Below are 226,193 nucleotides of genomic sequence, written 5' to 3' on the forward strand. Positions count from 1 at the left end.
GCCGGTGCTGAGCGGATTCGACGAACCGCCGCAGGCGCTCAGCGCAAGGCTCAGGCCGAGCCCCGCTGCGGCGGCGGTCAGCGCCCTGCGGCGGGTGACGGGGTGATCCTGGATCATGGAATTCCTTCCTGTACGACGGCTACCTCGGGGGCCAGCGGCTCCCGGGCAGAGGACGAGCGGGGACCCAGGGCGCGCCGGAACGCGCCGAGGACGAGGTCGGTGACGACGGCGAGCGCGGCCACGAGCACAGAGCCCCCGAGCATCTGGGGGTAGTCGGAGAGGGCGAGGCCGTCGAAAATGTACCGGCCGAGCCCTCCGAGGTTGGTGTAGGCGACCACGGTGGCGGTCGCGATGACCTGCAGGACCGCCGCGCGGAGCCCGCCGAAGATCACGGGAACGGCGTTGGGGAGCTCGACGCCGAGGAGCACCTGGTCTTCCCTCATGCCCTGGGCGCGCGCGGCGTCGACCACCGAAGGGTCCACCGCGGCGATCCCAGAATAGGTGCCGGCGAGGAGCGGCGGGATGGTCAGGATCACAAGCGCCAAGATGGGCGGCATGAGACCAATGCCGGCCAGGAGCACGAAGAGGACGAGGAGCCCGAGCGTGGGGATCGCGCGCAGGGCTCCGGCGGCGGCTACGACCACGACGCGGCCGCGGCCAGTATGCCCGACGTACGCCCCGATGGGCAGGGCGATGGCCGCGGCGATGGCCACGGTGAGGACGGCGTAGAAGGCGTGCTCCCCGAGCCGTGCGGGGATGCCTGAGTACCCGCTCCAGTTGGCGGGGTCGGTGAGCCATGCCCACGTCTGCTCGAGGAGGCTCATCTTCGGGCCGCCTTCCGCTGCCCGGGGCCACCGACGAGCCGGGCCCACGGCGCCAGGACGCGCCCCGTGAGCACGAGCGCGAAGTCCATGAGCAAGGCAAGGACCAGGATGCCCACGAGACCGACGACGATTTCGGTGATGAAGTCCCGTTGGAGCCCTTCGGTGAAGAGGATCCCCAGATTGGGCATCCCCACGAGAGCCGCGACGCTCACGAGGGAGATATTGCTCACCGATACCGCGCGCAGGCCCGCGATGAGCACCGGCAGCGAGAGCGGAAGGTCCACGAGGAAGTAGCGCGTCGCCGCGGTATGCCCAAGCGCCTGCGCGGCCAGGCTCAGTTCGGCGTCCACTGAGTCGAGTGCGTCGAGGGAGGACCTCACCAGCAGCGCCACGGCGTACACAGTGAGGGCCACGATCACGTTGACCGGGTCGAGGATGCGGGTGCCGAGGACCACGGGCAGGATGATGAACAGCGCGAGCGAGGGAACGGTGTACAGGACCGAGCTGAGGCTCAGGAGCACGGCGCGCAAGCCGTGCCGGTGCCGCACCGCCTGCGCGAGCGGGAGGCTGATGGCCAGGCCGAGCAGGAGCGGGACGAGCGCGAGGACGAGGTGCTGGCCGGTGAGGGCCAGGATGCGTCCGACGTTCGCCACCGCCCACTCCATCAGCGCTCGTCCCCTGTCCCCGTCCCGGCCGTGGCGATGGCGGCGCGCTCGCGCTGCGCCGCGGCGCGACGCGCGTCCGCCTGGGCGATGACCTCGGTCGCACCGACCGTGCCGAGGAGGCGCCCGGCGTCGTCCACTACCACGCCCCGCCCGGACGGTGAGGACAGTGCCGCGTCGAGCGCGGACCGCAGGGTGCCGCCGGATCGGTGGAGCGATCCCCCACTCATGAGCGTGCCGGGGAACGCCGCTCCGGCCCACCCGGCGGGGCGGCTGGCCTCGTCGACGGCGATGAGCCACTCCTCGGGCCGGGCGGCGGCAACGTCTGCGACGGGAACCGTGGCGGCGGGGGAAACTGGGAGCCCTTCGTCGTCGTAGAACCCGAGGTGCCGGAAGCCGCGGTCGCGGCCCACGAACTCCGAGACGAACTCGTCCACAGGGGCCCGCAGGAGTTCCTCTGGACCGGCGACCTGAGCGAGTCTCCCGCCGACCGCGAACACGGCGATCCGGTCCCCGAGCAGCACGGCCTCGTCGATGTCATGCGTGACGAAGATGATCGTCTTTCCGAGCTCTCGCTGCAGGCGCAGCAGCTCCTGCTGGAGCTCGTGCCGCACCACTGGGTCCACCGCACTGAACGGCTCATCCATGAGCAGCACAGGCGGGTCTGCCGCGAGGGCCCGCGCGACCCCGACGCGCTGCTGCTGGCCCCCCGAGAGCTGCGCCGGGTACCTGCCACCGAGGTTCTCGGGAAGGCCGACGACGCCGAGCAGCTCCCGGGCTCGTTCACGGGCAGACGCCCGAGAGGCACCGTTCAGCCGGGGCACAGTGGCGATGTTGTCCACGACCGTGCGGTGCGGCATGAGGCCGGCCGACTGCATGACGTAACCCATCGAGCGGCGCAGGAGCGGCGCGGGCTGGGCGACGACGTCGCGTCCCTCGACGGTAATGGTCCCCGAGCTCGGCTCGACCATGCGGTTGACCATCCGCAGGGACGTGGTCTTACCGCATCCCGACGGACCGACGAAGACGGTGATCTGTCCGCGGGGCACGCTCAGGCTGAGTCGGTCCACAGCGGTGAGGCCACCGTAGACCTTGCTCACCTGCAGGAACTCGATCATCGGATCGGACACGTGCACCTCGGCGGTCGGGGATCAGTCTGTCTGGGCATTCTGTCTCGGTGTGCTGCTGCGAGCCTACCAGCGCATTTTCCGCCCTCGCGTGGCCTTTGGCGGCGTGCTGCACAGCTTCCGGCGGCGGGCGGGCACGCATCGTCGCTCACCTGGCATCACGGCCCGTTGCGCTCCCGTCCTCAGCGGCGAGCACGAGCGTCCCGAAGATCGGGTCTCGGTCTAGGATCCGCACGTCGTGGATGCCCTGCTCCGCAAGCCTCCCGCGGAAGCCTTCCTGGACCCTTCGCACGTGCATCCCGAGCCCGCTGCCCAGGATCACCGGGCCGTCGAGGTCGAGCTGGCGGGCCACCTGTGCGGCCATCCGCGCGAGGTCGTGGGCGGCCTGGTCCACCATGAAGCGGGCGCCGAGATGGCCGGCGTCGGCGGCCTCGGTCACAATCCGGGAGCGCTGCGCCCAGTAGCGCCGCCCGGTCTCGAGGGCATGGAAGTGGGAGATGAGCTCCGTGGGCTCCGTGAGGCCGGTGCTGGCGAGGAGCTCCTGCGTGAGGTCGTCCGGTTCGAGGCCGAGGTTCATGCGGTGCAGGCTGTACCGCACCGCCTCGCGGCCGAGCCAGTAGCCGCTGCCCTCGTCACCGAGGAGGTAGCCCCAGCCCCCCGCGCGGGCCTCGGCGCCGGCAGCGTTGATACCCCAGGCAGCGGACCCGGTGCCTGCGATCACTGCGACGCCGGTCCGGACGCCACCGGCGGCGAGGAGGAGCCGCGAGTCATGCACCACGCTCACCCGCGCATGCGGAACGTTGGGGCGGATGAGGGCGGCCAACGCCTCGGCGTCCGCGTCCGTGTCGATTCCGCCCGAGCCGACGACCACCTGGGCCGCGTCTTCGGCGTCGAGCGTGCCGAAGAGCTCCGCGAGATTCGATGCCGCCGTCTCCCGGCTCACGTTCTGCACGTTCGCACTGCCGACCTCGAAATCGGCCACCACCTCGCCGTCGACCACCTTGATGCCGCGGGTCTTCGTGCCGCCGATGTCGAGGCCGACCATCATGTCCGGAACGCGCGGGGGCCTCACGCGCCCAGCCTACTGACTAGGGTGGGAGACATGGATGCGACGCTCCCCGGGGATCTGTTCGGAAACGGCGTGATTGCCGCGCCTATGGCTGGCGGGCCGAGCCGTCCCCAGCTCGCCGAGGCGGTGGGACGCGCGGGAGGGCTTGGCTTCCTCGGCGGCGGCCTCAAGACGCCGCAGGCGCTCACGGCCGAGCTCGACACGATGGGCACTGCCCGCCCGTTCGGCGTCAACCTCTTCGTCCCCTCCGCCGGGGAGATCGACCGCGACGCCGTGCTCGCCTACCGCGAACGCCTCCTGCCAGAGGCTGCCGCGCTCGGCGCCGAGGTTCCAGAACCGCGGTGGGCGGACGACGACGCCTATCCGGCCAAGCTCGACCTCCTCCTCGACCGCACTCCCGCAGTCGTCTCCTTCACGTTCGGCACCCCTCGGTGGGACGCGGTGTCCGCGCTCCAGAGCGCGGGCGCGTTCGTGCTCCAGACGGTCACCTGCCCCGAGGAGGCAGCGATGGCGGCTGAACTCGGCGTCAACGCACTCGTCGTGCAGCACCCCGACGCAGGTGGTCATTCGGGCGCGTTCCTCGGGCTGCCGCCGTTCGCCGGCACCCTGCCGGAGCTCGTCGCCCAGGTGCGAGACGCCGTCGCCCTCCCCCTGGTTGCCGCCGGCGGGGTGGGAACGCCCGACGACGCCGCTGCCGCCCGCTCTGCCGGCGCATCCGCCGTCCAGCTCGGCACGGCCTTCCTGCGCACCCCGGAGGCAGGGAGCAACCCGGTGCACCGCGAGGCGTTGGCCTCGAACGACTTCACCCGCACGGCGCCGACCCGCTCCTTCTCGGGGAAGTGGGCGCGCGGGCTGGAGAACGACTTCATGCGCCGGTTCGCGGACGCCCCTGCCGCCTACCCGGTGGTCCACCACCTCACCGCACCGATGCGGGCCGCGTCCGTCAAGGCGGGGAGCCCGCACCGCACGAGCCTGTGGGCCGGGACGGCGTGGCGTGAGGCGCTCGAGGAGCCGGCTGCGGCGGTCGTGGCGCGTTTCGCCGCGTGACTTCCCGCGGAGGTCCATGTCCCTGCCGTTGAGGGGTCATTAGGCTGGGCGCATGGCTACTGCACCGCTCATTCAGCTCGCGTCCGGTCACTCCATCCCGCAGCTCGGCCTCGGCACGTGGCCGCTCGACGACGCCCAGGCCGCCGACGTCGTCACGACTGCCCTCGAACTCGGGTACCGGCACATCGACACCGCCGAGAACTATGGCAACGAAGCCGGCGTGGGCGAGGGCCTGCGCCGCTCGGGCATGCCCCGTGAGGACGTGTTCATCACCACCAAGTTCAATCGCGAGTGGCACAGCGTCAATGGCGTGCACACCGCGTGGGAGAACGCGGTGCGACGGCTCGGCGTCGACTATCTCGACCTCTTCCTCATCCACTGGCCCAACCCCGACCAGGACAGCTACGTGCAGGCATGGGACGGCCTCACCCAGCTCCGGGCGGAGGGCAAGGTCCGCTCGATCGGCGTCTCCAACTTCTTCCCGGCGCACGCAGGGCGCCTCATCGAGGCCACGGGCGTGGCACCCGACGTCAACCAGCTGCAGATCAGCCCGTACTGGGTCAAGGACGAGGCCCGCGCCTTCAACGCGGGCCACGGCACCGTCACCGAGTCGTATACGCCCATCGGGCGCGGCAAGGAGCTCTTGGGCGAGCCGGCGGTGGTCGCGGCCGCCGAGGCGCACGGTGTCACCCCGGCGCAGGGCGTGCTCCGGTGGCACACGCAGCAGGGCCTCGTGGCGATCCCCAAGTCCACCCATCGCGAGAGGCTGGCCGAGAACCTCGACGTGTTCGGCTTCGACCTCACCCCCGAGGAGTTGGGCGCCTTCAACGCCCTCGACGGCTCAGGCCCCGAGGCCGCGGACCCTGAGAGCTTCGGCCACTGACCACGTGTCAGGGATGTGACCCCTCAACGTTGAGGGGTCACATCCCTGCAGGCCATCCCCGAACCGGGTGTCAGCGGCCGAAGGCGTCTGCGAGAAGATCAGGCTCGAGCGCGAGGACGTGCTCGCGGAACATGCGCACCTGCGGCGGCTCCCCCACAATGCGCGGCCACACGAGTCCGATCTCCCGGTGGGCCCCCGCGTCCTCGAGCCTGAGCTCAGCCCAGCCGAGGCCGCTGCCGTGCCGGGTCGATCCGTAGACGGCGCCGTGGCCAGCACTCGACGGCGGCACGAGCGCCACACCGAGCCCTGCGGACACGAGTCCGAGGAGGGTTCGGGAATCCTGCCCTGAGAAGGCGATGTCCGGCGTGAATCCCGCCTCGCGGCCTAGACGGTCGAGGATGCTGCGCATCCCGAAACCGCGCTCGAGCGCGACAAAGGGCTCCCCCTCCAGCTCCGCGAGCCTCACCGACGCCCTGTGGGCGAGGCGATGCCCGGCGGGGACCGCGAGGCGCACCGGTTGGACGTGGAGCGTGGCGCTGTCGAGTTCGCGGGTCGGCTCGGGCTGCGGCGAGACGATGGAGAGGTCCACGCGCCCGTCCCCGAGCACGTCGAGGCAGTGTTGGCGCGAGCCCTGGATGAGCTCGAACCGGACGTCCGGGTGCTGCGCGCGGAATCCGCTCACGAACACGGGCACCGCCGATTCCCCGAAGGTCATCTGAAAGCTCAGCCGCACCACCCCTCGGGCCTGGTGCGCCCGCTCGTGGAGCGCGTCGAGCCCTCGCTGGAGCTCCTCGAGCGCCGTCCGGACCGCCGGGAGGAGCTGCTCGGCGGCCGGGGTCAGGCGGATCCCCCGCCCCTCCTTGCGGACCAATTCTGCGCCCACGACGCCGGCCGCGCGCGCAAGCGCCCGGCTCACCGTCGGCTGGGGTACCCCCAGCAGCTCGGCCGCGGCGGTGACGTGGCGGGTCTGTCCCACCGCGTCGAGCACGGGCAGGAGGGGAAGGAGCCGGGCCAGCTCTCCATGGAGCGGCGCAGGAGGGACGGACGGCATGCTCATCACCCATACGTTCCGGTTATACGTTGCTCCCACAAGTGTATTGGACGCATGCTTTGGCGTGTTCCTAGGCTGGAGTCCATGAGCGCAGCCCCGGAGACCGCACCTGTCCCCGCCCGCTGGGGAGGCCACGCCAAGGGCACGAGAGGTTACCGACGGCTCATCGCCGCACTCGCGTTCGCCGGAGTCGCGACCTTCGCGCAGCTCTACTCGCCCCAGGCCCTCCTCCCCCGGCTCTCCTGGGAGCTCGGGATCGATCCCGCCCGTGCCTCGCTCACGGTCTCCCTGGCAACGATCGGCCTCGCGGTGGCGGTGCTGCCGTGGTCGTTCGTCGCGGACAGGATCGGGCGCGTCGGGGCCATGCGCGCCGGGATCCTCGCCGCGACGGTGCTCGGGCTCGCCGGGCCGCTCGCCCCCACGTTCGAGACGCTCCTCGCGCTCCGGTTCCTCGAGGGCGTGGCGCTCGGATCCGTCCCCGCGATCGCGATCGCCTACCTGAACGAGGAGGTCACACGCTCTCACGCGGCCGTCGCCGCAGGCACCTACATCGCCGGAACCACCGTGGGGGGCCTCGCGGGCCGCCTCGTCGCGGGCCCGCTTGCAGACCTCGTGGGCTGGCGCCTCGCCGTCATGGCTGTCTCGGTCCTCGGTGCAGCGGCGGCAGTTGCCTTCATCGGCCTCGCCCCGAAGGCCCGGGGCTTCTCCCCAGCACCCCGCGGCGCGGGCGGCCTCTGGGCCGCGGCGAGCACGGTGGTGCGCCTGCTCGGGGCGCAGCTGCGCAACGGCCGCCTCCTGATGCTCTACACCCAGGCGTTCCTGCTCATGGGATCGTTCGTGGCGGTCTACAACTACCTGGGGTTCCGGCTCGAGGCCGCTCCCTTCTCGCTCCCCGCGAGCCTTGCGAGCCTCGTGTTCCTCGCCTACCTCTCGGGCACGTTCAGCTCGGGCTTCGCCGCCAAGCTCAGCCTGCGCTACGGCAGGCGCGCCGTGGTCGTGGCGAGCACTGTCGCGATGACTGCGGGCGCCGTCGTCATGGTCGCCGACTCCCTCGCCGCGATCCTGGCCGGCCTACTGCTCTTCACCGCCGGGTTCTTCGCCGCCCATGGCATCGCCTCCGGCTGGACGGGCGCGATCGCCGCCTCGGGACGTGCGCAGGCCGCATCCCTGTATAACCTCGGCTACTACGGCGGCTCGAGCGTGCTCGGCTGGGCGGGCGGCCTCGTCTTCCACGCGTGGGGCTGGAGCGCCCTCGTGCTCGGCATCGCCGCGATTGCGCTCACGACGGCGTTCGCCTCCTGGGGCGTGCACCGCGCCGGGCGCTGACCCCCCCCGAGTCGACCGCGCGGCGTCGTGCGCACCGATGCGTGCCAGAGCCCGGACGCGCACCGGCGCGTGACACGGCTCGCATATCATGGGGGCGCGCCCATGAAGGAGGAGCCCGTGACCACGCCGAGCATCGGCCGACCACACCCCGCTGGCCAGCACCCACCAAGCGGGGAGCCGCTCGACGAGGTGGACCGCAGGATCCTCGCGGCGCTCATCGAGGACGCGCGCATGACGAACAAGCAGCTCGCCGAGATGGTGGGGATTGCACCGTCGACGGCGCTCATGCGCACGCGCGCACTGTCGGAGCGGGGCATCATCACCGGCTTCGAGGCGAAGGTGGATCTCGCGGCAGTCGGTCGGAGCGTCCAGGCGCTCATCTCGGTGCGGCTCCGCGCGCATGACCGGGACCAGATCGACGCATTCACGGCCCGCGTCCCGCAGCTTGCCGGGGTCCTCGCGACGTTCCACACGTCTGGGGCGGTGGACTACCTCCTGCACATCGCCGTGGGCAGTACCGAGGAGCTACGCGACTGGGTCCTGGACAACCTGGCCACTGACCCCGTCGTGGGCCATACCGAGACAACCCTCGTGTTCGAGCGGATTCCAGGGCCGGGGCCGCTTCCGGCCTGAGGTGCGCCGCCCACGAACCCTCGCACCAGCGCCGTCACGGGATCATCGGATCCCATGGTGCAGGCCGAGGGGCTCGCTGAAGAGTACGTCGCCCCGATGGGACTCGGTCTGGGCGAGCCGCTCGACATCGATGGTCCGGGCCTTGGGTTGGGCGAGGGCGGTGGTGCTCAATGGCTTCTCCCTGGGCTTATGGTGGGCCGCGAGGGCGCTGCGCCCGGCGGCAAGCGGGAATTTCTGCAGAGCTGCGACTCGCCACTGCTTGGGCGGCAGCACCGCCGTCGGCCGCCGTCTTCGATAATGGAGCGGTGACGATCATCGACAATGCCGTGTACGTGGACGGCCGGCGCGCAGCGCACCCTGAGACCCTCGAGCAGACCTTCGAGACGCTCGAGGCCACTGGTGGGAGCATGGCCTGGATAGGGCTCTATCGGCCCTCCCACGAAGAGATGGCGCAGGTCGCGCAGGAGTTCCGCCTCCACGATCTCGCGGTCGAGGACGCGATCAACGCGCACCAGCGCCCCAAGATGGAGCGCTACGACGACATGCTCTTCACCGTCCTGCGCCCAGCCAGATACATCGACGAGACCGAGACGGTCGAATTCGGCGAGCTGCACATCTTCACGGGCCCCAACTACGTGGTCACCGTTCGCCACGCCGAGAGCGCGGGTGTCGGCCTGGTGCGAAAACGCCTCGAATCGGACCCCGAGCTACTCCGCCTCGGGCCCGAGGCCGTGCTGTACGCGCTCCTGGACCGCGTGGTGGATGACTACCTCCCCGTGGTGCGCGGCCTCGAAAACGATATCGACGAGATCGAAGACCAGCTCTTCGCGGACGACGCCACGGTCTCCCGGCGCATCTACGAGCTCGCGCGTGAGGTCATCCAGTTCCAACGCGCGCTCCACCCCCTCGAGCGCATGGTCGAGAGCCTCGAGGGCGGCTTCGGAAAGTACGCGGTGGACGTCGAGCTCCAGCGCAGCCTCCGCGACGTCCGCGACCACCTCTCGCATTTCGCCTCCCGGGCCGACTCGTTCCGGGACATCCTCCAGAACGCGCTCCTGCTCGATGGCACTCTCACCGCGAATCGACAGAACGAGGCGAGTGCCGCCCAGAACGAGCAGGTCAAGAAGATCTCCTCCTGGGCCGCGATCTTCTTCGCCCCGAGCCTCGTTGCCGGCATCTACGGGATGAACTTCCATGGCATGCCCGAGCTCGACTGGCAGTACGGCTATCCCTACGCCCTCGCACTCATGGTGGTTGCGGGGTTCCTCCTATGGCTCATCTTCAAGCGCAGACAATGGCTATGAACGGATCCGACACCACCGACGGCGGCCTGCCGCCGCGGCATGAGGGCGGCTAGGCTGGCGGGATGACAGCCCAGCCACGACTGACCGTGACCGTCACAGGCGCCGCCGGCCAAATTGGGTACGCGCTCCTGTTCCGCATCGCGAGCGGTGCGATGCTCGGGCCGGACACCCGGGTCCGCCTCCGGCTCCTCGAGATCCCGGCCGCGGTGCGTGCCGCGGAGGGCACCGCGCTCGAACTCGCGGACTGTGCCTTTGCCACGCTCGAGGGTGTGGACGTGACGGACGCCCCGGCAGCCGCCTTCGACGGCACCGACGTTGCCCTGCTCGTGGGGGCGAGGCCACGCACGGCCGGCATGGAGCGCGCCGACCTGCTCGAAGCCAACGCCGGCATCTTCGGGCCTCAGGGGCGCGCCATCAACGACCACGCCGCGGACGGGGTGCGCGTCCTCGTGGTGGGCAACCCTGCCAACACCAATGCGCTCATCGCCTCGGCGAGTGCCCCGGACGTGCCGCAGGACCGGTTCACCGCAATGACACGCCTTGACCACAACCGCGCGGTCGCGCAGCTTGCCGCCAAGCTCGGATGCCCCACGGCGGATGTCGAAGGGGTGACGATCTGGGGCAACCACTCGGCGAGCCAGTACCCGGATGTCACGCATGCGACTGCCGGCGGGCAACCGGTCCCGTCTCTCGTCGACCAGGCGTGGCTTGAGAGCGAGTTCATCCCGCGCGTCGCCAACCGAGGCGCCGAGATCATCGAGGTGCGGGGCGCCTCGTCCGCGGCCTCCGCCGCGAGCGCCGCCGTCGACCACGTGAGCGACTGGGTGCACGGAACCGGTGAGCGGTGGACATCCGCCGGCATCGTTTCCGATGGCTCCTACGGCGTTCCCCAAGGGCTCGTGAGCTCCTTCCCCGTCCGGAGCTCCGGCGGCCGGTGGGAGATCGTGCAAGGCCTTGATGTGCCAGCCTTCTCGCGCGCCCGCATCGATGCCTCGGTGGCCGAGCTCGGGGCAGAGCGCGAGGCCGTGCGGCGCCTCGGGCTCCTCGGCTGAGACAAAGGGTCTTCGGACCCTGACCGTCCGCTGGCCCCGTTCCTAGAATCAGTGTGGGTGCTTCCCAGCGAAAGGAACGGTTCGATGACTGTTCACCAGCCCCCTTATGCCGCGGGCGGGGCAGCAGTTCCCCCGCTTGAACTTCCCTACTACGGCGCTCCACCCCTCGAGGCAGTCAAGCGCGTCTTCAAGAAGTACGCGGTGTTCACCGGGCGTGCGAGCCGCAGCGAATACTGGTGGTGGTTCCTCGCCTCAGCCCTGGCCTCCGGCGTCCTGAACTCCATCGGCACGTCCGTGGTCAACGGGCAGCAGACCGGGACCAGCGCACTGGGCGGACTCTGGTTCCTCGCCACCGTGGTGCCTGGCCTCGCTGTCGCGGCCCGACGTCTGCACGACGTCAATCTCAGTGCGTGGCTACTGCTGCTGGCCGTGATCCCCGTGCTCGGATGGATTGCACTCATCGTCATGCTCGCGCACCGTGAGAACCCGATGGGCCAGCGGTTCGACAGCAACACGGCCGCCGGATACGTTCAGCCGCCGTACCCGCCGCAGGAGCCGCCGTACCCGCCTGCGCCCGGAAGGGGGCCGACCCCGTAGCGGAGGGGCCGAGCCCGTACCGTGGGTCCATGCCGCCATACGCAAACAGGTCCCAGTCATGGCGACTGGGACCTGTTCTGGGTGCCCTTACGGGAGATGAATGTGGAGCCTAGGGGATTTGAACCCCTGACCTCTTCGATGCGAACGAAGCGCTCTACCAACTGAGCTAAGACCCCGTGGTGCGGGAACTACGTTACTGTGACGGTCCCCGAAATCCAAATCACACGGGCCGCTCGAACGCAGGCTCATGAGCACTCGACCGTTCCCCCTCCGGGGATCTACGCCCTACGGCGCTGCAGCACTTCGTCGAGGTTCCCGAGTGCGCCCGTCCGGCCCCCTGGGCGAGGCTGGAATGCGGGCACACCGGGCAGGGTGCCGGGCTCCGGAGCCTCGGGCTTAGCCTGGAGGGCGGCCCGGCCCTCGGGCTTCGAGTCCGCGGAAACCTCGAGCGGCTCCGGCTCGGGGCGCTCGGCCTTGGCGGCGTCGAGGTAGGACGGGCGCGGTACATCGACCGGTTCCCACGCCTCAGTCTCACCACTGGCCTTGGCCGCCTCCGCTGCCGTCGCCTCGGACGCCTTCGCGACCTCGAGCGCGAGAGCGCGCAGCTCTTCACGGCTGACGGGCCGCGGTTCCGGCTCAGGTCCGCGCCCGGCATCGAAGACCTCGCTCGAGCCGTGGAACCGCGCAGGCGCCGCAGCTTCGGCCCGGTTCGCCTCGATCGCCGCCCGGAACGCCTCATCGACCCGCCGCTTCCTGTCACGCACGGCCAGCGTCCGCAGCGTGGCAACGGATGCGACCGCTGTCGCCGCACACACGCCCGGAACCCAGCCCGGAAGCCCCACGATCAGGAGGACAAGGGTCACAGCGGCCGCCACGAATGCTGCGAGCCCCGTGAGCGCCACGGCCATGCGTCCCCACCTGATCCGCAGCACAGGCTGCCGCCCAGAGGGCGAGGAGACGTCCGCGGCCAGCGCCGGCACAGTCGGCTCTGCACGGGGCGGCGCTTCTGGGGTTGGCCCTGCTCCGAAGGGCCGATCGCCGTCTGCCACGGTGGCCGGATAGGCCTCGCGGGCGGGGGCTGGGCCTGACGTCGCAGCCTCCATCAGCAGCGACGCACCTCCCACAGGCCGCTCAGAGCGGCGCAAGCGTGTCAGGTACGGCGCAACCCACAGCAGCCACACGAGCACGGCAGCACCGAGCACCGTCGAGCTGCTGAGGGCGAGATCCATACCTAGAACCGTAGGAGGCTCGTCTGGACAGGACTCGGATTAGCGTCGGTGTGTCGCAAGAACCCATCTGGGGTGAGGAACAGCGCTCGGGGCACGCGCCGTCGTGCGCCACGCGTTCGCGGCCCCTCAACGCGACGCCAGCCAACGCCCGAGGAGGCCCTCAGCGGGAATCTCCTCGGCGGTCAGCGCGAACGATTCGTGGTCCGCCCAGGCACCGTTGATGTGCAGGTACCGAGGACGCAGCCCTTCGTAGCGGAAGCCGAGCTTCTCCACCACGCGCAAACTGGGCGCGTTCTCCGGCCTGATGTTGATCTCCATACGGTGGAGGCCCAATTCGCGGAAGCAGTGATCGGTCGCGAGCGCCACAGCCGTCGGGGCGATCCCCCGGCCGGCATGCTCCTGGTCTACCCAGTATCCGAGAGTGGCCATGAGCGCCGAGCCCCACACGATCGAGGACACCGTGAGCTGCCCCACGATCGGCGCACGCCGCGCGGCGGGGTCGGCGAGGGCGATGACAAACGGCAGGGCAGACCCCTCGCGGGCCTGGCGCGTCAAGGACCGGACCATGTCCCGGAAGGTCGGCAGCGTCCCCCCAGGCTGGGGGTTCGAGGCTTCCCACGGTTCAAGCCACTCCCGGTTCCGGGCTCGCACCGCCATCCACTCGGTGCGGTCTGCCATCCGCAGCGGGCGCAGCGTGATGCCTGATGCTTGCAGCGTCACGGGCCACAGGCCCGAGGCCCACATTCGCGGTTCAGGCCTGAGCCGGCGAGGCGTCTGCCCCGTTGGCCACAAAGTCCGTGAGCCAGTGGCGCAGCTCGTCGCCGAACTCGTCGCGGGCGCAGGCGAGCGTCACCACGGCCTTGAGGTAGGAGAGCTTGTCGCCGGTGTCGTAGCGGCGGCCGCGGAACACGACGCCGTAGACCCCTCCGCCCTCGCCCTCACGGCGCGCGAGGGTCTGGAGCGCGTCGGTCAATTGGATCTCCCCGCCGCGGCCGGGCTCAGTGCCGTGCAGGACCTCGAACACTGCAGGATGCAGGACATAACGGCCGATGATCGCGAGATTGCTCGGCGCATCCTCGGGCGAGGGCTTCTCGACCAGTCCGTGGACTTGGACATAGTCCTCGCCCTCAACAGCCGTGACATCGGCAGAGCCGTACGCCGAGATCGAATCAAGCGGCACCTCCATGAGCGCCACCACGGAGCCGCCGGTCGCCTGCTGAACACGGATCATCTCGGACAGGAGCTCATCCCGTTCATCGATGAGGTCGTCTCCGAGGAGCACGGCGAAGGGCTCGCGGCCCACGTGGCGCTCGGCGCACAGGACCGCGTGGCCGAGGCCCTTCGGATCGCCCTGGCGGACGTAGTGGATGTCGCCGAGGTTGTTCGACTCCTGGATGGCGGCGAGCTTCTTGCTGTCGCCCTTGGCCTCGAGCATGGCCTCGAGCGAGGGCACTCGGTCAAAATGGTCCTCGAGTGCACGCTTGTTACGACCGGTGATCATCAGGATGTCATTGATGCCCACGGACACGGCCTCCTCGACCACGTACTGGATCGCGGGCTTGTCGACTACAGGAAGCATCTCCTTCGGCATGGCCTTGGTCACCGGGAGGAACCGGGTCCCGAGACCGGCGACAGGGATGACGGCTTTCCGGACAGCTGAGGAGGTAGACACGAGGCACACTCTATACGAGAGCCCGCACGACCACGGATACAGTCGCTGCATGGACATCGCTGAGCTCAAGTCCGCCCTGCGCGCCCAACTGTGGGCGGCACGCCGTACCCTCAGGGCCTCCGAGGTCGCGGCGGCCGCGCCGCCCATCGCCGCGCACGGCCTCGCCTGGGCGCGGGCGCACCTTCCGGAGGGTTCGGTGGTCACGGCCTACCTCGGGGTGGGGTCCGAGCCACCTACGGCCGATCTGATCGAGGCCTTGCACGGTGACGGCTTCCGTGTCCTGCTGCCAATCTGCCTGCCCGAGCGCCAGCTCGGATGGGTCGAGTGGCACCCTGGTATCAGCTTCGCCCGAAGCCGCTATGCGCCGATCCAGGAACCGGTCGGCCCGCTCATCTCCTCGGACGAGGCCGTGACGGGCACAGTCGGGCTGCCCCCCGTCTCCGGCGTGCTGCTGCCCGCGACTGCGCTCGATGCCGACGGCCACCGCCTCGGCCAGGGCGGCGGCTACTACGACCGCTTCCTCGCCCGCGTGGGCGCGCTCGGGACACGGATTCCCACCGCTGCAGTGGTGTACGACGGCGAGATGCTCGCCTCTGGCGCGGTTCCCGCCAATGCCCTGGACCGCCTCGTGGAGGCGGCGGTTACCCCCAGCGGAGTGAGCCACCTCGGCGCAGCCCCCACCGGCACTTCGGAATAGCCGGCAGGCTCCGGCTGTTAGAATTGGCAGTCGGAGGTTGTGACTGCCAGCCCGAATGCCCGGATGCACGGCGTTCTGGCGGTCGTCTGCGGCCTCCTGCCCTGTCCAGCAAGGAGTTTCCTGTGCCCACCTACGCCTACGCCTGCAAAGACTGCAACCACGCCTTCGAGACCGTGCAGTCATTCAGCGACGCCTCACTCACCGTCTGCCCCGAGTGCGGCGGCACGCTGCGGAAGAAGTTCAACAGCGTGGGCGTGGTGTTCAAGGGTGGCGGCTTCTATCGGACCGACTCCCGCAGCGGCAGCAGCGTTCCGGCCGCCGGCGGTGGATCCAAGGATTCCGGCTCGAAGGACTCGGGCTCGAAGGACTCCGGCTCCAAGGCCTCTGCCCCGGCGGCGGCCGCATCCAGCTAAGGCACTTCCCCTCCACATGGTGTCGATCCGGCACGTTGTCCACATCGCGACACCGGCCCGGTCTCAAGACGGAGCCCGTCGGCTAGCTTGACGGCATGAGCCGCACTCCTGCCCCACCGGCGCGCCGCACGTCGGCGCCTCGCCCGTGGCGTTCTGCCCGGCGCAGCCCGATCCGGCGTTTTCTGGACCGGCGCCGCCGCACCCTCGCCGCTGCGCTCGTGTGCGTGGGAATCGGATCCGCGGCGTACCAACTCACCCCGCCATCCGCCGCCATGGTGCCGGTGGTCGTTGCCGCTCGTGATCTGCCCAGCGGCGCTACGGTGTCCGCGAGTGATGTCCGGACTGCGCGCGTTCCGGCGGATGCCGTGCCCCACCATGCCGAATCCGACCCCCACGGCCTCGTAGGGCAGCGGCTTGCCGGGCCGCTTCGGAGCGGCGAAATGGTCACGGACGCATCCCTTGTCGGGCCGGGCCTGCTCGTCGGCACGGCCCCTGGGACGTCCGCGGTTCCCGTGCGGATCGCGGACCCCGCCTCACTCCAGCTGCTCACCCCTGGCCAGCTCATTGACCTTGTCCTCAGCTCCGAGGCAGGTGGAACCGCCGGGCGAGGCTCCACGCTCGCATCACAGGTGCCGGTCCTGTGGACCGGCAGCCCGGGTGGCGCTGGCGCGGCCGGAGCGTGGCTCGGATCGCAGGAGGCGGACGGCCTGCTCGTCGTCGGCGCGTCCCCGGACGAGGCACTCCGGATTGCCGGAGCGTCTACCCGCGGCAAGGTGTTCTTCGTGCTCGTCGAGAGCAGCCGGCGATGACTTCCGCGCCTCAGGCAGGCATCGCTCCCACGAGGGACCGGTGCTCATCCCCAGTGGGGCGGCTTCTGCTCCTTGAGCCACCGGTCATGCTCGTCCTCCCCGCTCGAACTCTCACCGGACTCCTCCTTCGGCGCCCTCGGCGCCTCGGGTTCCTCGGCGGTGGCGGGCCCCGTGCCTGGCATGGTGACGCGACGAGCGCCGCGCGGCCGCCTCATTTCCCGCTGTCCGTCGGAAGCCGGGTCCCCATCGGGCGCCGCATCCGCTGCGTCAGGTGCCGAGCCCCGGTGAGCGTCATCTGTGCGGGTTTCATCCGTGTCGGTTTCATCTGTGTGGGTTTGATCTGGCCCCGCGTCCGCAATGGCCGTCAGCCTACCGGTCAGGAACCCCGCCGAGCCGCTCTCGTCGGACTGGGTCTCCAGCCCGAGCTCTCGCGCGATCATCTCCGCGCAGCTGCTTGGGTCTGTGAAGACCTCGATGGTCCAGAGCGTGAAGTGCTTCCATCCGAGCCGCTTGAGGAGTTCAGGCCGCTGCCGGGTGCGTTCCCGCACGCTCAAGCGCCGGTACCTCTCCGTGCCGTCGGATTCGACCGCGACAGGCATGCTCTTCTCGTGCTCCTCGCGGCCCATCGTGAGCAGCGGGTCAACGGCCGCTGCCATGTCCAACACCCCGTCGTAGTGGTGCCAGACTCGGGCGCCGCGGGACGCGAGCCTGTCTCCGAGATCCGTCACGAGCGGATCCGCCCCGAGAGATTCCGCGCTCGCCGCCGACCGCGTGGCAGGGGTGCCGAGATGGGTGTTGCCAGCGAGCTCCCTATCGAGGAGCTCGTAGAAGTCCGACGCGCCCTCGCTGAGGCGCGTGACATCGAGCTCCGAAGGCTGGAAGCAGCTCAGGACGTGCATGCTGTGACGGGCACGGGTCATGGCGAGCGCGAAACGCCGCCGGCCGCCGGGCTCGCTGAGCGGCCCGAAGTGGTGCATCGCCCGGCCGTGCGGCGTGCGCCCGAACCCGAGCGAGAAGATGATGTGGTCCCGGACGAGCCCGCCGGCGCGGTCAATGTGGACCACGCGGAACGGTTCCTCGCCCCCACTGAAGAAATCGACGACGTCGGGATGGTTTGCCATCTGGAGCCGTATGGCCTCCCCCACCCGGGCCGCATGGTAGGCGCTCGCGGTGATCACCGCGAGGGAGACGGTAGGGCGGTGCTTCGCGTGGTCGAACACGAGATCGACCACGCGGTTCACCTCGGCCGCCACCGACTCCACGCCTCCGTCCTCGCCGCTCGGCATCCCGGTGCCCTCGGCCAGGTACTCGAGGAGGAACGGCCGGTCGAGGCCGGTGACGCTTGCGCCGTCCGGCAGGCGCAGCAGGCTGCCGGAGTAGAACCTTCGGCTCAACTGGAGGTCGAGTTCCTCGTCCACGGACCTGTAGGCAGTGCGGAGCCGGACCGAGGGCAGGACCCGGGAGAGCGCGGAGAGGGCGCTCTCGACGGAAGGCACAGGCGGCTGGCCCGGCTGCTGTTCGACGCACACGGAAAAGGGCCGCGGATTGGCCACTTGCGGGTCGCCGAAGGCGACGACGGCTTCAGCACGGCCGATGGCAGGCAGTGCCGCGCGCAGCGGCATCGAGTCCGCATCGAGGATGAGCACCGCATCGAACCTGTGGTCCTGAGGAAGTGCCCCTGTCAGGGCGTAGGGGCTGCACGTCCACACGGGCACCAGCGGCCGCAGGAGCCGCGGGGACTGGCGTTCGAGGGCGGGCAGGCTGATGCGGCCGTCCTTGAGGAGCGTGCGGAGGGCATCTGCTTCGCGGGGGTGCCGCTGGATCGCGTCGCTCCACTCGGAGGCGAGGTGCCAGCGCAACCGTGCCGCACCGCTGGCAATGTGGGCCCTGTCGGCCTGCACGTAGTCAGTCTCTGCGCGGCGCAGCTGCTCGCCATCGGACATTGCAAGATAGTCGTCGCCGCTGATCATCGCTTCGAGGACCGACTGCCACCAGGCCAGTTCGAGCTCGGAGACGACCACGCTGGCAGGGGCCTCACGCTCTGTGAGGTCCGTGAGCAGGTCGCCGAGGCCGTGCTCACTGAGCTCGTCCTCGAGGAGGGTCCGCTCGGGGAGCGAGCGAAGCACGGGAGAGTCCTCTGCAAGGGCCTCGAGCCGGGCGGTCAGGTCCTTGACGTCGGCGTCGAGGAGGTTTCCGCCCAAGACGGTCGGGGCGAGGATGCTTCCGAGCCTGCGCAGGCCGCGCTCCGCCGCCAAATAGGACTCCCTGAGCTCCGCGAGCCCGGAGGGGACCGACGGATGCCTCTGCGACGCGGCGCAGGCGGCCCACGCCTCGCGCTGGGACTGGACGAGGGCAAGGGAGCTGTGCAGGTCCGCGAGGTGTACCCCGGGGCGGACGTACTCCTTGGCAACCCTCCGCAGCCTCGAGCGCTGCAGCGCGGTCACCTCGATACCACGTTCTCTGCGCCACGCTGCGGGGGCCGTGGCCGCGATGAGGTCGGTGACCGGCCTGTCGAAGATGTCCGGGGTGAACTTGTCCAGGCTTTCCCGGACCGCGACGAGCAGCTCGAGCTGCCGACCCCACCCTGCCACGGTGGGTTCGAGACGGATCGCCGCATGCCCGGCGACAGCCTTCATGCGCTCCTGAAGTGCCGGGATCTCCGTCGCCAGGCTGGCGGCGAGCCCGCGCGCGTCATCCGTCTCCCGGCGGGTGACGAGCCGTGCGCCGTGCCAGGGGCTCTCCGCCGCCGCGCGGCTGAAGGAACCCAATTCGGCTGCCCGCCGCAGCCGCTCGCGCAACTCGGAACGGTCCTTGATGCTGTCGAGGACGCTCCGTTTGAGCCGCACCGTGGTGGCGGGAGCGGGATGCAGCGAAGTGAGCGCGGCGAGGGACTGCATCGCCTGGTACGGCGAGCAGCCCCACCGTTCACGCACGTTGTGGAGGGACGCCACGTGGTCCATGAGCTGGTGGCGGCGCTCGCGCAGGACCCGGTAGGTCCCCTCCATCTGGGGTTTCTGGGCCTTCTCGTTGCGCACAATGGCTTGCACAAGCTGCTGCCGCAGGTGGCCGGGAGTGACGGTGGAACCTAGCTGCAGCACGAGCGAGCCGAGGCCGAGGGACTCGCACTCCCGATGGAGCTCGGCCAGACTCGCCCTCCGCTCTGCCACAACCAGCACGGACCGGCCGGCGTGCACGAGTGTGGAGAGTACGTTAATGGCGGTCTGCGTCTGCCCCGTGCCAGGCGGCGCATCGACCACGAGCGAGTCCCCCGCGCGGACGGCGTCGAGAACTAGCTGCTGGTCGTTGTCGGCGTCGAGGACGAGGAACTCGTCCTCGGGGTCGCGCTCGTCGAGCGCCGCAAAGCGTGTCTCGTCCAAGGGCTCGGGGACGCGATGCACCGACCCGGAGGTCGAGGCGAGGGCGGCGAGCACGGGGTGGGCGCTCGTGATCGAGGGATCTTCGAGGGACTCCTCGAGGTCCGCGAATGTCGAGACCAGAAGGCGGGAGTCCACTTGGGCTCCTGCAATCGGCGCCACCAGCATCCTCATACGCTCGAGCACAGGGCTCGGGTCCAACCGGGCGGTGCTGTAGGCCAGACGCTCCACGGCGGAGGCATCGACGTCGATACGGTGCACCGAGCGCAGGTGCCGCACGAGGGCGGGGTTGATCCTGGCCTGCTCGGTCAGCTTGAGCTCGAAGTCGTCCTGCTCGGGCCGGACGGTGAGCGCCACCGCGGCGAGCAGCAGGGGCGCACTGACGCGGCGCGGCTTGCCGCCCACAGCCGAGGTCCAGGTCGCGAGGCCGGCCGCGAGGTGCCCCGCGTCCACTCCACGCTCGTTCGCGAGTTCATGTGACTTCGCCCTGAGGTAGCGGGCCGCTCGTGCGGCGCGCGTGTAGTCCTGCCGGTCGCGCAGGAGGGTCGACAGTCGGGTCCTGCGACCGGCCAGAAGCTGCGCGAGGCCGGACGCGTGAGCGTGCGTGAGGTCAATGCTGCCATCCGGGCTCGGGAAGTAGGAGAGCATGGTGTCCGGCCCGGTGACCCCGGACAGGGCGGAAAGCCACGCCTCAAGGCGGGCCTCCTCCTCAGGGGACGTCGTTTCGGGCACGTCTTCGCTCTCCTCAACAGCTGCGAGCGCGCTGGCTCGCTCGCCTGTGGACCATCTCGGCATACTTTCGAGGTTAGCCTGTCCCCCCCAGCTCCAGCGCGCTGCAACACTGCGCGCGCCGCAAAACCGCAACGGCCGGGACCCACGCGGGGTGCCGGCCGTCAAGCTCACGGAGTGCGCTGGCTACTCCCACTCGATAGTTCCCGGCGGCTTGCTCGTGACGTCGAGCACCACTCGGTTGACGCCGTCGACCTCGTTCGTGATCCGGTTGGAGATCTTCGCGAGCAGGTCGAACGGCAGGCGGGACCAATCGGCGGTCATCGCGTCCTCGCTCGAGACAGGCCGGAGCACGATCGGATGCCCATACGTGCGGCCGTCGCCCTGCACGCCGACGCTGCGGACATCCGCGAGCAGCACGACCGGCATCTGCCATACCTCATGGTCGAGTCCCGCCGTGGTGAGCTCGGCCCTGCCAATCGCATCGGCCTTCCGGAGGAGCTCGAGACGCTCGGCAGTGACCTCGCCGACGATACGGATGCCGAGGCCGGGGCCGGGGAACGGCTGGCGGCCCACAATCTCCTCGGGCAGGCCGAGCTGCCGGCCAACGGCACGCACCTCGTCCTTGAAGAGGGTGCGGAGGGGCTCCACGAGCTCGAAGCGGAGGTCCTCGGGAAGACCGCCCACGTTGTGGTGGCTCTTGATGTTCGCTGCACCCTCTCCGCCGCCCGACTCGACGACGTCCGGGTACAGCGTGCCCTGGACGAGGAATGCGATCTGCTCCCCCGCGGCCTGGGCCTCGGTGACGATGGCACGCTCGGCCTCTTCGAACGCGCGGATGAACTCGCGGCCGATGATCTTGCGCTTCTGCTCAGGGTCGGTGACCCCGGCGAGCGCGCCAAGGAACCGGTCCTGCTCGTTCGCCACATACAGCTTGACCCCTGTCGCGGCGACGAAGTCGCGCTCTACCTGCTCGGCCTCGCCCTCGCGCAGGAGCCCGTGGTCCACGAACACACACGTCAGCTGCTCGCCCACCGCGCGCTGGACCAAGGCAGCCGCGACCGCAGAGTCGACACCGCCGGAGAGGCCACAGATCACCCGCGCATCGCCGACCTGAGCGCGGATGCGCTCCACCTGCTCCTCGACGATGTTCCCGGTGGTCCAGTTCGGTGCGAGCCCTGCAACGTCGAACAGGAAGTTCTCGAGGATCTTCTGGCCGAAGTCGGAATGCTTGACCTCGGGGTGCCACTGGACGCCGCCGAGCGACTTCGCGGTGTTGACGAACGCTGCCACGGGCGCGCCGGCGGTGGTCGCGAGCACCTCGAAGCCCTCGGGCGCTGCCTCGACAGAGTCACCGTGGCTCATCCACGTGTTCTGGCTCGAGGGGACGCCGGCGAGCAGCGAGTGCGGTTCGCCCACTGCCGTCGCAACGGTTGCGCCGTACTCGCGCATGCCCGTGCGGGCAACCTTGCCGCCGAGCGCGTTGGCCATCGCCTGGAAGCCATAGCAGATGCCGAACACCGGCACGCCGGCCTCGAAGAGATCCGGGCCTACGCTCGGAGCCCCCGCGGCGTAGACGCTCGAGGGCCCGCCGGAGAGGATGATGGCGGCCGGATCTTTGGCCAGGATCTGCTCGGTGGACAGGGTGTGCGGAACGATCTCCGAGTACACCTTCGCCTCACGGACGCGGCGGGCGATGAGCTGCGCATACTGGGCCCCGTAGTCCACCACGAGCACGGGCCGGTGACCGGTGTGCGCAGTGGGCGACTGGGCCGGGGCTTGGGCCGGCATCTGGGAAGCTGTAGTCACCCGTCAAGATTACCGGACTGGCCACTCCCCGCCTGCGGTGAGTGGCCGCCGTCTCAGGAGCGCTGGCCGGCGTCCGGGTGGGACGCGAGTTCGCGCTCCGCCTCAGCGTGCATGCGCCGTTCGGCGAAGAAGCTCAGGAACGGGACCACACCGCCGAGCGCCATGACGATGAACCGCATGAACGGCCAGCGCATCAGGGACCAGAGGCGGAAGTTCGAGATCAGATAGATCACATACATCCAGCCGTGCACGATCAGGATGGTGATCGAGAGGTTGACGCCCCCCACCACGCCGGCCGGCTCGGCGTCGGCCAGCCCGAACCCGAACGGCTTCCCGCTGAACGCGTCGGCTCCCCCGGCGTAGAGGAATTGCCCGAACGCGTACCGGGCGATCATTTCCGCGCACAGGAGCAGCAGCATGGTGCCGGTCGCATACGCGGCGACGCGGTAGAACTTCAGGGCCGAGCGGATCTGGGCGAGCGTGCCTCCGAAGCGGCGCTGGCCGGTGGTGCGGCCCACGGCGGGCTTGGGATCGATCACGGTGTTCCTCCGGTCTCGCTATGGCGCGTCGGGGCGCCCGGGATGTGCTGGTCTGTGCTGGTGTCCGCGTTGGCTCCTCCGTCTGCGCCGGCCTCCGCCGCGGCGTCCGCGAGGGCGTCCTGGGTCCGCTCGTAGTCGTCACGGACGAGGCGCCACCACAGGAAGATGGAGAATCCGGCGAACACGACCCACTCGACGGCGTAGAAGATATTGAGCCAGTTCACGGGCTGCCCGAGGGGCTGGGCTTCGATCGAGAGCCGCTCGAGCCCAGCCGAGGCCGGGACCGGGGCGCCGGAGGACGTGACCTCCTCTGTGGCACTGACGAAGCCCGGGTAGCTGGGTGCGTCCCAGACGTTGATGAGCTGCGCCACGGAGAGGGTTGCCACCTGGCCGGGCGGGACGTCGTGCTCGGCCTTGGGCGCCTCGGATGGTAGGAGCCTTCCGGTGAGCTTGAGGGCGCCCGACGGCGGGGAGGCCGTCCGATCGGGCGACGCGATCCATCCGCGGGCCACGGGAATCACGGTGCCGCTTTCGCCGCCCACGGAGGGCGCGCCGTCGACCGTGAATGCCGTCACGATCCACCAGCCCGTCCGGCCGTCCCGGAGCCGGTCCTTCACGAGGACCTGGCGTTTGGGGTCGTAGCTGCCGTTGAGGGAGACCATCTGGTCCGCCGCGGGCGCCGGGAAGGTCTCACCGGGACGCACGACGGCGCCGAGAGGCTTGACCTCCTCGGTGGTCCGGGCGGCGGGCGGGGCCTCGGACACAGAGCGGGAGAACTGCCATTGGCTCAGGAGCACGAAGACCCAGGACACGACGAGCGCTCCCACGAGCGCCGCGATCCACTGGGGCTTGAGGGCAGTTCGGAGCACTCATTAACGGTACTCCGACAACCTGTAGAAAACGTAAATGCCCCCGGCGCGAAAGCCACCCATGCGCGCCGGGGGCGCTCCTACGGATCGGAGTAGAGAAGGGCGGAGTTGACGAGCTCCGAGATGATGTCCGGATCATTGGCCCTGCGCAGCGATTCCCGGAAGCCCTCCTTCGAGAGTGAACGGGCTATCGTGGCGAGGACGTCAAGGTGTTCCGAGAAGGACCTCGCGGGCGTGGCGACGAGCAGGACCACATGGGCGGGCCCGTCGAGCGCTCCGAAGTCCAGGGTGTGGCCGTACTTCGTGACCCCGACGGCGATCGAGGGCTGGGTGACATGCTCGCTGCGCGCATGCGGAAGCCCGATGCCGCCCGGGAGGCCCGTGGCCAGCTGGTGCTCGCGGGCCGCCACATCAGCAAGGAAGCCGTCGAGGTCCTCGATCCGGCCCTCGGAGCGGAGCCGGGAGGCGAGCTGGCGTGCGGCATCGGCCCGGTCGGCGGCCACCATCTCGAGGATGACAAGGCCCGGAGTGGTCAGCTGAGCGTCGTAGCGGTCGAACGAACCGGGCAAGGGCATGCGTGCTATTTTACCGGGACGATGTCCGACGCGCCCATCCGCGCTGCTTCGGCCGACTCGTCATCCGGCTGCTGCTGGCTGAGCCGCTCCGCCTCGACCCGGGCGAGGTAATGGGCCACCTCGTTGTCGCGCTGCGTCTGGCTCCAGCCCAGCAGCGGGGCCATGAGGTCGGCGACGACCGGGGCCGCGGACACGCCGCGGTCCCATGCCTCGATGGAAATGCGCGTGCGCCGAGTCAGGACGTCCTCGACGTGCCGCGCTCCCTCGTGGGTCGTCGCGTAGACCGCTTCGGCGCGCAGGTAGTCGTCGGCGCCCGGTAGAGGCTCGGCGAGCTCCGGCCGCTCCTTCAAGAGGTCCAGCACCTCGCCGGCAAGGGACCCGAAGCGGTTCAGGAGGTGCTCGACCCGCGCCACGTGAACTCCCGCCTTGTCCGCAAGGCGGTGCCGGCGGTTCCAGACCGCGCGGAAGCCTTCCGCTCCCACGAGCGGCACCCGGTCGGTGCAGGAGGCGGGCACCTTCTCGTCCATCGCGCGGGTCGCCTCGTCGACCGCGTCCTTCGCCATGACCCTGTAGGTGGTGAACTTCCCGCCCGCAATCATGACGAGACCCGGGACGGGGTGCGCAACGACGTGCTCGCGGCTGAGCTTGGTCGTCGACTCGCTCTCGCCCGCGAGCAGCGGACGCAGCCCGGCGTAGACGCCCTCGACGTCCTCGCGCGTGAGTGGGCGCTTGAGGACCTTGTTGACGTGCTCGAGGAGGTAGTCGATGTCGGTACTCGAAGCCGCCGGGTGCGCCTTCTTGAGGTTCCACTCGGTGTCCGTGGTGCCGATGATCCAGTGCCGGCCCCAGGGGATGACGAACAGCACGGACTTCTCGGTGCGCAGGATGAGCCCGACGGTCGACTGGAAGCGGTCCCTCGGGACAACGAGATGGATCCCCTTGGACGCCCTGACCTTGAGCTGGCCCCGGTCCGTGACCATGGCCTGCGTCTCGTCCGTCCACACGCCGGTGGCGTTGATCACCTGCCTGGCACGGACCTCGAACTCGCTGCCGTCCTCCTGGTCTTTCATGCGCGCCCCAACGACCCGCTCCCCCTCGCGGAGGAAGTCGACGACGGTGACGCGGTTGGCCGCGTGCGCACCGTACTGCGCAGCGGTGCGCACGAGGGTCGCGACCATGCGGGCATCGTCGATCTGGGCATCGTAGTAGCGGATCGAGCCGATCATCGCGTCGCTGCGCAGGCTCGGCGCCGCACGCAGCGTTCCACGGCGGAACAGGTGCTTGTGGATCGGAACGCCGTTGCCGCGCCCGCTCGTCAGGCCGAGCGTGTCGTACAGGATGAGGCCGAGGCCCACGTAGACCCGTTCCCAGAACCGGTGCTTGAGGGGGTAGAGGAACGGGACCGGCCGGGCGAGGTGGGGCGCGATCCGCTGGAGCAGGAGGCCGCGCTCCTCCAGGGCCTCCTGGACGAGGCGGAAGTCGAGCATCTCCAGGTACCGCAGTCCGCCGTGCAGGAGCTTGGACGAGCGCGATGAGGTCCCCGACGCCCAATCCCTGGTCTCGACGATCCCGACCTCGAGCCCTCGCGTCGCGGCGTCGAGCGCTGACCCCGCGCCGACGACTCCTCCGCCGACAATCAGGACGTCGAGCTCGCGCCCCCGCTCCGCCGTCGCCCTGAATCGTGCGAGGGAGGCCTTGCGGTATTCCGGACTGAGCTGTGCTGTCATGGTCGGCCTGCCCCTTCGCCGTGTCTGGCCCTGCCTTCGGAGCGACGAGCGGCCCTTTGGCGGGAACGTGCTTGGGGGCCAGTCTAGGCACGCCCGTCGAGAGTGTGGTGGAAGGGGCTGCGGTTCAGTGCTGATAGGGCGAGACGACCACGTCGACCCGCTGGAACTCCTTGAGGTCGGAATAGCCGGACGTCGCCATGGCGCGCCGCAGCATGCCCACGAGGTTGCTCGTCCCGTCGGCGTGGTGTCCCGGCCCGAAGAGGACCTCTTCCATCGGCCCGACTGTGCCGACGTTCACCCGCTCGCCGCGGGGCGTGACGGGGTGGTGCGCCTCGGCGCCCCAGTGCCAGCCGCGCCCGGGTGCCTCCTCGGCACGGGCGAGTGCGGACCCGAGCATCACGGCGTCGGCTCCCATCGCGATGGCCTTGACGATATCGCCCGAGGTCCCCATACCGCCGTCCGCGATCACGTGGACGTAGCGGCCGCCGGACTCGTCCATGTAGTCGCGCCGGGCTGCGGCGACGTCGCTGATGGCCGAGGCCAGCGGCGAATGGATGCCCAGCGCGCGCCGCGTCGTCGTCGTCGCGCCTCCCCCGAAGCCGACGAGGACACCGGCGGCTCCGGTGCGCATGAGGTGGAGCGCGGGCGTGTAGCCTGCGGCGCCGCCCACGATCACGGGGACGTCGAGCTCGTAGATGAACTTCTTGAGGTTCAGGGGCTCCTGGTTCTTCGACACGTGCTCGGCGGAGACGGTGGTGCCCCGGATGACGAACAGGTCGACGCCGGCCGCGAGGACGGTCTTGTAGTGCTGGACCGTTCCCGCCGGTGTCAGCGCGCCCGCGACCGTCACGCCCGAGGCGCGGATCTCGGCCAGGCGTGCGGAGATCAGCTCGGGCTGCACCGGTGCCGCGTAGATGTCCTGGAGGCGGCGCGTGATCGCCGGGCTCGAGGGCTCCCCGGCGAGGGCCGCGATCTCGGACAGGATCGGCTCCGGATCCTCGTATCGGGTCCAGAGCCCTTCGAGGTCGAGGACCCCGAGGCCTCCGAGCTTGCCGAGGGTGATCGCCGAGGACGGGGACATGACCGAGTCCATCGGTGCGGCGATGACGGGCATCTCGAAGCGGTAGGCGTCGATCTGCCACGAGACCGAGACGTCCTCCGGATCACGCGTCCTGCGGTTCGCGACGATCGCAATGTCGTCGAGGGAGTAGGCCCTGCGTCCGCGCTTGCCGCGTCCGATTTCGATCTCGTAAGTCACGGCTCCTAGCTTACGGGAGGCGCAACGCACGACGGCGCCCGCTAAGAAGGGCGCCGTCGTCCAGGGTCCGGAAGGCTACTTGCGGTAGTTGGGGGCCTCGACGGTCATCATGATGTCGTGCGGGTGGCTCTCCTTGAGGCCCGCGGCGGTGATGCGGACGAACTTGCCCTTGGCCCTGAGCGCGTCGATGGTGTGCGCGCCCACGTAGAACATGGTCTGGCGCAGGCCGCCGATGAGCTGGTGGGCCACGGCCGAGAGTGGCCCGCGGTACGGGACCTGGCCTTCGATGCCCTCGGGGATGAGCTTCTCGTCGGAGGGGACGTCCGCCTGGAAGTAGCGGTCCTTCGAGTAGGAGGTGTTCTTCCCGCGGGTCTGCATGGCGCCCAGTGAGCCCATGCCACGGTACGCCTTGAACTGCTTGCCGTTCATGAACACGAGGTCCCCGGGCGCCTCGGCGGTGCCCGCGAGGAGCGAGCCGAGCATCACGGAGTCGGCGCCTGCCACGATGGCCTTGCCGATGTCGCCGGAGTACTGGAGGCCTCCGTCGGCGATGAGCGGCACGCCCGCCGGGATGGCGGCCTTGGACGACTCGTAGATGGCGGTAATCTGCGGGACGCCGACGCCCGCCACAATACGGGTCGTGCAGATCGAGCCGGGGCCCACGCCGACCTTGATCGCGTCCGCGCCGGCGTCGATGAGCGCCTGTGCGCCCTCCCGGGTCGCGGCCTGGCCGCCGATGATGTCGACGTGCGCCGCAGCTGGGTCCTTCTTGAGGCGCGCGATCATGTCCAGAACGCCCTGGGAGTGGCCATTGGCCGTGTCGACGACGAGGACGTCCACGCCCGCCTCGACCAGCGTCATGGCGCGCTCGTAGCCGTCGCCGAAGAAGCCGACGGCCGCGCCGACGCGGAGGCGCCCGGCGTCGTCCTTCGTCGCGTTCGGGTACTGGTCCGCCTTCTCGAAGTCCTTGACCGTGATGAGGCCTTGGAGGATGCCCATCTCGTCGACGAGGGGCAGCTTCTCGATGCGGTGCTTGCCGAGGAGGCCGATCACCTCGTCGCGGCTCACGCCGACCTTCGCGGTCACGAGCGGCATGGGGGTCATGATCTCGTGCACCTTGCGGCTTGCGAACTGGTCATGGGGGATGAAGCGCGTGTCGCGGTTCGTGATGATGCCCAGGAGCTTGCGGTTCCCGTCCACGACAGGCAGCCCCGAGACGCGGTAGTGGGCGCAGAGGTCGTCGAGCTCCTTGAGCGTCGCGTCGGGCCCCACGGTGACCGGCTTGGTGATCATGCCTGACTCGCTGCGCTTGACCTGATCGGCCTGGTCAGCCTGGTCCTGGATGGAGAGATTGCGGTGCAGGATGCCGATGCCGCCCTGGCGCGCGAGACTGATGGCCATGCGTGCCTCGGTCACCGTGTCCATGGCGGCAGAGAGGATCGGCATGCCGAGGCGGATCCGGCGGGACAGGCGGGTCGAGGTGTCCGCCTCGGAGGGGATGACGTCCGTTGGGCCGGGCAGGAGGAGGACGTCGTCATAGGTGAGGCCGAAGAAGCCGAACGGGTCGTGCTCCGGGGTGTGTGTGGGCATGGTCATGAGTGCTCCTTGGCCGTGTGCCGGGTGGGCATGGGAAGTGGATGCGCTGATGACCAGCCAGTTCTTACGGGACTGGTCCGCTGCGGTGGCTACTATCCTAAACTTCCGCCGTCCGTGCCGGTATTCCGCGCTCCGGTGCGCGTGATGAATCCCACACGCGCACGACGGCGAGCCGGTCGCCTCCGCTCCTCGTTCCCGCACCTGACGTTCCACCCCATTCCCGCGTGGGAGCCTGTGTGTACCTTGTGAGGGACGTTGTCCGGCGTGTGGAAGAACGAGAAGAGGCAGAGGGAGGTGAGGTCCATGATGCTGATCCGCGTCCAGGTCCCCGCGGACCTGACCGAGGGTGTGGTCGCGGCAGCCCAGGAAGTGCCCGGCATCGCCACTGTTGCCGTGCGTCACGGCGCCTCGCTCGAGCCGGAGGGCGACGTGGTCGAGATCCAGGCCGCCCGCGAGGCGGTCGAGCGGCTGATCGAGGGCCTCGACGGTCTGGGTGTGCGGAAGTCCGGCACGATCGCGTTGTTCACTCCTGACGTGGTCCTCGGCGACCGCGCCCGCGAGGCCGAAGAGGAAGCGCCCGGGGACGGCTCGGACACGGTCATCTGGGACGAGCTCGAGCAGCGCACCGGCTCCGACTCACGGCTCACCTGGCAGTTCCTCGTGTTCCTCGTGGCCGCGACGAACCTTGCAGGCATCGGCATTGTCACCGACTCCACCATCGCGATCGTCGGGGCCATGGTGGTCGGGCCGGAGTTCGGCCCCCTCGCGGCGCTCGCCGTGGCGCTCGTGGAACGGCGCTGGTCGCTCGCTCGGCAGGCTACGGTTGCTCTCGCCGTGGGCTTCCCCACGGCAATGGTGACCGTGGCGATCGCGGCGGCGGTCTCGATACCCCTGGGGCTCTATGACCCGACCGCGGTCGCGTCGCAGGGCACCGCGGTGGAGTTCATCTCGCATCCGGGGCCGTACTCGTTCATCGTGGCGGTGATCGCCGGGGCCGTGGGCATGATCTCGCTCGTCGGCAACAAGTCATCAGTACTCGTGGGCGTGTTCATCTCGGTGACTACCGTGCCGGCCGCCCGATATGTCGCCGTGGCCCTCGTGCTGGGCGAGGCGGACCGCGCGCTCGGCTCCGCCCTGCAGCTCGCCCTGAACCTTGCGGGGATTGTCGTGGCGGCGGTCCTCGTCCTGCTCCTGTACCGCGCCATCACCCCGGAGCTGCCGCTGGATGCGGCGGCCCGGATCATCCGGCGGGCCTCCCACCCCGGTGCCGCATCCCTCCACCGGCGGCCCTCACGGCAAAAACACGACGGCGGCCACGCACCCCGAGCGTGAGGGGGTGCGCAGCCGCCGTCGTGTAGGCCCTGTGCAGCTGTGCCTTCTGGCGGCACCGTTCGGTGCCGCCAGGCCGTGCGCCTAGGGCAGTTGCGCCTAGTGGCTGTGCCCCGCGTGGGCGTCTGCTTCCTCGGCCGGCTTCTCCGCCACGAGAGTCTCCGTGGTGAGGACGAGGGCCGCGATCGAAGCCGCGTTGCGGAGCGCGGAACGCGTCACCTTGACCGGGTCGATGACCCCGGCCGCGATGAGGTCCTCGTACTCGCCGGTCTTGGCGTTGAAGCCGTGGTTGACCTCCGCATCGGCCACGCGTGCGGCGACGACATAGCCGTCGTGGCCCGCGTTCTGCGCGATCCAGCGCAGCGGCTGGACGAGCGCGCGGCGCACGATCCCGACCCCTGCCACCGCGTCGCCGTCGAGCGCCTTGACCGCCGCATCCTCGTCGAGCGCGCGGACCGCGTGCACGAGTGCGGAGCCGCCGCCGGCCACGATGCCCTCCTCGAGGGCGGCGCGGGTCGAGGACACAGCGTCCTCGATGCGGTGCTTCTTCTCCTTGAGCTCCACCTCGGTGGCTGCGCCGACCTTGATGACGCCGATGCCGCCGGCGAGCTTCGCGAGGCGCTCCTGGAGCTTCTCGCGGTCCCAGTCCGAGTCGGTTCGGGTCAGCTCGGCGCGCAGCTGCGCGACCCGGGCCTGCACGTCCTCGGCCGAGCCGGCGCCGTCGACGATCGTCGTGTTGTCCTTGGTGACCGTGATGCGGCGGGCGGTGCCGAGCTGCTCGAGGCCCACCTGGTCCAGGCTCAAGCCGACCTCCGGGGAGACAACCTGCGCGCCGGTGAGGGTTGCGATGTCCTGGAGCATCGCCTTGCGGCGGTCGCCGAAGCCCGGGGCCTTGACTGCCACGATACTCAGGGTGCCGCGAATGCGGTTGACGATGAGGGTCGAGAGGGCCTCGCCGTCCACGTCCTCCGCGATGACGAACAGCGGCTTGGACGCGGACAGGACCTTCTCGAGCAGCGGCAGGAAGTCCTGGAGCGAGGAGATCTTGCCCTGGTGGATCAGGATGAGCGCGTCCTCGAGGACGGCCTCCTGGCGCTCGGCGTCCGTGACGAAGTACGGGGAGAGGTAGCCCTTGTCGAACTGCATGCCCTCGGTGAGCACGAGCTCCGTCTGGGTGGTCGAGGACTCCTCGATCGTGATGACGCCGTCCTGGCCGACCTTCTCGAAGGCTTCGGCGAGCAGGTCGCCGATCTCCTCGGACTGGGCCGAGATCGCGGCGACGTTGGCCACGTGGCGGCCCGAAACCTCGCGGGCGTTGTCGGCGAGGCGGGCGGCGACGGCCTCAACGGCCGTCTCGATGCCGCGCTTGACGTCTCCCGGCGCCGCACCGGCGGCCACGTTGCGCAGGCCCTCCTTCACCAGGGCCTGGGCGAGCACGGTCGCCGTCGTGGTGCCGTCTCCGGCCACGTCGTTGGTCTTGGTGGCAACTTCCTTGGCGAGCTGGGCGCCGAGGTTCTCGTACGGGTCCTCGAGCTCGACCTCGCGGGCGATCGTGACGCCGTCGTTGGTGATGGTCGGCGCGCCCCACTTCTTATCGAGGACCACGTTGCGGCCACGCGGACCGAGGGTGACCTTGACAGTGTCGGCGAGCTTGTCGACGCCGGTCTCGAGCGCCTTGCGCGCGGCGTCGTTGAATGCGAGCTGCTTAGCCATTCGCTACTCCTGTTGGTGTATAGAGCACAACACCCCGGCCGCCGGAGGCGACCGGGGCGCAGTGCACAAGCGTTACTTGACGACGATCGCGAGGACGTCGCGCGCCGAAAGCACGAGGTACTCGGCGCCGCCCGTCTTGACCTCGGTGCCGCCGTACTTGGAGTAGAGGACGACATCGCCGACGGCGACGTCCACGGGCACGCGGTTGCCGTTGTCATCGACGCGGCCGGGGCCGATGGCGACGACCTCGCCCTCCTGCGGCTTCTCCTTCGCGGTGTCCGGAATCACGAGGCCGGACGCGGTGGTCTGCTCGGCCTCGAGCGGCTTGACGACAATGCGATCCTCGAGGGGCTTGATAGAGACCGACACGGATCTCTCCTTTTCATGAACGGGTCACGGGTGGGGAGCCGGGCAAGCAACCGTCGTCGCGGGTGCCGGGAGCGTGCCTGACAGTTAGCACTCGATGCTGCCGAGTGCTACCAGCGACTCTAGTGAGCTGGCTGGCACTCGGTCAAGGCGAGTGCCAACGACACGGTTCGGCCCTGCGGTGAGTGGACGCTGCGGGGGGCCGGGGACGCCGGTGACCGCGCGCCGTCGTGCGCTACTCGCCAGCCAGTTCGTCGTACCCGAGGTCCTCGCCGTCGTCCTCCGCAAGGCCACGCGTGAGGTACATAACGAGGATCGAGGCGACCAAGGCCACGCCGCCCACGATCAACCCTGCGATCGCGGCCATCTTCGCGCCGAGGAACTGGTCCCGCAGCGACTGGGCCTCAGGGGTGGGGTCAGCGATGCTCTTGCCGCCCACCGAGTACACCGTGGCGTTGAACGCGTCCAGGCCCATGACCACGAGCAGCAGCAGGGCGGCAATCACCGTCACCACAATGCCGCCGATGAGCACGGGGCGGGCGATCGGGCGGAGACGGACAGCCACGCCGGTCCGCTCCGGGCGTGCGGGGACGGGGTCGACACTGGGGCTTGTCTCCATGCTGTCCAGCCTATCCAATGAGCCTGCTGCGCGCGGGACACTACGCTTGATGGCATGGCCCACGACAACCACGCACCGGAGCAGCTGGCACCTCTGCTGACGCCGGAGGGCTGGGCCCTCCTGAACTCACTGGGCCCGTACCGCGAGGAGGACGCCCTCGCCCTGAGCACTCGGATGCGTAAGGCGGGCCACTCCCCCGAGCTCGTCTCCGCCGTCCTGTCGCAGGCGCGCCTGAGGGTACGGGCAGAGGGGAAGTTCGGCGAGTTCGCCTCGCGCATGCTGTTCACCCGGCCCGGCCTCGAGCAGGCCACAAGGCTCTCCGTGGCCGCCCGCCACGCCCGCCGGTTCGTCGACGCGCGCGTGAGCCACGTCGCCGACCTCGGCTGCGGGCTCGGTGCCGACGCGATGGCCATGTCCTCCCTCGATCTCGAGGTCACGGCAGTCGAGCTCGACGAGACGACGGCCGCCTGCGCGACCATGAACCTCATGCCGTTCCCGAATGCACGAGTGGTGCATGCGGACGCGCAGTCCGTGGCACTCGACGGCATTGACGGTATCTGGCTCGACCCGGCCCGCCGCGAGACCTCGAGCTCGGGCACGACCCGCCTCTGGGACCCCGCGGCCTTCTCGCCGCCGCTGAGCTTCGCCGAGGGACTCGCGGAGCGTGGGCTGCCAGTGGGCGTCAAGCTCGGTCCGGGCATTCCCCACGAGTCCATCCCCTCCGGATGCGAGGCCCAATGGGTGTCCGTGCAGGGGGATGTGGCCGAGGTCGGCCTGTACTTCAATGCGCTCCGGCGGCCCAGCGTGCGGCGCGCGGCGCTGGTCCTCTCCGAAGGCGGCGCGGCCGAGCTCGTCGCGGAGTCGGACTTCGGCGGGGGCGTCGAGCCGCGCATCGGCCCGCTCGAGGGGTTCCTGTACGAGCCCGACGGCGCCGTGATCCGCGCAGAGCTCGTCGCCGAGCTTGCCGAACGGCTCGGCGGCCACCTCGTGGACCCGCACATCGCCTACATCTGCGCCCCCGGCCTCGTCTCCACCCCCTTCGCGAAGGCGTACCGGGTGCTCGAGGTCCGCCCGTACAACGTCAAGTCGCTGCGGGCATGGGTCCGGGCGGAAGGCATTGGGGTGCTCGACATCAAGAAGCGCGGATCCTCCGTCACGCCCGAGGAACTGCGCCGGCTGCTTCTGAGCGGCCAGCGGAAGGGCGCGTCGGCCCGGGCCACCCTCGTGCTCACCCGCATCGGAGACGAGCGGGTGGCGGCCGTCGTCGAGCCGGCCTAGGCGACGGGCGATGTCGCAGTGCTGAGGGGTCTTGCGCCAGGCCCCTCAGCAAGCTATGGGGCGCGCATGAACTCCTCGGCGGCGCGCACCTGCTCGTCGCTCGGGCGCATCCCCGTGTAGAGGACGAACTGCTCGAGCGCCTGGATGGTCATGACCTCGGCGCCCGAGATGACCGTCTTGCCGGCTGCACGGCCTGCCTCGACCAGCGGCGTGTCGGCTGGGAGTGCCACGACGTCGAAGACCACCCGCGCGGCGTCGACCGCTGCCTCCGGGAACGCCAGCGAGGCCTCCTCGGGGCCGCCCGCCATCCCAATCGGCGTGGCGTTCACGACCACGTCCGCCGTGGAGCCCCCCAGGTCGGGCTGCCAGGCGAACCCATACAGGTCCGCGAGGGCGTTGCCGGTCACCTCGTTCCGGGCCACGATCGTTACCCGTGTGAAGCCCGCGTCGCGGAAGGCGGCGGCGGTGGCCTTGGCCATGCCACCCGAGCCGCGCAGGAGGACCGACCACCCTGGATCGATCCGTTCGCGGGAGATCAGCCGCGCGATGGCCGTGTAGTCCGTGTTGTAGGCCGTGAGGACGCCGGAGTCGTTGACCACGGTGTTCACCGAATCGATGGCCGCGGCCGAGGGGTCCATGCGGTCAACCAGTGCAATCACGGCTTCCTTGTACGGCATCGAGACTGCGCAACCGCGGATGCCGAGTCCCCGGACGCCCGTGATCGCCTGCCCAAGGTCAGTCGGGGCAAACGCCTTGTAAATCCAGTTCAGGCCGAGGGCGTCGTAGAGGTAGTTGTGAAACTGCGTCCCGTTGTTGCTGGGCCGGCCCGAAAGCGAGATGCACAGCGTCATGTCTTTGTTCAGGATCGGCACGGCACAAGGCTAGTGCGTGCCGATCCCGGCGGGAGCTCAGCCTTGGCGCGCCTTCATGCGCGGATTCTTCCTGTTGATCACGAACGCCTTCCCGCGGCGACGGACCACCTGCGCCCCTGCGGCCTTCTTGAGCGAACGCAGCGAATTGCGGACCTTCATGGTGCTCCTTTCCTCGATTCATGAGAACCATTCTTATCCAACGCCATCTGGCCCCCGATGATTCCCGGGTGTGCAATGGGACCATGCACGCCAATCAGGCACCGCCCCGCACCGACGTCGACGAGTTCTCGGCCAACGCCGCGCTCGTCGACGGGATCCGGCGCCACGGGGCAACCTGGGCATCTGGCGAGCTCGCCGCGATCGGGCGCCTCGTTGGCTCCCGCCAGTTCGCCGAGAATGCGCGCCTCGCCAACGAGTGCCCGCCCGTGCTGAACGCACTGGACCGCTGGGGCGAGAGCCTCGACGAAGTCAAGTACCACCCGGCGTACCACCACGTCATCGCGGATGCGGTCGCGCACGGCGCCCACACGTCCTCGTGGGCGGACCCGAGGCCAGGGGCCCACGTGGCGAGGGCGGCCGCGTTCATGCTGTTCGCGCAGATCGAACCGGGCCACGCGTGCCCCATCTCGATGACGCACGCCGCCGTCCCCGCCCTGTCGCGGCAGCCCGACGTCGCCCGCGTGTGGCTGCCGCACCTCTACGGCGACGGCTACGAACCACGGCTCATACGCGCCGCGGACAAGCCCGGCGCGCTCGTGGGCATGGCCATGACCGAGCGGCAGGGAGGGTCAGACGTGCGGACCAGCACCACCGCCGCGCGCGCCCTCGGCGACGGCACGGCGCTCATCACCGGGGCCAAGTGGTTCTGCTCGGCTCCCATGAGCGACGCGTTCCTCGTGCTCGCCCAGGAGCCCGAGGGACTCTCATGCTTCCTCGTGCCACGCGTGCTGGAGGACGGCGCGCGTAACCCGTTCCGCCTCGTGCGGCTCAAGTCGAAGCTCGGGAACCGGGCCAACGCGTCCGCTGAGGTGGAATTCGAGGACACGCGCGGCTGGCGGCTCGGCGAGGCCGGGCGCGGGGTGCGGACCATCATCGACATGGTCCACGAGACCCGCCTCGACTGCATCCTCGGCACCGCGGCCGGAATGCGCCAGGCAGTCGCCGAGGCCGTGTGGCACGCGCGGCATCGGCGGGCCTTCGGGCGGGTCCTCGCGGACCAGCCCGCCATGGCCGGGGTCCTGGCGGACCTCGCGCTGGAGTACGAGGCCGCTCTGGCACTGGGGCTGCGGCTGGCCGCGGCGGACGACGTCGTGTGGGCGCCGCCGGTGCCACCGGCTACCGCCTCGGGGGACTCGCCGTCGCCCATCCCTGTCCAGGCAGGGTCGACGGGCGCCCGGCGGGAGCGTGCGTTCGGCAGGATCGCGACGGCGGTGGGCAAGTACTGGGTGTGCAAGCGCGGGCCCGCGCACGCCGCCGAAGCCCTCGAGTGCCTCGGCGGCAACGGGTACACCGAGGACTTCCCCCTCGCCATGCGCTACCGGGAGCAGCCGGTCATGGCCATCTGGGAAGGGTCCGGGAACGTGGTCGCACTCGACGTGCTGCGGGCCCTCGCCCGCGAGCCCGACTCCGCCGAGGCGCTCGCGGAGGAGCTCGAACGACATCGCGGCACCGACCCCGCCCTCGACGCCCACCTCGAACAGGCCCTGGCCCTCATGGCCGATGCCGCGCGCGAACCCGAGGAAGCACAGGCCTGGGCCCGACGGCTCGCGGAGGCACTGGCAGTCGCGCTGCAGGCGACCCTCCTGCTCGACGGGGATCCCGCCGTGGCAGAGGCCTTCATTGCCGCCCGGCTCGGGCCCGGACGCAGCCTCGGCTACGGGTGCCTGCCGGATTCCGCCCGTGTGGAAGAGATCCTTTCGCGGGCGTGAAGGCCCGGAAGCACGCGCTCGGGCCGTAAACTGGGACCACTCGTGCACACAGCCGGCCGCAGCCGGCCAGATTCGGGGGTATCCACTGGAGATCGACTTCGCGCCGTCAGAGCAGTCCACGATCGGACTCGAATGGGAGATGGCCCTCGTGGACAAACACGGCGGCGAGCTCGTGTCCCTCGCGCCCCAGGTCCTCGAGCGCCTCGCTGCAGAGCACCCCGAGCTCTTCGGCGATGTCCCCAGGATCCATCAGGAACTCCTGCTCAACACCCTGGAGCTCGTCACGGGTGTCCACCGCACCGTCGCAGAGGCCACAGCGGATTTAGGCGAGTCCCTTGCCGCGGTGCGGAGCATCACCGACCGGATCGGGGTGGAGCTCTTCTCCGCGGGCAGCCACCCGTTCAGCCAGCCGCGACTACAGCCGGTCACCGACAAGGAGCGGTACGCGAAGCTGATCGACCGAACGCAGTGGTGGGGCCGCCAGATGGTGATCTACGGCGTGCACGTGCACGTGGGCCTCGACCGGCGCGACAAGGCCATGCCCGTCCTCGACGCGCTCGTGAACTACTTCCCGCATTTCCAGGCGCTCTCCGCATCGAGCCCCTTCTGGAGCGGAGAGGACACGGGATACGCGTCCCAACGCGCCCTCATGTTCCAGCAGCTGCCCACGGCGGGGCTTCCGTTCCAGTTCCCCGACTGGGCCGGATTCGAGCACTACGTCGACGACATGCTCGAGACCGGGGTGATTGATCTCATCAATGAGATCCGGTGGGACATCCGCCCCGTCCCGCGGTTGGGCACCATTGAGATGCGCGTGTGCGACGGCCTCTCCACGCTCGAGGAGATCGGCGCGATCGGTGCCCTCACCCAGTGCCTCGTCGAGGAGGCGTCCCGCTCGCTCGACGCCGGACGGCCCATCCCGACCATGCCGCCGTGGAATGTCCAGGAGAACAAGTGGCGCGCGGCGCGGTATGGCCTCGACGCGATCATCATCCTCGACGCCGCGTGCAACGAGAAGCTCGTCACCGAGCACCTCGCCGAGACGATCGAGCGGCTCGCGCCGATCGCGGAGGACCTGGGCTGCGCCTCGCAGCTGTATGACCTCGAGGGCATCATGAGGCGGGGCGCCGGGTACCAGCGGCAGCGCCGGGTGGCTGAGGCCCACGGGGGCGACCTGCGCGCCGTCGTGCTCGAGGAGGCCCGGCTCATGCGCGAGGGCTACGCCCCGGCCGACGCGTGAGCGCCCGCAAACGTCGGTCACCCGCGCGGATCGTGCTCGTCCTGGTGGTTGTGGCGGTGGTCCTGGCCGTGACGTCCCACCTTCAGGCAGCGCTCTGGGTGGCCGGCGGGGCGGGCGTCTACGCGGCGGTGGAGTGGATTCTGGCCCGAAGCCTGCGCGGGCGTTAGGCCCCTCCGCGCCGTCAGGCACAATTCACGCAGTATGTAGCCTCGAAAAGCGCGGTTCCGGCGGTGAATTGCCTCTGGCGGGCCGGTCAGCCACGTCTGCCACGACCTCGCCGATCCATTCCCTCTCGAACATCACGTGCTCCCAGCTGAATCGCAGGAGCGCGCAGCCTGCCCTGACGAGTTCGTTGTAGCGCGTGCAGTCCCTGTGCAGCGCTTGCCTGCCGCCGTGCCATTCGAAGCTGTCAGCCTCGGCAACCAGCCATACCCACCGCGACCCCCTGGAAAGGGTCCGTGCGAGGTCGACCCGGCGGTCTGTGCCGCCAGCGCGGATCACGACCTGTGGCTTCATGGGCACCCCGGCCTCGATGCAGGCAGCGCGAAGGCCCGATTCGAAGGCGTTCGCCGCCCGCCCGTCCATGTGCTCGAGTACGCGCTGCTGAGCGCTTCGGTTCCGTCCCACCCAGATTGCCGCCGCCGAAACCAGCTCGTCACGGGAGACGAGACCCATGCGGAGGCCCGAGTCCGCGATGGCGAGGCCCTCCGCAAAGGGCAGGGCAGCTGCGCAGTCGAGCACCGTGCGCGCTGCCGATGTGGCGAAGACCTCGCCCTGGCGTACGAGGTCCTGCGCCGGCAGCAGCCGTCGACGGGTCGACACGCCCGAGCGCTTGATTGCCCGACGCTCGCGCGGCACGGCGAGTTCGACCACCTTCGGACGGTGCAGGACGCCCATGCCATGCGCGAGCGCGGCCGACCGAAGGCAGAGCACACCGCTGGACTCGAGCGCGGTGTGCTCCGCTTCGCCGAGGCTCGCGAGTGCATAGACTCCGCGCACTGATCGGATGATCGTGCCATCGGCGACAGCGCGCGCGATCTGGCGCTTGCTGAACGACCGCCGAAGCAGCTGGGTGCGCGCGCTGCCGCCGCGCATCGCGAGAAGGTCCATGATGGCCGTCATAGCGCCATCGTTCCGGAATCCTCGCCCGCGGGTAGGCATCCGCGACGCTATGTGGACAGGCTTCGGCCGTCTGTTCCCGTCCCGCCGGACACAACTCGGGACGGGTCCCTGCGGATCCACGTCGATACGCGCATGAAGTGTGCCTGAGGGGCCGCCTGCTACACGCTCACGGTGGTGACGGGGAGCGAGGACTCCGGCGCGAAGTCGAGGCCGCTCGGGTCTCCGCCGTCCATGATCACCCGCGCGGCGAGGGCGGCGACCATGGCCCCGTTGTCCGTGCAGAGGGAGAAGTCCGGCACGGCCAGCGAGATCCCGGCTTCCTCGCACCGCTGACGCGTGAGCTCGCGGAGCCTCGAATTTGCCGCCACGCCCCCGCCCAGGAGCAGGTTCCGGATGCCCTGCTCGCGGCAGGCGAGGACGGCCTTGGAGGTGATCACATCCGCCACGGCCTGCTGGAAGGACGCCGCGACGTCCGCCACGGGGACGGGTTCGCCCGCCGCCTCGAACTGCTCGACGCAGCGCGCCACAGCGGTCTTGAGCCCGGAGAAAGACCAGTCGTAGCGGTGTGGCCCGGGCTCCTCCGCGGTGCCCATGTACTTCGGCTGGGTCAGTCCGCGCGGGAACCGCACAGCCCTCGGGTTGCCCCGCCGTGCGAGCCTGTCGATCACCGGCCCGCCCGGGTATCCAAGGCCGAGCAGGCGGGCCACCTTGTCGTATGCCTCTCCGGCGGCGTCGTCGATCGTGGAGCCGAGGAGTTCGACGTCCCCGGCGATGTTCCGGACCCGCAGCACCTCGGTGTGCCCGCCGGAGACCAGCAGCGCGCCGAGGTGCTCAGGCAACTCGCCGCCGTAGACACCGCGATCGAGCAGGCCCACACCCACGTGCGCCACGAGGTGGTTCACGGCGTAGAGCGGTTTGCCGGTCGCCACCGCGAGCGCCTTCGCACCGCACACACCCACCATGAGCGCGCCGGCCAGGCCGGGCCCGGACGTGACGGCCAGCGCGTCGATGTCGTCGAGGGTCACGCCTGCCGTGTCGAGCGCCTCACGCAGGCTCGGCACGAGGGCGTCGAGGTGGGCCCGCGAGGCGATCTCGGGGATGACACCGCCGAAGCGGACGTGCTCATCCATCGAGGACGAGACTGTGTTGGCCAGCAGCGTTGTGCCGCGCACAATGCCCACGCCGGTCTCGTCGCACGAGGACTCGATGCCCAGGACCAGCGGCTCCCGGCGGTTCATACGTTCTCCCCTTCTGACGCAGCGCCGGGCGCGGGCGCAACGCCGGGCGCGGGCTCGGCCTCACCGAGAGGCAGCTGCATGATGAGCGCGTCGGCGCCGTCCCGGTAGTAGTGCCTGCGGGTGTGGATATGGCTGAAGCCGAAGCGCCGGTAGAGTGCCTGAGCCCGCGGATTGTCGGCACGGACCTCGAGCAGAACGTCCTCGGCACCCCGACGGCGTGCCTCCCCGATGAGCTCGGTCAGGAGAGCCGACCCGATGCCCCGGCCCTCGTATTCGGGCACGACGGCGATCGTCTGGACATCCGCAATCGGCTCGACGCACATGAGTCCCGCGTAGGCCACAATCCGGCGCCCCTCGGGGACCTCGGCCTCCGCGACGCAGTAGCGCCGTGTCTCGGACTGGCGGATCTCCTCCCGGAACATCTGCTCGGGCCATGCGTCGATGGGGAACAGGAGGCGCTCGAGCGCATGGACCGCGGGCACATCGCCCTCCGTCATCTCCCGGAGCACGACGCCGGGTGGCAGCTTCGCGCTCACAGCGCCCTCTTCCGGGGGCCCGGCACCTGGGCATCGGACTCGCGGAGGTACAGCGGGGTGGTGTCGCGCAGCGGTGTGCCGGCTGCGAGGCGGGAGGCGGCGCTGAGGCCGAGCGAGGCGGCGGTCGGCTGGGCGGAGTCGAAGCCCGGCGCGACGCTCGCCCCGGCATCCTCGAGCTGCGACGGGTAGAGGGCCGCCCCGGCACCGTACACGGGCAGGCCAGGGACGCGGCCCGGCGCGGTGACGTGAGGTCCGTCCAGGACGGTGCCGTCATTGGCGTAGCGGGCCCAGTAGAGCTCCTTGCGCCGGGCGTCGATGGCGACGAGGAATTCGGATCCGCCGGCTCCGACCGCCGTGACGTCCCATGCGAGCGCGTCCAGGCTCATCATCCCGTCCAGCGGCACGCCCCACGCGAATGCGAGCGCGCGCCCGGTCACGATCCCGGAGCGCAGGCCGGTGAAGGGACCCGGACCTACGCCGACCACGATCCTGGCGATGTCCCTGCCCGTGAGTTCCTGCTCCGCGAGCAGCGCCCGGATTCCGGGGGCGAGCACCTCGGCGTGGGATCTCGTGTCCTCGGTGGCGAAGGAGGCCAGGACCGCGGCGTCCCGGAAGGACTCGTGGCAACGGATGAGGGCAGCGGATGCGATAGCGGAGGTGTCGATGGCCAGGATGATCACTGGGGCGCCTCCTGGCCTTCAGCGGGCGGTTCGCCGGCGTTCAGCGGAGCCGGGACAGCGTCCGGATTGACGCGCTCTACCGCGGGCCAGCGGATCTCGGGGTGCCCGGTCCAGCGGGGGCCGTAGGCGCGGATCAGTACGAGGCGCGGCTCGTCGTCGTCCTCCGTGTCGAAGTCGAGTGTGGGACCGGAGGGAGCAGCGGCCGCCCTCGCGCGGCGGAGCTCGATGTCGAGGCGGCTGTCGGAGAGGTCCTCGACGAGCCCTCGGCCCCACTCCACGACCGTCACGGCCGCGTCCGCCCAGTTCTCGAGGTCGAGGTCCGAGAGCTCGCCGTGCCCGGAAAGGCGGTACGCGTCGACGTGGACCAGGTCGGGACCGCCGGGCCGCGGGCCGTGGATCAGGTTCGGGTGGATGCGGACCAGGACGAAGGTCGGGGAGATGATGCCGGGCTGCACGCCGAGCCCTTCGCCGAGCCCTTGGGTGAAGGTGGTCTTGCCCGCGCCGAGCTCGCCGGTGAGGACCACGAGGTCCCCGGCTGCCAGCACATCAGCGAGCGCCGCGCCGAGCGCACGGGTCTGCTCCGCCATCGTGGGAGCGAAGGCGATCTCCCACTCGGGTGCGCCCAGGGGTGGGCGACCGTTCACAGGTCCTCCCCGAGGTAGATCCTCGGCACTCGCTGGCTGATGCGCGTCACGATCTCATAGTTGATGGTCCCTGTGGCGCGCGCCCAGTCGTCGGCGGTTGGCCCGCCGTCGGCTCCCGTGCCGAACAGCACGGCCTCGGCGCCGACCAGCAGCTCGGGGTCGGCGTCGGGGCCGAGGTCGACGACGACCTGGTCCATGGCGACCCGTCCCGCGACGGGATACGTGCGGCCGCCGACCCGGACGGGCCCGCGCTCGGAAGTGCGCGGCACCCCGTCGGCGTAGCCGAGCGGGACGAGGGCGAGAGTGCACGGGGACGCCGTCCGGTAGGTCAAGCCGTAGCTCACCCCCTGCTCGGCCGGGACGCGCTTGGCCTGCGAGAGGGTGGCGCGCAGGGTCATCGCGGGGCGGAGGCCGAGGTCCAGGGAGGACTGGTCGATGAACGGGGAGAGGCCGTAGATCGAGATGCCGGCGCGCACGAGGTCGAAGTGGGCGTCCGGGCGGGAGAAGACGGCCGGCGAGTTGGCGATGTGGCGCATCTCGAGGTCGCAGCCGGCGTCCTCGGCAACGGCGATCGCCTCACGGAATGCGTCGAGCTGGGCGTCGGTCTCGGGGCGCTCGGGCTCGTCGGCCACGGCAAGGTGGCTGAAGACGCCGACCACGCGCAGGAGGCCTTCGTCCTGGTACTCGACGGCCTCCCCCACCACGGACTCCCAGCGGTCGGCGGTCACGCCGTTGCGTCCCAGGCCGGTGTCGATCTTGAGGTGCACCCGTGCGGGGCGCTCCTGCTCACGGGCGGCCGCGACGATCCGCTCGAGCTCCCAGCCCGAGCAGCCCAGGTCGATGCCGGCGGCGACGGCCGCGGAGAAGTTCGAATCCGGGGTGTGCAGCCACGCGAGCATGGGGGCGTCGACGCCGGCGGCGCGCAGCCCGAGGCCCTCGCTGATGTGCGCCACACCGAGCCACGAAGCACCCGCCTCGAGCGCAGCCCGGGCCACCTGCACGGCGCCGTGGCCGTAGCCGTCCGCCTTCACCACGGCCATGACCCTCGCGGGCGCAGCGACCTTGCGTACCACGCCCACGTTGTGGCGGATGGCGTCGAGGTCCACCACGGCGGCACGCTCGGGCAGTCGGACGGCGGGCAGGGTGGAATTGGGTGCGGCAGGCTCCGAAGTCACCCCACGAGTGTACTCGGGGCGCACGACGCCGCCGGTTCGGCTCGTGGGCGACGCCCCACCTTGCGCGACCGCACGGCGCCGAAACGGTACGCGGCCGGGCATCCCCGCCACGTAGCCTTGGGAGCGTGCAGCACCATGACCGCGTGGCGATGATCTCCCTTCACACGTCCCCGCTCGAGCAGCCCGGCGCCGGGGATGCGGGCGGCATGAACGTCTACGTGTCCCACCTTGCGCGCGCGCTGGCCGCGAGTGGCGTGGGCGTGGACATCTACACACGTGCCACAGATGCAGAGCAGCCCGAGACGGTGCCGCTGGCCGAAGGCGTCCTGGTCCACCACGTCGCGGCCGGTCCCCGCCGCCGGCTCGCCAAGGAGCAGATGCCCCCGCTTGTCGAGGAGTTCGCCGCCGCGACGCTCGAGCGTTGCCGCAGGGCACCGGCCGCGTCGCGGATCGTCCACAGCCACTACTGGGTCTCTGGGCTGGCCGGGCTGGAGGTGGCGGGCGAGCTGGGCGTGCCCCTCGTGCACACGATGCACACCATGGCCCGGGTCAAGAACCTGCACCTCGCCGCGGGGGACGTGCCCGAGCCGAGCAACCGAGAGCGCGGCGAGCAGCGCCTGGCCGACGAGGCCGCGTGGTTCACCGCCAACACCGCGGCGGAGCGGGACGAGCTGGTGCGGCACTATGGCGTCGACGACGACCGGATCGATGTCGTGTCCCCCGGAGTGGATCTCGAGGTGTTCCGTCCCGCGTTCCGGGCTGCGTCCCGCGCGGGCAGGAGGATCGCGCGGGATACCTTCCATGTGCTCTTCGCGGGGCGGATCCAGCGGCTCAAGGGGCCGCAGGTGCTCGTGGCGGCCGCCGGCGCGCTGCGGCGTCGGCGGCCGGACATCCCGCTGCGGGTCTCGATCGTGGGTGCACCGAGCGGCTCCGCGGGCCTGGACCTGGACCTGCTCGCGCAGGCGGAGGGGCTCGGCGGCGTGGTGCATCGCCTGCCGCCGGTTCCGGCGGCCGAGCTCGCACAGTGGTACCGGGCCGCGGACGTGGTGGCGATGCCGAGCTTCTCGGAGTCGTTCGGGCTCGTGGCGCTCGAGGCCCAAGCATGCGGAACGCCTGTCGCGGCTGCGCGCGTGGGTGGGCTGACGCGTGCGGTGTGCGATGGGCGTACCGGCTTCCTCGTGGACGGGCACGAGCCCTCGGCCTGGGCCGCGGTGCTCGAACAGCTGTACGACGATCCCGAGACCCGGGGGGACCTCGGCCGCGCTGCGTCGATCTACGCGGAGCGCTTCGGCTGGGAGCAGACCGCCGAGGGCACGCGCGCCGCCTACCGTACGGCGCTGCACGAGCGGACGGCGGTCCGGCTGGCCTGACGCGCTTTGCTGGGGTCCCACTGGGTGGTGCTTGCGCGGCGGGGAGGGCCAAAGACATGCTTCACATCTCGGGGCTGCGCGATAGGGTGGCGCCATGACCGCTCAGGCATCGTCGCCCAGCGCCAGCGCCAAGGGCTCCCCCGTCCCCAGCGACCTCGAGATCGCCCGCGCGGCGACGCTGCGTCCCATCGAGGAGGTGGCGGCAGAGGCAGGGATTCCCGCCGACGCCCTCGAGCTGTACGGGCGGTACAAGGCCAAGATCGACGTCGGCCGCCTCCCCGAGACGAGCAGGCGCGGCCAGGTCGTCCTCGTCACGGCGATCTCGCCGACGCCGGCCGGCGAGGGAAAGTCCACGCTCACGGTGGGCTTGGCCGATGCCCTGGCGCGCGCGGGCAAACGCGCCATGATCGCCATCCGCGAGCCGAGCCTCGGCCCGATCCTCGGGATGAAGGGCGGTGCGACGGGCGGCGGGCTCTCCCAGGTCCTCCCCATGGAGGACATCAACCTGCACTTCACGGGCGACTTCCATGCGATCACGTCCGCGAACAACGCCCTCTGCGCCCTCATCGACAACCACATCTTCCAGGGGAATGCGCTGGGCATCGACCCGAGGCGCGTGACGTTCAAACGCGTCATGGACATGAACGACCGTTCCCTTCGGGACATCGTGATCGGCCTCGGCGGGCCGGCCCAGGGCGTCCCACGCGAGGCCGGCTTCGACATCACGGTCGCCTCGGAGGTGATGGCGGTGTTCTGCCTCGCGTCCTCGGCGGCGGACCTCAAGGACCGCCTGGGCCGTATCACCTTCGGCTACACCTATGACCGCAAGCCGCTGACGGTCGCTGACCTGGGCGCGGCGGGCGTCATGGCCATGCTCCTCAAGGATGCGATCAAGCCGAACCTGGTGCAGACCATCGCGGGTACACCCGCCCTCGTGCACGGTGGCCCCTTCGCGAACATCGCCCATGGGTGCAACTCGGTGCTCGCGACCACAACCGCGCGGCGTCTCGCGGACATCGTCGTGACCGAGGCGGGCTTCGGGGCAGACCTCGGCGCCGAGAAGTTCATCGACATCAAGTCCCGCGCCGCGGACGTGGCGCCGTCCGCCGTCGTGGTCGTCGCGACGGTGCGGGCGCTGAAGATGCACGGCGGAGTACCCAAGGATTCCCTCACGGGCGAGGACGTGGGCGCCGTCGTGCAGGGCTTCGCCAATCTGGCCCGGCACGTAGAGAATGTGCGCAAGTTCGGGCTCGAGCCGGTGGTGGCCATCAACGAGTTCGTGAGCGACACGCCCGAGGAGCTCGCCGCCGTCGTGCGCCTCTGCCGCGAGGCCAGGGTGCGCGTCGCGGTCGCCGACGTGTGGGGCCGCGGCGGCGGGGGCGACGGCGGCGACGCCCTCGCGCAGGAGGTCCTCGCGGCGCTCGAGACCCCGGGTGCGTGCCGTCAGCTGTACCCGCTCGCGATGAGCGTCGAGGAGAAGATCGCCACCGTGGTCCGCGAGGTCTACCGGGGCGCGGGCGTGGAGTTCTCCGACGCGGCGAAGAAGACCCTGAAGCAGATCCACGAGAACGGCTGGGACAGCCTGCCCGTGTGCATGGCCAAGACGCAGTACTCGTTCTCCGACAACCCGGCACTGCTGGGCGCGCCCGCGGGATTCACGGTGCATGTGCGGGAGCTGTGGCCGCGCACCGGGGCGGGGTTCGTCGTCGCGGTCACAGGCTCGCTCATGACCATGCCGGGCCTCCCGAAGGTACCCGCGGCACTGCGCATGGACCTCGACGACGACGGCCAGGTCGAGGGCCTCTTCTGAGGACCCGGGGGGAGCGCCGGCCGCTTCTTGACCGGCGGGGATCCGGCGGGTCCGACGGTTCGCCCCCCATGAGTCGCGCACCCTCAGTCCGCGAATCGCCGGGCCCAGAATAGTGGAGCTGCCGAGGCGGCGCCAAGGGGCGACTCATAGAGGCCCATGGCAGAACGGGGCGTTGCAGGGACGGGCCCTCAGGCCGGGGCCGGCTCCGCCGGCGCCTCTGCCGCCGCCCCGGCGAGCGCAGGCTTGATGTTCTGGTTGATGTGGAAGAAGTTGTCCGGATCGTACGTGGTCTTCACCGACGCAAGCCGGGCGTAGTTCGCGGCGTAGTTGACCTCGATGCGTCCTTGGTCGTCGGCGTCCTGGAAGTTGATGTACCCGGCGGGCTCGGTGAACTCGTGCAGGGCACGCCAGTAGCTGCGGACCCACGCGATGTTGGCCTCGTTGTCCGCCGGGTTCTCCCACTGGCCTGCGATCACGGGCGCGAATCCCACGGACCGGTACGGGAAGGCGGTCGCATCCGGGGCCACGCGCTGCACGGCGCCGTCGATCGGATAGAAGTGGTTGGCGGTCGCAAGGCTGGGGACCGTGGACCCGTATTCCTGCGCCACGCGCAGGATGTCGTCCGAGAGCTCTTTCGCGAAGTCCGCCTTCCAGTAGCCCTGGAGTCCGGGAGGGTTCCCCTCGTCGAACGCACCGTTGAGGAAGGGGTAGGGCATCGGCGCAACGAGCGAGCCGACCACCGGCCCGGCCTTGAGCACCGGCTGCCAGCGCGCCTCGCCCTCGGCCAGATCGCCTGTCCACATGCCCACGATGAGCGCGACCTGGCGACCGTGCCACTCCTCGGGGATGAACGGCACCGGCGGCGCCTGGTGGTATGCGAAGAACGCGCCGAACTCCTCGGGCTGGGCGGCGATCCAGTCGCGGTAGAACTGTCCGACGGCGAACCCCTCCGAGGCGGGGAAGGCGACGATGCCCACATGGACGATGTCCACGGGGTGCAGCTCGAACTCGAAGGAGGTCACGACGCCGAAGTTGCCGCCGCCTCCGCGCAGTCCCCAGAAGAGGTCGGCGTTCTCCTCGGCGCTCGCCCTCACGAAGGTCCCGTCGGCGAGCACCACATCCGCCGAGACGAGGTTGTCGCACGCGAGCCCGTACTTGCGCGCGAGGAAGCCGATCCCGCCGCCGAGGGTCAGCCCGGCCACTCCGGTCGAGCCGAGGATCCCGCCCGTGCTCGCGAGCCCGAACGCGTGCGTGGCATGGTTGTAGTCGCCCCATGTAGTCCCGGCCTCGGCGCGCGCCCGCTTCGCCGCCGGGTCGACCCAGACGCCGCGGCGGGGCGAGAAGTCGAGGACGAGCGCGCCGTCGGCTGTCCCGAAGCCGGGAGCGCTGTGGCCGCCTCCGCGGATCGCCACGGGCAGCTCGGCATCCCTGGCGAACCGCACGGCGGCGATGACGTCCGCGGTCTGGGAGACACGCAGCACAGCCGCTGGATGCTTGTCGTGCATGCCGTTGAATACGCGGCGAGCGGCGTCGTAGTCCGGGTCGTCGGGCTCGATCACCGTCCCGCGCACGTTCTCGCGGAGCAGGTTGATGGCAGTCGTGGACATGGCCCCTCCCGGGGTTCTCCGAGACCACCTTGTGGCGCCGGCGCCCTCCTGCGCCCTCACCCGGCCACCGCTGATTCCTCCGGTGTACGCCGCGGGCGGGCAGCCGTCAAGGGAAGCACGACGCCGGGCCGGTCACCGCGCGAAGGTGACCGGCCCGGCGTCGTGCTCGCCACTCGGACGGGCTACCGCTCGAGTTCGCCCCGGATGTACGCCTCGACGTCGGCGCGCGCCACATCGTCGGCCTTCTGCACCGGCGGGGACTTCATGAAGTACGCGCTCGGGGATGTCAGCGGACCGCCAATGCCACGGTCGAGGCCGATCTTGGCCGCACGGACAGCGTCGATGATCACGCCCGCCGAGTTGGGCGAGTCCCACACTTCGAGCTTGTACTCGAGCGAAACGGGCGCGTCTCCGAAGTTGCGGCCCTCGAGGCGCACGAACGCCCACTTGCGGTCGTCGAGCCAGGCCACGTAGTCGGACGGGCCAATGTGCACATCGCGCTCGGCGAGCTCGGCCTCGACGTTGGAGGTCACGGCCTGGGTCTTCGAGATCTTCTTGGACAAGAGCCGCTCGCGCTCGAGCATGTTCTTGAAGTCCATGTTGCCGCCTACGTTGAGCTGGTACGTGCGGTCCACGGTCACACCGCGGTCCTCGAACAGCTTCGCGAGAACGCGGTGGGTGATGGTCGCGCCGATCTGGCTCTTGATGTCGTCGCCCACGATCGGCACGCCCGCCTCGGTGAACTTCGCCGCCCACTCCGGGGTACCGGCGATGAAGACGGGCAGCGCGTTGACGAACGCCACGTGTGCATCGATCGCGCACTGGGCATAGAACTTCGCGGCCTTCTCGGAGCCCACCGGGAGGTAGCAGACGAGGACGTCCACGCGGGCCTCGCGGAGGGCGGCGACGACGTCGACCGGCTCCTCCGGGGACTCCTCGATGGTCTCTCGATAGTACTTGCCGAGGCCATCGAGGGTGTGGCCCCGCTGGACGGTGACGCCCGTTGGGGGCACGTCGGTGATCTTAATGGTGTTGTTCTCGCTCGCCACGATCGCGTCGGCGAGGTCGACCCCCACCTTCTTGCCGTCCACGTCGAACGCGGCGACGAACTCGAGGTCGCCAACATGGTAGTCGCCGAACGCCACGTGCATGAGGCCGGGAACTGTCTCCTGCGGGTCAGCGTCGCGGTAGTAGTGCACCCCCTGGACAAGCGAGGCGGCGCAGTTCCCCACACCGACGATGGCAACACGGATCTTGTTATCTGACACAGCACTCCTCATGACGTCGTGGCCGCGGCGCCAGCTGACGCACGTCCTTCGAGAGCCGCGGCACAGATATCCTAACCGCGCCGCCCTCCCCTCCCCGAGACGGATTCCCTAGACTGGCCGAATGGGATGGAACAAGAGGACCAAGAAGAAGTGGGCCGAGCTCAGCGGCGGGCAGCGCGTGGGCGTGGTGATCACCGGAGCCATCCAGATCACCCTCCAGGCCTTGGCCCTGCGGGATCTGGCCAAGCGCCCGGCCGAGCAGGTCAACGGGCCGAAGTTTGCCTGGGCGGGTGCTACATTCATCAACACCATCGGACCGATCGCGTACTTCCTCCTGGGCCGCAGGGCCGCGCCGGACCAGGCGCGGAAGGGCTCCGGCTCAGACGCGTCCTCGGCGGGCCTCAAGACGGCGACCGGGGTCTCGATCGGGAAGAAGCTCGGCTGACCGGGTCTGTCCGCGACGCTCGACGCCGGGGGCGCGCCTCGCGCTCCCGGCTTTCCTTGCATTCAACGAGGCACCCGCACGGTGAGCGCGCCCGGATCGACGCGGACGTCGAGGACGCTGCCGCGGCCTAGATGGTCGCCGTCCAGCTGGATGTCGTCCGGGTGCGCGGCGGCCACGCGCACTGCTCTGCCGGTAAGGTGCCCGAGATCGGGCTGTGAATGCCGGCGGAATCGGAGCAGGAGGGCCGCCGCGACCCGAAACCAGCCGGGGAGTCCCCGCGGGGCGACCGCGAGGACGTTCAGGATGCCGTCGTCCACCCGCGCACCGGGGAAGACCTCGATGTCACCCTGAATGCGGCCGCAGTTGCCGATCATGACCCCGCGCTGGCGCCGATCGAGCGCGAAACGGCCATCGATGTCGACGCGGATGCGGATGGAGTCTCCCGCGATGCTCTGGGCCGCCGATGCCACATAAGCGAGCCAGCCGGCTTTGGCCTTGAGGCCGCTGTCCGCGTTGGCCATCATCGTGGCGTCCAGTCCGAGACCCGCCATCACCACGAACGCGAGCTCGTCGCCATCGTCCACTCGTGCCCAGGCGAGGTCGATGCGGCGGTCCCGCCCCTCCAGTGCGACCCCGAGCGCCGCCTCGGGATCGTCGATCGGGAGGCTCAGGTTGCGTGCAAACAGGTTGCCAGTGCCAAGCGGCACCAGGCCGAGCGGGATCTCGGCGCCCGCCAGGACCCCGGAGACCGCACGAACGGTGCCGTCCCCGCCGCCCACCACAATCAGCTCCGCCCCGCCGTCGAGCGCCTCGACCGCCATGCCGGGCCCGGGATCCTGAGCGGTCGTCTCCAGGACCGTGGCTTCCGCCCCGTCGTCTGCACAGCGCTTCCGGAACGCGTCGACGAGTGCGTCGGCGCCCTCCTTGACCGGATTGACGATGAGCGCGCGCCTGTCCACAGTTCCCCTTCCGCCGGAAGCCCTTGACCTGAACGTTACCCGGACCCCGCGTCATAAAGATGTGGTGACGGCGCTCGCACAATCGGTGATCCAGCAAAGTCCCTGTGCTAGGAAGGAGACAGCTTGGCCACCACTGCAAGCAGTCCAACTGAACGTGTTCGCACCACACAAGGAGTAGGCATGAGCTTCATCGGATTCCTCATTCTCGGTCTCATTGCGGGGGCAATTGCCAAGGCGATCCTCCCCGGACGGCAGGGGGGCGGCTGGCTCGCAACCCTCGTCCTCGGCGTCATCGGCGCGCTTCTGGGCGGCTGGCTCGGCGGGATGATCTTCAAGGAAGATCTCATGGCGCACTTCTGGAGCCTCAGCGCCTGGCTCACCGCCATCATCGGCTCGCTCATTGTGCTCATCATCTGGGGGCTTGTCACCCGGCGTCGAGCCTGACTCCTCGCGCCAACCTGATCCCGCGCACACAGTAGAGGGGCGGTGCTGGGTCACTACCGGCGCCGCCCCTTTCTGTGTTTCGGATCACTGTCCGTTGCTGCGCTGCCGAGTCTCATCGGCGAACGCGTAGCCGAGAAACCTGGGCCCGCAGCTGGGCGTTCTCGTCCTCGAGGTCGAGGACGAGGCGTATGCCCTCGATGTTGAGTCCGGCATCAATCAAGTCGGCGATCCGGACGAGCCGCGTCATGTCGTCCTCGCTGTACCTCCTGGTGCCGCCCTCCGTGCGTGACGGCGTGAGAAGGCCCTTCCGCTCGTAGAGGCGCAGGCTGGAGAGCCCCATCCCGGACAGCTCGGCAGCGACTGAGATCGCATAGACGCCCTCTGACGGGTCGCGCTTGCGTTGCGTGGCCAATTCCGCCTACTTCCTTCCCCAGTGGTCTTGATCTGTGTCTTGAGATCAACTATATCTATGTCTGTAGAGACAGATCCATGGATGTGGAACCGTCCTACTGATGAATACTGGACATCCCGATATCGAACATCTGGAGGTGGCAGAGATGCTGATGCGAACCGATCCATTCCGTGAGCTCGACCGCCTGACGGAGCAGGTCTTCGGTAGCGCGTCGAGGCCCACGACCATGCCTATGGAGGCGTGGCGCGAGGACAGCGAATTCGTGGTGGAGTTCGACCTGCCGGGGGTGGACCCCGAGACGATCGACGTCGATGTGGAGCGCAACGTCCTGGCAGTCAAGGCGGAGCGGCAGTCGCACCGCCCGGACGGCGCCGAGGTGGTTGCCGCCGAGCGCCCGTCCGGCACGTTCGGCCGCGAGCTCATCCTCGGCGACGCCCTGGACACGGGCAAGGTCACAGCGAACTACGCGGACGGTGTCCTGACCCTGCGCATCCCGGTGGCCGAGGAGGCGAAGCCACGCAAGATCGAGGTCTCCACAACGCATTCGAAGAGGGAGATCGCGGCCTGAGGGACCGTGGCCCCGGCAGGGCCGCACATGGCCCTGCCGGGGCGCCGGCCTCCCCCACGCGGAGGCTGCCATGCGTGCAAAGGACTTCTACGAGGTGCTCGGGGTGGACCGCACGGCGAGCCTGCGGGAGATCCGCTCCGCCTATCGGCGGCTCGTGCGCGAACTGCACCCTGACGGTCGCACCGCAGTCTCCGAGTCTGATCGCGAACGGCTGCGGGAGGCGATTGAAGCCTACGCTGTGCTGGGCCGCGAGGATCGCAGGGCGTCCTACGATGCCGCTCGGGACCGCGCCGAGTCCGTCCTCTGGGCGCAGATGCCTCCGCGCCAGCCCGTGTGGCTTGCGCGAAGGCCGATGAACCAGCAGATGGACCAGGACGACCTCGTGCGGTTCCTCCTCCGCTGGTTCCGCTGACTCGTGAGAGGGAACATGCGTGGAGAGCACATCCACCCAGATGAAGGAGAGGCCGTGAGCCCAGAGAAGAGCGGCTGGCGCCGCTACGACAGCACCCTGTTCCCCGTGTTCCACGAGAGGTTCGAGGAGAAGTGGGGCGAGGGCACCGCACCGTTCCTTGACCCCAGCGTCTACGACAACGAGCAGCCCAAGCCTCGTGCCCAGTGGATCAACGTCGATACAGGGGCGGCGGTCGCGGTCGTGCCCGTGTGGGAGGACGACTCCGCCGCACGCTCGTTCGCGGTCTTCTACCTGCCGCCCACCGGCGGGATATGGGTGCTGCGGCCGCCAGGGCTCTCGAGCTATGTCGAGGCGGTGGCCAACGGAACGGCTGCGAGCGAGGATGCGGTGGCCCTCCGTAACGACTCGTTCCACAAGGCCGTGGCCCACGCCGAGGCATTCATCTACGGCACGTAGAAAGGAGAACTTGAGACATGGCCCGAATCACCATCGACGGGATCCTCTACGACGTCGAGGGAACGGATGCTCCCGCGCTCGCGCAGAGCGTGGCTGAGGCTTTGGAGGGGGGTGCCGCGTGCACCCTTGAGGCGAGCCGGTTCGGCGGGCCCGTGCCCGTCCAGGGCCGATTGGTCATCGGCGCGAGCCAATCGTTCTTCGTCACGGGCTGAGGCCGAGCCCAGACACGGGGAAGGGGCGCGGGCAGGCGGTGTTCGCCGTGCCCACGCCCCTTCTTCATCGAGGGAGCCAGACGGTCAGGGCTTCTTGCGGCCCTCGTCGAATCCCTCGGTCTCGATGTGCTCCTTCGAGACGTCCTCGTTCACGGTCTTTTCACCGGTTCGGGTCTCGGTCCCGAGCTTGACCCGCTCCACCGGGACGGTCTCCTTGTCCACCACGGGACGCTCCTCGTGGAGGGTGACCTCGTGCTCCTCCTCCGAGAGGTCGGCCCCGCCCATGGCAGCACCGCGATTCTGCTCCGTGATGGGCTCGCGCTCCACACGGACCTCTTCGCGCTGGACCGGCACGGTCTTCTGCACGTTTTCCGTGGTGACGTACTTGCGGAGCCGGGCACGCCCGACTTCCTCCCGCTCGGTGCCGACGTTGAGCCGCTCCTCCGAACGGGTCATCGCGTCGTCCGTGTTGGGCCCCGAGGTGTCATGGCCGGTGGTCCGCCTGTCGGTCCGCCCGGTATCACCCTCGACGGCCGTCTCGTCGCCGGTGTGGCGGGTGCCCCGCCCGTTCCCATCCGCGATTCCGCTGCGGGCAGTGCGGCCGTAGTGCGTGTAGAGCCGGTCCTCCTCGTCGGGCTCGAGGTGCCCGTCCGGATCGACCCGTGGCGCGTCCTTGACCTGGTCCTTCGTGTACGGGACCACGAGATCTTCGCCCTGCCGGTTCGCTCCCTCGAGGGGGACGAACGACTCCTTCGTGCCGAAGAGCCCGGTCTTGACCGTCACCCACGTGGGGTTGTCGGTCTCGTCGTCGACGTACAGCTCTCCGAGCCCGCCGATCTTCTCGCCGCCCTGTCCCAGGATGTTTCCCTTGGCACGGCCGAGGGTCTCGATGTCTTCACGTGTGACCATGGGTGTTGTCTCCTTCAGGTCAATCAGTTTCGGCTGTCGAGCGCCCCGCTTTCTTGAGGGCTGGGGCCGCTAATTCGGCCCCACGAGTCATCTACACAACCAGCCCGGGGGCGCTCGGCGCAAGGCCCACACCCCCGGGCCGCGGAGATCGCGCGGCGATGTTTACGCGCCACACCAGCGGGGCAATCATCGGGCGGTTTCTGCATTCTTCGGCGATTTCGCTGGGCTGGCCAAATCGGACGTCGCGGGCTCTTCCCAAATGCCGGTGCTGGCCATACAATGCCGTGACGCGAGGGAGCACGTTAGGCACTAAGCCGTTAGGCACTAAGCACGACGGCGGCCACTCCCGGCAGCAGCACGGCCTCACCGGAGGCGTTGCCAACCACCGTGCACCCCGGGTCTGTGGCGGCCAGGGCCCGTCCGCCGAACCCTGTGGGCAGCGGGACCTCGACGGGGCCGGGCCCGAGGCCCACGCAGACGATCGCCCCGGGGCGCCGCCATGTGATCCAGCGTGAGCCGGCGCCCTCACCAGTGCCCTCGACGCCGCCGGCGAGCACCTCGGTTTCGTCCAGTCGGCCCGACCACAGGCCAGGCTGCTCGGCGCGCACCCGGATGAGCCGCCGGTACAGCGCGAGGAGGCGGGCGCCGTCGTGCGTTTCCGCCTCAGACCAGTCCAGGATCGAGCGGAGCCGGGTCTCGGGATCCTGCGGGTCTGGCACCAGGGCGGGGTCCCAGCCCATCCGCTCGAACTCGGCGAGGCGGCCCTTGCGCGTTGCCTCGGCAAGCTCGGGCTCCGGGTGCGAGGTGAAGAACTGCCACGGGGTCGTGGCGCCGTACTCCTCCCCCATGAACAGCATTGGCGTGAACGGCGAGGCCAGGGTCAGGACGGCTGCGACCGCGAGCCCGTCCCACCCGAGGACGGCGCTCGGCCGGTCGCCGACCGCGCGGTTGCCCACCTGATCGTGGTTCTGGCTCGACACCACGAGCTGGGTCGGCCTGACGCGCTCCGGGTCGAGCGGGCGGCCGTGGTGCCTGCCTCGGAAACTCGAGTAGGTGCCGTCGTGGAAGTACCCGCCGAGCATCACCTTGGCGAGCGCGTCCGGGTCGGCGAAGTCGGCGTAGTAGCCCTCCGCCTCCCCGGTCAGGGCCACGTGGATCGCGTGGTGGACGTCGTCATTCCACTGGCCGGCGAGCCCATAGCCGCCTGCCCGGCGCGGGGACACGATGCGCGGATCGTTGAGGTCGGACTCGGCGACGAGGAACGTGCGGCGGCCGCTCCCGTGCTCCACGTCCTCGGCCATGAGCTGGAGCTCCTCGAGCAGCGTCAGGGCCCTGTGGTCCTGGAAGGCGTGGACGGCGTCGAGCCGGAGGCCGTCCACGTGGTAGTCCTGAAGCCACATGCGGGCGTTGTCGAGGATGAGCGCACGGACCTCGTCGGAGCCCGGGCCGTCGAGGTTGACGGCGTCGCCCCACCCGGTCGCCGCCCCGGGGAGGAGGTACGGCCCGAAGAGTGGCAGGTAGTTCCCGCTTGGCCCGAGGTGGTTGTAGACCACGTCCTGGATCACGCCGATCCCGGCCGCATGGGCGGCGTCCACGAAGCGCTGGTAGGCCGCCGGGCCGCCATAGCCCTCGTGCACCGCGTACCACAGGACCCCGTCGTAGCCCCAGTTGTGCGGCCCGTTGAAGGCGTTGACCGGCAGGAGCTCGACGAAGCCCACGCCGAGGTCCGCGAGGTACGGCAGCCGCTCCGCCGCGGCGTCGAAGGTCCCTTGGCTCGTGAAGGTGCCCACGTGCAGCTCGTAGATGACCGAGCCAGCGAGGTCGCGGCCGGTCCAGTCGCCGTCGGCCCACGCATGGCGGTCCGGGTCGAAGCCCGCGGAGAGCGCGTGGACGCCGTCCGGCTGGCGGGGGGACCGCGGGTCGGGGAACGGCCCTTCGCCGTCCAGGACGTAGCCGTACCGCTCCCCCGCAGCGAGGGCACCTGCCACGCGGGCGGCCTCGGACGACGGCGGCATCCACCACCCGCCGTCGGCCTCCTCGAGCGGTAGGGTCTCGGCTTCCGGCCCCGTGCCGAGCACGAGCTCGACGCGCGAGGGGATCGGTGCCCAGACGCTGCCTTCGGGCCTGGGATCCTGGTGCATCATGACGCCTCCTCTGGAACGAGCAGTGCTACCGGCAGCGAGGCGAGTACCTCGCCCACGGCCGCCTCGCCCGCATCGAACGTCTGCCCGGTGAACGCGTCCCGGACCGGGCGGGCAAGCCGGACCGTCGTCGTGCCCCAGCCGCCGGAGCGTTCGAGCCCCACGGGAAGCCGGGTCGCGAGCACCGCGGCGCCGCGCTCGCCGCGCCGGAACCCGATCAGATGTGCCGCAGCGGCACCCGAAGCCTCGATCGGCGCGTAGCCGGTGAACAGCTCGGGGCGGTCTCGGCGCAGCCGCAGCGTGCGCGAGACGACAAGGAGCTTGGCCTCCTCCGAGAGGGGGCCACGGATCGGGGCGCCGGCATCGAGCGCAGCGAGCGCCTCGGCGCGGGCGGCGAAGTCCACATCGCGCCGGTTGTCCGGATCGCACAGCGACCGGTCCCAGAACTCGGTGCCCTGGTACACGTCAGGGACGCCGGGCATGGCGAGCTGGAGGACCTTCGCCGAGAGCGCGTTCGAGGCGCCGAACGAGGCCACCCGGTCCGCGAACGCCGTCATGATCTGGTGCGCCTCGCTGTGGGGGTCCACGGCGGCGTCGACGAGCGCGCGGACGGCGTCCTCGAACGCGGTGTCCTGAGCCGTCCAGAGGGTGTGGACCCCGGCCTCGCGCGCTGCCTTCTCGGCGTATCCCACGAGGCGGTCCCTGTCCGCCGGCCAGGCGCCGAGGATCGCCTGCCACAGCAGATTCGCAAGGGGGCCGTCAACCCGTGGGCCCTCGGCCGGCGCCGCCGCCTCGAGCAGCTGGAGAAGGACCTTGGTCCATTCGTCGGCGAGCTCGGAGAGAACGGTGATGCGGGCGCGCGTGTCCTCGCTGCGCTTCGTGTCGTGTGTGGTGAGTGAGGTCATCGAGTGCGGCTGGCGCCGTTCGCGCTCGGCAAGGGCCTCGTGGAATTCCCCCGGGCTCACCGCGAACACCGTGGGGTCGCCACCGACTTCTGTGAGCGTTCCGAGGCGGGTGTACCGGTAGAACGCGGTGTCCTCGACGGCCTTGGCCATGATCATCCCGGTGGTCTGCTGGAAGCGGCGGCACAGCTCCTCCCCCGGATCGGCGAGCCGTGGCGCGATCTGCTCAATGGTGTCCTGGAGGTCGGGGCGCATGGCGCCGGCCTCCCGGCATGCGCGCACCAGGACGGCCAGATCGTGGTGGGCCGCCCCGTCGTCGCCAGCGCGCCCAGGGGCGAGGTAGGTGCGGTAGACCGGGAAGTGCGCGGCGATCTCCGCGAGGGCGTCCGCGAGTTCGGCAACGGGCGCTGACTCCGGAGCTGCCTCGTCAGGATCGCCGGCGGGCGCGGCCGCGAGGCGGGCGAGCCGGAGGATTTCGGCGCGGAGGAGGCCGTCGGCCATCCAGCGCTTGGTCTCGTGGATCATGGCGGCATAGTCGGCAGGCTCCCCGCGGAGTCGCGTGTCGAGCGCCGTGAGCGGCTCCTCACCGGCGGGGTCCACGAGCACTCGGTCCACGAGGCCGAGCGCGTCGTACCCCGTGGTGCCCTCGCACTCGAAGTCCTCGGGGAGGCTCTCGCCTGGTTCGAGGATCTTCTCCACGAGCGTGTAGGCACCCGAGGAGAGCTCGCGGAGCCGCTCGAGGTACTCCGCCGGGTCGAAGAGCCCATCCGGGTGGTCGATCCGGAGGCCGTCCACGAGCCCTTCCTCGATCCAGCGTCGCACCTCGGCGTGGCTCTGGTCGAAGACCCAGGGGACTTCCACCCGGACCCCGGCGAGGGTGTTGACGGCGAAGAACCGGCGGTAGTTCAGCCGCGTGTCTGCCTCGCGCCAGGGTATGAGGCGGTAGTGCTGCCGGTCGTGGACCTCCTGGGGGGTGTCCCCTACGCTCCACGAGCCGGCCGCCAGGGGGTAGGAGTGCTCGTAGTAGCGCAGCCGCGTCCCCTCGACGCGCAGCAGCCCGAGGTCTTCCTGTGAGCCGAGGGTCGGGATCAGCACCTTGCCACCGCCAGCGTCCCAGTCCACGTCGAACGCCTCGGCGTAGCGCGAGGCGCGCCCCTCCCGCAGGAGGGACCACCACCACGGGTTCTCCTCAGGCACCGCCACGCCGAGGTGGTTCGGCACGATGTCCACGAGCACGCCCATCCCGGCCCCGCGGGCCGCGGCCGCGAGCGCCGCGAGGCCCTCCCGGCCCCCTCGCTCCCGATCCACGCGGGCCGGGCCCGAGACGTCGTAGCCGTGCTCCGAGGAGCCCACCGATTCCAGCAGGGGCGAGAGGTAGAGCCAGTCGACGCCGAGGGAGGACAGGTACGGCACGAGCGCCGCGCCGTCGTCCAGCGTGAACTCGGGGCGGATCTGCAGGCGGTAGGTCGAGGCGGGGGTCTTCACAGGGCTCCTTCTCGCGGCGGGACTACTTCCCGGCGAGGCTCGAGGACGGCTGGTTCGTGGTGCTGGAGCTGGCCTGGGCGGCCAAGGACGCGGCGACCGAGTGGTCCACTTCTTCCGCCACCGGCTCGTGGGCCCGGAGCACGGCCATGCTCTTGGCTGCCACCGTCAGCACGGCCTCGGCCTTGATCTCGATCTCTCCCGCGGCCTGCCCGGAGGTGTCCAGGAGCATGTCCCACCCGGGCGCATAGTCCTCGCCGGGGAGGTGGAAGTCCACATCGGAGTCGTCGGCGTTGAAGTACATCAGGAAGTGGGCGTCCGTGATGGGGCGCCCGTACATGTCCCGGCCGCGGATGCCGTGGCCGTTGAGGAACACTCCCACGCTGCGGCCCAGGGCGATGTCCCAGTCCTCGGGGACCATGGGCTCGCCGTCAGCTCGAATCCACTCGATGTCCGGCAGCGGCTGCCCCTCGCCTCGGGGGGCGGGCCGGCCGTCGAAGAAGCGGCTGCGCCGGAAGGTGGGGTGCTCGGCGCGAAGCCGGGTCACGGCGGCGGTGAACTCGACCAGCGGGAGGTCCGCGCTCTGCCAGTCGATCCAGGAGAGCTCGTTGTCCTGGCAGTACACGTTGTTGTTGCCCTGCTGGGTGCGGCCCAGCTCGTCGCCGTGGGCGATCATGGGCACGCCCTGGGAGAGCAGGAGGGTGGCGATGAAGTTGCGCTGCTGGCGCGCGCGCAGCTCGAGGACCGCCGGATCGTCAGTGGGGCCCTCGGCGCCGCAGTTCCACGAGCGGTTGTGGCTCTCGCCGTCGTTGTTGTCCTCGCCGTTGGCGTCATTGTGCTTCTCGTTGTAGGAGACGAGGTCGCGCAGCGTGAAGCCGTCGTGGGCGGTGACGAAGTTGATGGACGCGACCGGGCGGCGGCCGTTGTGCTGGTAGAGATCCGCGGAGCCGGTCAGGCGGGAGGCGAACTCACCGAGGGATGAGGGCTCGCCGCGCCAGAAGTCGCGCACGGTGTCGCGGTACATGCCGTTCCACTCGGTCCACTGCGGAGGGAAGTTGCCCACCTGGTAGCCCCCGGGACCCACGTCCCACGGCTCTGCGATGAGCTTGACCTGGGAGACTACCGGGTCCTGCTGGATGAGTTCGAAGAAGCTCGAGAGCTTGTCCACGTCGTAGAACTCGCGGGCCAGGGTCGCGGCGAGGTCGAACCTGAACCCGTCCACGTGCATCTCGGTGACCCAGTAGCGTAGCGAGTCCATGATGAGCTGCAGCGCGTGGGGGTGGCGGACGTTGAGGGAGTTCCCCGTGCCCGTGTAGTCCATGTAGTACTGCGGGTCGTCCTCCACCATGCGGTAGTAGGCGCCGTTGTCGATGCCCCTGAAGGACAGGGTGGGGCCCAGGTGGTTCCCCTCGGCCGTGTGGTTGTAGACCACGTCGAGGATCACCTCGATGCCCGCCCGGTGGAGCGTGCGGACCATGGCTTTGAACTCCTGGACCTGTTGGCCGGTGTCCCCGCTCGAGGAGTAGCCGGCGTGCGGGGCGAAGAACCCGATCGTGTTGTAGCCCCAGTAGTTGTGCAGGCCCTTGTCCTGCAGCGTGCTGTCGTCCACGAACTGGTGGACGGGCATGAGCTCGAGGGCGGTGACGCCAAGCTTGGTGAGGTGATTCACGACGGCGGGGTGGGCCACGCCCGCGTACGTTCCCCGCAGCTCGTCGGGCACCTCGGGGTGCCGCTCGGTGAGGCCCTTGACGTGCGCCTCGTAGACCACGGTGCGGTGGTACGGGACGCCCAGCGGGGCGTCACCCTGCCAGTCGAAGAAGGGGCTCGTGACCACGCCGAGCATCATGTGCGGCGCTGAGTCCTCGTCGTTGCGGCTGTCTAGGTCGCCGAAGGTGTAGGAGAAGAGCGGCTGGGCCCAGTCGGGCTGGCCCATGACGGCCTTGGCGTAGGGGTCCAGCAGCAGCTTGTTCGGGTTGCAGCGCTGCCCCGTGGCGGGGTCGTAGGTACCGTGGACGCGGTAGCCATAGAGCTGGCCGGGCTGGACGTTGGGGAGGTAGCAGTGCCACACGAACCCGTCCACCTCGGTCAGCGTGACGCGCTCCTCGTTCCGGTCCGCGTCGAACAGGCAGAGTTCCACCGACTCGGCGGCCTCGCTGAAGATCGCGAAGTTCGTGCCGGTGCCGTCGAAGGTGGCGCCGAGGGGGTAGGCCGTGCCGGGCCAGATGTCCTTCTCCATGTGTCAGCTCCTTGCTGTGCGGCCCGTGGAGGGCCGTGTGGGCATCCTAGCGAGTCTATGTGATGCCAGGATGTCCCTCTGACGCCCGGGTTGGCGGCCTACCCCTCCCGTGACCCCTCAAGCACCACGGCGCTGCGAGCCGGAACCGTGAACACCTCGTTCGCGGCCGCGGTCTCTCCCACAAGGTGGCTCGCGCACGTGGTGATGGTGGTGGTCCACTTCTCGGGGAAGTGGCCGCCGGGGACGTGGTAGTCAACGTCGTTGTCCGCGGCGTTGAGGATCACGAGGAAGTCCGAGTCCCCCGGTGAACCGTGCCTGCCCACGGCCGGGACCGCGTTGCCGTTGAGGAAGAAGGCGAGGGACTTGGCCCAGTCCTGGTCCCAGTCCTCGGGTCCCATGGACGTCCCGTCTGCGTCGAGCCAGGCGATGTCGGGAAGCGGATCGCCTTCGGCGGGGTCCACGGCGCAGCCGTCGAAGAAGTGCCGGCGGCGGAACACCGGGTGCGCGTTGCGCAGCGCCAGGAGGCGGCGGGTGAAGTCGAGGAGCGCGGAATCGGCGCTCTCCCAGTCGATCCAGGTGATGTCATTGTCCTGGCAGTAGCCATTGTTGTTCCCGCCCTGGGTGCGTCCGAGCTCGTCGCCGTGGGAGATCATGGGCACACCCTGGGAGAGCACGAGGGTCAGGAGCAGGTTGCGCTGCTGGCGTGCGCGCAGCTCGAGCACGGTGGGATCGTCCGTGGGGCCCTCGATGCCGCAGTTCCACGAGCGGTTGTCGTCCGTGCCGTCCCGGTTGTCCTCGCCGTTCGCCTCGTTGTGCTTCTCGTTGTAGGAGACCAGGTCGCGCAGGGTGAAGCCGTCATGCGCCGTGACGAAGTTGATGGACGCGCTAGGCCTGCGGCCTTCCGCCTCGTAGAGGTCTGCGGAGCCCGCCACGCGCATCGACAGTTCCCGGAGCTTGCCGGGCTCCCCGCGCCAGAAGTCCCGGACGCAGTCGCGGAACTTGCCGTTCCACTCGGTCCATTGCGGGGGGAAGTTGCCCACTTGGTATCCGTCGGGGCCCACATCCCACGGCTCGGCGATGAGCTTGACGCGGGAGAGGACGGGGTCCGCCGCGACGAGCTCGAAGAACGGCGAGACCATGTCCACGTTCCCTTCCTCGCGGGCGAGCGTCGCCGCGAGGTCGAACCGGAACCCGTCAACGTGCATTTCTGTGACCCAGTACCTCAGCGAGTCGAGTACGAGACCGAGGGTGAGCGGGTGGCCCACATTCACCGAATTGCCCGTGCCGGTGTAGTCCATGTAGTGGAACTCGTCACCGGGGACGAGGTGGTAGTACGCGGCGTTGTCGATTCCGCGGTAGCTCAGCTGCGGGCCCAGATGGTTGCCCTCCGCGGTGTGGTTGTAGACCACGTCGAGGATCACCTCGATGCCCGCACGGTGGTAGGCCTTGACGAGCTCCTTGAACTCGTAGATCTGCTGCCCGTGGTCGCCGGAGGACGAGTAGAACGAGTGCGGCGCGAAGAAGCAGATCGTGTTGTAGCCCCAGTAGTTCGCCAGGCCCTTGTCCAGCAGCGTCGAGTCGTTGACGAACTGGTGCACCGGCATGAGCTCGATCGCGGTCACCCCCAGCTCGGTGAGGTGGCGCACGACGGCGGGATGTGCGGCGCCCGTGTACGTCCCCCGGAGTGCTTCGGGAACCTCGGGGTGAAGCTGCGTCAATCCCTTGAGATGGGTTTCGTAGATGACGGTCTCGTTGTACGGCGTGCGCGGCGGCGCATCCCCCTCCCAGTCGTACTCGCCGTGGTCCACGACCACCGAGAGCATGCTGTGTCCGAGCGAGTCGGAAGTGTCGATGACCTCGGGTTCCCCGAAGCGGTAGGCGTGCATCTCCTGGCCCCACTCGTTGCGTCCCGAGACCGCTAGGGAGTGGGGATCGAGGAGGAGTTTCGAGGGGTTGAAGCGGAGCCCGTGGGCGGGATCCCAGGGTCCGTGCACCCTGTACCCGTAGTGCTGGCCCGGACGCGCGCCGGCAATCGCGCCCTCCCACCGTACGGCCTGTTCACCGGCGGTTGGTTCCGCCCGGATCAGGTCCACGCAGTGCTGTTCGCTCGTCTCGTGGTCCACGAGGCACACTTCAACACGCTCCGCGGCTGGCGCGGTTGCGAGGGCAAAGTCGGTGCCGGAATCGCTCGGCCGGGCGCCCCAGAAGGATCCCTGGGTGTTCGAGTCCATGTGGCGACACTAGCGGACGCCACCGACAACCGTCTGAACGGTCCCACAGATGGACGTTGTCCCTCAGCCTTGGCCGCTGGCTCCAGCGGGGCTAGCGTGGATGGTGGAGGCCCTTGGGGGAGGAGAGACTCTCGTGGATCTGGAGTTCACCGAGGTCGACGCGCCGCCACCGCGCAGGACGTGGCTGTGGCTCGCGATTGGCTGTGTCGCCACACTCATGCTCGTGCTGGTACTCGTCTCCCCCGCGGCTGCGGCGGTCACGGGGCTCGTGGTTCTCGCAGCAATACCACTCGCGATCATCGCCGGAACACCACGCACGACGGCGCCGCTCGCCGTCGCTGCCTCCATCGCCCTCGTGACGTTGGGAGCCTCCGCGGTCTCGCTCGTGATCGAGTCCCGGGCCCCCAGAACTGTCTCCGGACCCGCCTTGTCCGCCAACAGCGGGACGCCTCCGCCCGCCGTCGGCCGTCCCTCCCCCTCACAGGGCGCGGTGATGCCGCTGCCCGAGCCGGCGGACATCAAGCCCGCGCCGCCCACCCCCGAGCAGGCATCTCCCCCGCCGCCCTCCCCGCCTGAGGTGCCGGCAGTCGCGGAGCCAGCGCCATCGTCCGTACCCGAGCCAGCCCCAGAACCGGCGCCCGCGCCGGCACCTGCGCCAGCCCCACCATCGGCGCCCGCACCGCCACCTGCATCTGCGAACACGGTGGTGCAAACCCCTCCGAACCAGACGACCGCCGGCTGGGGCCAGATCCCCCAGGACGCGCGGGCCCAGCTGTGCGCGGCCGCGGCGCAGGCCGGGCAGAAGGCCCCTCCTGGGCAATGCCGCTGACCCCGGTCCGCGTCACAGTCCGGTCGAGTCGATTCAGGGGCTCCATGAGGCACGTGCAAGCGCTTACGCTTTAGCTCGGGACCCCACGGGGACAGGAGGCCCGCGATGACGTATCGGCTCCTCGCCTTGGGCGACAAGGTGACGTTCTTCGACACCGGCCGCCATCCGTTCAACGTCCGCGCGGTCTCTCAGGACCGGCGCATCGTGATCCTCTCGAGGCCCGTAGACATGGGGACGTCCGCGGAGTACACGATGATCGACTGGGAGCGCGGGGTGCGTGGATCCGACGGCACGAGTGGGCAGGGCATCCGGATCACGTCACAGGCCCACCACCGCCTACACCGCTTCTTCAAAGAGCAGGGCGTACTGCGCGAGGGTGACGTGCCGGCGACGCAGTCGGTCCTCGCGTTCGGGGACTGGAGGCCTGTGCTCATTGCGACCGTCAACGGGCGGCCATAGGCCGGCACATGATGCACCCTCGCTCTTGACGCACCTACTGCTCATTGGCCCATCGGGTAGATGCGGAGCCTGTCCTCCCACCGAGCCGGCGTGAATCCGGTCGCCTCGAGCTTCCGGAGGTCGAGAGTGGAGTGAAGCGGCCGGGGCGCCGAGTGGGGCTTGTCCTTCAAGTATTCGGCGGTGCTGACCCGCTCCACGTCGCCGGGATGGCGCCCGAGGACGGCGAACACCTCGGCCGCGACGTCTGCCCAGCTCGCGGTCTCCCCCGAGTTGCTGAGGTTGTATGTGCCGTAGGGCGCCCGCGTATCGATGAGGTGCCTGTCATTTCCTATGTCTTCCAGCTTGACACCGCGCGCGGCTATGTCGCGATAGCACTTCCTCTCGGAGTCGTATCCTTACTGTTTGGCCGGTGGATCCTCCGGGCGCTCCTCGTTCAGCAGCGAGCGAGTGGGAAGCACTTGGCCCGCGTCCCCCTCGTTGGTTCCGAAGACACGATCATGCACCTTTGTCGGCAGCTAGCCAGTCAGCCTGAAGCGGGCTACCTTCCTGTAGCCGCATTCATCCCAGGGTTCCACGGCTCCGGCATTGGCGTTTATGGGACGGAGTTGCCGGTAGTCGGAAGCGCACAATCCCTCGATGCCCTTCTTGATGCCGTCCTGCTCAGCGGAGCTGACACAGTAGCGATCTCAGGCGGCGCACTCATCGGCCCAGAGACCCTCCGACAACTCGGATGGGAACTCTCGGCGCGAGACATCTCGATGGTCATGGCGCCTGCTCTCACCGACGTCGCCGGTCCGCGGATCCATACGCAGCCCGTCGCGGGCCTTCCCCTGATACACGTGACGACGCCAAAGCTTGATGGCATACGAGGAACCCTGAAGAGAGTATTCGATATTGCTGGGTCGGTGATGATTATCCTCGCATCCTCGCCCCTCTTTCTGTCCGTTGCCTTTGCGGTTTGGATATCGAGCCCTGGCCCGATCGTCTATTCACAGGTGAGAATTGGCCAAGGCGGAAACCCTTTCAAGATGTACAAGTTCCGGTCCATGACTGCGGATGCGGACGCAATGTTGAGCGAACTCCTCAAGGCTCAGGGATCGGAGGACAAGCCCCTCTTCAAGGTCGTGAACGATCCCCGAGTCACCGGAGTTGGTCGCGTACTTCGGCGCTACTCGCTGGACGAGTTACCGCAGCTGTTCAATGTTTTTCTTGGGTCCATGAGTCTGGTGGGACCCCGCCCCCAGCGGGAGGCCGAAGTAGCGCTGTATGAGGATTACGCCCATCGTCGCCTCATCGTCAAACCCGGAATGAGTGGTCTTTGGCAAGTAAGCGGCCGCTCTAATCTGACATCGGAGAGGCCATCCGCCTTGACTTGTACTACGTAGACAACTGGTCTCTTGTCGGCGACTTGATCATTCTTGCCAAGACGTTCAGGGCCGTCTTGGCGAAGGACGGCGCGGCTTGATCTTGGTACTTGTTGCATCGCTGGGCACAGACGTCCTCACCTCAAACGGCGCCTACTGAACCCCCTGCGCGGCCCGTAGCCGATCCTCACCCCCCGGGGCCTCGACTGGCAGCAGCCCGAGCCGGGCGAGCAGTTCTCGGAGGCTTCGTTTGCTGGCATCCGGCGAGTACTGGCGCGCCCACCTCCCGCGCGCCGCGTCGACAGTTTCGCTAGCAGGTAATGCCGTCTCCACCTCTGCCAGGATTTCGGCCAGGTGCTCGGTGTCTCCTGCCCGTGCCACCCAGGGATGCTCTGATCCCACCACGTCAACCAACGGCCCCGTATCGCTCACGATGACCGGAACGCCCGATCCCATCGCAGCTGCCGCGCTCCAGGGGAAGCCGCCGGTGCCAACGGCGGGACAGACAAGCAGATCGATGGAACCGAGGAACTCGTCAGCGGGCATCGCGCCGACGCGCTGGACGATCGGGCCAAGTGCTGCGAAACGCCCCCTGATGATGGCGCGTTCCCGGGCATCGGAGTATCTCGACTTTCCAGCTACCCGGAGCCGATACTGCCCCGGCGCCCAGCGCGCCAAGCTTTTCACGGCGTCCGCGAGCACCGTCACTCCGGAGGCCTCAGAGATCTCGCCCATGAACCCGATCCGGAGCGGTCCCCTTCCACGGGCTGCGTGGACGGGCTCGAGATCGGGGACGGAGGGAGCCACCACGGACGCGCCCGGAAGCCGTGCCGCATCGAACGCGGTCGGAACAATGGTGGCCGTCGCGCCAACAGCGGCCGCTGCCTGAGCTGCCCGCAGGTACCCAGATGGCACGCCCTCGAAGGCGACAACCCTACGGCGGGTCCCAAGCGTCGCCAGAGCCGGCAGGATGCCGTCGCACCAGAGGACGCCCTCGGGATGCTCACGGCGCCAGCGGCGCAGGTCTCGTGAATAGTCTGCGCGCGAGACGGAGTTCGTCACTTGAGTCGGGACGCCTTCCGCCACCGCCCAGTCCACGAGGCCGGACGGGCTCGCCGGCCCGAGCACCTGCACATCCTCACCGAGCGTTACAAGGCCGTCGATCACCGAGGTCAGGAGGCCTTGCCCACCGCCCCGGCCAGTTGCAGCTGCAACGACATGAATGCCCATCGTTCCCAGCCTCCTCGCAGCAGTTGGACTGTCACCATCCAAGTTAGGCGCTCCGGGCCCGAAGGCTGGGTCGGCACGCCGTCCGTCATGCACCTCAGGACCCATGACGGCGATCGGTGCAGCAGCTCGCTGACCCCGTCCGCGGTGTCGGCAGCGCGCCTTCTTGGCAGTGGGTTAGCCACACCCTCCCTGAGGCCGCACACTGGAGAGCATGACTGAGCCAGACCTGCCCAAGGTCTTCCAGATCGACCTTCCACCAGAAAACGTCGAGGGCCGCTTCGCGGACTTCGCGAACCTGTGGCACACGCCCAACGTGTTCGTGCTGGACTTCGTGGCGCTCACCCAGCCGCCACAGACCGGCGAGGGGCCGGAGGGAGAGGCTTCCGAGCTCATCCCCGGCCGCGTGGTGAGCCGCATCCGCATCCCCCCGGAGCAGGTATTCGAGCTCGCCGCCGCCCTCACCCGGCAGCTGGGCATCTGGGAGCAGGAGACCGGCCGCAAGCCGCCCGCCAAGCCCCTGTTCGACTCCGAGGGCCGCCAGATCCGCATCGACGAAGAGGGCGTTGACGGTCCCGAATGAAACCCCGTGCTCCGTGGGCGGCCTCCCTGCTGGCGGCTGTCCTGATGGCTCTCACCGCCTGCTCGGCCCCCGCGACGCACGACGCCGCGCCGGCGCCGAGCGCTGCTGCCGCCCTCTCCGGCGGTGCTGCTCCTGCTACCGCCGCCGCTTCGGATACCTCTCCTTCGGCCCTGACAGTGGTGAGCGTGCTCGGGGACTCCCATTCGGGCTGGCCCGGCTCGTGGTTCCGGGGCTCCGTGGCGAACGGGGCAGTGCCTGGGGTGGCCCCCGGTGTGCTCGCCTCAGAGCCTGGACGGACGTCGATCGAGCTGCTGGCGTGGGTGGGCCAAGCGACAGCTCGACGCGGCGTGGTCCTCGTTCAGGCCGGGACCAATGATCTGCTGATAAGGCGCGCGACCCCGCCGGTGGCCGCGCAGGGTGTCGAGGCGCTCGTGACAGCCGTGTCTGCCCAGCATGTGCGCGCCATCCTCGTGTCGGTCCCTCCCTCGGGCACATTGGGCGCCGCCACCAACCAGCTCAACGCACTCCTGGAGGACTGGTCGCACGGCCACCAGGTGCCGTGGCTGGACGTGACACGCGCCGTTGCCCAGGCAGACGGGACGTGGCAGCTAGGGCTCAGCGACGATGGTGTCCATGCCAACGCCGCGGGCGGGGAGCGCATGGCCAGCGCGGCGCGGGCGCAGCTCCCGGGCTTGCTCGGCCCCGGATGAGAGCCACAAGCGCAATGGCTTCGGGAATCTAGCGCAGGCGTGCCACAGCGGCGCGCACGGCAGGGGCCAGCTCGCCCGCGCCGAAGGGGCCATCGTGGGCAGCGAGCCATCCCGCCTGCTGATGGACCAGCGCAGCGAGCGCAGCCAGCTCAACCGGCCGCGCGCCGTCGTGCGCCCCGTCCCCAGAAGCGGTGGCGAGGAGTGAGCCGAGGATGCCCGTGAGCGTGTCGCCACTGCCAGCGGTCGCGAGGTACGGGTGCCCTCCACTTTGGACGAGGGCGGTGCCGTCCGGCGCTGCCGCAACCGTCGCCGGCCCCTTGAGCAGCACGGTCACCCCGATGCGCCGCGCGGCCTCGCGGGCCCAGCGCAGGGGCTGGGCCTCGATCGCGGCGCGGTCCGGTGCGGCGGACCCTGAAACGAAGTTAGCCAGGAGCGACTCGAGCTCCCCCGCGTGCGGCGTGAGCACAATGTGCTCCCCCGCCACCGTCCCCTCCTCCGCGAGCCGGGACAGGACCTCCCCCAGCCGCGGCTCCGCGGCCAGTCCCCGCGATCCCGGGTCCGCCGCAAGGAACTCCCCCAGCGCCCCAAGGCCCGAGGCATCCACCACAGTGGGGAGCCCCGACCCGAGGGCCACGGCCAGCGCGCGGCGCTGACCGTCGTCATCCGCGATCCCCGGACCCACCGCCCACGCCTGCACCCGGCCCCGCGGCCCCACCGAGCCCACGATCTCCGGATGCGCCGCAAGCACCAGCCGGCGCACGGCGTCCGGTGCCACGAGCCGGACCATCCCCACACCCGTGGCGAGCGCGCCGGCCGTGGCCAGCACGGCGGCCCCTGGGTAGTCCTCGGAGCCCGCCACGAGGCCCAGGACGCCGCGGGAGTACTTGTGCCAGTCGTCGCGCGGCTCGGGCAGCAGGGCGGCCGCGGCGGCTGCGTCGAGCGAGCGCACGTCCGGCTCCGGCAGGTGCGGGCCGAGCCCGATGTCCACCACCTCCACCCTGCCCGCGAGGTGCCGCCCACGCCCCACGAGAAGCCCCGTCTTGAGCGCGCCGAACGTCACCGTCACATCCGCGGCCCACACCGCCGCACCCGCGGCGCCGGTGTCCCCATCGACGCCGGAGGGAAGATCGCACGCGATGACTGTCCCTGCCGGTCGGGGCAGCGGCGGCCGGAACTCGCCGGAGAAGCCGGTGCCGAGCACGGCGTCCACCACCACATCCGCCGGCTCAAGCCCGTCCGTGACGCGCCCGCCCGCCGCGATGAAGGCCGCGAGGCCCTCCGCGTGGGCCGTGCGGCCGGCGAGCACCGCCGTCGTGCGCACCCCGCGGCGCGCGACCTCCGCGAGCGCGAACAGTGCGTCCCCGCCGTTGTTGCCCTTGCCCACGACGGCGGCAACGCGCCTTCCGTAGACGCCGCCGGTGCGCTGGAGGTCCCGGAGAACCGCCAGGGCGAGGCCGTGCGCGGCTCGGGCCATGAGCCCAGGGCCCTCGCCGCGGTCGAGGAGCGGCCTCTCCGCCGCACGGACCTGGGAGCCGGTGTACGCAGAGACCATGTACGCGAGTCTACTGAGCGACCAGGGTCACGGATCCTACAGATCTAGTGAAGTGGTCGCTTGGCCCTATCCAGCCAGACAAATGCCGATAAACTGTTGAAGCTGCCACCTCCCCGGTCACCCGGGCCCTCGGCGGCGCGTTTATTCCGTGGGGCAAAGCTCCTGAACTGCATTGGGGGCAAAGTGAAGTCTCGTTGGGTTCCGGCCGCGCTGGTGACCGTGGCCTTCGTCGCCGTCGCGCTGGTCGCGTCCCACGGGACCATCGATGTGGCCGTGCTCATCTGGGCCGCCGTGGGCGTGTTCGGGGCGGTCTTCGGAATCGCGACCGCCAAGGCCGCGGGGCATGCTGACAAGTCTTCGACGTCCGTGGAGCCACCTGCCAGCCGGGCCGCGGAGGCCCAGGCACCAGAGGCCCAGGCACCCGTTGTTCGCGCCGCCTCGGTAGGCCAGGCCGCCAGTGTTCAGGCACCCGCCACTCATTCGGCCGCTGCACCCGCTACCCATTCGGCCTCTGCACCCGCCACCCATTCGGCCGCCGCAGAGGCCCCGGTACCGCGCATTCCCGAGGCTTCGATGCTTCGGCCTCCCACTCTCGACCGCGCGTCCATCCTCGCGAAGCAGGGGCCCAAGCACTCCGCCGAGCAGCTGGCCTAATCTCCCGACAGTGCCACCGCGCCGCGCCCGCGGCTCGGCGTTGCGCGGAGCGGGTCAGGCCTCGGCGACGACCATCGCCGTGGCGATGCCGCCGTCGTGGCTCATGCTCAGGTGCCAGCTCTTGACGCCGCGTTCCTTGGCCACGGCCAGCACGGTGCCTTTGACCTGGATCTCAGGGCCCGTGGAGCCCAGGCCGATCCAGCAGTCCTGCCAGTTCATGCCGGCCGGCGCACCGAGAACCTTCGCCACGGCCTCCTTCGCCGCGAACCGGGCCGCGAGCGAGCGGACGTGGAGCTCCCGCTCAGCAGGGACGAAGAGCCGTTCGCGGAGGCCTGGGGTGCGCTCCAGCTGCCGTTCGAAGCGGGCAATGTCCACAACGTCCACGCCGATGCCGATGATAGCCATGCCGCTACTCTATCGGGGCCCCGAGGCCCGGCCCCGCGCTGGCCGCTACGTGAGCGTCCACGACCTCTTCGAGAGGCCGAACCAAAAGCCCTCGATCGCGGTCTTCGCTTCGATGCCGCCGGACTCCGATGCAGCGCCGAGGGCCACGTAGAGCGGCGCCCAGTGCTCAGACCGCGGGTGCGCTTCACGCGCTGCCGGCGCCTTGTGGATGAAGTCGAGGATCGAGTCCACGTCCCCGCGGGCCATCGTCTCCTCGGCCCAGTTGTCGAACTCCGAGGATGCGGCCGGCGGGGTGGCGTCCGCGGCCGCGCGCGGGTTGAACCAGTGCAGGTTGTGGGTGGTGAAGCCCGAGCCGATGATGAGGGTACCGCGGTCGCGCAGGGGTGCCAGGCTCCGGCCCAGCTCGAACAGGCCGCGCGGATCGAGCGTGGGCATCGACATCTGCACCACCGGCACATCGGTCTCGGGGAACAGCTCCTTGAGCGGCACGTATGCCCCGTGGTCGAGGCCTCGGGTCTCGTCACGCTCCACGTGGTGCCCGTGCTGGGAGGTCAGCTTGGCGACCTCGTTCGCGAGTTCCGGGGCGAGTGGCGCGTCATAGCGCACCTGGTAGTACTTCTGGGGGAAGCCCCAGAAGTCGTAGACCAGCTCCTGAGGGCGCTCGGTGGCGCTCAGCGTCACAGGCGCGTTCTCCCAGTGGGCGGAGATCATGAGGATGTCCTTCGGCTTGGCGAAGGTGCCCGACCACTCGTGGAGTTCACGGGTCCACGTGGTGTCGTCGGCAAGAGGGGGTGCGCCATGGCTGAGGAACAGGACTGGGGGCTGGGCTGCGGTCATGAATCAAGGATACGCCCAAGATAGTTGATCCTTCAAGTAAATGCGCTGGCCGATGCTGGTCCGCCGTGGCACCTCGGGCTTGGCTGCGGGGCCACCCACCGTCCGTTCCTGCTCACTTGGGCCCGAGATATAAGCTCCCGCGCGGCGCGCCGTGCGCGACCCGCCGCTCTCGCAACGTCTCAGCGAGCACGACGGCACGCATCCGAGCCAGCGATTCCCCCTCCACAGGATCAATACACGGCCCGTACTCCACATAGCGGATCCCCGCCCTGCAAGACGGTGGCAGGGCCCGTTGGCATGGACTCATGGACCCTCTCGAGTACCTCAGATCCCTCGGCGGAGTAGCACGGACAGCCACACTCCTCCGAGCGGGGATCACCAAACGCCAGGTGGCCTCCCTTGCCGAGTTCGGAAGCAAGCCCGTCCGCGGCGTGATCGCACTGCCGGACAGCAATCCCGACTTCCACTTCGCTCTGGTCCACAACGGCCTGCTCACCTGTGGTTCGGCCGCCCAGTGGCACGGCCTGTGGATCAGGGACAGGCCCGTGCGAAGGCACCTGGCCGTCGTCCATGCAAGGATCACCGGCTTCACCGCACACCGGACCATCAGGCTCCCGGGGCACGAAACGCTGCCCGTTGCCTCAGTCGAGGACACGGTCCTCCACGCCCTCGGGTGCCTCCCGGTCCACGAGGCCGTGAGTGTCGCCGAATCAGCCGTCAGAGCTGGGCGTGTCGATCGGGGCATGCTCGAACGCATGCTCACGTCGAGCCGGAACACCCGGGCACGCCGCGCGCTCTCACTAGTCACCGGTACAGCTGATTCGCAACCGGAGGTCGAGGCGCGGCTCCTCTTCGCGTCCCGTGGCTGGCGCGTGGAGTCCCAGGTCATCGTGGCGAATGTGGGCCGAGTCGATTTCATCATCGAGGGCATCATCATCGTCGAGATCGATGGCCACGCGTTCCACGGCGCTCGTGACGCATTCGTCGAGGATCGTCGGCGGATGAATGAGGCCCTGCTCCTGGGCTACGTCACCCTGAGGTACCCGCCGGAGGTGGTGTGGCGGGACCCGGAACGAATACTGCGCGACGTCGAGGATCTCCTGCTCAATTGGCGGATGGGACGCAGGCACCTCTGGGTCGCGGGCCGATGACCCCGGCTGGGGCGTCCGCTCGCGCTCACAATGGGACCCCATGCGCGGCGCGTCGGCCTAGACACGCCGTGCCACGCCCGTCCCGAGCGGCCCAAGCGAGCAGGAACGGACACTCGCCCCGGCATCCACCCGCGCCCCGCCCGTCTCCCGCGTCCGAGGGCCCAGGCATAGGGTGGCCCCATGAGCCAAGACCAGAACTGGGCCGTGGACATCCTCCTGGAGGGCTTCGAGCGCGTGCGCGAAGCGGTCGAGCAGGTGCTGCTCGGCCTCTCCCCCGACCAACTCGTCCAGCGCCCGGGCCCGCACGCCAACCACATCGCGTGGATCGTCTGGCACCTCACCCGGGTCGAGGACGATCATTTCGCGGCGCTGGCCCATGTCCTCGAGGGCAACGACGCACCGGCGGAACGGACCCGCGAGGTCCCGCCGGGCCAGCTGTGGCCCGAGTGGCGTGAGCGCTTCGGCCTCCCGTACAGCGAGTGGGCCACCGGCTACGGGCAGTCCAGCGAGGAGGTCGGGGCCTTCCCCGCCACGGATCCGGACCTCCTGCGCGGCTACCACGACGCCGTCTACATGCGCGCCAACGAGGTGATCCGCCGCCTCAACGAGGGCGATCTGGGCCGGGTAGTCGATCGCCGCTGGTCCCCACCTGTCACCGCGGCAGTAAGGCTGGTGAGCATCCTCAACGACACCACCCAGCACGTAGGCCAGGCCGCCTACGTCCGCGGACTCATCCGCGCCTGACCCGGACCAAAGGCCCTCGTCCCCCAGCCTCCCCGCGCGTACCGTCATGAGTGAGGAAGGGGCTCGTCGTGGCGGCACTGGCAAGGCGGCAGATCGCGATCGTCGTCGGAGTGTTACTCGCCGTAGCCCTGGTAGGCGGGGGCGTCGCCATCGCACTCCTGAGCTCCTCGGGAGGCCCGACGGCGGTCCCGTCGCCGACCGCTTCGCCCTCACCGTCTGCGAGCTCGTCCTCACCGACGGCCAGCCCGAGCCCGCCTCCGACAGGCGCTGGCCAATCGTCCCTACAGGGGCCGGAGCAGCCTTCCAGCGAGCTGCCGTCCAACGCTCAGCCGTCCAACCCTCAGCCGTCCAGCGATGCGCCAGCCCCGGCCCCTCAGCCCACTCAGCCCGGCGCGCCCGCGCCCCAGCAGCCGGCACCCGGTCTCCCCAGTGGGCTCCGCGGCCTGGACATTGAGCGGATCGCGACCAGCCAGAAGCTCGTGGCCCTCACCTTCGACGCCGGGGCGAACGACGCTGGCCTCGCCTCGATCCTGTCCACGCTCGCGGCCAACCGCGTGCCGGCGACGTTCTTCCTCACGGGCACATGGGCGCAGGCCAATCCCGCCAAAGTCTCTCAGATCGTCGCGGCCGGGCACCGGATCGGCAACCACTCCATGACCCACGCGGACATGACCACCCAGAGCGATGCGCAGATCGGTGCGGAGCTTTCGAACGCACAGGCCGCCATCCAAGCCGGCGGCGCCGATCCCCGGCCGCTCTTCCGCTTCCCGTCCGGCGCACGAACCGCCCGCACCATCGCTGCCGTCAATGCCAACGGCTACGCGGCCATCCGCTGGACCGTCGATTCCCTGGGCTGGCAGGGCACCATGGACGGCACGCGCGGCCCCGGGTTTGTCACGCAGAGGGTCCTGGCGGCGCTGCGGCCCGGGGAGATCGTCCTCATGCATGTTGGCTCGAACCCCAACGACGGCTCGACCCTCGATGCCGCCGCCCTGCCGGACATCATCGCCCAGATGCGGTCAGCGGGCTACGGCTTCACGACGCTGGACATCCTGCTGTAATCCGCGCCATTCGGGCGGTTCCGCGGGACAATGGAGAGTACACAACCGAGAGGTGGCCACCATGCGATGGTCCAGCATCTTCAAGTCCGCCGGGACCCCGCGCCTGCGTCATTCTGGCGCACCCTCCCACGGCGTGGGCAGCAATCCCGGCATGCCGCACCTCGCCGCAGCCCAAATCCCGGGTCCCGGCGTGGGCCGGATGCTCGCGGGCGAGACCGGCACCCTTCCCGATGATGCCGCGGACCCCGTCGAGAAGCAGGGCCACGTCTCCCACCGCCGCTCGCGCAGGAGAAACGGCTAGCAGCCGAAGCACGACGGCGGCCGGTCACCTTCCGTGCGGAAGGTGACCGGCCGCCGTCGGACGTCACCTGCGAAGCTGGCTGGAAGGGCTACTCGACAGTGACCGACTTGGCGAGGTTTCGCGGCTGATCGACGTCGTAGCCCTTGGCCGAGGCGAGCTCGGCGGCGAAGATCTGCAGGGGCACGGTGGTGAGCAGTGGCATGAGCAGCACGGGGGTCTCGGGGACGTAGAAGACGTGCTCGGCGTACTCGCGCACTGCCTCGTCGCCCTCTTCCGCAACCACGAAGGTGCGGGCGCCGCGAGCGCGGACCTCCTGGATGTTGGAGACCACCTTGGCGTGCAGCGACTCGCGCCCCCGCGGGGACGGGACCACCACGAACACCGGCTGCCCTTGGTCGATCAGGGCGATCGGGCCGTGCTTGAGCTCGCCGGCTGCGAAGCCCTCGGCGTGGATGTACGCGATCTCCTTGAGCTTGAGCGCGCCCTCGAGTGCCACCGGGTAGCCCACGTGACGTCCCAGGAACAGCACGGAGCTCTCGTCCTTCATGCTGCGGGCGAGTTCGCGCAGCGGCCCGGCGTTGTCCAGGACGGTCTGGATCTTCTCGGGAATCTTGTTCAGGTCCGCGAGGACGTCCTTGATCTGGCCGGAGAAGATGTTCCCTCGCAGCTGCGCGAGGTACAGGCCGAGCAGGTAGGCGGCCGTGATCTGGGCCAGGAATGCCTTCGTCGACGCGACGGCGATCTCCGGGCCGGCGTGCGTGTAGAGCACGGCGTCGGACTCGCGCGGGATCGTGGACCCGTTCGTGTTGCAGATCGAGACCGTCTTGGCCCCCTGCTCGCGGGCGTAGCGGACGGCCATGAGCGTGTCCATCGTCTCGCCGGACTGGCTGATGGAGACCACGAGCGTGTTGGAGTCCACGATCGGGTCCCGGTAGCGGAACTCGTGCGCGAGCTCGACCTCGGTGGGGATCCGGCACCAGTTCTCGATCGCGTACTTGGCCACGAGCCCCGCGTAGGCGGCCGTGCCGCACGCGAGCACGATGATCTTGTTGACCTTCTTCAGCTCCGCCGGGTCGATGCGCAGCTCGTCAAGGATGAGCCGGCCCGATTCGTCGGAACGGCCCAGGAGGGTGTCGTGGACGGCGGCGGGCTGGTCGTGGATCTCCTTCTCCATGAAGGAGTTGAAGCCGCCCTTCTCCGCGGAGGCCGCGTCCCAGGAGACCTCGAACTCCTTGCCCTGGGCGGGGGCGCCGAAGAAGTCGGTGACCACGAAGCTGTCCGGGGTGATCGTCACGATCTGGTCCTGGCCCAGCTCCACCGCGCGGCGGGTGTAATCGATGAACCCCGAGACGTCGGAGCCGAGGAAGTTCTCGCCCTCGCCGAGGCCGACGACGAGCGGCGAGTTCCGCCGCGCCGCCACCACCGTACCGGGCTGCTCGGCGTGCACCGCCAGGAGTGTGAAGGCGCCCTCCAGCTGCTGGCAGGCCAGCTGCATGGCCTTGGTGATGTCGCCGCCGGCCTCACCGCGGTACAGGTCGCCGATCAGGGCGGCGGCCACCTCGGTGTCCGTCTCGGACAGGAAAGCCACTCCCTTGGCCGCGAGCTCGCTCTTGAGCGTCGCGTAGTTCTCGATGATGCCGTTGTGGATCACGGCGAGCCGGCCGTCGTCGGCAAGGTGCGGGTGCGCGTTGACGTCAGTGGGGCCGCCGTGCGTGGCCCAGCGGGTGTGGCCGATCCCCGTGACGCTCTCCGGCAACGGGTGCTCCGCGAGCTCATTTTCAAGGTTCTTCAGCTTGCCGGCCTTCTTGCGCGACTCCATGGCCCCGTCAGACACCACGGCGACGCCGGCCGAATCGTACCCACGGTACTCGAGGCGGCGCAGGCCCTCGATCACCACATCAAGGGCGCCATACTCCCCGCTGCGCTTGCTGCTACCGACATACCCGACGATTCCACACATGCGCTCCATCCTACCGGCGCCCGCGCGGCCGGCGTATTTCGCGTTAGCTGCGCCACTTGGCAGAATGCACAGGTGACATTGCAGAGAAGCGAGTCCGGCGGCGACGGCGCCACGCCCTTTGTGGAACTCGACCGCTCCACATGGGCCCGGCTCGCGGACCGCATGGAGCAGCCACTGAACCAGGAGGACATCGAGCGCATCCGAGGTCTGGGCGATCCCCTCGATCTGGGCGAGGTCCGCGACGTCTACCTGCCGCTCTCCCGCCTGCTCTCTCTCTATGTGGAGGCCTCGGGCGAGCTCCACAACGCCACGCAGACGTTCCTCGGAGAGTCGACGCAGCGCACCCCGTTCGTGATCGGCGTGGCCGGGTCGGTGGCGGTGGGCAAGTCCACCATTGCCCGTGTGCTTCGGGAGATGCTGCGGCGCTGGCCCTCCACCCCGAACGTCGAGCTCATCACCACGGACGGTTTCCTGTACCCTCTCGCGGAGCTGACCCGGCGCGGAATCCTGGAGCGCAAAGGCTTCCCCGAGTCGTACGACCGGCGGGCCCTGCTGCGGTTCGTCGCCGAGATCAAGTCCGGGGCCGAGGAGGTCCGGGCGCCGTGGTACTCGCACCTGACCTATGACATCGTGCCCGGAAAAGAGGTGGTGGTCCGCCGGCCGGACGTGCTCATCGTGGAAGGCCTCAACGTTCTGGCCCCAGCCCGCGCCCGGTACGACGGGACCGCAGGCCTGGCGCTCTCGGACTTCTTCGACTTCTCCCTCTATGTGGACGCCAAGACCAGCTACATCGAGCAGTGGTACGTGGAGCGGTTCCTGAAGCTCCGCTCGGGCGCGTTCGCCCAGCCTGAGAGCTACTTCCACCGCTACGCCTCACTCTCCGACGAGGAGGCCGCGACCACAGCGCGCAGCATCTGGAAGCGGATCAATGAGCCGAACCTCATCCAGAACGTCCTGCCCACCCGCGGCCGCGCCCAGCTGGTGCTGACCAAGGATCAGGACCATTCGATCAGCCGTATGCTCCTGAGGAAGGTCTGAGGCAACGCCCGGCCCGGGCTGATCCGGCGGGGACCTCCGCTGGGCGCCGCCAGCCCACGACACAGGGAAAAAGTAACCCTTCGTTCATGGTGCGGTCCGCATTGCGCAGCTAACATCGGCCCCATGCTGAGTGGATTCAAAGCCTTCATCATGAAGGGCAATGTCGTCGACCTTGCTGTCGCCGTCGTCATGGGTGCGGCGTTCGGCGCCGTCGTCACCTCGTTCGTGTCGAATATCCTCATGCCGATCATCTCGCTCCTCTTCGGCCAGCCGAACTTCGACAACTTCCTCGTCTTCGGCCCGGTGAAGATCGGCGTCTTCCTCACCGTCCTCATCAACTTCATCCTCGTCGCGGCGGCGATCTACTTCGCGGTGGTCATGCCGATGAACCACATGATCGAGCGCCGCAACCGCAAGCTGGGCATCAAGGAGCAGACCGAGGAGGAGCCCATCGATCCGCAGGTCGCGCTCCTGACCGAGATCCGCGACTCGCTCAGGTCCCGCGACATCTGACCCGTTCGCCCACCTCTTCACCGACCCGACGGACGACGCCGGCCACTCGCCTCACGAAGGCGAGTGGCCGGCGTCGTGGGCAGCTCCTTCTCATCTGGATCTGGGGTCTGCGCAGGCAGGACTGCTGCTCGTCGCGCTGCGGCTTTTCCGTCAGGCGGCCAGAAGCTCGACCACCCCGTAGGCGCCGGTATCAATCACACGGCCAGCCCGGAACCCTGCTGCTGCACCTAGGGCTTGGATCTCGGCGGCCGAGCGCTGCCGGCCCTCGGTTTGGGCGAGCATCATGATGTCGGAGATCGACACCGGGAACTGCGCCACATTGGGCTCCTGCAGCCACTCGAGCACGAGTACCCGCGCTCCCGATGCAGCGGCCGCCCGGACCGTGCGGAGCACCTGGCTGCACTTGTCGTCATCCCAGTCGTGGAGCACATCCTTGAGCAAATACACGTCTGCGCGCGCCTCAAAGCCGGTGAAAAGGTCGCCCTCCACAGTTCGCACCCGGTCCGCGACCCCACGGCTCGCGAGGTACTCCCCGGCGGCGGCGAGCGGGCCCGCTTGGTCCACCAGAACGCCGTCGAGTGTCGGACGTTCACGAAGCACGGAGGCGAGCATTGCGCCGACACCGCCGCCCACGTCGCACACCGTTCCGTGCTCAGGCCACGGGTATGCGGCGACGATGAGCGGGGCGGCGAGGAGCGTGAGCTCGTGCATGGTGCGGGCGAACCCGGCCTCCTCGTCGGGGTGCGCGGCCATATGTTCCCACATGCTGGTACCCGTGGCTGCGTTGAATGCCGGCAAGCCATCGACGAGGGTCTCGGGGAGCCGGAGCCATCCGGCGAGCACGGCGTCCGAGGTCGCGTACCGTACCCAACCCGCCATCGAGTGGGGATCGCCTTCGAGCAGCAGTCGGCCCGTACGGGTGAGGCTGAAGCGGCCGCGGGAGTCCAGCCGCACGAGGCCGTAGACGGCCAGCCCGCGCAGCACGCGGTGGACGGTTGGTGCATGCAGGCCGAGCTGCTCGGCCACCTGCGCCCCGGTCCTGCTCCCAATCGCGAGCGGCTCCGCGAGCCGCGTGCGCACGGCGGCACGCATCAGCGCGATGGCCGCGACTCCCCCGCTGACCTCGAGGAACCTGGCCTGGGGCGGCTTTAGCCCGGCGGCCGCGCGTTCGAGGGCCCCGCTCAGGCTCTGGACGGCGCGAACAACGGCTGGCGGCGGCGTGCGCATGGGCCGAGCGTACCGCCCTGCTCAGATCGGGGACGCATACCGGCGTGTCACATCACAACGCGCCGTTGGAGCGAGTGCACTCGGGCGCCAACTGAGCAGGAACGGACGGCCCAGCTAGGATCAGGCGGTCTCGAGCGCGAGCTGGCTCTGGACCACGCCGGCGAGGCGCTCGGCGATGGCCTGTGCGGTGGCCTCGTCCGAGGCCTCGACCATCACTCGCACCAGAGGCTCGGTGCCCGAGGGCCGCAGGAGCACCCGCCCGGTCTCCCCCAGCTCGGCCACGGCGTCGGCAACAGCCGCCGCCACGCCGTCGTCCGCGCTGACGCGGCTCTTGTCCACGCCGCGGACGTTGATGAGCACCTGCGGCAGGCGGGTCATGACGGCGGCGAGCTCCTTGAGCGGGCGGCCAGTCCGGGCCACCTGCGCGGCCAGCTGGAGGCCGGTGAGTACCCCGTCACCGGTGGTGGCGTAGTCGGAGAAGATGACGTGGCCGGACTGCTCCCCACCGAGGGAGTAGCTGCCGGCGCGCATCTCCTCGAGCACGTAGCGGTCGCCCACGGCGGTCTCGTGGGTGGTGATCCCAGCGTCGCGGAGGGCGAGCTTGAGGCCGAGGTTGCTCATCACGGTGGCGACGAGCACGTTGTCGCGCAGCTGCCCGGCCTCCTTGAGGGCCACGCCGAGGATTGCCATGATCTGATCCCCGTCCACCACGGTGCCCTCGTGGTCCACGGCAAGGCAGCGGTCGGCATCGCCGTCGTGCGCGATCCCGAGGTCCGCCGCGTGGGCCACGACTGCTGCCTGGAGCTTCTCGAGGTGGGTGGAGCCCACGCCGTCGTTGATGTTCAGACCGTCCGGCTCGGCGCCGATCACGACCACCTCGGCGCCAGCGTCCTTGAACACCTGCGGCGAGCAGCCGGAGGCGGCGCCATTGGCGCAGTCGAGCACCACGGTGAGGCCGTCCAGGCGGTGCGGGAGGGTGGTGAGGAGGTGGACGATGTAGCGGTCCTCGGCATCGGCGAAGCGTTGGATGTGCCCTACGCCTGCACCGGTCGGGCGGTGCGGTTCGGCCTGCAGGAGGGCTTCGATCTGGTCCTCGACCTCGTCGGGGAGCTTCTGGCCGCCGCGGGCGAAGAACTTGATGCCGTTGTCCGGGGCCGGGTTGTGGCTCGCCGAGATCATCACGCCGAAGTCGGCGCCCAGGTCCGCGACGAGGTAGGCGGCAGCCGGCGTGGGGAGCACCCCGGCGTCGTACACGTCGACGCCCGCGCTGGCGAGCCCCGCGCACACCGCGGCGGAGATGAACTCCCCGGAGATGCGCGGATCGCGGGCGACGACAGCGCGCGGCCGCGTGCCGTCGGCAACCTGCCTGTGGCCGAGGACCACCGCAGCCGCCTGGGAGAGCTTGAGAGCGAGCTCGGCGTCGAGGAGGCCATTGGCCAGTCCGCGGACGCCATCGGTACCGAAGAGACGTGTCATCGGGTGCAAGTCTACCTGCGGCCCGAAGCGCTCCCCTTTCGCAGGACCCGGCACGCGGCCGGAACTCAGCCCTCCTCGGCCCCCTCGCGCAGCACCGGGAACCGCGGCGTGTAGTGCTCGCCCTCCTCCAGGACCTCGGCGGCGGTGCCCACGATGAGCGGGTCAGGAGCGTGGGCCACCTTGGCATCCTTGCGGTCGTAGGGGGTCACATCGAGGATGTACCGCATGGCCTCGAGCCGGGCCCGCTTCTTGTCGTTGCTCTTGATCACGGTCCACGGGGCGTCGCCGGTGTCCGTGTAGAAGAACATGGCCTCCTTGGCCTCGGTGTAGGCGTCCCACTTGTCCAGGCTCGCCATGTCCGTGGGCGAGAGCTTCCACTGCTTCACCAGGTCCGTCTCGCGCGAGGCGAAGCGATTGAGCTGCTCCTCGCGCCCCACAGAGAACCAGAGCTTGTGCTGGCGGATGCCGGAGTTGACGAGCATGCGCTCGAACTCGGGGGCCTCGCGCATGAACTCGTGGTACTCGTTCGGCGTGCAGTACCCCATGACCCGCTCCACACCGGCCCGGTTGTACCAGGAGCGGTCCATCATCACGATCTCCCCACCGCTGGGCAGGTGCGCCACGTAGCGCTGGAAGTACCACTGCGTGCGCTCCGCGTCCGTGGGCTTCTCGAGGGCCACGATCCGGGCTCCACGGGGGTTGAGGTGCTCGTTGAACCGCTTGATGGCCCCGCCCTTGCCAGCCGCGTCCCGGCCCTCGAAGAGGATGAGGACCTTCTGCCCGGTGTCCTTGACCCACAGCTGAAGCTTGAGCAGCTCGATCTGCAGCGCTCGCTTCTGTCTCTCGTACGTGGGGCGGCTGAGCTTCTTTTCGTAGGGGTAGCCCTGGCGCCATGCGTTCGGGTCGGCGCTAGGGCGGCGCTTGTGGTCCACCTTGCCGATCTCGCGCAGCTCGTCCAGCTCTGCCGCGTAGTCTTCGGTCACGGAGAGGCGAGGGTCCTCGGGAACCATGGGAAAAGGGTAGCGCCGCCACCGCTCGCTGAGCTGGGCCGAAAGCCCTTGGACGCACGACGGCGCCCGCGCACCCGGGTGCCGCAGGGCACCCGGGCGACGGGTCGCCGTCGTGAGCCTGAGAAGGGAGCTACGCTCCCGGGACGAGGCAGCCGCCGTTGGTGATGGTCCCGTCGATGGATGAGATCTGGGCCTGCACCGAGGCGAGCTGGGATTGGAGATTGGCCAGGACGGCTTTCTGGGCGGCAATCTCCTTCTGCTTGTTTCCCTTCTGAGCCTGGATGTCCCGCAGGGTTGCCGCGGCTGCGGTGACCTGTGTATCCAGGGTGACGGACTGCTGCTGAAGGGCGGCAAGCTGCTTCTCGGTGTCGGAGACCAGCTGGTTGAGCCCGTCCAGCTGGGAAAGCAGCGGGGCGACCTGGGTCTGCAGGCCGAGGACGTTCTGCTCCGCGGTGGCGATCTGCGCGTTCAGGTCCTTGAGGTGCGCCACGAGGGCATCGCTGGCCGCGTTGAGCAGTGCGAGGTCGGACTGCTTGGAGGCCACCGCACCGTTGGCGGCGTCCACCGCGGACTGCAGGGCCGGCAGCTGGTCCCGGAGCCCCTGGATCTCAGCCTGCTTCGCTGTGACCGCCTGTTCCGCGGCCTTCAGTGCGTCGTTGGCTGCGGCGAGGTCCGCCTGCCGCTGTGTGAGCACGCCCTGCTGCACCTGAACCTCTGCGACGGCCGCGTCTCGGTTCTCCATCAGAGCCGGCAGTGCGTTCACCAGATTCTGGACGTTGGCCGCCTGCGAGTCCACTGCGGCCTGGGCCGCTGCGGCGGTGTTCTGGAGCGGGCCGAGGTCGGTCTGGAGGCCCGCGAGCTCGGTCTGCTTCGACGTCATGGCGGCGTTGGCCGCGTCCGCCGCAGACTGGAGGCCGGGCAGCTGACCCTGGAGGCCAGCGAGGTCAGCCTGCTTGGCCGTGACGGCGTCGTTGGCGCTCGCAAGGGCCGACTGGAGGGGTGCGGCCTGCTGCTGCAGGGCACTGCTTGTCTGCTGCGCGGAGAGCAGCTGGGCGTTCAGCGTGGTCACGTTGGCCTGGAGCGCCGTGAGGTTCCCCTGGAGCGCCGCGATCTGGCCGTTCGTGGCGGTGATCTGATTGTTCACCTGGGTCAGCTGGGTCTGATCGGTCGCGAGCTGGGCCTGTGCAGCCAACTTCTTCTTGGCCTGCGAGGTCGTCGGGTAGGAGTCGATAATCGCCTGCTGGGCGGCGATGTCGTTCTGCAGCTGGCTCTTCTGCTGCTGTTGGGAGGCGAGCGTGTTCTGTGCCGCCGCGAGATCTGCCTGCTTGGCGGTCACCGCTTGCTGCGCCGCCGTGAGCTGGCTCTGCAGGCTCGTGATCGACGCCTGCGCGTCCGCGATGGCCTTCGTGTTGGCGGCGACGGCGTCGGATGCCTTTTGCGCAGAAGCCTGCAGGGCGGCCAGATCGGTCTGGGCCTGGGTGATCTGGGCGTTCTTGCCCGCGAGGGCGTCGGCCGCCTGCTGGGCGGTGGCCCGCAGCGCCGCGAGCTCCGTCTGGGCCTGAGCGATCTGGGCCTTCTTGGCATCGACCGCTGCGGCTGCGTCGGCTGCCGTCTTCTGTTTCGCCGCAAGGTCCGCCTTGGCGTCTGCCACTGCCTGGACCTGCGCGTCGAGCCGGGCCTGCGCCGTGGTGGCTGTTCCTTGGAGCCGGGTCAACTCGACCTGCGCGGAGTCCACAGCTGCCTGGGCGGTGGCCACGTTGTCTGCCGCCACCTGCGCGGCAGTCCGCAGGTTCGCGAGCTGACCTCCGGCCACGTCGATCTGGGCTTGCTTGGCCGCTACGGTCAACTCGGCGTCGTCCGCGGCCCTCTGAAGCGTGGCAAGCACGGCGTTTGCGATGGCCACCTCTGCGTTCTTGGCATCCAGTGCGGACTGGGTGCTGCTCGCCTGGCTCGTGAGGTCGGCGCTGGCCGCCTGCGCGAACGCGAGCTGATCCTGAAGGGGTGCGAGCTTGGCGGTCACGTCGGCCTGCTGCGCCTGCAGCGACGCAAGGGCAGCGTTGGCGGTGTCGATCTGCCCCTGAGTGGCCGTCTGCTGAGAGGTCAGCGAATCGAGGTTGGCCTGCGCGGTGGCAAGTTGGCCGTCGAGCGCTGCGATCTCGTCGTCGGTCTGCTTGATGGTCGCGTTCAGCGCCAGGATCTGCGAGTTGAAAGCATCCGCTTGGCTCTGGAGGGTCGCCTTCTGTGCGGCGAGGGCCGCGATGGCGTCGGCGTTGCGCTTCGTGGCCGCCTTGAGCAGGTTCTCCTGGACGGTGCCGCGGTGGGCAAGCTGGTTCACCACTCCGTTGCAGATGCCCTGCGTGCCGGCTGGAGAAGCGGCCTGGGCAGTTGTGATACCTCCTGCCATGAGAGTCACGGCGATACCCGGCACGAGAACGGCGGCCGCGAGAGCACGTAAGCGAAAAGTGGGCGCGGGTGAAGCAGAAATGGCGCGATGACGCACGATGTCCCCCATCGTTAGTGAAGTTCGCCCCAAACGGGCGACACCATCAGGACGCTAGCGGACAAATGGGAGTCTCGCACCACTTAGTCGGAGATGGTAGGTACTCGTTTCTTGCGGCAACGCTCATTCAGCGCGCGGGCACTCGCCGCACGAGGACTGCATCCAACGCGAGCCGCCTAAGCCGCTACTTAGCCGCACCGTCGTGTACTCGATTCTCCGGATCAACTAGTCCATGCCCGTGTGCGCCCCGTAGCTTTGGACGCATGACTGAGGCCCATGGGGGGCCGGCCATCGACATCGTCGTGCCGGTGTACAACGAAGAGAATGCGCTGGCCGACTCCGTCATGCCACTCGTTGACCTTTCGACGGACCGAGCCGCCCTGCCGCCCCTTCTGGCACCCCTGCTCTCGGGGCATTCGGATGTCTCGATCGGCACCCGTCTTGGCCGATCCCCCGCGTGGTGCGCGGGCCCAAGCGCGAACTCATGTCGCGCACCTACAACGTCATGCTCCTGCCGGCCCACCCGCCGTCGTTCTTCGGGCGGGTGCTGCGCTTCGGAGTGGTCGGCGCCGCGTCGCGCAGCGACGCCTGCGCCAGCCTCCCCGCTCGACCGCTCGAGGACGCAGCCTAAATGACGACAAAATCACCATCCGCAGTCCCCCGCGCACCAGGTCTTCGTCCACGTACACGTTTGGAGACTGCAGCTCTCCTCCTCGCAACTGCAGCCCTCTATCTCTGGAATCTCAGTATCAACGGGTGGTCGAACCCCTATTACTCGGCGGCGGCCTTCGCAGAATCAGATAACTTCCCTGCGTTGCTCTTCGGCGCGTTGGACCCGGGCAATGGCATCTCAGTGGACAAGCCACCGCTCGCGGTGTGGGTCATGAGCCTAAGCGTGAAGATTTTCGGCCTCAACTCGTGGAGCATTCAGGTTCCCCAAGCGCTCATGGGCGTCGCCACAGTTTGGATTGTCTACCGAATGGCCGCCAGTATCCTAGGACACGGCTGGGGCCTGTTGGCTGGCGTGCTCATGGCGCTCATGCCAGTTTCCACAGCGGTTTTCAGGTTCAATAATCCTGACGCGCTGCTCACGCTCCTCATGACGGGCGCGGCTGCACTCACTCTTGCGGCCCTAAAACAGCAGCGGGTCGGTCTGCTCGCCGTGGCTGGAGTACTTCTCGGGGCCGGGTTCCTCACCAAACAACTCCAGGTCGCGGTGATGATCCCTGCCGTCGTTGCCGCTGTCGCACTTGCACGCGATTGGTCCCTGAGGCCCAAAGTCCTGGGGGCCCTTGCAGCCGCCTCTGCCGCCATCGCAACCGCCGGAAGCTGGCTGGCCGTTGTCGCGCTGACACCCGCCACCAATAGGCCCTTCATAGGCGGCACGCAGAACAACAGCTTCCTAGAACTCACCCTTGGCTACAACGGCTTAGACCGGCTTACGGGCGTCGATGTGCAGCGCGCTCAGGTCGGATATCTACTTGGCTCCGGGGACACTATGCTGCAGGGACCGGTTAGGTTCCTCTACCCGCAGATGGCAGCACAGATCGCGTGGATCCTTCCTCTGGCGTGCGCGGGCACCATCGTCACCGTGATGGTGTGGCGGCGGTCGCACGATCATGTATTTCGGGCGTTCCTCGTGTTGAACACGATCTGGTTTGTCGTATCCGCAGGTGTGGTATCGATGATGTCTGGAATCGTGCATCCGTACTACGTGCTTGCGATGGTTCCGCCGGGCGTCTGCGTTGCTGTCTTCGGTCTTAAGGCCCTCATAGATGGCCATGCGCAGCGCAGCGTGCGGCTCCTGCTCGGCGCGACAACGGCCACGACGCTAATCGCCACCTACGTGAACGCGCTTCGCGGGACCGATACGTTCCCGTGGTTCCCCACCGTGGCGCTCGTTATCGGATCCGTGGCCACGGCCTGGGCATTTCTCCCACCGCTCCCGCCCCTTCGACGCCCCGGTCTCGCCTGTACCCTGTGTCTGGTCCTCGTCGGCCCGTTCCTATGGTCAGGTGCGACGGCAGCGGTCCCGCATGCCGGCGCCGGACTTGCAGGAGGACCCGCCATCGCCGGATACCGCTCCGATGACCCAAACAACCGAACGATGCCGGGAAAGACTTCCGCGGGGTTCGCGGCAGCATCGTTCGGCAACAGCCCGGATCCTCAAATCCTCCAAATGCTCCGCATGACACCGACTGCAGCCCGATGGCAGGGGGCAGTGATCGGCTCCGAAAGTGCCGCCCTCTACGAACTCGAATCCGGAACCAGTGTGCTCGCCGTCGGGGGTTTCGACGGGACGGACCCATTCCCGACTCTTGATCAGTTCAAGGCCATGGTCTCTCGGGGAGAGGTGGGAAATTTCATTGCCGGACCGCTTCCTCCCGCGCCGTCGCTGGGCTTTGGGGAAGCCGCAAAGATCCTCGAATGGGTTAGGACCGCTTTTCCGTGCACAAGGAGCGGTACCGAGTGCGTCTACCAGCTGCAGCCCTAGCCGAACAGCCGGCCAAGGCAGCAGAAAGACCCGCCCCGCACGAGGCGGGACGGGCCTTCCGAACGCTGAACGGAGCCGGTAAAAACCCGACCCGAAAAATCAGCGCTTCGAGTACTGCGGCGCGCGGCGGGCCTTCTTGAGCCCGGCCTTCTTGCGCTCCACCACACGGGCGTCGCGGGTGAGGAAGCCGGCCTTCTTCAGGGCCGGACGGTTGTTCTCGATATCGATCTCGTTGAGAGCGCGCGAGACGCCGAGGCGCACAGCACCGGCCTGGCCGGAGGGGCCACCGCCGTGGATGCGGACGACCACGTCGTAGGCGCCCTCGAGGTCGAGGAGCTTGAACGGGTCGTTCACCTCCTGCTGGTGCAGCTTGTTCGGGAAGTAGTTCTCGAGCGTGCGGCCGTTGATGGTCCACTGGCCGGAGCCGGGGACAACGCGGACACGGGCCACGGCCTCCTTGCGGCGGCCGACAGCGGCACCCGCAACGGTGAGGGCGGGGCGCTCACGCTTCGCATCGTCGGCGGCGGCAGGGGCGCTCTCGGACGTGTAGGTGGTGGGGGTCTCCTCAGCCTCGACGGCCGGGGCAAGCTCTTCGTTCTGAGCCACAGTGTTCTCCTTGATGAATTCTCGAGTAGTGGCCAGGACTACTGGGCAACCTGGGTGATCTCGAAGGTCTTGGGCTGCTGGGCAGCGTGCGGGTGATTCGGGCCCGCGTAGACCTTGAGCTTGGACAGCTGCTGGGCGGCCAGCTTGTTGTGCGGGAGCATGCCCTTGACGGCCTTCTCCACGGCGCGGACCGGGTTCTTCTCGAGCAGCTCCGCGTAGGTGACCGAGGTCAGGCCGCCCGGGAAGCCCGAGTGGCGGTATGCACGCTTCTGCTGGAGCTTGGCGCCGGTGAGTGCCACCTTGTCCGCGTTGATGATGATGACGAAATCGCCCATGTCCATATGGGACGCAAAGGTCGGCTTGTGCTTCCCGCGCAGCAGCGTTGCGGTCTGGCTGGCAAGACGACCCAGAACGACGTCGGTGGCGTCGATGACGTGCCACTGACGGTCGGCGTCGCCTGGCTTCGGAGTGTACGTACGCACAGTTATTGCCTTCGTTTCTTGGTCTGGTGGGATGCCGGTGAGATACACCCCGTTCTTCGGTGCGCTACCGGACCAGAGGTGAGGGCTCCCAGACCAGTCATCCCGTGCTTCTCGAAAACGCCCCAGGAGCCGGCGTCCTGCAACTGGACACTCCCGCGGCGCGCATGATCGAGCGTGGACACGCACAACGACTACCTAGGATATCCCGCCGCAGCGTGGCGGGTCAAAGCGGGCGCCTGCGATGGCGCCCAGAGCTCTTCAGGGCCGGGCAGACGGGGCGCCTGCAGGAAACACTTTGGCACGGGCCCGCTGGAGACTTGCCTCTGTTTCACGCTCGGCTTGCCGCTTCTATGGCGCGTTCTATGGCGCGCGACGGCGACTACTCACCTTCCCGTGCCGGGTGAGCTTCCTGGGTTGCGCCGTTCCCTGCAACCGGTTCACGTGGGGCAGCAACCACCCAACTGAGTACACATAGCCGTTGACCCAAGTAATCAGAGGGTTACTCGCAACGAAAAAGTCGAGTACAGGCGGGTAGTGCGCAGGTGAAGGCGCAAGTGGGAGTCTGGCAGGTGTGGACCCGACGGCGCTCAATAGGGGCAACGTTGCCATTGGTCTTACCCGCTTGTAAAGGACTCAATCATGGACAAGCTCATGGTTTCCCTCCTCTCCTTCTGGAACGACATCACAGGCACCGACAGGGAGAAGGGCGCCACCATGGTCGAGTACGGCATCATGGTCGCACTCATCGCAATTGTCGTCCTGGCGGCGGTGACGCCGCTCGGCGCCGCCATCGCAGCGCTCTTCAACAGGGTCACTGCAGCCATCTAACCTCCACGTGGTTACGGCAACGCACTGCAGAACGCAGGGGTACCCGAGGCGTCGTGCTCCGAGACAGGCCGAGTGAGATGTCACGGAACCAAGTCCCGCGGGGCTTGTTTTCCGCGATTGTTGCCCTGGCACCACCTGATTAAAAGGAACATGACGTGGACAAGCTCATGATCTCAATCATCACCTTCTGGACCGACCTGGCCGGCACCGACGAGGGCAAGGAGAAGGGCGCGACGATGGTTGAGTACGGCATCATGGTCGCCCTCATCGCGATCGTCGTCCTGGCGGCGGTGACCCCGCTCGGCGCCGCAATCGCAGCGCTGTTCAACCAAATCACTGCGGCCATCTGAACATCACCTGTGTTCTAGCGCGTGGTGGACCCAGGGCCAGCCCGTCATGGAGACCACCACGCGTCGTTTCAGCACTCCTAGGGGCATCATGAAGAGGAAGCCGTCTGTTCACCGCGAACGCGGTGCCGCAGCGGTGGAATTCGCTCTCGTGCTACCGCTCCTGATTACCTTGGTATTGGGGATCATCGAATTCGGCCACCTGTACAACGCTCAGATCGTGATCACGAATGCAGCGCGCGAGGCGGCACGAACGATGGCAATCACCAACAACTCAGGAACCGCCGCCTCTGCAGCGCAGGCGGTGGCAACCGGCTACACCATCAACGTCACCGTGGGCGCCTGCACATCTGGCGCCGAGGTGGTCGCGAACGTGACCTCCGGCGTTGGACTTCTCACAGGAAGCTGGCTTGGCATGCCGAGCACCATCACCGTCAATGGGCAGGGGGCCATGCGGTGCGGTGGCTGATGAACAGGCTCCCGCGGTCTGACAGAGAAGGGGGCGCGGTCGCGATCGTCGTAGCCGTGCTCATGGTGGCTCTCCTCGGTTTCGGCGCGATTGCCATCGACGTTGGCCGAGTCGCCGCGGAGAAGGCGCAGCTTCAGAACGGGGCCGACGCCTCGGCTCTCGCGGCCGCGCAGTACTGTGCGAAGAACCCGAGCACCTGCCAGTCGACTGCCGTAAGCCTGGCCAATCTGTACACACCCGCGAACTCCAACGACCGCACGGCGGTGGCGTCCGGAGTGACCTTCCCCGCCTCGAACGAGGTCGCGGTGGACACCTCGACACCGGCCTCAGGCCTCCCCCTGACGTTGGCGCGGGTCTTCGGCCAGACATCCATCCAGGTCCGGGCATCGGCCACCGCCAAATGGGGGCCACCAGGCCGTGGCAGCGGCTTCCCCCTCGCGTTCTCGAGGGCGTGCTACGACCTCTCCGCCACCACCGCGGCTGGAAGCGTCCAGCAGTTCCAGTACAAGCCGGGGATGTTCTGCACCGGCCCGTCGGGCACGCAGATTCCTGGCGGCTGGGGATGGCTGAACAGCACCAACTGCCAAACGAACTCTGTCGCAGGCCAGACAAGCGTCGGCTCCGATCCCGGCAACAATCTCCCCTTGGGCTGCGCCCAGATACTCCAGTCGTGGGTCGACAAGATCAACGCCGGAGGGGAGGTCGACGCCGTCTTTCCTGTCTTCAGCAGCTCAACGCAGAACGGAAACAACGGAACGTATCAGATCGCCGGCTATGCCACTCTGAAAATGATCGGTTGGAAGCTTGGGGGAGGCAGCAATAATCCTCCGGGCGCCTTCCATAATACGGCGGACTATCTCAGAAGTGTTGGCATCAATCCGGTTTTCGCGTGCAGCGGCGGTAACGATCGATGCGTGATCGCTCAATTCATCCGCTTCGATATCACCGATTCGAGCTTTGGCTCTGGAAACGGTCAAGACTTCGGCTCATCGATCATCACCTTGATCAAGTAACCCACAAGAAGGGAAGCAACAGTGAGGACCCGCCTACTGGGAGGCGTGGCCGCTCTGATTGTCGCAATCATCGGCACCGCTCTACTCCTTACCTACGTCAATAGCGCCGACCAACGCGCCTACGCCAGCACCGAGACCGAAATGGTCTACGTCGTCCAGAAGTCCGTTCAGGCAGGGACTCCCTCGGCAAGCCTCGGCGACAGTGTCGCCAAGAAGCCTGTTCCCAAGGGGGTAATTCCGGCAGACGCCGTGCTGGACCTCGGAACCATCCGGGGAAGGGTCGCTTCAGTCGGGCTTCAGCCGGGCGAACAACTGCTCTCGAGCCGCTTCGTCGACGTCAACTCGCTTCATGCCCCTGGACGCGTGGACGCGCCTGCCGGAATGCAGGAAGTGACGATCAAGCTCCCGATCGAGCGCGTGGTCGGAGGTGCCTTGTCCGCCGGCGACACCGTAGGTGTTCTGCTCTCCGTCCAGTCTGGCGACAACGCGCCCGCGCAGACCCAGTTCACGTTCAACAAGGTGCTTGTCACCGGAATCCAGGTGTCATCCGGGGCAAACGCGCAGAACAATGCGACGGCGGCACCGACGCAGAGTGCAGGCGGCCTCGGTGGCGGTGCCAATGGTCCCGGCTCTGAGTACTTGATCACGCTAGCGCGGCCCGCGGCCGACGCCGCCCGGATCGTCTACGCCGCTGAATTCGGCAAGATCTACCTCACGAAGGAACCGGGCGCCGCGACAGACGGCGATGCTGGCGTTCTCGATAGGACCAAGGTGCTCCGATGAGCCGCTTCGCAGTCATCACCGCCGATTCGGACTTCGAACACCGGATGCGCCTCGCGGCGGCCAGCCTTCCCGGCTCGCTGCAGTCATTCCAGGCAAACTTCCTGCCCGCTAGCATCGATGACGTGTTCGGCCAGCTGGTCGGAGAGCCTCTCGAGGTGCTCGTGCTCGGTCCCGACCTTCGGGCTGAGGACGTCTTCAACTTCGCTAGCGCAGTGGACGCCCGACATCCACATGTGAGCCTTGTCTACGCAGCCCAGGCCACACCGGATCTCGCAATTTCCGCGATGCGGTCGGGTATTCGGGATCTCATCATGCCGGCGGCTGACCCGGAGTCCCTGAGGAGCCACCTCGAGCAGGCGGCCGCGACGGCTGCCTCCCGACTCGCCGTCGTGCCATCAGTGGGTGCCATCGATGACGACTCAAAGCAGTCGCACGGACGCGTTATTGCAGTCATGTCACCCAAGGGCGGAGTCGGCAAAACGACGATTGCGACCAACATCGCGGTGGGACTCGGCAAGATTGCCCCCATGTCAGTGGTGATTGTCGATCTCGACCTGCAGTTCGGCGATGTTGCAAGTGGGCTCATGCTCAGCCCGGAGCGCACCGTTCTGGACGCGGCGAGTGGGCCGATGGATTCAATGTCCCTCAAGACATACTTGGCGCCCCATCCCACCAACATCTACGCGCTGTGCGCTCCGAAGAACCCCGCGGACGCCGATCGGATCTCCCCAGACAAGGTCGCCGAGCTTATCAAGCACTTGGCCGCGGAGTTCCAGTACATCGTGATCGACACGTCGCCGGGGCTCGGCGAGCACGTCCTTGCCACCCTCGACCAGGCAACCGACGTGGTGTGGGTGTGCGGAATGGACATCCCGAGCGTCCGGGGCCTCAAGTCGGGCCTAGAGATCCTCAACGAGCTGCACATGCTCCCAGAGCACCGTCATGTGGTCCTGAACATGGCTGACCGCAAGGCGGGAATCACACTTCAGGACGTCGAGGCCACTCTCGGTATGCCGGTGGACGTGGTGCTCCCCCGCTCACGGTCGCTTCCGTTATCCACAAACCGCGGTGTGCCCGCCCTCCAGGATGGCGTGCGAGATCCGTCCGTGAAGGGCCTGCGCAAACTGGTCGACCGGTTCAAGCCGCAGTGGGACAGCCGGAACCACAAGCAGCTCCACCGCAGGGCGGTGTTCCAGTGAGCCTGTCAGACCGATTGCTTGAAGCTCGCGGCGGGCGAGACCTCCCGAGCGATGCCGCGGCCTCGGACGAATCCAGCGCCGTGTCGCTCGATAAGGTCAGCTTCGCCCCGGCCGAACATCAGTCGGCCAACCTCAACACGCGGGTGCAGGCCAAGGCCGCTGCTGACGCCGAGGCCCGCCTTGCGGTCCACGAGACTGCAACACCGGGAAGCGTTCGTGCGAGTCAGGCCCTACGCGAACTCAAGCAGAAGGTCAGCAGCGATCTCTATGAGCGCGTAGGGGCACGCATCTCGGACACGACACTGAGCGAATCGGACCTCAACGAATACGTTCGGAATGAGCTACGCGACGTCGTCGCCGATCAGACCGTGCCCCTGACCTCGAGCGAGCGCGGCCGGCTCATCGACGAGGTGATGGACGATGTCCTCGGACTCGGCCCTATCCAGCGCTACATCGACGATTCCACCATCACCGAGGTCATGGTGAACCGCGCGGACCAAGTGTACGTGGAGCGAGACGGCCGCCTTCTGGCCACCGAGACCACGTTCAGCTCGGAGGAACAGCTCCGTCGAGTGATCGAACGGATCGTCTCGCGGGTGGGGCGGCGCATTGACGAGTCCTCGCCTCTCGTCGATGCAAGGCTCTCGGACGGCTCGCGCGTCAACGCGATCATCCCGCCGCTTGCAGTCAATGGCGCTGCCTTGACTATCCGCAAGTTTTCCCGAGAGGTCCTCACCGTCGACCGGCTGATCGAACTCGGCACGCTGACTCCCGAGATGGCGGACCTCCTCCGAGCCTGCGTCGAGGCCCGGATGAACATCATCATCTCCGGCGGTACCGGCACCGGCAAGACCACGCTACTCAATGTGATCTCCTCGTACATTCCCCACACCGAGCGGATCGTGACGATCGAGGACGCGGTCGAGCTTCAGCTCCAGCAGGAGCATGTGATCCGTCTCGAGAGCCGGCCGCCCAATATCGAGGGCCAAGGGGCCATCACCATCCGCGACCTGGTACGGAATTCACTGCGCATGCGTCCAGACCGCATCGTTGTGGGCGAGGTCCGCGGCGGGGAGACGCTGGACATGCTCCAGGCCATGAACACGGGCCACGACGGATCACTTTCCACTGTGCACGCCAACACCCCTCGGGACGCAATCTCCCGCCTCGAGACGCTCGTGCTGATGGCAGGGCTGGACCTCCCATTGCGGGCGATTCGCGAGCAAATCGCCTCCGCCGTGAACCTGATCGTGCATTTGACCCGACTCCGGGACGGCACCCGAAGAGTAACCCATGTCACGGAAGTTCAGGGCATGGAAGGAGAGATCGTCACCCTCCAAGACGCCTTCCTGTTCGACTACGGCGCCGGCATGGACTCCAGCGGCCGATTCCTCGGACATCCCGTGCCCACTGGCGTCCGCCCCAGGTTCACCGAACGGTTCGCCGAACTCGGCATTGCGCTCAACCCGGCGGTCTTCGGCACGCACTTCGGGAGGATTGGCCGTGGATAATCAGGCAATCCTCATCGTGGGCCTACTTGCCGTCTACGCGGGACTCGGCAGTCTCGTTGTCTTCTGGGGGCGCTCCCGCCGTGCCGTCAGTGCCGACCGGCGTCGCCCGCAACGGGCTGGCTCCGAGGCGTCGCCGTTATCGCTGATGGCGAACAAGGCGGTGGCGACTGTGAACCGTTCGCTTCAGGGCAGAGAGCTCAAGGTCCTGACGGCCGACAAGTTCGAGCAGGCCGGGGTGTCGATGCGGGCGGCAGACTTCATCGTCATGAGCGCCGGGGCCGCCATCGCGGGGGTTATCTTCGGCTGGCTCATCGCAGGCCCGGTCCTCGGAATCCTCGTAGGCATCCTCGTAGTCACCGGACTGCTCGTCTGGCTCAATGTCAAGGTGTCGAAACGACAAGGGAAGTTCGCCGACCAACTCCCGGACACTCTACAACTCATTGCTGGCAGCATGCGTGCCGGTCATAGCCTCCTGCGGGCAATCGACGCCGCGTCCGAGCAGTCGCCGCAACCGATGGCAGACGAACTCCGGCGCGTCATCAACGAATCTCGGATCGGCCGCGACCTCGGGGAAGCCCTTTTGCACACGGCGGCCCGCATGAAGAGTGAGGATTTCCTGTGGACAGCTCAGGCCATTGAGACCCAGCGTGAGGTCGGCGGCAACTTAGCGGAGGTCCTCGACAACGTCAACCACACCATCCGTGAACGGGCACAGCTGGGCCGCCAGGTGCGCGCACTCTCCGCCGAGGGACGCCTCTCTGCGTTCATCCTCGTCGCACTGCCGATCGCACTGCTAATCATCATCTCGATGATCAACCCGAGCTATGGAATCACGTTCTTCACGACCGTTCCGGGCTGGCTGATGCTCGGACTCATTGCGGTGATGATGACTCTGGGGACGATCTGGATGCTGCGGCTCGTCAAGCCCAAGTACTAGGAGCCAGGCATGAACCTTCTTCCCTTCGCGGCTATCCTCCTCATCGCCGCACCGGCCGCATACTTCACCTGGGTCTTGATCGCAACCGACCGCACGAGCCGCAGCCTCATCGAGAAGAACCTCGGTCTCGCCAAGGCGGGTCCCAAGCACTCGACGCTCTCCATCCCAGACGCCTTGCACAAGCTCGCGGACAAGGTGACCCCAGTGGGCTATGCAGCGTGGCTGGACAAGAAGCTGGCCGGTGCAGGGCGGCCCAAGTCCTGGCCTCTCGAGCGCGTGATTATCCTCAAGCCGATCCTGGCCGCGGTCGGGCTGGGCTTCGGGCTGCTGTCATACCTGAATAGCCCCTCCGGCGGTTCTCTCCTCCTTATGCTCGGGATGGGCACGTTCGGGTACTTCCTGCCGGATCTCCTCGTCATCAATCGAGCGACGAAGCGCCGTGACGCCATCCAGCTCGCCCTGCCCAACATGCTCGATCAGATGCTGATCTCGGTCGAGGCCGGAGTCGGATTCGAAGCCGCCATGACGCGGGCTGCCCAGAACAGCACGGGCCCGCTGGCCGATGAGTTCCTGCGGTCGCTGCAGGATATTCAAGTGGGCCGGTCACGCAGCGAGGCCTATCTGGATCTGGCCCAGCGCGCGGAGGTGACCGAGTTGACGTCCTTCCTCCGCGCGATCGTCCAAGCCGACCAATACGGCATCGCGATCGCCCAGGTCATGCGGGCGCAGGCCCACGAGATGCGCATTCGTCGCCGGCAACGGGCTGAGGAGCACGCCATGAAGATCCCAGTGAAGATCCTCTTCCCGCTGGTCCTACTCATCTTCCCGTGCCTGTTCGTCATCATCCTCGGTCCGGCCGCATTGAGCATCGTTCAGGCCTTCCACTAGCCGCCCGCACGGGCCCTTGGACGGAGTCCCCTCCCGGTACCCAGAACCGGGAGGGGACTCCTGCACTGTGCGGCCCAGGTTTTCGGCTATGGGTTCGACGCCGCTCAACGGCCGTGCCCGAGCGGGTCGCGCAGCGCCCGGGTCAGCTCCGCCCGCTCGGCCATCTCCTCCGCCGACTCCGGGTACCCGACTTCCTCGAGCACGAGAGGGTGCGGCGGCGCAAGGCGCGTCTTAGCATCCCGCACGCGGGCGACCATGCGCTCGTGCAGCCAGCCCACGCTCTCTAGCCCCTCCCCGACCCGCAGCGCCGAGCCCACGAGGGCGCGGACCATGTTGTGGCAGAAGGCGTCAGCGCGCACCCGGGCAACCACCACGCCGTCGTGCGCCCGCTCAAACGCGAACTCCTGCAGCGTACGAACCGTGGTGGACCCCTCACGCGGCTTGCAGAACGCGAGGAAGTCCTGCAGCCCCAGCAGCTGGTCCGCGGCCACGTTCATTCGCCCAACGTCCACCGCCGCACGGTGCCAGAGCGTGATCCCCCGCAGCACCGGATCCCAGTCCTCCTGCCGGTCCGCGATCCGGTACGAGTAGCGCCTCCATAGTGCCGAGAACCTCGCGTCGAACCCCGGCGGGGGCACGACGGCGCGATGCACCGTGAGCGCGCCCGTAGCGTCCCCGAGCACCCGGCTTAGGGCACCACTGAGCCGTCGCACGAGTGCACGCTCCGGCGACTCCGACGAGCGCCTCGACAGCCCGGCCCACTCGTGCCCCGTGAGGTCCAGGTGCACCACTTGGCCTCTCGCGTGCACCCCCGCGTCCGTCCGCCCCGCCACGACCACGCGGACCGGTCGGCGCAGAAGCATCGCCAGCGCCTCCTCGAGGGTGCCCTGAGCCGTGCGACGCCCCGGCTGCACCGCCCACCCGCTGAACGGTGCGCCGTCGTACGCCAGGTCGAGGCGGACACGCACCGGTGCGTCAGGATCCGAGTGCTTGTCAGACGCAGGAAGGCCCCCGTTCCCTCCAGCAGGAACGGGGGCCTTCTCGGAAACCATGCGCACCAGTCTAGTGGTGCACAGTCAGGGCGACTTACTTGGCGTCGTCGTCCTTCTTCTCCTCGGCCGGAGCCTCGGCAGCAGCCTCCTCGGCGGGGGCCTCGGCGGCCTCCTCCGCGGGAGCCCCGGCAGCCGCGGTCTCCTCGGCCTCGACCTCGGCGGGAGCCTCAGCCGTGGTCTCCTCGGCCGGAGCCTCGGCCGGAGCCGACTTGGCAGCAGCCTTCTCGGCCTCCTTCACCACGCCCTGCTTCGCCGAGACCGGCTCGAGCACCAGCTCGATGACAGCCATGGGAGCGTTGTCGCCCTTGCGGTTGCCGATCTTGGTGATGCGGGTGTAGCCACCGTTGCGCTCCGCCATCTGCGGGGCGATCTCGGTGAAGAGCTCGTGGATGATGCCCTTGTTCGTGTTGGTGCGCGCCGAGATGGCGGCCTGGACACGGCGGCGCGAGGCGAGGTCGCCGCGCTTCGCGAACGTGATGAGGCGCTCGGCCACCGGGCGGAGGCGCTTGGCCTTCGTCACGGTCGTGGTGATCCGCTTGTGCTCGAAGAGCGCGGCCGCCAGGTTGTTGAGCATGAGGCGCTCGTGCGCCGGGCCACCGCCCAGGCGCGGACCCTTGGTGGGTGCAGGCATTTCAGTTCTCCTGTAGTGGACCGCCCCCGGCTCTCACCGGCGGCGGGGCAAGTTTTTCTTAGAGCTCGTCGTCGCCGTAGGCGGCATCGTCCTCGTCGCCCGCGGCAGCGCGCGCGGCGAGGGGATCGAACCCGACGGGCGAGTCCTTCAGCGAGAGGCCCAGCTCGATGAGCTTGGCCTTGACCTCGTCGATCGACTTGGCGCCGAAGTTCCGGATGTCCATCAGGTCCGCCTCAGAGCGGGCCACGAGCTCACCCACGGTGTGGATGCCCTCGCGCTTGAGGCAGTTGTAGGAGCGGACGGTGAGGTCCAGGTCCTCGATCGGCAGTGCCATGTCCGCGGCGAGAGCGGCGTCCGTCGGGGACGGCCCGATCTCGATGCCCTCGGCGGCGGTGTTGAGCTCGCGGGCCAAACCGAACAGCTCCACGAGGGTGGTGCCGGCGGAGGCCATGGCGTCGCGCGGCTTGATGGCCGGCTTCGACTCCACGTCGACAATGAGCTTGTCGAAGTCGGTGCGCTGCTCAACACGGGTCGCCTCGACGCGGAAGGTCACCTTCAGCACGGGCGAGTAGATCGAGTCCACCGGGATCCGGCCAATCTCCGCATCCGCGGACTTGTTCTGCGCCGCGGAAACGTAGCCGCGGCCGCGCTCGATGGTCAGCTCGAGCTCGAACTTGCCCTTGGAGTTCAGGGTGGCAATGTGCAGATCCGGGTTGTGGATCTCCACACCGGCCGGCGGGGCGATATCCGCAGCCGTCACGACGCCGGGGCCCTGCTTGCGCAGGTACGCGACGACGGGCTCGTCCTGGTCAGAGGAGATCGAGAGGCTCTTGAGGTTCAGGATGATCTCGGTGACATCCTCCTTGACCCCCTCGACCGTGGTGAATTCGTGCAGCACACCGTCGATCCGGATGCTGGTCACTGCCGCCCCCGGGATCGAGGACAGCAGCGTGCGGCGCAGCGAGTTGCCCAATGTGTATCCGAAGCCCGGCTCCAGCGGCTCGATGACGAAGCGGGAGCGGTTCTCGGATACTACTTCTTCAGACAGGGTGGGGCGCTGTGCAATGAGCACTGGGTTTTCCTTTCAGGAAGCATCCGCTATATGACGCAACACAGTTGGATGGAAAAGGGTCTGACTAAGTAATGAAGCCGGGCGGGTGCCCGCGCGGGGTGAGCCTCGCCGTCGTGGGCTTCTTGCGCACGACGACGGGTGGTCACCTCGAGTGGGCCGGCCCGCCGGCCCCGGCAACCTGTTAGACGCGGCGGCGCTTCGGCGGGCGGCAGCCGTTGTGCGCGCTCGGGGTCACGTCCTGGATGGAACCCACCTCGAGGCCAGCGGCCTGGAGCGCGCGGATCGCGGTCTCGCGGCCCGAGCCCGGGCCCTTGACGAACACGTCGACCTTGCGGAGGCCGTGCTCCTGCGCACGCTTCGCGGCGGACTCAGCGGCCTGCTGCGCGGCATACGGGGTGGACTTGCGCGAGCCCTTGAAGCCGACCTCACCGGCCGAGGCCCACGAGATCACAGCACCGGACGGGTCCGTGATGGACACGATGGTGTTGTTGAAGGTGCTCTTGATGTGCGCCTGACCGAGCGCGATGTTCTTCTTGTCCTTGCGGCGCGGCTTGCGGACCGACGCGGCACGAGTCTTTGGGGGCATTTAGCTCTACTCCTACTGAAGTTTCGGGTGACGGGCCGCTATCAGCGGCCGGCCTTCTTCTTGCCGGCGACGGTGCGCTTCGGACCCTTGCGGGTACGAGCGTTGGTCTTGGTGCGCTGGCCGCGGACCGGGAGGCCCCGGCGGTGGCGCAGACCCTCGTAGCTGCCGATCTCGACCTTGCGGCGGATGTCGGCGGCCACCTCGCGGCGGAGGTCACCCTCAACCTTGTAGTTGCCCTCGATGTAGTCACGCAGCTGGACCATCTCGGCGTCCGAGAGGTCCTTCACACGGACGTCAGGGCTGATGCCCGTGGCAGCGAGCGTCTCCTTCGCACGGGTGCGACCCACGCCGTAGATGTAAGTGAGCGCGATTTCCAGCCGCTTTTCGCGGGGAATGTCAACGCCAGCGAGACGAGCCATAGTGGCGGTTCTCCTTGTGTATTCCGGAGGTCTTAGGCAGTACACCCGCTCGTGCTTTCGCTGTTCGAGCGGCCCCAGCCTCCGGACCGGGGGTCAGCTGTCCGGGCCCATTCGTCCCAGCGCAGCTTGTGCTGCCTTCTCTAGTTATTGCGTGGGCGTTGCCCTGGCTTCCTCGGTGCGGGGTCCCATCCCTTGCGGTGCGGGGTCCCGTCCCGCATCAGCCCTGGCGCTGCTTGTGGCGCGGGTTCTCGCAGATCACCATGACCCGACCATTGCGGCGGATCACCTTGCACTTCTCGCAGATCTGCTTGACGCTCGGCTTGACCTTCATGGGTGTTCCTTTGCGTGTTCTGCAGGTGGTCAGCATGAACGCCCGGGTGCCCCCGGGCGCGCTGCTTACTTGTAGCGGTAGACGATCCGGCCGCGGGTCAGGTCGTACGGGCTGAGCTCCACCACCACGCGGTCCTCCGGGAGGATGCGGATGTAGTGCTGACGCATCTTCCCCGAGATGTGAGCGAGCACGACGTGCTTGTTCGTCAGCTCAACGCGGAACATCGCGTTGGGCAGCGCTTCAGTCACGACGCCCTCGATCTCGATGACACCGTCCTTCTTGGCCATAGCCTCCGCTTACTGTCTGCCGTCGGGCGCGCGGAGCCCCCGACGGACGTGTATGGTTCTTTGACTGGCCTCCCCGGCCTCCCTTCAAAAGGGCATGGAGGGGCCGACAGCCAACACACAACTGTACGCCTGTTGGGGCCGGAAGTTAAATCCGCCATGGTACACGGGGTGTGTGCTTTGAGTCATGGGGGGCTTCTTTGGACGGGACTGCGACGCGGCGGCCGAACGCCGCCGTCTTCATCGACCTCGAGAACTTGTTCGGCGGGTACTCGAAGGACGTGGGTTCGGTACCGTTGGGGGCTGTTGCCACCCGGCTGCGAAGCCTCATCCGCGATGCAGGCGGCGCGCGCACCACCACGATCAAGGCCTATGCCAACTGGGCGCAGCCCTCGATGGGTGCCTATCAGAAGGATGTCCTCGCCCACGGGATCGAGGCGGTCCAGGTGTTCTCCTTCACGCAGAACGTGAAGAACGCGGCCGACATCCAGATGTGCGTCGACGTCTTGGCCGAGGCCCAGGACCGGCCGTGGACGGACACCTTCGTGCTCGTCTCCGGCGACGGCGGGTTCGTCCCGCTCGTCCGGCGGCTCCGTCAGCTCGACAAGCGTGTCATCGTGGCCTCGACGAACCACGCGGCCGCCGGAACCGTGAACGGACTGCTCGCGACGGCGGCCGACGAATACCATGTGCTCGAGGTCTCCTCGCCAGTGGAGCCGAGCCTGGTCGTGAAGGGCGCGTCTCCGACTCTGGCCCAGTACCGGGACGAGATCAGGGCCGCCGTGAAGTCCAATGCGAGCATGCGGGTTGGCCAAGCCGTCAATACGGCGGCCCTCGGATCACATCTTCGGAGGAAATGGTCAGACGCTACCTTCAAGGACCTCGGCGCCGCGACCCTCGGCAGCTTTGTGGAGGAGCATTGCGGCCTCACGGTCCACCGGGGGGCTGCCCCAAAGGCGTCTGCAGTGGCAAAAGCACCGCGGCCCCAGGCGGGCTCGCCCGCGAAGGCCGCACCGTCGTCGTCCGCGAAGTCCTCGGAGAACCGAACCGCTTATCTCCGTGCCGTTCGGGCGCTCTTCGTCACCGGCCCCCTCGGCCGCGAGGTGGACGCAATGAAGAGGCTCCCGGCTGCTCGGGCCGGTTCACTAGTCCGCCAGCATGTTCCTGGCACGGGCTTCGGCGATGTGGGGTACGGCAAGTTTGCGGTCATGCTGCACGACGCGCTCGTCGCGACGCCCTTCTCGCTGGACCGTGACGACCAGCACGACTATGTGGTCTACAGGCGTTCGGCCTCCGCGGCAGGCTAGGACTGGCTCGCCTCCCGAATCCGAGGTGGCGGGGTTGGACGCTCCTCCCCAGCTTTCGGTACGTTCGTCCCCAGCTCTAGCCTTCAACCTGAGGGATCACGGGGCTGCCGCACGCACGGAAGCTCCGCGATGCAGCAAGAGCTGGGGAGGACGGCACCGCGGCCCCCAGGCCGTTGCCCAAGGCTGCGGTCCATCGAATTCCCTCCCGAGAGAGGCTCTGAGGCGCATTGTCCACATGAGAACCCCTTCCGCTGCGCTGCCACGACGGAGCCAGCGACCATGGGGGCATGCCCGACGTCAGGGAACTCCTCATCGTCAGGAACGGAGCTGCGCGCACCGGGGAGCTCCTTGCGGCCGGCGTGGGCCGGCGCCAGTTGCAGGCTACCCTCGCGAGGGGCACTGTCGAGCGGGCAGCGCGGGGCGTCCTCGCACTTCCGGATGCCGATCCACTGCTTGTGCGGTGCCTGACGACGAATTCGCGCTTGACGTGCGTCTCCGCTGCAGAGGCCCACAACCTCTGGGTAGTTCACAGGCCCGAGAAGGTGCACCTGCTCCGCCCCGACGGGCGTCTGGTATCGGATCGGGCCGTGGTGCACCGGCAGTCGTGGGTCGCTTCGGACCCTGGAAGCCACATTGCATCCCTCGGAGACGTGGTGCTTCATGCCCTCAGCTGCCTGCCGGAACTCGAGGCGCTCGTGGTCGCGGAGTCGGCTGTCCAGAAGGGGCTGTCGAAGGACTTCCTCCGCATCCAGCTTCCGGGGCGACGCAACGGGCGTGCCAGAGCCGTACTCGACCTCATCGACATCGGTGCCGACTCCCTCGTCGAAACCCTCGCGCGGGCTCATCTGCGAAGAGCAGGCCTGCGTGTTCGGCCGCAGGTGAAGGTTGAGGGGGTGGGCTGGGTGGATCACCTCGTGGAGGAGTGCGTAGCCGTGGAGACCGACGGCAAGGAGCACCAGAAGCCTTCCAGCCGGTACAAGGACTACGCACGCGATGCCCGCGCGCAGGCTCTGGGTCTGCCGGTGGTCCGGTTCGGCTATGCCGATGTTGTGCACCGTCCGGAGAAGATGGTCGAAAGAGTCAAGGCCGTCGTGGCCGCCCGCCGTTCCCTGGGCGGCCTGCCTATCCTATGAGCCGCAGAACCGGCCTCACGTCCCGTACCTTCATCCCCAGCTATCGGTGCCTTGGTCCCCAGGTTTAGGCGTCAACCCACGTGATCACTGGGGTCTCCGGCGGGCCATCGGGCTCGAAGGCTGAAGAGCTGGGGAACTCGGTACAGGCGACAGGGCCCGCCCGTCAAGCCCCAGGGCCCCCGTCACGGCGCGGGGTACCTCTCCCACGTCCCCGCCGGCGTCGTCACGGCCGTCGCCGAGCGCACACCGTCGAGGATGGCCGCGCGGACGGCATCGGCCGCCGCGATCTGCACCGACATGAGCCCGACGACCCGTCCGGCCTCGGTGGACCGGTCGAACCCGATGCCGCCCGTGGACACCCCGAACACCGTGTCCCCGTCCACCTGGGTGTGGCTCGGATTCAGGGCCCGGGCGAGACCGGCGTGCGCCGCGGTCGCGAGACGCCTGCACTCGGCAGGGCTCAGGGCGGCGTTGGTCGCCACGACCGCGAGCGTCGTATTGAGGGCCTCGGGCTCCCCCGACATCGGCCCGAGCACCCCACCGGGCCAGTGCTCCTCGAGCACGGGAGGCGGCGCGCCGTCGAACACCGGCATCCCCGCGGCGTTCACCACGGCGAGCGCACCCACCACAATGCCGTCGGGCAGTGACACCTCGGGCCTGCCCGGGGGTCCCGGCACGGGTCCGCCGGGGATGCGAATCGACGCCATCCCCACGCCGCCCTTGTACGTGTTGCGTCCGATCACCGCTCCGGTTCCGGCCCCCACACAGCCGCGGAGCCCGCCGTCGGGCGTCTCCGCGAGGCCCGCGCACGCCGCGGCGGCATCGAACCCCATGAGCGCATCTGGACGGGCGGTGAAGTCTCCGCCGCGACCGAGGTCGAAGATCACAGCGCCCGGCACAATCGGCACCACGCCACCCGCCACGGGGTAGCCCTGCCCCTGTTGCTCGAGCCACAGCTGCACGCCGGAGGCCGCCGCGAGCCCGTACGCGCTCCCGCCGCACAGGGCGATCCCGTCGACGGTCTGCACGAGGGTCGAGGGGTCCAACGCGTCGCTCTCGATGGTTCCCGGGCCGCCCCCGCGGACGTCCACCCCGCCGGTGCTGCCTGGGGGAAGCACGACGGCGGTGACTCCGGTGAGCCATCCGTCCTCCGTGCGCTGTGCGTGGCCCACCCGGATACCGGGCACATCGAGAAGGGATCCCATGGGCTCATTCAACGCGGGGAGGCGGTTCCGCTCAACCACCCACTGTGACAGCCCGCACGCGCCCCGCGAACTCGAAGTGAACTCTTGGATACGGTCCGGGGAATTTACCCCGCATTCGCCGGATTTCGTCCAAGAATGCCGCTCGAGCGTGGTGCACTACTTCGCGGGGGGTGCCTGCTTTTTGCCCCGGATTCTAAGGAACGCTTGTCAATGTCCCACGCCGCTTGCAGGATTCATCCATGAGCGACCTCACAATCCAGCGTCGCCGCGGCACCCCAGCCCAGCAGAACCAGAACCCGAAACGCCGAAGGTTCTCAGGCCGCAGTCGCCGCGACTTCTTCATCTTCCTCGCGTTCGCCTTGCCAAACCTGATCCTCATCGGGATCTTCACCTACCGGCCGCTGTTCACAAACCTCCAGTACTCGTTCCTCGACTGGACGCTCGGCTCCAAAACGGCGCGGAACATCGGCTTCGAGAACTACGCCGCATTCTTCGGCAGCGACGACGCACCTCGGGTCCTTGGCACCACGGGCATCTTCACGTTGCTGACCGTTGGCCTGTCCATGGTGCTCGGCCTGCTCGTGGCGCTCGCGCTCAACGCGAAGGTCCGCGGCACCACGTTCGCCCGCTCGGCGGTGTTCGCCCCGTACGTCCTCTCCGGCGTAGGTGTGGGCCTCGTGTGGATGTTCATCTTCGACCCCGGCTACGGGATCCTCTCGTGGTTCCTGCGCGGCCTCGGGATGGCGAGTCCGCAGTGGTTCAACGACCCGCAACTCGCCCTGACCATGCTCATCATCGTGTACGTGTGGAAGAACCTGGGCTACTGCGCGGTGGTCTACCTCGCGGGGCTGCAGTCCCTGCCCAGCGACGTCATGGAGGCCGCCGCGCTCGACGGCGCCGGGGCCACCCGCCGCTTCATGAGCATCAGCCTGCCGTTGCTCTCCCCCACCACGTTCTTCCTGCTCATCACCACGATCCTCTCCAGCCTCCAGGCGTTCGACCTCATCCGGATCATGACCCCGCTCGGAACCGGCACCAGCACGCTCATCTACGAGGTCTACCTCCAGGCCTTCGGTGCCTACAACCGGGCCGGCTACTCGGCGGCGATCTCGGTGGTGCTGTTCGTGATCCTCCTGGTGGTCACGGTGATCCAGATCCGGTTCGTCGAGAGGAAGGTGCACTACGCATGACCGCCCCCGCACCAGCTCCCGTTGAGGTCACAGCCACCGCCGGCGCGCCGATCAGGCCGCGCCCGTTCTCGTCCCAGAACCTCGTGCGGACCATCGCGGGCGGCTATATCCCGCTCATCATCGCCACGCTCATCGTGGCCCTGCCCCTGCTGTGGATGGTGCTGAGCTCGTTCAAGACGCCGGGCGAGATCGTCACAACGGACATCAAGCTTCTCCCCAAGGCCCTCGTGTCGGACAACTACCGCGAGGCCATGACCACGGTTCCGTTCGCGCGCTTCTTCCTCAACTCGACGATCGTCACGGCGGTCGGGGCGATCGTCAAGGTGACGCTCGCGATCCTGACGGCCTACGCGCTCGTGTTCGTTCGGTTCCCGTTCAAGAACCTCATCTTCATCCTCATCCTCATCGCACTCATGGTGCCGCCGCAGGTCTCGATCCTCCCCAACTACGTGCTCATCGCAGGAATCGGCGGAAAGAACACGCTATGGGGCATCATCCTGCCCGGTCTCGGCACCGCGTTCGGCACCTTCCTGCTCCGGCAGCACTTCATGACGCTCCCGGCGTCCATCCTCGAGGCCGCAGAGATCGACGGCGCGGGCCACTGGAAGCGCCTGTGGAGCATCGTGGTGCCGGTCTCCGTCCCGTCCATCGCCACCGTGGCGCTCGTGACGATCGTCTCCGAGTGGAACGACTACATCTGGCCGCTCATCATCACCGACCGCCCGGACGTCATGACCCTGCCGGTGGGCCTCACCCTCCTGCAGAACTCCGAGGGCGGAACGGGCTCGTGGGGCATCCTCATGGCGGGCGCCGTGCTGGTGATCGTGCCCGTCCTAGTCGTCTTCGCCATGCTCCAGCGCTACATCGTGGCCGGCCTCACCCAGGGCTCAGTCACCGGCTAGCGCACGACGCCGTCCGCTCGCCTCGAGCGCTCGGCCGGCCACGGCGTCGTGCGCACCGCACATCCCCGTCACCCCGGAAAGCACCCAACGAAAGGCACATCATGTCATTCCGACTCGACCGCCGCCATTTCCTCGGCCTCACCGGCGCCGGTGCGGCAGCCGCCGCCCTCGCCGCCTGCGGGGGTCCTGACACGTCCGGCAGCAGCGCCTCGTCTGCAGCGGCGGACATCGACTTCAAAGACGTCAAGCCGGCCGCCTCAATCGACTTCTGGTCGAACCACCCGGGCAAGTCGGAAGACATCGAGAAGAAGCTCGTGGAGAAGTTCCAGGCCGCGAACGCGGGAATCAAGGTCAACCTCGTGACGGCGGGAGCCAACTACGAGGAGATCGCCCAGAAGTTCCAAACGGCCCAGGCGGCCAACTCCGGCCTTCCCGGGGTCGTGGTGCTCTCGGACGTGTGGTGGTTCCGCTACTACCTCAACGGCAACATCATCCCCATGGACTCCGTGAACAAGCAGCTCGGCGTCAAGCTCAGCGACTACCGCGACTCGCTCGTGCAGGACTACCAGTACGCCAACAAGCAGTGGGCCATGCCCTACGCCCGCTCGACCCCGCTGTTCTACTACAACAAGGACCATTTCAAGGCCGCAGGGCTGCCCGACCGTGCCCCCACCACGTGGGCCGAGTTCGGCGAGTGGGCCCCGAAGCTCAAGGCCGCCTCGGGAGCGCAGTACGCCTACATGTACCCGGCGCTGGCCGACTACGCGGGCTGGACCCTGCAGAACAACCTGTGGAGCTGGGGGACGGGCTGGTCCAAGGGCTGGGACATCACGTGCGACTCGGACGACGCCGTGGCCGCCATGCAGTGGGTCCAGGACTCGGTGTATAAGGACAAGTGGGCGGGCGTGTCCTCGAAGGACTCCTCGGCTGACTTCGGCGGCGGCATCACCTCAACGACGATCTCCTCGACCGGCTCCCTCGTGGGCGTGCTCAAGACCGCGAAGTTCAACGTGGGCGTCGGCTTCCTCCCGGGCGGTCCGAAGGCCACCAAGCCGGTGTGCCCCACGGGCGGCGCAGGCCTCGGCATCCCGTCCGGGATCTCCAAGGAGCAGCAGCTCGCCGCGGCGATGTTCATTAAGTTCGTGGGCCAGCCGGAAAACGCCGCCGCCTTCTCGGGCGCCACGGGCTACATGCCGGTCAACAAGTCCGCGGACATGACCGACGTGCTCGGCAAGACACCCCAGATCCAGACAGCGATCGACCAGCTGGCCGTGACCAAGGTCCAGGACAACGCCCGCGTGTTCCTGCCCGGCGCCGACCAGGAGATCGCAAAGTCCGTCGCCAAGCTCGTCACCCAGCAGGGCGACGTCAAGTCCACCATGGCGGACTTGAAGAAGACCCTGCAGGGGATCTACGACAAGGACGTCAAGCCGAAGCTCAAGGCCTAGCGGCCGGGGTGGTTGAGCGTCTCGTGGGCCGAGCGATGTCGAAGCCTCCGTCGCACCACTGCGCTGACCACGACGGCGCCGCTCACCTCCCGGGGTGAGCGGCGCCGTCGTGCGTCGAGGGGCCCCGGAAGGGGGTTGCACTCACTCCCCGACGCGGACAATGATCTTGCCGCGCACATGGCCCGTCTCGAGCTGGCGGTACGCCTCCACCGCGTGCTCGAGATCGAACACGTCCGCGATCTCCACCTTGAGGGTTCCCTGCGCCGCGAGATGGGCGAGCTCCGTGAGCTGCTCGGGGTTGGGCCGGACCCAGATGTACTGGCCGCCGTACTCGTCGCGCGCGCGAGGATCGGTGACGGAGGCGACCATGCCGCCGGCCTTGAGGAGCTGCGGAACGGTGTCGAGCGCCCCCTGGCCCGCGAAGTCGAGGATCGCGTCGAAGCCCTCGGGCGCCAGCTCGCGGGCCCCATCGACAAGGCCGTCGCCGTACTCCACCGGTTCGGCGCCGAGCGAGCGGAGGTACTCGTGGTTGCGCTCCGACGCCGTCCCGACCACCCGTGCCCCCGCCAGGACCGCGAGCTGGGTGGCGAACGAGCCGACGCCTCCCGCGGCGGCGTGCACAAGTACCGTCGAACTGGCCGTGACCCCCGCACGCCGCACAGTCTGGAGTGCCGTGAGGCCGGTGAGCGGCAACGCGGCCGCATGCTCGAAGCTGAGGCCCTCGGGCTTCCGGGCCATGGTCCTGAGGGGCACCTCGACGAGCTCGGCGAGCGTCCCGCCCGAGATGACGTCCTTGCGGGCGTAGGCGAGGACCTCGTCTCCCACGGCGAACTCCGGGGTGTCCAGCCCCGCCTTGACCACGACCCCGGCGACGTCCCAACCGGGCACCGCCGGGAACAGCGTGTCGATCGCACCCCGCAGGTAGCCCTCGCGGGCCTTGTAGTCCACTGGGTTGACGGCCGCCGCCTTGACCTGGACGAGGACTGAGTCGGAACCCGGGTGGGGTTCGGGGAGTTCCCTGAGCTCGAGGACGTCCGCGGAGCCGTACGCGCTATAGGTCAGTGCCTTCATGCCTGTGGCCAACCCGGTGCGCCGGCCGCGTATTCCGGGTTTCGGTTCCGTTGAACCGCGGGCACCCGATCCCGTCTCCGCTCAGCCTGCGGGGATGGGCACCGGGGTGACGCCGAGGGGCTCGAGCTCGGAAGCGCCGCCGTCCTCCGCGGTGAGGACCCAGATGCCCCCCGAGTGGCGGGCCACTGAGTGCTCCCACTGCGAGGCATGCGAGCCGTCGGTCGTCACGACCGTCCACTCGTCGTCGAGGACCTTCGTGTCAATGGACCCGCGCACGAGCATCGGCTCGATCGCGAGGGCCAGGCCCGGCTTGATCTTGGCCCCGCGGTGCCCGGTCCGGTAGTTGAGCACGTCGGGGGCCATGTGCATGGCCGAGCCGATTCCGTGGCCCACGTAGTCCTCGAGGATCCCGAGAGGGGCGCCGTCCTGGGCGGAGACGAAGTCGTCAATCGCGTCGCCGACGTCTCCCACGAAGGAGCCCTTCGCGAAGGCCGCGATGCCGCGCCACATTGCCTGACGCGTCACCTCGGAGAGCCGCACGTCCTCGGGGTCGCCCTCGCCCACGATCGCCGTGCGGGCCGAGTCGGCGTTCCAGCCACGGACAATGCAGCCACCGTCGATCGAGAGGATGTCCCCCTCGGCGAGCGTCCGCGGCCCGGGGATGCCGTGCACCACCTCGTCGTTGACAGAGACGCAGATGTGCTTGGGGTAGCCGTAGTACCCGAGAAAGTTGTACTGGGCCCCGGCGGCGTCGACCACCTCGGCGAATGCGGCGTCGATGTCGTCCGTCGTCACGCCGGGTGCTATCGCGGCCACAGCGGCATCGAGGGCTCGGCTCAGCAGGACCCCGGCCTGCGCCATGATCCGCAGCTGCCCGTTGTTCTTGTACTCGATCTTCCGCTGGCCGGCCACAGCCATCCCTCTCTCGGTGGTGTCCCAATACTGACAAGGCGCCGCCCGGGGAAAATGCCCGCCGGACGGCGCCACGCGTCGTAAGAGCTTCCTACTCCCTAGGAGGCCGACTTGACGGACTCGATGGCCGCGAGGACGCGCTCGGTGACCTCGTCCATGGCGCCGATGCCGTCAACTTTGGTCAGCGTGCCGCGCTCGGCGTACTGGGACACAACGGCCTCAGTCTGCGTGTGGTACAGGTCGAGGCGGTGGCGGATCACAGCCTCGGTGTCGTCGCTGCGGCCAGTCTCCTTGGCGCGGTTCAGCAGGCGGGCAACCAACTCGTCGTCATCCGCGGTGAGCTGCAGCACAACATCGAGGGACTGGCCGTTCTCGGCGAGGATCCCGTCGAGGTAGTCGACCTGCGCGACGGTGCGCGGGTACCCGTCGAGGAGGAAGCCGTTCGCCGCGTCGTCCTGCGCCAGCCGATCGCGCACCATCTTGTTCGTCACGGAATCCGGGACGAAGTCGCCTGCGTCCATGTACGTCTTGGCCTCGACGCCGAGCGGGGTCTGCTCCTTGACGTTGAAGCGGAAGATGTCGCCCGTGGAGATCGCGACGATGCCGAGGCGGTCCGAGACACGTTCGGCCTGGGTGCCCTTGCCGGAACCGGGCGGGCCAATGAGGAGCATTCTCGTCATCGCAGTAGTCCTTCGTAGTGTCGCTGTTGGAGCTGCGCATCAATCTGCTTGACCGTCTCCAGGCCGACACCCACCACAATCAGGATCGACGTGCCACCGAACGGGAAGTTCTGGTTCGCGTTGACGAGGACGAGGGCGATGAGCGGGATCAGAGCCACGATGCCGAGATACAGGGAGCCCGGCATGGTGATGCGCGAAAGTACGTACTGCAGGTAGTCCGCAGTGGGCTTCCCGGCACGGATGCCGGGGATGAAGCCGCCGTACTTCTTCATGTTGTCGGAGACCTCTTCAGGATTGAAGGTGATCGCGACGTAGAAGTATGTGAAGAAGATGATCATCAGGAAGTAGATGAGCATGTAGATCGGGTGGTCGCCGCGGGTCAGGTTGTTGTTGATCCACTCGACCCAGGGCGCCGGTGCGGAGCCGTCATGCGGGGTGTTGAACTGTGCGACCAGCGCCGGCAGGTACAGCATCGACGAGGCGAAGATGACCGGAATGACGCCGGCCATGTTCACCTTGATCGGAATGTACGTGCTCGTCCCGCCCACCGTGCGGCGGCCGATCATGCGCTTCGCGTACTGGACCGGCACGCGGCGCTGCGACTGCTCGACGAAGATGACGAGTGCCATGGTGATGAGGCCGACCACCAGCACGATGAAGAATGTGCCCGGGCCCTTCGACGTCCAGATCGCACCGAGGGAAGCTGGGAACTGCGCGGCGATCGAGGTGAAGATCAGCAGCGACATGCCATTGCCGATGCCCTTCTCCGTCACGAGCTCGCCGAGCCACATGATCAGGCCCGTGCCGGCGGTGAGCGTGATGACCACCAGGATGGTGGTGATGATGCTCGTGTCCGGGATGATCGGGAGCTGGCAATTGGGGAACAGCTGGCCCGAGCGCACGAGCGAGACGAGCGTGGTCGCATTCAGCAGGCCCAGCGCGATGGTGAGGTAGCGGGTGTACTGCGTGAGCTTGGTCTGGCCCGCCTGGCCCTCGTCGTACAGCTCTTGGAACCGCGGGATGACCACACGGAGCAGCTGCACGATGATGCTCGCCGTGATGTAGGGCATGATGCCGAGCGCGAAGACCGAGACCTGCAGCAGCGCACCACCGCTGAAGAGGTTCAGCATCTGGTAGATGCCCGTCTGCTGGCCCTGCACGCCTGGGGAAAGGCACACTTTCACGTTGTGGTAGTTCACGCCCGGTGACGGGATGAACGCACCCAGCCGAAAGATCGAAATGATGAACAGCGTGAACAGCAGCTTGCGCCGCAGGTCGGGCGTCCGGAAAGCCCGGCCAATCGCAGAAAGCACGCTTCTCCTCCCCCATGTCGAGGAATGTAGAGTGTCCGAGGCACGGGTGAGTGCGTCGGATCAAGGGTCCAGCTCTTGAGTTTAGCGGCACCGGCCGCCGAGCCGATAATCAGGGCGCCTTCGCGTGCGGCGAGCGGCGGCACCGGTGCGGCGAAGGCCGAAGGCCCGGGCCGGCGTCATGCGACCCGCCCCGCGCACTCGGCGCGCCTTAACGCGAGCGGGCCCCGGCCGGCGTCGTGGTTGATTCACGACGCCGGCCGGGGCCAACGCTCACAGCCTCAGCTGGGGTGCCGGTTCCGTCTCAGAGGACGGTCGCGGTACCGCCGGCGGCGGCGATCTTCTCCGACGCGGACGCCGAGAAGGCGTGCGCGGTGACATCGACCTTGACGGTGATGTCGCCGGAACCGAGGACCTTGACCGGCTCGTTCTTGCGAACGGCGCCCTTGGCCACGAGATCCTCCACCGACACCGCGCCGCCCTCGGGGAACAGCTCCGAGAGGCGGTCCAGGTTCACCACCTGGTACTCGACCCGGAACGGGTTCTTGAAGCCGCGCAGCTTCGGCAGGCGCATGTGCAGCGGGAGCTGCCCGCCGGCGAAGCCGGCACGCACCTGGTAGCGGGCCTTGGTGCCCTTGGTGCCACGGCCAGCAGTCTTGCCCTTGGAGCCCTCACCGCGACCCACACGGGTCTTCGCGGTCTTGGCGCCAATAGCCGGACGCAGGTGGTGGACCTTCAGAGCGGAGCTCTTCTCAGTCTCGTTCTCTGCCATAGTTACTTCGCCTCCTCAACCTTCACGAGGTGCGAAACCGTGTTGACCATGCCCACGGTCACGGCGTCGGCCTTGCGGGTGACCGTGTGGCCGATCCGCTTGAGGCCGAGCGACCGAATGGTCTCGCGGTGGTTCTGCTTGGCGCCGATGACGCCCTTGATCTGAGTGATCTCCAACGTGGCGTCGGAGGGAGTCAGGTTCTTCGCCATCACTCATGCACCTGCCTTCGTGTTCTGGAGGCTGCGCACCAGAGCGGCGGGGGCCACCTCGTCCAGCGGGAGGCCACGGCGGGCAGCCACGGACTGCGGCTCCTCGAGGTTCTTGAGCGCCTGGACCGTCGCGTGGACGATGTTGATGGCGTTCGAGGACCCGAGGGACTTGGACAGCACGTCGTGGATGCCGACGCACTCGAGGACCGCGCGCACCGGACCGCCGGCGATCACACCGGTACCCGGCGCAGCCGGACGGAGCAGGACCACACCAGCGGCGGCCTCACCCTGCACAAGGTGCGGGACGGTCGTGCCAACGCGGGGCACTCGGAAGAAGGACTTCTTGGCCTCTTCCACGCCCTTGGCGATGGCTGCGGGGACCTCCTTCGCCTTGCCGTAGCCGACGCCGACCATGCCGTTGCCGTCACCCACCACCACGAGGGCGGTGAAGCTGAAGCGACGGCCGCCCTTGACGACCTTGGCGACGCGGTTGATGGTCACCACGCGCTCGATGAACTGGCTCTTCTCAGCGTCGCGGTTGTCGCGGCCACCACGGCCACCGCGATCACCACGGCCCTGGCCGCGGCCCTCGCCACGACGACCGCCGCGGCGCTCCTCGGTGGCTGCGGGAGCGGACTCGGCAGCCTCGGCTGCATTCTGCTCGGTCACGTTAACCTTCTCTGTGTTCGCTTCGTTCCCGGTGGTCACAGGTCCAGCCCACCTTCACGTGCGCCGTCCGCGATCGCAGCCACACGGCCGTGGTACTTGTTGCCCCCACGGTCGAACACGACGGCCTCGATGCCCGCGGCCTTGGCACGCTCGGCGATGAGCTCGCCCACGCGCTTGGCCTTGGCGGTCTTGTCGCCCTCGAACGTGCGGAGGTCGGCCTCGAGGGTCGAGGCGGAGACCAGCGTGATGCCCTTGGCGTCGTCGACGACCTGGACGAACACGTGACGCGAGGAGCGGTTCACCACGAGACGGGGACGCTCGGCAGAGCCGACGACCTTCTTGCGGAGGCGGAAGTGACGGCGAGTCCTAGCCTGTTGCTTGGACTTGGCGACGCGCTTCTTGTTGATGCCCAGTGCCATGGTTACTTACCAGCCTTTCCGACCTTGCGGCGGACAACTTCGCCTGCATAGCGGATGCCCTTGCCCTTGTACGGGTCGGGCTTGCGCAGCTTGCGGATGTTGGCAGCCACCTCGCCGACCTGCTGCTTGTTGATGCCCGAGACCGAGAACTTGGTGGGGTTCTCGACCGCGAACGTGATGCCGTCGGGGGCGGACACGTTCACCGGGTGGGAGTAGCCGAGCGCGAACTCGAGGTCCGAACCCTTGGCCTGCACACGGTAACCGGTACCCACGATCTCGAGCTTCTTCTCGTAGCCGTTGGTCACGCCCTCGATCATGTTCGAGATCAGCGTGCGGGTGAGGCCGTGCAGCGAGCGCGAGAGGCGCTCGTCGTTCGGGCGGGTCACCGAGAGGGTGGCGTCATCGAGGGAGATCTCGATGGGGCTGGCCACTGTGTGGGTCAGCTCGCCCTTGGCGCCCTTCACGGTCACCACGGAGCCGTCGATCTTGACCTCGACGCCGGCCGGGACGGTGATGGGGAGACGTCCAATGCGGGACATATCTTCTTCTTCCTTCCCTTACCAGACGTACGCGAGGACTTCGCCGCCCACGCCCTTCTTGGAGGCCTGACGGTCAGTCAGGAGCCCAGAAGAGGTCGACAGGATGGCGATGCCGAGGCCGCCCAGCACGTGCGGGAGGTTGGTGGACTTCGCGTACACGCGGAGGCCCGGCTTGGAGATGCGGCGGACACCGGCGATCGAACGCTCGCGGTTGGGTCCGAACTTGAGGTCCAGAGTCAGCTTCTTGCCGACCTCGGCGTCCTCTTCCTTGTAGCCGGCGATGTAGCCCTCGGCCTTCAGGATGTCAGCAACACGGACCTTGAGCTTCGACGACGGCATAGTCACCGAGTCGTGGTAGGCCGAGTTGGCGTTGCGCAGACGCGTAAGCATATCTGCGACGGGATCAGTCATAGTCATTGTGGGCTCATGCCCTTCCTCATGACGGTTTCCGCACCGCGGTTCCAGGCTGTGCCTGGCACGCGCGCAGCGGACCTTTCACGTAGTGATTCAGTCTTCGGTCTTGAACGGGAAGCCGAGGTGCTTCAGAAGCGCGCGGCCCTCGTCGTCGGTCTTCGCGGTCGTGACAACCGTGATGTCCATGCCACGGAGGCGATCGATCTTGTCCTGGTCGATCTCGTGGAACATCACCTGCTCGGTGAGCCCGAACGTGTAGTTGCCGTTGCCGTCGAACTGCTTGCCCGAGAGGCCGCGGAAGTCGCGGATACGGGGCAGCGCGAGGGTGACAAGGCGGTCCACGAACTCCCACATGCGGTCGCCGCGCAGCGTCGTGAAGGCGCCGATCGGCATGCCCTCACGCAGCTTGAACTGGGCGATCGACTTGCGGGCCTTGGTGACCTGCGGCTTCTGGCCCGTGATGAGGGTCAGGTCGCGCACAGCGCCCTCGATCAGCTTCGAGTCCTTGGCAGCGTCGCCGACGCCCATGTTCACGACAACCTTGACCAGGCGGGGAACCTGGTTCACGTTCTCGTACTTGAACTCTTCCTGGAGGGCGCCCTTGATGGCCTCCGCGTACTTCGTCTTGAGACGGGGAACGACCTTCACCGGAGTCTCGACAGTCTCAGTCATCAGATGTCCTTCCCGGTGGCCTTGGAGTAGCGGACGCGGATGGTCTTGGTGACCCCGTCCTTCTCCACGGTCTCCACACGGAAGCCGACCTTGGTGGGCTTCTTGGTCTCGGGGTCCACGAGGGCCACGTTAGAGACGTGGATCGGGGCCTCGACCTGCTCGATTCCGCCGGTCTTGGTCCCGCGCTGCGACTGGCCCACCTTGGTGTGCTTGGTCACGCGGTTGATGCCCTCGACGAGCACGCGGTTCGTCTCGGTGAACACCTTCAAAACCTTGCCCTGCTTGCCCTTATCGCCACCCTTGTCCTGCTTGGTGCCGGTGATGACCTGGACGAGGTCGCCCTTCTTGATCTTTGCACCCATGAGTCAGAGCACCTCCGGTGCCAGCGAGACGATCTTCATGAACTTCTTGTCGCGCAGCTCGCGGCCCACCGGGCCGAAGATGCGCGTGCCACGGGGGTCGCCGTCGTTCTTGAGGATGACTGCAGCGTTCTCGTCGAACTTGATGTAGGAGCCGTCCGCGCGGCGGCGCTCCTTCTTGGTGCGGACGACGACGGCCTTGACCACGTCGCCCTTCTTCACGTTGCCGCCAGGGATCGCGTCCTTGACGGTGGCGACGATCACGTCGCCGATGCCTGCGTAGCGGCGACCGGATCCACCGAGAACGCGGATGGTCAGGATTTCCTTCGCACCCGTGTTGTCGGCGACCTTGAGCCGCGACTCCTGCTGAATCACTTCTACTCCTTACGTCTCGCCGGTTCTCGCACTGCTTCTACTGCTGCAGGCGAGCCTTGCGGAACGGTTGATGGGGCGTCTCTCGACCTGCCTGGATGTGGCCAGAACGGGCCTGAATCAGCGTGCCGCGCGCATGTGTCCCCTCCTGCCGTGAGAGCAGCCGGGGCGCTCCCCTTCGGCAGAAGGGCATTATGCGGTGGCACGATGGTTCACGAGGTTCGTGACGGCATGGCAGAGCCAGCCGTACAAGCTCAATATCGTACCACGGGGCCCGTGTCCACCCCGAATCAGGGGTCCGGTCCCGGCCCCCACGCACGACGGCGCCGGGCTGGCCCGGGCGAGCGGCCCACTCGCCGTCGTGCGCCCCGCCGGCCTGCCGGAAGTCGTCTTGTCAGCAGGAAGTGCGGGTTACAGGCACTTGCTGCTGACAATGGCACTTCCCATCCTCGGGAGGAGCCCCGCGAGGGCCTTTTCCGCCCCGCGGCCAGGTGATCGGATCATCCACATAGGGCCCCGACAACCATGCACACCCGTTCGCGCGGCGGCAATCATGAATCCGTGAACACCATGGACGCCCTCTACGAAACGGCATTGGCCTCCGTCGTCACCACTCGCCCTGACGCATACCGCCTCTTCGCTCGGGGCTCCGCGGTCCGCCTGCGCCGTGGCGCCTATGTGTCGACCGAGCTCTGGGTGCGGCTCGACGCGGCTTCCCGCTTCCGGTTGGCGGCGGCTGCGCTGGCCTGGGCCTATCCTGACACGGTCTTCTGTGGTGAAACGGCCCTGTTCCTGCGTGGCCTGCCTGTCGTGAAGACGCCTCCGACCATCGATGTGGCCACAGCAACAACCACTCGGCTCGGCATCCGTCCAGCCACCTTTGAGGTGTGCGGCGAAGTGCCCCTGGCAGTCCAGGCCAGGAACCTGGCGCCGCCGCCCATCAGGCGGCACCGGCACGTGCCCCTCGAGGCCGAACAGGGCGGCCCATTCCGGGTCCTACCGTTGGCGGTCACCGTGGCGGAGGTGCTCGGTTCTGCAAAGTTCGCGCGCGCACTCACGATCGCCGATGGCGCGGTGCGCCTCAACCCCTCGATCCCCCCTCCTCGACAGGGCTGAGTTCGCGGAGGCCGTGGGCGCTCTTGCCTTCGGCACTCAAAGGCAGCGTGCCACGTCACGCGCGCAGCTCGCCCGTGCGGGAGCGGAATCGCCCGGGGAGTCCGTGAGCCGCGCCTTCATGCTTCTCTGGGGCTTCCCGGAACCGCAGCTCCAGTGCGAGTACCACGATGCCCTCGGATTCGTCGCGAGGACCGACTTCACGTGGGCTGCACTCAATCACGTCATCGATGCGGAAGCCCGTTCCGCGCGGGAACGAATCGGCCAGTTCGATGGATGGGGCAAGTACTTCGGTGGACGCGGGGTTTCCGGAGCCGAGACAATCGAAGTCATCAAACGGGAGAAGCGCCGCGAGAACCGGCTCCTCGCGCTTGGCCATCCAGTCCTCCGATGGGACTGGCAGGATCTCGAGAGGCCCGCGCAGTTCCGTGCGAAGCTGCTCTCCTTCGGCCTGGAGCCCACGAGGAGTGCTGCTATCGACAGGAAGTGCGCGTAAGAGGCACTTGCTGCTGAAACCAGCACGTGCAGTCGTGCGCTCGACGTTCAGAAGCCACCGCGCCTGGGACGGGCGCCCGCGCTCGTGCGCCCCGGGGCGCCCCCCGAACCCGCGTCGGACGGCGGAAGGCCCGCCCCCTCACCGAGGGGACGGGCCTTCGACAGTCCGCGAGAACCGCGAGAGGCCTACTTGGCCTTCTCGAGGATCTCCACGAGCCGCCACCGCTTGGTGGCGGACAGCGGACGGGTCTCCGCGATGAGAACGAGGTCGCCGATGCCGGCGGTGTTGTTCTCGTCGTGGGCCTTGCGCTTCTCGGTGCGGCGGATGACCTTGCCGTAGAGCGAGTGCTTCACGCGATCCTCGACCTCGACGACGATCGTCTTGTCCATCTTGTCGGACACGACGTAGCCGCGGGCCGTCTTGCGGTAGCCGCGCTGCTGGGCAGCGTGCTCCGTCAGGTTGTTCTCTTCGCTCACTTGGCGTCCTCCTCAGCAGCCTCGGCTGGCTCTGCCTTGGCAGCCTTCTTAGCCGCCTTCTTCTCATCCTTCGTCTCGACGACCACGGGTGCGGCCTCGGCACGGATGCCCAGCTCGCGCTCGCGCAGGATGGTGTAGATGCGGGCGATGTCCTTCTTGACCGCACGGAGGCGGCCGTGGCTCTCGAGCTGGCCGGTGGCCGACTGGAAGCGCAGGTTGAACAGCTCTTCCTTGGCCTTCTTGAGCTCCTCGAAGAGGCGCTCGTTGTCCAGCTGGTCGAGCTTCTCAGCGCTCAGTTCCTTCGAACCGACTGCCATTCTCATTCACCACCTTCGCGGCGCACGATGCGCGCCTTCAACGGGAGCTTGTGGATCGCGAGGCGAAGGGCCTCACGCGCCACCTCGTCAGAGACACCGGAGAGCTCGAAGAGCACACGGCCCGGCTTGACGTTGGCGATCCACCACTCCGGAGAACCCTTGCCGGAACCCATGCGGGTCTCGGCAGGCTTCTTGGTCAGCGGACGGTCAGGGTAGATGTTGATCCACACCTTGCCGCCACGCTTGATGTGACGGGTCATTGCGATACGAGCGGACTCGATCTGGCGGTTGGTCACGTACGCCGGCGTGAGGGCCTGGATGCCGTACTCGCCGAAGGTGACCTTGGTGCCACCGGTCGCAGCGCCCGAGCGACCCGGGTGGTGCTGCTTGCGGTGCTTCACACGACGCGGGATAAGCATTTAAGCCTCTCCTCCTTCTGCTGCCGGAGCAGCGGCTGCATCTGCTGCCGGGGCAGCAGCGGCCCCAGCCGCGGGAGCGGCCTGGGCCTGGCGGTCGCCAGACGGACGACGGCGGCGCTCGCCACCGGGGCGACCGGGACGGTCGCCACGATCGCCGCGGGGGCCGCGGGACGGAGCGGCAGCGGCCTGGGCAGCCAGCTCCTTCGACGTCACATCGCCCTTGTAGATCCAGACCTTCACGCCGATACGGCCGAAGGTGGTCTTGGCCTCGTAGAAGCCGTAGTCGATGTTCGCGCGGAGCGTGTGCAGCGGCACACGGCCCTCGCGGTAGAACTCCGAGCGGGACATCTCGGCGCCGCCGAGACGGCCCGAGCAGGCGATGCGGATGCCCTTGGCGCCGGCGCGCTGGGCCGACTGCATGGCCTTCTTCATCGCACGGCGGAACGCGACGCGGCTCGAGAGCTGCTCCGCGACGCCCTGGGCGACGAGCTGGGCCTCGACCTCGGGGTTCTTGACCTCGAGGATGTTCAGCTGGACCTGCTTGCCGGTGAGCTTCTCGAGCTCACCGCGGATGCGGTCCGCCTCGGCGCCACGGCGGCCGATCACGATACCCGGGCGGGCCGTGTGGATGTCCACGCGGACGCGGTCGCGGGTGCGCTCGATCTCGACCTTGGCGATACCGGCGCGCTCCATGCCATTGGTCATGAGCTGGCGGATCTTGACGTCCTCACGGACGAAGTCCTTGTAGCGCTGACCGGGCTTGCTGCTGTCGGCAAACCAGTGCGAGACGTGGTCGGTGGTGATGCCGAGTCGGAACCCGTGCGGGTTGACCTTCTGTCCCATTTAGCGGGCCTCCTCGTTCTCCGGGGTCGCCACGACCACAGTGATGTGGCTGGTGCGCTTTCTAATGCGGTATGCGCGACCCTGGGCACGCGGCTGGAACCGCTTCATGGTCGGGCCCTCGTCGACGAACGCCTCAGAGATGTAGAGGTCGCTCTCGTCGAACGCGACGCCGTCGCGGTCGGCGCGGACACGGGCGTTGGCCATCGCGGACGCGAGGACCTTGTAGACCGGCTCCGAAGCCGCCTGCTGGGCGAACTTCAGGATTGCCAGAGCCTCATTCGCCTGCTTGCCACGAACAAGGTTGACGACGCGCCGGGCCTTCATCGGCGTTACGCGGATGTGACGCGCAATTGCCTTGGCTTCCATTGCTTTCCTTCTCTTTCTCAGAGCCAAGCGCTGCTGCTGCCTTGCGGCAGGGTCAGCGGCGCTTGCCCTTCTTGTCGTCCTTCACGTGGCCGCGGAAAGTCCGCGTCGGGGCGAATTCGCCGAGCTTGTGCCCGACCATCGACTCGGTGACGAAGACCGGGATGTGCTTGCGCCCATCGTGCACGGCGATCGTGTGCCCGAGCATGTCGGGGATGATCATCGAGCGGCGGGACCAAGTCTTGATGACGTTCTTGGAGCCCTTCTCGTTTTCCCTGGCGACCTTCACAAAGAGGTGCTGGTCAACGAAAGGACCCTTCTTCAGGCTGCGTGGCATGTGTCCAGGCTCCTATCGCTTGTTCTTGCCAGTACGACGACGGCGGACGATGAGCTTGTCGCTCGCCTTGTTCGGGCGGCGGGTGCGGCCCTCGGGCTTGCCGTTCGGGTTGACGGGGTGACGGCCACCGGAGGTCTTGCCCTCACCACCACCGTGCGGGTGGTCAACCGGGTTCATGGCGACACCGCGGACGGTCGGGCGGACGCCCTTCCAGCGCATGCGGCCGGCCTTGCCCCAGTTGATGTTGGACTGCTCGGCGTTGCCGACCTCGCCGACGGTCGCGCGGCAGCGGACGTCGACGTTGCGGACCTCGCCAGAGGGGAGGCGGAGCTGGGCGTACTTGCCCTCCTTCGCCACGAGCTGGATCGAGGCACCGGCGGAGCGGGCCATCTTGGCACCGCCGCCGGGGCGGAGCTCGACGGCGTGGATGACGGTACCGACCGGGATGTTGCGCAGCGGCAGGTTGTTGCCGGGCTTGATGTCGGCGTCCGGACCGGACTCGACGATGTCGCCCTGGGACAGCTTGTTCGGCGCGATGATGTAGCGCTTGGTGCCGTCCACGAAGTGCAGCAGCGCGATGCGCGCGGTGCGGTTCGGGTCGTACTCGATGTGAGCGACCTTGGCGTCGACGCCGTCCTTGTCGTGGCGACGGAAGTCGATCAGACGGTACTGGCGCTTGTGTCCACCACCCTTGTGGCGGGTGGTGATCTTGCCGGAGTTGTTGCGGCCGCCCTTCTTGGGGAGCGGACGCACCAGGGACTTCTCCGGCGTCGAGCGCGTGATCTCTGCGAAGTCGGCCACGCTCGAGCCGCGGCGGCCCGGGGTAGTCGGCTTATAGTTACGGATTGCCATTTACCTGTTCCTCGTTAAAGTGGTCTCCGCTCAGGCGAGCGGACCGCCGAAGATGTCGATTGTGCTGCCGTCCTTGAGAGTGACGATGGCACGCTTGGTGCTCTTGCGCTCACCCCAGCCGAACTTGGTGCGCTTGCGCTTGCCCGGGCGGTTGAGCGTGTTGATCGAGTCGACCTTGACCGAGAAGATTCGCTCGATCGCGATCTTGATCTCGGTCTTGTTCGAGCGCGGGTCCACCAAGAAGGTGTACTTGCCCTCGTCGATCAGCCCGTAGCTCTTTTCCGAGACGACCGGCGCGAAGATGACGTCGCGCGGATCCTTGTAGCTGGATGCGCTCACTTGGAGCCCTCCTCGTTCACAATGTTCTGGCCGTTGGACCTCGCGGCGACGAACGCGTCGAAGGCGGCCTTCGTGAAGACCACGTCATCGGAGACGAGAACGTCGTAGGTGTTCAGCTGGTCCGCATAGATCGCGTGCACCTCGGCGAGGTTGCGGACCGAGAGGGCCGCGAGCTCGTCGGCGCGGTCGATGACGACCAGCAGGTTCTTACGCCCTGAGAGAGCGCGAAGCGTGGCCAGGGCCTCCTTCGTGCTCGGCTTGTCGCCGGCGACGAGGGACTCGACCACGTGGATCCGGCCGTTGCGGGCGCGGTCCGAGAGGGCGCCGCGGAGGGCAGCGGCCTTCATCTTCTTGGGGGTGCGCTGGCTGTAGTCGCGCGGCACGGGGCCGTGGACAACGCCGCCGCCGGTCATGTGCGGGGCGCGGATCGAGCCCTGGCGGGCGCGGCCGGTGCCCTTCTGCTTGAACGGCTTGCGGCCGGCACCGGACACCTCGCCTCGGGTCTTGGTCTTGTGCGTGCCCTGGCGTGCAGCGGCCAGCTGGGCGACGACGACCTGGTGCAGCAGCGGGACGTTCGTCTGGACGTCGAAGATCTCGGCGGGGAAATCCACCTTGACAGTTGCGTTAGCCATGAGTTCAGGCTCCCTTCACGGCGGTGCGGACGAGGACGACCGAGCCGCGGGCACCCGGGAGGGCGCCCTTGATGAGAAGCAGCGAGTTCTCGGCATCCACCGCGTGGATGGTGAGGTTGAGGGTCGTCTGGCGCTCGTTGCCCATGCGACCGGCCATGCGGAGGCCCTTGAAGACGCGGCCGGGGGTGGCGCAGGCACCGATGGAACCGGGCTTGCGGTGGTTCTTGTGCGCACCGTGGGAGGCGGAGACACCGGCGAAGCCGTGACGCTTCATGACACCGGCGAAGCCCTTGCCCTTGGTGGTACCGACGACGTCGATCCTCTGACCGGCCTCGAAGGTCCCCACGGAGAGCTCCTGGCCCAGCTCGTAGGACTCGGCGTCGGAGGTACGGACCTCGACGAGGTGGCGGCGCGGCGTCACGCCGGCCTTCTCGAAGTGGCCGGTGAGCGGCTTGTTGACCTTGCGGGGGTCAATCTGGCCGTAGCCAATCTGGACCGCGGTGTAGCCATCGGTCTCGGCGTTGCGCAGCTGGGTGACGACGTTGGAGTCGGCCTTAACGACAGTGACGGGGATGAGCTTGTTGCTCTCGTCCCAGACCTGGGTCATGCCGAGCTTCGTGCCCAGCAGGCCCTTCACATTGCGGGTAGTGGTCATAGTTCTCTCAGCACCTCCCTCTTAGAGCTTGATTTCGATGTTGACGTCTGCCGGCAGGTCGAGACGCATGAGCGAGTCGACGGCCTTGGGCGTCGGGTCGATGATGTCGATCAGCCGCTTGTGCGTGCGCATTTCGAAGTGCTCGCGGCTGTCCTTGTACTTGTGGGGAGAGCGGATGACGCAGTACACGTTCTTCTCCGTGGGCAGCGGAACGGGGCCCACCACCGTCGCGCCTGCGCGCGTGACCGTCTCAACGATCTTCCGAGCTGAAGTGTCGATGACCTCGTGGTCGTACGACTTCAGCCGGATGCGGATCTTCTGTCCCGCCATATCGCCTGACTCGCTTTCGTTTGTCTAGCACTGCACTGTTTGCTCACTGTTTTGTTGGCTGTGGCTGCCGAAGCATTCAAGGTCGCGACCACCACCGGCAGCACTGCCTGAATCCGGGCTACCCCGGGTTCCTCAGACAGCCGGCCTCTCCGACCCCCGCGGTCGGGCGTGTCGCGCCGCTGGCGCGCACGATCCCTAGCCTTGTTCGCGAAGGTGGGTCATATTTGGGCCCCAGCTTGGACCCTGCACCCGGCATTATCCGGATCGGGACGCGAAGGAGCGCTTGAACAACTCATCTAGTCTGCCAGAGATCTGCGCCATGCGCCAATCGCCCGGCGAAGAGGGGGTATCCTCGGCCCATTGCCCCCAGCGAAGGTGATGAGGATCATAGATCCATGCCCCCTGCGGACCGGTTCAGCGCGCCGGGCCCGGACGCGTCCGGCCACTGGAGCGTGGAGGGCCTGGCCGCGCGCATCCCAGACGATTTTACGCTGGGCGTGGCCACGAGCGCCTTCCAGATCGAGGGCGCGCTCGATGAGGACGGCCGCGGCCCCTCCGTCTGGGACGACTTCGCGGCACGCCGCGGGATGATCGCGGACGGCGACTCCCCTGCCGTTGCCTGCGACCACTACCACCTCAGCCCCGCCGACCTCGATCTCGTAGCCGGTCTCGGCGTCGACTCGTACCGGTTCTCGATCGCGTGGCCACGGGTGCAGCCGGAGGGTCGCGGCGCGTGGAACGAGCGCGGCTGGGATTTCTACGACCGGCTGGTCGACGGCATGCTCTCCCGCGGGCTCTCCCCCATGGTGACCCTGTACCACTGGGACACGCCGCTGGCCCTGGAGCACGACGGCGGGTGGCTGAGCAGGGAGACCGCGCTGCGGTGTGCAGACTACGCCGCCGAGGCCGGGCGCCGGTTCGGCGACCGCGTGGACCGCTGGGTCACCCTCAACGAACCGGTGTCCGTGGCCCTCAACGGCTATGCGCTGGGCATCCACGCACCCGGAAGGCAGCTGCTCTTCGATGCGATGCCCGCCGTCCACCACCAGCTCCTCGCCCATGGCCTGTCGGTCCAGGCACTGCGGGCGGTGGGTGTCCGCGGGGACGTCGGGGTGACGAACATGCACGCCCCGGTCCACCCTGCCCGAGGCCCCCGGGACTGGATCCATGCCAGGATTGCGGATCTCCTGCTCAACCGCCTCTACGCCGACCCCGTGCTTCTGGGCCGCTACCCGAGGCCGCCCCTCCTGGCCACCCGCCCGTTCCGGTACCTGAGCCACGTCCCCGCCGAAGACCTCGTGACCATCCACCAGCCCCTCGACTTCTACGGCGTCAACTACTACTACCCTGCCCGCATCCGTTCGGGTCCCGGCCCGATCCCCGACGGCGTGAGCGCCACGACCGCGATAGCCCGGACACCGTTCCACCTTGCCGACTTCCCGGAATATGCGAGCACGGGTTTCGGCTGGCCCATCTCCCCCATGCACTGCGCAGTCCTCCTGGGTGAGCTCAGGCGGCGCTACGGGAAGTCGCTGCCGCCGGTCTACATCACCGAGAGCGGGGCGAGCTTCCCCGAGCCGGCCCAGGCGGACGGGGTGATGCACGACGACGCGCGCATCGCCTACCTCGCCTCTCACCTTGAAGCGGCACTCGACGCAATTCAGCCAGGGGGCCCTGCGGAGGGAGTCGAGCTTCGCGGCTGGTATGTGTGGACCCTCATGGACAACTTCGAGTGGGCTGCCGGCTACAGCCAGCGCTTCGGGCTCGTCCACACGGACTTCGAAACCCTCGAGCGCACGCCCAAGGCCTCGTACTACTGGCTGCGCAGGCTTGCCCGGGCACGGCGGCGCCCAGCCGTCAGCGCCTGAACGGTCCCGTGGGCCGGTCAGTCGTCGCGGTTCGCGCGGCGGATCTGCCTGAACCTCTCGATCTCGTTCTTGAAGTTCTTCCTGACCCAGAAGTAGCCGATGACCACACCGGCCGCGATCAGCAGGAACCAGAGCCAGCCCATGGCGCGCCTTCCCCGAGAGTGTGCGGTTTCTCCGCCGTCGCCTCAACCTACCGCAGCAGGGTGCCCCGTGGCCGCTGGGCCAGCCACCATACGGCTGCGGCGATCAGCGCGAGGCCCAGGATCCCCAGTAGCGCATAGACGTACGCGGACGGACCACAGGACGCACGCAACCACGCCGGCAGCACCCCAGGCCGTGAACCTGCGCTCACCCAACGCCAGCCCCGCGAGCGTGAGCACGGCGAAGGCCACGAGGAGCCAGATCTGCTGGGCATTGTTCCCGGCGGTCGCCGCGACCCAGATCCCCGTGAGGCTCAGGAGCGTGGCGGCGCCTTCGAGCCAGGCGCGTCCCGGCACAACCTGCTTGCCGACGTAGTAGCGCAGCAGTGCCACAACCGCTGCGGTCACCACGTACCACTGCGCAAGCCAGAACCCTCCCGGTTCCTCCACGGCCTCGGCGAAGACCGCCCGCTGGAACGCTGCCACGAGCACTATCGCGCCCACCTCGGCTCCGAGCCGGCGCGCCCGCAGCGATAGCTCGGGGACGGCCACCGCGACGAGGGCCATCGCGAGCGCTGGGACAAGTACGACCGCGGGGGGCTCCCACGCCGCTCGCACCGAGAGCGCCAACGCGGCCCCGGCAGCACCGATGAGGGTCCAGTGCCTCACCGGATCCGCCCGGAACAGGCCCAGCTCCTCTAGACGTGAGCCGGCCGCGCCCGGCCATCGGCCGGACCAGCGCAGGGCGACTCCGAGCGCAGCAGGCACGAGCGTTCCGCCCAGGACCGTCACGGGGTCCTGCCATACGGCCGGCAGGCCGTCCACGAGGTCTCGTGCCACGAGCATTCCGGCAGGAAGTGTGAGCAGGACGCCGAGCGGGAACGCAGCAGCGACCTCCCAACGCGCCCTCCTCCACACGTAGCTTGCGGCGATCAGCACGGCCGCAGTGGTTGCCACGCCAACGCCGAGGACCGCGGGCTTCTCGGCCAGCCCTGCTTGGATGGATGCCGCGCCAAAGGCCGCCGCGGCCGCTGTCCAGGGCCATGGGCGAGTGCGGTCCCCCTGCCGGCGGCCGTTCTCCCACAGCCCCATGCCGGCGAGGTGAGACCACGAGAGCGCAGCGAGCACGAGTGCCACTGCCGTTCCGTCCAGCGGCGCCTGGGTGAGGAACTGCCCCGCAGGGAAGTGCAGTAGTGGGCCCAGCGCCACGACACCGAGCAGGAGCGCCGCCGCGCCGACGTACCCGGCCGCAGGACGTCCGCGGAGGGTGCTGACCGCGCTCACCACGACGAGTCCCGCCTCGAACAGCACGACCCACCGGCCGCCCTCCGCCCCTTGGCGCGTCACAAGGAGGTAGCCGAGCGGCAGTGCCAGTTGGCCCACGAGCCCGCTCCAATAGACCGCCTCGTGGAACGGCAGGGCTGCCGTGCGTGCGGGCAGGAGGCGTCGGAGAACGTGCTGGGCCGCAAGGCCCACGGCGAGGACCACGCTGATCCACGTCTCAGACGCAGTCGCATCCTGCGCGACGAGCACCGCGAGCGCTACGGGGAGTGCCCTGGCCGCCACGAGGTGCGCGCCCTTCGACAACCACTGCGGCGCGAGGTACACCATGGCCGCGGAGAACGCAGCGAACAGCCCGACGAGGATCTCGAGCATCCGCACGTCACGCGAGGCCGCGATCGCGGTGAGGACGAGGGCAGCGGGTGCGAGGGCAGCAGCGGCCTGGTGGAACCGGAGAACCCCGCCCGCAAGTGCCGCCGCCACGGCAAACGCGACCACGAGGATTGCTCCGATGGGCGTGACTGCGTCATGGGACCCAAGGCCCGTCTCGAGCGCGGCCCCGACGGTTCCGGGAGCAGCGAGCGCCAGCACAGCGGCCGCATCAGCGAGAGTCCAGGGGAGGCGTCTCGACCTGCGGACTCCTCGGATCTCGACAGCGAGGGGCACGACGATCTGGACGAGTACCGCCAGGACCACCACGTGCTCAAGCGTGAACCGCTGCCCGAAGACCGTCGGCGCCCAGCCGCCGAGCTCTAGCCAGCGGAAAGACCCGGCGACGAGGAGGGTGGCCGCGCCGCGCGCCAGCCAGATGTATGCCCAACGGCGTAGGCCGGCTGGGGCACGCCAGGCTGACGCGGCAAAGACTGCGGCGGCGATGGCCAGAACCCCATTGACGGTCCCCTGCATGGGCCTGGCCAGCTCCCCCGCCGTGAAGAGGAATGCTTCAAGCGACACGACGCCCAGCAGCACGCCCGGTGCCACTTCCCCTACCGAGACAGCGCGGCGCGCTGGCGGCCTCGCGAGGTACAGTCCCACGGCGAGGGCCACCGCCCCGGCGCACAGGACGAACACCGCGGGAATGAAGAGCGGTGAGATCGAGGTCGGGCCCCAGTACCGCGAGAAGCGCAGGTCCGACCAGCCCACAGCAAGGACGGCACAGACGGCGATCGTCCCGAGGACCCAGACCAAGGCCGTGCGCAGGAACTCCGCCCGTCCCAGCGCCCCCAGGAGGCCCGTCACGGCAAGCTGCACCGCAACCGCTGCCACCAGGCTGAACGCCACAGCTGCCGTCTTCTCCGAGGGAGGCAGGCCGCTTCCGAGTGCGGCCACGACAGCGGGCACCGCGACGAGTGAGGCAAGCCGGGCCATCGCGAGGAACTGCGGGCGTCCCCACACGTTCACGTCATCGTCAGCAGCGCCGACCAGCTGCGGTGCGGACGCCGCCGAGGCCGTCCACAGGGCACGTGCCGCGAAGTACATGCAGCCGGCGGTGGAGAGGACCGCCAAGGGCCACGCGTCGAGACGGACGAGCAGGAGCTCCGCGAACGCCAGGAGCGGGAGCCATTCCGCCTGCTTTCCCCACCGCCACGCGGTGAACTGGGCTGAGGGTGCCGCAAGGGCCGCAGCGACGAACGCAGGCTCATGGGTGACCTGCCCCACCGACAGCGATGCCACGACCACGAGCGCCACCTGTACGACCACCGCGACGGCCTGCTCGGCCCTCGCACCACGGCGGGACAAGCCCAGCTGTTCCTCGCGCGCGGCACCGAGGACGGCCGACACGAGGGTGAGCACGATGGTCGCGGCAGACGCCGCGACCGCCGCAGCCGCCATGGGAGGCCACGGCAGTGTGCCGAAGACTGCGCCCGCATCCACTGCCTGGGCCGCGCCTACGCCGGCGGCCAGCACCGCCGTCGTGCGTGCGCCCCACCACGAGAGGCGGCGCGCGGTCACGCCCTCGGCGAGGAAGGACTCGGCCACGAGGTAGACGCTCATGGCCAGGACGAGAACGGGGTACTGCCACCTCTCGAGGGTTCCTGCGGCCACGGTAGCGGCGACGAACGTCGATGGGACGACGAACGGATGCAGTCGCGCGATCGGGCGCAGGAAGAGGGGCGGGACCCAGCGAGGCTGCAGTGCCGAGATGGCGGCGAGCAGCGCGGCCGCCGTGATGAGGGCCGCGAAGTCGGCCGCGAGGGCGCCTCCGAGCACCTCGGTTCCAGACCACGCCGCGGAGAAGAGGAAGGTCAGGCTCAGGAACACGAGGACACGGCTCTCGAGACGCAACGCGGCGAAGCCGAACGCCACGAGGCCCACGGCGCTCGTGACGAGCCAGGACATGCTCGGATCATGCAGGACTACTAGGTCGAGCCCGAGGCCCGTGACCGGCAGCAGTGCAAGCCCTGTTCCCGCGAACGCCACCGCCGCCGGGCGGAGCCGCGGGAACCGGGCGTGAACCACGAGGCCGGCGGCATAGAAGAGGGCAGTGACGCCTGCCAGCCCAGCCAGCCGCAGATGGTCCGCGACGCTGCTGGCGAGGAACAGCCCAGCCGCCGCGACGATCAGGAGTGCTGCAGCGTAGAGGGCGATGTTGGCGCTCTGGATGCCGCGCTGCTCGCGCCTGCGGGCGGCCTCCGCGGCGACCTGCTCGGGTGTCGGAGTGGGCTTCGGCCGAGCACCCGCCGGCACGTCGGGCCGGTGGGGTCCAGAAACTTCCGGCTGCGGCACTATTGCGTACCGCGCAGCCTCTGCCGCAGGGACGGTCGGCTGGGCCGCAGGGGGCGCGACGGCGAGTGGCCGCACTGCCGGGCTGCGCACTGCCTGCTCCCATCCGGCCCGGTGCCCCTCGAGATAGCCAACACGGTGTCCCTCGGCGCGCCCCTCGGCGAACCCCGCCGTGCGCCCCTCGATGAATCCCGCCGTGCGCCCCTCGGCGAACCCCGCCGCATGGCCCTCGGCGTAGGCGAGGTCACGGAGCGGCCCGGCCTGCGCATCATGGCCGCCGCCGGACTCCGAAGCCCTCGTTCCCATGGTTGCCTCTCCCCAGAACGCGGCCGAAGCCGCCACCCGTCGTTTATCCATCGGATAGACAAACGATAGGGTCTGTGGGTGCCGGGCCGATAGAGGCGAAAGAACCCCGTCGCACGAATGCGGCGGGGTTCTTTCGAGGATCCGGCCCAGAGGCCTCAGTTCCTTGGAGGAACTACTTGACGATCTTGGTCACGCGGCCCGAGCCGACGGTGCGGCCACCCTCGCGGATAGCGAAGCCGAGGCCCTCTTCCATGGCGATGGGCTGGATGAGCGCAACGCTCATCTCAGTGTTGTCGCCGGGCATGACCATCTCGGTGCCCTCGGGGAGGGTGATAACGCCGGTCACGTCCGTGGTACGGAAGTAGAACTGCGGACGGTAGTTCGAGTAGAACGGGTTGTGACGGCCGCCCTCGTCCTTCGAGAGGATGTAGACGTTCGCCTCGAAGTCGGTGTGCGGCGTGATGGAACCGGGCTTCACCACGACCTGGCCGCGCTCTACGTCCTCGCGCTTGATGCCGCGGAGCAGAAGGCCACAGTTCTCGCCGGCCCACGCCTCGTCGAGCTGCTTGTGGAACATCTCGATACCAGTGACCGTGGTCTTCTGGATCGGGCGGATGCCCACGATCTCGACCTCGGAGTTGAGGGCGAGGGTACCGCGCTCGGCGCGGCCGGTGACGACCGTGCCACGACCGGTGATCGTGAAGACGTCCTCGATCGGCATCAGGAACGGCTTGTCGCGGTCACGAACCGGATCCGGAACGTTCTCGTCGACGGCCTCCATGAGCTCCTCGACCGACTTGACCCACTTGGGATCGCCCTCGAGAGCCTTGAGGCCCGAGACGCGGATCACCGGGGCGTTGTCGCCGTCGAAGCCCTGCGAGGAGAGGAGCTCGCGCACCTCCATCTCGACGAGGTCAAGGAGCTCCTCGTCGTCGACCATGTCGGCCTTGTTGAGGGCGACGAGCAGGTACGGAACGCCGACCTGGCGGGCGAGCAGAACGTGCTCGCGCGTCTGGGCCATCGGACCGTCCGTCGCAGCAACCACGAGGATGGCGCCGTCCATCTGCGCCGCACCCGTGATCATGTTCTTGATGTAGTCGGCGTGACCCGGAGCGTCGACGTGAGCGTAGTGGCGCTTCTCCGTCTGGTACTCGATGTGGGAGATGTTGATGGTGATACCGCGCTGCCGCTCCTCGGGAGCGGAGTCGATCTGCGCGAAGTCACGCTGCTCGTTGAGATCGGGGTACTTGTCAGCAAGCACCTTCGAGATGGCAGCAGTCAGCGTCGTCTTACCGTGGTCAACGTGGCCAATGGTGCCGATGTTGACGTGCGGCTTAGTCCGCTCGAACTTTGCCTTCGCCACTGGTTCCTCCTAGAACTGATACAGAAGACTTGCTTCCAGCCGCGACTGTCGCAACTGAAACTTTTGCAAGTCTACTGTGGGCTGTGTTTTTTCGTGAAATCACGCGGGAGTATACCCACGCGGAGGGCGACCCGCCGCCGTCGTGCGCGCTCTTCCCTGCGGAAGGGAGCCCACGGCGGCGGCAGCCGCGGTCCAGAACTACTCGCCGCGCGACTTCTGGATGATCTCGTCGGCAACGGCCTTCGGGACCTCAGAGTAGCTGTCGAACTGCATGGAGTAGACAGCACGGCCCTGGGTCTTCGACCGAAGGTCGCCAATGTAGCCGAACATCTCGGACAGCGGCACGGAGGCACGGATGACCTTGACGCCGACAGCGTCCTCCATGGCCTGGATCTGGCCACGGCGGGAGTTGAGGTCGCCGATGACGTCGCCCATGTACTCCTCAGGCGTACGGACCTCGACGGCCATCAGCGGCTCGAGGAGCACAGGGTTGGCGCGGCGAGCGCCCTCCTTGAACACCTGCGAACCGGCGATCTTGAACGCCATCTCCGAGGAGTCGACGTCGTGGTAGGCACCGTCGGTGAGCGACGCCTTCACGCCGACCATCGGGTAGCCGGCCAGGATGCCGAACTGCATGGCGTCCTGGATGCCCGCGTCGACGCTCGGGATGTACTCGCGAGGCACGCGACCACCGGTGACGGCGTTCACGAACTCGTAGAACGTGCCCTCGGCGGTGTCGAGCGGCTCGAAGGTCACCTGCACCTTGGCGAACTGGCCGGAACCGCCAGTCTGCTTCTTGTGCGTGTAGTCGACCTTCTCGACCTTCTTCTTGATGGTCTCGCGGTACGCCACCTGAGGCTTGCCGACGTTGGCCTCGACCTTGAACTCGCGGCGCATGCGGTCCACGAGGATGTCGAGGTGGAGCTCGCCCATGCCGCCGATCTCGGTCTGGCCGGTCTCATCGTTGAGGGAGACGGTGAACGTCGGGTCCTCAGCGGAGAGCTTCTGGATAGCGGTGGAGAGCTTCTCCTGGTCGCCCTTGGTCTTCGGCTCGATGGCCACGAAGATCACCGGCTCCGGGAACGTCATCGACTCGAGGACGATCGGGTTGCTGATATCGCACAGCGTATCGCCGGTCGTGGTGTCCTTGAGGCCGATCACCGCGTAGATGTGGCCCGCGTGGACCTCATCGACGGGGTTCTCCTTGTTGGCGTGCATCTGGAAGAGCTTCCCGATGCGCTCCTTCTTGCCCTTCGTCGAGTTCAGGACCTGGATGCCCGAGGTCGCCTTGCCCGAGTAGACGCGGATGAAGTTGAGCTGACCGAAGAACGGGTGCGCCGCGATCTTGAACGCGAGAGCCGAGAAAGGCTCGTCCTCGCTCGGCTTGCGGGTCAGCTCGACCGTCTCGTCCTTCGGGTCGTGGCCGATCATGGCCGGGACGTCCAGCGGGGACGGGAGGTAGTCGATGACCGCATCCAGCATCGGCTGGACACCGCGGTTCTTGAACGCGGAGCCACAGAAGACCGGGTAGATCTCCGAGTTGACCGTGAGCTTGCGGATACCCGCCTTGAGCTCCTCGATGGTGGGCTCCTCGCCCTCGAGGTACTTCTCCATGAGCTCCTCGGAGGCCTCGGCGACGGCCTCGACGAGGTCGGCGCGGTACTCCTCCGCCTTCTCCTTGAGGTCCGCAGGGATCTCCTGCGTCTCGTAGGAGGCGCCCATGGTGACGTCGCCCTTGGCATCGCCCGGCCACACGAGGGCCTTCATGGTCAGGAGGTCGACGACGCCGACGAAGTCGCTCTCCGAGCCGATCGGCAGCTGCATGACGAGCGGCTTGGCACCGAGGCGCTTCACGATGGTGTCAACGGTGAAGTAGAAGTCCGCACCGAGCTTGTCCATCTTGTTGACGAAGCAGATGCGCGGCACGTTGTACTTGTCCGCCTGGCGCCACACCGTCTCCGACTGCGGCTCCACGCCCTCCTTGCCGTCGAAGACGGCAACGGCGCCGTCGAGCACGCGCAGGGAGCGCTCGACCTCGACCGTGAAGTCCACGTGGCCCGGGGTGTCGATGATGTTGATCTGGTTCTGGTTCCAGAAGCAGGTCACGGCCGCGGACGTGATGGTGATGCCGCGCTCCTTCTCCTGCTCCATCCAGTCGGTCGTCGAAGCACCGTCGTGCGTCTCGCCGAGCTTGTGGTTCACACCCGTGTAGAAGAGGATGCGTTCCGTCGTAGTGGTCTTGCCGGCATCGATGTGCGCCATGATGCCGATGTTGCGGACCTTGCTGAGGTCGGTAAGCACGTCGAGTGCCACGGTGTCTCCCTGTTTGTCCCTGATTGGCTGCGCGTCCGCCGCCGGCCCTCATGGGGCCGGCGGCGAACCGCTGGTATTACCAGCGGTAGTGGGCGAAGGCCTTGTTCGACTCGGCCATCTTGTGCGTGTCCTCGCGGCGCTTCACCGCGGCACCGAGGCCGTTCGAAGCGTCGAGGATCTCGTTCTGGAGACGCTCGGTCATCGTCTTCTCGCGGCGTGCCTTGGAGTAGCCCACGAGCCAGCGGAGGGCCAGCGCGGTGGCGCGGCCCGGCTTGACCTCGACCGGGACCTGGTAGGTCGCTCCGCCGACGCGGCGGGAGCGGACCTCGAGGGTCGGGCGGACGTTGTCCATGGCCTTCTTGAGCGCGGCAACGGGGTCGCTGCCCGTCTTCTGGCGGGCGCCCTCCAGGGCGCCATAGACGATGCGTTCGGCAGTGGACTTCTTGCCGTCCACGAGAACCTTGTTGATCAGCTGCGTCACGAGCGGCGAACCGTAGACCGGGTCGACGACGAGAGGGCGCTTCGGGGCCGGGCCCTTACGAGGCATTACTTCTTCTCCTTCTTGGCGCCGTAGCGGCTGCGGGCCTGCTGGCGGTTCTTGACGCCCTGGGTGTCAAGCGCGCCGCGGACAATCTTGTAGCGGACACCCGGAAGGTCCTTCACACGGCCTCCACGCACGAGCACGATGGAGTGCTCCTGGAGGTTGTGGCCCACGCCCGGGATGTAGGCCGTGACCTCGACGCCACCGTTGAGGCGGACACGCGCAACCTTGCGGAGGGCGGAGTTCGGCTTCTTCGGGGTCGTGGTGTACACACGGGTGCACACGCCACGACGCATGGGGCTGCCCTTGAGGGCAGGGGCCTTGGTCTTGGAGACCTTCGGCGTGCGGCCCTTACGGACCAACTGCTGAATAGTAGGCACTTTCGCTCCGTACTCTGTTCGAAATTTCGCCCGCGCGGACCCCACTGACGAGGTTCGGTAGACGCTGTCGGTTGCTCCGCACTTCCGCGGCAACCGACCGTAGGCGTGCAAAAGTGTGGCATTCGTTGCGCACCAACCCCGCAACCCGGAAACAGGCCCCGTCTCTTCGTTCGCTCACGCGCCCCCGACGGCCTTCATCCACTGCCACACAGAAACAATCGAAATAAAGGATATCACGCGGCGGATGCGCCCCTGACCGATGGCCCTGATCGCCGGACAGGGGGTGGACCGACGGCCGCGGCCGGCTCCCCCGCGGGGGTGCCGGCCGCCGTCGTGTGTTCACGAACGCGTGCCGCTAGGCGGCAGAACCGTCGTCAGCGGTAGTCGCCGCCGAGGTCGTAGTCGTCCAGCGGGATCGCATGGAACTCCTGCGCGCCGTCGCCGTTCAGCGGATCGTAGGCGAAGTCGCTGAACGCGCTCGGACCGGTGAAGAGCGTGGCCTTGGCCTCCTCGGTGGGCTCGACCGTGACGTCCGTGTACCGGGGAAGACCGGTACCGGCCGGGATGAGCTTGCCGATGATGACGTTCTCCTTGAGGCCGAGCAGCGGATCGCTCCTGCCCTCCATGGCAGCCTGTGTGAGCACACGGGTCGTCTCCTGGAAGGACGCCGCCGAGAGCCAGGACTCCGTGGCGAGCGACGCCTTCGTGATGCCCATGAGCTCGGGACGGCCCGACGCCGGCCGCTTGCCCTCGGAGACCACGCGGCGGTTCTCGTCGCGGTAACGGCGCCCCTCGGCGAGCTCGCCCGGGAGGAGATCCGTGTCGCCGGACTCGATGACCGTGACGCGGCGCAGCATCTGGCGGACGATGACCTCCACGTGCTTGTCGTGGATGCCGATGCCCTGGCTGCGGTACACGCCCTGGACCTCGTCGACGAGGAACTTCTGCGCCTCGCGCGGACCCTGGATGCGCAGGACCTGCTTCGGATCGACGGGGCCGTTGACGAGCTTCTGCCCGACATCGACGTGCTCGCCGTCCTCGAGCAAAAGACGCGACCGGCGGGAGATCGGGTATGCGATCTCCTCCGTGCCGTCGTCCGGCGTGAGCACCAGCCGGAGCTGCTTCTCAGTGTCCTCGATCGTGATCCGACCGGCGGCCTCCGAGATCGGCGCCACACCCTTGGGTGTGCGGGCCTCGAAGAGCTCCTGGATACGGGGCAGGCCCTGGGTGATGTCCTCGCCGCCGGACGCCGAGACGGCGCCACCAGTGTGGAACGTGCGCATGGTCAGCTGCGTGCCGGGCTCACCGATGGACTGGGCCGCGATGATGCCGACGGCTTCGCCGATGTCCACGAGCTTGCCCGAGGCAAGCGACCGGCCGTAGCACTTCGCGCACACGCCGACGGCGGACTCACACGTGAGCACCGAGCGGACGCGGATCTCCGTGATCCCGTTGTTGATGAGCTTGTTGATCAGCACATCACCGAGGTCCGCGCCGGCCTCCGCGAGGACAGTTCCCTCGGAATCCGTCACGTCCACCGCGAGCGCGCGGGTGTACGCCGTATTCTCGACGTTTTCCTCACGCGTGAGCTCGCCGTTGTGATCCGCGACCGCGATCGTGACCATGAGGCCTCGCTCGGTGCCGCAGTCCTCCTCGCGGACGATCACGTCCTGCGAGACGTCCACGAGGCGGCGGGTCAGGTAACCCGAGTTGGCCGTACGGAGAGCCGTATCGGCCAGTCCCTTGCGGGCACCGTGGGTCGCGATGAAGTACTCGAGCACCGACAGGCCCTCGCGGTACGAGGACTTGATCGGGCGCGGGATGATCTCGCCCTTTGGGTTGGCCACGAGACCGCGGATACCGGCAATCTGGCGTACCTGCATCCAGTTGCCACGGGCGCCCGAGGAGACCATGCGGTTGATGGTGTTCATCTTCGGCATGGACTCGCGCATGACCGCCGCAATCTCGGTGGTCGCCTTGTCCCAGATCTCGATGAGCTCGGAGCGGCGCTCCTCGTCGTCGATCAGACCACGGTCGTACTGGCTCTGGATCTTCGCGGCCCGGTCCTCGTAGCCCGCCAGGATGGCCGGCTTGGCCTCCGGGACGGCAATGTCGGAGATGGCGACCGTGACGCCCGAGCGGGTCGCCCAGTGGAAGCCCGCGTCCTTGAGGTTGTCCAGCGTCGCCGCGACGACAACCTTCGGGTAGCGCTCCGCGAGGTCGTTGACGATCTTGGAGAGCTGGCCCTTGTCCGCGACGGCTTCAACCCACGGGTAGTCCGCAGGAAGGGTCTGGTTGAAGACAACCTGGCCCAGCGAAGTCTCCACGAGTGCCGGGGTGCCGGGCTCCCAGCCTTCAGGGGCCTGACGCTCCTTCGACGGCACGAAACCGTCCAGACGGATCTTCACCTGCGCGTTGAGGTGCAGCTCGTGCGCGTCGTGCGCCATGATCGCCTCGGCCACCGACGAGAACACGCGGCCCTCGCCGACGGCGCCCTCACGCTTGGTGGTGAGGTGGTACAGGCCGATGATCATGTCCTGCGAGGGCAGGGTGACCGGGCGGCCGTCCGACGGCTTGAGGATGTTGTTCGAGGAGAGCATGAGGATGCGCGCCTCTGCCTGGGCCTCAGGGCTCAGGGGCAGGTGCACAGCCATCTGGTCGCCGTCGAAGTCCGCGTTGAACGCCGCGCACACGAGCGGGTGCAGCTGGATGGCCTTGCCCTCGACGAGCTGCGGCTCGAACGCCTGGATGCCGAGGCGGTGCAGGGTAGGTGCACGGTTAAGCAGCACCGGGTGCTCGGTGATGATCTCCTCGAGCACGTCCCACACCTGCGGGCGGTAGCGCTCCACCATCCGCTTGGCGCTCTTGATGTTCTGCGCGTGGTTGAGGTCCACGAGCCGCTTCATGACGAACGGCTTGAACAGCTCGAGCGCCATCTGCTTCGGCAGGCCACACTGGTGCAGCTTGAGCTGCGGGCCGACGACGATGACCGAGCGGCCCGAGTAGTCGACGCGCTTGCCGAGCAGGTTCTGGCGGAACCGGCCCTGCTTGCCCTTGAGCATGTCCGAGAGCGACTTGAGCGGCCGGTTGCCCGGACCCGTCACGGGACGTCCGCGGCGGCCGTTGTCGAACAGCGAGTCCACAGCCTCCTGGAGCATGCGCTTCTCGTTGTTGACGATGATCTCCGGCGCGCCGAGGTCAAGCAGCCGCTTGAGGCGGTTGTTGCGGTTGATCACACGGCGGTACAGGTCGTTCAGGTCGGAAGTCGCGAAGCGGCCACCGTCGAGCTGGACCATCGGGCGCAGCTCCGGCGGGATCACCGGGACGGCGTCGAGGACCATGCCCTGTGGCTTGTTGTCCGTGGTCAGGAACGCGTTGACGACCTTGAGGCGCTTGAGCGCGCGGGTCTTCCGCTGGCCCTTGCCGTTCTGGATGATGTCGCGGAGGTTCTCCGCCTCGCCTTCCAGATCGAAGGACTCAAGGCGCTTCTGGATCGCCTCGGCGCCCATCGAGCCCTCGAAGTACATGCCATAGCGGTCGCGCAGCTCGCGGTAGAGCGCCTCATCGCCCTCGAGGTCGGCGACCTTGAGGTTCTTGAAGCGGTCCCAGACGGCCTCGAGTCGCTCGATGTCGGCGTCCGCGCGCTTGCGGACGGTCGCCATCGTCTTGTCGGCGAGGTCGCGTGCCTTCTTCTTGTCGGCGGCCTTGGCGCCCTCGGCCTCGAGCTTGCCGAGCTCCTCCTCGAGGTTGCGTGCCACGGCGGCGATGTCGGAGTCGCGGTTGTCCACGAGCCGCTTGCGCTCGACGTCATGCTCGGCCTGGAGGTTTGGCAGCTGCTCGTGGCGGCGCTCCTCGTCGACCTTGGTGATCATGTAGGCCGCGAAGTAGATGACCTTCTCAAGGTCCTTCGGGGCCAGGTCGAGGAGGTACCCGAGTCGTGAGGGAACGCCCTTGAAGTACCAGATGTGCGTCACGGGCGCGGCGAGCTCGATGTGGCCCATGCGCTCGCGGCGGACCTTGGCACGGGTCACCTCGACGCCGCAGCGCTCACAGATAATGCCCTTGAAGCGCACGCGCTTGTACTTGCCGCAGTAGCACTCCCAGTCACGGGAAGGACCGAAGATCTTCTCGCAGAAGAGTCCGTCCTTCTCGGGCTTGAGGGTGCGGTAGTTGATGGTTTCCGGCTTCTTGACCTCGCCGTGCGACCAGGTGCGGATGTCGTCCGCGGTCGCGAGGCCGATCTGCATGAGGCCGAAGGAGGATTCGTTGGACAATGTGGTCCCTTATCTCTCGTGTCTCTGAGTCTTTGCTGCTGCCGGTGGCGGCGGAGGGATCAGACCTCTTCGACGGAGCTGGGCTCGTCGCGGGAGAGGTCGATGCCCAGTTCCTCCGCAGCAGTGAAGACTGCATCGTCGGCGTCGCGCATCTCGATCGCAGTGCCATCGGCGGAGAGGACCTCCACGTTCAGGCACAGCGACTGCATTTCCTTGATGAGGACCTTGAAGGACTCGGGAACGCCCGGCTCGGGGATGTTCTCGCCCTTCACGATCGCCTCGTAGACCTTGACGCGCCCGTGGATGTCGTCCGACTTGATCGTGAGCAGCTCCTGGAGCGTGTAGGCCGCGCCGTAGGCCTCGAGCGCCCACACCTCCATCTCGCCGAAGCGCTGGCCGCCGAACTGCGCCTTACCACCGAGCGGCTGCTGGGTGATCATCGAGTACGGGCCGGTGGAGCGGGCGTGGATCTTGTCGTCCACGAGGTGGTGCAGCTTCAGGATGTACATGTAGCCGACCGACACCGGATCCGGGAACGGCTCGCCGGAGCGGCCGTCGAACAGCTGTGCCTTGCCGGAGGAGCCGATGAGGCGCTGGCCGTCACGCGTGACGTTCGTCGACTCGAGGAGACCCGAGATCTCCTCCTCGCGGGCACCGTCGAACACCGGCGTGGCCAGGTTCTGGTTGGGGCTCGTCTCGCGGGGCATGTTCGGCAGGCCCTGGATCCACTCGGGCTCGCCCTCGACCTTCCAGCCGGTCTTGGCGATCCAGCCGAGGTGCAGCTCGAGGACCTGGCCCACGTTCATGCGGCCCGGGACACCGAGCGGGTTGAGGACGACGTCGACCGGGGTCCCGTCGGGCAGGAACGGCATGTCCTCGACCGGGAGGATCTTGGAGATGACGCCCTTGTTGCCGTGGCGGCCGGCGAGCTTGTCGCCGTCCGTGATCTTGCGCTTGGCGGCCACGTAGACGCGGACGAGCTGGTTGACGCCCGGGGGCAGGTCGTCGTCGTTGTCGCGGTCGAACACGCGCACGCCGATCACTGTGCCGGACTCGCCGTGCGGGACCTTGAGGGACGTGTCGCGGACCTCGCGGGACTTCTCGCCGAAGATCGCGCGCAGGAGGCGCTCCTCGGGAGTGAGCTCGGTCTCACCCTTCGGGGTGACCTTGCCGACGAGAATGTCCCCTGCCTCGACCTCGGCGCCGATGTGGATGATGCCGCGCTCATCGAGCTGCGCGAGAACCTCCTCGGACACGTTGGGGATGTCGCGGGTGATCTCCTCCGCGCCCAGCTTGGTGTCGCGGGCGTCGATCTCGTGCTCCTCGATGTGGATCGAGGACAGGACGTCCTCGGCCACAAGGCGCTGGCTGAGGATGATCGCGTCCTCGAAGTTGTGCCCTTCCCACGACATGAACGCCACGAGCAGGTTGCGCCCGAGCGCGAGCTCGCCCTGGTCTGTGGCGGGGCCGTCGGCGATGATGCCGCCGAGCTCGAGGCGGTCGCCCTCGTTCACGAGGACGCGGTGGTTGTAGCAGTTCCCCTGGTTCGAGCGGGCGAACTTGCCGATACGGTAGTTCGTCTCGGTGCCGTCGTCGTTGAGCATGACGACGAGGTCTGCGGACACCTCGGTGACGACACCCGCCTTCTTGGCCACGACGACGTCGCCGGCGTCCACCGCGGCGGCACGCTCCATGCCGGTGCCCACGAACGGCGCCTCGGAGCGCACGAGCGGCACGGCCTGGCGCTGCATGTTCGCGCCCATGAGGGCGCGGTTGGCGTCGTCATGCTCGAGGAACGGGATGAGGGCAGTCGCCACGGACACCATCTGGCGTGGGGAGACGTCCATGTACTCGACCTCGTCGGCCGGGACAAGCGTGGGCTCGCCGCCGCCGCCGCGCTGACGGACCAGGACCATCTCCTCGGCGAAGGAGCCGTCCTCGTTGAGCGGGGAGTTGGCCTGGGCGATCTGGACCTCGGCCTCGTCGTCCGCCGTCAGGTAGTCGACCGCGTCGGACACGACGCCGTTGCTCACCTTGCGGTACGGAGTCTCGATGAAGCCGAACGGGTTGATGCGCCCGTAGGAGGCGAGCGAACCGATGAGACCGATGTTCGGGCCTTCAGGGGTCTCGATGGGGCACATGCGGCCGTAGTGCGACGGGTGGACGTCACGGACTTCCATGCCGGCGCGGTCGCGGGAGAGGCCACCGGGGCCGAGCGCCGAGAGGCGGCGCTTGTGGGTCAGGCCAGAGAGCGGGTTGTTCTGGTCCATGAACTGCGAGAGCTGGGACGTTCCGAAGAACTCCTTGATCGCAGCGACCACGGGCCGGATGTTGATCAGGGTTTGGGGCGTGATCGCCTCGACGTCCTGCGTCGTCATGCGCTCGCGCACCACGCGCTCCATGCGGGACAGCCCCGTGCGGACCTGGTTCTCGATGAGCTCGCCGACCGCACGGATGCGGCGGTTGCCGAAGTGGTCGATGTCGTCGACCTCCACCCGGATGTCGACCTCCTCGCCGTCGCGGGTGCCCTTGATCGACGTCTCGCCGGCGTGCAGCGCGACGAGGAACTTGATCATGGCGACGATGTCCTCGATGTGGAGGATCGAGGCCTCGGGATCCGAGAGCGGGCGGTCGACACCGAGCTTGCGGTTGACCTTGTAGCGGCCGACCTTGGCCAGGTCGTAGCGCTTGGCGTTGAAGTACAGGTTGTCCAGGAGGGCCTGAGCGGCATCGACCGTCGGCGGCTCGCCCGGGCGGAGCTTGCGGTAGATGTCGAGGAGGGCGTCCTCGCGGGTCTCTGTCGTGTCCTTCTCGAGCGTGGCACGAATGGAGTCATACCCGCCGAACTCCTCGAGGATCTGGCCCTCGGTCCACCCGAGCGCCTTCAGGAGCACGGTGACGGACTGCTTGCGCTTGCGGTCGAGGCGGACGCCGACCTGGTCGCGCTTGTCGATCTCGAGCTCGAACCAGGCACCGCGGGACGGGATGATCTTCGCGGTGAAGATGTCCTTGTCGCTCGTCTTGTCCGCGGTGCGCTCGAAGTACGCTCCCGGGGAGCGGACGAGCTGCGAGACGACAACGCGTTCGGTGCCGTTGACCACGAACGTGCCCTTGTCGGTCATGAGCGGGAAATCGCCCATGAACACGGTCTGCTGCTTGATCTCGCCCGTGTTGTTGTTCATGAACTCGGCCTTGACGTACAGCGGCGCCGAGTACGTGGCGTCGCGGTCCTTGCACTCCGCCATGGTGAACTTCGGATCGGCGAACTCGGGCTCGGAGAAGCTCAGGGACATGGTTCCCTGGAAGTCCTCGATCGGGGAGATCTCCTCGAAGATGTCCGAGAGGCCGGAGGTGCTCGCCACGCTGTCGTCGCCCTCGGCTTGGGCCTTGGCCACGCGGGCCTGCCAGCGCTCGTTGCCGACGAGCCAGTCGAAGCTCTCGGTCTGGAGGGCGAGGAGATTCGGAACGTCCAGTGGTTCGTGAATCTTGGCGAATGAAAGCCGTCGGCTCGCGCCGTCGGTGGTAGCGGTTTGGGTTTCAGAGGTGCTCGAGGCGACCAAGAGGGATCCTTCCACAGACCTTAAGGATTGTCCGCACTCCCCCGACGAGGCATGGCCCACCGAAGATGTTCAGTGAAGGCAGCCTGCCGTCCCGAGAGCCCACCGCTATATGAAGGCACCACCGGTCAACCAGTGTCGAGTCAACGACCGTTAAAAGGGAGAACGCAAAGAATCACCATACCGCAGAAGGGCGCGCGTGTCTACCGCACACTGGGCCTCGGGTCAAGTACCACTTCGGGCCCCACGTCCCCGCGGGCCTTCTGGTCGACCTCCTTGTCGACGTCGTTGTCCACGTCCTCGTCGACCTCCTTGTCGACGTCACGGCACCCGGTGCCCGGCTCAGTCGGCAACACTGTACACCCGCGGCCCCAGAGCCATTCGGCCGGGTGGGTTGTAGCCTGTTGGACAGGAGTATGGCAGGAGCACGAAGGAGAGCACTGTGAGCAACAACGACGTTGTCATCCTGTCCGCCGCGCGGACCCCGCTGGGACGGCTCAACGGGCAGCTGGTCTCGTTCACGGCCGTCGATCTCGGGACGCACGCGATCACGGCTGCGATCGAGCAGTCCGGCGTTGGCGCTGACGCCGTGGACGCCGTGATCATGGGCCAGGTCCTCCAGGCCGGCGCAGGGCAGAACCCCGCGCGCCAGAGCGCTATCGCCGCGGGCGTGGGCTGGGATGTTCCCTGCGTGACCATCAACAAGGTCTGCCTCTCCGGCCTGACCGCCGTGATCGACGCCGCCCGGATGATCCGCGCGGGGGACGCAACCGTGGTGGTCGCCGGTGGGCAGGAGTCCATGTCAAGGGCCCCGCACGTGCTCCCCGGGTCACGCCAGGGCTGGACGTACGGAACGGTCGCCGCGCTCGACGTGGCGGCCCACGATGGCCTGACCGACGCGTTCGACGGGCAGTCCATGGGGCTGTCCACCGAGTCGAAGAACCTCACCCTCGGCATCGGCCGGAAGGCCCAGGACGAGGTCGCCGCAGCCTCGCACGTCCGCGCCGCGATCGCCCAGAAGGAAGGCGCGTTCGAGGGCGAGATCGCACCGATCCAGGTGAAGCAGCGCAAGGGGGATCCGATCACCCTGACCGAGGACGAGGGAGTCCGCGCGAACACCTCGCTCGAGACTCTTGCCCCGCTGCGGCCCGCGTTCGCCACGGACGGGACGATCACTGCCGGCAACTCCTCTCCCCTCTCCGACGGCGCCGCAGCCCTGGTGGTCACCTCCCGCGCGTATGCCGAGGAGCATGGGCTGTCCTGGCTCGCGGTGGTGGGCAGGCCGGGGCAGGTGGCCGGCCCGGACAATTCGCTCCACTCCCAGCCCTCGCACGCGATCCAGCAGGCCCTCTCGCGCGCCGGCTGGACCACCGCGGACCTCGACTTCATCGAGATCAATGAGGCGTTCGGCTCGGTGGCCGTCCAGTCGCTCAAGGACCTCGACTATCCGCTCGAGAAGTGCAACATCCACGGGGGCGCCATTGCCCTGGGCCATCCGATCGGCGCCTCCGGAGCGCGGCTCGCAGGGCACGCAGCCCACGAGCTCGCGCGCCGTGGCTCCGGCCGGGCCGCTGTTTCACTGTGCGGCGGCGGCGGGCAGGGCGAGGCCCTCCTGCTCTACCGCGACTGAGCCGGCTGTGGTGACGAACGACGGCGCGGCGCCCCGTCCCGGGGAAGGCGACGGTGCGGCGTCGCCCGCCGCCGAGGGGAACGCGGCGAGCGGCCATGAGCGGTTCCTCGCGGACGCCGCTGCCCGCGGCGTGAACGTCGAGGTCGCAGAGCGCGGCCGGGCCCGAAGCCTCGAGGAGGCTGCTGCGAACCTCGGGATCGAGCCGCGCGAGATCGTGAAGTCCCTCGTGGTGAAGCGGCCCGACGGCTCGTTCGTGTTCGCACTCGTCCCCGGCGACCGCCAGATCTCGTGGCCCAAGCTGCGGGCCCTACTGGGCGTCAACCGGCTCTCGCTTCCGCCCGCCGACGTCGCCCTCGCGGCGACCGGCTACGAGCGCGGGACGATCACTCCGCTCGGGTCCACGACGCCGTGGCCGGTATGGGCCGACGAGTCGATCTCGGGACGCATCTCGCTCGGTGCCGGGGCACACGGGCTCAGCGCGTTCGTCGACGCCGGCGAGCTTTTCGCAGCACTCGGAGCAACCATTGGGGACATCAGCGAACCCGTGTGAGTCCTCCGGCTGACGTGCACACGAAGAGCTCGTGAACGGCTTCTTTCAGAGGGCGTGTCGAGGAGGTCCTGGACAGGCACGGCTCCTAGTCTGGCGCGTGCCGCGGTGCAGCTCGCACCGCGGCCGCGCGATCTGAGGAGACCTGTGAGCAACCCCCTGAACCATTCCCTCTCCCGACGGTCGGTCCTCGCCGGCGCCTTCGTCGGCGGCACCATGGCCCTCGGTGCCCTGCCCGCGGAGGCGAGCAGCGGCAAGGCCTTCCGACTCACCGTGATCGGCACGGCGGACCTGCACTCGAACGTCCTCAACTGGAACTACTTCAAGAACCAGCCCTACTCGGACAGGCCAGGCAACCAGATCGGCCTCGCCCAGGCGGCAACACTCATCCGCGCAGTCCGCGAGGAGCGGGGCATCGAGAACACCGTCACCCTTGACGCCGGCGACACGATCCAGGGCACGCCCCTCGCCTACTATTTCGCGAAGATCAGCCCTGCCATGGACGGCGTCATCCACCCCATGGCCGCGGCCATGAACGAAGTCGGATACGACGCCGTGGCCCTCGGCAACCACGAGTTCAACTACGGCATCCCCCTCCTGCGCTCGTGGGAATCCCAGCTCGCCTTCCCGCTCCTCGGCGCCAACGTCCACGACCACGCGACCGGTGCCCACGCCTTCAAGCCCTTCGTGATCAAGAAGGTCAAGACCACCAACGGCGTGGTCCGGGTGGGCATGGTCGGGTTCGTCACCCCGGGCTGCGCGATCTGGGACCGAGCCAATGTGGAGGGCAGGCTCGACTTCAACGGCATCGTCGAGGAAGCCAAAACCGTCATCCCGCAGGTGCGCGCCGCGGGAGCCGACATCGTAGTGGTCTCGTGCCACTCCGGCATGACTCCCGGGTCCTCGTATGGCAACGCCCTCCCCTTCGCCGAGAACGCGTCCCAGCAGCTCGCAGAGGAAGTGCCCGGGATCGACGCGATCCTCGTGGGGCACGCCCACGCCGAGATCCCCGAGCGCTGGGTGGAGAACCAGGCCACCAAGAAGCAGGTGCTCCTCTCCGAGCCAAAGTACTGGGGCATGCGGGTCACTGTCATGGACCTCGACCTGACCAAGGTCGACGGCACGTGGACTGTCGCGGAGTCCCACGCCCACCTGCTCAACGCGAACAGCGCAGGGCCGGACGCCGCCGTCGTACGTGCCGTCGATGCCGCCCACCAACGCGTCGTGGCGTATGTCAACCAGGTGATCGGGAGCTCGACAGCACCGCTCAAGACCGCGACCGGATGCTGGGAGGACGTCCCAGCCATCGATGCGATCAACTACATCCAGGCGCACACGATCAAGGGCGAGCTTGCCGGAACGGCCAGCGCAGGGCTGCCCGTGCTCTCGATCGCCGCGGCGTTCTCGCGGGCCGTCGACGTCCCGGCCGGTCCGCTCACCGTTCGCGATGTGGCGGGCCTGTACATCTACGACAACACCCTCATGTCGATCAAGGTCACCGGGGCGCAGGTCAAGGACTACCTCGAGTGGTCAGCGCGGTACTACAAGGCCGTCTCGTCCACGACCGTCGCCGCCGCCGATCTCACGAACGCCGTGACGCCGCTCGCGCCGAACGGGACACCGGACTACAACTACGACGTGGTGTTCGGGCTCGATGCCCCGCTCACCTACACGATCGACGTGGCCAAGCCCGTGGGCCAGCGCATCGTGGGGCTCTCGTATGCGGGCAAGGCCCTGGACCCGGCCCAGGAGTTCGCGATGGCCATTAACAACTACCGGCAGAGCGGCGGCGGCAGCTTCCCGCATGTGGCCACGGCGCCCGTCCTGACCAACAGCCAGCAGGAGATCCGCCAGCGCATCATCGACTACGTGACTGCCACGGGGGTCCTGGACGCTTCACTGTTCGCGCGGGTCGACTGGTCGCTGACCGTCAACGGGGCTCCGCTCACCGTCGTGTAGCCTGCTCCCCACCGTCGAGGCCACCTGTACGGGCCCGAAGTCACCCCGTACGGGGAAGGGCCCCGCAGTCCATGCAGACTGCGGGGCCCTTCAGTAGAGCCTTTGGCTCCGAGTGAAGCAGATGCTTACTTGAGGGTGACCGTGGCGCCAGCGGCCTCGAGGACCTCCTTGGCCTTCTCGGCGGCCTCCTTGTTGGCGCCTTCGAGGACGGCCTTCGGAGCACCGTCGACGAGGTCCTTGGCCTCCTTGAGACCAAGCGACGTGAGGGAGCGGACCTCCTTGATGACCGCGATCTTCTTGTCGCCAGCGGCCTCGAGGATGACGTCGAACGAGTCCTTCTCCTCCTCGACGGCGGCCTCGCCGGCACCGCCGGCCGGGCCCGCGACGGCGACCGCAGCAGCGGTGACCTCGAAGACCTCCTCGAACTTCTTCACGAACTCGGAGAGCTCGATGATGGTGAGCTCCTTGAAGGCCTCGATCAGCTCGTCCTGGGTGAGCTTCGCCATGGTTGGCGTCCTTTCGCTTGGGTGGCGCCCGCCGTCAGTGGGGCGGTGCGCCGAGAGTTGTTGGGTGGGGGAAGAGATCAGTTCTCTTCGGCGGGAGCTGCGGCGGCCTCGGCCGGAGCCGCAGCCTCCTCAGCGGCGGGCGCCTCGGCAGTCTCGGCAGCGGGGGCATCGGCGGCAGCCGGAGCGCCACCCTCCTCCTCGAGCTTGAGACGCAGGGCGTCGATAATGCGCGCGGCCGCGGCCATGGGCGCCTTGAGGACGCCGGCAACCTTGGCGAGTTGCAGCTCGCGGGACTCCAGGGCTGCCAGAGCGGCAACCTCGCCAGCGTCGAGCGACTTGCCCTCGAAGAAGCCCGTCTTGATGATGAGCTGCTTGTTGTCCTTGGCAAAGTCGGTAAGGCTCTTGGCAGCCGCAACGGCGTCACCCTTGATGAACGCGATCGCGGTGGGTCCGGCAAGCTGGCCGTCGAAGGCGTCGACACCGGCTTCCTTTGCAGCGACGGCGGTCAGGGAGTTCTTGACGACCGAGAACTTGTTCTCGGTGCCGAGGGAGCGACGCAGCCGCTTGAGCTGGGCGACGGTGAGCCCGCGGTATTCGGTCAGGACTGCGGCGGTCGACTCCTGGAAATCCTTGGTGATCTCCGCGACAGCTGCCACCTTGGTAGGCGTTGCCATAACCCTCCTTCCGGGGAACGATGCCGGTGGGCGCGGCCCCTGCAACGTAAAACGCCCCGCGCAGATGCACGGGGCGTGGCGTTCGGGGCTCATGGCCGCGAGCGTTCGCTCAGTTCACCTGCGCAGGCCGCCCCACTGATCGGGGACCTTCGGTGGACGCGTGCGACGCTTTTCGGCGCACGGAGTCCATCGACCGGCGGTCTTTGGTCCTCCAACTGTACGTGACGGACGCGGACACTCCAAATCCGGCGGGATGCTCCCTCGCTGGCCGCGGTGACGCACGACGCCGGTGCCTCTCCCGCGGCGTGCGGGTCACCGGCGTCGCGCGCACCTGGCCGGGCCGAATGCTCCGATCGGTCAGGTCCGCGCCTGTTCCGCCTTCGCCTCGACGCTGCGCCGGCCCATGAGGGCGGCGAGCACGAGCGCCACCACAGCGGTTGCTGCGAGGAGCAGGAGCCCGATCGCGTAGGAGTGCTGCTCGGCATTGTAGGTGGCACCCATGACGAGCGGCGGGAAGTAGCCGCCCAGGCCCCCGGCGGCGCTTACCACCCCCGTCACCGCGCCGACTGTCCCCGCGGGCGCCTGCGTGCCGACCCACGCGAACACGCCGCCCGTGCCGAAACCGAGAGCTGCAGCCATGGCCAGGAACGTCAGGCCCGTCGGGATCTCGGGCGGCGGCTGCATGTTGACCAGGAAGGCGAGGACTGCCACTCCGGCGAGCGAGACGAGCACCACCGGTTTGGGACCGACACGGTCCGCGATGATGCCGCCGATGGGGCGTGCGATGACGGCCGCGAGGGCGAACCCGGCCGTGCGGGTCCCTGCGGCTGTGAGGTCGAAACTGTAGATGTCCCTCAGGTACGTCGGCAGATAGGTGCTGAAGGAGACGAACCCGCCGAAGACGACTCCGTACAGGAAGCAGAGCTGCCACGTGACCGGCATCTTCGAAGCGTTGATCAGCTTGCCGAAGCTGCCCGATGTGACCGGGGTCCACGTCGGGGACTCCCGCATGAAGAAGAACACGATGGCAGCCATGACGAGGAGGAGGACCGCAATCACAATGTGGGTAGGCCAATAGCCGAGGGAGGTGACGAGCCGCGGAGTCAGGAAGGCGGACAGGGCGGTCCCGCCCATCCCCATGCCGAAGATTCCGGTAGCGAACCCCTGCCGCGCCTTCGGGTACCACGCGGCGGAGAAGGGGATCCCGGCGGTGAACACCGTTCCGGCGACGCCGAGGAAGAACCCGAACAGGATCAGGAGTGGGTAGGACTTGAGGCTGCCTGCGAGGGCCACGAGCAGGACGAGGGGTGCCGTCGCCACGAGGATGACGATCAGCAGGCGCCCGCCCGCCGAACTTGTCGGTCAGCACGCCCACCGGCACGCGTCCCACGGCGCCAACGAGGACGGGCATCGCAACGAGGGCGCCCGTCTGTGCCGCATTGAGGCCGAGATCGTGCGCGTAGCGGGTGCCGAGCGGCGCAATCACGGTCCAGCCCCAGAACCCCACGACGGAGGCAAAGGTGGCGAGCGTGAGGTTCCGGGCTGCTCCGGGCCGAGCCTGGCTGGGGTCGGGCCGGCCCTGCGGGCCGGGGTGGGTCGGGTCGGATGCGGTGCTCACGGCTCCTCCTGCGTTCTGGCTCTTGCTCAGCGGTCCCGGTCGCGCGTACCGGTGGTCTCCCAACCGCGCCGGACTTCACGGGCGCCGGGCGCCGGGCCCTCGTCCCTGGTGCGGTAGACGATGTAGGGGCGGAACAGGTAGTGGAACGGCGCCGTCAGTGCATGCACGAGCCGGGTGAACGGCCACAGGATGAAGAGTGCCATCCCCACCAACGTGTGGATCTTGAACTCCATGGGTGCCGCTGCCATGGAGGCAACGTCTGGCTGGAACACGAACAGGGACCGGAACCAGGGGCTCACGGTCTCTCGGTAGTCGAAGGCGTGCGAGCTCGGCTGGCCCACTGACACGAGCGTTGTCCACACCCCGAGGGCGATCGCCCCGACGAGGAAGATGTACATCGCCTTGTCGTTACGGGTCGTGGCCATAAACACCGGCCCGGTGCGGCGGCGCCGGACGATGAGCAGCACGATGCCCGCCAGCGTCGAGACTCCCGCGATCAGGCCCACGGAGAGAGCGAGCGCGTGGTAGAGGCCCTCGGTCACGCCGACCGCTTCCGTCCAGGACTTTGGGATGACGAGTCCCACGAAGTGCCCCGCGATGACGAAAACCAGCCCGTAGTGGAAGAGCGGGGATCCGATGCGCAGCAGCCGCGACTCGTACAGCTGGGAGGACCGGGTGGTCCATCCGAACTGGTCATAGCGGTAGCGCCAGATGCTCCCCCCGATGAGGATCAGCACCATGAGGTACGGGGCAACGCCCCAGAGCAGGACGTCCATCAGCGCGCTCCTTCAGCAAACTCCTGCCGGGACCCGGACCGTCGCTCGGCGAGCGGCAGGAGCCGGGGATCGAACGGTTCCAGACCTACCTGCTCGACGGGGGGCGGCCCGGCGAGTGCCATGGCCTCTGCCCGGCTGGTGGGCGACGGGCCAGGAAGTGTTGCGCAGACGGCCTCGAGGACCGGGGCGTACACGGGCGAATCGGCCGCCAGTTCGATCCGCAGCAGTTCGAGGCTGGCCCGGTACTCCTGGAGAAGCGCACGCCCGGCTGGGAAGTCGACGCGCGCGGCGAACTCCAGGACGAGAGGCAGGAAGTCCGGCAGCTCGCCGTCGAGGTTCACGAGCCACCCACTGTCCCGGTAGCGCTGCTTGAACCTCCCGAGCGTCTCGCCACGCCGCCGCGTGTCGCCGTCCGTCCAATAGGACAGGTGGAGGGCGTGCCGGCGCGAGAGGTCGAACGTGTCGACATAGCGGCGGCAGGCGACCGCCTCGTCGTCGTCCGCGATCTGCGCCGCCGTCGCCTCGAGAAGCCGCGGCAGCGGGCCGGGCAGCTCGGCGAGCGCCGCACGCAGCGTGGGCAGCATGCCGCGGACGCGGGGGCCCGGGTAGTCAAGCAGCGCCGCGGCCGCCACGTATAGGACGAGGTGATGGGAGTCGCTAGCGCGCACTGCCGTCTCCCTTCGGCGGGAACAGCCCCTCGGGTGCCCCACGGCCGTCCCAGTTGAGGAGGTTGACGCGGCCGCGCAGCGAGCCCGGCTGGGTCTCGGCGTCCGTGGTCTGGCGCTCCCTGAGCGCATGGAACGTCTCGACGGCGACCGGCACGGGCTTGCCGCTGCCCTCGCCGAAGGCGTCCGAGGGGTACATGCCCGGCCCGTCCTCGAAGTCGAGCGAGCACCCCATCTCCTCGAGGTTGTGCGCCTGCTCCACGTGCGCCTTGGGAATGACGTAGCGCTCGTCGTACTTCGCGATCGCCATGAGCCGGTACATCTCCTGAACCGTCTTCCCGTCCATGCCGATGTTTGTTGCGATTGACTCGTCAGACCCCGTTCCGAGCGAGATTCCGCGCATGTACGCCCTCATGCCGGCGAGTCGACGCAGCACGCCGTCGATGATCGCTGTGTCGCCGGCGGTGAACAGCTCGGCCAGGTACTCCGAAGGGATCCGGAGCGCGTCGATCGCGCCGAACAGCGTGCCCGCGTCCTCAGCATCGTGCCCCTGGCTCGAGAGCAGGTCGACGATCGGGGACAGCGGGGGGATGTACCAGACCATCGGCATGGTGCGGTACTCGGGATGCAGGGGAAGGGCGACCTGATAGACCTTGGCCAGCTTGTAGATCGGGGACCGCCGTGCCGCGTCCATCCAGTCCTCCGGGATCCCCTCGTGGCGCGCGGCCGTGATGACCTCCGGATCGTTGGGGTCGAGAAGTAGGTCGAGCTGGGCCCGGTACAGGTCCTTAGGGTCGGGGGTCGAGGCAGCCTCCGTCACGGCGTCGGCATCGTACAGGAAGATCCCGAGGTACCGCAGACGGCCAACGCACGTCTCAGAGCACACCGTGGGCAGGCCGATCTCGATGCGCGGATAGCAGAAGGTGCACTTCTCGGCCTTGCCGCTCTTGTGGTTGAAGTACATCTTCTTGTAGGGGCAGCCGGTGATGCACTGGCGCCAGCCGCGGCAGCGGTCCTGGTCCACAAGCACGATCCCGTCCTCGGCCCGCTTGTAGATCGCGCCCGAGGGGCACGAGGCCATGCACGAGGGGTTCAGGCAGTGCTCGCAGATGCGCGGCAGGTAGAACATGAACGTCTGCTCGAACTCGAACTTAATCTTCTCGTTCGACTCGGTGCGCAGCTTCGCAACGATCGGATCCAGCTCTCCGTTCTGCATGGATCCGCCCAGATCGTCGTCCCAGTTGGCGCTCCACGTGATCTTGGTGTCCTCGCCGGTGATGAGGGACTTCGGTCGCGCCACCGGGAAGTCGTCACCGAGGGGCGCCTCGATGAGCGTCTTGTAGTCATAGGTCCACGGCTCGTCGTAGTCCGCGAGCTCGGGCTGCACGGGGCTCGCGAAGATGCCGAGCAGCTTCTTCACGCGCCCGCCGCCCTTGAGCCGGAGGCGCCCACGCTTGTTCAGCTCCCAGCCGCCACGCCATCGCTCCTGGTCCTCGTACCTGCGCGGATAGCCCTGTCCGGGCCGCGTCTCGACATTGTTGAACCAGACGTACTCCGTGCCGGCACGGTTGGTCCACGCCTGCTTGCACGTGACTGAGCACGTGTGGCACCCGATGCACTTGTCCAGGTTCATCACCATGCCCACTTGGGCCATGACCCTCATGACGCTGCCTTTCCCTGCTTGCGGCGGAGAGTTCCCATCAGTAGGTGACCTCCTGGGAGCGCTTGCGGATAGTGCTGACCATGTCGCGCTGGTTGCCTGTCGGGCCGAGGTAGTTGAACGCGTAGGAGAGCTGCGCGTAGCCACCGATGAGGTGCGTCGGCTTGACGAGGAGCCGGGTGGCGGAGTTGTGGATGCCACCGCGCCGGCCCGTGGCCTCGGACTTCGGCACATCGATCGTGCGCTCCTGTGCGTGGTACACGTACACGACGCCGACCGGCATGCGGTGACTGGCGATTGCCCGGCCGACGAACACGCCGTTGGCGTTGACGCACTCGATCCAGTCGTTGTCCTCGACACCGATCGCGGCTGCGTCCTCGGCGCTCATCCAGCACGTGGGGCCGCCGCGTGAGAGCGAGAGCATGAAGAGGTTGTCCTGGTACTCGGAGTGGATGGACCACTTGCTGTGCGGGGTGAGGAACCGCACCGTGACCTCCATACCGTCCTGTCCGAGCCGCGGCTCCCCGAACAGCCGATGCATGTCCAGCGGCGGCCGGTAGATGGGCAGGGCCTCGCCGAGGTCCCTCATCCAGTCGTGGTCGAGGAAGAAGTGCATCCGGCCGGTGAGCGTGTGCCAGGGCTTGAGCCGCTCGACGTTGATCGTGAACGGCGCGTAACGGCGGCCGCCGGTCTCGGACCCGGACCACTCTGGTGAGGTGATGACTGGGACCGGGGCGGCCTGGGTGTCCGCGAACCGGATCGCCTTCTCCTCGGACCCCTCCGCAAGGTCCGCCAGCCGGCGGCCTGTGCGGCGCTCGAGATCGCGGAAGCCCTGCACGGCGAGCTCGCCGTTGGTGGTGCCGGAGAACGCCAGGATGGCCTCGGCGAGCTTCGCATCCGTGTCGATCGCGGGCAGGCCCGCGGCGGCACCATGGGACATGACACCGTTGAAGCCCGCCAGCCGGTCGAGCGTGTGCCCGAGCTCGAACGTCACGTTCTTGACGGTGAACCCCTTGTCCCGGGCAAGCGGGCCGATCGCGGCGATCTTCTCACCGATCGCCGTGTAGTCGCGCTCGACCACCGCGACCTGCGGCATCGTCACACCGGGCACGGCTGGCACCTCCGGATCGCGCCAATCGCGCACGACGCCGCCGGGCTGGGCGATCTGTCCCGGCGTGTCGTGCTGGAGCGGGACGGTGACGAGGTCGCGCCGGGTGCCGAGGTGGGTGCGTGCCTGGCGCGAGAGTTCTTGGGCGAGCAGGTGGAACATGTCGAAGTCCGTCTTGGTCTCCCACGGCGGATCGATCGCGGGGCTGAAGGCGTGGACGTATGGGTGCATGTCCGTCGAGGAGAGATCATGCTTCTCGTACCACGTCGCCGCGGGGAAGACGACGTCGGAGAGGAGCGTCGTCGACGTCATGCGGAAGTCAGCCGACATGAGCAGGTCGAGCTTGCCCTCCGGCGTCTCATCCCGCCAGGCCACGTCCCTCGGGTGCGGCATCTGCGACTCCAGCTCGGAGCCCATCACGTTGTTGTGGGTGCCGAGGAGGTTCTTGAGGAAGTACTCGTTGCCCTTTGCGGACGAGCCCAGGAGGTTCGAGTGCCAGAGCACGAGCGTGCGGGGCCAGTTCTCTGGGGCGTCAATGTCATCGATGGCCGAGTGCAGTGTGCCGGCCTTCAGCTGCGCTGCGACATAGGCGGCCTCCGTTTCCGCGACGCCGGTATCCACGGCCGCACGCGCCTCGTCGGCGATGTCCAGGGGGCTGCGGTCGAACTGGGGGTAGAAGGGCATCCAACCGAGCCTGGCGGACTGCGCGATCGCGTCGGCGGTGTGCATGCCGTCGAGGTTTCCCTCGGACAGCGGAGAGGCGAGGGACGCCGCGGAGTACCCGTCGTTGCGCCACTGGCCCGTGTGCATGTACCAGTACGACGTCCCCGTCATGGTCCGCGGCGGCCGCGACCAGTCGAGACCGTTCGCGAGCGAGACCCAACCGGTGAGCGGTCGGGTCTTCTCCTGGCCCACGTAATGCGCCCAGCCACCCCCGTTGCGGCCCATCGAGCCGGTGAGCAGCAGGAGCGAGAGGACCGCGCGGTAGGTGACGTCTCCGTGGAACCACTGGCAGATGCCAGCACCCATGATCACCATCGAACGGCCGTTGGAGTCCTCGGCGTTCTTCGCGAACTCCCGCGCGACCCTCAGGCACTGGGCCATCGGGACGTTGGTGATGCCCTCCTGCCACGCTGGCGTGTAGGGCACCGAGGCGTCGTCATAGCCGGCGGGCCACTCCCCCGGCAGCCCGGGACGCGCTACGCCGTGCTGGGCGAGCATGAGGTCGAATACGGTGGTGACCGTCTTGCCGGCCACCATCCGCACGGGGACGCCGCGACGAAGGACTGACCCTGAACCGTCTGCCGCCTCGAAGCACGGAAGCATCACCTCGGCGACGTGCGACGGCGGGGCGACCCCGCCGCCGTCATTCGCGGACAGAAGCGGGTCGACGCTGCCGAGATCGAGGTTCCAGCGGCCCTCGTCGGCGGAGTTGTAGCGGAAGCCGATCGAGCCGTTCGGCACGACAGGCTCTCCTGTGCCCGCGTCGAGCAGGACGGTCTTCCACGCCGCATCGGCCTCGTCTTCATGCCCGGGCAGGTCCGCGGCGGTGAGGAACTTGCCGGGCACGAGCCCAGTGCCGTCCTGGGAGTCGACGAGGGTGATGAGGAAGGGCAGGTCCGTGTACCGCTTGGCGAAGTCGGTGAAGAACGGGACCTCACGGTCAAGGTAAAACTCCTTGAGGATCACGTGCCCCATGGCCATGGCGAGCGCGGCGTCCGTACCCGCCTGGGGTGCCATCCACTCGTCCGCGAACTTCGTGTTGTCCGCATAGTCGGGGCTGACCACCACGACTTTGGTGCCGCGGTAGCGGACCTCCGTCATCCAGTGCGCGTCCGGGGGTGCGGGTCACAGGAACGTTCGAGCCCCACATCATGAGATAGGTCGAATCCCACCAGTCACCCGCTTCCGGGACGTCGGTCTGGTCCCCGAACACCTGCGGGCTTGCCACCGGCAGGTCGGCGTACCAGTCGTAGAAGCTCGTCATGACGCCGCCGATGAGCTGGATGAAGCGGGTGCCGACGCAGTGGCTCACGATCGACATGGCCGGGATGGGCGAGAACCCCGAGCAGCGGTCCGGCCCATAGGTCTTGATCGTGTGGACGTGCGCCGCGGCGGCGATCTCAATGGCTTCGTTCCAGCTCGCGCGGACGAGGCCGCCCTTGCCGCGGGCCTGCTGGTAGCGGCGGCGCCGCTGGGGATCCGAGACGATGTCCGCCCATGCCTCTACGGGATCGCCGAGCCGGTGCTTTGCCTCTCGGTACATTTCCAGGAGCGGCCCGCGGACGTACGGGTAGCGCACGCGCGTGGGCGAGTAGGTATACCAGGAGAACGCCGCTCCACGGGGGCAGCCCCTGGGCTCGTACTCGGGCCGGTCCGGCCCCACAGACGGGTAGTCGGTCTGCTGGGATTCCCACGTGATGATGCCGTCCTTGACATACACCTTCCACGAGCACGAACCCGTGCAGTTCACACCGTGGGTTGAGCGGAGCACCTTGTCATGGCTCCACCTGTCGCGGTAGAACACGTCTCCCGCGCGCCCGCCCTCGCGGAACACCGCCCGCCCGTCGTCGGTCTCCTCCCATCGCGTGAAGAAGCGCCCCATCGCGAGCATCGCGTCGGAGGCGCTGCCGTCGAGTCCTGGTCGGATCGGTCCAGCTGCCATGGCCTCACTCTATGGATGCCCAGATCAGGCCGGGAAGAGGCCACGACCTAAGGCACACAAATGTGCGCTATTTAGGCACGGCTTATGCGGTTTTTAGGCGGTCAACGGCTACGATCTTCGGTATCCCGCGGCCAGGTTTCCCCGGCTAACGTTCCCGCAGCGCAGAGGAGTCCCCGTCGCGGCGCACGTCCTCGACTGCAGCCGCGACGTTGCGGGTGAACAGCACGAGCCACGCGAGGACTACGGCGGCCACCACGAGTTCCATCGCAGTCATGTTGTAGTAGCCCAACGGCCACCACAGCATGACCGAGATGACCGCGGCCCCCAGCATCGCGTACCCGGCCGCGTAGAAGGTGCGGCTCAGACCGGGCAGCCATGCCGGGGCCCGAAGCACCAGCAGCGTGTACACAGCGGTCATCGACGTCGCCATCGCGTTGTGCGCGGGCATGACCAGGTCCACGGGGACAAGGCCGGTGACCGCTAGGAACGCACCGATGAGCACGAGGCAGGTGAGCAGCGCGCGCTCCCGGGTGGCGGCCTCCGGCCGCCCGACCCGCGCGCGATGCATGTCGAGCGCTCGGAGGTCACGGGTCATGTACTCCGCCAGGAGCGCGATCACCGCTCCCGCGGTGACGAGCGTGCCGTTGAAGGCGAGCGCGACCCCGTAGTCGGCGGCGCCGAGGACGCTGAAGTTGACCTCCCACCAGTTGGACCGGCTGGTCGTGACCATCGAGGTCAGGACACCTGCGGCGAGGAACGTTGCGAGGAGGTTCGAGAGCGCGTAGCTGTCCATCCTCGAGCCCGACTGGTGGGCGGCGTACGAGGTGAGCGCCGCCGCGACGGAAATGAGGAGCGACGCGGCGAACGTGTCGAGGGTCAGCCCAGTGAAGGCACGTTGGAAGATCTGGAAGCTCGCCCACGTGACCATGAAGGCGATCGCGGCATGCGCGAAGGAGAGCGCCACAAGCCCTAGGACCCGGCGCCACAACGGGCGCTCGGCGAGCCAGCTTCGATCCGGGTCCATGTACGAGCGCCGGTACGCGACCGCGAAGGCTATGAGGGCCGCCGCACCCGCGACGAGAGCCGCGACGTCCCCCACACCCCGGTCCCCGGAGAGTGCCGGGCGGCGCCCCGCGAAGACCGCCGGTGCGACGGCGAGACCCGCGGCCGCCGCGACGAACGCCGCGATCAGCGCCCGCGCCTCGGCCGCAGTTGCCGACGGCGCCTCGGGCCTCTCGCGGGGGGCGCGGCCCGCGCTCTCGGCACGCCCTGCGGATTCAGTCGTGTCGCGGCTCATGCGAGCCTCCGGTACAACTCGCCCTGTACCCCGGCAGGCCGGACCCCGAGCGCGGCGCCAGGAGCCGCCAGGTCCTCAGGGTAAGCCGCTCGACGTCCATAGGCGTCAGTCTAATCAGGACGTGCAGTGGCCGCGCTGCGCCCCCGCGCATGTCCCGGACCTGTCCCGGACAAGGGCGAGGGCCCCCTCCCGCGTACGGGAGGGGGCCCTTGTGTCACACCTGGGACTGGATCAGCCCTCGATGAGGACCTTGGTCGCGTTCGGGTCCACCTGAATGCCCGGGCCGAACGTCGTCGTCACGGTCGCCTTGGTGATGTAGCGGCCCTTCGACGCTGACGGCTTCAGGCGCAGCACCTCCTCGAGGGCGGCCCCGTAGTTCTCCGCCAACTGGCGGGCGTCGAACGAGGTCCTGCCGATGATGAAATGCAGATTCGAGTGCTTGTCGACGCGGAAGTCGATCTTGCCGCCCTTGATCTCCGTCACTGCCTTGGCCACATCGGGCGTCACAGTGCCGGTCTTGGGGTTCGGCATGAGGTTGCGGGGGCCGAGGATCTTGCCGAGGCGCCCCACCTTGCCCATGAGCTCCGGGGTGGCCACTGCGGCGTCGAAGTCCGTCCAGCCGCCCTGGATGCGCTCGATCAGATCGTCCGAGCCCACCAGGTCGGCGCCGGCGGCCTCGGCTGCCGCCGCCTTGTCACCGGTCGCGAAGACCACAACGCGGGCGGTCTTGCCCGTGCCGTGCGGAAGGTTGACCGTGCCGCGGACCATCTGGTCCGCCTTGCGGGGGTCGACGCCGAGGCGGAACGCGACCTCAACGGTGGCGTCCGTCTTCGAGGGGTTGATCTCCTTGGCCAGGGCGACGCCCTCGGCCGGGGAGTACAGCTTCCCGGTCTCGATCTTCGCGGCCGCTGCCTCGTATGCCTTGCTGCGCTTTGCCATGCTGCTCTTGATCTCCTTGTGCAGATGTGGTCATGGTGGGCCGCGCTCGGCCCTGCCACTGACGACGGCGGGAACTCGCCGTGCGTCATTGTCTTCGGTTGAAAGAGGGCTTAGCCCTCGACGGTGATGCCCATGCTGCGGGCAGTACCGGCAATGATCTTCTTCGCGGCCTCGACGTCGTTCGCGTTGAGGTCCTCGAGCTTGGTCTTGGCGATCTCCTCGACCTGGGCGTCGCTGAGCTTGGCAACCTTGACCGTGTGCGGCGTGGCCGAGCCCTTCTGCACGCCCGCGGCCTTCTTGATCAGCTCAGCGGCCGGCGGGGTCTTCGTGATGAAGGTGAAGGAACGGTCCTCGTAGACCGTGATCTCGACGGGAATGACGTTGCCACGCTGGGATTCCGTCGCGGCGTTGTACGCCTTGCAGAACTCCATGATGTTGACACCGTGCTGACCGAGCGCAGGGCCGATCGGCGGGGCCGGGTTGGCGGCGCCTGCCTGGATCTGCAGCTTGATGAGGCCGGTGACCTTCTTCTTGGGAGCCAATGTAGGGTCCTTTTCTTCCTTGCGGTTCCTGAAGCAGCAGGAGCGCCGCCCAGGTGGTGACTGCCCTGGCAAGGCAGTCGGCCGCCCCGACGCCGGAAGGCATCCGGACTCGGGGCGAAGTCTTCAGTTGTCAAACCTGCGATCGCGTCAGATCTTCGAGACCTGGTTGAACGCCAGCGTCACCGGGGTCTCCCGCTCGAAGATCGAGACGAGCACAACGAGCGTCTGCGACTCGGGCTTGATCTCCGAGATGGTCGCCGGAAGGGTTTCGAACGGCCCTTCCTTGACGATCACGGACTCGCCGACCTCGAAGTCCACTGCAACCGGGGCAGCCTGGGCCTTCTGGCTCGGCTTGCCGGCGGCCTTCGCCTCGGCGGCCTGCTCGGCCTCGAAGACGGGGGCAAGCATCGAGAAGACCTCGTCAAGGGTCAGCGGGACGGGGTTGTGCGCGTTGCCCACGAACCCAGTGACTCCCGGGGTGTGGCGCACCGCGCCCCACGAGGCATCCGTGAGGTCCATGCGCACGAGCACGTAACCGGGGATGCGGACCCGGTTGACCACCTTGCGCTGGGCGTTCTTGATCTCGACGACTTCCTCCATCGGGACCTGGATCTCGAAGATGTAGTCTTCCATGTCCAGCGTCTGGACGCGGGTCTCGAGGTTGGCCTTCACGCGGTTCTCGTAGCCTGCGTAGGAATGGATCACGTACCAGTCGCCCGGTTGGCGGCGCAGCTTGGCGCGGAAGTCCTCGGCGGCCTTGGCGGCAGCCTCGGCGGGGTCCACGGCCTCCGCGGTCTCGGCCTCGGCAGCCTCGCTCTGATCAGACTCGGCCGGCGCCGGGGCAGCCTCCGCTTCCGTGGCGGCGTCGTCGTCCGCCTCCTCGTCACCCGCAGGCACGGTCTCCTCGTCGGCTTCCGCGGCAGAGACGTCCTCGCCGGCCTCGTCGTGGGAAACGGCAGGCGCGGCGGGGGCGGCGGCGTCGGAGAAGGCCGGCTCGAACGCCGACTCCTCGTGCTCGTTCCCGCGATCCTCGAGCTCGTGCTCAGACACTTAGTCTCCTGCTTTCCTCGTACGACTTACTCGTTGCGACTTAAATGGCTCATCCGCACACCCTGTCCCGGTTCCGGTCTCCCGGCCCGGGCCATGGTCTGCGGACCCAGGCCTAGTTGGTGGTGGACGTCCCGCCGAAGACCCAGCCAACGCCGGTCCCGAAGAGGAAGTCGAGGGCGAACACGACCGCCATCATCACTACTACGAACCCCAGCACCACGAGCGTGTAGTTCAGGAGCTCCTGACGGGTCGGTGTGACCACCTTGCGGAGCTCCCCGACCACCTGACGGAAGAAGAGCGCAATCCGGCCGAAGAAGCCAAGCTTCCTGGCCTGCTTGGGGCGGCCCGAACTGCTTGACGCTGTCTCGGTCAACCGATTCCTCGCTCACTCGTTCTGCCCGCAGGACTCCCCCGCCGGTTTCGTTCTGTGGGTGCTGGAAAAGCCCGGAGGCCTCCGGGCTGGTTCCTGCGCAGGGCAGACAGGACTCGAACCTGCAACCTGCGGTTTTGGAGACCGCTGCGCTACCAATTGCGCCACTGCCCTTTGGTGCATTCACCACCTGACGGCGGATTCGCCGTGGACTACCTTACCAAGGTTCCCAGCGGACGTTGCTGTCCGGGAACTGGCAGGGCAGACTCACTCGCTGCTTCCGGCGCCGAGGATCAAGTCTACGCACAATCTCTGCAGACGTCGAACCGGTGCTCCGGGTCCGTCTGCCGGACGGCGCGCAGCGCCTAGAGTAGTTACAGCCTCAAGATGACGTGACGAGAAGGACGAGAAGAAGGAATGCCCATGACCTCCGCCCGCGTGTCCCAGCGCATCGGATCCATCGCCGAATCCGCCACTCTGGCCGTCGATGCGAAGGCCAAGGCCCTCAAGGCCGCGGGCCGGCCGGTGATCGGGTTCGGGGCCGGCGAGCCCGACTTCCCCACGCCGCAGTACATCGTCGAGGCCGCGATCGAGGCGGCCCGTCAGCCGCGCTTCCATCGCTACTCCCCTGCTGGCGGCCTCCCCGAGCTCAAGGCCGCGATCGCCGCCAAGACCCAGCGCGACTCAGGCTACGAGGCGGAGGCCTCCCAGGTCCTAGTGACCAACGGCGGCAAGCAGGCCGTCTACAACACCTTCGCAACGCTCCTCGACCCGGGGGACGAGGTGCTGCTCCCCACCCCATACTGGACCACCTATCCCGAGGCGATCCGCCTTGCGGGCGGGGCGCCCGTCGAGGTGTTCGCGGGCCCCGAGCAGGACTACCTCGCGACTGTGGACCAGCTTGAGGCCGCGCTCACGCCCCGCACCAAGGTCCTGCTCTTCGTCTCCCCCTCGAACCCAACCGGCGCCGTGTACTCCCCCGAGCAGACCCGCGAGATCGGTCAGTGGGCCGCGTCGAAGGGCCTGTGGGTGGTCACGGACGAGATCTACGAGCACCTCACGTACGACGGCGTGCCGTTCACCTCGATCGCGACCGCGACCCCGGAGCTCGGCGACCGCGTGGTGATCCTGAACGGCGTCGCGAAGACGTACGCCATGACCGGCTGGCGCGTCGGCTGGATGATCGGCCCAGCAGATGTCATCAAGGCGGCAACGAACCTGCAGTCGCATGCAACGTCCAACGTGGCCAACATCTCCCAGATGGCTGCCCTCGCCGCGGTGTCCGGTCCCCTCGACGCGGTCGAGGAGATGAAGGTCGCCTTCGATCGCCGGCGCCAAACGATCGTGAAGATGCTCTCCGAGATCGGGGGCGTGAACTGCCCTACGCCCAAGGGCGCCTTCTATGTCTATCCAGATGTGCGCGGAGTCCTCGGCAGGGAGATTGCGGGCGTGCGTCCTGCGACGTCCGCCGAGCTCGCGGCACTCATCCTCGATAAGGTCGAGGTGGCGATTGTGCCCGGCGAGGCTTTCGGCCCGAGCGGGTTCGTGCGCCTCTCCTACGCGCTCGGCGACGACGACCTGGCCGAGGGCGTGGGCCGGATCCAGGAGCTCCTCGGGACGGCCAAGTAGGGTATCCCAGCCGCTGCGCACTACCAGATGCGCCGGTCTGCGGCCCACCGGGAGAGCTCGTGCCGGTTGGTCAGCTGGAGTTTGCGGAGCACCGCCGAGACGTGGGTCTCGACAGTCTTGACCGAGATGAAGAGCTCCTTCGCGGTCTCCTTGTAGGAGTAGCCGCGGGCGATCAGGCGCATGACGTCGAGTTCGCGCGCCGAGAGCTTGTCGAGCTCGTCGTCGGCCACCGACTGGGTGCCGAAGGCGTCCAGCACAAAGCCCGCGAGGCGGGGCGAGAACACGGCGTCCCCGTCTGCGACGCGCAGCACGGCAGCGGTGATTTCGGGTCCCGAAGCGGTCTTGGTCACGTACCCGCGGGCGCCGGCACGGATCACCGAGACCACGTCCTCGGCGGCGTCCGAGACGCTGAGCGCGAGGAAGCGGACCTCCCCGAGGAGTGCGGCGCTGCGCGTGAGCACCTCGCGCCCCCCGCCGCCGAGGCCACCTGGCAGGTGCACGTCGAGCAGGACAACCTGCGGGCGAAGCCGCTCGATGGCCTCGATCGCCCCCTCGACCGTCCCGGCTTCCCCCACCACCCGCACGCGGTCGTCGAGGTCCGCCTTGAGGCCCGAGCGGAAGATCGTGTGGTCGTCCACGATCACAACGCTCACCGGCGCCGGCTGCTCGCTCATGACTCCTCCGTTCCGGGCAGCCGCAGCCGCACCTCCGTGCCTTCGGCGCCACTGACGATCGTGGCCTCGCCGCCGTGGCGCCGCATCCTGCCCACGATCGACTCGCGCACCCCGAGCCGGTCCGCCGGGACCGCATCCGGATCGAAGCCCGCGCCTCGGTCCTTGATGAAGACCTCGGTGGCGTCCCTGCCGCACTCCGCATAGACCGAGACCGGTCCCGCACCGTGGCGGACCGCGTTCAGCATCGCCTCGCGCGCGGCCTGGAGCAGTGCATCCTGCCCCTCCCGAACTCGCTCGCCGTCGGCCGGGTCTAACGCGCCTCCGTCCGTGCTTCCCGGCCCTGTGCCTCCGACCGTGACCACGTCGATCGGCACCCCGTGAAGGTCCTCGACCTGCCCGGCAAGCTCGGCGACCCGATCCGCGAACGTGCCGTACCCACCGCGGGAATCCCGGTAGAGCCACTCGCGCAGCTCGCGCTCCTGCGCCCGGGCCAAGCGGGTCACGTCCGCCTCGCTCCCTGCCCGCCGCTGGATGAGGGCGAGCGTCTGCAGCACGGAATCGTGGAGGTGCGCCGCGATCTCGGCACGTTCCTCCTCGCGCACCCGCGCCGCCCGCTCGGCGCCGAACTCGCGCCAGAACTTCAGCCCCCACGGGAGCAGGACGAGCGCCACGCCGGCGAGCACGGCGAGGGAGGCAAGCATGGACATGCCGAGCACGTTCCACTGGCCGCCGGAGACGGCAAGGGCCACACCGGCGACCACGAGCGCGAGGCCCGCGCCGAGCCGCAGCCAGCCGGTCCAGCGCTCGGCGCCGGCGCCCCGGACGAGCTTCTCGCGGCGCGCCTCGTCGAGCTGCATCCAAGCGAGGGCAACGCCGCCGAGGATGGCAGCGATCGGAACGACGGTGTCCAGCGGGACGTCGACGCCGATGAGCGGGCCGCCGAGCGCGACCGCACCCAAGAGGAGCACGACTCCGAGCAGCACCTCGCGCGCATAGCGCGGCATGTGCGCGGGGGCCCTCGCCGGCCCGGGAGCGGCCGGTTCGCTCACCCCTGGCGCGATGGTCGACGCCGGACGGCGTGCGGCCCGCTTCTCCGCCTCCGCCGCGGTGGGCACCATGATCCACAGCCACCCGTACAGGACCACGCCCGCGCCGCCCAGGAAGGCGGCGCCGGCCATGATCCAGCGCACGAGGTCCGTGCGCAGTCCGAGGTGGCGAGCCAGCCCGGAGCAGACCCCGGCGATGAGCCGGTCCTCTCCCCGCACGAGCGGCGGGCGGACGATGGCGGTGTTCATGCTTCCATCCAAGCACCAATGGCAGGCCGCAGTGCCAACTCGGACGGCGTTCCCGGGGTCCATTCAGGGTCCGTTCAGGGTGTCCCCTCATGGGTATGGGGGTGCCAGGGCGGAAGGATGGATGCATGAGCACCGAACACACTCCTGGCGAGACGCCAGCATCCCAGCCCCAGGACGAACCCCATCCTCAGGCCAACCCCTCGGCCCCGGGATCGGGCGCGCCGGGCCATCCCGCCCCCACCCGCGGCGGCGACTTCTTCGGCTGGGTCCGTGGACTTGGCGCCGTGCGTGGAGGCGACCGCTGGGTGGGCGGCGTCGCGAGCGGTATCGCCCACCGGTGGGGCGTGGACCCAGTCCTGGTGCGCGGCCTCTTCATCGTCGCGGCAATCTTCCTTGGCGTCGGGGTCCTGGCCTACGGCATCCTGTGGCTCCTCCTCCCTGAGCCAGACGGTCGCATCCATCTCCAGGAGGCCTCACACGGCCGCTGGTCCGCCGGAATGACCGGCGGCCTCATCGTCACCGTCCTCGGCCTCGGCGGAGCACGCGCCGGCTTCTGGTTCGGCGAGCGCGGAGTCGGCGGCGCGTTCTGGGGCCTGTTCTGGGTGGCCGTCGTGGCCTTCGGGATCTACAGCCTCGTGCGAGGCAGCCGGCGTCGGGCGGTCTACAGGCCCACGGCGCCCCAGTCAGGGCAGTACCCTTCGGGTCAGTATCCTTCGGGGCAGTATCCCGGCCAGCCGGGCAGTGTCCCGCCCCATGCACCGCAGCCGGGCTATGCGCCGCTGCCGTTCGACGCCGGTGCACCCGCCACGGGCGGCGCCTCCTACGCCAAACCGACCAGCGCGCCGTCGTACGGCGTCGCCCCCACGAGCGGCCCGTACAGCCCGCCCCCGTACTACGGCGGATCGGTTCCGCCCGCGGTACGCGCCCAGCCTCGGCCACCGCGCAGACGCGGCCCGTCGGCACCGTTTGTCCTGGTCGTCCTCGGCGTTGCCGCCCTCGTGGCCGGTTCCCTCGGTGCCCTCATCGCCATGGGTGCCATGAGCCTCGGTGCCGGCGCGATCTGGACGGCCGTCGCGATCGTCCTCGGCCTTGGCATCCTCGTCTCCGGCCTCCGCGGCCGCACCGCCGGCATGCTGACCCTCTTCGCCGTGATCGCCCTCGTCAGCGGCACGGTCTCCCAGACCGTCGACCGGTTCGCCAACACGCAGACCCATGTGGTCAGTGAGAGCCCCTCGACCCTCCAGCAGGCCGTGAGCGGGTACGACATCACCGCTGCGCGCGGCACGCTCAACCTCAGCGCGCTGGACAGCGCCGGCCCGCTGGCCAGCGAGACGGTCATCCCCATCAAGACGACCATGAGCCAGGTGACCATCACCGTGCCGAAGGACGTCCCCGTCCAGGTCCGCAGCTCCACGACCCTCGCGGAGGTGAAGGCCAGCGGCCAGAACACCGCTGGATTCAGCCGGCACGAAACCACCACCTACAACTCAAACAAGCCCGGGGCAAGCCTCGTCGTCCAGCTCGACGCGACCCTGAGCGAGATCACCGTCACCGAGGAGCGCTGAGATGAGCACCAAGCAGGACTTCCGTACCGAGGCATCAGGTCCATCCATCGGAACAATCGTGTGGGGAGCAGTGGTCATCGTGGTCGGAGCACTCATGCTGGCCAACCGGCTGGGATGGCTCAGCGTCGATCCGGGGTATGCGGCCGCGGGCATCCTGCTCCTCGCCGGGCTGGGGCTGGTGATCGGCGGGATCGCTGCCTCGCTCCGACGGCGCGAACTGGCGCACGACGCCGTGGCGCACGACGCCGCGCAGGGCACCGCCGCGGGCGACCTCCCAGAGGGAGGCCTGCCCACCACCTCTGTGCGGCGGAGCCCCTACGAGGACCCCACGGGGCCTCGCGATGAACGCCCCGGCACGACAGACTGAATCCACCAGCTCCCACCATTCACCCATCTGGAGGAAACCATGGACAAGTTCTTCGACGCACTTCGCGGAATCGGCCTGAAGCGCGGCCCCCGCCGCGTCCTCGGCGGCGTGCTCGGCGGGATCGCAGACAAGCTCAACGTCGACCCGGCGTTCGTGCGGATCGTCTTCCTCGTCCTCTGCCTGCTCCCCGGACCCGCAGTCCTCGTGTACGTCGCGGGGTGGATCCTCTTGCCCGACCAGGACGGGCGGATCATCCTCGAAGGCTGGGTCGCCCCCAAGGGGATCGGTCCCGGCGGCCCCGGCTCAGGCTCTGTTGGCCCAGGCGCTGGCGGCCCCGCCATGTGACCTGCGTCCCGCCGTTCGGTGCGGCACTCGCGGGCCCGACCCCATCGCGGGGTCGGGCCCTTGCGCGTCTCGGGTGGGGTCGCCGCGCTCCCATGACGTGGTGTACGCCACTGTGGCCGCGGCTAGACTGGGCGCGGGCTCAACGGGGCGCCTCGTTCACAGGATCCTCGGCCCCGCCCGGCGCGGCATGGCCCAACCGACGGGAAGGCCCCGAATGAAGATCGGCATCCTCACCTCCGGCGGCGATTGCCCCGGCCTCAACGCGGTGATCCGCGGCGCGGTGCTCAAGGGCATCGCGGTGCACGGCCAGGAGTTCGTGGGGTACCGCGACGGATGGCGAGGCGTGGTGCAGGGAGATGTGATCGACCTGCCGCGGACTATGGTGCGCGGCATCGCGAAGCAGGGTGGCACGATCCTGGGCACCTCGCGCACCAATCCATTCGAGAAGGGCGGAGGGCCGGACGTCATCAAGGGCCACATGGAGCGGCTCGGGATCGACGCAATCATCGCGATCGGCGGGGAAGGCACTCTCGCGGCAGCCCGGCGGCTCACGGACGCTGGCCTGAAGATCGTCGGCGTGCCGAAGACCGTGGACAACGACCTCGACGCGACCGACTACACGTTCGGCTTCGACACGGCCGTGGAGATCGCGACCGAGGCCATCGACCGCCTGCGCACCACCGGGGAGTCCCACCATCGCTGCATGATCGCCGAGGTCATGGGCCGGCATGTGGGGTGGATCGCGCTGCACTCCGGCATGGCCTCCGGTGCCCACGCGATCCTCATCCCCGAGCAGAAGGTCAGCATGGACCAGATCGCGACCTGGGTCCAGCTGGCCCGGGACCGTGGACGTGCCCCGCTTGTGGTGGTAGCGGAAGGCTTCGTGCTCGAGGGCATGGACGCCCCGCACTCTGAGCGCGGTCTCGACACCTTCGGGCGGCCTCGTCTCGGCGGCATCGCGGAGCAGCTTGCCCCCGAGATCGAGTCGCGCACCGGCATCGAGACCCGTGCGACGATTCTGGGGCACATCCAGCGCGGCGGCGTGCCTACCGCGTTCGACCGGGTCCTCGCGACACGTCTGGGCATGGCCGCGATCGACTCGGTCGTGGACGGCCGCTGGGGCACCATGGTCTCCCTCCATGGCACGGAGATCGCGCATGTTGGTTTCGAGGAGGCTCTCGGCAGGCTCAAGACCGTCCCGCGGCATCGGTATGACGAGGCCGCCGTCCTCTTCGGATGAGTCTTTGACTGACACGGGGACGTTCCACACTGGCAGCCGCGGCATTGTGCGCCTTGCATGGGCGCGGCGGCTGGGGCTTCCGGACCTGAGCTTCTCGGACGACGGCGCGCGGCTCCTCTCGGAGCATGACAGCGCACGCGAGCTGGTCGCCCTCGTGCTCTTCGGGCAGCTCGCCGTGAGCGGGCCGTCGGAGCTCGTCGAGGCAACGAACGGCATGGATTCCGACGACCTCGTGGCCGGAGGCGCCCTTCTGCGCGCGGCAGGTGCCGGTGGGCACGGGCTCCACACCGCCGTGCTCGGCTTCGCCGACGACCTCCCGCTTCAGCAGCCCGACACGGGACCGCAGATCTCACGCGCCGCCGCTGACGCGATAGGGCTCGAGATGGGCTGTCCGCCCGACGATGTCTCCTCCGCCGGCCTCACGGGGCGGGAGCACCGCTATACAGTGATGCTCCCCGACGGACCCGCCGCGTGCGCGGCCTACTCGGTGCAGGAGGGCCTGCTTGCCGACCTGGGCGTGCTCGTGGCCCCCGCGCTGCGTGGCCGGGGCCTCGGGCGCCTCGCGGCCTCCGTGGCGGCTCATGAGGCCCTTGCGGACGGGCTCATTGTCCAGGTTGCCGTGCCGTCCCACGCTCTGGCTGGTCTGCGGCTGGCGGACGCCCTCGGGATCCAGGCGCAGGGCCACTTCGCCTCGGTGCAGCTGCCTCGCCGCTGATCCGCCGACTCGGCGTGACGGCGAAGGCGGGGAGCCCGCGTTGGCGACCGCCCGGCGTCGTCCGAAAAGCGCTGGTGGTCTCGATCCCGGCTGAGGCGACCCGGAGTGAGGCGACCGGCCTGGGCGGAGGGCGGTCAGTGCTGGTGATCTGCGACCTTGTCCTGCCGGCCCGGTGCCGGCTCATCCGCGGCGGGGACCTTGACGAAGAAGAGGGCGACCGCGAGGCCGACCACGCCCAAAGCCGCGGGCAGGAGCACCGACTGGCCCATGGCCGCCGAGAAGCCAGCGTGCAGGGCCACCGGGAGATGGCCCGCGGCGAACTCGCCCGCCGGCGCGGCGTGACCGCCGCTGCTGGGAAGCTCGGCGGCCAGCCTGGCCTGCATGAAGGCAGCGATGGCGGCCGACCCCAGTACGGCGCCGACTTGACGTGTCGTGTTGTAGATTCCGGAGCCGGCGCCAGCCAGCTGAGGCGGCAGGCTGCGGGTCGCGAGCGTTGCCAGCGGCCCCCAGATCCCCGCGTTGGCGATGCCGACCACGGCACTCGGAATCAGCAGCGCCCAGATGGGGGTGTCCGGCGTCATGAGCACGGCGTACAGGACGAGGCCAGCGGCGAACACGAGCATCCCGCCGACGTTCATGGCCTTCGCGTGGCCCCGGTCCACCAGCTTGCCCGCGAACGGGGCCAGCGCGCCGGAAAGCACGGCGAGCGGGATGCTCATGAGTGCGGACTGGGTCGGCGTCATGCCGCGCACCAGCTGGTAGTAGAAGATCGTGGGCAGGCCGAACGAGGTCACGGCGAAGCCGACGGTGGAGATGCCGATGTTGGAGATCGAGAAGTTCCGGTCACGGAACAGCCTGAGCGGGACCAGCGGCTCCGCACGGTTGCGCCACTGCCAGACCACGAACAGGAGCATCACGACGATGCCCGCGATGATGAGTCCCCACACGGTGATAGGCCCGGTGATGGTGCCCCACGAATAGGTCTGGCCCTCTTGAATGCCGAAAACGAGGAGGAACATTCCGACCCCGCTCAGCGCCACGCCGAGCCAGTCGAACCGGTGCGAGTGCGTGGCCAGGGCCGGGACGAGCCTCGCCGCGAGGACGAATCCGACGATCCCCACGGGGACGTTGATGTAGAAGACCCATTCCCATCCGAAGCCGTCCACCAGCACGCCGCCGAGGATCGGGCCGACGAGCATCGCGACGCCCGCGGTCGAGCCCCAAATGCTCATCGCGGCGCCGCGCCGTTCAGGCGGGAAGATGCGGGTGATCACCGCCATGGTCTGCGGTGTCATGAATGCGGCGCCGAGCCCCTGCACTACACGCGCGGCGATGAGCGAGCCGATGCTGTCCGCCAGCCCGCACCAGAGCGAGGACAGTGTGAACACCACCAGCCCCAACAGGTACATGCGCTTGGGGCCGAACCTGTCTCCGAGCCGTCCGGTGATGAGGAGCGGAACGGCGTACGCGAGGAGGTAGGCGCTCGTGACCCAGATGACAGAGTTGATGTCCGCGTTCAGGGCGCGCATGATCGCGGGGTTTGCCACTGAGACGATCGTTGTGTCGATGAGGATCATGAAGAACCCGATGACGAGCGCCCACAGGGCAGCCCAGGGGCGCTGGATCTTTTCCACCATTCAAGGATCCCATCTGAGGAGGACAGCGCGTGTCCGCAGCTGTTCGCTGACGGCAGGCATCACGAGGCACGCGAGGTCAGCCGGCCGTGCCGAACCGGTCGACGATCTCCGTCCGGCCGAACATGTGCGCGGCCTGGCGCGCCGTCGGCGAGCCGGCGTCAGGATCGGCACCGAGCGCCAGCAGCGCGTCCACGACGTCGCCGTGGCCCTTGAAGACGGCGCCGGCGAGCGGCGTCTGGCCGCGGTCGTTCGCGACCTCGACATCGGCGCCATGCGCTCCGAGCAGCCTCACAGCGCTGGCGTGCCCGTGATACGCGGCGAGCATGAGGAGCGTGTCCCCCGCCTGGTTTGCGAGCGTTGCCGGGGCACCCGCTTCAAGGTACGCCCGCAGCACGGGCTCGTCCCCGGCGCGGGCGGCGTCGAAGAGCTTGCCCGCGAGGGCGATCACGTCGTCAGGGATCTGAGGGTTCTCGGTCACGCGTTCCTCCGGAGCAGTCCAGCGGGGCGCCCGACCACCTGGCCGGCATCGGGCGCGACAATGACTTCCTGGGCAGCTGCGTACTCTTCGCCCTCGGCCTCGCCCAGCACCACGAGGGATGCCCGCGGGTCGACGGAACGCTTGAGCACGGCAAGGGCGATCGGCCCCATCTCGTGGTGGAGGGCCGCGGAGGTCACGCGCCCGACCGGCTTGGCGCCCGCGTCGGAGCCAACGCCGAGGACCACCTCGCTTCCGGCCGCAGGCAGGGTGTGAGCCGATCCGTCGAGCTGGAGCAGCGTGAGGCGCCGCGGCGGATGCCCCAGATTGTGCACGCGGGCCACGGTCTCCTGGCCCTTGTAGCAGCCCTTGGAGAGGTGGACGGCAGTACGGAGGAGGTCGAGTTCGTGCGGGATCGTGCGCTCATCCGTCTCGACGCCCCACCGGGGCCGCCAGGCAGCGATGCGGAGGGCCTCGGACGCCATGGTGCCTGCGAGCCCCACGCCGTCGGCCCCCAGTGCGGAAACCGCCTCGCCAACCCGGCCCTGTTCGACCACGTGCTCGAACCACGGCCGGTCGAGCCCCGGATGGTGGGCGTCGTCGATGGCCGCGTAGCTGTAGCCGCCGGGTGCAATGTGCGGCCACGGATCGGCCCAGACGAGGGGACGGCCGTGCGGCCCGAAGGGGTCGAGGGCGTTCAGTCGCCGGGTCGCGCCGAGCACGGCCCAGCGGTCCGATGCGTTCTCAATCTCGACGCGCAGCATGAACTTCATCGACTCAAGCCATGCGGCGAGGCCCTCGGCCTCCCCGTGCTCGACGAGGAGCCACGCCCGTTCGCCATCGTCCATGATCCGTGCGTCGAACTCGATGCGCCCGTGGAGGCTCAGCAGGAGCAGTTCGCTGGACTGGCCCGGGGTCAGCTGGGCCACCCGCTGGGACGAAAGTGTGGTGAGCCACGAGAGGCGGTCGGGCCCGGCGACCGTGACCACGCCTCGGTAGGAGAGGTCGACGACGGCTCGTCCCTGGGCGAGTTCCCGCTGCTCCCGCATCGGGTCGCCGTAATGCGCGGCGACGCCCTCGTCCGGTCCGTGGGCTGCGACCGCGCCCGGGCGGGTCAATAGTGAGGAGGCGTAGGTCATATCCATTCCAACGCGTGATGGGGTGATTTCAGTCCCGTGCGACGGCCAGGGCCGCAACGGGGCCTACTCGGTCGGCGCTTGGCCCGCGGCCGGAGCCGAGACCCGCCGCAGGATCGCCGAGGCGTGCGGAGCCAGCGGCTCACCGCCCGCGGCGACGTCCCAGCGCCAGAAGAGGTCCGAGTTGACGAGGCCGAAGATGCGGGTCGCCGCCTTGTAGTCCCTCGCATGCGCTCCTCGGAGCACCGCATCCGTGCTCAGCTGGATCTGGGGACCCTTGATCTGCCCGTAGTACAGCTCCGCGATGCTGGCCGGGTGGACGATCGTCACAGTGATGTCGAACCCATCATGGCTGTTGCGCAGCGACTCGACCTCGTCAGCCGAGGTGTAGGCGGGGACGATGTCCGGCGGGGTGAGCCCGGGGCCGCCGTCGGCGTCCTGCATGGGCCTGTCGATCTGCCAATAGCCCGCCTCGGTCGAGAGCGGACGGATGCGCTTCCCGTCTTCGTCCGCGAGCCAGCTCTCGGCGGTGTACTGGAGGTAGGGGAACCCATTGTGGGCGAAGACGACATGCTGGACGAAGTGTTCGTCGTCACCCTCTCCTGCTCCGAGGCGGCCCCGTCCTTCCCACTCCCCGATGAGCCACGACAGCGGGACGAGTTCGGGGGTCAGGCCGGACGGAATCTCGATGGGCACGTGCAGTTCCTTCGCCGAAGGGATCTTCGCGTCAGGTCTCAGCGCTGGCCGTGGAACAGCTTCCAGATGACGAGGCCGGCGAACCAGGCCATAGCCACCGCGGTCACGGCAAGGAGGACGATGAAGAAGACCTCGAAGGCAAAAACGCTCATAACGCCATCGTAGTGCCTCCCAGGGGCGCGACAGGCGTGAGGGCCGCCACACCACGCGCTCGCCGCCCACTGCCCATGGCTCAGACCACGAGCATGCGGTCCAAGAAGTACGCGATCGCACCCACTGCGAACGCCGGCGCGAGGCCCAGGGCCACGAACCCCGCCGTAGCAACCCGATCCGACCGGGTGCTGTTCAGAGCGCGGAAGGCGGCGAGCACCGCCCCGATCAGGACCCCCGCAAGGGTGGCCGGCAGTACCGCGATGTCCGCGAGGACAAGCCCTGCCAGCGGGGCCGCGAGGCCGGCGAACACAATGGTCAGCGGTGCCACGATGGTGTCCGGCCACCGGATCATCCCGATCAGGAGCGCCACCACCGTGCTGATCGCGGCGACTAGGAGCATGGAGCCCGCCCCGGTGTGACGCGCCGTCGCGATCCACCCCGCACCAAGGCCGCAGAGGAGCACTCCCGCGCTCGCGCCGAAGGCCGACTCGAGCCGGTGGCTCTGCCCAGTGCCGCGTACGAGCTGGACCAGCACAACGGCCATGACTCCGACCGCGATCGCGAGTGGCGTCCAGACGAGGTACTCGGGACCCGGCACGAAGGCCGCCGCCGCAGCCGAGGCGATGCCTGCCAGCGCGACGACCGTCCCATTGGTCTTCTTCGCCGGAATACCCAGGAAGTACGGCCACCCGAGCCCCACCGCGACGGCGACCACGGCCGCACCGATGAACTGCACCGCCGGGCCGCCAAGACTCGATCCCACCGCGACCGCGATGCCGGCGATCGCCACAGTGCCAGCCGCAACGGAGCGCACCCATGCTTTCACAGCGCGGCCCCCCGTCCGGTGCCTCCGGTCGTGCCAGCCATCGCGCCCCGTGGAGTCCCGAGATCGGTGTTAGTCACCCTGTCATCCTGCCTCACTGCGGCCCTTGTGTGACGCAGGCCCCGGTGCACGCGGCCGCGGCACCTATAATCATTCGTCATATGCACCCCTGCCCGACGCCGTGCAGACAGATCCTGACGGAGGAACCATGTCGCACATCCTGCTCCTGACGAACGCCACCGGTTCGTCCGTGGACATCCTCCCGGCGCTCGAGCTGCTCAATCACCGCGTCCACATCCTTCCCGCCGAGCCCACCGCCCTCCTCGACGCGGACCCGTCCGACGTCATCTTCCTCGATGCCCGCAAGGACCTCGTGGGCTCGCGCTCGCTCACGCAGCTCCTGCGGGCCACCGGACTCAGTTCACCGTTGATCCTGATTCTCACCGAAGGCGGCATGGCGGCCGTGTCCTCGGCCTGGAGCGTCGACGACATCGTGCTCGATTCTGCTGGCCCTGCCGAGGTCGAGGCCCGGATCCGCCTCGCCGTCTCGCGCGCCGCGACCGCGGAGGAGCCCGAGACGGAGATCCGCGCCGCCGGCGTCATCATCGACGAGGCAAGCTACACGGCCAAGGTCAACGGAGAGGCGCTCAACCTCACGTTCAAGGAGTTCGAGCTCCTCAAGTACCTCGCCCAGCACCCGGGACGCGTGTTCACACGCCAGCAGCTGCTGACCGAGGTGTGGGGCTATGACTACTACGGCGGCACCCGCACCGTGGACGTGCACGTGCGGCGGCTCCGCGCGAAGCTCGGCACCGACCACGAGGGCCTCATCGGCACCGTCCGGAACGTCGGCTACCGGCTCACTCTCACGCGCCTGGCGGAGGACGAGCTCAGCGAGGCCTGATCCTCGGGAGGTGCTCAGGTCCGCGGCGGCAGCTGCCTCACGAGCGGCGCCGACCTCCCGACACGGTTCTCGATGCTGAAGTTCGTCAGCGTGGGCAGGTAGCGGTCGTCCGAGTACTCGACGGCGCGTCCGGCCGAGTCGTAGGTGGTGCGCCGTTCTCGCAGCAGCGGGGCGCCGGTGCCGATGCCGAGGATCTGCGCATCGGCGGTCGAGGCCGCCACGGCATCGATCGTGTGGTGCGCGCGGTCGAGCGAGATCCCGCGTTCGTGCAGGAACTCGAAGACCGACCCGGACTCGGCGTCGAAGTCGAACAGCAGCCTGCCCACGTCCAGCGCGAACGAGCTGCGCTCGAGCATCGCCGCTTCCCCGTCGAGCAGCCGCAGCCTGAGGATGTCCACGACCTGCGCGCCATCGGGCAGGCCGAGGGCACAGCATGCCTCGGCGCTCGCCTCCCGCCGGGCCACCTCGAGCGTGCGCTGTCCCGGTTTCAGGTTCTGCGCATGGGCCCACTCGGTGAAGGAGAGGAAGGTCGAGAAGGGCTGCGACTTCGCCCCTGAGCGCACGATGGGCCGACGTCCGCGGCCCCCGAACAGGAGGCCCTCGTCGCGGAGGGCCGTGAGCGCCTGGCGCACGGTGCCGCGGGAGACCCCGAACTCGCTGCTGAGTGCGGCTTCGCTCGGCAGGCTCGTCCCGGCGCGCCAGCGCCCGGACGAGATCCGGCCGCGTATCTCCGCCTCGAGCTGCCGGTGCAGCGGCGGCTGCGGTCCGGTCTCTGGGGGCATAACTTGAGCGTACAAGTGGGTTGGGACGTCACCGGCGGAATCAAGCCGAAGGCGGGTGAACACTTGGCGAACAATGGGCAACGGCCCACCTCGACTGCTCATGCTGTCTGTACAACTGCTGTCTGTACAACTGCCGTCTGCACACCCGAATAGTGGAGCGACGGCGTCTGGCACCGTCCCCGAAGACGGGGAACGCGCGAGGGCCCCGCAGAGCAGTGCGGGGCCCTCGTCTTACTGTGGAGGACATACGGGTCGAACGTATCAAGCCACCCCACTGGTGGATCCCCCTTGGCCGCCGATCTCGGCGGCAGATGACGACTGTACCCGAGCATGACGGCCCGGGCAAACCGCTGCCTATTCGCGTGCCGTTCGCTAGCCTGTCTCCCATGACCAGCGCATACCCGCAGGATTGGCCAGTCACAGTCGTCGAGGGACGCGTTCCGCAGGCGCTGTGGACCGAGATCCGGGCGCTGCTGGACGCCGCCGAGGACTCGGACGGCAACCCGCCCCTGTCCGAGCAGACCACGGTGCTCCTCCGGTCACCCGACACCCATTCGGAAGAGGTGCTCACTGTGGCGGTCCATGCGCTCGACGACACCTCGGGCTCGTCCGCCCCCGAGGACCTGGCAGGCCTCGCGGCCATCGCCTTCGGACCCGACGACGTGGGGGTAGCCGAGCTGGCCGTCCACCCCAACTACCGCAACCAGGGAGTGGGCATGCGCATCGTCGAGGCCATCCTGGAGCTGCGCGGGGCCCGGGGCCTCGAGGACCTCAGGGCCTGGTCACACGGCAACCACGAGGCGGCCGCCGAGCTCGCCGCCCACTACGGGTTCGTCCCGGAGCGCGAGCTATGGAAGATGGTGCTCGTGCGCCACGCCCATGAGGACACCCCGCCCCTGCCGGAGGACGTGAAGATCCGCACTTTCGTCCTCGGCCGGGACGAGGAGCCGTGGCTCGCCGCCAACCGCGCCGCGTTCGCGCACCACCCCGAGCAGGGACAGCTGCGCCGCAGCGACCTCGAGGCACGCATGGCAGAGGAGTGGTTCGACCCGAAGGGCTTCTTCCTCGCCGTCGACGGCGCCGATCGCATCCTCGGCTTCCACTGGACCAAAGTCCACCCCGCCCATGGCGAGCACCGAGCGCTCGGCGAGGTGTACGCCGTCGGAGTCGTCCCCGAGGCGCAGGGCCGCGGCCTGGGCAAGGCACTCACGCTCCACGGCATCGACTACCTGCACTCCCTCGGTTTGGTCACGGTGATGCTGTACACCGACGCTGACAACCAGCCCGCGGTGGCAATGTACCGTCGGCTCGGGTTCACGCTGTGGGACAAGGACGTCCTGTACAGGGGGCCGGCGCCCGCCGAGGACGGGCCGTCGGAGCGGCGCCCCTAGTAGGGTTGGACCAGAATCAGACCCGCCACACACGCTCGGGGAGGAACCATGACTGAAGCCGCCCGGGACCAGAGCACCGCCTCTGCGCCCCGCCCCTCCGTGGCCGTCACACCCGGATTGACGCACGACGGCGCCCCCTCGCCGGCCGCCGTCCCCTCCCCCGCCGCCGCAGCCGCATCAGCCGCCACCGCGCCGTCGTCCGTATGGGCCCCTGCCCGCACCGGCGTGTTCGGGTCCTCCGAAGTCCCTGCCGCGCGCGCCACCGAGGACCGCATCTACATCCCCGAAGCCGTCCCGAGCCTCGCTCCGGAGGGCGAGCACGGCCCGGACCGCTTCCTCGACCGAGAACTGAGCTGGCTCGCGTTCAATGCGCGCGTCCTCGAACTCGCCGAGGACCCAGACCTGTTCCTCCTCGAGCGGGTCAGCTTCCTCTCGATCTTCGCGTCGAATCTGGACGAGTTCTTCATGGTCCGCGTAGCCGGACTCAAACGGCGCATCGCCACCGGCCTGGCCGTCCCCTCCCCCGCCGGGCTGAGCCCGCAGGAGGTCTTCGACCAGATCTCGGAAGCAGCGCACGTGCTCCAGGAGCGCCACAGCCTCTTGTTCTCACAGCAGATCCGCCCAGCCCTCGCGGAGGCGGGGATCCGCCTCGTCTCGTGGGAGGACCTCAGCGACACAGAGCACGAGCAGCTCACCACGCTGTTCTCCGAGCAGGTCTTCCCGATCCTGACCCCGCTCGCGCTGGACCCGGCCCACCCGTTCCCCTACATCTCCGGCCTCTCGCTCAACCTCGCAGTAATCGTCCGCAATCCGGTCAGTGAGAAGGAGCTGTTCGCCCGGCTCAAGGTTCCGGACCAGCTGCCCCGGCTCATCGCCGTGGACGGCCAGCGTGCGGGCAGCCGGCGCAGCGCACGCTTCATCCCGCTCGAGGACCTCATCGCGGTCCACCTCGACCAGCTCTTCCCCGGAATGGAGGTGCTCGAGCACCACACCTTCCGGGTGACCCGCAACGAGGACCTCGAGGTCGAGGAGGACGACGCCGAAAACCTCCTCCAGGCACTCGAGAAGGAACTCCTGCGTCGACGCTTCGGGCCGCCGGTGCGCCTCGAGGTCACCACGGACATCAGCCCGAACGTCCTGGCCCTGCTCGTGCGCGAGCTCGGAGTCGAGGAGCCCGAGGTGTACTCGCTCCCGGCGCCCCTGGACCTGCGCGGCCTGTCCGTGGTCGCCGGGATCGACCGCCCAGAGCTGCACTACCCGAAGCAGCTCGCCCACACCTCCCGGTTCCTCAATGAGTCCGAGACGTCCAAGGCCGCGGACGTCTTCGCCGCCATGCGCCGCCGCGACATCCTCCTGCACCACCCCTACGACTCGTTCTCGACCTCCGTCCAGGCGTTCCTCGAGCAGGCCGCGGCGGACCCGAGGGTCCAGGCGATCAAGCAGACCCTGTACCGCACGTCCGGTGACTCACCGATCGTCGACGCCCTCATCGACGCCGCCGAGGCCGGCAAGCAGGTCCTGGCGCTCGTGGAGATCAAGGCGCGCTTCGACGAGCAGGCCAACATCTCGTGGGCACGCAAGCTCGAGCAGGCCGGCGTCCACGTCGTGTACGGGATCGTGGGACTCAAAACGCACTGCAAGCTCTCCCTCGTGGTGCGCCAGGAGAAGGACGGGCTGCGCCGCTACTGCCACATCGGCACCGGAAACTACCACCCGCGCACCGCCCGGTACTACGAGGACCTGGGCCTCCTTACCTGCGACGAGCAGGTGGGCGACGACCTCTCCAAGCTGTTCAACCAGCTCTCCGGCTACGCGCCAAAGTCCACGTTCAAGCGGCTCCTCGTGGCGCCGCGCTCAGTGCGCTCCGGGCTGATCGACCGCATCGAGACCGAGATCCGCAACGCGAGGGCCGGCCTTCGGGCGCGCGTGATCATCAAGGTCAACTCGATGGTCGACGAGGCCGTCATCGACTCCCTCTACAGGGCCTCCCAGGCAGGGGTGAAGGTCGACATCATCGTTCGCGGCATCTGCGCCCTCCGCCCGGGCGTGCCGGGCCTGAGCGAGAACGTGACGGTCCGCTCGATCCTCGGCCGCTTCCTCGAGCATTCCCGGGTCTTCGCCTTCGCCAATGGCGGCAATCCCGTGGTGTACATCGGCTCCGCAGACATGATGCACCGCAACCTGGACCGCCGAGTGGAGGCCCTCGTGCAGCTGCGGAACCGCGAGGACATCGCCGACCTCATCGCCCTTCTGGACCGATACCTCGCCCCGACCACCTCATCCTGGCACCTGGGCCGCGAGGGCCATTGGACACGGCACCACCTCGATGAGGCAGGGCACCCACTCGAGGACATCCAGTCCTGGCTCCTCGCGTCCCGCGCCCGGCAGCGAGCCACAAGCCTCCGCTGATGACGGACACCCCGGTCGAGGACCAGGCCGAACACCCCGGCGAGCCGATCGCCGTCCACGCCGCAGGGACCATCCCCTGGCGGCGTGACGCGGACCGGCTCGAGGTCCTGCTCATCCACCGTCCCCGCTACGACGACTGGTCCTGGCCCAAGGGCAAGCTCGACCCCGGGGAGACGCTCCCCGAGTGCGCCCTGCGCGAAGCGCGGGAGGAGATCGGGGTCGACGCCCGCTTGGGCCTCCCCCTGCCGACCACCCACTACCGCGTCTCGGCCGGCCTCAAGGCCGTCAGCTATTGGGCGCAGCAGCTCAACGGCAGCGCGCGTGCGCGGCCCGACGGAGTGGAAGTCGACCAGACCCACTGGTGCAGCCCCGAGGAGGCCGCGCTCCTGCTGAGCAACCAGGTGGACGCCGAGCCGCTCGAGGCGCTCGTCGAGGCGCACCGCAACGGCACCCTCGCGACCCGTCCACTCATCCTCCTGCGCCACGCCAAGGCCAAGCCCCGAAGCTCGTGGACCAAGGCCGAGGGCGACCGGACGCTCGCAGCGAGCGGTGTCCGGCAGGCACAGGCCGTGGGACGGCTCCTCACGGTGTGGAAGCCCCTCCGAGTCGCGACGAGCCCGTGGCGCCGCTGCATCGACACGGTGCTGCCGTATGTGCGGGCATCCCCGGACAAGGTCAAGATCCGACTTGTCGAGGACCTCACCGAGCACCGCGCGGCGAGGCGACCGCGGAAGGCCGCCGCCGCCGTCGTGCGTCTGTTCGACAAGGGCAAGCCCGCCCTGATCTGCACGCACCGCCCGGTGCTGCCGACTCTCCTGGACGAGTTCCGGACGTTCCTCGACCCGGGCCTCGCCTCGAAGCTGCCCACGTCCGATCCGTACCTGGCCCCCGGCGAGCTCATCGTGTTCCACGTGCCCGTCGAGGATCCGGCGCGCGTCGTGGCGCTCGAACAGATGAAGCCCTATGACGACTAGGCTGGATGCCATGATCCCGACCCCCTACGAGGACCTCCTACGGGATGTGCTCGAGCACGGCACCCACAAGGGCGACCGCACCGGAACCGGCACCCGCAGCGTGTTCGGCCGCCAGATCCGCTTCGACCTGGCCAAGGGGTTCCCCCTCGTGACCACGAAGCGGGTCCATTTCAAGTCCGTGGCGCTCGAGCTGCTGTGGTTCCTCCGCGGCGACTCGAACGCGCGCTGGCTACAGGAGCAGGGAGTCACCATCTGGGACGAGTGGGCGGACGACGCCGGCGAGCTCGGTCCCGTCTACGGCGTCCAGTGGCGCTCATGGCCCACTCCGGACGGGGAGCACATCGACCAGATCGCCGCGGTGATGGAGTCGCTGCGCACCAACCCGGACTCGCGCCGGCACATCGTCTCGGCCTGGAACGTCGGCGAGATCTCCAAAATGGCCCTCCCGCCGTGCCACACGCTGTTCCAGTTCTACGTGGAGCCGTCCGAGGACGGGCCCGCGAAGCTCTCGTGCCAGCTCTACCAGCGCAGCGCGGACATGTTCCTCGGGGTCCCGTTCAACATCGCCTCCTACGCCCTGCTGACCCACATGGCCGCGCAGCAGCTCGGCATGGGCGTCGGCGAGTTCGTGTGGACGGGCGCAGACTGCCACATCTACGACAACCACCTCGAGCAGGTCCGCGAACAGCTCTCGCGCGATCCCTACCCGGCACCGCAGCTGGCGATCGCGCGCGTCCCGGAAAGCATCTTCGACTACCGGTACGAGGACTTCGAGGTGCTCGGATACCAGCACCACCCCGCGATCAAGGCGCGCGTAGCGGTGTGAACGGCGGGATGACCGGCATCGAAAAGCCCGGGATCGGCCTCATCTGGGCGCAGACCCAGGAGGGCGGGGTCATCGGCAAGGCCGGGGGCATGCCCTGGCATGTGCCCGAGGACATGAAGCACTTCGCTGCGACCACCACCGGCCACCCCATCGTCATGGGGCGCAGGACGTGGGAATCGATCCCCGAGCGCTTCCGGCCCTTCACCGGCCGCACGAACATCATCGTCACGCGCCAAGCAGGCTGGGAAGCGGCCGGCACCGTGTCCGCGCATTCCCTCGACGAGGCCCTCGCTGTGGCCGCGCAGTCTGAGGGCGGGGAGCGGGTGTGGGTCATCGGAGGCGGCGAGATCTTCGACGAGGCCCTGCCGCTCGCGGATCTCGCGGTGGTGACGATCCTGGACCTCGACGTGGACGGCGACACGTTCGCGCCCCACTTGGACAGCTCCTGGCGCCTCGCATCAGTGCGGCCGGACGACGGCGGGTGGCACACCTCGCGCACCGGTGTCCCCTACCGCATCGTGGAGTTCCGGCGAGGCCAGGCATGACGGTGGACGACGCGCCCGTCCAGGAGGCGCCCATGCCCGAGCAGATCGGCCTCGGGTTCGCGGAGATCCTGGCCCTTCTGGCGTTCCACGGCGGCGAATCCGGCCCGGCGGCGGCCGCCCTCCTCGGCGTTGACCGGTACGAGAACCTGCCGGACATGGTCTCCGCCGGGGTGTCCTCGCTAGTTGCGCGGAGCTACGCCCACGTCGATCCCCATGGCGAACTGAGCATCGAGGGCGAGGTGGCCGGCATCGCCATCGCCCTGGGTGCGGCCGAGCGGCGCATGCTCCTCACCCTCGAGTCCCCGGCCTGGACCGACCGGATCGTCCTGCTCGAAGCACCCGACGTCGCGGTCCTGTTGAGGCCGCGCGCCTATGGGACCTGGTGGGCGCTCCCCCAGCCCGCCGACCTCCCAGGCGCCGAGGCCACGCTGAACCTCGTCCGCGGTCATCTCACCGAGAATCCTCGAGGCCGGGTACTCGTGGAGCGCCACGTGGAGGGGCAGGGCGTCGCGCTCAGCGTGCGGAGGTCGGACGACGGCGGGTGGCTGCTGGGGCAGACGGTCCCCGGATCCGAGGAACTTGCCGAATTCCCTGCAGATGACGCCGCACTGCTCGTCACCCTGCGGGCCGTCAGGGGCGACCAGGTTCGCTGAGCGCGCGGTGCGATGTGCTCGCCGGCGAGCGCGCGGCGTCGTGCGTCCCCCGTGCGTCAGGGTGAGACACGCCATAGGCGACCAGTTGCCCGGATCCGTAGAATAGAGCCCATGACTTCTTCGGTAGGCTTTGTCGGTTGGCGTGGCATGGTCGGCTCCGTCCTCATGGAGCGCATGCAGGACGAGGGCGATTTCGCGTCAATCGACCCGGTGTTCTTCTCCACGTCCAACGCCGGAGGCCCCGCCCCGGCCTTCGCGGGTTCTGCCGCGGGCGATGCCGGTGCCCTCCAGGACGCCTACGACATCGAGGCACTGAAGAAGCTCCCGATCATCGTCACCGCCCAGGGCGGCGACTACACCAAGCAGGTCCACCCGCAGCTCCGCGCCGCCGGCTGGGACGGCCTCTGGATCGACGCAGCCTCGACGATGCGGATGAACGACGACTCGATCATCGTGCTCGACCCGGTGAACCGGAAGGTCATCGACGAAGGCCTCGCGACCGGGGCGAAGGACTTCATCGGCGGAAACTGCACCGTGTCCTGCATGCTCATGGGCCTCGGCGGCCTGTTCCGCAACAACCTCGTCGAGTGGGGCACGTCCATGACGTACCAGGCCGCCTCGGGCGGCGGTGCAAGGCACATGCGCGAGCTCCTCACCCAGTTCGGCACGCTCAACGGTGCTGTCGCCGCGGAGCTGTCCGACCCGGCGTCGGCCATCCTCGAAATCGACCGCAAGGTCCTCGCCGCCCAGCGCGGGGGGGTCGACGCGACCCAGTTCGGCGTCCCCCTCGCGGGCTCACTCATCCCGTGGATTGACGCGGACCTCGGCAACGGCCAGTCCAAGGAGGAGTGGAAGGCGGGCGTGGAGACGAACAAGATCCTCGGCACGGGCGCCGGCTCCGAGATCGAGCCGCTGATCATGGACGGCCTGTGCGTGCGCATCGGCGCGATGCGCTCCCACTCGCAGGCGCTCACACTCAAGCTGCGCGAGGACCTCTCCGTGGCGGAGATCGAGAAGCTGATCGACGCCGACAACGAGTGGGCGCACGTGGTGCCCAACGAGAAAAAGGCCTCGATGGACCAGCTGACCCCCGTGGCTGCCTCGGGAACCCTCGACATCCCCGTGGGCCGCATCCGCAAGCTCGAGATGGGCCCGCAGTACATCTCCGCGTTCACGGTGGGCGACCAGCTCCTGTGGGGCGCTGCCGAGCCGCTGCGCCGCATGCTGAAGATCGCCACCGGCACACTCTGAGGCTCCATGGCCCGCCACTTGGCGGGCCTCGGACGGCCCTGAGCCGCATGATCGATGCTGCCCAGCACCGCTTTTGCGGTTCAGGGCCACTCATCGGGGCGGGCGCTCAGCTGGCGAGCTTCGCAGACCGCGCGAACGCGGCGTGGACCTTCGCCCCAATCGCTTCAGGCGCCTCGAGGTCGGCCCAATGGATGCGGACAACGACCCACCCCATCGCAGCCAAGGCGTTCTCACGGCGGCGTTCGGCCAGGAGGACCTCGCGTGTCGGGCTGTAGTCGAAGTACTTTACTGCGCCGTCGAACTCGAGGATGACCCTGAGCTCCGGCCACGCGAAATCCGCCCGGAAGATGCCCTCCTGGGTGACCACCTCGAACTGTAGTTCCGGAGCCGGAATGCCCGCGGCGACCAGTGCCAGACGCGTCCGCGTCTCGCCAGCCGATTCGGACCGGCGGTCGATCACTCCGAGCAGCCGCGCTACACGTCGAGCCCCGCGTGAGATTCGCGAGCGTTCCGCCGCGGCGGCGATGTCCGCGATCGATACCCCCAGACGCAGGCCGCTATCCCCGATCACCGCAGCACGTTCCAGATCGAGCACTCTGGCGCAGTCAGCGATGGTCCTCGCCGCCGACGTGAGACACAGCCTTCGCCCGTTTCGGATCACACTGACGACGTCCTCCTCTCCGAGCGGCTGACGGTGTGGTGCCACATCAGATCCGTGGCTTCCCGACGACGACGCGTAGGAGACGGTGACGTGGACCTGAGAGCCGACGTCCCACACGGCGCATCCGAGGAGGCGCGCAGCCGTCATGTGGCTGTAGATCGCAGGCGTCGACCGTGATGCGGCGTGCGCTTCGATGCGCAAGAGGTCCCTCTCCCAGGGAGATGCCGCGCTCCAGACAGAACTGGGAACATAGGCGCCCCGGCGGATGCGGTGGATGACCCTGATCCGGACGGCAGCGGTGAGAACGCGATCTGTGATGCCTGCTGTTGCCAACGCATCTGTGGTGGCGATGTGTGACGCGGGCCATCGGTCCTTGACGAGCGTCCTCAGGGCTGCAGATTCCATGCCGCCAGTCTGTCGGTCCTGCGCGGCGCACGCGACCGCATTCAGCCCACCTGTGGATAACCGCCTGCGCCTCTAGGCACACTGGCCGCCCCGGTCTGTGCATATTCGGCCCGGGGCCGCATGATCGGCGCTGCCCGGCGCCGATCATGCGGTGCAGAGCCGGTCATGAGGTCCAGAGCCGATCGCCTTGTCCCCAGCCGCTCGTGATGTCGCCGGGCGGAGGGTGACTCAGAGGCGCAAGGCCCGCGGTCAGCCCGCCCAGAAGGACTCGATGCAAGCCAGCGCCTTCGCCAGGCCAGCCGCGGTGGCGGGGCCAAGGTCCTCAAAGAGCTCAGGCTCAACACTGGGCGCGCGTGAGGTCCCGCCCTTGGTCCACGTGCCCACAGCACGGCCCCCCACCGTGATCATTGACCTGAAGACACCGTTCAGCCCCGGGATGATCCGCTCGAGATAGGCGTCGGGGACGGCCACGGACCGGTCCGGGTATCCGATCGCGAGCTCGTCGAAGCCGGGCACCGCAACCACCGCACGGGACCCGGCACGAGAGGCCGCGAGCGCGGCAACCTCCGGCGCGCAGTACAGCGTCCGCCCGTCGAACGGCACACTGGCAAACGCCGCTGCCGCAGCGGAGAAGGGCCCGCGGACCGCGCCGAGCGGCTGGCCGATCCACCATGCGAAGTCGCGCTCGCCTACCGGGCCGTGGGAGGCAATGTACCGCGCGGCGAGGTGCTCGACGGCGTCGTGGTCCCTCAGCGCGTCACCCGGGGGGAGCCACTCGTCGGCGAGCCGGAACTCCTGCTGCCTCCCGCGCAACGGCCCCTGCACGAGCACCAGCCGGTGGCTCAGGATCGAGACCAGATGGATCCCGCGCTGGGCGGCCGTGGGCTGCCCGGCAGCTTCGAACGCGGCGAACAGCTCCGCCCGTGTCATCCCTGCGCCCCCGGCGAGCCGCTCCTCGGCGACCTTGCGCACGACGGCAACATCCTCCTCAGTGATCCCCAGTTCCCGATGCCGCGGGGAGGCGGACCGCATGACCCGGTCTGCCGCGAGCCCGACGAATGTCCGGACATCCTCTCCCGCGACAGTGAACAGGGTGCCCCTCATCGTCCAGGTCCGCACCATCGCGCCGCTGGCAAAGGCCTCCAGCACCGCGGACTCGGCGCACGCTCTCGTCCGCACGGCCACCTGGAGCAGGCCCGACGCGAGGTTCTGGCTCTGCAGAGCGGTCATCCGGCGCACCGCGGACACGGGGTCTGCCGCGAGGCCCAGCCGCTCCCCCACTAAGGCGACCGGAAGGAGCCCTTGGGCGGCCAGCCTCAGGCGGGCCAGCGCCGTCGTGCTCACAGGGCGGGCCACCATGGAAGGTTTCATGCCCCCATGATCGCCCCGGATGCGGACCATCTGTGTCCGCATCCGTCCAGAACTCAGGGTCAGCGCTCGAGGAGCAGCGCGTCGCCCTGTCCCCCGCCGCCGCACAGTGCCACGGCTGCCCGACCGGAGCCGCGGCGAAGCAGCTCGTGCACGGCTGTGACGACGACCCGGGCGCCGGAGGAGCCGATGGGGTGCCCGATCGCGATCGCCCCGCCGTTCACATTGACCCGGTCCATGGGCACGCCGAGCAGGGCCGCGGAGTGCGCCGCCACGGTCGCGAAGGCCTCGTTGATCTCCACGACGTCGAGCTCGCCGGCGGGCCAGCCCTCCCGCGCCAGCGCGGCCGCAATGGCCTTGGCCGGCTTGTCCGGCAGTGTGGTGTCCGGCCCGGCGATCTGCCCGTGAGCGCGGACGACGGCGAGCACCTCCAGCGCACGACGCTCCGCTTCCGCGCGGGTCGTCAGCACCACGGCGGAGGCACCATCAGAGATGGGCGAGGCATTGCCGGCGGTGACGGTACCGTCCGGGGAGAAGGCCGGGCGTAGGCGGGCGAGGGTCTCGGCCGTCGACTCGGGGCGGATGCCCTCGTCCTCGCTCACCTCCAGCACCGCGCCCTTGCGCTGCGGGACCTTGACGGGCACGATCTCCTCGGCCCAGACCCCGGAGGAGGCCGCGGCGCCCGCGCGGACATGTGAGGCTGCGGCAACGATGTCAGCCTCCTCGCGCGTGAGCCCGAGGGCCGCGTTGGCACGGTCCGTGGCGAGGCCCATGGCCTCGTGGTCGAAGGCATCGGTGAGGCCGTCGTGCGCCGTCGAGTCGATGAGCTCCATGGAGCCGTACGCCGACCCCGCACGGGTCCCTGGGAGCAGGCGCGGCGCCTGGCTCATGGACTCCTGGCCACCAGCCACCACCACGGAAACCTCGCCGAGGCGCAGCATGCGCGAGGCCTCGATCACTGCGGACAGGCCCGAGAGGCACACCTTGTTGAGGGTGATCGCGGGTGTTGTGAGCGGGATCCCGGCGGCGACGGCGGACTGCCGGGCCGGGTTCTGGCCGGCGCCGCCCTGGAGCACGTGGCCCATGATGACGGCGTCCACATCCTCGGGCGCGATCCCGGCCCGAGCGAGGACCCCACCGATCGCCGTGCTGCCGAGCTCGACGGCGGACAGCCCGGCGAGCTGCCCGAGCAGCTTGCCCTGCGGCGTACGGGCGGCGCCGACGATGACAACATCGTCTGGGGCGGCCAGCGCAGGGACATGACCCCCCACCGTTGAGGGGTCATGTCCCAGCGTTGAGGGGTCATGTCCCTGCGCGTCCGCGCCGGCATTCTGGGTCTCGGTCATCGTGCTCCTTCCGCGGCCGCGAGGGCGCGCAGTTCGTGCTTGAGGGTCTTGCCCGTGGAGGTCTTGGGCAGCTCGGCGGTGAAGTGGATCTCGCGCGGGACCTTGAACCCGGCAATGAGGCCCCGCACATGCTCGGACAGGACCTCGGCGGTGAGTTCCGAGGCCCGGGACCGGACCACGAAGGCCACGGGACGCTCACCCCACCGCTCGTCCGGCATGCCGATCACCGCGGCGTCGAGCACGTCGGGGTGGGAGACGATGGCCTGCTCGACCTCGATCGTCGAGATGTTTTCCCCGCCGGAGATGACAATGTCCTTCGCCCGGTCCTTGAGCTGGATGTACCCGTCCGGGTGCATGACACCGAGGTCGCCGGTGTGGAACCAGCCGCCCGCGAAGACGCGTTCCGTGGCGTCGGAGTCCTTATAGTAGCCGAGCATGACGTTGTTGCCGCGGAGCACGATCTCGCCAAGGGTCTCCCCGTCAGCGGGGACATCGCGCATGTCCAGGTCCACAACCCGCGCTGTCTCCGCCTGCACCATCCCCACGCCCTGTCGGGACAGCTTCGCAGCACGCTCATCGGGTGAGAGCGAATCCCACGCGTGCTGGTACTCGCAGATCGTGTACGGCCCGTAGACCTCGGTGAGCCCGTACACGTGCACCACCGTCACACCGAGGTCGGCGAGGCGGCGGATGATCGTGGGCGAGGGCGGGGCCCCGGCGGTCGTGATCTTCAGCGGGGTTCTGCCGGGCACGGTAAGCGCGTGCGCCTGGTCCGCGTCGGCGATGATCGAGCACACCGTGGGTGCCCCACAGAGGTGGGTCACGCCGTCGTCGAGCGCCGCCCAGACCGCGTCGGCGCGGACGGCGCGCAGGCACACGTGCGTGCCCGCGGCCGCGGTGACCGCCCAAGGCGTGCACCAGCCGTTGCAGTGAAACATCGGCAGGGTCCACAGGTAGCGCGTCGCGCCGTCGAAGCCCTGGTGGTGCGACTCCCCGAGCGCGTTCAGGTAGGCGCCGCGGTGGGAGTACAGGACACCCTTGGGCTTGCCGGTGGTGCCGGAGGTGTAGTTGAGCGTAATGGGCACCTGCTCGTCGTCGACGCCCCACGGGAGGAACGCCGCGTCCGCCGCGCCCGCGAGGAAATCGGCGTACAGCTCGCGCTCCCCCACCCCTTCCGCGGCTCCGTGCCCGGTATGCACGCCGGCGCGCACGACGGCGGCCGCGGCCTCGTGCGCGCCCGGAACCTCGGTGTCGGGAACCACGACGACCGGCACCTCGGCGGCGGGCCCGCCCAGATGCGCGACGTCGTCGACGGTCGTCAGCAATTCGGTGTCCGCGAACAGGAGGGCGGCCTCGGAGTGCTCGAGGATGTACTTGACCTCGTGCGGCGCCAGGCGTGTGTTGAGGGCCACGAGGACGCCGCCCGCGAGCGGCACCGCAAAGTGCGCGATGAGCAGCTCGGGAACATTGGGCGCGAGGAACGCGACGCGGTCGCCAGGCTGGATGCGGGCCTTGAGGGCCTTCGCGACGCGCTGTGCCTCGGCGCCGAACTCGGCGTAGGTATAGCGGCGCGAGCCGTGCTCGATCGCCGTCCTGTCGGGGAAGACGGCCGTGGAGCGCTCGAGGAAGCGCAGCGGGCTCAGTGCTGAGAAGTTGGCTTGCATCGTTTCTCCTCGCCGCTCAGGCGAACGCGCCCACGCCGGTGATGTCCCGGCCGATCAGGAGGGCCTGGACGCTCTCGGTGCCCTCGTACGTGTGGATGGACTCGATGTCCATCATGTGGCGCACCACGTGGTTCTCGAGGAGGATGCCGTTGCCGCCGAGGAGGTCGCGTGCCGTGGCGGCGATGAGGCGGGCCTTGCGCGTGTTGTGGTACTTGGCCATGGACGCCTGCGTGGGCTGCATCCGGCCCTCTGCGTCGAGGCCTGCGAGGTGCACACAGTGCAGCTGCATGCTCGTGAGCTCGGCAAGCATCTGGGCCAGGCGGTCCTGGACGAGCTGGAACTTCGCGAGCGGCTTGCCGAACTGGACGCGCTGGTTCGCGTACTGGACGGCGGCCTCATAGCATGCGGTCGCGTGGCCAAGGGCTGACCAGGCCACGCCGAGGCGCGTCGCGACGAGCACCTTCGATGTGTCCTTGAACGTCCTCGCCCCCGGCAGCACGTTGTCCTTCGGGATCCGCACGCCGCTGAGGCGGATGCGCGCCTGGTGGATCGCGCGGAGTGAGCCCTTGCCCTCGATGACCTCGGCCTCGTAGCCGGGAGTGTCCTGCTCAACGAGGAAGCCGCGCACGTTGCCCTCCTCGTCGCGGGCCCACACCACTGTCACGCCGCCGGAGGCGCCGTTGCCGATCCACTTCTTCTCACCGTCGAGGACCCAGTGGTCCCCATCGAGGCGCGCGGTGGTCGTCAGGCTCACGGAGTCGGAGCCATGGTCCGGCTCGGTGAGCGCGAACGAGCCGAGCTCCTCTCCCCGGGCGAGCGGTCCGAGCCAGCGGTCCTTCTGCTCATCGGAGCCGTGGAATGCGATCGAGCGCAGCGCGAGGCCTCCCTGGACGGCCACGACCGTGCCGAGCGAGCCATCGCCGCGGGAGACCTCCATGTTGACCAGACCCGCGGCCAAGGGGCTCATCGGCGCGAGGCCGGGCACGTCGATGCCGTCCGCGAGGAGGTTCAGCTGGCCCATGCGCTTGACGAGGTGCAGCGGGTACTCGGCGCGGTCCCAGTACTCGTTCATCTCGGGCAGCGCCTCGTCGATGAACCCGCGGGCGCGCTCCCAGTGGGCGCGGTCCTCGGCGGTGACGCCTCCGAAGGAGGAGAAGACCGAGTAGTAGTCGGTGTCGAGGGCTGCGGAGACGTCATAGTCGGGCATGGCGGGCCTTTCTCGAAGCAGTGGGGCTTGCGGACTTGCGTGGGGTCAGTGGACCGGGGGGTCAGGGGCTCGGGGCCAGGAGCGGGGTGAGGCCGCCAGCCGGGTAGTTCGCGCCCAGGACCATACAGCGGTCGATGTCCCCGATGGAGGAGACGACTCCCTGGGCGAGCATGATCTCGACTTCCTCGGCGAGGGCAGCGCGGACGCGCTCGAGAACCTTGGCCTGGTCCACCGGGTTCTCGGCTGTGCCGGTGCCGCCCCCCGGCGCCAGGAGGGCGGCGGCCTCGGGTGAGATGGCGCCGTCGTCCGCGAGAAGGCGGCGCACCCCGGCGTCCGCGGCAGAGGCGAGCCAGGGCGAGAGCGGGAACCGCTCAGGGTACGCGGCGTGCATGGTGGCACAGATGTGCTGCTGGACTGCCGTGCCGATGTAGCCGATGAGGGTCAGCGGAGTCATCGGCAGGTTCCACGGGGCCAGGGCGCGGTCGACTGCAAGCGGGTCGCCCCCTGCGGCGGCCGCCGCCTCGACCTCGGCGAGGACCTCCGCGAAGAGCCGTGTGAGGAGCCGGTTGACCACGAATCCGGGAGCGTCGGCAACGGGGATCGCCGTCTTGCCGAGGGCAGCGGCGAGCTGGGCGGCGGCGGCCATGGCCTCGTCGGAGGCGCCCGAGGTCCGCACGAGCTCGAGGAGCGGCAGGACCGCGACGGGATTGAAGAAGTGGAAGCCCACGACGCGCTCGGGGTGTTCGAGGCCCTCGGCCATCGCCTCGACCGAGAGGGAGGACGTGTTCGTCAGGAGGAGGGCGCCCGGGGCGATCGCGGCCTCGACGGCGGCGAAGACGTGACGCTTGACCGTCAGCTCCTCGAAGACGGCCTCGATCACGGCGTCGCAGCCGGCGAAGTCGGCAGGGTCGGTGGTGCCTGTGATGAGGTCCGCGGTCGCGGCGGCTTCGCCCGGGGCGAGGCGGCCCTTGGCCTCGGCACGCTCGAGCCGGGCGCGGATCCCTGTGAGGGCCGAGTCGACCCGCTCGGCAGACAGGTCGCTCATCATCACCGGGACGCGGAGCTGCTGGGCGAAGAGCGTCGCGAGCTGGCTGGCCATGAGCCCTGCGCCGACCACACCGACGGCGCGCACTGAGCTAGCGGAGCTGGCGGAGCTTGCGGACGACGGCGCGTGGCCCGGCTGGGCGGAGACCGCGGATTCGGTCCCGGCGAGGGCAGAGGCGGACGCGGCATCTGTGAGGTGGGGCACGTCCCCATGTAATCGTGAAACTGAGTCTCACGTCAAGCGAAACCCAGTATCATGCGGGGTCGAGGCGCCCGTCAGAACCGGCCTGGCGGGTTTCGAGCGCCTCCCTGATCCTCCGTGCGACCTCGTCAGCCGCCGCGGAGCGGGGGAAGACCGCGACCACGAGATCCTCCGGCGCTCCACCCGCATCTCCGGCAGCACCTCCGCGCGGGATGGGCAGGACGGCCGAGGCGACGGGGCCGGCGTCGTACGCTGCCCCGGCCTCCGGCGCCGCTGCACCCTCTGCAGCCACGCCGTAGAGCCGGCGCACGGCGTCGAGCTCGGTGTGGAGGCGCGCGGCATCGAACCCTGCCTCGCCGCGCATGAGGCCGCGGAGGCAGTAGTTGTGCGTAGCGATCACCGTCGAGGCGAAGCGGACCGCGTCGAGTGCGGCGATCCCCGGGACAGCGTTCCGCAGGTAGCGCTGGAACAGCCGCTCGTAGCGGAAGGTGGTGACCAGCTCCTTGTCCCGAAGGCTCGAGACCTCATTGACCACGCGGTAGCGCAGCTGTGCTAGATCGCCGAGCGAGGCGAAATGTGCGAACACCAGCTCCGCCGCCCGGCACACGGCACCCCAGGGATCCCGGTGGGGCTCAGACAGGAAGTCCCGGGCCTGCTCCAAGAGGGTGTCGTGGTCCGCGAACACGACGTCCTCCTTGGACCGGAACTGCCGGAAGAACGTGCTGCGCGAAAGGCCGGCGGCCGCCGCGATCTGGTCCGCACTCGTGGCCTCATAGCCGTTCTCGGCATAGAGCCGCACCGCCACGGCCGCCACGTCGATGCGATGGCGCGCCTCGCTCACAGCTCCAGCCCGATCAGGAGCGGTTCGTTATGCAGCTCGATCCCGAACCGTGCGCGGACACCGTCCCGCACCTCGCGGGCAAGCGCCATCAGGTCCTTGGCAGTCGCCTCCCCGCGGTTGGTGAGGGCGAGCGTGTGCTTCGTGGACAGGGACGCCCGGCCGCCCGTCACGCTGTCCGGTTCGAGGCCGTAGCCCTTGGGGAAGCCCGCGTGCTCGATGAGCCACGCCGCGGATGTCTTCACGGATCCCTCTCCCGCCGGATAGCGGGGCGCGCCTTCGGGGAGGGACGCCGCGGTGGCCTCGTCCAGAATCGGGTTGGTGAAGAACGAACCCGTCGAGTAGGTGTCCCTGTCCCCCGCATCCAGGACCATGCCCTTCGAGCCGCGCAGCCGCAGGACCTCGCGGCGCACGTCGGTCGCATAGGCGCGCTGGCCCTGCTCGACCCCGAGGGCACGGGCCAGCTCTGCGTAGCGGATCGGGGCGCCCATGCGCCCGAGTGCGAGCTGGAACTCGACGGTGAGGACCACGTACCGGGGCGAGCCGTTGACCGTGGTCCGCTTGAGGAGCGAGTCGCGGTAGGCGAACGCCAGCTCGGACGGCACGAACGTCTTCACAGCGCCCGCCTCGCGGTCCCACGTGCGGACCTGCCAGATCGTCTGGGAGACGTCCTGGCCATAGGCGCCGACGTTCTGCACCGGGGTGGCTCCCGTAGAGCCCGGGATGCCGGAGAGTGCCTCGACCCCGCTCCACGCGTGGTGCACGGCGTGGTCCACGAACTCGTCCCATGGGTGGCCCGCCTGGACCTGCACAGACACGCCGCCGCACGAGTCGGCGGAGTTCACCGCGAGGCCCTCTGAGGCGATCTTCAGGACGGTGCCGGGGTAGCCGTCGTCCGAGATGACGAGGTTCGAGCCGCCGGCCATGATGAGGAGCGGCTCGCCCGCGGCGTCCGCCGTGCGCACCGCGTCGATGATCTCGGCCTCGGTGCGGGCCTCCTCGAAGCGCGCGGCGGGACCGCCCACGGCGGAGGTGGTCAGGGACGACAGGATGGTCTGGCTCACCCGTCAAGCTTAGGCCGTGCTGGATGCCGCCCTACTCCGGGGGTACGGGCGGGGCGGCGAGCCGGCCACCCGTACCCTCAGGCGAGGCGGACGACCGCCTGCGCCTTGGTCAGGACGCGCTGGCCGGCGTTGGTGACCGTGAGGTCGATGCGGGCCGTGCGGGCCTCGGGGTCGAGGGCGCCGACGGTTCCGACCACTTCGAGGACGGCCCCCGGCTCGTTGGTGCCGGTTGTGTCAACGACAGGAACTGGCTTGGTGAAGCGCGTCTGGTAGTCGAGGACAGCGCCCGGATCACCGGCCCAGTCGGTCACGAGCTGGACTGCAGCGCCCATGGTGAACATGCCATGGGCAATCACGCCGGGGAGCTCGACGGCGGTGGCGAATTCGTTGTTCCAGTGGATCGGGTTGAAGTCCCCCGACGCTCCGGCGTACTCGACGAGGTCAGAGCGCGTGACGGCGATCTCACGCCGGCCGATCTCGAGGCCCTTCTCGAGCTGGTCGAATACGGGCATGACGGCGGTGGCTTTCTCTGTCACTGGCCCTCTCCCCTCACGAGGATCGACGAGATGGTCGTCGCGACCTTCTCCCCGCCCTCCGCTGAAATCTCTGCGCGCGTCGTGATCATCGCCCCGCCTCCCATCGCGCGGACCTGGTCCACGTGGAGCTCTGCGCTGAGGCGGTCCCCGGCCACGATGGGCCGGTGGTGCGTGAAGCGCTGCTCGGCATGGACCACGCGCGAGAAGTCGATGCCCGATTCCGGGTCCGCGATCAGCTGGGCGTCGGCCCGCTGCGCGACGATGATCGCAAACGTCGGAGGCGCCACGAGATCGTCATGCCCGAGGGCGCGCGCAGCATCGAGCTCGTAATGGGCGGGATGCTCGGCCTTGACGGCGCGGGCGAACTCGCGGATCTTCTCGCGGGCGACGTCGTACGCCTCGGCGGGCGGGTAGGTGCGGCCTTGGAGGTCGGGGTTGATGGCCATGGGGAAAGCCTATCGGGTGGCCTGGACGCCAGCGGCTGCCTGGCGCTCCCGAGCGTGGCGGCGTGCGCTGGACTCCCCGTGCCCATCAATTCGCGATATGATGGATTGATCAATCCATCATATCGGTACGTGTTCCTGGAGTCCCCCATGTTCAGCGACAGCAGTGCGCCCCTCTACGAGATCAAGGCAAACCTGTTCAAGGGCCTTGCCCATCCGGCGCGCGTCCGCATCCTCGAGATCCTCGCCGAGTCCCCAGACCAGTCGTGCCCGGTGAGCGAGCTCCTCGAGGGAACCGGGCTCGAGGCCTCCCACCTCTCACAGCACCTCGCCACGCTGCGCCGGCACCGCGTCGTCACGAGCGTCCGCTCGGCCAACACCGTGACCTACTCGCTCGCGAACCCGAAGATCGCCGAGCTCCTCGCCATCGCGCGGACGTTCCTCCTCGACACCCTCACGGATACGCGCAAGCAGCTCGAAGCCGCCTCGGCTTTGCCCCCAGCGGGTGCGGCGGCCTCGGCCCACGCCTCGGCACACGACGGCGCCGCCCGGTGAGCGCCCTCGGCTCGCCGCGTGAGGCGCTCACCCCCCGCGGCAGGATGGCCCGAGGCCGTGAGGCCGCCATGGCCCTCCTCCCCCACAGGTCCGACTACGCCTCGCTGTCCCGGACCTGGCGAGGCGACCTCCTCGCGGGCCTCACCGTCGGCATCGTTGCGCTCCCCCTCGCTCTCGCGTTCGGCGTGAGCTCGGGAGTGGGAGCGGAGGCCGGCCTCGTCACCGCGATCGTGGCGGGCCTCGTCGCAGCAGTCTTCGGCGGCTCCCACGTCCAGGTATCGGGACCCACCGGCGCCATGGTCGTGGTCCTCGCGCCGATCGTCGCCTCGCACGGCGTGGGGGCCGTCGCGCTGCTGTCCGTCATGGCCGGCCTCCTCCTCGTGGTCCTGGGCGCGTCCCGCCTCGGCAGGGCCGTCGCCTACATCCCCTGGCCCGTGGTGGAGGGGTTCACGCTAGGGATCGGCGTCATCATCTTCCTCCAGCAGGTCCCGCTCGCGGTGTCCTCGCACGTCGCGCCGGGCCAGAACACCGCCATCGCCGCGGCGGAGGCGATCGGCACGGCGCCGTGGCCGCGCGCCCTGGCGGGCATCGGCGTCGTCGTGCTCGTCGCGGCGGTGACGCTCCTCGTACCGCGGATCCACCGCGCACTGCCCGCGAGCCTCATGGCAGTCCTCGTCGCGACGCTCGGCGCCGGGTTCCTGGGCCTCGATGTCGAGCGGATCGGCGAGCTGCCCACCTCCCTCCCGGCCCCCGCCGTGCCCGGCATGGGCTTCACCGACCTGCCCGCCCTGGCGGGCCCCGCCCTGGCCATCGCCGCACTCGCCGCCATCGAGTCGCTGCTCTCGGCGCGCGTGGCCTCGGGGCTCAGCGGACCCGACGGCCGCACGACCGGCCCGTACAACCCCGACCGCGAGCTCATGGGCCAGGGCCTCGCCTCGCTCGCGGCGGGGCTGTTCGGCGGGATGCCCGCCACAGGTGCCATCGCCCGGACGGCGGTCAACGTCCGGTCGGGCGGCCGTTCGCGAGCAGCCGCGATCGTGCACGCGCTCGTGCTGCTCGGCGTGGTCTACCTCGCGGCCCCGCTCGTGGCCCAGATCCCGCTCGCGGCCCTCGCGGGCGTCCTCATGGTCACGGCAGGGCGCGTGGTGTCGATCCGGACGGCGCGCCGCATCCTCGGCTCGACCCGGCAGGACGCCGTGGCATTCGTGCTCACCGCCGTCATCACCGTCTCGTTCGATCTCATCGTGGCGATCCAGATCGGCCTAGTCGCTGCGGCCCTGCTCACGCTGCGCCAATTCGCCAAGCTCGGCGGTGTGCGGCGGGAGGCGATCGCCGGACGCGCCCACGACGGCGACGAGCACATCGCCGTGTTCCGCCTCGACGGGCTCATGTTCTTCGGGGCCGCGGAGCGGATCCTGCACGAGCTGGCCGCGGTCCAGGGTGTCGAGGTCGTGATCCTGCGGCTGTCCCAGCTGCGCTACCTCGACGCGACGGGCGCACAGACCCTCGTCGAGGTCATCCGGACACTCGAGGCCCGCGGAGTCACCGTGCTCCTCAAGGGCGTACAGGATCAGCACCTCGATCTCGTACGACGCGTGGGCGTCATCGCCGAGCTCCGGCACCACAGGCACCTCTTCGACTCGCTCGATGCTGCGGTCGAGCATGCGCGCAGCCACGTGCGGCGTGCCCGGCAGGCGACCCCCGCCTGAGGTGACGCCGCGCACGACGGCGCGTGGTCGCCGTCGTGCGTGTCAGCGCCGGGCGCGGCGCTTGGCATCACGGATGCGGACGCCGAGTCCCAGGAGGTGCGTCAGGAGGCCGATGCCGATGATGGCAATCGAGGCGTACGTCAGCCACATGATATGGCCGAGATTGCCGACGAGGCTGGCGATGATCCCGACACCGAGGAAGGCCATGCCCGTGAGCACGATCTTCTTGTAGAGGGGAGAGGCGGTCTCCCAGGAGTCGTTCGGCACGAGGGTCAGATCGCCGGCCGGACGCCGAAGGCGGTGGCGAGCTTCATGATCTTCTCGGCGCGGCCCAGGCGCGGCAGATCGGACCCGTCGCGGATCACGCGGCCGTTCGCCTCGAAGTCGCGCATGAAGTCGGAGGCCCAGGCCACATCGCTCGGCGTCGGGGAGATGACCTCGTTGATGACCGTGGTCTGGTCGATGGCCAGGCACAGCTTGCCCGTCATGCCCATCATCACCGTGATCGCGCTCTGCTCCCGCAGGATGGGGTGGTTGGTGCCCACGGTCGGGCCGTCGATCGGCCCGGGGAGATTGCCCACTCGTGAGGCCACGACCAGCTTCGCCCTCGGGTAGGCCATGGCCTCGGGGGTGGCGGCCATGCCCGTGTCGCGGCGGAAGTCGCCCGACCCGAACGCCAGGCGGAACGCACCCTGGGCCTTGGCGATGTGGTTGGCCTCCTCGATGCCCACGGCGGACTCGACGAGCGGGATCACCGGGGTCTTTCCGTCCATGCGGTGGAAGCTCTCGGTCACCTGGTCGGCAGACTCGGTCTTGGCGAGCACCACACCGAGGAGGCCGGGAGTGCCGCGGAGGCCGGCAAGGTCATCGGCCCAGAATGGGCTCGTGGCATCGTTCACGCGCACCCACGCGCTTCCGCCGGAGGCGAGCCAGCGGGACACATTCTCGCGCGCCTCGTCCTTGTGTGACGGATCGACCGCGTCCTCGATGTCGAGGATGACAGCGTCCGCACGCGAGACGGCGGATTCGTCGAAGAGCTCCGTCTTCATCGCGTTGACCAGGAGCCACGAGCGGGCGATCTCAGGGCTGATCACGCGGACCGTGCGTGCGGGGAGATCCTCGCTGGCCGGGCGAGTCGGATCGGCGGCAGTTGACGTCATGGATCCACCGTATCGCCGCGGGGCCTTCGCTCGCACATCGGCCAGGCCGGGCCGTTGCCCCTCGTCAGAGTGCGGCTGCCTTTGTCAGAAGGTGCCGATGGCGTAGCGGCTGTCCCATCCGCCGCAGGCCTCCCACCAGCGGATGCCCGCGGGCAGCCCCGGCGACGCCGCTCGCTTCGGTGTAGATGCCGGCACTTCAGCCGTGGCCACGCCCCCGGCCGTCGTCACGGCAACGGAATCATCCTGCTCGGCCATCTGACTCTCCTGACGAAGGTCCTGTCGAAGAATCGGGCTCCCAGCCAGCTCGATGAATCCAGTTCACAGCGCCAGAGTTTTTATGTCAAACGATTTTATAAAACCATCGCGGCCTCAGCCGGCGCGCGCAACCTACTAGGCGAGGTAGACGCGCCGACCGGAGAGATGGTCGGGGCGGATCCGGACAAACCGGTCCCGCACTCCCCCGGCCCACGGCTCGTTGACCATCCGGCCGAAGAGCTCGGTCAGCTCTTCCGCGTCCTCGACCGCCTCGGCGCTGCCGCTCACGAGCACGGACCACCCGGCCTGCACCGAGGGCTGGGTGGCGTCGACCTGAAGGGCAATCCCGTCCTGGGGCAGGCTTCGCGCCACGGTTCCCTCCTGCGAGGTGCGGAAATGGATGGCCCCCGCGTACACGAGGTACCCCACGGGATAGATCGCAATCCGGCCCTCATGGACAAAAGCGAAGCGGCCTACGCCCGAGGAGCCGAGCAGAGACCAGCACTGCTCGGCATCCAGCTCGTAGTCCTCGTGGCGGGCCTCATGCCCGTAACGGAAGCTTGAGTTGACCTCAGACATGGTCCCTCCAGACGTGGTCTCACCCCCAAACTATCGATGCCCGGCACGAGACGGAAGACCGCCCCTTCCTGTGACGCTCCGCGTCAGAGCGCGGTGCGCACCCACGCCGTCGCATCCGCGGGCAGCTTGCCCTCTTCGGGCTCCACGGTGGCGAGGAGCACCTCCCCCTCCGGAAGCGAGGTGGGGGCAGTGCCGAAGTTGGTCACGACGTGCCACTGGCCACGGTCGACGGGACGCGAGAAGTGCAGCACGTCCTCGTCCTCACTCCCGAGCCATTCGAGGCGCTCCGGGCCCTCGAGCTCGTGCCGGAGAGCGAGTGCACGGCGGTAGAAGCCGAGAGTCGAGCCCGGGTCTGCATCCTGGACGCTCACCGCGTACTCCTTGAACCAGGCCGGCTGCGGCAGATGGGCGCCGTCCGAGCCGAACCCGAATGAGGATCCGGCTGCGGGCGCGGCCTCCCATGGGAGGGGCACCCTGCAGCCGTCGCGGCCCACATCGACGCCGCGGTTGCGGAAGAACGTCGGGTCCTGACGATACTCCTCAGGGATCCTGCCGACTTCCTGGAGCCCGAGCTCCTCACCCTGGTACAGGTACGCCGAACCGGGCAGGGCGAGCATGAGCGCCGTGGCGGCCTTGGCGCGGCGTAGGCCCAGCGCAGCATCGACCTCGGCCGGGCGCCCTCCGTTGAGCAGCCAGTCCTTGCCGTCCGCGCCGGCACCTTCCCACCCTGAGCCCTTGGGCAGTCCGTAGCGCGTTGCATGCCGCACCACGTCATGGTTCGAGAACACCCACGTCGACGATGCACCGGTCGCGGCGGCCTCACCGAGGTTCTTCGTGATGACCTCTCGGAACTGGCCGGCGTCGAAATCCGCCTTGAGGAGGTCGAAGTTGAAGGCCTGGCCGAGGCCTTCGGGGGACGCATACTTGGCGCGACGGTCAGCGTGGACCCACGCTTCTGCCACCGCGGCGCGGGGTGGAGTGTACTCGTTGAGCACCTTGCGCCATTCGGCGTAGATGGAATGGACCTCGTCGCGGTCCCAGAGGGGGTGCTCGCCGGAGGCGAAGAGCTCGGCCCGGTGGATCGTGTCGAGGTCCGCGTGGACCGCGTCCATGTCCTTCTTGAGCCCGTGGGCGACGTCGACACGGAAGCCGTCCACGCCGCGGTCCGACCAGAAGCGCAGGGTGGTAAGGAAGTCCTCGTGGACCTCCGGGTTGTCCCAGTTGAGGTCCGGCTGCTCCTTGGCGAAGAGGTGGAAGTACCACTGGCCCGGCGTTCCGTCCGCCTCGGAGACGCGCTCCCAAGCGCCACCACCGAAGATCGAGGTCCACCCGTTGGGCGGGAGCTCACCGTTCTCGCCGGCACCGTCCCGGAAGATGTACCGGTCCCTCGCCGCCGACCCGGGGGCCGAGGCGAGCGCCTCCCGGAACCACGCGTGGCGGTCCGAAGTGTGGTTCGGCACGATGTCCGCGATGACCTTGATGCCTACCGCGTGCAGCGCCGCGACCATCGCGTCGAAGTCCTCGAGGGTGCCGAGCCGCGGATCGATGTCCCGGTAGTCGTCGACGTCGTAGCCGCCGTCAGCCAGCGCCGAGGGGTAGAAGGGGCTGAGCCAGACGGCGTCGATCCCGAGGGAGGCCAAGTACGGCACGCGCGAGGTGATCCCCGGGATGTCTCCGATGCCGTCCCTGTTCGCGTCGGCGAAGCTGCGCGGATAGATTTGGTAGACGGCCGCGTGCCGCCACCAGTCGGCGGAAGGGTCGGTGCGGTCTGGCTGAGCGGTGGCGGGCACCGGTTCTCCTGTTCGAAGAAAGTGGATGCAGTGATTGTATCGATTATATTTAGACTCTAAATCAAAGCCGGGAACCATTATTCTTCCGGTGCAATGGGGAGGTCAAGGCGATGCGGACAGGACCGGCCCCGGGACCCCATGTCGTGCGGCTCGCCAATGCCGAGGCGGTGCTCCGCCGCCTCCGCGGCGCCGCGCCCGACGCCCTCACCGCGGGCGAGCTCGTGGACGGGACGGGGCTCACCCGTGCCACGGTCATCGCCGTCTGCGACGACCTCGTGCGCCGGGGCTGGGCCGCGGAGCTCCCCGCCGTCCGCACGGCCGCCGCCGCGAGCCGCGGCCGGCCCCCGCGCATGTTCACCTTCCGCGCGGACGCGGGTGCCGTTGTCGGCATCGACATGGGGGCAGGCAAGACCACGGCGCTCGTCGCCGACCTGCTCGGCACCCCGCTGGGCGCTGCCACCGGAATCTTCCCCTTCACAGCGCAAGGAAGCGAGCGGGTCGAGATCGTGAGCTCGACGGCGCTCACGGCCCTCGCGTCTGCCGGGGTCACCGCGGAGGGGGTCCTCGCCGCCGTGGCCGGAGTGGCGGCACCCGTGGACCGCGACGGGCACATAGCGACGCCCCGCGACTTCTGGGAGCAGTTCGACGTGGGCCTCGCCCAAGGCCTGGCGGAACGCCACGGATGGCGGGTGGTCCTCGAGAACGACGCGAACCTCGCTGCCCTCGCCGAGCAGTGGAGGGGCGCTGCGCGCGGAGTGGACGACGTCGCCGTGGTCCTCGCCGGGGAACGGCTCGGTGCGGGACTCCTCGAGTCGGGGCGGCTCCTGCACGGCCGGCACGGCGGCGCCGGCGAGCTCTCCTTCTTGCGCCTGGTCTCGGGTGCGGCCGGGCCCCACGGCATCGGCCAGCTCGCCCGCCGGTGGGGTGCCGAGGAAGCGGCCCTCGGGAGACTCGGCGGCATCGCACCGGAGGACGTCACCGCGGAGGCCGTCTTTGCCGCGGCGCACGACGGCGATCCGGGCGCCTTGCGCGTGCTGAGGCGCCTGTCCGGGCATATGGCGCGCGTCGTAGCCATCCTCGGCACGGTGCTCAACCCGGAGCTTGTCGTCCTCGGAGGCGCGGTCGCCGGTGCGGCCGCGGCCCTCCTGCCGGGCATCCGGGCCGAGCTGCCCTCCCTCACGGACACCCCTCCCAGAGTGGAGGTGTCATCCCTCGGCGGCGACGCCGTGGCCCTCGGGGCGGTGCGGCGGGCCCTCGACGACGTGGCCGAGCGTGCCCTCGACATCAATCTGGGCCGGTGATGCCAACACCGTCACGGCGATGTCCTGGACAGTCCAAGCCCCGCAGAGTAAGCCGGATGCGGCCTCACACGGGCAGCTTTGCGCGCAGGGACTTCACGACTGGCTTGGTCACGGCGTGCGTGGCGGCCGCAAGGCCGATCGAGACGGGAATGGCAATCCAGCCGATCTCGAGGAAGTCCGTGCGGGCGAGCACCCCGAAGAGGCACAGGACCGGGTAGTGCCACAGGTAGATCTCGTAGCTGATACGGCCGACGTATGTCAGCGGCGCCAGCGAGAGCGTCCGCCGGATCGGCCCATCCGGACCGCGCAGCACCGCGAAGACCAGCAGCAGCGTGCCTCCGGCTGCCGCGAGGGTGTCCACCGTGGACAACGGCGCGAGCGAGGACCGCATGACCGATAAGGCGATGAGTGCCAGACCCGCCAGGCCGTGCCACGTGCGCGCTGCCACGGTCGAGTGGTGCAGCACGAGGGCCAGCGCGCAGCCGGCGAACAGGGCGCACGTGCGCAGGATGAAGGACATGTGGCCCGTGGAGGCCTCCACGGACAGAGCGGCCACGGCGAGCAGCCCAGCGGCCCCGACCGCGACGGCGAGAGCGCGGCGCGAGCGGCGGCCCTGGACCGTGCGGGCGCCCTTCACGAGCAGGACGAGCGCGAGGGGCCACACGAAGTAGAACCACTCCTCGAGGCCCAGCGTCCAGGTGTGCGCGTACGCAGAGAGGGTGTCAGCCCCGGTCTCGGCGCCGATCGGCATGAGGTAGAACAGGGCCATGACCGAGCCCCAGGCCGCGTAGCCCAAGCCCATGAGCAGTGCGATCGGGACGAACACCAGCGCGAGCGTGATCATCAGCGGCGGATACAGGCGGACCGCCCGCCGCACGTAGAACCTGCGCAAAGAGATGCGCCCGTGGCGATCGTGTTCCTCGAGGAGCAGGGTAGTGATGAGGAAGCCCGAGAGCGCGAAGAAGATGTCCACGCCGCCTGCGCCGCCGAAATGCAGCGGCATGACCGCGTGGTAGAGGAGCACCATGGTGATGGCAAGGGCGCGGATGCCGTCGAGCGCCGAAACGTGGCCCAATCCCCCCGCGCGGGGTCTGGCCGGCGCTGCTGTGCGTAGGTTCCCTGTAACCGTCATCGTTTCCTCTCGTCGGAATCCGACAGAGTGTAGCCGACCCCCCTTGAAGGGCCTTTGAGCAGGGGCCTACCCGCTTTCGGGGAAACGAAAAGGACCCCCGGTCTCCCGGGGGTCCTGAACGTAGCGGTGCCGGGACTCGATCCCGGGACCTCACGATTATGAGTCGTGCGCTCTAACCAGCTGAGCTACACCGCCAGAGAGCCCCCCACGGGAATCGATCCCGTGACCTCCATCTTACCAAGATGGCGCTCTACCACTGAGCTAGGGGGGCAACAGAGAAATACTTTACCGGACGGGCGGGACGCCACCAAATCGAATGCGTGGTCAGGAGCCGTTCCCGTGACGCGGCGAGGGCCCGCCGCCGGTCTCCCGGGGTGGGCCCTCGTCTCGTCTATCCGCGGTGCATCGTCACCACTTGTTGCCGCGGCCGCCAGCACTTCCGCTGCCATGGCGCGGCTTGCGGTCGAAGCCACCGCGTCCGCCGCCGAAGCCACGGTCATCGCGGTCGCGACCGCCGAATCCCCCACGGTCTCCGGAGCCACGGCCCGGGCGGTCGGAGCGGCCGCCGAACCCACGGTCGCCGCCGCGGTCGGGACGGCTGCCGAAGCCGCCCTCGCCGCGGCCACGGTACCCACCGCGGGAGCCGCGGTCGCCGTCGTCCGAACGCTCGCGGTTGGGGCGGCGCCCCGTGTCGAGCTCAAGCTTGATGAGCTCGCCGCCGATGCGGGTCTTGGACAGGGCCCTCCACTGCTCACCGCTCAGCTCCGCGGGGAGCTCGACGAGGGAGTGGTCAGCGCGGATGTCGATCCCGCCGATCTGGCTCGAATGGAAGCCGCCCTCGTTGGCGAGGGCGCCGACGATCGAGCCCGGCATGACGCGCTGGCGGCGGCCGACGGCGATGCGGTAGGTCGCGTTGCCCTCGGTGATCGAGCGGGACGGGCCGCGCGAGCCGAAGCCGTCCTTGTTGCGGTCTCGCTTCTGGAACTCCGGCGCGGACGGGAGCTCCTTGACGAAGAACGGGGTGTCGCCTTGGACCATGACGGCGAGCGCCGCAGCAATCTCGGCGGCGGGGACCTCGTGCTCCTCCTCATAGGAGGCGATGAGGTCGCGGAACATCGCGACATCCTGCGACTCGAGCGTCTCGGTGATCCGTTCCGCGAACTTGCTCATGCGCAGCGAGTTGACCGTCTCGGCGGTTGGCAGGTGCATGGGCTCGACGGCCTGGCGCGTGGCCTTCTCTATGGCCCGCAGGAGGTACTTCTCGCGCGGGGTCATGAACAGGATCGCGTCGCCCTTGCGGCCGGCGCGGCCCGTGCGGCCGATCCGGTGCACGTAGCCCTCGGTGTCGTGCGGGATGTCGTAGTTGATCACGTGGCTGATGCGCTCGACGTCGAGTCCGCGTGCCGCGACGTCGGTGGCCACGAGGATGTCGATCTTGCCCTCGCGCAGCGCCTCGACCGTGCGCTCACGCTGGGCCTGGGCGATGTCGCCGTTGATCGCGGCGGCCTGGAAGCCGCGCGCCTTGAGCTTCTCGGCGAGGTCCTCGGTGGCCATCTTCGTACGGACGAACGCGATAACCCCGTCGAACTCCTCGACCTCGAGGATGCGGGTCATGGCGTCGAGCTTGTGCGCGCCCATGACCTGCACATAGCGCTGGCGGATGTTCTTGCCAGTGGTGGTCTGGGACTTGACCGTGACCTCTTCAGGCATGTTGAGGTACTGCTTCGACATGCGGCGGATCTGCGAGGGCATCGTCGCGGAGAACAGGGCAACCTGGCGGCCGTCCGGGGTCTTCTGGAAGATGCGCTCCACGTCCTCGGCAAAGCCCATGCGGAGCATCTCGTCCGCCTCGTCGAGCACGAGGTACTGCAGCTCGGAAAGGTCGAGGGAGCCCTTTTCGATGTGGTCGATCACGCGGCCGGGCGTGCCGACCACTACCTGGGCGCCGCGGCGCAGGCCGGCCAGCTGCGGGCCGTAGGCCGAGCCGCCGTAGACGGGCAGGATGGTGAAGTCATCGAGGTGCTTCGCGTACGAGGCGAAGGCCTCGGCGACCTGGAGGGCGAGCTCGCGGGTCGGGGCAAGGACGAGGGCCTGGGTCGAGCGGGACGGACCGTTGAGGTCGTGCAGCTCGGCGAGGCGCGAGAGCGCAGGCACGGCGAACGCCGCGGTCTTGCCCGTGCCGGTCTGGGCGAGGCCCACAACGTCGCGGCCCTCGAGCAGGAGCGGGATCGTCGCGGCCTGGATGGGCGAGGGCTTCTCGTAGCCGACGTCGACAAGGGCAGCCAGGACGCGGGCGTCAATGCCGAGATCGGCAAAGCGCACTTCGCCGTCGTCAGCAGTGCCCTCAGCGGCGCGCTCCTCGGGGGCGGCGTCAGTAGCCGGAGCCTCAGCGGCGGCGTCAGTAGCCGGAGCCTCAGCGGCGGCGTCAGTAGCCGGAGCCTCAGCGGCGGCCGCCTCAGGTGCCTCGGTAGAGAGGGCCTCCGCGGGGAGGGCCTCGGTGGCGTCGGGCAGAGTGGTTTCGGTCAGGGTGGTTTCAGACACAGTGATGTCAGACAAGGGGTATCCTCGCGCTGGGGAGCCTAGGGGCTCGTCGGTCAATTACTCAAGCCCAGCGCTCTCTCAATCCCAGGCAGGGCTCCTACGCTGCGTCCGGCACCACATGCACCCGTACAGCGTTCCTTCAGCCGGATCCCCTATGCAATTGCCCGCAAGGCGGGCCCCAACACGCTCTCTGTCCTGCCTCAACCATTGGGCAGAAAAAGGGAATTCCGGAAAGTGGGGGATGTATCCATCATACAGGACGCACGACGCCGCTCCTCACCTCGGGTGCCCGCGGGAAGGTGAACTTGGGCACACTCGTGGGGCAATCGCCGACGGCGCGCTGCTGGACGGCGGATGGAGCCTCTACTGCACGGCGGCGCGTTCTGCCGCCGCGACCACATACTTCCGCAGGGCCGGGGCCAGGCGGAGGTCGCCCTCGGCCTCGGCGTCAAGGAGCGCCTCGGCCTTCTCGCGCGTGGGGTCCGAGAGCCATGCGCCTACCCGGACGCCGTGGTCGGGGACGTGCTCGATGCTGAACTGGATCCCGGCCTCGACGTCCCCCGGCGTGACCACCCGCAGGTAGGCGCCTGAGAGGCCAGCCCTTGTGAACCACGGACCCCAGCCTTCCTCTCCCATGCGGCGCGCGAATGTACCGCAGGGGATCCGGGGCATCGTGACCTCCAGGACCGCCCCGGAGGAGAACCGCCAGCGCTCTCCGATCACGGCGTTGCTCGCGGTGATCCCCTCGACCCGCAGGTTCTCCCCGAAGAATCCTGCCGGGATCTCCCGCCCGAGCTCTTGGGCCCACGCCGTGGCGTCGTCCTCAGAGTAGGCGTAGACGGCCTTGTCCTCGCCGCCGTGGTTGGCGCGATCGGCCTGGACATCCCCGTAGACGCCAAGGCGGCGCAGGTGCAGCGGCCCCTCGACCGGCCGCTTGTCGATGCCGGTCACTCCGACCGTCCCGGCGTCGGGGAGGAGCTGGTAGACGCGGCACACGGCGAGGACGCGGGCAGTCTTCATGACCAACAGGGTACCGGGGGCCGCCCTGCGAGGGGAGCAGTGGAGCGAGCAGCAGTGCAGTCTCAGGGATCGAAGCGGTACCCCATCCCCGCCTCGGTGTGCAGGTGGCGCGGGTGCGCGGGATCGGTCTCGAGCTTGCGGCGCAGCTGGGCCAGGTAGACACGCAGGTACTGCGTTTCCTTCTCGTACGCCGGGCCCCACACCTGCGTGAGGATCTCCCTCTGGGTCACGAGCTGGCCAGCCCTGCGCACGAGGAGCGCGAGGATGTTCCACTCGGTCGGCGTCAACCGCACCTCCGAGCCGCGGACGAGCACACGACGGGCGGCCAGGTCCACACTGAGGTCTCCGGTGAGCATGCGCGGCGCCTCTCCCGTGCGCGGACCGCGTCTGGCTGCAGCCCGGAGCCGTGCGAGCAGCTCCTCGAGGCCGAAAGGCTTGGTCACGTAGTCGTCCGCGCCGGCGTCGAGTGCCTCCACCTTGTCCTCCGACCCATGCCGCGCCGACAGGACGATGATGGGCACGTCCGTCCAGGCACGCAGGCGACGGATCACCTCGAACCCATCCATGCCGGGGAGGCCGAGGTCCAGGACCACAACATCCACCGGGCGTGCCGCGGCGATCTCGAGGGCTGCCTCGCCGCTCGGCGCGGTCAGCGCCTCGTAGCCGTGCACCCGCAGGTTGATCTGAAGCGCGCGGGCAAGCTGTGCCTCGTCCTCGACCACCAGGACAGTGCTCGGCACGGTCTCCCTCGGATGGCTCATGCAGTGGCCCCCTGGGCGAGGGGAAGAGCCACTGACATCGTGAGCCCTCCGCCCGGCGTCTCCTCAGCCTCGATCCTCCCGCCCATCGCGTCGACGAAACCCTTGGCGACGGCGAGTCCGAGCCCCACCCCGCCCTGCGCAGTGCTGTCACCCAGACGCTGGAACGGCCGGAACACGACCAGGAGGTCCTCGGGCGGAATGCCCTCGCCGTGGTCCACCACCCGGAGCACCCCGCACGGGTGGCCGTCCTCACCCGCGACGCCGCTGCGCGCGAGCAGTTCTACGGAACCGGTTGGCGCGTAGCGCAGGGCGTTCTCGACAAGGTTTGCGACAACCCGTTCGAGGAGCACGGGGTCCGCCTCGACGGCCGGCACGTTCGGCGGGATGAGGTCCACCACGCGGTCCTGGCCCGGGAGTCCCCTCGGCAGGACCTCGCGCCACGTGACCGGGCGCAGGAGCGGGCGGACGTTGTCCGCGGAGATACGGGACATGTCCAGCAGGTTTCCCACCACGTGCGAAAGACGGTCCGTGTAGTCCTCGATCGTGCCCAGAAGCTCGGCCTCCTCCTCGGGCGTGAAGCCGACGGACGGCTGCCTCAGACTGCTCACGCTGAGCTTGATCCCGGCGAGAGGGGTGCGCAGGTCGTGCGAGACCGCCCGCAGGATCGCGGTCCGGATGGAGTTGCCCTCCTCGAGCCGCCGGTTGGCCTCCCGGCTGCGGGCGAGCTGGGCGCGCTCACGCATTGCGACCAAGTACACGCCGAAGGCCTGGAGCATGCGGCGCTCGCCCGGCTCGAGTGGGTGGCCGCCCACGAGGAGCGTGTAATAGCCGTCCGGGGCGATCGCGTCGTCCGCCGCGGCGTGCGAGACGGGAGGTGCCTCGCCGGCGGTCGCGAGGACGTCCCATCCAGATGCCCCCAGGGCCGAGTCGGAACCTCCTCGCGCGTTGCCCGCAGGGGCACCCCGGGCGACCCGGCCGGCGTCGTCCGCCGATCCTTCAGGCGGCCGGCGCGCCAGCAGCGTGACGGCGCGCAGCCCAAGCGTTGCACGGACGCGCTCCAGGAAGTCCTCGGTTCCGCCAGCCGAGCCGAGGATGCCCAGCGCGAGGTCGCTCATCGCATCTGCCTCGGCCGCAGCCCGCGTTGCCTGCTCGTAACGCCGGGCCGCGGCGCCTACCGAGAGGGCCACGGCGCAGGCAACGGCAAGGAACACCACGAGCTCGAGGACCGCCTCCGGGCGGGCAACGCTGAGGCTCCCCACGGGATCCGTGGCGAGCCAGTTCAGCATCAGGCTCGCGACCACGGCAGCGAGCACGGCAGGCCACAGCCCTCCCACCAACGCCACGAGGACGGCAGTGAGCAGCTGAAGGAGGACGAGGATCGCAGTGCCCTGGCCGTCGTGGTCGTCGCCCACGAGCGGGGCAGCCGCGATGGGGACGAGGGCCGGCAGCACGACGGCGAGCACGAGCCCCAGCAGAGTGCGCCTCCGGTCCAGGACGCCCAGCTCGGCCAACCGCAGCCGGTGCTCGGGTGCCGGGAGGAAGGGGGTCCGAGGGCTCATGCGGCCATTGTGGCAAATGACGCCCCGTCAGCGTGGCGAAGCCGCCCGAAGAGGCCCGCTCAGTTCAGTTCCGGGTCACGGTGCCCATGAGCGAGGCCACGGGCCGCAGGAACAGGGGCCGCGCCAGGAACCACAGGCCCACGATGACGAGCAGCCCGACCGCGAAGAGGATGAACCCGAGCCAGTCCTCGCCGTCATGCGCGGCGAACATGTGGTTGAGGTTCCGCAGGGCACCCGTGGTGAACACGAGAAAGACGTGCACGATCACGAACAGGACGAAGAACGCCATGACCGGGAAGTGCAGTGCACGGGCCCACTCCATCGGGTATGCCCTGTTGAGCCGGGGCGCCTTCTGGTTGGTGGGCCACGCGTTGGACATCCGCAGGCCGGTGATGATCGCCAAGGGCGCTGCGATGAACACGACGACGAAGTACGTCAGCTGCTGGAGCGCGTTGTAGTTGACCCAGCCATTCTCGAGCGGCCAGTCGAGCGATGCGTACTGGAGTGCCGTGGAGACGGCGTTCGGGAAGATGCTCCACGTTGTCGGCACGAGGCGGGCCCAGTGGCCCGAGGCGAGCATGAGCACGAAGAACACAAGCCCGTTGGCCACCCAGAGCACGTCGAGGGACAAGTGCAGCCACAGGTTCAGGGTGATCTTCTTGGGCTGGCCCTTGGTCTTGATCAGGCCCTTATTGTTGCGCTTCCAGAAGCCCTCGGGCCGTGTTCCGAAGCGGACCTGCAGGCCCGAGCGAATGATCAGTGTCAAGAACATCAGGTTGAGGTAGTGCAGGACGTTCAGCGCCGCCTGCAGGCCCTCCGGCGCCCAGCCGGGCAGGGGCGCGTGGCCGGGGTAGGCCGCGATGAAGTCCGTGACTGCTTCAGTGCTGCGCAGCCACTTCGCGATGAGCACGACGATGGCGAGCACGACGACGGCCCCGGCGCCGACCGCCGCCGGCCGGAACCACGGCGACCCGGTGAGGGCAGGCTTCGCGGGTGAGGTCTTCGGCATGGATGTCCTTGCGGGTGTGGAGGCTGGGTCGGTCTAGAGCCGTGCGATCGCCGCGTCGAGGTCCGCAATGAGGTCCTCGGCGTCCTCGATCCCCACGGACAGGCGAAGGAGGTTGACCGGGACTGCCAGTTCGGTGCCCTTGACCGAGGCGTGCGTCATCTCGGAGGGATAGTTCATGAGCGACTCGATGCCACCGAGGCTCTCCGCGAGCGTGAACAGGCGCGTCGACTCGGCGACCTTGCGCGCCGCTGCCTCGCCCCCGGCGAACTGCACGGAGATCATGCCGCCGAACCGGCGCATCTGCTTCGCCGCGAGCTCGTGGCCCGGGTGATCCGGAAGGCCCGGGTACAGGACCTTCTCGACCCCCGGGCGGCCCACGAGCCACTCGGCGACCTTCTGGGCGTTGTCCGAATGGCGCTCCATGCGCACGCCGAGGGTCTTGAGGCCGCGGGTGGTCAGGAACGCATCCATCGGCCCGGACACCGCCCCGACCGCGAACTGGACGAAGCCGATCTTCTCCGCGAGCTCTGCGTCGCTGAGCACGACCGCGCCGCCCACCACATCGGAATGCCCGCCGATGTACTTGGTCGTCGAGTGCACCACGACATCCGCGCCGAAGGCGAGCGGGTTCTGGAGGTAGGGGGACGCGAAGGTGTTGTCGACGACGAGGAGGGCGCCGGCGTCGTGCGCCACCTCGGCGAGCGCAGCGATGTCAGTGATCTTCATGAGCGGGTTCGAGGGCGTCTCCACCCACACGAGCCGCGCGCCGCCCTTGCCTGCGGCGCCGACGGCAGCACGCACGCCGTCCAGATCCGACATGTCGACGGGCTGGTTCTCGATCCCCCACGGGCCGAGGACGCGGGAGATGAGGCGGTACGTGCCGCCGTAGGCGTCATTGCCCAGGACGATCCTGTCCCCGGGCGCGCAGAGGGCGCGGATGAGCGCGTCCTCGGCGGCGAGGCCCGAGGCGAACGAGTACGCGTGGGTTCCGCCCTCGAGCGCCGCGAGCTGCTCCTGCAGCGCATCACGAGTGGGATTGCCGCCGCGGCCGTACTCGTAGCCCGAACGGAGGCCGCCGATCCCGTCCTGCGCGTAGGTCGACGAGAAGTGGAGCGGGGGCACGACGGCGCCCGTGCGCGGCTCGAACTCCTGGCCGGCGTGGACGGCGCGGGTGTTGAATCCCGGGGTCTCCGGCGTGTCGGTCTGCTCAGGCATGGGGCGCTCCCTTACTTGTTGAGGTTGGCCAGGAGGTCGTGGCGGGTCAGGATGCCGACCGGCGCGCCGACGAAGGTGACCATGACGGCGTCCTGCTCGCTCAGCATCGCCTGCAGGGCGGCCTGCCCCTCGAGTGAGCCGATGACGGGCAGCCGCTGGCCCATGTGCTCGGAGATCTTGTCGGTCAGCCTTGCATCGCCGCGGAACAGCTTGGCGGAGAGGTCACGCTCGTCGACGGCCCCGAGGACCTCGCCCATGACCACGGGCGGCTCGGCCGAGAGCACGGGGAGGTGGCTCACGCCGTACTCGGTCATGATGTCGATGACGTCGCGGACCGTCTCGTTGGGGTGGGTGTGGACCAGATCGGGCATCTGCCCCGTCTTGCCCTTGAGCAGCTCCCCGACGGTCCGCTCCCCCTCGCCCGGGAGGAAGCCGTAGGAGCGCATCCAGTCGTCGTTGAAGATCTTGGCGAGGTAGCCACGGCCGGAATCCGGGAGGATCACGACGACGACCGCCTCCTCGGGCAGGTCGCTCGCCGCGCGCAGGGCCGCCACGACGGCCATGCCGGACGAACCGCCCACGAGGAGGCCCTCTTCGCGGGCGAGCCGACGGGTCATGGCGAACGACTCGGCGTCGCTCACCGCGAGGACCTCGTCGGGGACCGACTTGTCATAGTTATCCGGCCACATGTCCTCGCCGACGCCCTCGACGAAGTACGGCCGGCCCGTGCCGCCGGAGTAGATCGAGCCCTCGGGGTCGGCTGCGATGACCTTGACCTGGCCGCCCTCGGACGCGGGGCGGTCCTTGCTGACGTCCTTGAGGTAGCGGCCGGTGCCGGTGATGGTCCCGCCGGTTCCCGCGCCGATGACCACGTGGGTGATGGTGCCGTCCGTATCCGCCCAGATCTCGGGGCCCGTGGTCTCGTAGTGGCTTCCGGGGGCGTTCGGGTTGGAGAACTGGTCCGGCTTGAACGCGCCCGGGATCTCGGTCACCAGGCGGTCCGAGACGCCGTAATAGGACTGGGGCGAGTCCGGGGCGACGGCGGTGGGGGTCACGACAACCTCGGCGCCGTAGGCCGCGAGGACCGCGCGCTTCTCCTCGCCGACCTTGTCGGGGACCACGAAGATGCACTTGTAGCCCTTCTGCTGGCCTACGAGGGCCAGGCCCACGCCGGTGTTGCCGCTCGTGGGCTCCACGATGGTGCCGCCCGGGCGGAGCCTGCCGTCCTCCTCGGCCTGCTCGATCATCTTCAGCGCGATGCGGTCCTTGATGGAGCCGCCGGGGTTGAGGTATTCGAGTTTGACCAGGACCGTCGCCTTGATGCCTTCGGTGACCTTGTTCAGCTTGACGAGGGGCGTGCGGCCGATGAGCTCGACGACGGACTTGGCATACTTCACGCCCCCAACTCTAGCGGCTGGGCGGAAGCCATGAGGGCCCGGCGACTCGGGCGTTCATGCGGGCCGGCGTTCGGACGGTGGTCCCGCGCGATTGACTTGTTCGAATACATCTTCGAAAATAGAGGTATGTCGCTCGCACTCAGTTCCCATCGGGCCCCCGCCGCCGGGCAGTTGCGCGAGCTCCAGGAGCGCATCCATGCCCTCCAGGGCCGCCGCAACCGTGAAGGGGCCTACCCAGTTCTGCCCTGCTTCTCCTCGCTCTTCCCCGGTGGCCTCCGTGGCGGCGCCGCATACTCCCTCGAGACGCCGCTGTCCGCCGCGATGGCCCTGCTGGCCGGCCCGTCCGCCGAGGGGCAGTGGTGCGGCGTGGCCGGGATCCAAGACTTCGGCGCGGAGGCCGCCGCCGGGTTCGGCATCGATCTCGATCGGCTGGTCCTCGTCCCGGATCCGGGGCCGGACTGGCCCGCTTCGGTCGGTGCGCTCGTCGATGTGCTGCCGCTGGTCCTCGTGCGGCCGCCGGCGACAGTCACCTCGAGCGTCGCCTCGCGGCTCGGCTCCCGCCTGCGTGAGCGTGGTGGCGTCCTGCTGGTTCTGGGCCCCTGGCCCCAGAGCGAGGGGATGCTCACGGCCCGGGGATCGAGCTGGGAGGGCTTGGGCAGGGGGCACGGGCACTTGGCACGGCACCGGGTCGAGCTTGGACTGAGTCAACGGGGCCGCACCCGTACGGCCACCGTGGACCTTGCCGCACCCGGGGCGCTGGCCTTGTCGGGGCAGCGTGCCTCCCGGCAGGGCCTCTTCGATGGGGGTGGGACGTGAGCGCCCGAGCACCCCGCGCGCTCGTTGCGTGGTTCCCGGACTGGCCCCTCGTAGCTGCCCAGCTGTCCGGGGAGGCACCCGAGCACGCGGCGGTGGCGGTCATCGACAAGGGCGTGGTCGCCGTCTGCTCTATGGAGGCGAGGGCAGCAGGAGTCGTGCGCGGGCTGCGGGTGCGGGAGGCACAGGTACGGTCCCCCGGGCTGGTCACGGTCGCGGCAGACTCCCAACGGTCAGAGCGGGAGTTCGAGCCCGTGGTACGGGCACTGGAGACGACCGTTCCCGGTGTCCAGCTGCTCCGTCCCGGGCTCTGTGCCGTGCGGGCCCGCGGCGCCGCCCGGTACTACGGGAACGAGGAGGCCGCCGGCGGGGCGGCACTCGAGGCGGCGTCGGGCCTGGGCCTCGAGGCCCGTGCGGGCATCGCCGACTCAGTGTTCGCAGCCGAGCAGGCTGCGCGGGCCGCCACCGATCTGGGGCCCCTCCGCATTGTGGAGCCGGGCGGCTCCGCAGCCTTCCTCGCGCCCCTTCCCGTCGCTGCGCTCGGTGATCCGCGCCTTGCCTCGCTGCTGACGAGGCTGGGGCTGCGCACTCTGGCGGACTTCGCGTCCCTGCCCGCCGCCGAAGTCCGCTCCCGGTTCGGCTCGGACGGGCTCACCGCCCACGCCCGTGCCAGGGGCGAGGACCCGCGCGCCATCGTGCCCCGGATCCCACCCCCGCCCCTGGACCGTGCGGCGGCATTCGAGCCGGGACTCGAGCGGGTTGACCAGATCGCGTTCGCCGTGCGCCCTGTCGCGGAGGACTTCATCGGCGGCCTCATGCGCGCCGGACTGGCCTGCACTCAGCTGCGCGTGCAGATCACCGACGATTCGGGAGCCCGTTCCGAGCGCTCATGGGGACACCCGCACCAGTTCTCACCGGCCGATGCCGTGGAGCGGGTCCGCTGGCAGCTGCAGTCGGCGCAGGGCCATGCCCACCAGCAGCGTCCAGGCACCTGGCACTCCACGGGCGAGCCGCTCAGTGCACCCGTGGTGCAGGTCCGGCTCCTCCCCGAGCGGGTGGACCTCCTGGGCCGCCGCGCCCAGGCGCTGTTCGGAGGGGTGGACGAGCGGCTGGACCACGGCCTCCACCGCCTGCAGACCATGCTCGGCCACGGATCAGTCCTCCACGCGGCCTCGGGCGGGGGGCGGCTCCTTGCCCAGCGGTGCCTGCTGGTGCCCTGGGGCGAGGAGGCGCCGGAGGGGACCGCGGACCGCGCGTCGCGGCCGTGGCCGGGCGTCGTCCCCCCGCCCCTGCCCACCACAGTGTTCTCCGAGCCCGTCCCGGTCACCCTGCTCGGCGACGACGGCCGGCCCCTCACGGTGGATGCCCGGGGAAGCCTCTCGGCGGCGCCGGCATGGTTCGTGCCCGGTGCGGGAGTCCCCCGGAGGTCCGTGGCGAGCTGGGCGGGGCCTTGGCCGCTCCGCGAGAAGTGGTGGGACGCGGCACAGAGCCGGCGGGCCGAGCGCTTCCAGATCCTCGACAGTGAGGGCGAGGCCTGGCTCCTCCTGGGAGAGGCCGGACACTGGCGGGCAGAGGCCCGGTACGACTGACAGTACGACTGAGAGGAGGGCACCGTGGGCTGGAACAATCCGCCGATCCCCTGGCGGCACCTCCACGACATCCTCGAAGGCAAGGAGGTCTCTGCCGAGGAGCTGCGCGGCGCGGGCCGGGCGCGGACGGACGCCGGACGCTCTCCGGTCGAGCACGACGGCGGCGACAGCCCCGCGTGGTCACGGAAGCGGGGTCCCTACATCCCGCTGCCCGCCCTCCGTGAGGCTGAGGACGACGGCGAGCACGCGCCGTCGTGCGTGGACCCATCCGAGCAGGCGGTCCCCTACGCGGAGCTGCACGTCCACTCGCACTACAGCTTCCTCGACGGCGCCTCCTCGCCCGAGGAGCTCGTCGAGGAGGCCGTGCGCCTCGGCCTCCATGCCCTCGCGATCACGGACCACGACGGCTTCTACGGGGTCGTCCGCCTGGCCGAGGCAGCCGAGGCCTATGGCCTGAAGACCGTGTTCGGCGCCGAGCTGTCCATCGGCCTGCCGGGGCCACAGAACGGGGCAGCCGATCCCGAGGGCGAGCATCTCCTCGTGCTCGCGCGCGGCGAGGAGGGCTACCACCGGCTCGCGGGGGTGATCACGGCCGGGCAGCTCGCAGATGGCGCAGAGAAGGGACGCCCGGTGTACATCCTCGGACAACTCGCGCGAGAGCTGAGTGGGCACTGCGTCGTCCTCACCGGATGCCGCAAGGGCGCGGTGCGCCGTGCTCTCGTCGAGCATGGGGAGGGGGCGGCGGAGAATGCGCTCCGGGGGCTCGTGGAGCTCTTCGGCCCCGACGGGGTGGCCGTGGAGCTGTTCGACCACGGCAATCCGCTGGACAGCACCCACAATGACATCCTCGCGGCCATCGCCCGCCGGCTCGCCCTGCCGTGTGTCGCCACGAACGCCGTCCACTTCGCGGAGCCCTCCGGGCATCCGCTCGCTACCGCCCTCGCCGCGGTCCGCGCGAGGCGCAGCCTGGACGAACTCGACGGCTGGCTGCCCGCGAGCGACGGCGCGCACCTGCGCGCCGGCGCAGAGATGGCCCGGCGGTTCGCCCGCTACCCCGGAGCGGTCGAGAGCACGGTGCGCCTCGCGGACGAACTGGCCTTCCCGCTCCGCTCAGCACGCCCCAGGCTGCCCAAGCAGGATGTCCCCGAGGGGCACACACCGATGTCCTATCTCCGTGAGCTGGTGGACCGCGGCCTCTCCGAGCGCTACGGGACTCCCGGTCCGGGCTGGCGCGGGCCTGTGCCACCCGCTGAGGTCCGCGAGCGCGTCGAGAAGGAACTCGCCGTCATCGAGAAGAAGGACTTCCCCGGGTACTTCCTCATCGTCCATGAGATCGTCCAGTTCGCCCGGGGCCAGGGCATCCTCTGCCAGGGTCGCGGCTCGGCGGCGAACTCGGCCGTGTGCTACCTCCTGGGCATCACGGCGGTGGACAGCATCGCCTACCGGCTGCCGTTCGAGCGGTTCCTCTCAAGCCTTCGCGAGGAAGAACCGGACATCGACGTGGACTTCGACTCGGACCGGCGCGAGGAGGTCATCCAGCACGTCTACGGCAAGTACGGGCGTACCAACGCCGCCCAGGTGGCCAATGTGGTCAGCTATCGGCCCAAGAACGCCGTCCGGGACGCGGCCAAGGCCCTCGGCTACGGCCAGGGCCAGCAGGATGCCTGGTCCAAGCGGCTCGAGCGGTGGGACGCACTCAGCGCCGGCGGATCCGGCGAGGCCGACGGCATCCCCGAACGGGTGGTGGCACTGGCCGAGAGGCTCCTGGGCTACCCGCGCCATCTGGGCATCCATTCGGGCGGCATGGTGCTCACGGAGCGTCCCGTGGGCGACGTCGTGCCGATCGAGCATGCGCGCATGGAGAACCGGACAGTCCTGCAGTGGGACAAGGACGACTGCGAGTGGATGGGCCTGGTCAAGTTCGACCTCCTCGGGCTCGGCATGCTCGCAGCCCTCCAATACTGCTTCGACCTGGTCGAAGAGCATTTCGGGGTGCGCTGGCGGATCGAGGACATCCCGAAGGAGGAGCCTGCTGTCTACGACATGCTGTGCCGGGCGGACTCGGTGGGCGTGTTCCAGGTCGAGTCGAGGGCGCAGATGAGCACGCTCCCGCGGCTGCGGCCACGGCGGTTCTACGATCTCGTGGTCGAGATCGCACTCATCCGGCCGGGCCCCATCCAGGGCGGCGCCGTCCATCCCTACATCCGGCGCCGGGCCGGCGAGGAGCCCGTCTCCTATCCGCACCCGCTGCTGGAGCCCGTGCTCGAACGCACGCTCGGGGTGCCGCTGTTCCAGGAGCAGCTCATGCAGATGGCCATGGCCATCGGCGGCTGCACGGCAGAGGACGCGGACCTCCTGCGCCGGGCCATGGGGTCCAAGCGGGGCGTCGAGAAGATCGGCAGCCTCAGGGCGAAGCTCTTCGCCGGCATGGCCGCGAACGGGCTGACGCAGGAGGAGGCGAAGGCGATCTACACTCAGATTGCCGCGTTCGCGGACTTCGGCTTCGCAGAGTCCCACTCGATCAGCTTCGCGGTGCTCGTGTATGCGAGCTCGTGGCTCAAGCTGCACTACCCGGGCGCCTTCCTCGCCGCGCTCCTGCGCGCCCAGCCCATGGGCTTCTACTCACCCCAAACACTCGTGGCCGATGCGCGGCGGCACGGCGTGGTCGTGCTCCGCCCGGACATCCTCCGCTCGCAGGCGGAGGCGTGCCTCGAGGCGCACGACGCCGCGGGGTCTCCGGCGGCGGGCGGGGAACCGGCGGCTGGGCGGCCCGGTGACCCCGGGGGGCTCACCTCGTGCCTCGACTGGAGGCAGCCTCCCGTCGGCTCCTTCGATCCGCAAGCGCCCGATGAGTCAGCGGCGCATCGCCGCGATGCGAGCCGTGCCGTGCGTCTGGGCCTCGCGAGCGTGCGCGGCATCGGCAAGGAGCTCGCGGAGCGGATCGTCGCCGAGCGCGAGGCCGGAGGGCCCTTCCGGGAGCTGGCGGAGCTGTCCCGGCGCACGGGGCTCAGCGCGGAGCAGCTCGAGGCACTCGCGTCCGCCGGTGCGCTGGACTCGCTGGGCCTTTCGAGACGCGAGGCCCTGTGGCAGTCGGGCGCAGCGGCCCTCGAGCGGCCGGGACAGCTTCCCGGCTCGCAGCCGTATGTCCAGCCCCCGCTCCTGCCCGAGCTGAGCGATGAGGATGCCGTGGCCTATGACCTGTGGGCCACAGGAGTGGCCACGGATGACCATCCGCTGCGCCACACCCGCACGCGTCTCGACGCCCGCGGGGTCCTGCGCATCGACCAGCTCCGCGCGGCCGAGCCCGGGAGCAGGATCGAGGCGGCCGGTATCGTCACCCACCGGCAGCGCCCGCAGACCGCCCAAGGTGTGACGTTCCTGAATCTGGAGGATGAGACTGGAATCCTGAACGTGGTGTGCAGCATCGGGGTGTGGACCCGCTACCGGCGGGTGGCGCAGGCCGCTCCGGCAATGGTGATCCGCGGGCTGCTCGAGCGGTCCACGGAAGGCGTCACCAACCTCGTCGCGGACAGGCTCGAGGCCCTGCCGCTCAAGGCCAAGACCTTGAGCCGGGACTTCCGCTGATGACCGGGCGCGCCTGCCGCCGTTGATCGAGGCGGGTGGCACGCTCGCTCGACAGCGGCGTCAATGCCCTGCCCGGCGCGCTGGACGAGCACTGTCAGCCTGCCGTGACATGATGCTCCGGTGACCCTCGCTCCCCCGCTCCGCGATGCCGCCGGCATCCCCGGCAGAGGCGCCGGGCGGGGGTCCGTGCCGGATGCAGAAGGCATCTGGAAGGCGCCCGAGCACTACTCCTTGGCGGCCACGTGCTTCCCGCTCCAACGGGGGGACGCGGATCCCTGCTTCGCCGCGCACCCCGGCGGCCTCTGGGCGGCCTTCACCACCCCGGAGGGCCCGGCCTCACTCCTCGTCACCAACCGAACCGTGCCGGGCAGGGCAGGCGAGCTGAGGGTCCGCGCGTGGGGCGACGGCGCGGCGTCGGCCGTCGAATCCGCCCCCGCGATGCTCGGCCTGGCCGATGACTGGTCTGCGTTCGACGACGAGGCGCACCTGGCGCGCCTGCCCCGACTCGTGCGCGAGGCCCGTCGCCGCAACCCCGGACTCCGCCTGCCGGCGACCGGGCGAGTGGTCGACGCGCTCGTGCCGACCATCCTCGAGCAGAAGGTCACCACGCTCGAGGCGCGGCGCGCCTACCGCTATCTGGTGCGCCGTCACGGTACGCCGGCACCCGGCGCCGGCCACGTCGCGCCGCAGGGCCTCATGGTCGCGCCGACCGCCGTGGCCTGGCTGCGGATCCCGTCGTGGGAGTGGCACCGCGCCGGCGTCGGCCCGCAGCGTTCGGCGACCGTGATGCGCGCGCTCCGGGCGGCGTCGGGCCTTGAGCGGCTCGCAGGCCTCACGGCCGTCGAGGCGGCGGCCGCGCTGCAGAGCATCCCCGGCATCGGGGTGTGGACCGCCGCAGAAGTCACACAGCGCACGCATGCGGACCCGGACTCAGTGTCGGTGGGCGACTACCATCTCGCCCACTTCGTCGGATACGCCCTCACGGGCGCACGGACCGACGACGCCGGCATGCTGCGCCTGCTCGAGCCCTGGCGGGGCCAGCGCCAGCGGATCGTCCGGCTGCTCGGGCTCTCTGGGGTCCGCGCCCCGCGGTACGGGGCCCGCATGACCATTCAGGACCACCGCGGCCACTGATGCCGACCACCGCCGGCAGAAGACCAAGATCCGCCGCTCTTCCGGCCCCCGCATGATTGGCGGGCGCCCAGCTGGGAAAGGCTAGGGGAGACAGCAGCAGCCCATCACCTGGCGACGAAGGCGGTCCACCGTGCATGCAATGGTCTACCGAGGCCCGTACAAGATCAGGGTCGAGGAGAAGGACATGCCCTCGATCGAGCACCCCAACGATGCGATCGTCCGCGTGGCGCTCGCCGCGATCTGTGGTTCCGACCTGCACCTCTACCACGGGCTGATCCCCGACACCCGGGTGGGAACGACCTTCGGCCACGAGTTCATCGGGGTGGTCGAGGAGGTGGGCCCCTCCGTGCAGAACCTCAAGAAGGGCGATCGCGTGATGGTCCCCTTCAACGTCTACTGCGGCTCGTGCTACTTCTGCGCGCGCGGCCTCTACTCGAACTGCCACAACGTGAACCCGAACGCGACGGCGGTGGGGGGCGCCTACGGGTACTCCCACACGGCCGGCGGGTACGACGGCGGGCAGTCAGAGTTCGTCCGTGTCCCCTTCGCGGATGTGGGGCCAACCCTCATCCCCGAGTGGATGGACGACGAGGACGCAGTGCTGCTCACCGACGCCCTCCCGACGGGCTACTTCGGAGCACAGCTCGGCGACATCGAGGAAGGCGACACGGTGATCGTCCTCGGCGCCGGCCCAGTTGGCCTCTTCGCCGCCGCATCCTCGTGGCTGATGGGGGCAGGTCGCGTGATCGTCGTTGACCATCTCGACTACCGCCTCGCGAAGGCGAGGGAATTCGCCCACGCCGAGACGTACAACTTCGCCGAATACCCGGACATCGTGCTGGAACTGAAGAAGGCGACCGACTACCTCGGAGCCGACGTGGTCATCGACGCGGCGGGCGCGGAGGCGGATGGCAGCTTCCTGCAGCATGTCACCGGCGTGAAGCTCAAGCTCCAGGGCGGATCCCCGATCGCCCTGAACTGGGCGCTCGACACGGCCAGGAAGGGCGGGACCGTGTCCGTCCTCGGGGCGTACGGCCCCGCGCCCAGCGGCATCAAGTTCGGAGACGCCATGAACAAGGGGCTCACGATCCGCACCAACCAGTGCCCGGTCAAGCGGCAGTGGCCCCGTCTCTTCGAGCACGTCCGCAACGGGTATCTCAAGCCAAGCGAACTGGTCACGCACCGCATCCCGCTCGAGCACATCGCCGAGGGCTACCACATCTTCTCGAGCAAGCTCGACGGCATCATCAAGCCCATCGTGGTTCCCCAGGCGTCCTGAAAGGAGCCAGCCATGCCCTACACCGCAGACATGCGCCGACAGCCGCCAGCCAGTGACGAGCTCCGCGCCCGGATCCCGGGTTGGGGGGTGGACCTCGACCCTGCGGACCGGCCCTCGGTTCCGCGGGAGAAGCGCGAGCCGACGGGCGCCCACTGGGACTTCCCGGAGCGGCAGCCGGAGCGTGCGCCGCGCGAGCGCTCTCTCGAGCACAAGTTCCTCACCCCCGTCTTCGGGACCTCCGCTCCCCTGCACGGGGCCTCTGGCGCCATCCGCAGGTTCGCGTACCGCCGGTACAGCGAGGGGCAGACCCCGCACTGGCTGCTGCTGCTCGCGGGGGACCGTGTCGACGCCTGGGAGGCGCACCTACGATCGTTCGGAACACGGCGGCCCGACAACCCTCTCACCGAGACTGGAATTATGGGTGAGGCCGACCACCACCCGCTGTCCTCCCGCCTCGGGCACAACCGCGCTGATCTGAAGCACCAGTGGCTCGACCCGATCGTCGTCGGAGGGCCATGGATCGTCGGCGCCGTGCTCGCATGGGTGGGTGTCCGCAGGCTCCTCAGGCACTCCCGCCGTTGATCCCGCCAGAGGCGGTGTGAGGGGTCAGCGTGCGCCCAGCCCCAGCCTCTCCACGGCCTCCTCGCGCATCTGCACCTTGCGGATCTTCCCGGAGACCGTCATGGGGAACGAGTCGCGGAGGTCGATGTACCGGGGCACCTTGTAGTGCGCGAGCCGGCCCCGGCAGTACTCCGCCAGGTCCTCGGCGGTCAGCGCCTCGGCGCCGGGCTTGAGGATGATGCACGCCATGAGCTCCTCACCGTAGGTGGCGTCCGGGACTCCAATCACCTGGACGTCCTGGATGGCCGGGTGCCGGTAGAGGAACTCCTCGATCTCGCGCGGGTAGATGTTCTCGCCGCCCCGGATCACCATGTCCTTGATGCGCCCCTCGATGACCACGTAGCCGTCCTGGTCCATGTGGGCGAGGTCGCCGGTGTGCATCCAGCCGTCGGCGTCGATCGCCTCGGCGGTCTTGTCCGGCTGGTCCCAGTACCCGGACATGACGGCGTAGCCACGGGTGCACAGCTCGCCGATCGCGCCCCGCTCCACGGTCTCCCCCGTGGCCGGGTCAATGACCTTGGTCTCGAGGTCCGGCATGGTCCTCCCCACCGTCCCGGTCCGCTGCGCCAGAGTGTCGCCCAGGCGCGTCATGGTCGAGACCGGCGACGTCTCGGTCATCCCGTAGCAGATGGCCACGTCCTCCATGTGCATGTCCGAGATGACGCGCTTCATGACCTCCTCCGGGCACGGCGACCCGGCCATCACACCGGTGCGGAGCGTCTCGAGCCGGTACGAGCCGAAGTCGGGCAGGGCGAGCTCGGCAATGAACATGGTCGGCACGCCGTAGAGCGAGGTACCGCCGAAGTCCTGGACGGCGCGCAGCGCGGCGTCGGGCCTGAAGGTGCGGCCCGGCAGGATGGTGGCGGACCCGTGCGAGTATGCCGCGAGGTTCCCGATGACCATGCCGAAGCAGTGGTAGAACGGAACGGGAATCACGACCCGGTCCTCGGGGGTGTAGCCGAGCAGCTCGCCGATGGCGAACCCGTTGTTGAGGATGTTCCGGTGTGTGAGGGTTGCGCCCTTGGGGAACCCGGTGGTCCCGGACGTGTACTGGATATTGATCGGATCCTCTGCGGAGAGCGTCGCCGCCCGCTCAGCAACGGCCGACGCCGGGACCTCACCCGCGCGCCCCACGAGGTCCTCCCACGTGGTCTCCGCACCCGAGGAGGGCACCCCGGCCTCGAACACGGCCTCGCCCGAGGCGTTGGGCGCCGGCAGGAACACGAGTTTGCGCAGCTCGGGGCACTCGGCGAGCGCCTCGCGGGCCATCGCAACGTATTCGCTCGTGCGGTCGCTCGGTGCCACCACGAGCGTGCGCATTCCGTTCTGCCTGACCACGAACTGAAGCTCGTGGGACCGGTAGGCCGGATTGACGTTGACGAGGATGGCGCCGACGGCGGCCGTCGCGTACTGGAGAATGGTCCACTCGGCGCAGTTGGGGCTCCAGATGCCCACGCGCTCGCCCTTTGCCACGCCCGCGGCGAGGAGTCCGCGGGCGGCGGCATCGACGTCGTGCGCCAGCTCGGCGTAGGTCCAGCGGCGGGCAGCGTCCGCCCGGCCGTCCCCCGCCGCCTCGATCAGCGCTTCGCGGTCCGCGAAGCGCTCAGAAACCCGGGCGAAGTTCTCTCCGATGGTGGTCTCGAGCAGGGACGCCGTCGTCTCACCTGCCGTGTAGGAGGTCTGCATGGATGAAAGCTATCAACTGGGTAGGCTGGCGGCCATGACTGATCCCGTGCGCCTCCGGGCGACCTTCATCCCCAACGACGGCGAGTTCTTCCGCGTGAAGCTGGCCTTGGACATCGCGGTTGAGGAGGTCCAGCGCGAGCCGGGCTGCCTCCAGTACGAAATCACGGAGGAGTCCGAGGAGCGGATCGTGCTGTCCGAGCTCTGGGCATCGGAGGAGGACCTCGACGCACATTCCAAGGGCGTGGCCGTGCAGGACCTCAACGAGTCGCTGAGCGCCTTGCTGGCCGAGCCGGTGAAGATCGAGCGTCTCTAGGAAGCCCACCCCGGACGCGGGACGGCGCCGCCCCCAGCTGCGTGGGGCGGCGCCGTCATGCGCTGTGGGAAGCCGGCCGTCAGTTCTCCGAGCCCTTGGCCTGCGCCTCTGCCACCTTCTTGTGGACGTCATCCATGTCCAGGTCCTTCACCGCGGTGATGACCTGCTCGAGGGCTGACGCCGGAAGGGCGCCGGGCTGCGAGAAGACGAGCACCTTCTCGCGGAACGCCATGAGCGTGGGGATGGAGGTGATGTTGGCCTGGGCGGCGAGCATCTGCTCGGCCTCAGTGTCCACCTTCGCGAACACGACGTCCTGGTGCTTCTCCGACGCCGCCTCGTAGGTGGGGGCGAACTGGCGGCACGGGCCGCACCACGACGCCCAGAAGTCCACTAGGACGATGTCGTTCTTCTCGATGACCTCGGCGAAGTCCTCGCCGGTGACGTTCTTCGTTGCCATGCCGCGCTCCTTGCTCATTGTGCGGTCCCGTGGTCGGGTGGTCTGAGAGTCTCAACGATACCCATGGGGGGTTCATTCCCCCGGACGTCGACTCCCGGCCTCATTCCCCCGGGGACCGGGCCTCAAACAGCGGCGGGCTCGTGCTCTTGGACGTGCTTGCGCCCGGCGAGGGCGATGGCGATCGCTGCCACGAGGGCGCCAGCGGAGGCGTAGAACGGCACGGGAGCGCCGAACGTCTCGCCGAGCCACGTGGCAATGAACGGTGCGAGCGCTCCGCCCATCCAGCGCACAAAGTTGTAGCCAGCGCTCGCGACCGGGCGTGGCGCGTCGGAGATGCCCATCGCGAGCTCGGTGTAGACGGTGTTGTTCACGCCCAGCAGCGCACCGGCGATGATGGTGAGGACAACCACTGCGGGTACCGCGTGGAACGAAGCAGACACAGCCATGCCGATGAGGACGATGGCGAGCCCCGCCAAAGTGCCCGCGAGAACCTTGACATCCCCGAACCGCGTCTGCAGCTGGGGTGCTAGGAACACCGAGCAGAGGGCCAGCGCCACACCCCAGCCGAAGAACACGGCGCCGATGCCGTAGGCGCCCATTCCGAGGATGAACGGCACGAACGCGAGCACGGTGTAGAAGCCGAAGTTGTAGAAGAACGCGCTGCCGGCCACCGAGCGCAGGCCCGAGTGGCCGAGGGCCAGGAGCGGATCGCGGAACCGGGTCTTCTTCGCCGACGGCTTGGTGTTGGGCAGGGTCGCGAGGATCGCGATGAAGGCAATCGCCATGAGCGTTGCGGTGCCGAAGAACGGCATGCGCCACTGCCAGCCGCCCAGCAGCGCGCCGGCGAGCGGGCCGAGGGAGAGGCCGAGGCCGAGAGCCGCCTCGTACAGGATGATCGCGGTGGAGGTCCCGCCGGAGGCGACGCCCACGATCACCGCGAGCGCCGTGGCGACGAAGAGGGAGTTGCCCAGTCCCCAGCCGGCGCGCCAGCTGATCAGCTCGGTGACGCTCCCGCTCGTGCCGGACAGGCTTGCGAACACCACGATGAGCGCGAGGCCGATGAGGAGGGTCTTCTTGCCGCCGATCCTCGAGGACACCCAGCCGGTCACGAGCATCATCACGGCGGTGACGAGGAAGTAGCTGGTGAACAGGAGCGAGACCTGGCTCGGGGTGGCACCGAGGTTCTGGGCGATCGCCGGAAGGATCGGGTCCACGAGCCCGATCCCCATGAACGCGAACACCGAGGCGGCGGCTGTGGCCCAGACCGCCTTTGGCTGGCGGAAGAACGAGGCCTTCTCGGCCTCGAGCGTCTCGTGGACGCCGCCGCCGTGCGGGGGCGGCGCGGTGGGGGCCTGGGGTTCGGAATGGACGCCGGGTTCGGCGGTCATGCGGGCAGCTCCTGGTTCCTGTCGCTGGTTACGTACTTGTTGATCTTGTCCATCACGGGCAGCGCAGCAGCCAGGGCTGCGCGCTCGGAGTCGTCGAGGGCCGCGAGAGCTTCGGCCATGCGCTCGGTACGGCGCGCGTTCGCACGCTTGGCGGCGGCGTCTCCCGCGGGGGTGCGGCGCACGACGACGACCCTCGCGTCGTGCGGATCGTTGCACCTCTCGACGAGGCCGGCCTTCTTGAGCCGGGCCACCTGCTCAGTGGCCGTGGGGACACGGACGCCGAGGTTCTTGGCGACCATCCCCATCCTGACCCCCTCGCCGGCGGTCATGTTGAGGACGCTGAGCTGGGAGGCGGACAGATCGGAGAGCTCGTCCAGTCGGCGCGCCACGTAGACGCCGTGGCGGAGGGAGTTGCGGAACGCCTCGGCAAGCTCAGCCAACTCCTGATTCATACTTAGGTAGCCTAATAATTAGGGTGCCTAATGTCAAGCCATGGGTTGCCTGCGGCTCGACCCCACCGCACGTCCCCCTTAGCATGTCGCGTGGGGGGAGGCCCTCCCGAGGTGGGGAAGGACCCATGGCCAGCTTCCTGTTCGTCACATGGGACGGCGGCGGCAACGCGGTGCCCGCCGCTGTCCTCGCTGCGGAGCTCGCCCTGCGCGGCCACGAGGTGACGGTGCTCGGCGATGCCACCCAGGCCGGGGCCTTCAGAGCCCCGGGAACGCGGTTCGTTCCCTTTTCCGGCACGCGTGCCTTCCCCACCGGCTCCACTCCGCGGGACATGCTCAGGATCGCCACGGACTCTGGGATGCAGCGCGACATGATGGCTGAGTTCGCCGACCATCCGGCCGATGCAGTGGTGGTCGACGTCGCGCTGTTCGGCGTCATGGACGCGCTGCGCCGCGCGGGCCGGGGGTACGTGGTCCTCGAGCACACGCTGGACGGGGTGCTGCGCCAGGTGCTCCCCTCCCTCGATGCTGTCCTGCGGTTCAGAGGGATGCGCGTCCTTCACCTCCTGAACGCCGGCGCCCCGGTTCTCGCGCCCACGATCCCGGAGCTGGACCGTGGCCACGGGCCCGTGGTCCACATCGGGCCGATGGTCCGCGGCGTCCCGGCCAGCCCCGCCTCCCCCACCGTGGTCCTCTCCCTGAGCACCGTTCCGTACCCCGCACTGTTCCCGACATGGCAGCGGCTGCTCGATGCAGTGGAGGGGCTCCCTGCGCGCGTCGTTGCCACCTTCGGCCCCGAGCTCCCGGCAGGATCCCTCCGCGTCCCGGACGGTGTCGAGGTGCACGGCTGGTGCCCGCACGAGGACCTCATGCCCAGGGCGTCGCTCGTGGTGAGCCACGGGGGGCATGGCACGGCCATGGCAGCACTCGCCCACGGGGTCCCGCTCCTCGTGCTGCCGCTGGACCTTGCCACCGACCAGCCTTGGGTAGGCCGTGCCGTGCAGCGGGCGGGGGTCGGGCGGATGCTCTGCCGCAGGTCCCGGGCTGGGCGGATCCGGGCGGCCATCGAGAGCCTCCTCGCCGACGGGCCCCACCGAAGCGCCGCTGCACGGATGGG

At 68.8% G+C, this 226,193-nt stretch carries 217 protein-coding genes, 4 tRNA genes and 4 pseudogenes (2 of these 225 only partly in view); 83 read left to right on the forward strand and 142 right to left on the reverse strand.

Features of this window, described 5'->3' with window-relative positions; genetic code table 11:
* The 5 genes from LF262_RS04520 to LF262_RS04540 all read right to left on the reverse strand — a co-directional run.
* Nucleotides 1-117, reverse strand: partial view of an ABC transporter substrate-binding protein gene (locus tag LF262_RS04520; RefSeq protein WP_235779047.1) — the 5' portion only. The gene continues 846 nt to the left of window position 1, outside the view; only the first 117 of its 963 coding nucleotides appear in the window; the start codon lies at nt 115-117; the stop codon falls past the left edge of the window.
* Nucleotides 114-824 carry an ABC transporter permease gene (locus LF262_RS04525; protein WP_235779048.1) on the reverse strand — a complete coding sequence of 237 codons (711 nt, stop codon included), beginning with the start codon at nt 822-824 and terminating at the stop codon, nt 114-116. Before LF262_RS04525 ends, LF262_RS04520 begins: the two co-directional genes overlap by 4 nt.
* Nucleotides 821-1,489, reverse strand: a complete 669-nt coding sequence (locus LF262_RS04530) for an ABC transporter permease (RefSeq protein WP_235779049.1) — start codon at nt 1,487-1,489, stop codon at nt 821-823. The genes LF262_RS04525 and LF262_RS04530 overlap by 4 nt, the downstream gene beginning before the upstream one ends.
* On the reverse strand, nt 1,489-2,604 hold the full coding sequence (locus LF262_RS04535) for an ABC transporter ATP-binding protein (RefSeq protein WP_235779301.1): 1,116 nt from the start codon (nt 2,602-2,604) through the stop codon (nt 1,489-1,491). Before LF262_RS04535 ends, LF262_RS04530 begins: the two co-directional genes overlap by 1 nt.
* Before the next feature lie 157 nt (nt 2,605-2,761).
* On the reverse strand, nt 2,762-3,661 hold the full coding sequence (locus tag LF262_RS04540) for an N-acetylglucosamine kinase (RefSeq protein ID WP_235779302.1): 900 nt from the start codon (nt 3,659-3,661) through the stop codon (nt 2,762-2,764).
* Nucleotides 3,662-3,715: 54 nt separating this feature from the next.
* Here LF262_RS04540 and LF262_RS04545 point away from each other — a divergent pair, with 54 nt between their 5' ends.
* Both LF262_RS04545 and LF262_RS04550 read left to right on the forward strand, forming a co-directional pair.
* On the forward strand, nt 3,716-4,729 hold the full coding sequence (locus LF262_RS04545) for a nitronate monooxygenase (protein ID WP_235779050.1): 1,014 nt from the start codon (nt 3,716-3,718) through the stop codon (nt 4,727-4,729).
* Nucleotides 4,730-4,781: 52 nt separating this feature from the next.
* The gene (locus tag LF262_RS04550) at nt 4,782-5,612 is read left to right on the forward strand and encodes an aldo/keto reductase (RefSeq protein ID WP_235779051.1); all 831 of its coding nucleotides are present in this window, start codon (nt 4,782-4,784) and stop codon (nt 5,610-5,612) included.
* A gap of 70 nt (nt 5,613-5,682) precedes the next feature.
* Here LF262_RS04550 and LF262_RS04555 read toward each other — a convergent pair whose 3' ends face one another.
* Nucleotides 5,683-6,669 (reverse strand): LysR substrate-binding domain-containing protein, encoded by a 987-nt coding sequence (locus tag LF262_RS04555; protein ID WP_235779052.1) that lies wholly within the window; start codon nt 6,667-6,669, stop codon nt 5,683-5,685.
* A 78-nt stretch (nt 6,670-6,747) separates the two neighbouring features.
* Here LF262_RS04555 and LF262_RS04560 point away from each other — a divergent pair, with 78 nt between their 5' ends.
* Nucleotides 6,748-7,989: an MFS transporter gene (locus LF262_RS04560; protein WP_235779053.1), complete on the forward strand. Its 1,242-nt coding sequence runs from the start codon at nt 6,748-6,750 to the stop codon at nt 7,987-7,989.
* Nucleotides 7,990-8,106: 117 nt separating this feature from the next.
* Nucleotides 8,107-8,622 (forward strand): Lrp/AsnC family transcriptional regulator, encoded by a 516-nt coding sequence (locus LF262_RS04565; RefSeq protein WP_235779054.1) that lies wholly within the window; start codon nt 8,107-8,109, stop codon nt 8,620-8,622.
* A 42-nt stretch (nt 8,623-8,664) separates the two neighbouring features.
* On the opposite strand, the gene LF262_RS16880 is transcribed toward LF262_RS04565, so the two are convergent.
* Nucleotides 8,665-8,793 carry a hypothetical protein gene (locus tag LF262_RS16880; protein ID WP_268933492.1) on the reverse strand — a complete coding sequence of 43 codons (129 nt, stop codon included), beginning with the start codon at nt 8,791-8,793 and terminating at the stop codon, nt 8,665-8,667.
* 134 nt (nt 8,794-8,927) lie between these two features.
* On the opposite strand from LF262_RS16880, the gene corA reads away from it, so the two are divergent.
* The 3 genes from corA to LF262_RS04580 all read left to right on the forward strand — a co-directional run bounded on the left by corA (nt 8,928) and on the right by LF262_RS04580 (nt 11,575).
* On the forward strand, nt 8,928-9,926 hold the full coding sequence (gene corA / locus LF262_RS04570) for a magnesium/cobalt transporter CorA (RefSeq protein ID WP_235779055.1): 999 nt from the start codon (nt 8,928-8,930) through the stop codon (nt 9,924-9,926).
* A gap of 62 nt (nt 9,927-9,988) precedes the next feature.
* Complete coding sequence (locus LF262_RS04575) at nt 9,989-10,978, forward strand: malate dehydrogenase (protein ID WP_235779056.1); 990 nt, start codon at nt 9,989-9,991, stop codon at nt 10,976-10,978.
* Between the two features lie 84 nt (nt 10,979-11,062).
* A complete protein-coding gene (locus tag LF262_RS04580) occupies nt 11,063-11,575 on the forward strand; it encodes a DUF805 domain-containing protein (RefSeq protein ID WP_235779057.1) in 513 nt (170 codons plus the stop codon).
* A gap of 103 nt (nt 11,576-11,678) precedes the next feature.
* Here the strand turns inward: LF262_RS04580 and LF262_RS04585 are convergent.
* The 4 genes from LF262_RS04585 to galU all read right to left on the reverse strand — a co-directional run bounded on the left by LF262_RS04585 (nt 11,679) and on the right by galU (nt 14,476).
* Nucleotides 11,679-11,751, reverse strand: a tRNA-Ala gene (locus LF262_RS04585).
* Nucleotides 11,752-11,853: 102 nt separating this feature from the next.
* Nucleotides 11,854-12,804 (reverse strand): hypothetical protein, encoded by a 951-nt coding sequence (locus LF262_RS04590; RefSeq protein ID WP_235779058.1) that lies wholly within the window; start codon nt 12,802-12,804, stop codon nt 11,854-11,856.
* Nucleotides 12,805-12,930: 126 nt separating this feature from the next.
* On the reverse strand, nt 12,931-13,548 hold the full coding sequence (locus tag LF262_RS04595) for a GNAT family N-acetyltransferase (protein ID WP_235779059.1): 618 nt from the start codon (nt 13,546-13,548) through the stop codon (nt 12,931-12,933).
* Nucleotides 13,549-13,555: 7 nt separating this feature from the next.
* A complete protein-coding gene (gene galU, locus LF262_RS04600; RefSeq protein ID WP_372462719.1) occupies nt 13,556-14,476 on the reverse strand; it encodes a UTP--glucose-1-phosphate uridylyltransferase GalU in 921 nt (306 codons plus the stop codon).
* A gap of 49 nt (nt 14,477-14,525) precedes the next feature.
* Here galU and LF262_RS04605 point away from each other — a divergent pair, with 49 nt between their 5' ends.
* The 3 genes from LF262_RS04605 (at nt 14,526) to LF262_RS04615 (ending at nt 16,395) form a co-directional block, all read left to right on the forward strand.
* Complete coding sequence (locus tag LF262_RS04605) at nt 14,526-15,173, forward strand: 5-formyltetrahydrofolate cyclo-ligase (protein ID WP_235779060.1); 648 nt, start codon at nt 14,526-14,528, stop codon at nt 15,171-15,173.
* Between the two features lie 122 nt (nt 15,174-15,295).
* Nucleotides 15,296-15,586: an FmdB family zinc ribbon protein gene (locus LF262_RS04610; protein WP_235779061.1), complete on the forward strand. Its 291-nt coding sequence runs from the start codon at nt 15,296-15,298 to the stop codon at nt 15,584-15,586.
* Between the two features lie 95 nt (nt 15,587-15,681).
* Entirely contained in the window at nt 15,682-16,395 is a 714-nt protein-coding gene (locus tag LF262_RS04615; RefSeq protein WP_235779062.1) for an SAF domain-containing protein, read from the forward strand.
* A gap of 44 nt (nt 16,396-16,439) precedes the next feature.
* Here the strand turns inward: LF262_RS04615 and LF262_RS04620 are convergent, their stop codons facing one another.
* From LF262_RS04620 to guaB, 8 genes are all read right to left on the reverse strand, one after another.
* Entirely contained in the window at nt 16,440-20,564 is a 4,125-nt protein-coding gene (locus LF262_RS04620; protein WP_235779063.1) for a DUF4011 domain-containing protein, read from the reverse strand.
* Nucleotides 20,565-20,684: 120 nt separating this feature from the next.
* Complete coding sequence (gene guaA / locus LF262_RS04625; RefSeq protein WP_235779304.1) at nt 20,685-22,289, reverse strand: glutamine-hydrolyzing GMP synthase; 1,605 nt, start codon at nt 22,287-22,289, stop codon at nt 20,685-20,687.
* Between the two features lie 71 nt (nt 22,290-22,360).
* Nucleotides 22,361-22,846, reverse strand: a complete 486-nt coding sequence (locus LF262_RS04630; RefSeq protein ID WP_235779064.1) for a DUF3817 domain-containing protein — start codon at nt 22,844-22,846, stop codon at nt 22,361-22,363.
* Complete coding sequence (locus LF262_RS04635; RefSeq protein ID WP_235779065.1) at nt 22,843-23,715, reverse strand: SURF1 family protein; 873 nt, start codon at nt 23,713-23,715, stop codon at nt 22,843-22,845. Before LF262_RS04635 ends, LF262_RS04630 begins: the two co-directional genes overlap by 4 nt.
* 80 nt (nt 23,716-23,795) lie before the next feature.
* The gene (locus tag LF262_RS04640) at nt 23,796-24,290 is read right to left on the reverse strand and encodes a PTS sugar transporter subunit IIA (protein ID WP_235779066.1); all 495 of its coding nucleotides are present in this window, start codon (nt 24,288-24,290) and stop codon (nt 23,796-23,798) included.
* 5 nt (nt 24,291-24,295) lie between these two features.
* A complete protein-coding gene (locus LF262_RS04645; RefSeq protein ID WP_235779067.1) occupies nt 24,296-26,017 on the reverse strand; it encodes a glycerol-3-phosphate dehydrogenase/oxidase in 1,722 nt (573 codons plus the stop codon).
* Nucleotides 26,018-26,141: 124 nt separating this feature from the next.
* A complete protein-coding gene (locus tag LF262_RS04650) occupies nt 26,142-27,275 on the reverse strand; it encodes a GuaB3 family IMP dehydrogenase-related protein (protein ID WP_235779068.1) in 1,134 nt (377 codons plus the stop codon).
* A gap of 75 nt (nt 27,276-27,350) precedes the next feature.
* Nucleotides 27,351-28,865 carry an IMP dehydrogenase gene (gene guaB / locus LF262_RS04655; protein WP_372462735.1) on the reverse strand — a complete coding sequence of 505 codons (1,515 nt, stop codon included), beginning with the start codon at nt 28,863-28,865 and terminating at the stop codon, nt 27,351-27,353.
* A 309-nt stretch (nt 28,866-29,174) separates the two neighbouring features.
* Between guaB and LF262_RS04660 the strand changes: the two genes are divergently transcribed.
* Entirely contained in the window at nt 29,175-30,203 is a 1,029-nt protein-coding gene (locus tag LF262_RS04660) for a DUF389 domain-containing protein (RefSeq protein WP_235779070.1), read from the forward strand.
* Nucleotides 30,204-30,299: 96 nt separating this feature from the next.
* On the opposite strand, the gene groL is transcribed toward LF262_RS04660, so the two are convergent.
* The 3 genes from groL to LF262_RS04675 form a co-directional block, all read right to left on the reverse strand.
* Nucleotides 30,300-31,913, reverse strand: coding sequence for a chaperonin GroEL (gene groL, locus LF262_RS04665; RefSeq protein WP_235779071.1), 1,614 nt, complete (start codon nt 31,911-31,913; stop codon nt 30,300-30,302).
* Between the two features lie 72 nt (nt 31,914-31,985).
* A complete protein-coding gene (gene groES / locus LF262_RS04670) occupies nt 31,986-32,282 on the reverse strand; it encodes a co-chaperone GroES (protein WP_235779072.1) in 297 nt (98 codons plus the stop codon).
* Nucleotides 32,283-32,514: 232 nt separating this feature from the next.
* A complete protein-coding gene (locus LF262_RS04675; protein WP_235779073.1) occupies nt 32,515-32,898 on the reverse strand; it encodes a hypothetical protein in 384 nt (127 codons plus the stop codon).
* Between the two features lie 54 nt (nt 32,899-32,952).
* Here LF262_RS04675 and LF262_RS04680 point away from each other — a divergent pair, with 54 nt between their 5' ends.
* Complete coding sequence (locus LF262_RS04680; protein ID WP_235779074.1) at nt 32,953-34,176, forward strand: THUMP-like domain-containing protein; 1,224 nt, start codon at nt 32,953-32,955, stop codon at nt 34,174-34,176.
* Nucleotides 34,177-34,229: 53 nt separating this feature from the next.
* On the opposite strand, the gene LF262_RS04685 is transcribed toward LF262_RS04680, so the two are convergent.
* Both LF262_RS04685 and LF262_RS04690 read right to left on the reverse strand, forming a co-directional pair.
* A complete protein-coding gene (locus LF262_RS04685; protein ID WP_308190490.1) occupies nt 34,230-35,048 on the reverse strand; it encodes a shikimate 5-dehydrogenase in 819 nt (272 codons plus the stop codon).
* Between the two features lie 36 nt (nt 35,049-35,084).
* Nucleotides 35,085-35,207: a ribosomal protein bL36 gene (locus tag LF262_RS04690; RefSeq protein ID WP_235779075.1), complete on the reverse strand. Its 123-nt coding sequence runs from the start codon at nt 35,205-35,207 to the stop codon at nt 35,085-35,087.
* An 83-nt stretch (nt 35,208-35,290) separates the two neighbouring features.
* Between LF262_RS04690 and LF262_RS04695 the strand changes: the two genes are divergently transcribed.
* The 3 genes from LF262_RS04695 (at nt 35,291) to LF262_RS04705 (ending at nt 38,383) form a co-directional block, all read left to right on the forward strand.
* Entirely contained in the window at nt 35,291-36,976 is a 1,686-nt protein-coding gene (locus LF262_RS04695) for an acyl-CoA dehydrogenase family protein (RefSeq protein WP_235779076.1), read from the forward strand.
* 85 nt (nt 36,977-37,061) lie between these two features.
* On the forward strand, nt 37,062-38,216 hold the full coding sequence (locus LF262_RS04700) for a glutamate--cysteine ligase (protein WP_235779306.1): 1,155 nt from the start codon (nt 37,062-37,064) through the stop codon (nt 38,214-38,216).
* A complete protein-coding gene (locus tag LF262_RS04705) occupies nt 38,213-38,383 on the forward strand; it encodes a hypothetical protein (RefSeq protein WP_235779077.1) in 171 nt (56 codons plus the stop codon). The genes LF262_RS04700 and LF262_RS04705 overlap by 4 nt, the downstream gene beginning before the upstream one ends.
* Nucleotides 38,384-38,408: 25 nt before the next feature.
* On the opposite strand, the gene LF262_RS04710 is transcribed toward LF262_RS04705, so the two are convergent.
* The 6 genes from LF262_RS04710 to alr form a co-directional block, all read right to left on the reverse strand.
* Nucleotides 38,409-39,338, reverse strand: coding sequence for a type IV toxin-antitoxin system AbiEi family antitoxin (locus LF262_RS04710; RefSeq protein ID WP_235779078.1), 930 nt, complete (start codon nt 39,336-39,338; stop codon nt 38,409-38,411).
* A gap of 158 nt (nt 39,339-39,496) precedes the next feature.
* Complete coding sequence (gene tsaD, locus LF262_RS04715; RefSeq protein ID WP_235779079.1) at nt 39,497-40,576, reverse strand: tRNA (adenosine(37)-N6)-threonylcarbamoyltransferase complex transferase subunit TsaD; 1,080 nt, start codon at nt 40,574-40,576, stop codon at nt 39,497-39,499.
* Nucleotides 40,573-41,073 (reverse strand): ribosomal protein S18-alanine N-acetyltransferase, encoded by a 501-nt coding sequence (rimI, locus tag LF262_RS04720; protein ID WP_235779307.1) that lies wholly within the window; start codon nt 41,071-41,073, stop codon nt 40,573-40,575. Before rimI ends, tsaD begins: the two co-directional genes overlap by 4 nt.
* A gap of 35 nt (nt 41,074-41,108) precedes the next feature.
* Nucleotides 41,109-41,792 carry a tRNA (adenosine(37)-N6)-threonylcarbamoyltransferase complex dimerization subunit type 1 TsaB gene (gene tsaB, locus LF262_RS04725; RefSeq protein ID WP_235779080.1) on the reverse strand — a complete coding sequence of 228 codons (684 nt, stop codon included), beginning with the start codon at nt 41,790-41,792 and terminating at the stop codon, nt 41,109-41,111.
* Nucleotides 41,789-42,418, reverse strand: coding sequence for a tRNA (adenosine(37)-N6)-threonylcarbamoyltransferase complex ATPase subunit type 1 TsaE (gene tsaE / locus LF262_RS04730; RefSeq protein WP_372462736.1), 630 nt, complete (start codon nt 42,416-42,418; stop codon nt 41,789-41,791). Before tsaE ends, tsaB begins: the two co-directional genes overlap by 4 nt.
* Nucleotides 42,419-42,432: 14 nt before the next feature.
* On the reverse strand, nt 42,433-43,611 hold the full coding sequence (gene alr / locus LF262_RS04735; protein WP_235779081.1) for an alanine racemase: 1,179 nt from the start codon (nt 43,609-43,611) through the stop codon (nt 42,433-42,435).
* A 149-nt stretch (nt 43,612-43,760) separates the two neighbouring features.
* Here alr and mshA point away from each other — a divergent pair, with 149 nt between their 5' ends.
* Nucleotides 43,761-44,981 carry a D-inositol-3-phosphate glycosyltransferase gene (mshA, locus tag LF262_RS04740; RefSeq protein WP_235779309.1) on the forward strand — a complete coding sequence of 407 codons (1,221 nt, stop codon included), beginning with the start codon at nt 43,761-43,763 and terminating at the stop codon, nt 44,979-44,981.
* 94 nt (nt 44,982-45,075) lie between these two features.
* Complete coding sequence (locus LF262_RS04745; RefSeq protein WP_235779082.1) at nt 45,076-46,791, forward strand: formate--tetrahydrofolate ligase; 1,716 nt, start codon at nt 45,076-45,078, stop codon at nt 46,789-46,791.
* A gap of 188 nt (nt 46,792-46,979) precedes the next feature.
* Here LF262_RS04745 and LF262_RS04750 read toward each other — a convergent pair whose 3' ends face one another.
* Both LF262_RS04750 and LF262_RS04755 read right to left on the reverse strand, forming a co-directional pair.
* A complete protein-coding gene (locus LF262_RS04750) occupies nt 46,980-48,398 on the reverse strand; it encodes an FAD-binding oxidoreductase (RefSeq protein ID WP_235779083.1) in 1,419 nt (472 codons plus the stop codon).
* A 182-nt stretch (nt 48,399-48,580) separates the two neighbouring features.
* Nucleotides 48,581-49,666 (reverse strand): inositol-3-phosphate synthase, encoded by a 1,086-nt coding sequence (locus tag LF262_RS04755; RefSeq protein ID WP_235779084.1) that lies wholly within the window; start codon nt 49,664-49,666, stop codon nt 48,581-48,583.
* A 121-nt stretch (nt 49,667-49,787) separates the two neighbouring features.
* Between LF262_RS04755 and LF262_RS04760 the strand changes: the two genes are divergently transcribed.
* Complete coding sequence (locus tag LF262_RS04760) at nt 49,788-50,111, forward strand: PLD nuclease N-terminal domain-containing protein (RefSeq protein ID WP_235779085.1); 324 nt, start codon at nt 49,788-49,790, stop codon at nt 50,109-50,111.
* A 62-nt stretch (nt 50,112-50,173) separates the two neighbouring features.
* Here LF262_RS04760 and LF262_RS17080 read toward each other — a convergent pair whose 3' ends face one another.
* Nucleotides 50,174-51,070, reverse strand: coding sequence for a diacylglycerol/lipid kinase family protein (locus LF262_RS17080; RefSeq protein ID WP_235779086.1), 897 nt, complete (start codon nt 51,068-51,070; stop codon nt 50,174-50,176).
* 180 nt (nt 51,071-51,250) lie between these two features.
* Between LF262_RS17080 and LF262_RS04770 the strand changes: the two genes are divergently transcribed.
* Entirely contained in the window at nt 51,251-51,514 is a 264-nt protein-coding gene (locus LF262_RS04770) for a GlsB/YeaQ/YmgE family stress response membrane protein (protein WP_235779087.1), read from the forward strand.
* 112 nt (nt 51,515-51,626) lie between these two features.
* Here LF262_RS04770 and LF262_RS04775 read toward each other — a convergent pair whose 3' ends face one another.
* A complete protein-coding gene (locus tag LF262_RS04775; protein WP_235779088.1) occupies nt 51,627-51,926 on the reverse strand; it encodes a MerR family transcriptional regulator in 300 nt (99 codons plus the stop codon).
* A 145-nt stretch (nt 51,927-52,071) separates the two neighbouring features.
* Here LF262_RS04775 and LF262_RS04780 point away from each other — a divergent pair, with 145 nt between their 5' ends.
* From LF262_RS04780 to LF262_RS04795, 4 genes are all read left to right on the forward strand, one after another.
* Nucleotides 52,072-52,494 carry an Hsp20/alpha crystallin family protein gene (locus LF262_RS04780; protein WP_235779089.1) on the forward strand — a complete coding sequence of 141 codons (423 nt, stop codon included), beginning with the start codon at nt 52,072-52,074 and terminating at the stop codon, nt 52,492-52,494.
* A 70-nt stretch (nt 52,495-52,564) separates the two neighbouring features.
* Nucleotides 52,565-52,906, forward strand: a complete 342-nt coding sequence (locus tag LF262_RS04785; protein ID WP_235779090.1) for a J domain-containing protein — start codon at nt 52,565-52,567, stop codon at nt 52,904-52,906.
* A 54-nt stretch (nt 52,907-52,960) separates the two neighbouring features.
* Nucleotides 52,961-53,362 (forward strand): hypothetical protein, encoded by a 402-nt coding sequence (locus tag LF262_RS04790; protein WP_235779091.1) that lies wholly within the window; start codon nt 52,961-52,963, stop codon nt 53,360-53,362.
* Nucleotides 53,363-53,379: 17 nt separating this feature from the next.
* On the forward strand, nt 53,380-53,574 hold the full coding sequence (locus LF262_RS04795; protein ID WP_235779092.1) for a hypothetical protein: 195 nt from the start codon (nt 53,380-53,382) through the stop codon (nt 53,572-53,574).
* Nucleotides 53,575-53,658: 84 nt separating this feature from the next.
* Here the strand turns inward: LF262_RS04795 and LF262_RS04800 are convergent, their stop codons facing one another.
* The 5 genes from LF262_RS04800 to glgX (LF262_RS04820) all read right to left on the reverse strand — a co-directional run bounded on the left by LF262_RS04800 (nt 53,659) and on the right by glgX (LF262_RS04820) (nt 63,475).
* Nucleotides 53,659-54,483 carry a YsnF/AvaK domain-containing protein gene (locus tag LF262_RS04800; RefSeq protein ID WP_235779093.1) on the reverse strand — a complete coding sequence of 275 codons (825 nt, stop codon included), beginning with the start codon at nt 54,481-54,483 and terminating at the stop codon, nt 53,659-53,661.
* Nucleotides 54,484-54,800: 317 nt separating this feature from the next.
* A complete protein-coding gene (treZ, locus tag LF262_RS04805) occupies nt 54,801-56,627 on the reverse strand; it encodes a malto-oligosyltrehalose trehalohydrolase (RefSeq protein ID WP_235779094.1) in 1,827 nt (608 codons plus the stop codon).
* Nucleotides 56,624-59,011, reverse strand: a complete 2,388-nt coding sequence (gene treY / locus LF262_RS04810; protein WP_235779095.1) for a malto-oligosyltrehalose synthase — start codon at nt 59,009-59,011, stop codon at nt 56,624-56,626. The genes treZ and treY overlap by 4 nt, the downstream gene beginning before the upstream one ends.
* A gap of 22 nt (nt 59,012-59,033) precedes the next feature.
* On the reverse strand, nt 59,034-61,244 hold the full coding sequence (gene glgX / locus LF262_RS04815) for a glycogen debranching protein GlgX (protein ID WP_235779096.1): 2,211 nt from the start codon (nt 61,242-61,244) through the stop codon (nt 59,034-59,036).
* 98 nt (nt 61,245-61,342) lie between these two features.
* Nucleotides 61,343-63,475, reverse strand: coding sequence for a glycogen debranching protein GlgX (glgX, locus tag LF262_RS04820; protein ID WP_235779097.1), 2,133 nt, complete (start codon nt 63,473-63,475; stop codon nt 61,343-61,345).
* Nucleotides 63,476-63,608: 133 nt separating this feature from the next.
* Between glgX (LF262_RS04820) and LF262_RS04825 the strand changes: the two genes are divergently transcribed.
* Both LF262_RS04825 and LF262_RS04830 read left to right on the forward strand, forming a co-directional pair.
* Entirely contained in the window at nt 63,609-64,304 is a 696-nt protein-coding gene (locus tag LF262_RS04825) for a hypothetical protein (RefSeq protein ID WP_235779098.1), read from the forward strand.
* Nucleotides 64,305-64,409: 105 nt separating this feature from the next.
* The gene (locus LF262_RS04830) at nt 64,410-64,763 is read left to right on the forward strand and encodes a hypothetical protein (RefSeq protein WP_235779099.1); all 354 of its coding nucleotides are present in this window, start codon (nt 64,410-64,412) and stop codon (nt 64,761-64,763) included.
* Nucleotides 64,764-64,804: 41 nt separating this feature from the next.
* On the opposite strand, the gene LF262_RS04835 is transcribed toward LF262_RS04830, so the two are convergent.
* Nucleotides 64,805-65,074: a sugar nucleotide-binding protein gene (locus LF262_RS04835; RefSeq protein ID WP_235779310.1), complete on the reverse strand. Its 270-nt coding sequence runs from the start codon at nt 65,072-65,074 to the stop codon at nt 64,805-64,807.
* On the opposite strand from LF262_RS04835, the pseudogene LF262_RS04840 reads away from it, so the two are divergent.
* A pseudogene (locus tag LF262_RS04840) lies at nt 64,970-66,228 on the forward strand (sugar transferase). The gene LF262_RS04835 and the pseudogene LF262_RS04840 overlap by 105 nt on opposite strands.
* 52 nt (nt 66,229-66,280) lie before the next feature.
* On the opposite strand, the gene LF262_RS04845 reads toward LF262_RS04840, so the two are convergent.
* The gene (locus LF262_RS04845; protein ID WP_235779100.1) at nt 66,281-67,357 is read right to left on the reverse strand and encodes a glycosyltransferase; all 1,077 of its coding nucleotides are present in this window, start codon (nt 67,355-67,357) and stop codon (nt 66,281-66,283) included.
* A 211-nt stretch (nt 67,358-67,568) separates the two neighbouring features.
* On the opposite strand from LF262_RS04845, the gene LF262_RS04850 reads away from it, so the two are divergent.
* Complete coding sequence (locus tag LF262_RS04850) at nt 67,569-67,937, forward strand: DUF3467 domain-containing protein (protein ID WP_235779101.1); 369 nt, start codon at nt 67,569-67,571, stop codon at nt 67,935-67,937.
* A gap of 44 nt (nt 67,938-67,981) precedes the next feature.
* A complete protein-coding gene (locus LF262_RS04855; RefSeq protein WP_235779102.1) occupies nt 67,982-68,647 on the forward strand; it encodes an SGNH/GDSL hydrolase family protein in 666 nt (221 codons plus the stop codon).
* 28 nt (nt 68,648-68,675) lie between these two features.
* Here the strand turns inward: LF262_RS04855 and LF262_RS04860 are convergent, their stop codons facing one another.
* Nucleotides 68,676-70,199, reverse strand: a complete 1,524-nt coding sequence (locus tag LF262_RS04860; RefSeq protein WP_235779103.1) for a bifunctional ADP-dependent NAD(P)H-hydrate dehydratase/NAD(P)H-hydrate epimerase — start codon at nt 70,197-70,199, stop codon at nt 68,676-68,678.
* Between the two features lie 183 nt (nt 70,200-70,382).
* On the opposite strand from LF262_RS04860, the gene LF262_RS04865 reads away from it, so the two are divergent.
* Nucleotides 70,383-70,853 carry a hypothetical protein gene (locus LF262_RS04865; RefSeq protein ID WP_235779104.1) on the forward strand — a complete coding sequence of 157 codons (471 nt, stop codon included), beginning with the start codon at nt 70,383-70,385 and terminating at the stop codon, nt 70,851-70,853.
* Nucleotides 70,854-70,907: 54 nt separating this feature from the next.
* Here LF262_RS04865 and LF262_RS04870 read toward each other — a convergent pair whose 3' ends face one another.
* A complete protein-coding gene (locus LF262_RS04870) occupies nt 70,908-71,258 on the reverse strand; it encodes a holo-ACP synthase (protein ID WP_235779105.1) in 351 nt (116 codons plus the stop codon).
* Nucleotides 71,259-71,303: 45 nt separating this feature from the next.
* Nucleotides 71,304-72,095, reverse strand: a complete 792-nt coding sequence (locus LF262_RS04875; protein ID WP_235779106.1) for a dioxygenase family protein — start codon at nt 72,093-72,095, stop codon at nt 71,304-71,306.
* Nucleotides 72,096-72,400: 305 nt separating this feature from the next.
* Between LF262_RS04875 and LF262_RS04880 the strand changes: the two genes are divergently transcribed.
* The 4 genes from LF262_RS04880 (at nt 72,401) to LF262_RS04895 (ending at nt 75,352) form a co-directional block, all read left to right on the forward strand.
* Nucleotides 72,401-73,246, forward strand: coding sequence for a hypothetical protein (locus LF262_RS04880; RefSeq protein WP_235779107.1), 846 nt, complete (start codon nt 72,401-72,403; stop codon nt 73,244-73,246).
* A 180-nt stretch (nt 73,247-73,426) separates the two neighbouring features.
* Nucleotides 73,427-73,990 carry a mycothiol transferase gene (locus LF262_RS04885; protein WP_235779108.1) on the forward strand — a complete coding sequence of 188 codons (564 nt, stop codon included), beginning with the start codon at nt 73,427-73,429 and terminating at the stop codon, nt 73,988-73,990.
* 68 nt (nt 73,991-74,058) lie between these two features.
* A complete protein-coding gene (locus LF262_RS04890; RefSeq protein ID WP_235779109.1) occupies nt 74,059-75,051 on the forward strand; it encodes a polysaccharide deacetylase family protein in 993 nt (330 codons plus the stop codon).
* Between the two features lie 61 nt (nt 75,052-75,112).
* A complete protein-coding gene (locus LF262_RS04895) occupies nt 75,113-75,352 on the forward strand; it encodes a hypothetical protein (protein WP_235779110.1) in 240 nt (79 codons plus the stop codon).
* A gap of 88 nt (nt 75,353-75,440) precedes the next feature.
* Here LF262_RS04895 and glmS read toward each other — a convergent pair whose 3' ends face one another.
* Nucleotides 75,441-77,312 (reverse strand): glutamine--fructose-6-phosphate transaminase (isomerizing), encoded by a 1,872-nt coding sequence (gene glmS, locus LF262_RS04900; protein WP_235779111.1) that lies wholly within the window; start codon nt 77,310-77,312, stop codon nt 75,441-75,443.
* 72 nt (nt 77,313-77,384) lie between these two features.
* On the opposite strand from glmS, the gene coaA reads away from it, so the two are divergent.
* The gene (gene coaA / locus LF262_RS04905) at nt 77,385-78,350 is read left to right on the forward strand and encodes a type I pantothenate kinase (protein WP_235779112.1); all 966 of its coding nucleotides are present in this window, start codon (nt 77,385-77,387) and stop codon (nt 78,348-78,350) included.
* Between the two features lie 123 nt (nt 78,351-78,473).
* Complete coding sequence (gene mscL, locus LF262_RS04910; protein ID WP_235779113.1) at nt 78,474-78,863, forward strand: large conductance mechanosensitive channel protein MscL; 390 nt, start codon at nt 78,474-78,476, stop codon at nt 78,861-78,863.
* Between the two features lie 150 nt (nt 78,864-79,013).
* Here the strand turns inward: mscL and LF262_RS04915 are convergent, their stop codons facing one another.
* The 4 genes from LF262_RS04915 to LF262_RS04930 form a co-directional block, all read right to left on the reverse strand.
* On the reverse strand, nt 79,014-80,090 hold the full coding sequence (locus LF262_RS04915) for a methyltransferase (protein ID WP_235779114.1): 1,077 nt from the start codon (nt 80,088-80,090) through the stop codon (nt 79,014-79,016).
* A 120-nt stretch (nt 80,091-80,210) separates the two neighbouring features.
* The gene (gene glmM / locus LF262_RS04920; protein WP_235779115.1) at nt 80,211-81,566 is read right to left on the reverse strand and encodes a phosphoglucosamine mutase; all 1,356 of its coding nucleotides are present in this window, start codon (nt 81,564-81,566) and stop codon (nt 80,211-80,213) included.
* Nucleotides 81,567-81,631: 65 nt separating this feature from the next.
* On the reverse strand, nt 81,632-82,576 hold the full coding sequence (gene ppk2, locus LF262_RS04925; protein WP_235779116.1) for a polyphosphate kinase 2: 945 nt from the start codon (nt 82,574-82,576) through the stop codon (nt 81,632-81,634).
* A 130-nt stretch (nt 82,577-82,706) separates the two neighbouring features.
* Nucleotides 82,707-84,989, reverse strand: coding sequence for a coiled-coil domain-containing protein (locus LF262_RS04930; RefSeq protein WP_235779117.1), 2,283 nt, complete (start codon nt 84,987-84,989; stop codon nt 82,707-82,709).
* Between the two features lie 350 nt (nt 84,990-85,339).
* Here LF262_RS04930 and LF262_RS04935 point away from each other — a divergent pair.
* The 3 genes and pseudogenes from LF262_RS04935 to LF262_RS04945 all read left to right on the forward strand — a co-directional run.
* Nucleotides 85,340-85,587 (forward strand): annotated as a pseudogene (locus tag LF262_RS04935) (hypothetical protein); the annotation flags it as partial.
* Complete coding sequence (locus LF262_RS04940) at nt 85,561-85,707, forward strand: hypothetical protein (protein WP_235779327.1); 147 nt, start codon at nt 85,561-85,563, stop codon at nt 85,705-85,707. The pseudogene LF262_RS04935 and the gene LF262_RS04940, both read left to right, overlap by 27 nt.
* Nucleotides 85,708-85,767: 60 nt before the next feature.
* Complete coding sequence (locus tag LF262_RS04945) at nt 85,768-87,570, forward strand: glycosyltransferase family 39 protein (protein WP_235779118.1); 1,803 nt, start codon at nt 85,768-85,770, stop codon at nt 87,568-87,570.
* 99 nt (nt 87,571-87,669) lie between these two features.
* Here the strand turns inward: LF262_RS04945 and rpsI are convergent, their stop codons facing one another.
* Nucleotides 87,670-88,176, reverse strand: coding sequence for a 30S ribosomal protein S9 (rpsI, locus tag LF262_RS04950; protein WP_235779119.1), 507 nt, complete (start codon nt 88,174-88,176; stop codon nt 87,670-87,672).
* Nucleotides 88,177-88,214: 38 nt separating this feature from the next.
* Complete coding sequence (gene rplM / locus LF262_RS04955) at nt 88,215-88,658, reverse strand: 50S ribosomal protein L13 (protein ID WP_235779120.1); 444 nt, start codon at nt 88,656-88,658, stop codon at nt 88,215-88,217.
* Between the two features lie 639 nt (nt 88,659-89,297).
* On the opposite strand from rplM, the gene LF262_RS04960 reads away from it, so the two are divergent.
* The 9 genes from LF262_RS04960 to LF262_RS05000 all read left to right on the forward strand — a co-directional run bounded on the left by LF262_RS04960 (nt 89,298) and on the right by LF262_RS05000 (nt 96,633).
* The gene (locus tag LF262_RS04960) at nt 89,298-89,486 is read left to right on the forward strand and encodes a Flp family type IVb pilin (protein WP_235779121.1); all 189 of its coding nucleotides are present in this window, start codon (nt 89,298-89,300) and stop codon (nt 89,484-89,486) included.
* A gap of 155 nt (nt 89,487-89,641) precedes the next feature.
* The gene (locus tag LF262_RS04965; RefSeq protein ID WP_235779122.1) at nt 89,642-89,836 is read left to right on the forward strand and encodes a Flp family type IVb pilin; all 195 of its coding nucleotides are present in this window, start codon (nt 89,642-89,644) and stop codon (nt 89,834-89,836) included.
* 46 nt (nt 89,837-89,882) lie between these two features.
* Complete coding sequence (locus LF262_RS04970; protein WP_235779123.1) at nt 89,883-90,302, forward strand: TadE/TadG family type IV pilus assembly protein; 420 nt, start codon at nt 89,883-89,885, stop codon at nt 90,300-90,302.
* Nucleotides 90,302-91,315 (forward strand): pilus assembly protein TadG-related protein, encoded by a 1,014-nt coding sequence (locus LF262_RS04975; protein ID WP_268933493.1) that lies wholly within the window; start codon nt 90,302-90,304, stop codon nt 91,313-91,315. Before LF262_RS04970 ends, LF262_RS04975 begins: the two co-directional genes overlap by 1 nt.
* 45 nt (nt 91,316-91,360) lie before the next feature.
* Nucleotides 91,361-92,098, forward strand: a complete 738-nt coding sequence (gene cpaB, locus LF262_RS04980) for a Flp pilus assembly protein CpaB (protein ID WP_235779124.1) — start codon at nt 91,361-91,363, stop codon at nt 92,096-92,098.
* The gene (locus LF262_RS04985) at nt 92,095-93,297 is read left to right on the forward strand and encodes a CpaE/TadZ family protein (protein ID WP_235779125.1); all 1,203 of its coding nucleotides are present in this window, start codon (nt 92,095-92,097) and stop codon (nt 93,295-93,297) included. Before cpaB ends, LF262_RS04985 begins: the two co-directional genes overlap by 4 nt.
* Nucleotides 93,294-94,808: a TadA family conjugal transfer-associated ATPase gene (locus LF262_RS04990; RefSeq protein WP_372462720.1), complete on the forward strand. Its 1,515-nt coding sequence runs from the start codon at nt 93,294-93,296 to the stop codon at nt 94,806-94,808. Before LF262_RS04985 ends, LF262_RS04990 begins: the two co-directional genes overlap by 4 nt.
* Nucleotides 94,801-95,745 (forward strand): type II secretion system F family protein, encoded by a 945-nt coding sequence (locus tag LF262_RS04995; protein ID WP_235779127.1) that lies wholly within the window; start codon nt 94,801-94,803, stop codon nt 95,743-95,745. Before LF262_RS04990 ends, LF262_RS04995 begins: the two co-directional genes overlap by 8 nt.
* 9 nt (nt 95,746-95,754) lie before the next feature.
* Nucleotides 95,755-96,633 (forward strand): type II secretion system F family protein, encoded by an 879-nt coding sequence (locus LF262_RS05000; RefSeq protein WP_235779128.1) that lies wholly within the window; start codon nt 95,755-95,757, stop codon nt 96,631-96,633.
* 104 nt (nt 96,634-96,737) lie between these two features.
* Here LF262_RS05000 and LF262_RS05005 read toward each other — a convergent pair whose 3' ends face one another.
* The 7 genes from LF262_RS05005 to infA all read right to left on the reverse strand — a co-directional run bounded on the left by LF262_RS05005 (nt 96,738) and on the right by infA (nt 101,011).
* Entirely contained in the window at nt 96,738-97,685 is a 948-nt protein-coding gene (locus LF262_RS05005) for a tRNA pseudouridine synthase A (protein ID WP_268933494.1), read from the reverse strand.
* Between the two features lie 34 nt (nt 97,686-97,719).
* Nucleotides 97,720-98,316: a 50S ribosomal protein L17 gene (gene rplQ / locus LF262_RS05010; protein WP_235779129.1), complete on the reverse strand. Its 597-nt coding sequence runs from the start codon at nt 98,314-98,316 to the stop codon at nt 97,720-97,722.
* A gap of 58 nt (nt 98,317-98,374) precedes the next feature.
* Complete coding sequence (locus LF262_RS05015) at nt 98,375-99,388, reverse strand: DNA-directed RNA polymerase subunit alpha (protein WP_235779130.1); 1,014 nt, start codon at nt 99,386-99,388, stop codon at nt 98,375-98,377.
* A 181-nt stretch (nt 99,389-99,569) separates the two neighbouring features.
* Nucleotides 99,570-99,974, reverse strand: coding sequence for a 30S ribosomal protein S11 (rpsK, locus tag LF262_RS05020; protein WP_235779131.1), 405 nt, complete (start codon nt 99,972-99,974; stop codon nt 99,570-99,572).
* A 41-nt stretch (nt 99,975-100,015) separates the two neighbouring features.
* On the reverse strand, nt 100,016-100,393 hold the full coding sequence (gene rpsM, locus LF262_RS05025; protein ID WP_235779132.1) for a 30S ribosomal protein S13: 378 nt from the start codon (nt 100,391-100,393) through the stop codon (nt 100,016-100,018).
* A gap of 217 nt (nt 100,394-100,610) precedes the next feature.
* Nucleotides 100,611-100,724, reverse strand: a complete 114-nt coding sequence (gene rpmJ, locus LF262_RS05030) for a 50S ribosomal protein L36 (protein ID WP_009358722.1) — start codon at nt 100,722-100,724, stop codon at nt 100,611-100,613.
* A gap of 65 nt (nt 100,725-100,789) precedes the next feature.
* Nucleotides 100,790-101,011, reverse strand: a complete 222-nt coding sequence (gene infA / locus LF262_RS05035) for a translation initiation factor IF-1 (protein WP_011775571.1) — start codon at nt 101,009-101,011, stop codon at nt 100,790-100,792.
* A gap of 197 nt (nt 101,012-101,208) precedes the next feature.
* On the opposite strand from infA, the gene LF262_RS05040 reads away from it, so the two are divergent.
* Nucleotides 101,209-102,315 carry an NYN domain-containing protein gene (locus LF262_RS05040; RefSeq protein ID WP_235779133.1) on the forward strand — a complete coding sequence of 369 codons (1,107 nt, stop codon included), beginning with the start codon at nt 101,209-101,211 and terminating at the stop codon, nt 102,313-102,315.
* 287 nt (nt 102,316-102,602) lie between these two features.
* The gene (locus LF262_RS05045) at nt 102,603-103,448 is read left to right on the forward strand and encodes a DUF559 domain-containing protein (RefSeq protein WP_235779134.1); all 846 of its coding nucleotides are present in this window, start codon (nt 102,603-102,605) and stop codon (nt 103,446-103,448) included.
* Between the two features lie 182 nt (nt 103,449-103,630).
* On the opposite strand, the gene LF262_RS05050 is transcribed toward LF262_RS05045, so the two are convergent.
* The gene (locus LF262_RS05050) at nt 103,631-104,653 is read right to left on the reverse strand and encodes a P1 family peptidase (RefSeq protein WP_235779135.1); all 1,023 of its coding nucleotides are present in this window, start codon (nt 104,651-104,653) and stop codon (nt 103,631-103,633) included.
* 239 nt (nt 104,654-104,892) lie between these two features.
* On the opposite strand from LF262_RS05050, the gene LF262_RS05055 reads away from it, so the two are divergent.
* The 3 genes from LF262_RS05055 to LF262_RS05065 all read left to right on the forward strand — a co-directional run bounded on the left by LF262_RS05055 (nt 104,893) and on the right by LF262_RS05065 (nt 108,193).
* Nucleotides 104,893-105,843: a carbohydrate ABC transporter permease gene (locus LF262_RS05055; protein WP_235779136.1), complete on the forward strand. Its 951-nt coding sequence runs from the start codon at nt 104,893-104,895 to the stop codon at nt 105,841-105,843.
* Nucleotides 105,840-106,745 (forward strand): carbohydrate ABC transporter permease, encoded by a 906-nt coding sequence (locus tag LF262_RS05060; RefSeq protein WP_235779137.1) that lies wholly within the window; start codon nt 105,840-105,842, stop codon nt 106,743-106,745. The genes LF262_RS05055 and LF262_RS05060 overlap by 4 nt, the downstream gene beginning before the upstream one ends.
* A gap of 101 nt (nt 106,746-106,846) precedes the next feature.
* Nucleotides 106,847-108,193, forward strand: coding sequence for an ABC transporter substrate-binding protein (locus tag LF262_RS05065; RefSeq protein WP_235779138.1), 1,347 nt, complete (start codon nt 106,847-106,849; stop codon nt 108,191-108,193).
* A 141-nt stretch (nt 108,194-108,334) separates the two neighbouring features.
* On the opposite strand, the gene LF262_RS05070 is transcribed toward LF262_RS05065, so the two are convergent.
* From LF262_RS05070 to rplN, 13 genes are all read right to left on the reverse strand, one after another.
* Entirely contained in the window at nt 108,335-109,264 is a 930-nt protein-coding gene (locus tag LF262_RS05070; protein ID WP_235779139.1) for an NADP-dependent oxidoreductase, read from the reverse strand.
* Nucleotides 109,265-109,345: 81 nt separating this feature from the next.
* Nucleotides 109,346-110,182 (reverse strand): type I methionyl aminopeptidase, encoded by an 837-nt coding sequence (map, locus tag LF262_RS05075; protein WP_235779140.1) that lies wholly within the window; start codon nt 110,180-110,182, stop codon nt 109,346-109,348.
* A 92-nt stretch (nt 110,183-110,274) separates the two neighbouring features.
* Nucleotides 110,275-110,847 carry an adenylate kinase gene (locus LF262_RS05080; RefSeq protein ID WP_235779313.1) on the reverse strand — a complete coding sequence of 191 codons (573 nt, stop codon included), beginning with the start codon at nt 110,845-110,847 and terminating at the stop codon, nt 110,275-110,277.
* A 5-nt stretch (nt 110,848-110,852) separates the two neighbouring features.
* On the reverse strand, nt 110,853-112,169 hold the full coding sequence (gene secY, locus LF262_RS05085; RefSeq protein WP_235779141.1) for a preprotein translocase subunit SecY: 1,317 nt from the start codon (nt 112,167-112,169) through the stop codon (nt 110,853-110,855).
* Between the two features lie 301 nt (nt 112,170-112,470).
* On the reverse strand, nt 112,471-112,938 hold the full coding sequence (rplO, locus tag LF262_RS05090) for a 50S ribosomal protein L15 (protein WP_235779142.1): 468 nt from the start codon (nt 112,936-112,938) through the stop codon (nt 112,471-112,473).
* Nucleotides 112,939-112,940: 2 nt separating this feature from the next.
* Entirely contained in the window at nt 112,941-113,147 is a 207-nt protein-coding gene (gene rpmD, locus LF262_RS05095; protein WP_235779143.1) for a 50S ribosomal protein L30, read from the reverse strand.
* 3 nt (nt 113,148-113,150) lie between these two features.
* A complete protein-coding gene (gene rpsE / locus LF262_RS05100) occupies nt 113,151-113,816 on the reverse strand; it encodes a 30S ribosomal protein S5 (protein WP_235779144.1) in 666 nt (221 codons plus the stop codon).
* 35 nt (nt 113,817-113,851) lie between these two features.
* The gene (rplR, locus tag LF262_RS05105) at nt 113,852-114,235 is read right to left on the reverse strand and encodes a 50S ribosomal protein L18 (protein ID WP_235779145.1); all 384 of its coding nucleotides are present in this window, start codon (nt 114,233-114,235) and stop codon (nt 113,852-113,854) included.
* A 2-nt stretch (nt 114,236-114,237) separates the two neighbouring features.
* Entirely contained in the window at nt 114,238-114,774 is a 537-nt protein-coding gene (gene rplF / locus LF262_RS05110) for a 50S ribosomal protein L6 (RefSeq protein ID WP_235779146.1), read from the reverse strand.
* Nucleotides 114,775-114,792: 18 nt separating this feature from the next.
* Nucleotides 114,793-115,191: a 30S ribosomal protein S8 gene (rpsH, locus tag LF262_RS05115; RefSeq protein ID WP_235779147.1), complete on the reverse strand. Its 399-nt coding sequence runs from the start codon at nt 115,189-115,191 to the stop codon at nt 114,793-114,795.
* Nucleotides 115,192-115,281: 90 nt separating this feature from the next.
* The gene (rplE, locus tag LF262_RS05120; RefSeq protein ID WP_235779148.1) at nt 115,282-115,860 is read right to left on the reverse strand and encodes a 50S ribosomal protein L5; all 579 of its coding nucleotides are present in this window, start codon (nt 115,858-115,860) and stop codon (nt 115,282-115,284) included.
* Nucleotides 115,860-116,222: a 50S ribosomal protein L24 gene (rplX, locus tag LF262_RS05125; RefSeq protein ID WP_235779149.1), complete on the reverse strand. Its 363-nt coding sequence runs from the start codon at nt 116,220-116,222 to the stop codon at nt 115,860-115,862. The genes rplE and rplX overlap by 1 nt, the downstream gene beginning before the upstream one ends.
* A gap of 3 nt (nt 116,223-116,225) precedes the next feature.
* Nucleotides 116,226-116,594, reverse strand: a complete 369-nt coding sequence (rplN, locus tag LF262_RS05130) for a 50S ribosomal protein L14 (RefSeq protein ID WP_043119386.1) — start codon at nt 116,592-116,594, stop codon at nt 116,226-116,228.
* Between the two features lie 558 nt (nt 116,595-117,152).
* Between rplN and LF262_RS05135 the strand changes: the two genes are divergently transcribed.
* The gene (locus tag LF262_RS05135; protein WP_235779150.1) at nt 117,153-117,707 is read left to right on the forward strand and encodes a hypothetical protein; all 555 of its coding nucleotides are present in this window, start codon (nt 117,153-117,155) and stop codon (nt 117,705-117,707) included.
* A gap of 103 nt (nt 117,708-117,810) precedes the next feature.
* A complete protein-coding gene (locus tag LF262_RS05140; RefSeq protein WP_235779151.1) occupies nt 117,811-118,200 on the forward strand; it encodes a hypothetical protein in 390 nt (129 codons plus the stop codon).
* Nucleotides 118,201-118,385: 185 nt separating this feature from the next.
* Here the strand turns inward: LF262_RS05140 and rpsQ are convergent, their stop codons facing one another.
* The 11 genes from rpsQ to rpsJ are packed head-to-tail and all read right to left on the reverse strand — an operon-like array spanning nt 118,386 to nt 123,763.
* The gene (rpsQ, locus tag LF262_RS05145; protein WP_308190491.1) at nt 118,386-118,676 is read right to left on the reverse strand and encodes a 30S ribosomal protein S17; all 291 of its coding nucleotides are present in this window, start codon (nt 118,674-118,676) and stop codon (nt 118,386-118,388) included.
* The gene (rpmC, locus tag LF262_RS05150) at nt 118,673-118,993 is read right to left on the reverse strand and encodes a 50S ribosomal protein L29 (RefSeq protein ID WP_235779152.1); all 321 of its coding nucleotides are present in this window, start codon (nt 118,991-118,993) and stop codon (nt 118,673-118,675) included. Before rpmC ends, rpsQ begins: the two co-directional genes overlap by 4 nt.
* Before the next feature lie 2 nt (nt 118,994-118,995).
* Complete coding sequence (gene rplP / locus LF262_RS05155; protein WP_189693031.1) at nt 118,996-119,412, reverse strand: 50S ribosomal protein L16; 417 nt, start codon at nt 119,410-119,412, stop codon at nt 118,996-118,998.
* A complete protein-coding gene (gene rpsC, locus LF262_RS05160; protein WP_235779153.1) occupies nt 119,413-120,255 on the reverse strand; it encodes a 30S ribosomal protein S3 in 843 nt (280 codons plus the stop codon).
* Nucleotides 120,256-120,621, reverse strand: coding sequence for a 50S ribosomal protein L22 (rplV, locus tag LF262_RS05165; RefSeq protein WP_235779154.1), 366 nt, complete (start codon nt 120,619-120,621; stop codon nt 120,256-120,258). It lies immediately after the preceding gene.
* A gap of 52 nt (nt 120,622-120,673) precedes the next feature.
* The gene (gene rpsS, locus LF262_RS05170; RefSeq protein ID WP_235779155.1) at nt 120,674-120,955 is read right to left on the reverse strand and encodes a 30S ribosomal protein S19; all 282 of its coding nucleotides are present in this window, start codon (nt 120,953-120,955) and stop codon (nt 120,674-120,676) included.
* Nucleotides 120,956-120,967: 12 nt separating this feature from the next.
* Nucleotides 120,968-121,807 carry a 50S ribosomal protein L2 gene (gene rplB / locus LF262_RS05175; protein ID WP_208709953.1) on the reverse strand — a complete coding sequence of 280 codons (840 nt, stop codon included), beginning with the start codon at nt 121,805-121,807 and terminating at the stop codon, nt 120,968-120,970.
* A 30-nt stretch (nt 121,808-121,837) separates the two neighbouring features.
* Nucleotides 121,838-122,146 (reverse strand): 50S ribosomal protein L23, encoded by a 309-nt coding sequence (rplW, locus tag LF262_RS05180; RefSeq protein ID WP_066499543.1) that lies wholly within the window; start codon nt 122,144-122,146, stop codon nt 121,838-121,840.
* Nucleotides 122,143-122,778: a 50S ribosomal protein L4 gene (gene rplD, locus LF262_RS05185; RefSeq protein WP_235779156.1), complete on the reverse strand. Its 636-nt coding sequence runs from the start codon at nt 122,776-122,778 to the stop codon at nt 122,143-122,145. Before rplD ends, rplW begins: the two co-directional genes overlap by 4 nt.
* A 4-nt stretch (nt 122,779-122,782) precedes the next feature.
* Nucleotides 122,783-123,433 carry a 50S ribosomal protein L3 gene (gene rplC / locus LF262_RS05190; RefSeq protein WP_235779157.1) on the reverse strand — a complete coding sequence of 217 codons (651 nt, stop codon included), beginning with the start codon at nt 123,431-123,433 and terminating at the stop codon, nt 122,783-122,785.
* A 21-nt stretch (nt 123,434-123,454) separates the two neighbouring features.
* On the reverse strand, nt 123,455-123,763 hold the full coding sequence (rpsJ, locus tag LF262_RS05195; protein WP_043119398.1) for a 30S ribosomal protein S10: 309 nt from the start codon (nt 123,761-123,763) through the stop codon (nt 123,455-123,457).
* Nucleotides 123,764-124,158: 395 nt separating this feature from the next.
* Between rpsJ and LF262_RS05200 the strand changes: the two genes are divergently transcribed.
* A complete protein-coding gene (locus tag LF262_RS05200) occupies nt 124,159-125,631 on the forward strand; it encodes a GH1 family beta-glucosidase (RefSeq protein WP_235779158.1) in 1,473 nt (490 codons plus the stop codon).
* A gap of 17 nt (nt 125,632-125,648) precedes the next feature.
* Here the strand turns inward: LF262_RS05200 and LF262_RS16895 are convergent, their stop codons facing one another.
* From LF262_RS16895 to LF262_RS05240, 9 genes are all read right to left on the reverse strand, one after another.
* Complete coding sequence (locus LF262_RS16895) at nt 125,649-125,774, reverse strand: hypothetical protein (RefSeq protein ID WP_268933495.1); 126 nt, start codon at nt 125,772-125,774, stop codon at nt 125,649-125,651.
* Nucleotides 125,775-125,816: 42 nt separating this feature from the next.
* Nucleotides 125,817-130,082 carry a hypothetical protein gene (locus LF262_RS05205; RefSeq protein ID WP_235779159.1) on the reverse strand — a complete coding sequence of 1,422 codons (4,266 nt, stop codon included), beginning with the start codon at nt 130,080-130,082 and terminating at the stop codon, nt 125,817-125,819.
* 172 nt (nt 130,083-130,254) lie between these two features.
* Nucleotides 130,255-131,445 carry an elongation factor Tu gene (gene tuf / locus LF262_RS05210; protein ID WP_235779160.1) on the reverse strand — a complete coding sequence of 397 codons (1,191 nt, stop codon included), beginning with the start codon at nt 131,443-131,445 and terminating at the stop codon, nt 130,255-130,257.
* A gap of 198 nt (nt 131,446-131,643) precedes the next feature.
* Nucleotides 131,644-133,758: an elongation factor G gene (gene fusA / locus LF262_RS05215; protein ID WP_235779161.1), complete on the reverse strand. Its 2,115-nt coding sequence runs from the start codon at nt 133,756-133,758 to the stop codon at nt 131,644-131,646.
* 76 nt (nt 133,759-133,834) lie between these two features.
* Entirely contained in the window at nt 133,835-134,305 is a 471-nt protein-coding gene (rpsG, locus tag LF262_RS05220; protein WP_235779162.1) for a 30S ribosomal protein S7, read from the reverse strand.
* Complete coding sequence (rpsL, locus tag LF262_RS05225; RefSeq protein WP_043119407.1) at nt 134,305-134,679, reverse strand: 30S ribosomal protein S12; 375 nt, start codon at nt 134,677-134,679, stop codon at nt 134,305-134,307. Before rpsL ends, rpsG begins: the two co-directional genes overlap by 1 nt.
* Nucleotides 134,680-135,053: 374 nt before the next feature.
* Complete coding sequence (locus tag LF262_RS05230) at nt 135,054-138,953, reverse strand: DNA-directed RNA polymerase subunit beta' (protein ID WP_235779163.1); 3,900 nt, start codon at nt 138,951-138,953, stop codon at nt 135,054-135,056.
* A gap of 59 nt (nt 138,954-139,012) precedes the next feature.
* Nucleotides 139,013-142,513, reverse strand: a complete 3,501-nt coding sequence (rpoB, locus tag LF262_RS05235; RefSeq protein WP_235779164.1) for a DNA-directed RNA polymerase subunit beta — start codon at nt 142,511-142,513, stop codon at nt 139,013-139,015.
* A gap of 200 nt (nt 142,514-142,713) precedes the next feature.
* A complete protein-coding gene (locus LF262_RS05240) occupies nt 142,714-142,863 on the reverse strand; it encodes a hypothetical protein (RefSeq protein ID WP_235779165.1) in 150 nt (49 codons plus the stop codon).
* 89 nt (nt 142,864-142,952) lie between these two features.
* Here LF262_RS05240 and LF262_RS05245 point away from each other — a divergent pair, with 89 nt between their 5' ends.
* From LF262_RS05245 to LF262_RS05255, 3 genes are all read left to right on the forward strand, one after another.
* The gene (locus LF262_RS05245) at nt 142,953-144,140 is read left to right on the forward strand and encodes an acetyl-CoA C-acetyltransferase (protein ID WP_235779166.1); all 1,188 of its coding nucleotides are present in this window, start codon (nt 142,953-142,955) and stop codon (nt 144,138-144,140) included.
* Nucleotides 144,141-144,270: 130 nt separating this feature from the next.
* A complete protein-coding gene (locus tag LF262_RS05250; protein WP_235779314.1) occupies nt 144,271-144,690 on the forward strand; it encodes an aminoacyl-tRNA deacylase in 420 nt (139 codons plus the stop codon).
* A gap of 213 nt (nt 144,691-144,903) precedes the next feature.
* Nucleotides 144,904-146,646, forward strand: a complete 1,743-nt coding sequence (locus LF262_RS05255) for a bifunctional metallophosphatase/5'-nucleotidase (RefSeq protein ID WP_504968492.1) — start codon at nt 144,904-144,906, stop codon at nt 146,644-146,646.
* 125 nt (nt 146,647-146,771) lie between these two features.
* Here LF262_RS05255 and rplL read toward each other — a convergent pair whose 3' ends face one another.
* The 13 genes and pseudogenes from rplL to LF262_RS05320 form a co-directional block, all read right to left on the reverse strand.
* Nucleotides 146,772-147,152, reverse strand: a complete 381-nt coding sequence (gene rplL, locus LF262_RS05260; RefSeq protein WP_189693016.1) for a 50S ribosomal protein L7/L12 — start codon at nt 147,150-147,152, stop codon at nt 146,772-146,774.
* A gap of 77 nt (nt 147,153-147,229) precedes the next feature.
* On the reverse strand, nt 147,230-147,826 hold the full coding sequence (gene rplJ, locus LF262_RS05265; protein WP_235779168.1) for a 50S ribosomal protein L10: 597 nt from the start codon (nt 147,824-147,826) through the stop codon (nt 147,230-147,232).
* 357 nt (nt 147,827-148,183) lie between these two features.
* Nucleotides 148,184-149,333 (reverse strand): annotated as a pseudogene (locus LF262_RS05270) (MFS transporter).
* Between the two features lie 137 nt (nt 149,334-149,470).
* Complete coding sequence (gene narI / locus LF262_RS05275) at nt 149,471-150,220, reverse strand: respiratory nitrate reductase subunit gamma (RefSeq protein ID WP_235779169.1); 750 nt, start codon at nt 150,218-150,220, stop codon at nt 149,471-149,473.
* Entirely contained in the window at nt 150,220-150,888 is a 669-nt protein-coding gene (gene narJ, locus LF262_RS05280) for a nitrate reductase molybdenum cofactor assembly chaperone (RefSeq protein ID WP_235779170.1), read from the reverse strand. The genes narI and narJ overlap by 1 nt, the downstream gene beginning before the upstream one ends.
* The gene (gene narH, locus LF262_RS05285) at nt 150,878-152,548 is read right to left on the reverse strand and encodes a nitrate reductase subunit beta (RefSeq protein ID WP_235779171.1); all 1,671 of its coding nucleotides are present in this window, start codon (nt 152,546-152,548) and stop codon (nt 150,878-150,880) included. Before narH ends, narJ begins: the two co-directional genes overlap by 11 nt.
* A 37-nt stretch (nt 152,549-152,585) precedes the next feature.
* Nucleotides 152,586-156,318: pseudogene (locus LF262_RS05290) on the reverse strand (nitrate reductase subunit alpha).
* Nucleotides 156,319-156,463: 145 nt separating this feature from the next.
* Nucleotides 156,464-157,615 (reverse strand): hypothetical protein, encoded by a 1,152-nt coding sequence (locus LF262_RS05295; protein ID WP_235779172.1) that lies wholly within the window; start codon nt 157,613-157,615, stop codon nt 156,464-156,466.
* A 231-nt stretch (nt 157,616-157,846) separates the two neighbouring features.
* Complete coding sequence (gene rplA / locus LF262_RS05300; RefSeq protein ID WP_235779173.1) at nt 157,847-158,554, reverse strand: 50S ribosomal protein L1; 708 nt, start codon at nt 158,552-158,554, stop codon at nt 157,847-157,849.
* Between the two features lie 110 nt (nt 158,555-158,664).
* Nucleotides 158,665-159,096 (reverse strand): 50S ribosomal protein L11, encoded by a 432-nt coding sequence (gene rplK, locus LF262_RS05305; RefSeq protein WP_066499596.1) that lies wholly within the window; start codon nt 159,094-159,096, stop codon nt 158,665-158,667.
* Nucleotides 159,097-159,243: 147 nt separating this feature from the next.
* The gene (gene nusG / locus LF262_RS05310; RefSeq protein WP_372462721.1) at nt 159,244-160,146 is read right to left on the reverse strand and encodes a transcription termination/antitermination protein NusG; all 903 of its coding nucleotides are present in this window, start codon (nt 160,144-160,146) and stop codon (nt 159,244-159,246) included.
* 112 nt (nt 160,147-160,258) lie between these two features.
* Nucleotides 160,259-160,519 carry a preprotein translocase subunit SecE gene (gene secE, locus LF262_RS05315; RefSeq protein ID WP_235779174.1) on the reverse strand — a complete coding sequence of 87 codons (261 nt, stop codon included), beginning with the start codon at nt 160,517-160,519 and terminating at the stop codon, nt 160,259-160,261.
* A gap of 98 nt (nt 160,520-160,617) precedes the next feature.
* Nucleotides 160,618-160,690 (reverse strand) — tRNA-Trp (locus LF262_RS05320).
* 249 nt (nt 160,691-160,939) lie between these two features.
* Here LF262_RS05320 and LF262_RS05325 point away from each other — a divergent pair.
* Nucleotides 160,940-162,145 carry a pyridoxal phosphate-dependent aminotransferase gene (locus LF262_RS05325; protein ID WP_235779175.1) on the forward strand — a complete coding sequence of 402 codons (1,206 nt, stop codon included), beginning with the start codon at nt 160,940-160,942 and terminating at the stop codon, nt 162,143-162,145.
* A 20-nt stretch (nt 162,146-162,165) separates the two neighbouring features.
* Here LF262_RS05325 and LF262_RS05330 read toward each other — a convergent pair whose 3' ends face one another.
* Nucleotides 162,166-162,819 carry a LuxR C-terminal-related transcriptional regulator gene (locus tag LF262_RS05330; RefSeq protein ID WP_235779176.1) on the reverse strand — a complete coding sequence of 218 codons (654 nt, stop codon included), beginning with the start codon at nt 162,817-162,819 and terminating at the stop codon, nt 162,166-162,168.
* Nucleotides 162,816-164,114: an ATP-binding protein gene (locus LF262_RS05335; protein ID WP_235779177.1), complete on the reverse strand. Its 1,299-nt coding sequence runs from the start codon at nt 164,112-164,114 to the stop codon at nt 162,816-162,818. The genes LF262_RS05330 and LF262_RS05335 overlap by 4 nt, the downstream gene beginning before the upstream one ends.
* 125 nt (nt 164,115-164,239) lie before the next feature.
* Here LF262_RS05335 and LF262_RS05340 point away from each other — a divergent pair, with 125 nt between their 5' ends.
* The 5 genes from LF262_RS05340 (at nt 164,240) to LF262_RS05360 (ending at nt 168,346) form a co-directional block, all read left to right on the forward strand.
* Entirely contained in the window at nt 164,240-165,679 is a 1,440-nt protein-coding gene (locus LF262_RS05340; protein ID WP_235779178.1) for a PspC domain-containing protein, read from the forward strand.
* Nucleotide 165,680: 1 nt separating this feature from the next.
* Nucleotides 165,681-166,046 (forward strand): hypothetical protein, encoded by a 366-nt coding sequence (locus LF262_RS05345; protein ID WP_235779179.1) that lies wholly within the window; start codon nt 165,681-165,683, stop codon nt 166,044-166,046.
* 39 nt (nt 166,047-166,085) lie between these two features.
* Nucleotides 166,086-166,391 carry a PspC domain-containing protein gene (locus LF262_RS05350; protein ID WP_235779180.1) on the forward strand — a complete coding sequence of 102 codons (306 nt, stop codon included), beginning with the start codon at nt 166,086-166,088 and terminating at the stop codon, nt 166,389-166,391.
* Between the two features lie 214 nt (nt 166,392-166,605).
* The gene (locus LF262_RS05355) at nt 166,606-167,631 is read left to right on the forward strand and encodes a 6-phosphofructokinase (protein WP_235779181.1); all 1,026 of its coding nucleotides are present in this window, start codon (nt 166,606-166,608) and stop codon (nt 167,629-167,631) included.
* A gap of 4 nt (nt 167,632-167,635) precedes the next feature.
* The gene (locus LF262_RS05360) at nt 167,636-168,346 is read left to right on the forward strand and encodes a GNAT family N-acetyltransferase (RefSeq protein WP_235779182.1); all 711 of its coding nucleotides are present in this window, start codon (nt 167,636-167,638) and stop codon (nt 168,344-168,346) included.
* A 134-nt stretch (nt 168,347-168,480) separates the two neighbouring features.
* Here the strand turns inward: LF262_RS05360 and LF262_RS05365 are convergent, their stop codons facing one another.
* From LF262_RS05365 to LF262_RS05385, 5 genes are all read right to left on the reverse strand, one after another.
* Nucleotides 168,481-169,980: a DHA2 family efflux MFS transporter permease subunit gene (locus LF262_RS05365; protein ID WP_235779316.1), complete on the reverse strand. Its 1,500-nt coding sequence runs from the start codon at nt 169,978-169,980 to the stop codon at nt 168,481-168,483.
* A gap of 79 nt (nt 169,981-170,059) precedes the next feature.
* Nucleotides 170,060-170,461, reverse strand: a complete 402-nt coding sequence (locus LF262_RS05370) for an ankyrin repeat domain-containing protein (RefSeq protein WP_235779183.1) — start codon at nt 170,459-170,461, stop codon at nt 170,060-170,062.
* On the reverse strand, nt 170,458-171,597 hold the full coding sequence (gene ygfZ, locus LF262_RS05375) for a CAF17-like 4Fe-4S cluster assembly/insertion protein YgfZ (protein ID WP_235779184.1): 1,140 nt from the start codon (nt 171,595-171,597) through the stop codon (nt 170,458-170,460). The genes LF262_RS05370 and ygfZ overlap by 4 nt, the downstream gene beginning before the upstream one ends.
* A 63-nt stretch (nt 171,598-171,660) precedes the next feature.
* Entirely contained in the window at nt 171,661-172,290 is a 630-nt protein-coding gene (locus tag LF262_RS05380; RefSeq protein WP_235779185.1) for a nitrobindin family protein, read from the reverse strand.
* A 232-nt stretch (nt 172,291-172,522) separates the two neighbouring features.
* Nucleotides 172,523-173,269, reverse strand: a complete 747-nt coding sequence (locus LF262_RS05385) for a permease (RefSeq protein WP_235779186.1) — start codon at nt 173,267-173,269, stop codon at nt 172,523-172,525.
* Between the two features lie 205 nt (nt 173,270-173,474).
* Here LF262_RS05385 and LF262_RS05390 point away from each other — a divergent pair, with 205 nt between their 5' ends.
* Nucleotides 173,475-174,170: a winged helix-turn-helix transcriptional regulator gene (locus LF262_RS05390; RefSeq protein WP_235779187.1), complete on the forward strand. Its 696-nt coding sequence runs from the start codon at nt 173,475-173,477 to the stop codon at nt 174,168-174,170.
* Between the two features lie 14 nt (nt 174,171-174,184).
* Here the strand turns inward: LF262_RS05390 and LF262_RS05395 are convergent, their stop codons facing one another.
* Entirely contained in the window at nt 174,185-174,952 is a 768-nt protein-coding gene (locus LF262_RS05395; RefSeq protein ID WP_235779188.1) for a GntR family transcriptional regulator, read from the reverse strand.
* Between the two features lie 386 nt (nt 174,953-175,338).
* Here LF262_RS05395 and mshD point away from each other — a divergent pair, with 386 nt between their 5' ends.
* The 7 genes from mshD to asd all read left to right on the forward strand — a co-directional run bounded on the left by mshD (nt 175,339) and on the right by asd (nt 183,001).
* Nucleotides 175,339-176,343 (forward strand): mycothiol synthase, encoded by a 1,005-nt coding sequence (gene mshD / locus LF262_RS05400; RefSeq protein WP_235779189.1) that lies wholly within the window; start codon nt 175,339-175,341, stop codon nt 176,341-176,343.
* A 48-nt stretch (nt 176,344-176,391) separates the two neighbouring features.
* A complete protein-coding gene (locus LF262_RS05405; protein WP_235779190.1) occupies nt 176,392-178,752 on the forward strand; it encodes an RNA degradosome polyphosphate kinase in 2,361 nt (786 codons plus the stop codon).
* On the forward strand, nt 178,749-179,726 hold the full coding sequence (locus LF262_RS05410) for an NUDIX hydrolase (protein ID WP_235779317.1): 978 nt from the start codon (nt 178,749-178,751) through the stop codon (nt 179,724-179,726). The genes LF262_RS05405 and LF262_RS05410 overlap by 4 nt, the downstream gene beginning before the upstream one ends.
* Nucleotides 179,727-179,736: 10 nt before the next feature.
* Nucleotides 179,737-180,552 carry a thymidylate synthase gene (locus LF262_RS05415; RefSeq protein ID WP_235779191.1) on the forward strand — a complete coding sequence of 272 codons (816 nt, stop codon included), beginning with the start codon at nt 179,737-179,739 and terminating at the stop codon, nt 180,550-180,552.
* An 8-nt stretch (nt 180,553-180,560) separates the two neighbouring features.
* Complete coding sequence (locus LF262_RS05420; RefSeq protein WP_235779192.1) at nt 180,561-181,097, forward strand: dihydrofolate reductase; 537 nt, start codon at nt 180,561-180,563, stop codon at nt 181,095-181,097.
* A 32-nt stretch (nt 181,098-181,129) separates the two neighbouring features.
* Nucleotides 181,130-181,750: a hypothetical protein gene (locus LF262_RS05425; protein WP_235779193.1), complete on the forward strand. Its 621-nt coding sequence runs from the start codon at nt 181,130-181,132 to the stop codon at nt 181,748-181,750.
* Nucleotides 181,751-181,861: 111 nt separating this feature from the next.
* Nucleotides 181,862-183,001, forward strand: a complete 1,140-nt coding sequence (gene asd / locus LF262_RS05430; RefSeq protein WP_268933497.1) for an aspartate-semialdehyde dehydrogenase — start codon at nt 181,862-181,864, stop codon at nt 182,999-183,001.
* A 106-nt stretch (nt 183,002-183,107) separates the two neighbouring features.
* Here asd and LF262_RS05435 read toward each other — a convergent pair whose 3' ends face one another.
* The 10 genes from LF262_RS05435 to LF262_RS05480 form a co-directional block, all read right to left on the reverse strand.
* Nucleotides 183,108-184,067, reverse strand: a complete 960-nt coding sequence (locus LF262_RS05435; protein WP_235779194.1) for a PDDEXK family nuclease — start codon at nt 184,065-184,067, stop codon at nt 183,108-183,110.
* A gap of 249 nt (nt 184,068-184,316) precedes the next feature.
* Nucleotides 184,317-185,438: a winged helix DNA-binding domain-containing protein gene (locus LF262_RS05440; RefSeq protein WP_235779195.1), complete on the reverse strand. Its 1,122-nt coding sequence runs from the start codon at nt 185,436-185,438 to the stop codon at nt 184,317-184,319.
* Between the two features lie 59 nt (nt 185,439-185,497).
* Nucleotides 185,498-186,781: an acetyl-CoA C-acetyltransferase gene (locus tag LF262_RS05445; protein ID WP_372462722.1), complete on the reverse strand. Its 1,284-nt coding sequence runs from the start codon at nt 186,779-186,781 to the stop codon at nt 185,498-185,500.
* The gene (locus LF262_RS05450; RefSeq protein ID WP_235779196.1) at nt 186,778-188,445 is read right to left on the reverse strand and encodes an AMP-binding protein; all 1,668 of its coding nucleotides are present in this window, start codon (nt 188,443-188,445) and stop codon (nt 186,778-186,780) included. The genes LF262_RS05445 and LF262_RS05450 overlap by 4 nt, the downstream gene beginning before the upstream one ends.
* A gap of 16 nt (nt 188,446-188,461) precedes the next feature.
* Nucleotides 188,462-189,652, reverse strand: a complete 1,191-nt coding sequence (locus LF262_RS05455) for an acyl-CoA dehydrogenase family protein (RefSeq protein ID WP_235779197.1) — start codon at nt 189,650-189,652, stop codon at nt 188,462-188,464.
* Between the two features lie 61 nt (nt 189,653-189,713).
* Nucleotides 189,714-190,901, reverse strand: coding sequence for a 3-hydroxyacyl-CoA dehydrogenase family protein (locus LF262_RS05460; RefSeq protein WP_235779198.1), 1,188 nt, complete (start codon nt 190,899-190,901; stop codon nt 189,714-189,716).
* Nucleotides 190,902-190,950: 49 nt separating this feature from the next.
* Nucleotides 190,951-191,739, reverse strand: coding sequence for a TetR/AcrR family transcriptional regulator (locus LF262_RS05465; RefSeq protein ID WP_235779199.1), 789 nt, complete (start codon nt 191,737-191,739; stop codon nt 190,951-190,953).
* Nucleotides 191,736-192,800 carry a UDP-N-acetylmuramate dehydrogenase gene (locus tag LF262_RS05470; protein ID WP_235779200.1) on the reverse strand — a complete coding sequence of 355 codons (1,065 nt, stop codon included), beginning with the start codon at nt 192,798-192,800 and terminating at the stop codon, nt 191,736-191,738. Before LF262_RS05470 ends, LF262_RS05465 begins: the two co-directional genes overlap by 4 nt.
* A gap of 77 nt (nt 192,801-192,877) precedes the next feature.
* Entirely contained in the window at nt 192,878-193,312 is a 435-nt protein-coding gene (locus LF262_RS05475) for a MaoC family dehydratase (protein ID WP_235779320.1), read from the reverse strand.
* Nucleotides 193,313-193,332: 20 nt separating this feature from the next.
* Nucleotides 193,333-193,782 carry an FAS1-like dehydratase domain-containing protein gene (locus LF262_RS05480; RefSeq protein WP_235779201.1) on the reverse strand — a complete coding sequence of 150 codons (450 nt, stop codon included), beginning with the start codon at nt 193,780-193,782 and terminating at the stop codon, nt 193,333-193,335.
* A 147-nt stretch (nt 193,783-193,929) separates the two neighbouring features.
* Between LF262_RS05480 and LF262_RS05485 the strand changes: the two genes are divergently transcribed.
* Entirely contained in the window at nt 193,930-194,334 is a 405-nt protein-coding gene (locus LF262_RS05485; RefSeq protein ID WP_235779202.1) for an ArsR/SmtB family transcription factor, read from the forward strand.
* Between the two features lie 44 nt (nt 194,335-194,378).
* Entirely contained in the window at nt 194,379-196,043 is a 1,665-nt protein-coding gene (locus LF262_RS05490) for a SulP family inorganic anion transporter (RefSeq protein ID WP_372462737.1), read from the forward strand.
* 42 nt (nt 196,044-196,085) lie between these two features.
* On the opposite strand, the gene LF262_RS05495 is transcribed toward LF262_RS05490, so the two are convergent.
* The 5 genes from LF262_RS05495 to LF262_RS05515 form a co-directional block, all read right to left on the reverse strand.
* Nucleotides 196,086-196,310 carry a DUF3188 domain-containing protein gene (locus LF262_RS05495; protein WP_235779203.1) on the reverse strand — a complete coding sequence of 75 codons (225 nt, stop codon included), beginning with the start codon at nt 196,308-196,310 and terminating at the stop codon, nt 196,086-196,088.
* Between the two features lie 5 nt (nt 196,311-196,315).
* Nucleotides 196,316-197,203, reverse strand: a complete 888-nt coding sequence (locus LF262_RS05500; protein WP_235779204.1) for an HpcH/HpaI aldolase/citrate lyase family protein — start codon at nt 197,201-197,203, stop codon at nt 196,316-196,318.
* 84 nt (nt 197,204-197,287) lie between these two features.
* The gene (locus LF262_RS05505) at nt 197,288-197,458 is read right to left on the reverse strand and encodes a hypothetical protein (RefSeq protein ID WP_235779205.1); all 171 of its coding nucleotides are present in this window, start codon (nt 197,456-197,458) and stop codon (nt 197,288-197,290) included.
* Nucleotides 197,459-197,593: 135 nt separating this feature from the next.
* The gene (locus LF262_RS05510) at nt 197,594-198,037 is read right to left on the reverse strand and encodes a pyridoxamine 5'-phosphate oxidase family protein (RefSeq protein ID WP_235779206.1); all 444 of its coding nucleotides are present in this window, start codon (nt 198,035-198,037) and stop codon (nt 197,594-197,596) included.
* Between the two features lie 83 nt (nt 198,038-198,120).
* Nucleotides 198,121-199,905: a glycoside hydrolase family 13 protein gene (locus LF262_RS05515; protein WP_372462723.1), complete on the reverse strand. Its 1,785-nt coding sequence runs from the start codon at nt 199,903-199,905 to the stop codon at nt 198,121-198,123.
* A gap of 32 nt (nt 199,906-199,937) precedes the next feature.
* On the opposite strand from LF262_RS05515, the gene LF262_RS05520 reads away from it, so the two are divergent.
* Nucleotides 199,938-201,128, forward strand: coding sequence for an ROK family protein (locus tag LF262_RS05520; protein ID WP_235779208.1), 1,191 nt, complete (start codon nt 199,938-199,940; stop codon nt 201,126-201,128).
* Between the two features lie 64 nt (nt 201,129-201,192).
* On the opposite strand, the gene LF262_RS05525 is transcribed toward LF262_RS05520, so the two are convergent.
* From LF262_RS05525 to LF262_RS05570, 10 genes are all read right to left on the reverse strand, one after another.
* Nucleotides 201,193-202,260, reverse strand: a complete 1,068-nt coding sequence (locus LF262_RS05525) for an acyltransferase family protein (protein ID WP_235779209.1) — start codon at nt 202,258-202,260, stop codon at nt 201,193-201,195.
* A gap of 121 nt (nt 202,261-202,381) precedes the next feature.
* Nucleotides 202,382-202,455 (reverse strand) — tRNA-Met (locus tag LF262_RS05530).
* A gap of 4 nt (nt 202,456-202,459) precedes the next feature.
* A tRNA-Thr gene (locus LF262_RS05535) sits at nt 202,460-202,531 on the reverse strand.
* A gap of 137 nt (nt 202,532-202,668) precedes the next feature.
* A complete protein-coding gene (locus tag LF262_RS05540; RefSeq protein WP_235779322.1) occupies nt 202,669-204,786 on the reverse strand; it encodes a DEAD/DEAH box helicase in 2,118 nt (705 codons plus the stop codon).
* A 378-nt stretch (nt 204,787-205,164) separates the two neighbouring features.
* A complete protein-coding gene (locus tag LF262_RS05545) occupies nt 205,165-205,821 on the reverse strand; it encodes an MOSC domain-containing protein (protein ID WP_235779210.1) in 657 nt (218 codons plus the stop codon).
* Nucleotides 205,822-205,883: 62 nt separating this feature from the next.
* Nucleotides 205,884-206,582, reverse strand: coding sequence for a response regulator (locus LF262_RS05550; protein ID WP_235779211.1), 699 nt, complete (start codon nt 206,580-206,582; stop codon nt 205,884-205,886).
* Nucleotides 206,579-208,141 (reverse strand): sensor histidine kinase, encoded by a 1,563-nt coding sequence (locus LF262_RS05555; protein WP_235779212.1) that lies wholly within the window; start codon nt 208,139-208,141, stop codon nt 206,579-206,581. The genes LF262_RS05550 and LF262_RS05555 overlap by 4 nt, the downstream gene beginning before the upstream one ends.
* Nucleotides 208,142-208,205: 64 nt before the next feature.
* Nucleotides 208,206-209,150 carry a cytochrome b/b6 domain-containing protein gene (locus LF262_RS05560; RefSeq protein WP_235779213.1) on the reverse strand — a complete coding sequence of 315 codons (945 nt, stop codon included), beginning with the start codon at nt 209,148-209,150 and terminating at the stop codon, nt 208,206-208,208.
* A gap of 33 nt (nt 209,151-209,183) precedes the next feature.
* Complete coding sequence (locus LF262_RS05565; protein WP_235779214.1) at nt 209,184-210,365, reverse strand: cystathionine gamma-synthase; 1,182 nt, start codon at nt 210,363-210,365, stop codon at nt 209,184-209,186.
* A gap of 11 nt (nt 210,366-210,376) precedes the next feature.
* Nucleotides 210,377-211,762, reverse strand: a complete 1,386-nt coding sequence (locus LF262_RS05570) for a cystathionine beta-synthase (protein ID WP_235779215.1) — start codon at nt 211,760-211,762, stop codon at nt 210,377-210,379.
* Between the two features lie 126 nt (nt 211,763-211,888).
* Between LF262_RS05570 and imuA' the strand changes: the two genes are divergently transcribed.
* The 6 genes from imuA' (at nt 211,889) to LF262_RS05600 (ending at nt 220,744) form a co-directional block, all read left to right on the forward strand.
* Nucleotides 211,889-212,578: a DnaE2-dependent mutagenesis accessory factor ImuA' gene (gene imuA' / locus LF262_RS05575; protein WP_235779216.1), complete on the forward strand. Its 690-nt coding sequence runs from the start codon at nt 211,889-211,891 to the stop codon at nt 212,576-212,578.
* Nucleotides 212,575-214,164 (forward strand): DNA polymerase Y family protein, encoded by a 1,590-nt coding sequence (locus LF262_RS05580; protein WP_235779217.1) that lies wholly within the window; start codon nt 212,575-212,577, stop codon nt 214,162-214,164. Before imuA' ends, LF262_RS05580 begins: the two co-directional genes overlap by 4 nt.
* A gap of 24 nt (nt 214,165-214,188) precedes the next feature.
* Nucleotides 214,189-217,749: an error-prone DNA polymerase gene (locus LF262_RS05585; RefSeq protein WP_372462724.1), complete on the forward strand. Its 3,561-nt coding sequence runs from the start codon at nt 214,189-214,191 to the stop codon at nt 217,747-217,749.
* Nucleotides 217,750-217,905: 156 nt separating this feature from the next.
* Nucleotides 217,906-218,883, forward strand: a complete 978-nt coding sequence (locus LF262_RS05590; RefSeq protein WP_372462738.1) for a DNA-3-methyladenine glycosylase family protein — start codon at nt 217,906-217,908, stop codon at nt 218,881-218,883.
* A gap of 130 nt (nt 218,884-219,013) precedes the next feature.
* The gene (locus LF262_RS05595) at nt 219,014-220,162 is read left to right on the forward strand and encodes a zinc-dependent alcohol dehydrogenase (protein ID WP_235779218.1); all 1,149 of its coding nucleotides are present in this window, start codon (nt 219,014-219,016) and stop codon (nt 220,160-220,162) included.
* Between the two features lie 12 nt (nt 220,163-220,174).
* A complete protein-coding gene (locus tag LF262_RS05600; protein ID WP_235779219.1) occupies nt 220,175-220,744 on the forward strand; it encodes a hypothetical protein in 570 nt (189 codons plus the stop codon).
* 24 nt (nt 220,745-220,768) lie between these two features.
* Here LF262_RS05600 and LF262_RS05605 read toward each other — a convergent pair whose 3' ends face one another.
* Entirely contained in the window at nt 220,769-222,469 is a 1,701-nt protein-coding gene (locus tag LF262_RS05605) for an AMP-binding protein (protein ID WP_235779220.1), read from the reverse strand.
* Between the two features lie 34 nt (nt 222,470-222,503).
* Between LF262_RS05605 and LF262_RS05610 the strand changes: the two genes are divergently transcribed.
* Nucleotides 222,504-222,782 (forward strand): putative quinol monooxygenase, encoded by a 279-nt coding sequence (locus tag LF262_RS05610; protein WP_235779221.1) that lies wholly within the window; start codon nt 222,504-222,506, stop codon nt 222,780-222,782.
* 79 nt (nt 222,783-222,861) lie between these two features.
* Here the strand turns inward: LF262_RS05610 and trxA are convergent, their stop codons facing one another.
* The 3 genes from trxA to LF262_RS05625 form a co-directional block, all read right to left on the reverse strand.
* Nucleotides 222,862-223,239, reverse strand: a complete 378-nt coding sequence (gene trxA / locus LF262_RS05615) for a thioredoxin (protein ID WP_235779222.1) — start codon at nt 223,237-223,239, stop codon at nt 222,862-222,864.
* Nucleotides 223,240-223,361: 122 nt separating this feature from the next.
* Complete coding sequence (locus LF262_RS05620; protein ID WP_235779223.1) at nt 223,362-224,627, reverse strand: MFS transporter; 1,266 nt, start codon at nt 224,625-224,627, stop codon at nt 223,362-223,364.
* On the reverse strand, nt 224,624-225,079 hold the full coding sequence (locus LF262_RS05625) for a MarR family winged helix-turn-helix transcriptional regulator (protein ID WP_235779224.1): 456 nt from the start codon (nt 225,077-225,079) through the stop codon (nt 224,624-224,626). The genes LF262_RS05620 and LF262_RS05625 overlap by 4 nt, the downstream gene beginning before the upstream one ends.
* A gap of 125 nt (nt 225,080-225,204) precedes the next feature.
* Between LF262_RS05625 and LF262_RS05630 the strand changes: the two genes are divergently transcribed.
* Nucleotides 225,205-226,193, forward strand: the 5' portion of a protein-coding gene (locus LF262_RS05630; RefSeq protein WP_235779225.1) for a glycosyltransferase. Its footprint extends 94 nt past the window's final position; the window shows 989 of its 1,083 coding nt (coding positions 1-989); the start codon lies at nt 225,205-225,207; its stop codon lies beyond the right edge, outside the window.

This window comes from Sinomonas notoginsengisoli, assembly GCF_021554725.1.
GTDB classification, from domain to species: domain Bacteria; phylum Actinomycetota; class Actinomycetes; order Actinomycetales; family Micrococcaceae; genus Sinomonas; species Sinomonas notoginsengisoli.

What these genes read in the sequence shown, in the direction of transcription:
- LF262_RS04525 (WP_235779048.1), bottom strand. Translation starts at nt 824, where the DNA reads ATGAGCCTCCTCGAGCAGACGTGGGCATGGCTCACCGACCCCGCCAAC.
- LF262_RS04530 (WP_235779049.1), bottom strand. Translation starts at nt 1,489, where the DNA reads ATGGAGTGGGCGGTGGCGAACGTCGGACGCATCCTGGCCCTCACCGGC.
- LF262_RS04535 (WP_235779301.1), bottom strand. Translation starts at nt 2,604, where the DNA reads ATGATCGAGTTCCTGCAGGTGAGCAAGGTCTACGGTGGCCTCACCGCT.
- LF262_RS04540 (WP_235779302.1), bottom strand. Translation starts at nt 3,661, where the DNA reads ATGATGGTCGGCCTCGACATCGGCGGCACGAAGACCCGCGGCATCAAG.
- LF262_RS04545 (WP_235779050.1), top strand. Translation starts at nt 3,716, where the DNA reads ATGGATGCGACGCTCCCCGGGGATCTGTTCGGAAACGGCGTGATTGCC.
- LF262_RS04550 (WP_235779051.1), top strand. Translation starts at nt 4,782, where the DNA reads ATGGCTACTGCACCGCTCATTCAGCTCGCGTCCGGTCACTCCATCCCG.
- LF262_RS04555 (WP_235779052.1), bottom strand. Translation starts at nt 6,669, where the DNA reads ATGAGCATGCCGTCCGTCCCTCCTGCGCCGCTCCATGGAGAGCTGGCC.
- LF262_RS04560 (WP_235779053.1), top strand. Translation starts at nt 6,748, where the DNA reads ATGAGCGCAGCCCCGGAGACCGCACCTGTCCCCGCCCGCTGGGGAGGC.
- LF262_RS04575 (WP_235779056.1), top strand. Translation starts at nt 9,989, where the DNA reads ATGACAGCCCAGCCACGACTGACCGTGACCGTCACAGGCGCCGCCGGC.
- LF262_RS04580 (WP_235779057.1), top strand. Translation starts at nt 11,063, where the DNA reads ATGACTGTTCACCAGCCCCCTTATGCCGCGGGCGGGGCAGCAGTTCCC.
- LF262_RS04590 (WP_235779058.1), bottom strand. Translation starts at nt 12,804, where the DNA reads ATGGATCTCGCCCTCAGCAGCTCGACGGTGCTCGGTGCTGCCGTGCTC.
- LF262_RS04595 (WP_235779059.1), bottom strand. Translation starts at nt 13,548, where the DNA reads ATGTGGGCCTCGGGCCTGTGGCCCGTGACGCTGCAAGCATCAGGCATC.
- LF262_RS04605 (WP_235779060.1), top strand. Translation starts at nt 14,526, where the DNA reads ATGGACATCGCTGAGCTCAAGTCCGCCCTGCGCGCCCAACTGTGGGCG.
- LF262_RS04615 (WP_235779062.1), top strand. Translation starts at nt 15,682, where the DNA reads ATGAGCCGCACTCCTGCCCCACCGGCGCGCCGCACGTCGGCGCCTCGC.
- LF262_RS04620 (WP_235779063.1), bottom strand. Translation starts at nt 20,564, where the DNA reads ATGCCGAGATGGTCCACAGGCGAGCGAGCCAGCGCGCTCGCAGCTGTT.
- guaA (WP_235779304.1), bottom strand. Translation starts at nt 22,289, where the DNA reads ATGCCGGCCCAAGCCCCGGCCCAGTCGCCCACTGCGCACACCGGTCAC.
- LF262_RS04640 (WP_235779066.1), bottom strand. Translation starts at nt 24,290, where the DNA reads ATGCCCTTGCCCGGTTCGTTCGACCGCTACGACGCTCAGCTGACCACT.
- LF262_RS04645 (WP_235779067.1), bottom strand. Translation starts at nt 26,017, where the DNA reads ATGACAGCACAGCTCAGTCCGGAATACCGCAAGGCCTCCCTCGCACGA.
- guaB (WP_372462735.1), bottom strand. Translation starts at nt 28,865, where the DNA reads ATGCCCACACACACCCCGGAGCACGACCCGTTCGGCTTCTTCGGCCTC.
- LF262_RS04660 (WP_235779070.1), top strand. Translation starts at nt 29,175, where the DNA reads ATGATGCTGATCCGCGTCCAGGTCCCCGCGGACCTGACCGAGGGTGTG.
- groL (WP_235779071.1), bottom strand. Translation starts at nt 31,913, where the DNA reads ATGGCTAAGCAGCTCGCATTCAACGACGCCGCGCGCAAGGCGCTCGAG.
- LF262_RS04675 (WP_235779073.1), bottom strand. Translation starts at nt 32,898, where the DNA reads ATGGAGACAAGCCCCAGTGTCGACCCCGTCCCCGCACGCCCGGAGCGG.
- LF262_RS04680 (WP_235779074.1), top strand. Translation starts at nt 32,953, where the DNA reads ATGGCCCACGACAACCACGCACCGGAGCAGCTGGCACCTCTGCTGACG.
- LF262_RS04690 (WP_235779075.1), bottom strand. Translation starts at nt 35,207, where the DNA reads ATGAAGGTCCGCAATTCGCTGCGTTCGCTCAAGAAGGCCGCAGGGGCG.
- LF262_RS04695 (WP_235779076.1), top strand. Translation starts at nt 35,291, where the DNA reads ATGCACGCCAATCAGGCACCGCCCCGCACCGACGTCGACGAGTTCTCG.
- LF262_RS04710 (WP_235779078.1), bottom strand. Translation starts at nt 39,338, where the DNA reads ATGACGGCCATCATGGACCTTCTCGCGATGCGCGGCGGCAGCGCGCGC.
- tsaD (WP_235779079.1), bottom strand. Translation starts at nt 40,576, where the DNA reads ATGAACCGCCGGGAGCCGCTGGTCCTGGGCATCGAGTCCTCGTGCGAC.
- rimI (WP_235779307.1), bottom strand. Translation starts at nt 41,073, where the DNA reads ATGACGGAGGGCGATGTGCCCGCGGTCCATGCGCTCGAGCGCCTCCTG.
- mshA (WP_235779309.1), top strand. Translation starts at nt 43,761, where the DNA reads ATGATCTCCCTTCACACGTCCCCGCTCGAGCAGCCCGGCGCCGGGGAT.
- LF262_RS04745 (WP_235779082.1), top strand. Translation starts at nt 45,076, where the DNA reads ATGACCGCTCAGGCATCGTCGCCCAGCGCCAGCGCCAAGGGCTCCCCC.
- LF262_RS04750 (WP_235779083.1), bottom strand. Translation starts at nt 48,398, where the DNA reads ATGTCCACGACTGCCATCAACCTGCTCCGCGAGAACGTGCGCGGGACG.
- LF262_RS04760 (WP_235779085.1), top strand. Translation starts at nt 49,788, where the DNA reads ATGGGATGGAACAAGAGGACCAAGAAGAAGTGGGCCGAGCTCAGCGGC.
- LF262_RS04770 (WP_235779087.1), top strand. Translation starts at nt 51,251, where the DNA reads ATGAGCTTCATCGGATTCCTCATTCTCGGTCTCATTGCGGGGGCAATT.
- LF262_RS04780 (WP_235779089.1), top strand. Translation starts at nt 52,072, where the DNA reads ATGCTGATGCGAACCGATCCATTCCGTGAGCTCGACCGCCTGACGGAG.
- LF262_RS04785 (WP_235779090.1), top strand. Translation starts at nt 52,565, where the DNA reads ATGCGTGCAAAGGACTTCTACGAGGTGCTCGGGGTGGACCGCACGGCG.
- LF262_RS04795 (WP_235779092.1), top strand. Translation starts at nt 53,380, where the DNA reads ATGGCCCGAATCACCATCGACGGGATCCTCTACGACGTCGAGGGAACG.
- LF262_RS04800 (WP_235779093.1), bottom strand. Translation starts at nt 54,483, where the DNA reads ATGGTCACACGTGAAGACATCGAGACCCTCGGCCGTGCCAAGGGAAAC.
- treZ (WP_235779094.1), bottom strand. Translation starts at nt 56,627, where the DNA reads ATGATGCACCAGGATCCCAGGCCCGAAGGCAGCGTCTGGGCACCGATC.
- glgX (WP_235779096.1), bottom strand. Translation starts at nt 61,244, where the DNA reads ATGGAGAAGGACATCTGGCCCGGCACGGCCTACCCCCTCGGCGCCACC.
- glgX (WP_235779097.1), bottom strand. Translation starts at nt 63,475, where the DNA reads ATGGACTCGAACACCCAGGGATCCTTCTGGGGCGCCCGGCCGAGCGAT.
- LF262_RS04830 (WP_235779099.1), top strand. Translation starts at nt 64,410, where the DNA reads ATGACGTATCGGCTCCTCGCCTTGGGCGACAAGGTGACGTTCTTCGAC.
- LF262_RS04845 (WP_235779100.1), bottom strand. Translation starts at nt 67,357, where the DNA reads ATGGGCATTCATGTCGTTGCAGCTGCAACTGGCCGGGGCGGTGGGCAA.
- LF262_RS04850 (WP_235779101.1), top strand. Translation starts at nt 67,569, where the DNA reads ATGACTGAGCCAGACCTGCCCAAGGTCTTCCAGATCGACCTTCCACCA.
- LF262_RS04855 (WP_235779102.1), top strand. Translation starts at nt 67,982, where the DNA reads ATGGCTCTCACCGCCTGCTCGGCCCCCGCGACGCACGACGCCGCGCCG.
- LF262_RS04860 (WP_235779103.1), bottom strand. Translation starts at nt 70,199, where the DNA reads ATGGTCTCTGCGTACACCGGCTCCCAGGTCCGTGCGGCGGAGAGGCCG.
- LF262_RS04870 (WP_235779105.1), bottom strand. Translation starts at nt 71,258, where the DNA reads ATGGCTATCATCGGCATCGGCGTGGACGTTGTGGACATTGCCCGCTTC.
- LF262_RS04875 (WP_235779106.1), bottom strand. Translation starts at nt 72,095, where the DNA reads ATGACCGCAGCCCAGCCCCCAGTCCTGTTCCTCAGCCATGGCGCACCC.
- LF262_RS04880 (WP_235779107.1), top strand. Translation starts at nt 72,401, where the DNA reads ATGGACCCTCTCGAGTACCTCAGATCCCTCGGCGGAGTAGCACGGACA.
- LF262_RS04885 (WP_235779108.1), top strand. Translation starts at nt 73,427, where the DNA reads ATGAGCCAAGACCAGAACTGGGCCGTGGACATCCTCCTGGAGGGCTTC.
- LF262_RS04895 (WP_235779110.1), top strand. Translation starts at nt 75,113, where the DNA reads ATGCGATGGTCCAGCATCTTCAAGTCCGCCGGGACCCCGCGCCTGCGT.
- glmS (WP_235779111.1), bottom strand. Translation starts at nt 77,312, where the DNA reads ATGTGTGGAATCGTCGGGTATGTCGGTAGCAGCAAGCGCAGCGGGGAG.
- mscL (WP_235779113.1), top strand. Translation starts at nt 78,474, where the DNA reads ATGCTGAGTGGATTCAAAGCCTTCATCATGAAGGGCAATGTCGTCGAC.
- LF262_RS04915 (WP_235779114.1), bottom strand. Translation starts at nt 80,090, where the DNA reads ATGCGCACGCCGCCGCCAGCCGTTGTTCGCGCCGTCCAGAGCCTGAGC.
- glmM (WP_235779115.1), bottom strand. Translation starts at nt 81,566, where the DNA reads ATGACACGTCTCTTCGGTACCGATGGCGTCCGCGGACTGGCCAATGGC.
- ppk2 (WP_235779116.1), bottom strand. Translation starts at nt 82,576, where the DNA reads ATGGTTCCCGAGGACCCTCGCCTCTCCGTGACCGAAGACTACGCGGCA.
- LF262_RS04940 (WP_235779327.1), top strand. Translation starts at nt 85,561, where the DNA reads ATGTCGCGCACCTACAACGTCATGCTCCTGCCGGCCCACCCGCCGTCG.
- LF262_RS04960 (WP_235779121.1), top strand. Translation starts at nt 89,298, where the DNA reads ATGGACAAGCTCATGGTTTCCCTCCTCTCCTTCTGGAACGACATCACA.
- LF262_RS04970 (WP_235779123.1), top strand. Translation starts at nt 89,883, where the DNA reads ATGGAGACCACCACGCGTCGTTTCAGCACTCCTAGGGGCATCATGAAG.
- LF262_RS04975 (WP_268933493.1), top strand. Translation starts at nt 90,302, where the DNA reads ATGAACAGGCTCCCGCGGTCTGACAGAGAAGGGGGCGCGGTCGCGATC.
- LF262_RS04985 (WP_235779125.1), top strand. Translation starts at nt 92,095, where the DNA reads ATGAGCCGCTTCGCAGTCATCACCGCCGATTCGGACTTCGAACACCGG.
- LF262_RS05000 (WP_235779128.1), top strand. Translation starts at nt 95,755, where the DNA reads ATGAACCTTCTTCCCTTCGCGGCTATCCTCCTCATCGCCGCACCGGCC.
- LF262_RS05005 (WP_268933494.1), bottom strand. Translation starts at nt 97,685, where the DNA reads ATGGTTTCCGAGAAGGCCCCCGTTCCTGCTGGAGGGAACGGGGGCCTT.
- rplQ (WP_235779129.1), bottom strand. Translation starts at nt 98,316, where the DNA reads ATGCCTGCACCCACCAAGGGTCCGCGCCTGGGCGGTGGCCCGGCGCAC.
- rpsK (WP_235779131.1), bottom strand. Translation starts at nt 99,974, where the DNA reads ATGCCCCCAAAGACTCGTGCCGCGTCGGTCCGCAAGCCGCGCCGCAAG.
- rpsM (WP_235779132.1), bottom strand. Translation starts at nt 100,393, where the DNA reads ATGGCTCGTCTCGCTGGCGTTGACATTCCCCGCGAAAAGCGGCTGGAA.
- rpmJ (WP_009358722.1), bottom strand. Translation starts at nt 100,724, where the DNA reads ATGAAGGTCAAGCCGAGCGTCAAGCAGATCTGCGAGAAGTGCAAGGTG.
- infA (WP_011775571.1), bottom strand. Translation starts at nt 101,011, where the DNA reads ATGGCCAAGAAGGACGGTGTCATCGAGATCGAGGGCGTCGTGACTGAA.
- LF262_RS05045 (WP_235779134.1), top strand. Translation starts at nt 102,603, where the DNA reads ATGCCCGACGTCAGGGAACTCCTCATCGTCAGGAACGGAGCTGCGCGC.
- LF262_RS05050 (WP_235779135.1), bottom strand. Translation starts at nt 104,653, where the DNA reads ATGGGATCCCTTCTCGATGTGCCCGGTATCCGGGTGGGCCACGCACAG.
- LF262_RS05055 (WP_235779136.1), top strand. Translation starts at nt 104,893, where the DNA reads ATGAGCGACCTCACAATCCAGCGTCGCCGCGGCACCCCAGCCCAGCAG.
- LF262_RS05060 (WP_235779137.1), top strand. Translation starts at nt 105,840, where the DNA reads ATGACCGCCCCCGCACCAGCTCCCGTTGAGGTCACAGCCACCGCCGGC.
- LF262_RS05065 (WP_235779138.1), top strand. Translation starts at nt 106,847, where the DNA reads ATGTCATTCCGACTCGACCGCCGCCATTTCCTCGGCCTCACCGGCGCC.
- LF262_RS05070 (WP_235779139.1), bottom strand. Translation starts at nt 109,264, where the DNA reads ATGAAGGCACTGACCTATAGCGCGTACGGCTCCGCGGACGTCCTCGAG.
- map (WP_235779140.1), bottom strand. Translation starts at nt 110,182, where the DNA reads ATGGCTGTGGCCGGCCAGCGGAAGATCGAGTACAAGAACAACGGGCAG.
- LF262_RS05080 (WP_235779313.1), bottom strand. Translation starts at nt 110,847, where the DNA reads ATGCTCCTCATTGGCCCGCCCGGTTCCGGCAAGGGCACCCAGGCCGAA.
- rplO (WP_235779142.1), bottom strand. Translation starts at nt 112,938, where the DNA reads ATGGCAGAGAACGAGACTGAGAAGAGCTCCGCTCTGAAGGTCCACCAC.
- rpmD (WP_235779143.1), bottom strand. Translation starts at nt 113,147, where the DNA reads ATGGCGAAGAACCTGACTCCCTCCGACGCCACGTTGGAGATCACTCAG.
- rplR (WP_235779145.1), bottom strand. Translation starts at nt 114,235, where the DNA reads ATGGCACTGGGCATCAACAAGAAGCGCGTCGCCAAGTCCAAGCAACAG.
- rplF (WP_235779146.1), bottom strand. Translation starts at nt 114,774, where the DNA reads ATGTCCCGCATTGGACGTCTCCCCATCACCGTCCCGGCCGGCGTCGAG.
- rpsH (WP_235779147.1), bottom strand. Translation starts at nt 115,191, where the DNA reads ATGACTATGACTGATCCCGTCGCAGATATGCTTACGCGTCTGCGCAAC.
- rplE (WP_235779148.1), bottom strand. Translation starts at nt 115,860, where the DNA reads ATGACTGAGACTGTCGAGACTCCGGTGAAGGTCGTTCCCCGTCTCAAG.
- rplX (WP_235779149.1), bottom strand. Translation starts at nt 116,222, where the DNA reads ATGGGTGCAAAGATCAAGAAGGGCGACCTCGTCCAGGTCATCACCGGC.
- rpmC (WP_235779152.1), bottom strand. Translation starts at nt 118,993, where the DNA reads ATGGCAGTCGGTTCGAAGGAACTGAGCGCTGAGAAGCTCGACCAGCTG.
- rplP (WP_189693031.1), bottom strand. Translation starts at nt 119,412, where the DNA reads ATGCTTATCCCGCGTCGTGTGAAGCACCGCAAGCAGCACCACCCGGGT.
- rpsC (WP_235779153.1), bottom strand. Translation starts at nt 120,255, where the DNA reads ATGGGACAGAAGGTCAACCCGCACGGGTTCCGACTCGGCATCACCACC.
- rplV (WP_235779154.1), bottom strand. Translation starts at nt 120,621, where the DNA reads ATGGAAGCCAAGGCAATTGCGCGTCACATCCGCGTAACGCCGATGAAG.
- rpsS (WP_235779155.1), bottom strand. Translation starts at nt 120,955, where the DNA reads ATGCCACGCAGCCTGAAGAAGGGTCCTTTCGTTGACCAGCACCTCTTT.
- rplB (WP_208709953.1), bottom strand. Translation starts at nt 121,807, where the DNA reads ATGGCAATCCGTAACTATAAGCCGACTACCCCGGGCCGCCGCGGCTCG.
- rplD (WP_235779156.1), bottom strand. Translation starts at nt 122,778, where the DNA reads ATGGCTAACGCAACTGTCAAGGTGGATTTCCCCGCCGAGATCTTCGAC.
- rplC (WP_235779157.1), bottom strand. Translation starts at nt 123,433, where the DNA reads ATGACCACTACCCGCAATGTGAAGGGCCTGCTGGGCACGAAGCTCGGC.
- rpsJ (WP_043119398.1), bottom strand. Translation starts at nt 123,763, where the DNA reads ATGGCGGGACAGAAGATCCGCATCCGGCTGAAGTCGTACGACCACGAG.
- LF262_RS05200 (WP_235779158.1), top strand. Translation starts at nt 124,159, where the DNA reads ATGCCCCCTGCGGACCGGTTCAGCGCGCCGGGCCCGGACGCGTCCGGC.
- LF262_RS16895 (WP_268933495.1), bottom strand. Translation starts at nt 125,774, where the DNA reads ATGGGCTGGCTCTGGTTCCTGCTGATCGCGGCCGGTGTGGTCATCGGC.
- LF262_RS05205 (WP_235779159.1), bottom strand. Translation starts at nt 130,082, where the DNA reads ATGGGAACGAGGGCTTCGGAGTCCGGCGGCGGCCATGATGCGCAGGCC.
- rpsG (WP_235779162.1), bottom strand. Translation starts at nt 134,305, where the DNA reads ATGCCTCGTAAGGGCCCGGCCCCGAAGCGCCCTCTCGTCGTCGACCCG.
- LF262_RS05255 (WP_504968492.1), top strand. Translation starts at nt 144,904, where the DNA reads ATGGCCCTCGGTGCCCTGCCCGCGGAGGCGAGCAGCGGCAAGGCCTTC.
- rplL (WP_189693016.1), bottom strand. Translation starts at nt 147,152, where the DNA reads ATGGCGAAGCTCACCCAGGACGAGCTGATCGAGGCCTTCAAGGAGCTC.
- rplJ (WP_235779168.1), bottom strand. Translation starts at nt 147,826, where the DNA reads ATGGCAACGCCTACCAAGGTGGCAGCTGTCGCGGAGATCACCAAGGAT.
- narI (WP_235779169.1), bottom strand. Translation starts at nt 150,220, where the DNA reads ATGGACGTCCTGCTCTGGGGCGTTGCCCCGTACCTCATGGTGCTGATC.
- narH (WP_235779171.1), bottom strand. Translation starts at nt 152,548, where the DNA reads ATGAGGGTCATGGCCCAAGTGGGCATGGTGATGAACCTGGACAAGTGC.
- LF262_RS05295 (WP_235779172.1), bottom strand. Translation starts at nt 157,615, where the DNA reads ATGAGCCGCGACACGACTGAATCCGCAGGGCGTGCCGAGAGCGCGGGC.
- rplA (WP_235779173.1), bottom strand. Translation starts at nt 158,554, where the DNA reads ATGGCAAAGCGCAGCAAGGCATACGAGGCAGCGGCCGCGAAGATCGAG.
- LF262_RS05325 (WP_235779175.1), top strand. Translation starts at nt 160,940, where the DNA reads ATGACCTCCGCCCGCGTGTCCCAGCGCATCGGATCCATCGCCGAATCC.
- LF262_RS05330 (WP_235779176.1), bottom strand. Translation starts at nt 162,819, where the DNA reads ATGAGCGAGCAGCCGGCGCCGGTGAGCGTTGTGATCGTGGACGACCAC.
- LF262_RS05335 (WP_235779177.1), bottom strand. Translation starts at nt 164,114, where the DNA reads ATGAACACCGCCATCGTCCGCCCGCCGCTCGTGCGGGGAGAGGACCGG.
- LF262_RS05340 (WP_235779178.1), top strand. Translation starts at nt 164,240, where the DNA reads ATGAGCACCGAACACACTCCTGGCGAGACGCCAGCATCCCAGCCCCAG.
- LF262_RS05345 (WP_235779179.1), top strand. Translation starts at nt 165,681, where the DNA reads ATGAGCACCAAGCAGGACTTCCGTACCGAGGCATCAGGTCCATCCATC.
- LF262_RS05350 (WP_235779180.1), top strand. Translation starts at nt 166,086, where the DNA reads ATGGACAAGTTCTTCGACGCACTTCGCGGAATCGGCCTGAAGCGCGGC.
- LF262_RS05355 (WP_235779181.1), top strand. Translation starts at nt 166,606, where the DNA reads ATGAAGATCGGCATCCTCACCTCCGGCGGCGATTGCCCCGGCCTCAAC.
- ygfZ (WP_235779184.1), bottom strand. Translation starts at nt 171,597, where the DNA reads ATGACCTACGCCTCCTCACTATTGACCCGCCCGGGCGCGGTCGCAGCC.
- LF262_RS05390 (WP_235779187.1), top strand. Translation starts at nt 173,475, where the DNA reads ATGTCGCACATCCTGCTCCTGACGAACGCCACCGGTTCGTCCGTGGAC.
- LF262_RS05395 (WP_235779188.1), bottom strand. Translation starts at nt 174,952, where the DNA reads ATGCCCCCAGAGACCGGACCGCAGCCGCCGCTGCACCGGCAGCTCGAG.
- mshD (WP_235779189.1), top strand. Translation starts at nt 175,339, where the DNA reads ATGACCAGCGCATACCCGCAGGATTGGCCAGTCACAGTCGTCGAGGGA.
- LF262_RS05405 (WP_235779190.1), top strand. Translation starts at nt 176,392, where the DNA reads ATGACTGAAGCCGCCCGGGACCAGAGCACCGCCTCTGCGCCCCGCCCC.
- LF262_RS05415 (WP_235779191.1), top strand. Translation starts at nt 179,737, where the DNA reads ATGATCCCGACCCCCTACGAGGACCTCCTACGGGATGTGCTCGAGCAC.
- LF262_RS05420 (WP_235779192.1), top strand. Translation starts at nt 180,561, where the DNA reads ATGACCGGCATCGAAAAGCCCGGGATCGGCCTCATCTGGGCGCAGACC.
- LF262_RS05425 (WP_235779193.1), top strand. Translation starts at nt 181,130, where the DNA reads ATGCCCGAGCAGATCGGCCTCGGGTTCGCGGAGATCCTGGCCCTTCTG.
- asd (WP_268933497.1), top strand. Translation starts at nt 181,862, where the DNA reads ATGACTTCTTCGGTAGGCTTTGTCGGTTGGCGTGGCATGGTCGGCTCC.
- LF262_RS05435 (WP_235779194.1), bottom strand. Translation starts at nt 184,067, where the DNA reads ATGGAATCTGCAGCCCTGAGGACGCTCGTCAAGGACCGATGGCCCGCG.
- LF262_RS05440 (WP_235779195.1), bottom strand. Translation starts at nt 185,438, where the DNA reads ATGAAACCTTCCATGGTGGCCCGCCCTGTGAGCACGACGGCGCTGGCC.
- LF262_RS05445 (WP_372462722.1), bottom strand. Translation starts at nt 186,781, where the DNA reads ATGACCGAGACCCAGAATGCCGGCGCGGACGCGCAGGGACATGACCCC.
- LF262_RS05450 (WP_235779196.1), bottom strand. Translation starts at nt 188,445, where the DNA reads ATGCAAGCCAACTTCTCAGCACTGAGCCCGCTGCGCTTCCTCGAGCGC.
- LF262_RS05455 (WP_235779197.1), bottom strand. Translation starts at nt 189,652, where the DNA reads ATGCCCGACTATGACGTCTCCGCAGCCCTCGACACCGACTACTACTCG.
- LF262_RS05475 (WP_235779320.1), bottom strand. Translation starts at nt 193,312, where the DNA reads ATGCCCGTATTCGACCAGCTCGAGAAGGGCCTCGAGATCGGCCGGCGT.
- LF262_RS05480 (WP_235779201.1), bottom strand. Translation starts at nt 193,782, where the DNA reads ATGGCCATCAACCCCGACCTCCAAGGCCGCACCTACCCGCCCGCCGAG.
- LF262_RS05485 (WP_235779202.1), top strand. Translation starts at nt 193,930, where the DNA reads ATGTTCAGCGACAGCAGTGCGCCCCTCTACGAGATCAAGGCAAACCTG.
- LF262_RS05490 (WP_372462737.1), top strand. Translation starts at nt 194,379, where the DNA reads ATGGCCCGAGGCCGTGAGGCCGCCATGGCCCTCCTCCCCCACAGGTCC.
- LF262_RS05500 (WP_235779204.1), bottom strand. Translation starts at nt 197,203, where the DNA reads ATGACGTCAACTGCCGCCGATCCGACTCGCCCGGCCAGCGAGGATCTC.
- LF262_RS05505 (WP_235779205.1), bottom strand. Translation starts at nt 197,458, where the DNA reads ATGGCCGAGCAGGATGATTCCGTTGCCGTGACGACGGCCGGGGGCGTG.
- LF262_RS05510 (WP_235779206.1), bottom strand. Translation starts at nt 198,037, where the DNA reads ATGTCTGAGGTCAACTCAAGCTTCCGTTACGGGCATGAGGCCCGCCAC.
- LF262_RS05515 (WP_372462723.1), bottom strand. Translation starts at nt 199,905, where the DNA reads ATGGTTCCCGGCTTTGATTTAGAGTCTAAATATAATCGATACAATCAC.
- LF262_RS05520 (WP_235779208.1), top strand. Translation starts at nt 199,938, where the DNA reads ATGCGGACAGGACCGGCCCCGGGACCCCATGTCGTGCGGCTCGCCAAT.
- LF262_RS05525 (WP_235779209.1), bottom strand. Translation starts at nt 202,260, where the DNA reads ATGACGGTTACAGGGAACCTACGCACAGCAGCGCCGGCCAGACCCCGC.
- LF262_RS05545 (WP_235779210.1), bottom strand. Translation starts at nt 205,821, where the DNA reads ATGAAGACTGCCCGCGTCCTCGCCGTGTGCCGCGTCTACCAGCTCCTC.
- LF262_RS05550 (WP_235779211.1), bottom strand. Translation starts at nt 206,582, where the DNA reads ATGAGCCATCCGAGGGAGACCGTGCCGAGCACTGTCCTGGTGGTCGAG.
- LF262_RS05555 (WP_235779212.1), bottom strand. Translation starts at nt 208,141, where the DNA reads ATGAGCCCTCGGACCCCCTTCCTCCCGGCACCCGAGCACCGGCTGCGG.
- LF262_RS05560 (WP_235779213.1), bottom strand. Translation starts at nt 209,150, where the DNA reads ATGCCGAAGACCTCACCCGCGAAGCCTGCCCTCACCGGGTCGCCGTGG.
- LF262_RS05565 (WP_235779214.1), bottom strand. Translation starts at nt 210,365, where the DNA reads ATGCCTGAGCAGACCGACACGCCGGAGACCCCGGGATTCAACACCCGC.
- imuA' (WP_235779216.1), top strand. Translation starts at nt 211,889, where the DNA reads ATGTCGCTCGCACTCAGTTCCCATCGGGCCCCCGCCGCCGGGCAGTTG.
- LF262_RS05600 (WP_235779219.1), top strand. Translation starts at nt 220,175, where the DNA reads ATGCCCTACACCGCAGACATGCGCCGACAGCCGCCAGCCAGTGACGAG.
- LF262_RS05605 (WP_235779220.1), bottom strand. Translation starts at nt 222,469, where the DNA reads ATGCAGACCTCCTACACGGCAGGTGAGACGACGGCGTCCCTGCTCGAG.
- LF262_RS05610 (WP_235779221.1), top strand. Translation starts at nt 222,504, where the DNA reads ATGACTGATCCCGTGCGCCTCCGGGCGACCTTCATCCCCAACGACGGC.
- trxA (WP_235779222.1), bottom strand. Translation starts at nt 223,239, where the DNA reads ATGGCAACGAAGAACGTCACCGGCGAGGACTTCGCCGAGGTCATCGAG.
- LF262_RS05620 (WP_235779223.1), bottom strand. Translation starts at nt 224,627, where the DNA reads ATGACCGCCGAACCCGGCGTCCATTCCGAACCCCAGGCCCCCACCGCG.
- LF262_RS05625 (WP_235779224.1), bottom strand. Translation starts at nt 225,079, where the DNA reads ATGAATCAGGAGTTGGCTGAGCTTGCCGAGGCGTTCCGCAACTCCCTC.